The organism is Massilia sp. UBA6681, assembly GCF_002454935.1.
Taxonomy (GTDB): domain Bacteria; phylum Pseudomonadota; class Gammaproteobacteria; order Burkholderiales; family Burkholderiaceae_D; genus Telluria; species Telluria varians.
The window spans coordinates 55,573-283,551 of the sequence record NZ_DKJX01000098.1 but is presented as its reverse complement, the minus strand read 5'-3'; the positions used below and the strand labels follow the sequence as shown (position 1 = coordinate 283,551).

206 protein-coding genes, 2 tRNA genes and 1 pseudogene (2 of these 209 cut by a window edge) are annotated in these 227,979 nt (G+C 63.7%); 117 read left to right on the top strand and 92 right to left on the bottom strand.

From position 1 onward, the window contains the following. Positions 1–211, bottom strand: partial view of an HU family DNA-binding protein gene (locus B2R83_RS19190; RefSeq protein WP_027864703.1) — the 5' portion only. The gene continues 74 nt to the left of window position 1, outside the view; the window shows 211 of its 285 coding nt (coding positions 1–211); it begins with the start codon at positions 209–211; its stop codon lies beyond the left edge, outside the window. An 88-nt stretch (positions 212–299) separates the two neighbouring features. Next, the gene (locus B2R83_RS19185) at positions 300–521 is read right to left on the bottom strand and encodes a BrnA antitoxin family protein (protein WP_292044202.1); all 222 of its coding nucleotides are present in this window, start codon (positions 519–521) and stop codon (positions 300–302) included. Between the two features lie 198 nt (positions 522–719). Between B2R83_RS19185 and B2R83_RS19180 the strand changes: the two genes are divergently transcribed. From B2R83_RS19180 to B2R83_RS19170, 3 genes are all read left to right on the top strand, one after another. Beyond that, the gene (locus B2R83_RS19180; protein WP_292044201.1) at positions 720–1,658 is read left to right on the top strand and encodes a DUF808 domain-containing protein; all 939 of its coding nucleotides are present in this window, start codon (positions 720–722) and stop codon (positions 1,656–1,658) included. 341 nt (positions 1,659–1,999) lie between these two features. Beyond that, positions 2,000–2,287 carry a carboxypeptidase-like regulatory domain-containing protein gene (locus B2R83_RS19175; protein WP_292044200.1) on the top strand — a complete coding sequence of 96 codons (288 nt, stop codon included), beginning with the start codon at positions 2,000–2,002 and terminating at the stop codon, positions 2,285–2,287. Then, the gene (locus B2R83_RS19170; protein ID WP_307189340.1) at positions 2,284–4,911 is read left to right on the top strand and encodes a TonB-dependent receptor plug domain-containing protein; all 2,628 of its coding nucleotides are present in this window, start codon (positions 2,284–2,286) and stop codon (positions 4,909–4,911) included. The genes B2R83_RS19175 and B2R83_RS19170 overlap by 4 nt, the downstream gene beginning before the upstream one ends. 43 nt (positions 4,912–4,954) lie before the next feature. On the opposite strand, the gene B2R83_RS19165 is transcribed toward B2R83_RS19170, so the two are convergent. After that, entirely contained in the window at positions 4,955–5,167 is a 213-nt protein-coding gene (locus B2R83_RS19165) for a hypothetical protein (RefSeq protein WP_292044199.1), read from the bottom strand. Positions 5,168–5,188: 21 nt separating this feature from the next. Beyond that, positions 5,189–5,662 carry a hypothetical protein gene (locus tag B2R83_RS19160; protein WP_292044198.1) on the bottom strand — a complete coding sequence of 158 codons (474 nt, stop codon included), beginning with the start codon at positions 5,660–5,662 and terminating at the stop codon, positions 5,189–5,191. Between the two features lie 49 nt (positions 5,663–5,711). Here B2R83_RS19160 and B2R83_RS19155 point away from each other — a divergent pair, with 49 nt between their 5' ends. Genes B2R83_RS19155 through B2R83_RS19145 form a run of 3 tightly spaced genes read left to right on the top strand, consistent with a single transcriptional unit; the run spans position 5,712 to position 8,536 of the window. After that, entirely contained in the window at positions 5,712–7,010 is a 1,299-nt protein-coding gene (locus B2R83_RS19155; RefSeq protein ID WP_292044197.1) for an SDR family oxidoreductase, read from the top strand. Beyond that, entirely contained in the window at positions 7,011–7,475 is a 465-nt protein-coding gene (locus B2R83_RS19150; protein ID WP_036216897.1) for a DUF2269 family protein, read from the top strand. It abuts the gene before it with no gap. A gap of 32 nt (positions 7,476–7,507) precedes the next feature. Next, entirely contained in the window at positions 7,508–8,536 is a 1,029-nt protein-coding gene (locus B2R83_RS19145; protein WP_292044196.1) for a zinc-dependent alcohol dehydrogenase family protein, read from the top strand. Between the two features lies 1 nt (position 8,537). On the opposite strand, the gene B2R83_RS19140 is transcribed toward B2R83_RS19145, so the two are convergent. The 5 genes from B2R83_RS19140 to B2R83_RS19120 are packed head-to-tail and all read right to left on the bottom strand — an operon-like array spanning position 8,538 to position 11,483. After that, the gene (locus tag B2R83_RS19140) at positions 8,538–9,308 is read right to left on the bottom strand and encodes a glutaminyl-peptide cyclotransferase (RefSeq protein ID WP_036216893.1); all 771 of its coding nucleotides are present in this window, start codon (positions 9,306–9,308) and stop codon (positions 8,538–8,540) included. 44 nt (positions 9,309–9,352) lie between these two features. Next, the gene (locus tag B2R83_RS19135; RefSeq protein ID WP_292044195.1) at positions 9,353–10,036 is read right to left on the bottom strand and encodes an SOS response-associated peptidase; all 684 of its coding nucleotides are present in this window, start codon (positions 10,034–10,036) and stop codon (positions 9,353–9,355) included. A gap of 24 nt (positions 10,037–10,060) precedes the next feature. Next, entirely contained in the window at positions 10,061–10,537 is a 477-nt protein-coding gene (locus tag B2R83_RS19130; protein WP_292044194.1) for a DUF6644 family protein, read from the bottom strand. Beyond that, on the bottom strand, positions 10,537–10,875 hold the full coding sequence (locus tag B2R83_RS19125; RefSeq protein ID WP_209589354.1) for a DUF6152 family protein: 339 nt from the start codon (positions 10,873–10,875) through the stop codon (positions 10,537–10,539). Before B2R83_RS19125 ends, B2R83_RS19130 begins: the two co-directional genes overlap by 1 nt. A gap of 29 nt (positions 10,876–10,904) precedes the next feature. Further along, the gene (locus tag B2R83_RS19120; RefSeq protein ID WP_292044193.1) at positions 10,905–11,483 is read right to left on the bottom strand and encodes a histidine phosphatase family protein; all 579 of its coding nucleotides are present in this window, start codon (positions 11,481–11,483) and stop codon (positions 10,905–10,907) included. Positions 11,484–11,631: 148 nt separating this feature from the next. Between B2R83_RS19120 and B2R83_RS19115 the strand changes: the two genes are divergently transcribed. Beyond that, positions 11,632–12,294, top strand: a complete 663-nt coding sequence (locus B2R83_RS19115) for a DUF6624 domain-containing protein (RefSeq protein ID WP_292044192.1) — start codon at positions 11,632–11,634, stop codon at positions 12,292–12,294. On the opposite strand, the gene nfsB is transcribed toward B2R83_RS19115, so the two are convergent. Together nfsB and B2R83_RS19105 are read right to left on the bottom strand one after the other, a co-directional pair. Further along, positions 12,281–12,934: an oxygen-insensitive NAD(P)H nitroreductase gene (nfsB, locus tag B2R83_RS19110; protein ID WP_209589357.1), complete on the bottom strand. Its 654-nt coding sequence runs from the start codon at positions 12,932–12,934 to the stop codon at positions 12,281–12,283. The genes B2R83_RS19115 and nfsB overlap by 14 nt on opposite strands. 21 nt (positions 12,935–12,955) lie before the next feature. Then, entirely contained in the window at positions 12,956–13,978 is a 1,023-nt protein-coding gene (locus B2R83_RS19105; protein WP_036216883.1) for a zinc-binding alcohol dehydrogenase family protein, read from the bottom strand. Positions 13,979–14,080: 102 nt separating this feature from the next. Between B2R83_RS19105 and B2R83_RS19100 the strand changes: the two genes are divergently transcribed. After that, positions 14,081–14,986, top strand: coding sequence for a LysR family transcriptional regulator (locus B2R83_RS19100; protein ID WP_292044191.1), 906 nt, complete (start codon positions 14,081–14,083; stop codon positions 14,984–14,986). Here B2R83_RS19100 and B2R83_RS19095 read toward each other — a convergent pair. Continuing rightward, the gene (locus B2R83_RS19095) at positions 14,983–16,044 is read right to left on the bottom strand and encodes an NAD(P)H-dependent flavin oxidoreductase (RefSeq protein ID WP_292044190.1); all 1,062 of its coding nucleotides are present in this window, start codon (positions 16,042–16,044) and stop codon (positions 14,983–14,985) included. The two genes, B2R83_RS19100 and B2R83_RS19095, sit on opposite strands and share 4 nt — an antisense overlap. Positions 16,045–16,097: 53 nt before the next feature. Beyond that, entirely contained in the window at positions 16,098–16,715 is a 618-nt protein-coding gene (locus B2R83_RS19090; protein WP_292044189.1) for a LysE/ArgO family amino acid transporter, read from the bottom strand. Positions 16,716–16,809: 94 nt separating this feature from the next. On the opposite strand from B2R83_RS19090, the gene B2R83_RS19085 reads away from it, so the two are divergent. Then, positions 16,810–17,703: a LysR family transcriptional regulator ArgP gene (locus B2R83_RS19085; protein ID WP_292044188.1), complete on the top strand. Its 894-nt coding sequence runs from the start codon at positions 16,810–16,812 to the stop codon at positions 17,701–17,703. On the opposite strand, the gene B2R83_RS19080 is transcribed toward B2R83_RS19085, so the two are convergent. Together B2R83_RS19080 and B2R83_RS19075 are read right to left on the bottom strand one after the other, a co-directional pair. Next, positions 17,700–18,152 carry a hypothetical protein gene (locus B2R83_RS19080; RefSeq protein ID WP_292044187.1) on the bottom strand — a complete coding sequence of 151 codons (453 nt, stop codon included), beginning with the start codon at positions 18,150–18,152 and terminating at the stop codon, positions 17,700–17,702. The genes B2R83_RS19085 and B2R83_RS19080 overlap by 4 nt on opposite strands. 143 nt (positions 18,153–18,295) lie before the next feature. Further along, on the bottom strand, positions 18,296–20,557 hold the full coding sequence (locus tag B2R83_RS19075) for a PhoX family protein (protein WP_292044186.1): 2,262 nt from the start codon (positions 20,555–20,557) through the stop codon (positions 18,296–18,298). 161 nt (positions 20,558–20,718) lie between these two features. On the opposite strand from B2R83_RS19075, the gene B2R83_RS19070 reads away from it, so the two are divergent. Beyond that, positions 20,719–23,418 (top strand): PAS domain-containing protein, encoded by a 2,700-nt coding sequence (locus tag B2R83_RS19070; protein ID WP_292044185.1) that lies wholly within the window; start codon positions 20,719–20,721, stop codon positions 23,416–23,418. A 4-nt stretch (positions 23,419–23,422) separates the two neighbouring features. Here B2R83_RS19070 and B2R83_RS19065 read toward each other — a convergent pair whose 3' ends face one another. The 3 genes from B2R83_RS19065 to B2R83_RS19055 are packed head-to-tail and all read right to left on the bottom strand — an operon-like array spanning position 23,423 to position 25,060. Then, positions 23,423–23,770 carry a YnfA family protein gene (locus B2R83_RS19065; RefSeq protein ID WP_292044184.1) on the bottom strand — a complete coding sequence of 116 codons (348 nt, stop codon included), beginning with the start codon at positions 23,768–23,770 and terminating at the stop codon, positions 23,423–23,425. A 46-nt stretch (positions 23,771–23,816) separates the two neighbouring features. After that, entirely contained in the window at positions 23,817–24,659 is an 843-nt protein-coding gene (locus B2R83_RS19060; protein WP_292044183.1) for a helix-turn-helix domain-containing protein, read from the bottom strand. A gap of 44 nt (positions 24,660–24,703) precedes the next feature. Then, positions 24,704–25,060 (bottom strand): nuclear transport factor 2 family protein, encoded by a 357-nt coding sequence (locus B2R83_RS19055; RefSeq protein WP_292044182.1) that lies wholly within the window; start codon positions 25,058–25,060, stop codon positions 24,704–24,706. A gap of 161 nt (positions 25,061–25,221) precedes the next feature. Here B2R83_RS19055 and B2R83_RS19050 point away from each other — a divergent pair, with 161 nt between their 5' ends. Beyond that, positions 25,222–25,629: a DUF2750 domain-containing protein gene (locus B2R83_RS19050; protein WP_292044181.1), complete on the top strand. Its 408-nt coding sequence runs from the start codon at positions 25,222–25,224 to the stop codon at positions 25,627–25,629. Between the two features lie 22 nt (positions 25,630–25,651). On the opposite strand, the gene B2R83_RS19045 is transcribed toward B2R83_RS19050, so the two are convergent. The 4 genes from B2R83_RS19045 to tssE all read right to left on the bottom strand — a co-directional run bounded on the left by B2R83_RS19045 (position 25,652) and on the right by tssE (position 30,342). Next, positions 25,652–26,623, bottom strand: a complete 972-nt coding sequence (locus B2R83_RS19045) for an IS110 family transposase (RefSeq protein WP_292044180.1) — start codon at positions 26,621–26,623, stop codon at positions 25,652–25,654. Positions 26,624–26,945: 322 nt separating this feature from the next. Beyond that, on the bottom strand, positions 26,946–28,034 hold the full coding sequence (gene tssG, locus B2R83_RS19040) for a type VI secretion system baseplate subunit TssG (RefSeq protein WP_292044179.1): 1,089 nt from the start codon (positions 28,032–28,034) through the stop codon (positions 26,946–26,948). Then, positions 27,998–29,839 (bottom strand): type VI secretion system baseplate subunit TssF, encoded by a 1,842-nt coding sequence (gene tssF, locus B2R83_RS19035; RefSeq protein ID WP_292044178.1) that lies wholly within the window; start codon positions 29,837–29,839, stop codon positions 27,998–28,000. Before tssF ends, tssG begins: the two co-directional genes overlap by 37 nt. A gap of 2 nt (positions 29,840–29,841) precedes the next feature. Further along, positions 29,842–30,342, bottom strand: coding sequence for a type VI secretion system baseplate subunit TssE (gene tssE / locus B2R83_RS19030; protein WP_292044177.1), 501 nt, complete (start codon positions 30,340–30,342; stop codon positions 29,842–29,844). A 167-nt stretch (positions 30,343–30,509) separates the two neighbouring features. On the opposite strand from tssE, the gene tssK reads away from it, so the two are divergent. The 6 genes from tssK to B2R83_RS19000 are packed head-to-tail and all read left to right on the top strand — an operon-like array spanning position 30,510 to position 39,120. Further along, a complete protein-coding gene (gene tssK, locus B2R83_RS19025) occupies positions 30,510–31,850 on the top strand; it encodes a type VI secretion system baseplate subunit TssK (protein ID WP_292044176.1) in 1,341 nt (446 codons plus the stop codon). Further along, positions 31,847–34,687 (top strand): type VI secretion system Vgr family protein, encoded by a 2,841-nt coding sequence (locus B2R83_RS19020; protein WP_292044175.1) that lies wholly within the window; start codon positions 31,847–31,849, stop codon positions 34,685–34,687. Before tssK ends, B2R83_RS19020 begins: the two co-directional genes overlap by 4 nt. A gap of 37 nt (positions 34,688–34,724) precedes the next feature. Further along, positions 34,725–36,278: a hypothetical protein gene (locus B2R83_RS19015; RefSeq protein ID WP_292044174.1), complete on the top strand. Its 1,554-nt coding sequence runs from the start codon at positions 34,725–34,727 to the stop codon at positions 36,276–36,278. 26 nt (positions 36,279–36,304) lie between these two features. Continuing rightward, positions 36,305–37,405, top strand: a complete 1,101-nt coding sequence (locus B2R83_RS19010; RefSeq protein WP_152571094.1) for a hypothetical protein — start codon at positions 36,305–36,307, stop codon at positions 37,403–37,405. Positions 37,406–37,446: 41 nt separating this feature from the next. Continuing rightward, on the top strand, positions 37,447–37,710 hold the full coding sequence (locus B2R83_RS19005) for a PAAR domain-containing protein (protein WP_292044173.1): 264 nt from the start codon (positions 37,447–37,449) through the stop codon (positions 37,708–37,710). Between the two features lie 9 nt (positions 37,711–37,719). Further along, positions 37,720–39,120, top strand: coding sequence for a hypothetical protein (locus tag B2R83_RS19000; RefSeq protein WP_292044172.1), 1,401 nt, complete (start codon positions 37,720–37,722; stop codon positions 39,118–39,120). A 17-nt stretch (positions 39,121–39,137) separates the two neighbouring features. On the opposite strand, the gene B2R83_RS18995 is transcribed toward B2R83_RS19000, so the two are convergent. Together B2R83_RS18995 and B2R83_RS18990 are read right to left on the bottom strand one after the other, a co-directional pair. Further along, positions 39,138–40,445, bottom strand: a complete 1,308-nt coding sequence (locus tag B2R83_RS18995; RefSeq protein WP_292044171.1) for a hypothetical protein — start codon at positions 40,443–40,445, stop codon at positions 39,138–39,140. Between the two features lie 4 nt (positions 40,446–40,449). Beyond that, positions 40,450–41,541 carry an NAD/NADP-dependent octopine/nopaline dehydrogenase family protein gene (locus tag B2R83_RS18990; protein WP_292044170.1) on the bottom strand — a complete coding sequence of 364 codons (1,092 nt, stop codon included), beginning with the start codon at positions 41,539–41,541 and terminating at the stop codon, positions 40,450–40,452. Between the two features lie 590 nt (positions 41,542–42,131). Between B2R83_RS18990 and B2R83_RS18985 the strand changes: the two genes are divergently transcribed. Next, positions 42,132–42,524 carry an HIT family protein gene (locus B2R83_RS18985; protein ID WP_292044169.1) on the top strand — a complete coding sequence of 131 codons (393 nt, stop codon included), beginning with the start codon at positions 42,132–42,134 and terminating at the stop codon, positions 42,522–42,524. Continuing rightward, positions 42,525–43,604 carry an HNH endonuclease gene (locus tag B2R83_RS18980; protein ID WP_051997046.1) on the top strand — a complete coding sequence of 360 codons (1,080 nt, stop codon included), beginning with the start codon at positions 42,525–42,527 and terminating at the stop codon, positions 43,602–43,604. Positions 43,605–43,685: 81 nt separating this feature from the next. On the opposite strand, the gene glmS is transcribed toward B2R83_RS18980, so the two are convergent. Beyond that, positions 43,686–45,515, bottom strand: coding sequence for a glutamine--fructose-6-phosphate transaminase (isomerizing) (gene glmS, locus B2R83_RS18975; RefSeq protein ID WP_292044168.1), 1,830 nt, complete (start codon positions 45,513–45,515; stop codon positions 43,686–43,688). A 162-nt stretch (positions 45,516–45,677) separates the two neighbouring features. Between glmS and B2R83_RS18970 the strand changes: the two genes are divergently transcribed. Further along, the gene (locus B2R83_RS18970; protein ID WP_027864671.1) at positions 45,678–46,148 is read left to right on the top strand and encodes an Lrp/AsnC family transcriptional regulator; all 471 of its coding nucleotides are present in this window, start codon (positions 45,678–45,680) and stop codon (positions 46,146–46,148) included. Positions 46,149–46,260: 112 nt separating this feature from the next. On the opposite strand, the gene glmU is transcribed toward B2R83_RS18970, so the two are convergent. Next, the gene (gene glmU / locus B2R83_RS18965; protein WP_292044167.1) at positions 46,261–47,637 is read right to left on the bottom strand and encodes a bifunctional UDP-N-acetylglucosamine diphosphorylase/glucosamine-1-phosphate N-acetyltransferase GlmU; all 1,377 of its coding nucleotides are present in this window, start codon (positions 47,635–47,637) and stop codon (positions 46,261–46,263) included. Between the two features lie 26 nt (positions 47,638–47,663). Between glmU and B2R83_RS18960 the strand changes: the two genes are divergently transcribed. The 5 genes from B2R83_RS18960 to B2R83_RS18940 all read left to right on the top strand — a co-directional run bounded on the left by B2R83_RS18960 (position 47,664) and on the right by B2R83_RS18940 (position 50,900). Then, positions 47,664–48,557, top strand: a complete 894-nt coding sequence (locus B2R83_RS18960) for a DUF6279 family lipoprotein (RefSeq protein WP_292044166.1) — start codon at positions 47,664–47,666, stop codon at positions 48,555–48,557. 30 nt (positions 48,558–48,587) lie between these two features. Then, a complete protein-coding gene (gene rsmD, locus B2R83_RS18955) occupies positions 48,588–49,232 on the top strand; it encodes a 16S rRNA (guanine(966)-N(2))-methyltransferase RsmD (RefSeq protein ID WP_292044165.1) in 645 nt (214 codons plus the stop codon). Between the two features lie 223 nt (positions 49,233–49,455). Continuing rightward, positions 49,456–49,956, top strand: coding sequence for a pantetheine-phosphate adenylyltransferase (gene coaD / locus B2R83_RS18950; protein ID WP_036216852.1), 501 nt, complete (start codon positions 49,456–49,458; stop codon positions 49,954–49,956). A gap of 36 nt (positions 49,957–49,992) precedes the next feature. Then, on the top strand, positions 49,993–50,253 hold the full coding sequence (locus B2R83_RS18945; protein WP_036216851.1) for a YfhL family 4Fe-4S dicluster ferredoxin: 261 nt from the start codon (positions 49,993–49,995) through the stop codon (positions 50,251–50,253). 95 nt (positions 50,254–50,348) lie between these two features. Beyond that, complete coding sequence (locus B2R83_RS18940; protein WP_051997045.1) at positions 50,349–50,900, top strand: DUF1003 domain-containing protein; 552 nt, start codon at positions 50,349–50,351, stop codon at positions 50,898–50,900. Positions 50,901–51,400: 500 nt separating this feature from the next. Here the strand turns inward: B2R83_RS18940 and B2R83_RS18935 are convergent, their stop codons facing one another. Next, positions 51,401–51,598: a hypothetical protein gene (locus B2R83_RS18935; protein WP_036216849.1), complete on the bottom strand. Its 198-nt coding sequence runs from the start codon at positions 51,596–51,598 to the stop codon at positions 51,401–51,403. Positions 51,599–51,739: 141 nt separating this feature from the next. On the opposite strand from B2R83_RS18935, the gene B2R83_RS18930 reads away from it, so the two are divergent. After that, positions 51,740–52,696: a LysR family transcriptional regulator gene (locus B2R83_RS18930; RefSeq protein WP_027864665.1), complete on the top strand. Its 957-nt coding sequence runs from the start codon at positions 51,740–51,742 to the stop codon at positions 52,694–52,696. A gap of 34 nt (positions 52,697–52,730) precedes the next feature. Here the strand turns inward: B2R83_RS18930 and B2R83_RS18925 are convergent, their stop codons facing one another. Beyond that, positions 52,731–53,186 (bottom strand): Lrp/AsnC ligand binding domain-containing protein, encoded by a 456-nt coding sequence (locus B2R83_RS18925; protein WP_005664065.1) that lies wholly within the window; start codon positions 53,184–53,186, stop codon positions 52,731–52,733. A gap of 215 nt (positions 53,187–53,401) precedes the next feature. On the opposite strand from B2R83_RS18925, the gene putA reads away from it, so the two are divergent. Together putA and ald are read left to right on the top strand one after the other, a co-directional pair. Then, positions 53,402–57,046, top strand: coding sequence for a trifunctional transcriptional regulator/proline dehydrogenase/L-glutamate gamma-semialdehyde dehydrogenase (gene putA / locus B2R83_RS18920; RefSeq protein WP_292044164.1), 3,645 nt, complete (start codon positions 53,402–53,404; stop codon positions 57,044–57,046). A gap of 91 nt (positions 57,047–57,137) precedes the next feature. After that, positions 57,138–58,253, top strand: a complete 1,116-nt coding sequence (gene ald / locus B2R83_RS18915; RefSeq protein WP_292044163.1) for an alanine dehydrogenase — start codon at positions 57,138–57,140, stop codon at positions 58,251–58,253. Here ald and B2R83_RS18910 read toward each other — a convergent pair. After that, positions 58,250–59,017, bottom strand: coding sequence for a 5'-methylthioadenosine/adenosylhomocysteine nucleosidase (locus tag B2R83_RS18910; RefSeq protein ID WP_292044162.1), 768 nt, complete (start codon positions 59,015–59,017; stop codon positions 58,250–58,252). The genes ald and B2R83_RS18910 overlap by 4 nt on opposite strands. Before the next feature lie 28 nt (positions 59,018–59,045). Continuing rightward, on the bottom strand, positions 59,046–59,492 hold the full coding sequence (gene aac(6') / locus B2R83_RS18905) for an aminoglycoside 6'-N-acetyltransferase (RefSeq protein ID WP_292044161.1): 447 nt from the start codon (positions 59,490–59,492) through the stop codon (positions 59,046–59,048). A gap of 1,433 nt (positions 59,493–60,925) precedes the next feature. Here aac(6') and B2R83_RS18900 point away from each other — a divergent pair. The 7 genes from B2R83_RS18900 (at position 60,926) to B2R83_RS18870 (ending at position 68,308) form a co-directional block, all read left to right on the top strand. Further along, positions 60,926–62,551 carry a GMC family oxidoreductase gene (locus B2R83_RS18900; RefSeq protein WP_292044160.1) on the top strand — a complete coding sequence of 542 codons (1,626 nt, stop codon included), beginning with the start codon at positions 60,926–60,928 and terminating at the stop codon, positions 62,549–62,551. Between the two features lie 162 nt (positions 62,552–62,713). Next, positions 62,714–63,463 carry an ABC transporter ATP-binding protein gene (locus B2R83_RS18895; RefSeq protein ID WP_292044159.1) on the top strand — a complete coding sequence of 250 codons (750 nt, stop codon included), beginning with the start codon at positions 62,714–62,716 and terminating at the stop codon, positions 63,461–63,463. Further along, positions 63,460–64,167, top strand: coding sequence for an ABC transporter ATP-binding protein (locus B2R83_RS18890; RefSeq protein ID WP_292044158.1), 708 nt, complete (start codon positions 63,460–63,462; stop codon positions 64,165–64,167). The genes B2R83_RS18895 and B2R83_RS18890 overlap by 4 nt, the downstream gene beginning before the upstream one ends. Before the next feature lie 38 nt (positions 64,168–64,205). Then, positions 64,206–65,399: an ABC transporter substrate-binding protein gene (locus tag B2R83_RS18885; RefSeq protein WP_292044157.1), complete on the top strand. Its 1,194-nt coding sequence runs from the start codon at positions 64,206–64,208 to the stop codon at positions 65,397–65,399. Between the two features lie 189 nt (positions 65,400–65,588). Next, positions 65,589–66,473, top strand: coding sequence for a branched-chain amino acid ABC transporter permease (locus B2R83_RS18880; RefSeq protein ID WP_292044156.1), 885 nt, complete (start codon positions 65,589–65,591; stop codon positions 66,471–66,473). Position 66,474: 1 nt separating this feature from the next. After that, entirely contained in the window at positions 66,475–67,452 is a 978-nt protein-coding gene (locus B2R83_RS18875) for a branched-chain amino acid ABC transporter permease (protein WP_292044155.1), read from the top strand. Between the two features lie 34 nt (positions 67,453–67,486). Then, positions 67,487–68,308 (top strand): alpha/beta fold hydrolase, encoded by an 822-nt coding sequence (locus B2R83_RS18870; RefSeq protein ID WP_292044154.1) that lies wholly within the window; start codon positions 67,487–67,489, stop codon positions 68,306–68,308. Here B2R83_RS18870 and B2R83_RS18865 read toward each other — a convergent pair. Next, positions 68,309–68,434, bottom strand: a pseudogene (locus tag B2R83_RS18865) (alcohol dehydrogenase); the annotation flags it as partial. A 180-nt stretch (positions 68,435–68,614) separates the two neighbouring features. On the opposite strand from B2R83_RS18865, the gene B2R83_RS18860 reads away from it, so the two are divergent. The 17 genes from B2R83_RS18860 to B2R83_RS18780 all read left to right on the top strand — a co-directional run bounded on the left by B2R83_RS18860 (position 68,615) and on the right by B2R83_RS18780 (position 85,669). Continuing rightward, positions 68,615–69,385, top strand: coding sequence for a sulfite exporter TauE/SafE family protein (locus B2R83_RS18860; RefSeq protein WP_292044210.1), 771 nt, complete (start codon positions 68,615–68,617; stop codon positions 69,383–69,385). 190 nt (positions 69,386–69,575) lie between these two features. After that, on the top strand, positions 69,576–71,507 hold the full coding sequence (gene mnmG / locus B2R83_RS18855; RefSeq protein ID WP_292044153.1) for a tRNA uridine-5-carboxymethylaminomethyl(34) synthesis enzyme MnmG: 1,932 nt from the start codon (positions 69,576–69,578) through the stop codon (positions 71,505–71,507). Continuing rightward, positions 71,504–72,151, top strand: coding sequence for a 16S rRNA (guanine(527)-N(7))-methyltransferase RsmG (rsmG, locus tag B2R83_RS18850; protein WP_292044152.1), 648 nt, complete (start codon positions 71,504–71,506; stop codon positions 72,149–72,151). The genes mnmG and rsmG overlap by 4 nt, the downstream gene beginning before the upstream one ends. Before the next feature lie 108 nt (positions 72,152–72,259). Next, a complete protein-coding gene (locus B2R83_RS18845) occupies positions 72,260–73,030 on the top strand; it encodes a ParA family protein (protein ID WP_292044151.1) in 771 nt (256 codons plus the stop codon). Positions 73,031–73,053: 23 nt separating this feature from the next. Next, positions 73,054–73,926: a ParB/RepB/Spo0J family partition protein gene (locus B2R83_RS18840; protein WP_292044150.1), complete on the top strand. Its 873-nt coding sequence runs from the start codon at positions 73,054–73,056 to the stop codon at positions 73,924–73,926. Positions 73,927–74,252: 326 nt separating this feature from the next. Beyond that, complete coding sequence (locus B2R83_RS18835; RefSeq protein ID WP_285382386.1) at positions 74,253–74,591, top strand: ATP synthase subunit I; 339 nt, start codon at positions 74,253–74,255, stop codon at positions 74,589–74,591. 3 nt (positions 74,592–74,594) lie between these two features. After that, positions 74,595–75,428: a F0F1 ATP synthase subunit A gene (atpB, locus tag B2R83_RS18830; RefSeq protein ID WP_027864646.1), complete on the top strand. Its 834-nt coding sequence runs from the start codon at positions 74,595–74,597 to the stop codon at positions 75,426–75,428. Positions 75,429–75,514: 86 nt separating this feature from the next. Continuing rightward, a complete protein-coding gene (gene atpE, locus B2R83_RS18825; RefSeq protein WP_027864645.1) occupies positions 75,515–75,757 on the top strand; it encodes a F0F1 ATP synthase subunit C in 243 nt (80 codons plus the stop codon). Positions 75,758–75,833: 76 nt separating this feature from the next. Next, positions 75,834–76,304, top strand: coding sequence for a F0F1 ATP synthase subunit B (locus tag B2R83_RS18820; RefSeq protein WP_027864644.1), 471 nt, complete (start codon positions 75,834–75,836; stop codon positions 76,302–76,304). 2 nt (positions 76,305–76,306) lie between these two features. Beyond that, complete coding sequence (locus B2R83_RS18815; RefSeq protein WP_292044149.1) at positions 76,307–76,840, top strand: F0F1 ATP synthase subunit delta; 534 nt, start codon at positions 76,307–76,309, stop codon at positions 76,838–76,840. A gap of 76 nt (positions 76,841–76,916) precedes the next feature. After that, complete coding sequence (gene atpA / locus B2R83_RS18810) at positions 76,917–78,458, top strand: F0F1 ATP synthase subunit alpha (protein WP_036216821.1); 1,542 nt, start codon at positions 76,917–76,919, stop codon at positions 78,456–78,458. A 56-nt stretch (positions 78,459–78,514) separates the two neighbouring features. Next, entirely contained in the window at positions 78,515–79,390 is an 876-nt protein-coding gene (atpG, locus tag B2R83_RS18805) for a F0F1 ATP synthase subunit gamma (protein ID WP_292044148.1), read from the top strand. Positions 79,391–79,435: 45 nt separating this feature from the next. Next, entirely contained in the window at positions 79,436–80,839 is a 1,404-nt protein-coding gene (gene atpD / locus B2R83_RS18800) for a F0F1 ATP synthase subunit beta (RefSeq protein ID WP_027864640.1), read from the top strand. Between the two features lie 164 nt (positions 80,840–81,003). Further along, complete coding sequence (locus B2R83_RS18795; RefSeq protein WP_231059068.1) at positions 81,004–81,426, top strand: F0F1 ATP synthase subunit epsilon; 423 nt, start codon at positions 81,004–81,006, stop codon at positions 81,424–81,426. Between the two features lie 293 nt (positions 81,427–81,719). Next, positions 81,720–82,082 carry a hypothetical protein gene (locus tag B2R83_RS18790; RefSeq protein WP_292044147.1) on the top strand — a complete coding sequence of 121 codons (363 nt, stop codon included), beginning with the start codon at positions 81,720–81,722 and terminating at the stop codon, positions 82,080–82,082. A gap of 141 nt (positions 82,083–82,223) precedes the next feature. Continuing rightward, positions 82,224–83,894 (top strand): serine hydrolase, encoded by a 1,671-nt coding sequence (locus B2R83_RS18785; protein WP_292044146.1) that lies wholly within the window; start codon positions 82,224–82,226, stop codon positions 83,892–83,894. A gap of 101 nt (positions 83,895–83,995) precedes the next feature. Beyond that, positions 83,996–85,669, top strand: coding sequence for a serine hydrolase (locus B2R83_RS18780; RefSeq protein ID WP_292044145.1), 1,674 nt, complete (start codon positions 83,996–83,998; stop codon positions 85,667–85,669). A 4-nt stretch (positions 85,670–85,673) separates the two neighbouring features. Here the strand turns inward: B2R83_RS18780 and B2R83_RS18775 are convergent, their stop codons facing one another. Then, positions 85,674–86,288, bottom strand: a complete 615-nt coding sequence (locus B2R83_RS18775; protein WP_292044144.1) for a peptidoglycan recognition protein family protein — start codon at positions 86,286–86,288, stop codon at positions 85,674–85,676. 112 nt (positions 86,289–86,400) lie between these two features. Here B2R83_RS18775 and B2R83_RS18770 point away from each other — a divergent pair, with 112 nt between their 5' ends. The 3 genes from B2R83_RS18770 (at position 86,401) to B2R83_RS18760 (ending at position 88,243) form a co-directional block, all read left to right on the top strand. After that, entirely contained in the window at positions 86,401–86,826 is a 426-nt protein-coding gene (locus B2R83_RS18770) for a CoA-binding protein (protein WP_292044143.1), read from the top strand. 94 nt (positions 86,827–86,920) lie between these two features. Then, positions 86,921–87,520, top strand: a complete 600-nt coding sequence (locus B2R83_RS18765) for a glutathione peroxidase (RefSeq protein ID WP_292044142.1) — start codon at positions 86,921–86,923, stop codon at positions 87,518–87,520. A 111-nt stretch (positions 87,521–87,631) separates the two neighbouring features. Further along, the gene (locus B2R83_RS18760) at positions 87,632–88,243 is read left to right on the top strand and encodes an OmpW/AlkL family protein (RefSeq protein ID WP_292044141.1); all 612 of its coding nucleotides are present in this window, start codon (positions 87,632–87,634) and stop codon (positions 88,241–88,243) included. A 5-nt stretch (positions 88,244–88,248) separates the two neighbouring features. On the opposite strand, the gene pabB is transcribed toward B2R83_RS18760, so the two are convergent. Genes pabB through B2R83_RS18745 form a run of 3 tightly spaced genes read right to left on the bottom strand, consistent with a single transcriptional unit; the run spans position 88,249 to position 91,438 of the window. Then, the gene (gene pabB, locus B2R83_RS18755) at positions 88,249–90,084 is read right to left on the bottom strand and encodes an aminodeoxychorismate synthase component I (protein ID WP_292044140.1); all 1,836 of its coding nucleotides are present in this window, start codon (positions 90,082–90,084) and stop codon (positions 88,249–88,251) included. A 19-nt stretch (positions 90,085–90,103) separates the two neighbouring features. Next, on the bottom strand, positions 90,104–90,679 hold the full coding sequence (gene slmA / locus B2R83_RS18750; protein ID WP_036216808.1) for a nucleoid occlusion factor SlmA: 576 nt from the start codon (positions 90,677–90,679) through the stop codon (positions 90,104–90,106). Positions 90,680–90,709: 30 nt separating this feature from the next. After that, positions 90,710–91,438 carry an HAD-IA family hydrolase gene (locus B2R83_RS18745; RefSeq protein WP_036216806.1) on the bottom strand — a complete coding sequence of 243 codons (729 nt, stop codon included), beginning with the start codon at positions 91,436–91,438 and terminating at the stop codon, positions 90,710–90,712. Between the two features lie 40 nt (positions 91,439–91,478). Here B2R83_RS18745 and B2R83_RS18740 point away from each other — a divergent pair, with 40 nt between their 5' ends. Continuing rightward, positions 91,479–92,381 (top strand): TraB/GumN family protein, encoded by a 903-nt coding sequence (locus B2R83_RS18740; RefSeq protein ID WP_292044139.1) that lies wholly within the window; start codon positions 91,479–91,481, stop codon positions 92,379–92,381. A 24-nt stretch (positions 92,382–92,405) separates the two neighbouring features. Here the strand turns inward: B2R83_RS18740 and B2R83_RS18735 are convergent. Together B2R83_RS18735 and argB are read right to left on the bottom strand one after the other, a co-directional pair. Beyond that, a tRNA-Thr gene (locus B2R83_RS18735) sits at positions 92,406–92,480 on the bottom strand. Positions 92,481–92,521: 41 nt separating this feature from the next. Continuing rightward, entirely contained in the window at positions 92,522–93,451 is a 930-nt protein-coding gene (argB, locus tag B2R83_RS18730; protein WP_051306276.1) for an acetylglutamate kinase, read from the bottom strand. Positions 93,452–93,561: 110 nt separating this feature from the next. On the opposite strand from argB, the gene B2R83_RS18725 reads away from it, so the two are divergent. Continuing rightward, positions 93,562–93,765 carry a cysteine-rich CWC family protein gene (locus B2R83_RS18725; protein ID WP_081926156.1) on the top strand — a complete coding sequence of 68 codons (204 nt, stop codon included), beginning with the start codon at positions 93,562–93,564 and terminating at the stop codon, positions 93,763–93,765. A 3-nt stretch (positions 93,766–93,768) separates the two neighbouring features. Here B2R83_RS18725 and B2R83_RS18720 read toward each other — a convergent pair whose 3' ends face one another. Next, complete coding sequence (locus tag B2R83_RS18720; protein WP_292044138.1) at positions 93,769–94,836, bottom strand: alpha/beta hydrolase family esterase; 1,068 nt, start codon at positions 94,834–94,836, stop codon at positions 93,769–93,771. Between the two features lie 79 nt (positions 94,837–94,915). On the opposite strand from B2R83_RS18720, the gene B2R83_RS18715 reads away from it, so the two are divergent. From B2R83_RS18715 to B2R83_RS18695, 5 genes are all read left to right on the top strand, one after another. Beyond that, positions 94,916–95,356: a thioesterase family protein gene (locus B2R83_RS18715; protein ID WP_209589412.1), complete on the top strand. Its 441-nt coding sequence runs from the start codon at positions 94,916–94,918 to the stop codon at positions 95,354–95,356. A 98-nt stretch (positions 95,357–95,454) separates the two neighbouring features. Next, positions 95,455–96,909, top strand: coding sequence for a UbiA family prenyltransferase (locus B2R83_RS18710; RefSeq protein WP_292044137.1), 1,455 nt, complete (start codon positions 95,455–95,457; stop codon positions 96,907–96,909). After that, positions 96,906–97,100 (top strand): DUF1289 domain-containing protein, encoded by a 195-nt coding sequence (locus tag B2R83_RS18705; protein ID WP_209589414.1) that lies wholly within the window; start codon positions 96,906–96,908, stop codon positions 97,098–97,100. Before B2R83_RS18710 ends, B2R83_RS18705 begins: the two co-directional genes overlap by 4 nt. A 1-nt stretch (position 97,101) precedes the next feature. After that, the gene (locus B2R83_RS18700) at positions 97,102–98,013 is read left to right on the top strand and encodes an MBL fold metallo-hydrolase (RefSeq protein ID WP_292044136.1); all 912 of its coding nucleotides are present in this window, start codon (positions 97,102–97,104) and stop codon (positions 98,011–98,013) included. 95 nt (positions 98,014–98,108) lie between these two features. Next, positions 98,109–99,065, top strand: a complete 957-nt coding sequence (locus tag B2R83_RS18695; RefSeq protein ID WP_292044135.1) for an NAD(P)H-dependent flavin oxidoreductase — start codon at positions 98,109–98,111, stop codon at positions 99,063–99,065. 38 nt (positions 99,066–99,103) lie between these two features. On the opposite strand, the gene B2R83_RS18690 is transcribed toward B2R83_RS18695, so the two are convergent. Both B2R83_RS18690 and B2R83_RS18685 read right to left on the bottom strand, forming a co-directional pair. Continuing rightward, on the bottom strand, positions 99,104–99,730 hold the full coding sequence (locus B2R83_RS18690; protein WP_292044134.1) for a hypoxanthine-guanine phosphoribosyltransferase: 627 nt from the start codon (positions 99,728–99,730) through the stop codon (positions 99,104–99,106). 76 nt (positions 99,731–99,806) lie between these two features. Beyond that, a complete protein-coding gene (locus tag B2R83_RS18685; protein ID WP_292044133.1) occupies positions 99,807–100,157 on the bottom strand; it encodes an MmcQ/YjbR family DNA-binding protein in 351 nt (116 codons plus the stop codon). Positions 100,158–100,268: 111 nt separating this feature from the next. On the opposite strand from B2R83_RS18685, the gene B2R83_RS18680 reads away from it, so the two are divergent. From B2R83_RS18680 to B2R83_RS18650, 7 genes are all read left to right on the top strand, one after another. Next, the gene (locus tag B2R83_RS18680; protein WP_292044132.1) at positions 100,269–102,083 is read left to right on the top strand and encodes an aminopeptidase P family protein; all 1,815 of its coding nucleotides are present in this window, start codon (positions 100,269–100,271) and stop codon (positions 102,081–102,083) included. Next, positions 102,083–102,349, top strand: coding sequence for a hypothetical protein (locus B2R83_RS18675; RefSeq protein WP_036216788.1), 267 nt, complete (start codon positions 102,083–102,085; stop codon positions 102,347–102,349). The genes B2R83_RS18680 and B2R83_RS18675 overlap by 1 nt, the downstream gene beginning before the upstream one ends. Positions 102,350–102,358: 9 nt before the next feature. Continuing rightward, positions 102,359–103,102 carry an MgtC/SapB family protein gene (locus B2R83_RS18670; RefSeq protein WP_292044131.1) on the top strand — a complete coding sequence of 248 codons (744 nt, stop codon included), beginning with the start codon at positions 102,359–102,361 and terminating at the stop codon, positions 103,100–103,102. A gap of 49 nt (positions 103,103–103,151) precedes the next feature. Then, complete coding sequence (locus tag B2R83_RS18665) at positions 103,152–103,730, top strand: DUF924 family protein (protein ID WP_292044130.1); 579 nt, start codon at positions 103,152–103,154, stop codon at positions 103,728–103,730. Between the two features lies 1 nt (position 103,731). Further along, positions 103,732–104,559: a Rossmann-like and DUF2520 domain-containing protein gene (locus B2R83_RS18660; RefSeq protein ID WP_292044129.1), complete on the top strand. Its 828-nt coding sequence runs from the start codon at positions 103,732–103,734 to the stop codon at positions 104,557–104,559. 157 nt (positions 104,560–104,716) lie between these two features. Beyond that, entirely contained in the window at positions 104,717–105,094 is a 378-nt protein-coding gene (locus tag B2R83_RS18655; RefSeq protein ID WP_027864614.1) for an MAPEG family protein, read from the top strand. A gap of 121 nt (positions 105,095–105,215) precedes the next feature. Continuing rightward, positions 105,216–105,578: a hypothetical protein gene (locus B2R83_RS18650; protein ID WP_292044128.1), complete on the top strand. Its 363-nt coding sequence runs from the start codon at positions 105,216–105,218 to the stop codon at positions 105,576–105,578. Here the strand turns inward: B2R83_RS18650 and B2R83_RS18645 are convergent. Next, entirely contained in the window at positions 105,569–106,156 is a 588-nt protein-coding gene (locus B2R83_RS18645) for a molybdopterin-dependent oxidoreductase (protein WP_292044127.1), read from the bottom strand. The two genes, B2R83_RS18650 and B2R83_RS18645, sit on opposite strands and share 10 nt — an antisense overlap. Before the next feature lie 53 nt (positions 106,157–106,209). On the opposite strand from B2R83_RS18645, the gene B2R83_RS18640 reads away from it, so the two are divergent. Next, the gene (locus B2R83_RS18640) at positions 106,210–106,806 is read left to right on the top strand and encodes an alpha-ketoglutarate-dependent dioxygenase AlkB family protein (protein ID WP_292044126.1); all 597 of its coding nucleotides are present in this window, start codon (positions 106,210–106,212) and stop codon (positions 106,804–106,806) included. A 173-nt stretch (positions 106,807–106,979) separates the two neighbouring features. After that, positions 106,980–107,552, top strand: coding sequence for a porin family protein (locus B2R83_RS18635; protein WP_027864610.1), 573 nt, complete (start codon positions 106,980–106,982; stop codon positions 107,550–107,552). Positions 107,553–107,601: 49 nt separating this feature from the next. Here the strand turns inward: B2R83_RS18635 and B2R83_RS18630 are convergent, their stop codons facing one another. The 3 genes from B2R83_RS18630 to rarD form a co-directional block, all read right to left on the bottom strand. After that, a complete protein-coding gene (locus tag B2R83_RS18630) occupies positions 107,602–108,135 on the bottom strand; it encodes an REP-associated tyrosine transposase (protein WP_292044125.1) in 534 nt (177 codons plus the stop codon). 168 nt (positions 108,136–108,303) lie between these two features. Continuing rightward, positions 108,304–109,971, bottom strand: coding sequence for an energy-dependent translational throttle protein EttA (gene ettA / locus B2R83_RS18625; protein WP_036216780.1), 1,668 nt, complete (start codon positions 109,969–109,971; stop codon positions 108,304–108,306). A gap of 82 nt (positions 109,972–110,053) precedes the next feature. Further along, a complete protein-coding gene (gene rarD / locus B2R83_RS18620; RefSeq protein WP_292044124.1) occupies positions 110,054–110,929 on the bottom strand; it encodes an EamA family transporter RarD in 876 nt (291 codons plus the stop codon). A gap of 168 nt (positions 110,930–111,097) precedes the next feature. Here rarD and B2R83_RS18615 point away from each other — a divergent pair, with 168 nt between their 5' ends. The 4 genes from B2R83_RS18615 (at position 111,098) to B2R83_RS18600 (ending at position 115,453) form a co-directional block, all read left to right on the top strand. Next, entirely contained in the window at positions 111,098–112,975 is a 1,878-nt protein-coding gene (locus tag B2R83_RS18615) for a potassium transporter Kup (RefSeq protein WP_292044123.1), read from the top strand. Between the two features lie 124 nt (positions 112,976–113,099). Further along, positions 113,100–113,537, top strand: coding sequence for an FKBP-type peptidyl-prolyl cis-trans isomerase (locus B2R83_RS18610; RefSeq protein WP_292044122.1), 438 nt, complete (start codon positions 113,100–113,102; stop codon positions 113,535–113,537). A 447-nt stretch (positions 113,538–113,984) separates the two neighbouring features. Beyond that, complete coding sequence (locus tag B2R83_RS18605; RefSeq protein ID WP_292044121.1) at positions 113,985–114,974, top strand: hypothetical protein; 990 nt, start codon at positions 113,985–113,987, stop codon at positions 114,972–114,974. Between the two features lie 251 nt (positions 114,975–115,225). After that, a complete protein-coding gene (locus B2R83_RS18600) occupies positions 115,226–115,453 on the top strand; it encodes a PEP-CTERM sorting domain-containing protein (RefSeq protein WP_292044120.1) in 228 nt (75 codons plus the stop codon). Here the strand turns inward: B2R83_RS18600 and B2R83_RS18595 are convergent. From B2R83_RS18595 to B2R83_RS18555, 9 genes are all read right to left on the bottom strand, one after another. Then, the gene (locus B2R83_RS18595; RefSeq protein WP_292044209.1) at positions 115,450–115,902 is read right to left on the bottom strand and encodes a GNAT family N-acetyltransferase; all 453 of its coding nucleotides are present in this window, start codon (positions 115,900–115,902) and stop codon (positions 115,450–115,452) included. The two genes, B2R83_RS18600 and B2R83_RS18595, sit on opposite strands and share 4 nt — an antisense overlap. A 38-nt stretch (positions 115,903–115,940) precedes the next feature. Next, on the bottom strand, positions 115,941–116,933 hold the full coding sequence (locus B2R83_RS18590; RefSeq protein ID WP_292044119.1) for a histone deacetylase family protein: 993 nt from the start codon (positions 116,931–116,933) through the stop codon (positions 115,941–115,943). Between the two features lie 18 nt (positions 116,934–116,951). Beyond that, positions 116,952–118,556, bottom strand: coding sequence for a glutamate--cysteine ligase (gene gshA / locus B2R83_RS18585; protein ID WP_292044208.1), 1,605 nt, complete (start codon positions 118,554–118,556; stop codon positions 116,952–116,954). Positions 118,557–118,640: 84 nt separating this feature from the next. Beyond that, entirely contained in the window at positions 118,641–120,428 is a 1,788-nt protein-coding gene (locus B2R83_RS18580; protein WP_292044118.1) for a DUF885 domain-containing protein, read from the bottom strand. Between the two features lie 58 nt (positions 120,429–120,486). Beyond that, positions 120,487–121,314 carry a peptide chain release factor N(5)-glutamine methyltransferase gene (prmC, locus tag B2R83_RS18575; protein WP_292044117.1) on the bottom strand — a complete coding sequence of 276 codons (828 nt, stop codon included), beginning with the start codon at positions 121,312–121,314 and terminating at the stop codon, positions 120,487–120,489. Beyond that, entirely contained in the window at positions 121,311–121,784 is a 474-nt protein-coding gene (locus tag B2R83_RS18570) for a disulfide bond formation protein B (protein WP_027864598.1), read from the bottom strand. The genes prmC and B2R83_RS18570 overlap by 4 nt, the downstream gene beginning before the upstream one ends. Before the next feature lie 85 nt (positions 121,785–121,869). Beyond that, the gene (prfA, locus tag B2R83_RS18565) at positions 121,870–122,946 is read right to left on the bottom strand and encodes a peptide chain release factor 1 (RefSeq protein ID WP_292044116.1); all 1,077 of its coding nucleotides are present in this window, start codon (positions 122,944–122,946) and stop codon (positions 121,870–121,872) included. 80 nt (positions 122,947–123,026) lie between these two features. Continuing rightward, on the bottom strand, positions 123,027–124,307 hold the full coding sequence (gene hemA, locus B2R83_RS18560; RefSeq protein ID WP_209589432.1) for a glutamyl-tRNA reductase: 1,281 nt from the start codon (positions 124,305–124,307) through the stop codon (positions 123,027–123,029). Positions 124,308–124,403: 96 nt separating this feature from the next. Further along, the gene (locus B2R83_RS18555; protein ID WP_292044115.1) at positions 124,404–125,093 is read right to left on the bottom strand and encodes a response regulator transcription factor; all 690 of its coding nucleotides are present in this window, start codon (positions 125,091–125,093) and stop codon (positions 124,404–124,406) included. Between the two features lie 187 nt (positions 125,094–125,280). On the opposite strand from B2R83_RS18555, the gene B2R83_RS18550 reads away from it, so the two are divergent. Further along, a complete protein-coding gene (locus B2R83_RS18550; protein WP_292044114.1) occupies positions 125,281–125,841 on the top strand; it encodes a hypothetical protein in 561 nt (186 codons plus the stop codon). A gap of 31 nt (positions 125,842–125,872) precedes the next feature. Here the strand turns inward: B2R83_RS18550 and minE are convergent, their stop codons facing one another. The 3 genes from minE to minC are packed head-to-tail and all read right to left on the bottom strand — an operon-like array spanning position 125,873 to position 127,776. Continuing rightward, positions 125,873–126,124: a cell division topological specificity factor MinE gene (gene minE, locus B2R83_RS18545; protein ID WP_027864594.1), complete on the bottom strand. Its 252-nt coding sequence runs from the start codon at positions 126,122–126,124 to the stop codon at positions 125,873–125,875. A 1-nt stretch (position 126,125) separates the two neighbouring features. After that, the gene (gene minD, locus B2R83_RS18540; protein WP_027864593.1) at positions 126,126–126,941 is read right to left on the bottom strand and encodes a septum site-determining protein MinD; all 816 of its coding nucleotides are present in this window, start codon (positions 126,939–126,941) and stop codon (positions 126,126–126,128) included. A gap of 43 nt (positions 126,942–126,984) precedes the next feature. Beyond that, positions 126,985–127,776, bottom strand: a complete 792-nt coding sequence (minC, locus tag B2R83_RS18535; protein WP_292044113.1) for a septum site-determining protein MinC — start codon at positions 127,774–127,776, stop codon at positions 126,985–126,987. 300 nt (positions 127,777–128,076) lie between these two features. Between minC and B2R83_RS18530 the strand changes: the two genes are divergently transcribed. The 9 genes from B2R83_RS18530 (at position 128,077) to B2R83_RS18490 (ending at position 139,349) form a co-directional block, all read left to right on the top strand. Beyond that, positions 128,077–129,255: an acetyl-CoA C-acetyltransferase gene (locus tag B2R83_RS18530; protein ID WP_036216757.1), complete on the top strand. Its 1,179-nt coding sequence runs from the start codon at positions 128,077–128,079 to the stop codon at positions 129,253–129,255. 69 nt (positions 129,256–129,324) lie between these two features. After that, positions 129,325–130,065, top strand: coding sequence for a beta-ketoacyl-ACP reductase (locus B2R83_RS18525; protein ID WP_209589437.1), 741 nt, complete (start codon positions 129,325–129,327; stop codon positions 130,063–130,065). 427 nt (positions 130,066–130,492) lie between these two features. Continuing rightward, the gene (locus B2R83_RS18520) at positions 130,493–131,659 is read left to right on the top strand and encodes an acyltransferase family protein (RefSeq protein ID WP_292044112.1); all 1,167 of its coding nucleotides are present in this window, start codon (positions 130,493–130,495) and stop codon (positions 131,657–131,659) included. A 129-nt stretch (positions 131,660–131,788) separates the two neighbouring features. Beyond that, complete coding sequence (locus B2R83_RS18515; protein ID WP_292044111.1) at positions 131,789–133,693, top strand: LTA synthase family protein; 1,905 nt, start codon at positions 131,789–131,791, stop codon at positions 133,691–133,693. Positions 133,694–133,979: 286 nt separating this feature from the next. After that, positions 133,980–135,242 (top strand): amino acid deaminase, encoded by a 1,263-nt coding sequence (locus tag B2R83_RS18510; protein WP_292044110.1) that lies wholly within the window; start codon positions 133,980–133,982, stop codon positions 135,240–135,242. Positions 135,243–135,297: 55 nt separating this feature from the next. Continuing rightward, on the top strand, positions 135,298–136,254 hold the full coding sequence (gene pip / locus B2R83_RS18505) for a prolyl aminopeptidase (protein ID WP_292044109.1): 957 nt from the start codon (positions 135,298–135,300) through the stop codon (positions 136,252–136,254). Positions 136,255–136,323: 69 nt separating this feature from the next. Continuing rightward, positions 136,324–136,770 (top strand): DUF2721 domain-containing protein, encoded by a 447-nt coding sequence (locus B2R83_RS18500; protein WP_292044108.1) that lies wholly within the window; start codon positions 136,324–136,326, stop codon positions 136,768–136,770. A 24-nt stretch (positions 136,771–136,794) separates the two neighbouring features. After that, the gene (locus tag B2R83_RS18495) at positions 136,795–137,247 is read left to right on the top strand and encodes a hypothetical protein (protein ID WP_292044107.1); all 453 of its coding nucleotides are present in this window, start codon (positions 136,795–136,797) and stop codon (positions 137,245–137,247) included. Positions 137,248–137,315: 68 nt separating this feature from the next. Then, positions 137,316–139,349, top strand: coding sequence for an NADPH-dependent 2,4-dienoyl-CoA reductase (locus B2R83_RS18490; RefSeq protein WP_292044106.1), 2,034 nt, complete (start codon positions 137,316–137,318; stop codon positions 139,347–139,349). Here B2R83_RS18490 and B2R83_RS18485 read toward each other — a convergent pair. The 5 genes from B2R83_RS18485 to B2R83_RS18465 form a co-directional block, all read right to left on the bottom strand. Then, positions 139,344–140,423: a glycosyltransferase gene (locus tag B2R83_RS18485; protein WP_292044105.1), complete on the bottom strand. Its 1,080-nt coding sequence runs from the start codon at positions 140,421–140,423 to the stop codon at positions 139,344–139,346. The two genes, B2R83_RS18490 and B2R83_RS18485, sit on opposite strands and share 6 nt — an antisense overlap. A gap of 39 nt (positions 140,424–140,462) precedes the next feature. Continuing rightward, the gene (locus B2R83_RS18480) at positions 140,463–141,500 is read right to left on the bottom strand and encodes an acyltransferase (RefSeq protein WP_292044104.1); all 1,038 of its coding nucleotides are present in this window, start codon (positions 141,498–141,500) and stop codon (positions 140,463–140,465) included. Positions 141,501–141,694: 194 nt separating this feature from the next. Then, entirely contained in the window at positions 141,695–142,786 is a 1,092-nt protein-coding gene (locus tag B2R83_RS18475) for an acyltransferase family protein (RefSeq protein WP_292044103.1), read from the bottom strand. A 356-nt stretch (positions 142,787–143,142) separates the two neighbouring features. Continuing rightward, positions 143,143–144,264, bottom strand: a complete 1,122-nt coding sequence (locus tag B2R83_RS18470) for a beta-ketoacyl-ACP synthase III (RefSeq protein ID WP_036214053.1) — start codon at positions 144,262–144,264, stop codon at positions 143,143–143,145. A gap of 114 nt (positions 144,265–144,378) precedes the next feature. Beyond that, positions 144,379–145,806 (bottom strand): S41 family peptidase, encoded by a 1,428-nt coding sequence (locus tag B2R83_RS18465; protein ID WP_292044102.1) that lies wholly within the window; start codon positions 145,804–145,806, stop codon positions 144,379–144,381. 594 nt (positions 145,807–146,400) lie between these two features. On the opposite strand from B2R83_RS18465, the gene B2R83_RS18460 reads away from it, so the two are divergent. After that, on the top strand, positions 146,401–148,482 hold the full coding sequence (locus B2R83_RS18460) for a M13 family metallopeptidase (protein ID WP_292044101.1): 2,082 nt from the start codon (positions 146,401–146,403) through the stop codon (positions 148,480–148,482). Between the two features lie 90 nt (positions 148,483–148,572). Beyond that, positions 148,573–150,633, top strand: a complete 2,061-nt coding sequence (locus B2R83_RS18455; RefSeq protein WP_292044100.1) for a M13 family metallopeptidase — start codon at positions 148,573–148,575, stop codon at positions 150,631–150,633. A gap of 107 nt (positions 150,634–150,740) precedes the next feature. On the opposite strand, the gene B2R83_RS18450 is transcribed toward B2R83_RS18455, so the two are convergent. Continuing rightward, the gene (locus B2R83_RS18450; RefSeq protein ID WP_292044099.1) at positions 150,741–152,468 is read right to left on the bottom strand and encodes a right-handed parallel beta-helix repeat-containing protein; all 1,728 of its coding nucleotides are present in this window, start codon (positions 152,466–152,468) and stop codon (positions 150,741–150,743) included. A 485-nt stretch (positions 152,469–152,953) separates the two neighbouring features. Here B2R83_RS18450 and B2R83_RS18445 point away from each other — a divergent pair, with 485 nt between their 5' ends. After that, positions 152,954–153,592 (top strand): PEP-CTERM sorting domain-containing protein, encoded by a 639-nt coding sequence (locus B2R83_RS18445; RefSeq protein WP_292044098.1) that lies wholly within the window; start codon positions 152,954–152,956, stop codon positions 153,590–153,592. Positions 153,593–153,662: 70 nt separating this feature from the next. On the opposite strand, the gene B2R83_RS18440 is transcribed toward B2R83_RS18445, so the two are convergent. Next, complete coding sequence (locus B2R83_RS18440; RefSeq protein ID WP_292044097.1) at positions 153,663–154,556, bottom strand: c-type cytochrome; 894 nt, start codon at positions 154,554–154,556, stop codon at positions 153,663–153,665. 170 nt (positions 154,557–154,726) lie between these two features. Between B2R83_RS18440 and B2R83_RS18435 the strand changes: the two genes are divergently transcribed. The 7 genes from B2R83_RS18435 to B2R83_RS18405 all read left to right on the top strand — a co-directional run bounded on the left by B2R83_RS18435 (position 154,727) and on the right by B2R83_RS18405 (position 164,129). Further along, positions 154,727–154,802: transfer RNA gene (locus tag B2R83_RS18435), tRNA-Arg, on the top strand. Positions 154,803–155,273: 471 nt separating this feature from the next. Beyond that, positions 155,274–156,563, top strand: a complete 1,290-nt coding sequence (locus B2R83_RS18430) for a nucleotide sugar dehydrogenase (protein ID WP_292044096.1) — start codon at positions 155,274–155,276, stop codon at positions 156,561–156,563. 69 nt (positions 156,564–156,632) lie between these two features. Further along, positions 156,633–157,664, top strand: coding sequence for an SDR family oxidoreductase (locus B2R83_RS18425; RefSeq protein ID WP_292044095.1), 1,032 nt, complete (start codon positions 156,633–156,635; stop codon positions 157,662–157,664). A gap of 45 nt (positions 157,665–157,709) precedes the next feature. Beyond that, on the top strand, positions 157,710–159,113 hold the full coding sequence (locus B2R83_RS18420) for a TIGR03013 family XrtA/PEP-CTERM system glycosyltransferase (protein ID WP_292044094.1): 1,404 nt from the start codon (positions 157,710–157,712) through the stop codon (positions 159,111–159,113). Positions 159,114–159,194: 81 nt separating this feature from the next. Continuing rightward, positions 159,195–161,261 (top strand): XrtA/PEP-CTERM system histidine kinase PrsK, encoded by a 2,067-nt coding sequence (prsK, locus tag B2R83_RS18415; RefSeq protein ID WP_292044093.1) that lies wholly within the window; start codon positions 159,195–159,197, stop codon positions 161,259–161,261. A 13-nt stretch (positions 161,262–161,274) separates the two neighbouring features. Continuing rightward, positions 161,275–162,639, top strand: coding sequence for a PEP-CTERM-box response regulator transcription factor (gene prsR, locus B2R83_RS18410; protein WP_292044092.1), 1,365 nt, complete (start codon positions 161,275–161,277; stop codon positions 162,637–162,639). Continuing rightward, positions 162,636–164,129, top strand: coding sequence for a right-handed parallel beta-helix repeat-containing protein (locus B2R83_RS18405; RefSeq protein WP_292044091.1), 1,494 nt, complete (start codon positions 162,636–162,638; stop codon positions 164,127–164,129). The genes prsR and B2R83_RS18405 overlap by 4 nt, the downstream gene beginning before the upstream one ends. A gap of 212 nt (positions 164,130–164,341) precedes the next feature. Here B2R83_RS18405 and B2R83_RS18400 read toward each other — a convergent pair whose 3' ends face one another. The 7 genes from B2R83_RS18400 to B2R83_RS18370 all read right to left on the bottom strand — a co-directional run bounded on the left by B2R83_RS18400 (position 164,342) and on the right by B2R83_RS18370 (position 172,794). After that, entirely contained in the window at positions 164,342–165,445 is a 1,104-nt protein-coding gene (locus tag B2R83_RS18400) for a glycosyltransferase family 4 protein (RefSeq protein ID WP_292044090.1), read from the bottom strand. 313 nt (positions 165,446–165,758) lie between these two features. Further along, positions 165,759–166,589, bottom strand: coding sequence for a hydrolase 1, exosortase A system-associated (locus tag B2R83_RS18395; protein ID WP_292044089.1), 831 nt, complete (start codon positions 166,587–166,589; stop codon positions 165,759–165,761). Next, the gene (locus B2R83_RS18390; RefSeq protein WP_292044088.1) at positions 166,579–167,427 is read right to left on the bottom strand and encodes a hydrolase 2, exosortase A system-associated; all 849 of its coding nucleotides are present in this window, start codon (positions 167,425–167,427) and stop codon (positions 166,579–166,581) included. The genes B2R83_RS18395 and B2R83_RS18390 overlap by 11 nt, the downstream gene beginning before the upstream one ends. Continuing rightward, entirely contained in the window at positions 167,424–167,672 is a 249-nt protein-coding gene (locus tag B2R83_RS18385) for an acyl carrier protein (protein ID WP_292044087.1), read from the bottom strand. The genes B2R83_RS18390 and B2R83_RS18385 overlap by 4 nt, the downstream gene beginning before the upstream one ends. A gap of 26 nt (positions 167,673–167,698) precedes the next feature. Next, on the bottom strand, positions 167,699–169,159 hold the full coding sequence (locus tag B2R83_RS18380) for an oligosaccharide flippase family protein (RefSeq protein ID WP_292044086.1): 1,461 nt from the start codon (positions 169,157–169,159) through the stop codon (positions 167,699–167,701). A gap of 14 nt (positions 169,160–169,173) precedes the next feature. Beyond that, positions 169,174–170,121 carry a hypothetical protein gene (locus tag B2R83_RS18375; protein WP_292044085.1) on the bottom strand — a complete coding sequence of 316 codons (948 nt, stop codon included), beginning with the start codon at positions 170,119–170,121 and terminating at the stop codon, positions 169,174–169,176. 276 nt (positions 170,122–170,397) lie between these two features. Continuing rightward, complete coding sequence (locus B2R83_RS18370; RefSeq protein ID WP_292044084.1) at positions 170,398–172,794, bottom strand: hypothetical protein; 2,397 nt, start codon at positions 172,792–172,794, stop codon at positions 170,398–170,400. Between the two features lie 485 nt (positions 172,795–173,279). Here B2R83_RS18370 and B2R83_RS18365 point away from each other — a divergent pair, with 485 nt between their 5' ends. From B2R83_RS18365 to B2R83_RS18350, 4 genes are read left to right on the top strand one after another with little or no spacing between them, the layout of a single operon-like run. Beyond that, positions 173,280–174,242 carry a glycosyltransferase family 2 protein gene (locus B2R83_RS18365; protein WP_292044083.1) on the top strand — a complete coding sequence of 321 codons (963 nt, stop codon included), beginning with the start codon at positions 173,280–173,282 and terminating at the stop codon, positions 174,240–174,242. After that, positions 174,239–175,975, top strand: coding sequence for a hypothetical protein (locus B2R83_RS18360; RefSeq protein WP_292044082.1), 1,737 nt, complete (start codon positions 174,239–174,241; stop codon positions 175,973–175,975). The genes B2R83_RS18365 and B2R83_RS18360 overlap by 4 nt, the downstream gene beginning before the upstream one ends. Next, a complete protein-coding gene (locus B2R83_RS18355) occupies positions 175,969–176,592 on the top strand; it encodes a hypothetical protein (RefSeq protein ID WP_292044081.1) in 624 nt (207 codons plus the stop codon). The genes B2R83_RS18360 and B2R83_RS18355 overlap by 7 nt, the downstream gene beginning before the upstream one ends. Next, a complete protein-coding gene (locus B2R83_RS18350) occupies positions 176,589–177,029 on the top strand; it encodes a hypothetical protein (protein ID WP_292044080.1) in 441 nt (146 codons plus the stop codon). The genes B2R83_RS18355 and B2R83_RS18350 overlap by 4 nt, the downstream gene beginning before the upstream one ends. Before the next feature lie 29 nt (positions 177,030–177,058). Here the strand turns inward: B2R83_RS18350 and B2R83_RS18345 are convergent, their stop codons facing one another. Further along, positions 177,059–178,102: a GNAT family N-acetyltransferase gene (locus tag B2R83_RS18345; RefSeq protein ID WP_292044079.1), complete on the bottom strand. Its 1,044-nt coding sequence runs from the start codon at positions 178,100–178,102 to the stop codon at positions 177,059–177,061. Beyond that, positions 178,099–179,313, bottom strand: coding sequence for an aminotransferase class I/II-fold pyridoxal phosphate-dependent enzyme (locus tag B2R83_RS18340; protein ID WP_292044078.1), 1,215 nt, complete (start codon positions 179,311–179,313; stop codon positions 178,099–178,101). The genes B2R83_RS18345 and B2R83_RS18340 overlap by 4 nt, the downstream gene beginning before the upstream one ends. 166 nt (positions 179,314–179,479) lie before the next feature. Between B2R83_RS18340 and B2R83_RS18335 the strand changes: the two genes are divergently transcribed. Next, positions 179,480–181,081 (top strand): acyl-CoA ligase (AMP-forming), exosortase A system-associated, encoded by a 1,602-nt coding sequence (locus B2R83_RS18335; protein ID WP_292044077.1) that lies wholly within the window; start codon positions 179,480–179,482, stop codon positions 181,079–181,081. After that, positions 181,078–182,313, top strand: coding sequence for a pyridoxal-dependent decarboxylase, exosortase A system-associated (locus B2R83_RS18330; RefSeq protein WP_292044076.1), 1,236 nt, complete (start codon positions 181,078–181,080; stop codon positions 182,311–182,313). The genes B2R83_RS18335 and B2R83_RS18330 overlap by 4 nt, the downstream gene beginning before the upstream one ends. Positions 182,314–182,360: 47 nt before the next feature. On the opposite strand, the gene B2R83_RS18325 is transcribed toward B2R83_RS18330, so the two are convergent. Continuing rightward, positions 182,361–183,821: an oligosaccharide flippase family protein gene (locus B2R83_RS18325; RefSeq protein ID WP_292044075.1), complete on the bottom strand. Its 1,461-nt coding sequence runs from the start codon at positions 183,819–183,821 to the stop codon at positions 182,361–182,363. A gap of 369 nt (positions 183,822–184,190) precedes the next feature. Between B2R83_RS18325 and B2R83_RS18320 the strand changes: the two genes are divergently transcribed. Next, positions 184,191–185,135 carry a glycosyltransferase family 8 protein gene (locus B2R83_RS18320; protein ID WP_292044074.1) on the top strand — a complete coding sequence of 315 codons (945 nt, stop codon included), beginning with the start codon at positions 184,191–184,193 and terminating at the stop codon, positions 185,133–185,135. 67 nt (positions 185,136–185,202) lie between these two features. Here the strand turns inward: B2R83_RS18320 and B2R83_RS18315 are convergent, their stop codons facing one another. From B2R83_RS18315 to B2R83_RS18305, 3 genes are read right to left on the bottom strand one after another with little or no spacing between them, the layout of a single operon-like run. Further along, a complete protein-coding gene (locus B2R83_RS18315; protein WP_292044073.1) occupies positions 185,203–186,528 on the bottom strand; it encodes a putative O-glycosylation ligase, exosortase A system-associated in 1,326 nt (441 codons plus the stop codon). Next, positions 186,521–187,678 carry a glycosyltransferase family 4 protein gene (locus tag B2R83_RS18310; protein ID WP_292044072.1) on the bottom strand — a complete coding sequence of 386 codons (1,158 nt, stop codon included), beginning with the start codon at positions 187,676–187,678 and terminating at the stop codon, positions 186,521–186,523. Before B2R83_RS18310 ends, B2R83_RS18315 begins: the two co-directional genes overlap by 8 nt. Continuing rightward, positions 187,675–188,871 (bottom strand): glycosyltransferase family 4 protein, encoded by a 1,197-nt coding sequence (locus B2R83_RS18305; protein ID WP_292044071.1) that lies wholly within the window; start codon positions 188,869–188,871, stop codon positions 187,675–187,677. Before B2R83_RS18305 ends, B2R83_RS18310 begins: the two co-directional genes overlap by 4 nt. Before the next feature lie 317 nt (positions 188,872–189,188). On the opposite strand from B2R83_RS18305, the gene B2R83_RS18300 reads away from it, so the two are divergent. From B2R83_RS18300 to B2R83_RS18290, 3 genes are read left to right on the top strand one after another with little or no spacing between them, the layout of a single operon-like run. After that, positions 189,189–190,556 (top strand): UDP-glucose dehydrogenase family protein, encoded by a 1,368-nt coding sequence (locus B2R83_RS18300; RefSeq protein ID WP_292044070.1) that lies wholly within the window; start codon positions 189,189–189,191, stop codon positions 190,554–190,556. Next, positions 190,553–191,548 carry an NAD-dependent epimerase/dehydratase family protein gene (locus tag B2R83_RS18295; RefSeq protein ID WP_209589471.1) on the top strand — a complete coding sequence of 332 codons (996 nt, stop codon included), beginning with the start codon at positions 190,553–190,555 and terminating at the stop codon, positions 191,546–191,548. The genes B2R83_RS18300 and B2R83_RS18295 overlap by 4 nt, the downstream gene beginning before the upstream one ends. Positions 191,549–191,574: 26 nt before the next feature. Continuing rightward, entirely contained in the window at positions 191,575–192,480 is a 906-nt protein-coding gene (locus B2R83_RS18290) for a hypothetical protein (protein WP_292044069.1), read from the top strand. A 49-nt stretch (positions 192,481–192,529) separates the two neighbouring features. On the opposite strand, the gene B2R83_RS18285 is transcribed toward B2R83_RS18290, so the two are convergent. Genes B2R83_RS18285 through B2R83_RS18240 form a run of 10 tightly spaced genes read right to left on the bottom strand, consistent with a single transcriptional unit; the run spans position 192,530 to position 205,624 of the window. Continuing rightward, the gene (locus tag B2R83_RS18285) at positions 192,530–194,425 is read right to left on the bottom strand and encodes an XrtA/PEP-CTERM system amidotransferase (RefSeq protein ID WP_292044068.1); all 1,896 of its coding nucleotides are present in this window, start codon (positions 194,423–194,425) and stop codon (positions 192,530–192,532) included. Positions 194,426–194,482: 57 nt separating this feature from the next. Next, the gene (locus B2R83_RS18280; RefSeq protein WP_292044067.1) at positions 194,483–195,658 is read right to left on the bottom strand and encodes a TIGR03088 family PEP-CTERM/XrtA system glycosyltransferase; all 1,176 of its coding nucleotides are present in this window, start codon (positions 195,656–195,658) and stop codon (positions 194,483–194,485) included. An 11-nt stretch (positions 195,659–195,669) separates the two neighbouring features. Next, positions 195,670–197,268, bottom strand: a complete 1,599-nt coding sequence (gene xrtA / locus B2R83_RS18275; protein WP_292044066.1) for an exosortase A — start codon at positions 197,266–197,268, stop codon at positions 195,670–195,672. Further along, positions 197,259–198,452, bottom strand: a complete 1,194-nt coding sequence (locus B2R83_RS18270; protein WP_292044065.1) for a TIGR03087 family PEP-CTERM/XrtA system glycosyltransferase — start codon at positions 198,450–198,452, stop codon at positions 197,259–197,261. Before B2R83_RS18270 ends, xrtA begins: the two co-directional genes overlap by 10 nt. Before the next feature lie 3 nt (positions 198,453–198,455). After that, positions 198,456–199,553: a FemAB family XrtA/PEP-CTERM system-associated protein gene (locus tag B2R83_RS18265; protein WP_292044064.1), complete on the bottom strand. Its 1,098-nt coding sequence runs from the start codon at positions 199,551–199,553 to the stop codon at positions 198,456–198,458. A gap of 53 nt (positions 199,554–199,606) precedes the next feature. Beyond that, positions 199,607–200,491, bottom strand: coding sequence for an XrtA system polysaccharide deacetylase (locus B2R83_RS18260; RefSeq protein WP_292044063.1), 885 nt, complete (start codon positions 200,489–200,491; stop codon positions 199,607–199,609). Further along, complete coding sequence (locus B2R83_RS18255; RefSeq protein WP_292044062.1) at positions 200,488–201,522, bottom strand: XrtA/PEP-CTERM system-associated ATPase; 1,035 nt, start codon at positions 201,520–201,522, stop codon at positions 200,488–200,490. The genes B2R83_RS18260 and B2R83_RS18255 overlap by 4 nt, the downstream gene beginning before the upstream one ends. A gap of 13 nt (positions 201,523–201,535) precedes the next feature. Then, the gene (locus B2R83_RS18250; protein ID WP_292044061.1) at positions 201,536–203,113 is read right to left on the bottom strand and encodes a TIGR03016 family PEP-CTERM system-associated outer membrane protein; all 1,578 of its coding nucleotides are present in this window, start codon (positions 203,111–203,113) and stop codon (positions 201,536–201,538) included. Next, positions 203,094–204,077 carry an XrtA-associated tyrosine autokinase gene (locus B2R83_RS18245; RefSeq protein ID WP_292044060.1) on the bottom strand — a complete coding sequence of 328 codons (984 nt, stop codon included), beginning with the start codon at positions 204,075–204,077 and terminating at the stop codon, positions 203,094–203,096. Before B2R83_RS18245 ends, B2R83_RS18250 begins: the two co-directional genes overlap by 20 nt. A gap of 17 nt (positions 204,078–204,094) precedes the next feature. Next, positions 204,095–205,624 (bottom strand): XrtA system polysaccharide chain length determinant, encoded by a 1,530-nt coding sequence (locus tag B2R83_RS18240; RefSeq protein ID WP_292044059.1) that lies wholly within the window; start codon positions 205,622–205,624, stop codon positions 204,095–204,097. Between the two features lie 437 nt (positions 205,625–206,061). Between B2R83_RS18240 and B2R83_RS18235 the strand changes: the two genes are divergently transcribed. The 10 genes from B2R83_RS18235 to pepA all read left to right on the top strand — a co-directional run bounded on the left by B2R83_RS18235 (position 206,062) and on the right by pepA (position 214,248). After that, positions 206,062–206,823 carry a S1 family peptidase gene (locus B2R83_RS18235; RefSeq protein ID WP_292044058.1) on the top strand — a complete coding sequence of 254 codons (762 nt, stop codon included), beginning with the start codon at positions 206,062–206,064 and terminating at the stop codon, positions 206,821–206,823. Positions 206,824–206,980: 157 nt separating this feature from the next. Continuing rightward, positions 206,981–207,595 (top strand): XrtA/PEP-CTERM system exopolysaccharide export protein, encoded by a 615-nt coding sequence (locus B2R83_RS18230; protein ID WP_027864541.1) that lies wholly within the window; start codon positions 206,981–206,983, stop codon positions 207,593–207,595. 195 nt (positions 207,596–207,790) lie between these two features. Next, positions 207,791–208,360, top strand: coding sequence for a hypothetical protein (locus tag B2R83_RS18225; protein WP_292044057.1), 570 nt, complete (start codon positions 207,791–207,793; stop codon positions 208,358–208,360). A 2-nt stretch (positions 208,361–208,362) separates the two neighbouring features. After that, positions 208,363–208,662: an HPr-rel-A system PqqD family peptide chaperone gene (locus B2R83_RS18220; RefSeq protein ID WP_292044056.1), complete on the top strand. Its 300-nt coding sequence runs from the start codon at positions 208,363–208,365 to the stop codon at positions 208,660–208,662. Further along, complete coding sequence (locus B2R83_RS18215; protein ID WP_292044055.1) at positions 208,656–209,579, top strand: HprK-related kinase A; 924 nt, start codon at positions 208,656–208,658, stop codon at positions 209,577–209,579. Before B2R83_RS18220 ends, B2R83_RS18215 begins: the two co-directional genes overlap by 7 nt. After that, positions 209,576–210,670, top strand: a complete 1,095-nt coding sequence (locus B2R83_RS18210; RefSeq protein ID WP_292044054.1) for a nucleotidyltransferase domain-containing protein — start codon at positions 209,576–209,578, stop codon at positions 210,668–210,670. The genes B2R83_RS18215 and B2R83_RS18210 overlap by 4 nt, the downstream gene beginning before the upstream one ends. A gap of 67 nt (positions 210,671–210,737) precedes the next feature. Continuing rightward, a complete protein-coding gene (locus tag B2R83_RS18205) occupies positions 210,738–211,493 on the top strand; it encodes a GAF domain-containing protein (protein ID WP_292044053.1) in 756 nt (251 codons plus the stop codon). A 228-nt stretch (positions 211,494–211,721) separates the two neighbouring features. After that, positions 211,722–212,450, top strand: a complete 729-nt coding sequence (locus B2R83_RS18200; RefSeq protein ID WP_292044052.1) for an N-acyl amino acid synthase FeeM domain-containing protein — start codon at positions 211,722–211,724, stop codon at positions 212,448–212,450. Between the two features lie 125 nt (positions 212,451–212,575). Then, entirely contained in the window at positions 212,576–213,241 is a 666-nt protein-coding gene (locus tag B2R83_RS18195; protein ID WP_292044051.1) for a class I SAM-dependent methyltransferase, read from the top strand. Positions 213,242–213,390: 149 nt separating this feature from the next. Next, on the top strand, positions 213,391–214,248 hold the full coding sequence (pepA, locus tag B2R83_RS18190; RefSeq protein ID WP_292044050.1) for a flocculation-associated PEP-CTERM protein PepA: 858 nt from the start codon (positions 213,391–213,393) through the stop codon (positions 214,246–214,248). Between the two features lie 73 nt (positions 214,249–214,321). Here pepA and B2R83_RS18185 read toward each other — a convergent pair whose 3' ends face one another. The 4 genes from B2R83_RS18185 to B2R83_RS18170 form a co-directional block, all read right to left on the bottom strand. Further along, positions 214,322–215,194: a ThiF family adenylyltransferase gene (locus B2R83_RS18185; protein ID WP_292044207.1), complete on the bottom strand. Its 873-nt coding sequence runs from the start codon at positions 215,192–215,194 to the stop codon at positions 214,322–214,324. An 84-nt stretch (positions 215,195–215,278) separates the two neighbouring features. Beyond that, positions 215,279–215,944: an N-acyl amino acid synthase FeeM domain-containing protein gene (locus B2R83_RS18180; RefSeq protein WP_292044049.1), complete on the bottom strand. Its 666-nt coding sequence runs from the start codon at positions 215,942–215,944 to the stop codon at positions 215,279–215,281. 295 nt (positions 215,945–216,239) lie between these two features. Further along, the gene (gene prsT, locus B2R83_RS18175; RefSeq protein WP_292044048.1) at positions 216,240–219,017 is read right to left on the bottom strand and encodes an XrtA/PEP-CTERM system TPR-repeat protein PrsT; all 2,778 of its coding nucleotides are present in this window, start codon (positions 219,015–219,017) and stop codon (positions 216,240–216,242) included. A 170-nt stretch (positions 219,018–219,187) separates the two neighbouring features. Further along, positions 219,188–219,502, bottom strand: a complete 315-nt coding sequence (locus B2R83_RS18170) for a hypothetical protein (RefSeq protein ID WP_036213972.1) — start codon at positions 219,500–219,502, stop codon at positions 219,188–219,190. 135 nt (positions 219,503–219,637) lie between these two features. Between B2R83_RS18170 and B2R83_RS18165 the strand changes: the two genes are divergently transcribed. Together B2R83_RS18165 and B2R83_RS18160 are read left to right on the top strand one after the other, a co-directional pair. Beyond that, positions 219,638–219,907: a MoaD/ThiS family protein gene (locus tag B2R83_RS18165; RefSeq protein ID WP_292044047.1), complete on the top strand. Its 270-nt coding sequence runs from the start codon at positions 219,638–219,640 to the stop codon at positions 219,905–219,907. A 2-nt stretch (positions 219,908–219,909) separates the two neighbouring features. Then, positions 219,910–220,998 (top strand): WD40/YVTN/BNR-like repeat-containing protein, encoded by a 1,089-nt coding sequence (locus B2R83_RS18160; protein WP_292044046.1) that lies wholly within the window; start codon positions 219,910–219,912, stop codon positions 220,996–220,998. Between the two features lie 48 nt (positions 220,999–221,046). Here the strand turns inward: B2R83_RS18160 and icmF are convergent, their stop codons facing one another. Together icmF and B2R83_RS18150 are read right to left on the bottom strand one after the other, a co-directional pair. Next, complete coding sequence (gene icmF / locus B2R83_RS18155; protein ID WP_292044045.1) at positions 221,047–224,334, bottom strand: fused isobutyryl-CoA mutase/GTPase IcmF; 3,288 nt, start codon at positions 224,332–224,334, stop codon at positions 221,047–221,049. Between the two features lie 215 nt (positions 224,335–224,549). Further along, on the bottom strand, positions 224,550–227,979 hold the 3' portion of the coding sequence (locus B2R83_RS18150; protein ID WP_292044044.1) for an indolepyruvate ferredoxin oxidoreductase family protein. The gene runs 128 nt beyond the window's last position; 3,430 of the gene's 3,558 nt are visible here — the last part of the coding sequence; the start codon falls outside the window, past its right edge; it ends in the stop codon at positions 224,550–224,552.

Here is a 227,979-nt window from a genome sequence, read left to right as displayed (position 1 = left end):
TCTTGATGACATCGCCGGTTGCCGGGTTGCGGCCCTTGCGCGCAGCGCGCTTGGTGACCGAGAAGGTGCCGAAGCCGGTGATGCCGACCGTGTCACCCTTCTTCAGGCGCTCGGTGATGATCTCGATGATCGTGTTGACGGCGGTGTTGGCAGCCGCGCCGGACATCTCGGTGCGCTTCGCGAATTCCGCGATCAGTTCGCCTTTTTTCATAAGTCCCTCCGGGGTTAAAAGAGCGGGAAGATTAGCACAAAAGAATTGCTCTATGTAATCCCGTCCGGAGGCGAAGCGACGCGGAGCCTCAGGCCAGGCTGTTTTCCACGCTCGGCGCCGCCAAGCGGTGGCGCAGGGCGGCGTTGATCAGGGTCTGGTAACCGGTGCCGCAGCGTTCCGACAGGTTGCGGAATTCGTTCAGGACTTCGTCGTCGAGGTAGATCGTGATGCGGGTCTTGCGTTTCGGCGGACGGGCACGGCGCACTGGTGCCGCGATCTGTGCTGCTTGCAGGGTCGATTCGGTATTCATGGCATCTCCTTCGGTGGCGAGGCTGCAGTACCGCAGCCAACAGCCTGCACTATACGTACGCGATTTTCCGGATGCCCGGCAAAAGCGACGAGATGCAGATTTACGCGACTGAAATGCATAAAGCCGCGCTGAACCGTGTGACCAGCTTTACGGGCTCAGGTAAGATGTGGCGAACTTGACATGATTGGAGCATGAACAATGGCTGCAGGCAGTTTGCTAGCATTACTGGACGATATCGCGACGATCCTCGACGACGTTGCGGCGATGAGCAAGGTGGCGGCGAAGAAGACCGCCGGCGTGCTCGGCGACGACCTGGCGCTCAATGCGCAGCAGGTCACCGGCGTCAATGCCGAGCGCGAATTGCCGGTGGTGTGGGCAGTGGCCAAGGGCTCGTTCAAGAACAAGGCGATCCTGGTGCCGGCGGCGCTGGCGATCTCGGCCTTCGTGCCCTGGCTGATCACCCCGCTCTTGGTGATCGGTGGCGCCTTCCTGTGCTACGAAGGTTTCGAGAAGCTGGCGCACAAGTTCCTGCACAGTAAGGAAGAAGACGATCAGCGCCGTGCCGAGCTCGCCGCTGCCGTGGCCAACCCGGCGGTGGACATGTGCGCGATGGAAAAGGAGAAGATCAAGGGCGCGGTGCGCACCGACTTCATCCTGTCGGCGGAGATCATCGTGATTGCCCTCGGCACCGTGGAAAACGCGCCGTTCAGCCAGCAGGTGCTGGTACTGACCACGATTGCGCTGGCGATGACGGCCGGCGTGTACGGCCTGGTGGCCGCCATCGTCAAGATGGACGACGCCGGCCTGTCCCTGAGCCAGAAGGCCAGCGGCCTGGCACGCGGCACCGGCAAGTTGCTGCTGGCTGCCGCGCCGAAGCTGATGAAATTCCTGTCGATCGCCGGCACCGCGGCCATGTTCATGGTCGGCGGCGGCATCATCGCCCACGCCTGGGAGCCGCTGCACCACTTCGCCGAAGGCGCGGCGCAGGTGACGGCCGGCGTGCCGGGCGTCGGCGGCGTGCTGGCGGCGATCACCCCGACCATCGTCGATGCACTGGCCGGCGTCGTGCTCGGCGCCCTCGTGCTGATGGTCGTGACCCTCGTGCAACGCATGCGCGGCAAGAAAGCCGCCCACTGATCAAGCAGGGCGGGACCACAGGCAGTCCACTGGACCAGATTCCGCCCTTCCTCCTCCCATGGCCGCCCCGGCCAGTCGCCCTGCATACAAACGCCAGGCCGCACTGCGGCCTGGCGCTTCCCCGCGTCAAAACGCACTCACGGTGCATGATATTTACAAAACATGCTGTGTAAATAGATAACTATTTGACAAATTGCCAGCATGGATACTCCGCCAATAAATCATTCGCGGTAGCAATATGTTGACCGCGACTGATAAAACAATGTTTATAACAACCAGGAGCATCTATGCGTTTCTCATCCGGGCGCTGTCAGCTTAGCGCCGCCGCAATTGCAGTTGGCATGTTGATTTCCTCTGTCGCCATCGCGCAGAGTTCCGAAGGCTCGATTTATGGCCGCGGCAAGCCCGGTGACAAGATCACGATTACCAGCATCGAGAATGGCGCGACGCGCCAGATCACCGTCGATGCGAACGGCACCTATACCGCTGCCAAGCTCCAGCCGGGCTCGTACCGCGTCGAAGGCGGCGGCATCACCCGCGACGTGAACGTGTCGATCGGTTCCGGTACCGCGGTCGACCTGGGAGGCGACACCGTGGCACGCGTGGTCGTGCAGGTAGCCGCAGCCTGATCGACACCTCGACCGCGGAAACCAGCACCGTCTTCACCGCCGACCAGATCGCTGCGCTGCCGGTGGCGCGCGACATCAACGCGATCGCGATCCTGGCCCCGGGCGTGGTCCGGGGTGACCCGGACCTGGGCGGCGGCAGCCTGCCGTCTTTCGCCGGCGCATCGGTTGCCGAAAACGGCTACTACATCAACGGCTTCGACGTCACCAATATCCGTAACTTCCTCTCGTATTCCAACCTGCCGTTCGAAGCCATCGGCGCGCAGCAGGTCAAGAGCGGCGGCTACGGCGCCGAGTACGGCCGTTCCCTGGGCGGCGTGATCAGCATCGTCACCAAGCGCGGCACCAACACCTGGAAGGGCGGCGCTTCGGTCTATTTCTCGCCGGAGTCGCTGCAGGCCAGCGGCCAGAACCTGCTCGATCTCGATCCCGACAACGCCAAGTACAAGGTCTTCCGCAAGTACAACAAGCAGACGGACCTGAACGCCAACGTCTATGCGGGCGGCCCGATCATCAAGGACAAGCTGTTCGTCTTCGGCGTACTCGAAGGGCGCCGCGATACCACCGACACCTTCCTGCAGAACCGCAGCACCGAGACCAAGTCGACCCAGCCGAACGGCATGATCAAGGTCGACTTCACGCCGAACGAGACGCACCGCCTCGAGTTCACCGGCATCAGCAACAAGAGCAAGACCGACTACATCGACTATGTCCATGCCGAAGGCCAGGAATGGGCCACCAGCCACGTCGGCACGCCAGGCACCGGTACGATCGAATCCGGCGGCCACACCCTGATCGGCAAGTACACCGGCTACCTGACCGACAACTTCACGCTGTCGGCCCTGGTGGGCGCCGTCGACGACAAGCAGCCGAGGACCACCGGCTACCGCGTGGCGGCCCTGGACTGCCCGACCGTGTACGACGTCGACGTCAACAAGCTCGGCTGCTGGAACGAACCCTTCCTGCTGAGCGCCCGTGACCCGAACGCGCCCAAGTTCGACGAAGACAAGCGCCGTGCCTTCCGCATCGACGCCGACTGGACCATCGGTTCGCACTCGCTGCGCGGCGGTGTCGACTCGCAGAAATTCACTTCCAGCCAGGCCGGCGACGCCTTCTCGGGCGGTATCTACTGGCGTTACCTGCGCAGCACCACCGGCGCCGTCAACGGCGTGGCCAATGCGGTGGCGCCGGGCTCGCTCTACGTGCGCGGCCGCACGGTCACCAGTACCACGGGCGAATTCGAAGTCCAGAACGATGCCTACTACATCGAGGACAACTGGAAAGTTACGGACAACCTCCTGCTGTACGGCGGCATGCGCTGGGAATCCTTCGATAACATGAACGGCGAGGGCGTCAGCTTCGTCGAGGCCAAGAACCTGAAGGCGCCGCGCCTGGGCTTCTCGTGGGACGTCAAGGGTGACGCCACCACCAAGCTGTACGGCACCCTGGGCCGCTACTTCATCCCGGTCGCGTCCAACACCAACATCCGCGCCACCCGCGGTGAATATTCGGTCGACCGCTTCTACCGCTACACCGGCATGGACCCGGTCACCGCCGCCCCGCTTGGCCTGACCGAAGTCGGTACCCCGCTGGTCAATGGCGACGGCAAGCTGCCGAATCCGGCCACCGTGGCCGACATGAACCTCAAGCCGATGTCGCAGGACGAGCTGATCCTGGGCTTCCAGCAAGCGGTGATGAAGGGGTGGAACTTCGGTGCGCGCGCCGTCTTCCGCAAAGTCAACAACGGCATGGACGATTACTGTTCTCACTCGGCATTCCAGCGATGGGCTGAAGACAATGGTCACCCGAACTTCGATTCGGGCACCATGGCGCAGTGCATGATGGTCAATCCGGGCGAGGACGTCACGCTGCAGGTCGATCTCGACAACAACGGCAAGCTGGTGCCGGTTACCTTCCCGGCTGCCTACATCGGCCTGGAGAAGTACACCCGCAAGTACGCGGCGCTGGAGTTCTCGCTGGACCGTCCGTTCGACGGCAAGTGGAGCCTGAACGCTTCGTACACCCTGTCGAAATCGAAAGGTTCGGCGGAAGGCTATGTGAACTCGGTCATCAACCAGGAAGACGCAGGCGTGTCGCAGGACTTCGACTTCCCGTCGTTGACCCATGGTTCGGAAGGCTACCTGTCGAATGACCGCCGCCACGTGCTGAAAGCCTTCGGCAACTACATGCTCAACGAGCGGATGCGCCTGGGCTTCAACGCCACCGTCGCTTCCGGCCGTCCGATCAGCTGCATCGGCTACGTGCCCTACGACGCGTTCGACTACGACGACGCCTCCGGCTATAACGTCGCGTCCTCGTACTACTGCCTGAATGCGCAGGGCAAGAGCGAGCTGCATAACCGCGGTACCTTCGGCCGCACGCCCTGGAGCTCGTCGCTGGACATGTCCTTCGCCTACCTGCCGAAATTCGGTACGCACAAGCTGACCCTGCAGGTCGATGTGTTCAACGTCTTCAACTCGCAGAAAGTGACCGAGGTCGACGAGCAACGCGACTACAGCCGTGCCACTACCAGCGACGTGGAGGGCCGCCTGAACCTGAACTGGCGCCGTCCGACCTCGTCCCAGACGCCGCGTGGCGTGCGCTTCACGGCACGTTACGAATTCTGATGCTTTCCAATCAGTGATTCGAGGCCGCCTTCGGGCGGCCTTTTTATTTCCGCGTCAGGCCGATATCGGCCCACTGCCAAGGCGCAGCGACGCGCGTGCATCGCGCACGCTCCAGGCAAACGCGCCCAGGGCCATCGCGCGCCGTGACCAGCAGTTCACCGGCGAACAGCGCCGCGAACAGGAATTCGTGGTTGATCACCACGTCGAGGAAGCCGATGACCCCGTGCACTATTAACGCATAGACATAGGGCGGCACGTTTTCTCTGCCTGCTCTAGACTACTTGCGACGCATTAGCGCGGCGCCCGCCGCCAGGCCCAGCGCAAAGCCGGCATACACGACGGCCAGCGAAGGCTTGGACAGGTGCTTCTCGTAGCCGGGACGGAAGCGCCTGGGCGTCAGCTTGTAGTCGGCGAAGCAGGCGAAGGCCGAGGTGGCCGCCGCCGCGGTCAGCATGCCGACCGGCGTATTGCGGTCGAGATACTTGCCGGCGAAGCGCTCGAACAGGATCGACCAGAAGGTGGCGCTGGCATGGTGGATCAGGTAGCCCGGCACGGTGTAGCGCATGGACGGGCCGCTGTGGCGCGCCGCCTTGTCGCCGTAGAGCCAGTGGCTGACCGCATTGGTGGGCGCGTAGGCGCTGCCGACTTCCTTCTTGCCGAGGACCGCCAGCGCCACCGTCGACAGGATGCTGGAGGTGGCGCCGCCGACGAGGCCGCGCTGTAGTGCCGAGTTCCAGGCTTGCGTTTGCATAGGGTCCTCTTGATCGGGTTACACTTGAATTGCGTGAAAGGAAGCATGGATGCGGATCTTGCTGACGGGAGCCAGCGGTTTCATCGGACAACACCTGCTGCAGGCATTGCTGGCCGAAGGCCACCACGTCGTCTGCGCGGTGCGCCGGCCCAGGAGCAGTACGGAACCACGCCTCGCCTACATCCATGCGGACTTCGTCCAAGATACCGATAAATCCGTCTGGCTGGCGCGCTTGAATCAACTGGGCGGCATCGACGTGGTGATCAACACGGTCGGCATCTTCCGCGAAAGCGGCAGCCAGACCTTCGAGCGCCTGCACACCGAAGCGCCGCGCGCCCTGTTCGCCGCCTGCGCTGAATCGCACGAGGTGCAGATGGTGATCCAGCTGTCGGCCCTGGGCGCCGACCGTGCCGCCGACACCCGCTACCACCTGTCCAAGAAGGCGGCGGACGACTACCTGGCCTCGCTTCCCGTACGCGCCTACATCGTCCAGCCCTCGCTGGTATACGGCAGCGAGGGGACCAGCGCCAGGGTGTTCCGCACCCTGGCCAGCATGCCGCTCACGCTGCGCTTCGGCAGCGCGCCCCAGCTGGTGCAGCCGATCCACATCGACGACCTGGCGGCGGCCGTCATCGGCCTGCTCAAGCACCGCCTGCCGCTGCCGCCCGCTAACGGCACGGCCCTGCGCGTGCCCCTGGTCGGCCCCCAGGCGATGCCCTTCACCGACTATCTGCAGGCGCTGCGCACAAGCATGGGAATGGGGCGCCAGCCGGTACTGCGGCTGCCCGGCGCGCTGGCGCGCCTGATGGCGAAGTTCGGCCGCGTGCTGCCAGGCGGGCTGCTCGACGAGGAGGCGCTGCGCATGCTGGACCGCGGCAATGCCGGCGACGTGTCGATGACGACCCAGCTGCTCGGCCATCCGCCGCGCCCGGTACAGGAATTCATCCGCAATCCCGGCGCCGAGCGCACCCAGGCCAAGCTGGGCTGGCTGCTGCCGGTCCTGCGCCTGTCGATCGTGGCGGTGTGGATCATCACCGCGATCGTCTCCTACGGCCTGTACCCGGTCGAGGCCAGCTACGATCTGCTGGCCCGCACCGGCATTCCGCCGGACCTGCAGCCCCTGATGCTGTACGGCGCCGCCACCTTCGACCTGGCGCTGGGCCTGGGCATCCTGTTGCTGGCGCGGCGGCGCTGGCTGTGGCTGGCGCAGCTCGGCCTGATCGGCTTCTACACCGTCGTCATCGCCGTCAAGCTGCCGGAATTCCTGCTGCATCCCTACGGGCCGCTCACCAAGAACCTGCCCATGCTGGCGGCCATCTGGCTGCTCTACGAACTGGAGGAAAGATAAATGGACTACGTCGTCGTCAAATGGCTGCACATCCTGTCGTCCACCTTCCTGTTCGGCACCGGCATCGGCTCGGCCTGGTACATGCTGTTCGCCAACGTCAGCCGCGACGTGCGCGCGATCGCCGTGGTGGCGAAGTACGTGGTGGTGGCCGACTGGCTGTTCACGGCGACCACCGCGATCGCGCAGCCGCTGACCGGCTTCTACCTGATCCACCTGGCCGGCTACCCGCTGCACAGCAAGTGGATCATGTGGTCGATCACGCTGTACGTGCTGGCCGGCGCCTGCTGGCTGCCGGTGGTGTGGCTGCAGATCCGCATGCGCGACATCGCCCAGGAGGCGGCGCGCACCGGCACCGAACTCACGCCGCAGTACTGGCGCTACTTCCGCATCTGGGTCACGCTCGGCGTGCCGGCCTTCATCGCCTTCGTGGTGATCTTCTGGCTGATGGTGGCCAAGCCGATGTGATTCACTGATCCGATCATCTTGAGGAGAACCCCATGAAGGCATACCAGATTCTTCCCGGCGCGAATATCGACGGGCTGCAGTGCATCGACTACCCCGACCGCAACCTCGGCCACGGCGAAGTGCGCATCCGCGTGCACGCGGTATCGCTGAACTACCGCGACCTGATGGTCGCCAGCGGCAACTACCTCGTCACCGTGGACGATCCGATCATCCCCTGCTCGGACGGCGCCGGCGAAGTGCTGGAAGTCGGGCCGGGCGTCACGCGGGTGCAGGTCGGCGACCGCGTCGCAGGCTCCTTCTTCCCCTACTGGCAGGACGGCATGACCTCGGCCGACAAGATTCGCCACGCCCTGGGCGGCGACATCGACGGCATGCTGGCCGAGGAAGTGGTGCTGCACGAGGACGCGCTGGCGAAGATCCCGGCCTCGCTGAGCTTCGTCGAGGCCTCCACCATGCCCTGCGCCGGCGTCACCGCGTGGAATGCGATCTTCGTGTCCAGCAATGGGCTCAAGCCGGGCGACACCGTGCTGCTGCTCGGCACCGGCGGCGTCTCGGTGCTGGGCATGCAGCTGGCCAAGGCCGCCGGCCTGCGCACCATCATCACCTCGTCGAGCGACGAGAAGCTGCAGCGCGCCCGCCATCTCGGGGCGCACCACACGATCAACTACCAGGAAATCCCCGAATGGCACGAGGAAGTGCTGGCCATGACCCAGGGCAGGGGCGCGAACGTGGTGCTGGAAGTCGGCGGCAAGGGCACGGTCAACCGCTCGGTGTCGGCGGCGGCGATGGGCGGCACGGTGGCGATCATCGGCGGCGTCAGCGGCTTCGGCGGCGAGGTGAACCCCGCTTCGCTGCTGGCCACCGCCAAGCGCATGGTCGGTATCTTCGTGGGCAGCCGCACGATGCTGGAAGACGTGATGCGCTTTGCCGACGTCACCGGCCTGAAGCCGGTGATCGACCGCGTATTCCCGTTCGCGCGGGCCCAGGAGGCCTACCGCTACATGGAGTCAGGCTCGCACTTCGGGAAGGTGGTCATCGATGTGACCAGCCAGGATCACTGAGCTAGCGCTTCTGCGGCACCAGTTCGATCTCGTACAGCCTGGGCCACAGCTTGCCGGTGACGAACAGGCGCTTGCCCTTGCTGTCCCAGGCGATGCCGTTCAGGACCGCGTCCGGGTCGAGGGTGCCGCGCTGCGCCGGGGGCAGCAGGCCTTCAAGGTTGATCACGCCTTTCACCTTGCCGCTGTCCGGATCGATACGCAGGATCAGGTCGGTGCCCCAGACGTTCGAGAACAGCTCGCCCTCGACCATCTCGAGCTCGTTCAGCTGGGCGATCGGCTGGCCCTGGTGCGTCACCTGGACGCGACGCACTTCCTTCATGGTCGTCGGTTCCAGGACCCGGATGAAGGAGCTGCCGTCGCTCATGTAGACCCCTTTCGCGTCGCTGGCCAGGCCCCAGCCTTCGCCGACATACTTGAAGGTCTGCTTCAGCTTGAAGGTTTTCATGTCGAACACGTATCCGACCTGCGAAGTCCAGGTGAGGGCGAGGATGCTGTTCCCGACCGGGGTCGAGCCTTCGCCGAAGACTTCCGCCGGCATGTCGGCCTTTTGCAGCACCTTGCCGCTCTTGAGGTCCACCTTGCGCAGCGAGGAGCTGCCGTTGCGGCCGGTCGTCTCGTACAGGTGGCCGTCGCGGAAGAACAGGCCCTGGGTGAAGGCCTTCGGGTCGTGCGGATAGGTGTTCTTGACGACGAAGCCGTAGACCGGGACGGCTGCCTGGGCCGGGACGGCAATGGCGGCGGCGATGGCGAAGGTGGCGAGTGGTTTCAGCATGATGCTGAGAACTGTAGCACGACCGTAGGGTGCGCGCCCGAGCGCTAGAACAGCGACAGGTTCGGCGACGGCTCGGGCGTTTTCTTGACCGTCTGCGGCGCCGCCCAGGTCTTCATGCCTGCCGCCGGATAGTGGCGGAGAAAACTGCGCGCCGTCTCCACGTCGCGGCAGGCCAGCCAGTCCTCGAGTTCCTCCGGCCTGACCACGACCAGCGAGCGCTTCTCGTCGCCGGGCTTGTGCATGCGCGACATCAAGGGGTGCTCGTCGGCGTTGATCGTGATCTGCGTGAACGAGGACTCGACCCGGCCGTCGGCCTCGGTCCACTCGCGCCACAGGCCGGCAACGAGGAAGGGGCTGTCGTCGTGCATGCCGATCGCGTGGCGCAGCGCGCGGCCGCTTTCGTAGCAGGGCTCGTAGAACCAGGTCATCGGCACCGCGCACAGCTGCAGGCGGCGCCAGGCGGGGGCGAAGGAACGCCGCTCGCCCAGCGATTCGGCGCGCGCGTTCATGGTGTCGAAGGGTTTCACGCCAGGCGGGATGTGACGGCGCGGCACCATGCCGTAGCTGGCCAGGCAGACTTCAGGGCTGCCGTCGCGGCCGCGACGCACGATCGGCGCGCTGTAGTCCTTCCAGACTTCGTCGGGCCAGCGCCAGTCGGCCGGCAGCTCGCTGAAGGCGCCGAGCGTGCCGAACTGTTCACGGGTAGGGGTATGGTAGTTGACGCACATGATCCGTCCAGCATAGTGCAAGCGCTAGAAATAGGCCAGCAGCCGTCCGCAGGCGATCACGCCGAACCACACGCCCAGGGAGAGCAGGGCATGCAGCATGGCCCGTGGCGGCGCCCGCTCCGGCCAGGCCTCGGCCCGGCGGTAAGGCCCGGCATGGAAGGCGAGCGCATTCAGGCCGGCCAGCACCATCAGGCCGAGCTTGAGCAGGAACACGCGGTTGGCCAGCAGGGCCAGCGGATCGGCCACGAACAGCAGCAGGCCGGTGGGAACCACCAGCAGCATGCTGCCGGCCGACCAGGGCAGCAGGTGGCGCGCCAGCACCTTCACCGGCAACTGGCGGCCGAAGCCGAGCACGCGCAGGTCGAACATCGCCACCGCGCCCACCAGCACCGTGAAACCGATGATGTGAAGCGTCTCGACGGCCGGGTACAGCCAGGCGCCCTTGCGCAGTGCCTGCGCCAGCGGCAGGGACGCGGCGAAGCTCGCCGCGTCTTGCAGCATCAGCGCAGCTCCGTAGTCTTGTCCTTGATGGTGATGCGTTCGGCGCGCAGCTCGCCGGCATTGCTGCGGTGTGGATAACCAACAACCGTGGCCTGGCCGCCAACTGCCAGGTTTTCCTTCGGCAGGCCGCGGTTTTCCATGCGTCCCGGCGGCGCCAGCACCACCAGCCAGGTTTTATCGGCCGTCTTGAGGCGCACGAAGCCATGCGGCTGCATGTACCCGGACTCCTCAATGGTGCCGGACAGCGTCAGCGGCTTGTCGGCGTTGTATTCGCTCCAGCCATGGTGGGCGGAAGCGGTGGTGGCGACCAGTGCAGCGAGTAAAAACCAGCGTTTCATGGACAGTCTCCCGTCAAGGAAAAGGCAAATTATTGTACGCCCAAATCTTGTGCATCCAGCCTTCCGAGCACTTCCAGCCGCTCCGGTCCCGGCCGCGCCACCACGATCTCTCCCTGCGACACATATTCGTTCACCAGGGCGCGGATGTTGACGTCGTGCGTGACCAGTACCAGGTTGGCCTTGTTTCCACGCCACGCAGCGGCCCGGTCCAGCACTTCGCGGGTCTTGGCGCGTGCCGCGGCCTCGCTGTCGCGGAACAGGGAATCGAGCATCGGCGCTTCTTCCACCCGGCCGAAGGCCAGGCGGGCGGTGTCGAGGCAGCGGCACCAGCGGCTCGACAGCACCGGCCCGAGCGGAATGCCGCGTTCACGGAAGGCGACGCCGATCGCGCGTGCGTCGCGCCGGCCCTGGTCCGACAGGTTGCGCTGGGTGCTGCACACGGCCAGCCGGAAGCCGGGCGGATCGCCGATGCCGGGATGGGTGGCGGCATGGCGGATCAGCAGCACGTAGCCGCCCTCCTGCAGGCGCTGCCACAGGTCGCGCTCGGCCGCGACCAGGCGGCCGCTGGCCAGCAGGGCAGATAGTGCCAGGAAGCCTCGTCGCAGCATGCTTGTCCCCTCGGATCGGCTGTGGGCATTATCCTGCCCCGGCACCTGGACGAGCGCACGGCTGCCGGATAAGCATGGGTCATGCGCCTCGCATGGACGCTAGCTGAGCGTCCAACTACACTGGGTCGACGATGAATTGGAGAACACGATGCGCCTGACTGCCACCCTGCTCGCCGCCTGCCTGGCCTTGCCGCTGTCCGCCCTGGCCGACGACTCCTGCGACGGGCTGGCCAGCGAACTCGCGGTCATGAAAGAGGCCGGCCAGGCGCTGCGCAAGCGCATCGACTACCTCGACCCCGAGAGCCCCGTTCAGCAAAAGCTCATGCAGCACATCGAGCTGGTCGACCGCACCAACAAGGAACGCCTGAAGGCCCTGATGGCGCGCTGTGGCTGGCCATCGGCGGCCACGCATGGCGCAGGGGCAGTCAAGGATGCCTGGCTGGTGGTCCAGCGGGCCGAACGCGACCTGCCTTTCCAGAAGCAGGCGCTGGCCCTGGTCGAGCAGGCCGCCGGCGCGGGCGGCGACGGCCTGGACGAATCCTTCGCCTACCTGTACGACCGCATCGCGGTCATGGAGAAGCGCCCGCAGCATTACGGAACGCAGCTGTCGGCCCCGACCGGGATTTACTGCGCCCTCGCGTTCGACCGCATGGACGACCGGGCGCAGGTCGAGGCGCGTCGCGCGCGGCTCGGGATGGCGCCCCTAGAGTCCTACCGGCGCGCGGTGCTGGAGATGCAGCGTTGCCCGGTTCCGCCGCGGGATCCCGCGGATTACCACTACGGGCCGCCGGCGCTCATCACACGAAAGTGAAGGTCAGCTCTTCCGGCAGGCGCGACTTCGGCAGGCCGGCATTGAAGTCCGCGTCCGAACTGTAGCCGAAGCTGGCCAGCACCACGCTGGCCAGTCCCTGCTCGTGCAGGCCGAATTCCTCGTCCAGGATCTTCTGGTCGAAGCCTTCCATCGGCGTGGCGTCGATGCCGAGCGAGGCCGCGCCCAGCAGGGCGGTGCCCAGCGCCAGGTAGACCTGCTTTTCCAGCCATTGCGGCAGGTCGCGCGTGGTGTAGCGGTGGGTGCGCACATAGCCGCGCCGGCCGGCGTCCTGGCCCGCACGGGCCGCATCGTCGCGGAAGCGCCCGTCGCGCGCTTCCTGCGCCAGCAAGCGCTCCAGGTGGGCGTCGTCCATGTCGATGCGCGAGCAGAACACGATCACGTGCGAGGCATCGAGGATCTTCGCCGCGTTGTAGCCATAGCCGCCCTGCGCCGCCTTGGCCACGCGCGCCTTGCCTTCCGGCGTATTGGCGACGATGAAGTGCCAGGGCTGCGAGTTCACCGACGAAGGGCTGTGGCGCAGCAGGTCGTACACCTTCTGCATGAGTTCTTCGGGGACGCGGCGTTCGCTGTCGTAGGCCTTGGCAGTGTGGCGCTTGCGGGCGCTTGCGAGAATATCCATCTTCTTCGTTTCCTTAGCTTGTTACATTACATTGACTTGAAAATGTTCGAGCACGATCTTGCCGACCGCGCGGCCGCTCTCGATCAGGGCATGCGCGCGGCGCAGGTTCTCCGCCGAGATGCTGCCGTAATGCTCGCCGAGCGTGGTGCGCAGGCTGCCCTCGTCGACCATCTGCGCGACGAGATTCAGGAGCTTGTGCTGCTTGATCATGTCGTCCGTCTCGAACATCGAGCGCGTGAACATCAGCTCCCAGTGCAGCGAGATCGACTTGCGCTTGAGCGGCACGGCGTCCAGGCTGGCCGGGTCGTCGATCAGTGCGAACTGCCCCTGCGGCGCCAGCACGTCGACGATGGCGGGATAGTGCTTGTCGGTGTGCGTCAGGCTGATCACGATGTCCGCCGCCGGGAAGCCCAGCGCTTCGAGCTGCGGACGCAGCGGCTGCGCGTGATCGATGACGTGGTGGGCGCCGAGCTCGCGCACCCAGTTGCGGGTTTCCTCGCGCGAGGCGGTGCCGATCACGGTGAGCCCGGTGAGCTTGCGTGCCAGCTGTAACAGGATCGAGCCGACTCCGCCGGCCGCGCCGATCACGAGCAGCGACTTCCCGCCGCCACCGCCCTCGGCGATGCGCAGGCGGTCGAACAGCAGTTCCCAGGCCGTGATCGCGGTCAGGGGCAGGGCGGCCGACTGGGCGAAATCGAGCGTTGCCGGCTTGCGGCCGACGATGCGCTCGTCCACGGCCTGGAACTGGCTGTTCGAGCCCGGACGCAGCAGCGAACCGGCGTAGAACACTTCGTCGCCTTCCTTGAACAGGGTGACGGCGCTGCCGACGCCGCGCACGATGCCGCTCGCGTCCCAGCCCAGCACGCGCGGTTCGGTGACCGGGCTGCCCAGGCGGATCTTGGTATCGACCGGATTGACCGAGACGGCGCGCACTTCCACCAGCAGGTCGTGCGGACCGGCCAGCGGCATCGGCAGCTCGATCTCCTGCAGGGACTGGGGATCGCTGATGGGCAAGCCATGCTGGGTATACACTACTGCTTTCATGTTGAATCTCCGGTAAGTTTTGAGGTCAATGACGATTCTATGTAGCAGGCCGGGGATGAAAAACCCGGCTGGAGCGATTTCACTTTCACAGCTGGAGAGAAAATGATCAGGCTGGATGACCTGGCGCTGTTCGTCCGTACCGCTGCCCTGGGCAGCTTTTCGAAGGCCGCGCGCGAAGTCAATCTGCTGCCCGGGCAGGCCAGCGCGGCTATTCAGCGCCTGGAGCGCGAGCTCGACATCCGGCTGTTCGCGCGCTCCACCCGCAGTCTACGCCTGACCGAGGAAGGCAAGCGCTACCTGCCTTTCGCGCAGGACGCGCTGGATGCCCTGCGCGAGGGTTACGACGGCATCCGCGGCGACGCCAACTGCCTGACCGGCACCCTGCAGATCGCGGCGCCCTCGGACTTCGGGCGCAACCTGCTGCTGCCCTGGACTTCGGAATTTCGGCGCGCCCATCCGGGGCTCGAGATCCAGCTCCTGGTGTCGGACCAGGTGGCGGACGTGTTCCGCGACCCGGTCGACATCGCCCTGCGCTACGGGCAGATCGATGACGCCAGCTACGTCGCCCTGCCGGTCGCGCCGAATAACCGCCGCGTGCTGGTGGCCTCGCCCGCCTACCTCGCCCGGTACGGGCGCCCGCGTTCGCTCGACGCGCTGGTGGATCACAACTGCCTGCAATACCGGCTGCGCGGCCGCACCTACGACCGCTGGTCCTTCCCGCTGGCTACGGGCGCGCGGCTGGTGCAGGTGTCGGGGCGGCTGGTGAGCGACGATGCCGAGGTGGTGCGGCGCTGGGCGCTGGCCGGCGAGGGCATCGCCTACAAATCCTGGCTCGACGTCAGCCAGGACGTGGCGCAGGGGCGGCTGGAAGTGCTGCTGCCGGAGCTGCCGGGCGAGCCCACCCCGCTGCACCTGGTCTGCCCGCACCGCAGGCAGTTCTCGCCCGCGGTGAAGCTGTTGCATGCCCTGGTCGAAGAACGCTGCCGTCCGCTGGCGCGCGACGCCTAGGCTTCCTCGTTCATTTCCGCCGCCAGGGTGGCGATCAGTTCGCCCGCCGGCATGGCGCGCGCCTGGGCGAAGTTGGTGCCGCCCCAGTTGACCGAGTAATCCTGGCTGCCCTTGCTGGATGCGGCCGCATGCAAGGCCTTGGCGGCGTCGTAGGCGATCGGATAGTCCGGCAGCGGCGGATGGCCGTCGGCCCCGACCTCGAGGAACAAGCGGTTGACGATGCCGCGCGCCGGCCGGCCGGAGATCACGGCCGTGAGTTCGGTCTGCAGACCGCTGCCCTGCGCGATCAGCGCGCGGTGGTGCGGCGGGGCCGAGGACTCGGGACAGGCGATGAAGGCGCTGCCCATCTGGACCGCGCTGGCGCCGTGATAGAAGGCGGTGCGGATCTGTTTGCCGTCCATGATGCCGCCGGCCGCGACCAGCGGCAGCGCGAGCTTGTCGCGCAGCTGTTCCAGCAGCTCGAAGGTGGGCAAGGCCGGGTCGGGTGCGGAAGGATCGAAGATGCCGCGGTGCCCGCCCGCTTCGATGCCCTGGGCGACGATCACGTCGATGCCGGCCGCCTCGATCCGCTGCGCCTCGTCCAGCGAAGTCGCGGTGGTGAACAGGACGATGCCGGCGGCCTTCAGCGCATCGATCCAGTCCTGCGGCGGCAGGCCGAAATGGAAGCTGACCACGGCCGGGCGCGTTTCCAGCAGCAGCTCGAGCATCGCCTCGTCCGCCAGGAAGCTGCGGTAGATTTCCGACAGCGCGGCAGGAGGCTCAGCGCCGAACTGTGCGAAATGCGGGCGCAGCCAGGCCAGCCAGGCGGCTTCGCGCGCCGGGTCGGCCTGGGCCGGCGCATGGGTGAACACGTTGGCGTTGAACGGCCGGGCGGTCTTCTCGCGCACCGCCTCGATGGCGGCGCGCGCCGCCTGCACGCTCGAGGTGCCCAGGGCGATCGAGCCGAGCCCGCCCGCTTCCGAGACGGCGGCGGCCAGCGCCGGGGTGGAGACGCCCGCCATGGGGGCCTGGATGATGGGGTAGCGGATGTCCAGCTTCGACAGCAGGTCGTGGCTCATGATGGCGGCTCCGTAGTCAAGGTGTCATCATGAGTATAGCGAGAGCCGCGCGCTTATGCGCCGCGTACCAGCAGATACGCCAGCACCAGCATCAGCGTGCCGGTGGCCGCTTCGATCGCCCGCCACACCGCCGGACGGCCGAGCACCGTCGCGAAGCGCCGGGCGCCCAGGCCGAGCGCCGAGAACCACAGCACCGAGGCCGTCATCGCACCGAGGACAAAGGACAGGCGCGCCTCGCCGGCCAGGCTGCTGCCAACCGCACCCAGCAGCACCACGGTATCGAGGTAGACGTGCGGGTTGAGCAGCGACAGCGCCAGCACGGTGGCCAGGGCGCGACCCAGGGTCTGCGCCTTCTCGTCCGGCGACGCCGCGAGCGACGCGCCGCCGCGCAGGCTGCTCTTCCAGCAGCGCCAGCCATACCAGACCAGAAAGGCGGCGCCGCCGTAGCGCGCCACCGACATCAAGAGAGGCGAAGCTTCCACCAGCGCGCCCAGGCCCGCGATGCCGAGCCCGATCAGCAGCACGTCGACCGCGATGCAGGCGGCGACCGTCGCCAGCACGTGCTGGCCGCGCACGCCGGTACGGATCACGTGCGCGTTCTGCGCACCGATGGCCATGATCAGGCTGGCTCCCAAACCCAGCCCCTGCAGGAAAACCTGTTGGGAAAACATGATGTACCTCGACGAAAACCGCCATGTTTGCTTACCGCACAGCTAAATTCAAATATATTCATGATTTCTAAACTTAGTTAAGCAAAACTGATCCATGCTGATCGATCCCCGCCGCAGCGCGGCCTTCATCGCCGCCGTCGACAGCGGCAGCCTGGAAGCGGCGGCCGCCCAGCTGTCGCTCAGCCCCTCGGCCGTCTCGCAGCGCATCTCGGCGCTGGAGCAGGACTTCGGCACGCCGCTGCTGGTGCGCAGCCGACCCTGCCGGCCGACCGGGCCGGGCACGCGCCTGCTGCAGTACCTGCGCCGCTCGACCCTGCTGGAATCGGAGTTCCTGGCCGAGATGGGCATGGACGACGGCCCGGCCCGGGTGGCGATCGCGGTCAACAACGACACCCTGGCGACCTGGCTGCTGCCGGTGCTGGCGCCCGTCCTCGCGCAGGAAGAACTGCTGGTGGAATTCGTGCTCGACAACCAGGGCCATACCTTCGCGCTGCTGGAGCAGGGCCGCGTGGTGGCTTGCATATCGGGCGAGGCGATGCCGATGCACGGCTGCAGCGTGAGCCCGCTGGGCCAGATGCGCTACCGGATGGTCGCGTCGAACGCCTTCGCCCGGCAGTGGTTCGCCGACGGCTTCAACCGCGAGACCGCGCGCCGCGCGCCGGTGGTGGTCTTCGACCGCAAGGACTCGCTGCAGTCGGCCTTCCTGCTGAAGCACTTCGGTCTGCCCGAGGGTTCCTACCCGTTCCACTACGTGCCGGCCAGCGACCCCTTCGTGACGGCGATCCGGGTCGGCATGGGCTACGGCATGCTGCCGCTGGAGCAGTGCGGTGCGATGCTCGCGGACGGCAGCCTGGTGGACCTGGCGCCTGCGCTGCACGTGGACGTGCCGCTCTACTGGCACGCCTGGCGCATCCAGCCGCCCCGGCTCGAACGCATGGGTGCGGCGCTGGTCAAGGCCGCGCGCGCGGTGCTGCTGGCGCTGCCTTAGGACGCGTGCACGAGCTTGAGGCCCGGCCCGTTGCTGCGCTGGGCCGTGCGCGCCGGCGCCACCGGCCACCATTGCGCCACGCCCCACAGCAGTTCCGGCATCAGGAACAGCCAGACCAGCGACAGGCCGCCCTGGGCCAGCGCCCACAGCATCCAGGTCGCGAACAGGAAGCGCCCGGCGCCATCGTAGCGTCCCAGCGCCAGGCTCGGTTCCAGCAGGCGCCGTACGGACCACAGCAGCACCAGGCTACCCATCAGGCAGGTGATCATGATGTGGAGCTGGGCGAAGGGCGGCAGCGCCGCGCCGCCCAGCCATAGATTGACTTTGCCCAGCTGCGGGTACAGCAGCTGGAAGGTCCAGGGCGTGGCGAAGGGCGCCACGATGAGGATATCGAACAGGGCGCTGGCGCGCGTGATGCGGAGATAGGTGGACAGCGTGACGGTCGGCATGGCGTGCTCCTGCGGCGGTGAATGGCGCATCCACGATGCTGGCATGCCTCGCATCAATACTCTTTGCGATGGACGAAAAAAAGGGCTGGACGTGTGGACGTCCAGCCCCAAAGGATGGAGATTGTGTCAGTGCCGCTTCAGGCTCAGGTGCCGATGCGGCCGCCGTCGTTCTTGGTGATCACGATGGTGGCCGAGCGTGGGCGCTTGCCGGCGCCGTAGCCGGCGTTCGCCGGCCACTGGCTGGTGTACTTGGTCGGGTCGGCGATGTTGGCGGAGGCGGTGTTCTCGCCCGGGTGCTGGATGTTCACGAACAGTGCCTTGCCGTCCGGGGTCTCGGCGATGCCGGTGATCTCGGAACCGACCGGGCCCACCAGGAAGCGCTTGAGGGTATCCTGGGTCGCGTTCAGGCCGACGTAGGTGTCCACGCTCAGGGTGCTGCCGTTGGCGCGCGGGTAGTTCAGGGTGACCTTCTTGCCGTCCCCCATGCGTCCCGGCACGCCGGCCAGCATCATGCAGTTGGTGACGTCGGTGTAGGCGCCGTCGTCGGTCTGGATCCAGCAGATGCCGGTCGAGGGGGTGAAGGCCAGGCCGTCCGGGCTCGAGAAATCCTGGTCGGCGGTGAGGCCCGACAGGTTCACGGTGCCCGCCGGAGCGCCGGACTCTGCGCCGAACAGGTAGACGTCCCAGGTGAAGCCGGTTGCGGTGGAGCCGGCGCTGCCTTCCTTGACGCGGATGATGTGGCCGTTCGGGTTGCCCTGCTGCGCGGTGCTGCCCTTCATGTCGGTGTAGACGCGCGGATTGGCGGCGTCCGGCGCGGCCTGGCTCGAACCGCTCGGCTCGACGCGGCGGTTGCTGTTGTTGGTCAGCGTGAAGTAGATCTCGCCGGTGCCGGGGTGCACCGAGCACCATTCCGGGCGGTCCATCTTGGTCGCGCCCACGGCGTCGCCGGCTAATCGAGCATTCACCAGCACGTCGGCCTGGTCGGCGAACTTGTAGCCGGCGTAGGAGGCGATCGCCGGGTTGCCGATCGAGAGTTCGATCCACTGGCCGCTGCCGTCGGCGGCAAATTTCGCCACGTACAGCTTGCCGCTGTCGAGGTACTTGTCGCCGGTGGCGATGCGGTCAAGCGGCGTCGCGTCGGCGGCGGCCCAGACGGCGCTGGAGACGAACTTGAAGATGTATTCGTTGCGCGAATCGTCGCCCATGTACACGGCCAGCGGCTGGCCGGCGACCGGCTTGCCGAACACGGCGCTTTCGTGGGCGAAGCGGCCCAGCGCGGTGCGCTTCTTGATCGATTTGGTCTTGTCGTAGGCATCCATCTCGACGATGTAGCCCATGCCGTTCATCTCGTTGCGGTAGTCGTCGCTGCCGTCGAGCGACGCGCCCTTCCTGCTGATGTCCCAGCGCTGGTATTTGTCGTCGCTGCCGCCGGTTTCCCAGCCGTGGCGCGACACCGCGCCCTGGCTGCGGCCATAGCGGTTGAGCGAAGCCACGCTCTTGTCGCCGCGCGCAGTATCGTCGGTAGCGCTGCGGGTGAAGTAGCCGGACCAGTTCTCTTCGCCCGACAGGTAGGTGTTCCACGGGGTCTTGCCGGTGCCGCAGTTGTTCAGGGTGCCGCGGATTTTCGTCCCGTTGGTCGAGTACTTGGTGACCACCAGCGCGTTGCCGCGCACCGGGCCCGAGATCTCGACGTCGGTCTGCTGGTGCACGCGGCGGTTGAACGACGAATCCTTCTGGTAGGCCCACTTGCCGCCGCTCTGGCGCACTTCGACCACGGACAGGCCGTGCAGCGCCATTTCCTTGTTTACTTCCGCCGCCGGGCGCGGCAGGGTCATGGTGCCGCCGTTCGCGTGCACGAAGAACGAGGACAGCTTTTCGTCGGTGGTGGCTTCGTGGTTCATCGCCAGCAGGCCGCGGTCGTTGACGCTGGTCGACGCGGTGCCGGTGCCGGACAGCGGGAAGAACTCCATGCCGTCATGGTGGTCGCCGGCGCGGTTCTCGAAGTCGGCGTCGCTGCCGTCGTTCTTGTAGGCGGCGGTGTTCGCGGTCAGCGGATCGCCCAGCGCATACAGGACGCTGGCGGTGTAGCCGGCCGGGACGACGACCGTGTCGGCCAGGCTCTTGGAGACGGCGCCGAAGCCGAGCAGTTTTTCCGTCGCCGGCGGCGGGGTGCTGCCCGTTGGCGGCGTGGGGGCGGTGGCGATGTCATTGTCCGAACCGCCGCAACCGCTCAGGCCGATGGCGCCCAGCAGGGCGGAGGCAGCCGTCGCGGCGCCGCCGCGCAACAAGCTGCGGCGGCTCAGGCGGGCTTCGAGGACGGTGCTGAAGTGTTCGTTCGACGAAACGTTCGTATCGATGTCGTCATGGTCGACAGGGATGCGGGCGAGGTCGGTCGGCTTGTTCACGGGTAATCCTGTTGGTTGTTAGGAAAAGTCCGTGCATGGTAGGGAGGGAACATGACTTCCTTGTGACCATTCGATAACAGTTGTGTGACAAATTTGACGAATTTGGCGACGATGCCAGGAGCATGCAGATATACTGCCGGGTACCCAACAAGGACCCTACTATGCAGGACAGCCGCGCCGCCTTGCAGGCGCTCGACCCGGCCACCCTAGGCCACCAGCTCTTCGAAGCCAGTCCCGACTGCGTCAAGTTGCTCGATGGGAGCGGCCATATCGTCGCGATGAACAGCAACGGCCTGCGCGCCCTCGAACTCGACGGTATCGAGGCGGTACGCGGCCAGCCCTGGTCCGCGTTGTGGCCTGAGGCGAGCCGTGCCGAGGTCGAAGCCGCGATGGCGGCGGCACGCAGCACCGGCCTCGGCCGCCTGCGCGCACCCTGCCCGACCGCTGGCGGCACCGTCAAATGGTGGGAGGTCACGGTCAGCCGGGTCGGCCACGACGGCCTGCTGGCGAACTCGCGCGACATCACCGGCCAGGTGCGCGCCGAGGCCGAGCGTGAAGGCCTGCTGGCCCAGCTGCGCGGCGCCAAGCAGCGCATGGAAGACGTGTTCCGCCAGGCGCCGGCCTTCATGTGCGTGTTCACCGGCCCGAATCACGTGTTCGAGCTGGAAAACGAGCGTTACCTGCAGCTGGTCGGCGGCCGCTCCAACATCGGCGTGCCGCTGCGCGAGGCGCTGCCCGAAATCGCCGGCCAGGGTTTCCTCGAACTGCTGGACGGGGTGTACCGCAGCGGCGAACCGGTATTCGGCAACGACGTGCCGGTGATGCTGCAGCGCCGCCCGGATGCGCCGCTGGAGCGCCGCTTCGTCGACCAGGTCTACATGCCGCTGCGCGACCCCGCCGGCCGGGTGACGGGCATCCTGGTACACGGCATCGACGTCACCGACCGCAAGCTCGCCGAGATCGAGCTGTACGAAAGCCGCGAACGCTTCCAGAAGATCGTCAGCCAGGCCGCCACCGGCGTGGTGCAACTGGACCACGAGGGCCGCATCACCCTGGTCAACCAGAAGTACTGCGAAATGGTGCAGCGCACGGAGGCAGAACTGCTGGGCGCCAGCGTGCTCGACGTCACGGCACCCGATTCGGTGCCGGTGACACTGGACGCGGTGCAGCGCTTGGCGGCGGGGGAGGCCGGTGTCGTCGTCGAGAAGGAATACCTGCGCCGCGACGGCAGCGTGATGCCGGCCACCAGGAGCGTCAACGCGCTACGCGGCCCGAACGGCGAATTCCAGGGCCTGGTGGCAATCGTGGTCGACACCACCGAAAGCCGGCGCGCCGCCGAGAAGCTGCGCGCCAGCGAGGAGCGCTACCGCACCCTGTTCGAATCGGTCGACCAGGGCTTCTGCATCTTCGAGATGATCTTCGACGCGCAGGACCGGCCGGTCGACTACCGCTTCCTCGAGATGAATCCGATGTTCGAGGCCCATACCGGCCTGCACGACGCGGTGGGCAGGACGGCGCGCGAGATGATCCCGACCCTCGACGCATTCTGGTTCGAGACCTACGGCCGGGTCGCGCAAACGGGCGAGCCGGTGCGCTTCGAGAACGAAGCCCCTGCGATGGGCCGCTGGTTCGACGTCTACGCCACCCGCCTCGGCGGACCGGCTAGCCGCCGGGTGGCCCTGCTGTTCAGCGACATCACGGCGCGCAAGCAGTCCGAGGAAACCCTGCGCAAGCTGGCCAGCGACCTGGAAGAGGCCGACCGGCGCAAGACCGAGTTCCTGGCCACCCTGGCGCACGAGCTGCGCAACCCGCTGGCGCCGATCCGCAGCGGCCTGTCGGTCATGCGCCTGAAGGGCGACAACGCCGCCTCGGTGGCGCGGGTGCGCGAGATGATGGAACGCCAGGTCAGCCACATGGTGCACCTGATCGACGACCTGCTCGACATCGCCCGCATCAGCGGCGGCAAGCTGGAACTCAAGAAGGAACGCGCCGACCTGCGCGGCGTGCTCGCGAGCGCCGTCGAGACCAGCCTGCCGCTGATCGAGACCGGCCGCCACGAGCTGTCAGTGGACGTGCCGGCGCATGCGGTGCCGGTCGAGGCCGACGTGACCCGCATCGCCCAGGTGGTGGCCAACCTGCTCAACAACGCCGCCAAGTACACCCCGAGCGGCGGGCGCATCGGCCTGTCCTTGCGCATCGAAGGATCCGAGGCGCTCATCGCGGTATCGGACAACGGCATCGGCATCCCCCGGGAGGAACTCAGCTCGGTGTTCGAGATGTTCAGCCAGGTCGGGCACCACCTGGAACGCGCCCAGGGCGGGCTGGGGATCGGCCTGTCGCTGGTGCGGCGGCTGGTGGACATGCACGGCGGGTCGGTGGCGGCAGCGAGCGGCGGGCCGCACGCCGGCAGTACCTTCACCGTGCGCCTGCCGCTGGCCGAAGGCGCCCAGGATACGCCGCAGCGGACCGCCCCGGAGACCGCGGACGGCGCCGCCGGCGGCACCCGGATCCTGGTGGTGGACGACAACGTCGACGCGGCAATGACGCTGTCGATGATCCTGGAAGCCTGCGGCTACGTGACGCAGGTGGCGCATGGCGGCATCGAGGCCCTGGCGGCCGCGCAGGCCTTCCGGCCGCAGGTGGCCTTCCTCGACATCGGCATGCCCGGCATGGACGGCTACGAGACCGCACGCGCGATGCGCAGGCTGGAAGGGCTGGAAGACGTCAGGCTGGTGGCGCTGACCGGCTGGGGCGCGGAAAGCGACCGCCGCAAGTCGAACGAGGCCGGCTTCGACCAGCACCTGACCAAGCCGGTACAGCTGGACGTGGTGCAGGACCTGCTGGCCAGGCTCGCCGCCTGAAGATTCAAGCCTGGCGATGTCCCAGCGCGATGCAGGCGGCGCCGGCCAGCGCCAGCCCAACGCCGAGATAGTCGCTCCACACCGGCCTGATGCCGTCCACGATCCACAACCAGGCCAGCGCGGTGGCGATGTAGACCGCGCCGTAGCTGGCGTAGACGCGCCCGCTGGCGGCCGGGTGCAGGGTCAGGAGCCAGACGAAGGCCGCCAGGCTGAGGGCCGCCGGAACCAGCAGCCAGGCGGAGCCCTTCCCGGTCAGCCACAGCAAGGGCAGGTAGCAGCCGAGCAGCTCGGCGATGGCGGTGACAAAAAACAGGCCGGCCATGCGGCTGAAGGGCAGGAGATCGAAGGGCATGGATGGACGCGCTTGTGGAAAACGCCCATCTTATCCTCAGCTCAGTTCAGCACAACGCCTGTGCCTCGAACCACGCGCGGCTGACCGCATCCGCCGGGAAGAAGGATTCCAGGCGCAGCTCGTGCACCGTCACGTCGTGCGGCGTGCCCAGCGTGGTGATGGTGGTGAACAGGTTCAGCGTCACCTCGTCCTTGCGCAGCTGGACCGGCAGGAAGGGCAGGGCGCGGCGGTCCAGGTTGGGCTGGCTGGCCGCCCCGGCGATGCCGGGAAAGGCCATCAGCTCGTCCAGCAATGCACTCGCCTCGCTGCCCGGCCCATCGCCCATCGCCTCGCGCTGCACCCATTGCAGCAGGTCGGTGCAGACGTCTTCCCAGTTCAGCAAATGGCGCCGCAGGCCGTCCGGATCGAGCGTCAGCTTGAGCACGTTGACCGAGCCGTCGCGCGGGATCGGGGCATGGGCCGGCATGCCGAGGAAAAAACGCATCATGCGGGCGGCCGGCTCGTTCGCCATCACCAGGTTCCACAGGCGGTCGACCACCAGGGCCGGATAGGGCGCCTGCTGGGCCAGCATGAAGTCGAGCGCCTGCATCACGGCCGCCAGCTCCGGGTCCGACAGGCTGCGCTCGCGGTAGGCCGGCGCGAAGCCCGCCGCCAGCAGCATCGCGTTACGCTGGCGCAGCGGGATGTCGAGCACCAGGCCCAGCTTGAGGATCAGCTCGCGGCTGGGAGCCGCCCTGCCCGTCTCCAGGAAGCTCAGGTGGCGCTGCGAGATCCCGGCATCCACCGACAGTTTCAGCTGGCTGGTCCCGCGCTTGCCGCGCCAATAGCGCAGCGCGGCGGCGAAATCGCTGAAGTACTGGTTGTCCACTGCGCGCGCTGCGGTATCCATGGCTTGCCTCCCGATCCGGTTTGCGGCCGATTGTGGCCCAGGCTTCACGCCTTGTCGAGGAAACCAGTGACGCTGGCCAGGCGGCCGTCGCCGGCCACCACGGCGATGTCGGTGCCATGTGCCACGCTGTCGCCATCCGGGGCGCGCAGGGTCCACGAAAAGCGCACCACGTTGTTGTGGCCGTCCGGCACGCCGGCCAGCTCGAAGCGGTGGCCGGGGAAGCGCAGCTGGGCGCCGGCGATCAGGGTCTCGATGCCTTCGTGGCCGCTGCCCTGCATCAGCGGGTCGACGTAGCGGGCGTTGGCGGTGAACAGCTGGCGGACGTGGGCGCGGCGCGCGGCGCCGTCGGCTTCGTTCCAGGCGGTCAGGTACTGGCGGGCAATCGTGCTTGCGTTGTTCATGATCATCTCCTGTGGGTGCTGTCGTATCGACAGGCGCCATTCTCCGCAGGCGGCTGGGGGCTGGCGATTACCTGTCAGGTAATGGTGACCGGTGCCTGCGCCACCGATTCGCGATCCGGCGTATCCTGCCAGGGACAGACCTTATTTTGGCGGTGGATACCTTGAGCGAGCAGACACTTTCAGCAATCAAGCTCGGCGCGCAGCAGCTGGCGGACGTGGTCACCCTGCCCGCCCGGCAGCGCTATACGCGCTTCGTGCAGCAGGTGGCAGAGTCGGGCGAAATATGGGGGCTGTACCGCGACGGCTGGGCGCTGGCCAAGACCGACGACGGCACCCTGGTGTTCGCCATGTGGCCCGCCAGCGAATTCGCCGACCTGTGCGCGGAATACGAATGGGATGGCTACGAGCCGCAAGCCTTTCCGCTGGACGACTTGATGAGCGATTTGCTGCCCCAGCTGGAAGAGGATGGGGTATTGCCGGGCATTTTCTACACCCCGGGAGACCGTGGCCTGACGCCGACCGCGACTATGCTGCGGATGGACCTGGAGCGCGAGCTGAGCCGGCGATAGATACCGTCTTGCCCGTCAAGCCCTACATCGCAAATTTTGGGTCGTAGGGCTTGCCGCTGTGGAGCACGCCAAAGCAGAGGTGAGCCAGCTTGCGCATTGCTGCACCAATGGCTGCCATCTTTGACTTGCCTTTTGCGAGCAGCCGGTCGTTGAGCGCCTTGATGTGTGGGTTACAGCGTCGTGCAACAACGGCAGGCATGTACAGTACCTTGCGTAAATAAGCTGGGCCAGCTTTGGACAAGCGTGGCCGGCCACGTACCGACGAGCCGGATTGCCACTCTACAGGCACCAGGCCAAGATAAGCGGCCAGCTGCTCGGCACGCTCAAACGTTCGCCCTGCAAATAATGCTGTCATGTGTCCTGAGACGCGTGGACCAACACCTGGAATGGTCTCGAGAAGGTCCTTCTTATTGCGCAGGTCTGGATCGTTGTCGATGTGCTCGGCGATCATTTTTTCGAGCCGCTTAAGCTCGGCCTCGTGGAAGGCGATCGATTGAGCGATCGATTCCCCTACTGCTTCAGGAGCTGGGCTGAAATTGTTCGCTTCCTGTCGATTGCGTTCGCGCTGCAAGTCGTCAGCTACAGCGTCACGCCGTGTCAGCAGTGCTTTGAGCCTGCGCGCTGACTGTGATGGCGGCTGCCATGGCGCAGGATTTTGTGTGGCGCCATACCGCGCCAGCACAGCACTATCTGCTTTGTCGGTCTTGGTCTTGACGCCCAAGCCCTGCGCGAATGCACGCAGCTGGGCCGGGTTGACGAGTGAGACCACCAAGCCTGCATCGGCCAACGCCAGTGCAGCGTTTTCATGGTACATCCCGGTCGGTTCCATCACCACATGCGGCTTGACCACCTTCTGTTTGTCTAGCCAGTCGAGCAGCTGGGTAAAGCCCGCAGGCGTATTTGTCAGGGACTTCGATTTCAGCTTCCCGCTCGATGTATCGAGCAGCATGCAATCAAGCTTGGCTTTGGCAACATCCACGCCCAGGTAAAACATAGATTCTCCTCGTGTTCTCGATCATCACACCCACTCTCCTTGTGCATACAGGGTCATAGCCCTTGGCTACCGTCCAGTGTTTGGTATGGTGTGGGAACGAGGTGAAGGGCTTGATCTACCTTCCAAGGTCGAGCCTTAAGGGTGGGCACAAACTGGTCTTCACCTCAATTGCTAACCACCAATGAGAACAAGATACAAGGGTGGGCGGGTTTCCCGCCCACGCGGTGATAGTTAGCATCAGAAAAACGAGCATGATGATCTTGCAGCCGCTTGACCGCGTGGGGTAATCCGGGCCAGTGGCCCGGATTACGAGCCGCCCACCCTACAAATTCAGTTCGTAGCGCACGTCGCGCCGGTCCTCGGTCTGCAATCCCTCGACCAGGTAGGCATCCCAGCCCAGCCGGCCTTCATCCCCTTCCAGCCGCACGTTGCGCACGTCGGCCGCCAGCAGCACCAGCTCCACCTCGTATTCGAGCGACAGCCCGGTGAACATCGCCAGCATGCTGCGCAACGCCCGCGCGGCCAGCCCGCCCGGCAGGAAGTCGTTGAAGCCGGCCCGGTCCAGCGGACCCACCACCAGGCGCAGGCGCAGGTCGCGCTGCCAGACGCGCGCGCCGGCGATGGCGCCCCCACCGAGCACCGCATTGTCGCTGCCCAGGATGGTTTGCTGCCCTGCCGGCACCTCGTACCAGCAGCCGACGAACTGCTCGGCATGGACGCGCTGCCCGAAATATTCCGACAATACCCGCCCCAGCTGCACGCTCGAGGCCGGGCGCTGGCGCATCGCACCGGCAAAGTAGGCGATCGACTCGTCCAGCACCGCCCCGTCCTCGCTGCCGGCCAGGCGCCGCCGCAGTGCGCCGCTGCCCAGGCCGGCCAGGCTCAGGAGCAGGGGCAGGAAGGCGTCGTGGCCGTCGCGCTGGTATTGCAGCGCCAGGCGGTACTTGCGCCAGGCTTCGTAGAACAGGGCCAGCGTGCGGTTGGAAAAGGTGTCGAGGAAGGCGCGCGCGCCTTCGGCTTCCGATTCCCCCTTTTCCAGCGATTGGTGCTCGGCGATGCGCTCGGTGTAGTGCAGGGGCAGCACGCCGTGGCCGCCCAGCAGGCCCATGAAGGACGGCGTCAGGCGCACGTACTTGAGCGTTCCCGCGTCCAGCGCGGCAGCCAGCGCCGCAGGCCCAGTATCGATGTCGCGCGGCTCGGCCTGCACCGCTTCGAGCTGGCTGGCCGGAAAACCGAGCGAGACCGAATTCTGGAAGCGCAGGTACTGCGCCACCAGGTCGCGCGAGGGCTTGCCGCGCCGGCGCAGCCACAGCTCGAGCATGCGCACCGCCTGGACGTACTCGAAGCGGTAGGGCTCGCGAAACAGGCGCTCGATTACAGCAGGCTCAAATCGCCGCTGCGGGGCTGGCATGTCAATATCTCTTCTCCGGTTTTGCTCGATGCGATCACCAGCTGGGTGAAGCTGTTGGCATGCACGTACAGCGCCAGGAAGCGCTCGACCACCTGGGCAAAGGCATGGATGCCGCTGCCGACAAAGGCTTCCTCGTCGATGCTGAGCCGGACTTCGACGCCGCGCACCAGGCAGGTGAAGGGATTCCCGGCCAGCCAGGCGGTGGTGGGACGCTGGGCGATCGCCTTGATGCCGCCGATCTGGCGCTGCGAGGAGGGCGAGCGGGGCAGGTCGTACAGGGCCAGCATCTCGCGGAAGGCATCGACCCCGCCGTCGGCCAGCGACAGGTGGTTCAGCGCCAGGTGCGAGATCAGGCGCCAGTGCGCGCTGCGTCCGCTGGCGAAGCGGTGGGAGCTTGTCGGCTTGCGCAGGAAGGCGATCGACCGCACGCTCGAGCCGCCTTCCAGGAACAGGTCGCCGCCCTGCTGGCCATAGCTCAGGCTGGCCGGCAGGTCGCGGTTGGTGCAGGTGAGTTCGATGTTCAGGGTGTCGGTTTCCACCTCGCCCGGGTCGAAGTCGATGTCGACGATCGACACCTGGGTTTCGAAACCGGGACTCCTGTCCGCCAGTGACGCGTCGCGCCGCACCGCATAGTAGTGGCCGGCGTCATCCGGCATCTGCGCGTGCTTCAGCGCGTAGAAGGGGCGGAACTGCACCAGGGTCTCGCCCTGCGGGGTCTGGCGGATCAGGCTCAGGGACTCGATCGCATAGACCTCGTAGGCAAAGGCGCGCCGTGCGTCGGCCAGCACCGGATAGCTGGCGCTGGTGTGCGTCACGCGGATCGGTTCGCCGCGCTGGCGGAACAGGTTGATCACCGGGGTGCAGCCCAGCAGCACGTTGTTGGTGGACAGGGTGCCGAGCATGCGCGCCAGGTTCGAATCGGAACGCACGCCGGACAAGGCCAGGTGCAGGGTCAGGGTGCGCGCACCGGGAGGCGCATGCGCGGCCAGCGCCTGCAGATCGATGTCGACGAAGTTGAACTTCTCGGGGAAGCAGAAGTATTCGGCCAGCAGGCGGTAGGCTGCGTGCGAGCGCGCCGGGAAGTCGATCAGCGATTCCTCTTCGTCGAAGCCGGCGGGGTGCACCGGGATGGCGGGCAGCGCAGTCCAGCGGCCGCTGTTGTCGGCTTCGACATACGCTGCGACGCCGCGCATGAAGAGAGCGTCGCGCAGGGCCGCGCAGAACGAGGGCTCGCCGTCGATGAAGACGCGCAGCAGCGGCAGCGCGAGCTGGGCGATCGAAGCCTGTTCGCAGGTAGAGGACACGGTGAGGCTGATGCTGGAAGACGCATTCCCCGGCAGGCGCACGGCGTCGGGGGCGTCGATGATGGACGAGAAGGCGGCGCGGGCAAGCGCCAGCGGCGCCACCGTGACCGGATAAACCGTGCGGAAGGTGCAGGCCGCGCCGCGCACCGGGCGCGTGTTCAGCTGGGTGCCGCGCGCGATGGTGCTGGTGCCGGCCTGCTTGGCGGCGCCGCCAAAGTCCATGCGCGCGATCGAGCACGAAGGGAAGGGGCGCAGGTAGTGCGGATACAGCACCTCGAACAACGCTTCCGTGAACTCCGGGTAGTCGTCGTCGAGGCGCTTGGCGATGCGTGCGTTGAGCAGCGCAAAGGATTCGATCATGCGTTCGGTATGCGGGTCTTCGCACACCTCGCCGCTGATCAGGAGGCGCCCGGCGATCCGTGGATAGCGCTCGGCGAACTCGCGCAGGTCGCGGCGCAGGTAGCCGAGTTCGCTCTCGTAATAGGGCAGCATCTGGTCCATCTTCAAGCCCCCGGCGCCGCGGTGCGCGCTGCCTTGCCGGCCTTGCTGATGCTGTACTGCAGGGTCGATGGCGTCAGGACGGCGTCGAAGTTGACCGGCTCCTGCGACACGCTGGCCACCAGCACGGCGGTGATCGAAAAATTCAGGCGGTTCACCGACTCGCCGTGCAGGTCGAGATTCGCCCGTATGTTGCGCAGGCGCGGCTCGTGGCAGGCGATGGTCTTCTCGATACTGGCGCAGATGGACGCGCGGTCGGTCGGGCTGGACAGGCAGCGGTCGGCGAAGTCGTTCAAGCCATAGGTGACCATCGAGCGACTGCATTCGGGATAGGCCTTGAGCGCGCCCTCCGGAATGCTGGAACGTGTGTTGAGCAGGGACTCGAGGTCACGCGCCACCGTGTCCTTCAGCTCGTCGATCGTCAGCCTTTGCGCGGCAGGCTTGCCCGGCCCGCGGCTCGGCATGCCCAGCAGGCGGTCGAACAAGCCTGGCGTGTAACCCTTCATCGCACTCCCCTTTGTGCCGCCGTGTGGACGGCAAAAAACGAAATTCGATGTTGCCATGCCGGGCAGCGTCAACGTTTGATCAACTTCACATGGGCAACCCTTTCCAGTTGTTATGGTTTCTCGGGTAGGTTCCGCCAAATCAAACCAAACATTGAGGGAAGGCAGAGATGACTAGCAAAGTTCTCTGGGGCGAAGGCCTGTTATTGCGTCCACAGCACTTCCAGCGGCAAGACCACTATCACGAACAATGCCTCCACAAGAGCATCAAGGCCGTCCATCCCTATGCCTGGGGCGTGGAGGCCCTGCAGGTCGACCGCGAAGCCCTGGCCAACAGCATGCTGCGGCTGCTGGCCCTGGCGGTGCGCTTTCAGGACGGGGAGCTGGTCGACGCCCCGGACGTCGACGCCCTGCCCGAGACGGTGGACCTGAGCCTGCTGCCGCCCTCGCAGCAGACCATCACCTATTACGTCGCCCTGCCCGGCATGAAGCCGTTCAGCGGCAATTTCACGCCACCCGGGCAGGCCAGCAACACGGCGCGCTTCGTGCAGGCGAACCAGGAAACGCCCGACCTGTACACCCAGGCCGCGCCGGTGCAGCTGGCCTACCTGAAGAAGGCGGTGCGGCTGGTGTCGGAGGCGGAGCCGCGCGACTCCTACATCCACTTCCCGCTGCTGCGGCTGCGGCGCGCCTCCACCGGCGGCTTCGAGATGGACGAGAGCTTCGTGCCGCCGACGCTATCGACCGGCGCCGCGCCGGTGCTGTTCCAGCAGCTGCGCCGCCTGCTCGACGCGCTGCAGGCCAAGACTGCCGCCCTGTACGGGCACCAGCGCGAGCCGAGCCGCAACGTGGTCGAGTTCCGCTCGGGCGACATGTCCTCGTTCTGGCTGCTGCACACGGCCAGTTCCGCGTATGCGACGCTGACCCACCACTTCCACCATCCGGCCCTGCATCCGGAGCGCCTGTACGAGCAGCTGCTCGACCTGGCGGGCGGCCTGATGACCTTCTCCAAGAGCTGGACCTTGGGCGACCTGCCGCCCTACCAGCACAACGATCCGGGACCGTCCTTCACCAAGCTGCATGCGATCATCCGCGAGCTGCTCGACACGGTGATCTCTTCCAAATACTTCGCCATCGCCCTCAGCGAGGTGCGGCCGTCCTACCACATCGGCGCGCTCGACTCGGGCAAGATCGACGAGCGGACCACCTTCTACATCGCCGTATCGGCCGCCATTCCCGCGGTGGAGCTGGTGGACGTGGTGCCGCTGCGCTTCAAGGTCGGCGCGCCGGACGACGTCGAGAAGTTCGTGCTGTCGGCGCTGCCGGGCGTGCGGCTGCAGTACGCGCCGCAACTGCCGGCGGCAGTGCCGGTGCGTCCCGAGACCTGCTACTTCGTGCTGGAGGCGAAAGGGCCGATGTACGAGCGCATGCTCAAGGCCCAGTCGATCTCGATCTACGTCCCGGCCGGCCTGAAGGAACTGCGGCTCGAGCTGCTGGCCGTCGCCGCATGAACGCAGCGCTTGATTTTCCCGCCCTGGGCATTTTCGGCACGGGGCTGAGCCAGCACGCACGGCTCATCACCCTGGCAAGCAGCCAGGAGAGCGGCCTGCCCGAATCCCTGGTGGCGGAAGCGTTCAGCGGGGTCGAGGCGGTCAATGCACTGTTCGCGTTCGACGTGGATGCGCTCAGCACCTCGACGGACCTCGACCTGGGGCTGTTCATCGGCGAAGAGCTGAGCATCGGACTGCTGCAGCCGGACGGTTCGCGGCGCATCTGGCACGGACTGTGTACGTCGGCCTCCTGGCTGGGAGCGGATGGCGGCGTGGCGCGCTACCGCCTGCGGCTGGAGCCGGCGCTATCGATGCTGGCGCTGCGGCGCGACAGCTACATCTTCCAGGACAAGAACGTCCGCGACATCGTCTGTGAATTACTCGCGGATTATCCACAGCTGCGTTTTGATGTCGACATCACGCAGGAACTGCTGCCGCGCACGGTCTGCACCCAATATCGGGAGAGCGACCTGGATTTCTTCACGCGGCTGCTGGCCTCGGAAGGCCTGAGCTGGCGCTTCGAGCATGAGCAGGCGGAGGATGCGGAAGATGGCGCGCACGGTCAGGGGAAGCACCGGCTGATCGTGTTCGACAGCAGGGCGATTGCGCCCGCCACGCCGGGCGGTGAGGTCCTGCGCTTTCATGGCGTGCGCGCTACCGAGCAGGATGATGCCATCGACGGCTTCCGGGCGCGCCGCAGCGTGCAGGCCAACAGCGTCGCGATCAGCAGCTGGGATCCGGCGCAGCTGCTGGCGCCCGCGTACGAACACGTTTCGCATCTCGATGCGGGGGACCTGCCGCCGCTGCACCTCTACGACGGCAGCGGGGAACGCATCGCCACCGAACGCATCGCCACCGAACGCGGCGCCGCCGATACGCACAGCGAATTGATGCTGCAGGCGCTGGAACTCCATAACAAGGTGTTCGACGGGAGCGGGGCGGTGCGCAGGCTGGCGGCGGGGCATGCTTTTTACCTGAGCCAGCATGAGCGCTATCCCGACGGCGAGAACGCCTTCAAAGTGCTGTCGGTGCGGCACGAGGCGCGCAACAACTTCCGGACCGGGGTGGCGGGCCCCGTCTCGTCCGGTATCGAACATGGGACCTACCGCAATACGTTTTCCTGCGTGCGCGAAGTGGTGCCGCTCGTGCCGCGCCTGACGCTTGCGCCGCACCGGACCACGGCGCCGGGGCCGCAGTGTGCCCTGGTCGTTGGGCTGGCGGATGCGGTATCGACCACCAACCGCGATCACCAGGTGCGCATCCAGTTCGCCTGGCAGCGGGGCGCGCGCCCGAACCCGGGCGGGATGGCGCACAACACCGACGACAAGGGCTGCGCGCCGGGGAACGAGACCTCCGGCACCTGGGTGCGCGTGGCCGAGGCGCTGGCCGGGCCGAACTGGGGCACGGTGTTCACGCCGCGTATCGGGACCGAGGTGCTGGTCGACTTCATCGAAGGCGATATCGACCGGCCGGTGATCGTGGCGCAGCTTTATAACGGGTCGGACCTGCCGCCGTTCTCGGCCGGCGTCGACTCAAACGCCAACCATGCAGGCGTGCTGTCGGGGATCCATACCCGCAACTTCGACGGCAGCGGCTACAACCAGTGGCAGATCGACGACACGACCGGGCAGCTGCGCATGCGGCTGGCGACCAGTGTCGGGCTTAGTCAACTCAATCTCGGCTACCTGATCCATCAGGAGCCTGGGACCTCACAGCGTGGTGGGTATCGCGGCAGTGGGTTCGAACTGCGTACCGATGCCTGGGCGGTGATTCGCGGCGGGGAAGGTGTGTTGTTATCCACACGCGCCCGGCCTGCATTGGGCCCCAGCGTGACCTCGACGCAGATGGATGTGGCGGAGGCGGTGGCGCAGTTCAAGCGTGCGCAGGAGCTGTCTTCCAAGTTGGCAGATGCGGCGGCGGCGCAGCAGGCCTTGTTCAGCAAGGATGCCTTGAAGGCGCAAGAGACGTTTATCGAGCAGATCGATCCTGCGGCCAAAGGCAAGTATGAAGGGCCAGTGAATGGGCAGCCGGCGTTCAAGGCCAAGCCGGGGTCGCGCGAGCTCGACATGTCGCAACCTGTGGAGAAGTTCGGGTCGCCGATCGTGCTGATGGATTCGGCGGCCAGCATCAACTGGGCGACGCCGGCGTCGACGGTGCTGTACGCGGGGAGGCATCTGCACTGGACGACGCAGTCGGATCTGCACATGACGGCGGGGCATACGTTTTCGTCGGTGTCGGGTGGGGCTACCAGCCTGTTTACCCACTCGGGTGGGATTCAGGCGATTGCGGCGAATGGGCCGGTGTCCTTGCAGGCGCATACGGATGCGTTGGAGATCCTGGCGGACAAGGAGATCACGGTGATCTCGGTGAATGACTGCATCGAGATCAAGGCAAAGGAAAAGATCGTGCTGCAGGCGGGGGAGTCGTCGATCACGCTGGAGGGTGGGGACATTACGTTTGCGTGTCCGGGGACGTTTTCCGTCAAGGGTGGACAGCACGTGTTTGATAAGGGCGGTCGCCAGACTGCCAATCTCCAGAACCTGCCGAGTGAGCTGGGCGAGGAAGAGCCTCACTGGATTTCACTGAACTACCTGGATGCTGAGGTTGGGGAAGGCATCCCTGACGTGGAGTACGAAATCCATTTCGATAAGGGGCCCGTGCTGACGGGGACACTGGACGCGAACGGGAAAGCACGTCATGAGAACGTCGACAACAAGCCAGTGAAAAAGGTGGTGTACAAACCGCGCAAGCCGAAGGACGAAAAACCACATGACCCCTTGCAAAAGTTACTTGGTTGATCGCGACATCTGCCCACTGTCTTCGTCGGAGTAATCCATGCCTGACATTAATACGACACAGATGCGTGATGCCCTCGCCTGGACCACGAACGAGCAGCGCCCCGAGGAAGAGGTAAGTTCCAATCCATGGGAATGGTTCTGGCAGGCGGTTCAGGGGGACTTCAATGAGAACCGCTCTACCGGGCAGATCGTCGCCGACGCGGCGATATCGATGATTCCTTTGGTCGACCAGATCTGCGATGTACGGGACTTGATTGCCAATTGCAAGAAGCTCAAGGAAGACACGTCCGACACATGGTCTTGGGTAGCGCTTGCTTTGACGCTGATCGGCTTGGTTCCTTTCCTCGGTTCTTTTGTGAAAGGTGTTTTAAAGATCTTCTTTGCCTTTATTCGACGCGCCGGCGGAAACGCCATTATAAGCGCCGTGGACAAGGCTATTACATGGGTTGTAGCGCTGCTCCGTCGAAGAGTTTTTCAAAAATATCTGCGAGAACACAAAATCGATGATGTTTTCTCTTGGCTGGCTAACGAAATCAAGAAAGTCAAATCGAAGACTGGTGCTACAGAACTTATCAAAGCATTCGATTCCGCGATCGCAACATTGCGACAACTTACGGCCAAGGTCGCTCATATTCCAGTGGTCGGTCCTAAGGCCACTCAAGCATTAGAGCAAGTGATGTGGGTACGCTCTCGTGCGACCGAAGGAATAGCAAAGGTCAATCTTACTATTGACGCCATATTTGATGCAGTCATTCTGCGCTTGTTGGACGAAACGGCACTAAGCAAGAAAGCGATTGTCAATCTTAACAATGTGCATTATCGCGGTGCGTTACCTGAAGCGACTGCAGTTACGTTGATGCGAAAGCCGCGTCCGTGTCCAAAATGGCTTAGCGAAGGTAACCCCCGTTGGGCTGAGGCAATACCTGATGATTATTTTGACAAAGTAGCGAAAAAAGTTAAAGAAGGATGGCCAAAATTAACTGAACAAAATATCCGATCTTTTCATAAATTAGTTGCTGATGAAATAAAAGGACCGGCACGTCTTATTCGTATTCTTTCGCCTAACAGTCGAGCGATGAGCGATTGCTGGATTAGCGAAAAGGTTTTTAATGAAATTCAAAATTCTCCCGATCCACGTGCTGCTTGGCGAAAGTATTTAGCCGTCTGGCCTGACTGGAACGTGAACGGTCAATTTGTCATTTACGATGTAAAACCCGGCGAAACACTGAAGGTATGGCGAGGTCCAGCATCTAGTCAGAAGAAGGACGCATTACCGGACAGGCATTTGGAAGGTGGTGGAGAACAAATAGTATTCAACGTCGAAAGAAGCGATCGACGCAACGACATAATGAGGTATTACAAGAAAAATGATAAAAACACTTTACAGGAGTCAATTACTCAGGATGCATTTTACAAATTGCCAAAATCAGAACAAGAAGAATACTTGGCGATTCGACAAAAGATTACTCATCCAAACATAAGTGGCCCTTTCGAAACTGGATGGGGTTATACGGATTTTGATGGCACTGGATTTTCGGAAAAAATTGGTTTGCCTGCCTTACCCGGGCAAGTGACCGCTTTTAAGCCATAGTCTTTAATTTGAACTTGGAAGAAAAAATGATTTCAGAACAACCTTTGACGCCGTGGCAAAAGAAGCAAGCTACACTGCTCTATTTTTTTGCTTCTGATGAATACCTAAAAGGACTTCATGAGCGCGTTCGTGAGCTTCAGAAATTTGTCGACCAGCTATTAGACAAAAGCCAGGAAGAAGGCCGGGATCGTTTTCTGAAAGATTCCCAATGGGGCAACCGTGACACAAGCGAAAATTGGTCTAATCATGGATGGTCGTTTCTAGCGGATTTTGGAATATCAGTGGCAAGACACTTAGCAGATCATGCATCTGAAATTTATCATGTAACCGGGGCTTATCAATGTGGCCGGGGAATGGCAGAATTCTCCATGCAGTGGGCTTTACCAGCTGAGGAAGAAAAGTTTGATGCAATGTTTGCCTCAATTACTAGATATGCTGGCTACATTGACCAAACAATGGAAAAAGGACAGATCGATGGCAGATGGCGTGATTTTGGTCTTACTTTAGCATGGCAAAAACACGCATCAAGATTTTCGCAACTGCCCAAGTTTAGAATCCGCGAAGATATTAGTTGTGAAACTGGAGATATTCCTCCAAAAACCGGAGTATATGTATCCTCTGAGTTTCCTAATGGCGCTATGCAATTTGCATGGAACGGTAATGAATACGGAAAGCTTCTAGAGTGTTCCATCTTTAACGATCTAGGTCAACGCGCCCTTGCCAACGTCGGCAGATCTAAACTATGGCTAGATGGTCAAGCAATGCTTGAATTCGTCAGGAAAAACGCGAACGACCCGCAATTAAAAGAAGATCCGTTTTACTCCGAAGACTTTACTCCAGACCTTGCTCCAAGTCTCGTTGCGCGTAATGCATTCACATCCGCGCCTTCAAAGTGGTTTTACGTTGAACGTCTGGAAGGCGAATTTGAAGAAATCGATACTGAGGTTGATCAGATAGAACGTAAACAGCAACGCGTTGAAGCAGGAGAGCACTGCGAGATGAGCGGCTTTTATTTCAGCCCAGCGTCTCCAGGTTCACGCCGCTTTTTCGGCAAGGGCGACGTCTTCCCTAAACTGGATTCTAGCTACGGAAATACGATATGGCAGTTGGATGAAAAACAGGATTAGACGCCGTTGTTCAATGGGTTAAGACTTTTCAAGGAGACATCATGGCAGGTCCACTGATCAAGCTTGGTGACAAAACGTCGCATGGAGGAGTAGTGGTCGAAGCATCCACGCATAGCGATACCGGTGGCGTCGGTATCGCTCGGATGGGCGACAAGACTAGCTGTCCCAAGCACGGATCCAACCCGATCATCAGCGGCGACTCGACCCTGATCATCGACGGCAAACCCGCAGCACGTCACGGCGACAAAACCGCCTGCGGCGCCACGCTGATCGCCGGCCAGCAGGCAACGATAGACAACATCTGAGCGACTGACATGACAACAACTACAACAACACCGGCACGCTTGCCTGCCGAGTGGTTCAAACTAGGCGCCATCGTTATCACCACCTTCATCGTCTGCTGGGCAATCGCGCTGTGGTATTGGCACCAGACGGATCAGAATCCTGGAACCGGCGAACTGACACTGGCCCTGCTCGTTTTCCCCTTGGGCGTCCTGCTCGCTTTATGGGGTAGCCAGAAAGCGATCATGGCCCGTGCCGTATCCATCCCTGCCAGCACCGCCAAGCCGGCTTCTGCCACATCGCGAGCCGATGCGGTACCTGGCACGCCTGTGCTGGCAATCGTCGCCACTGCACTGCGCTCCCCACACGGCGCCTCTGCCGAAGAACTCGCCTGCGCCATCGCCGACAACGAAGCGCGCGCCGACCTGGACAAGGAACTGGTCGACGACAACGGTTTCCCCGTCATGACCGCACGCAGCGACGATGCGCACGACGAAGCGCTGCAGGACGACATTGCCGACTGGCTGTCCAGCCAGGGCCTGCAGGTCCACTTCTCCGAAGAACAATGGCGTGCCATCACTTTGGCCAGCGGCGTAGCAGCCGAACTCGCCAGCATCGCCGCCGGCAACCTGCTGCCTTACGAAGAAAGCCCGCCAACGCTCCAGCTCAGGCTGATGCTCCCCGGTGACTGGCCTGCTGACATCCGACGTGCGGCGACGACGTGGCTCAAGCATACGGTGAGCCAATACGGCTGGCCGGAAGCCAGCATCGTCATCCCGGACGTCCCTGAACAGGAGCACGTCTCACCGGCGACCATCATCACGCAGCTCATGCCGGGCACCTCATCGAGCAAGGCCCTAACGCTAGCCCTCGTCATCGCCTGCGCTTCGCTGATCGGACAGGAAAGCATCGACCGCCTGGCTGCGCAGTCGTCCCTGTTCACCTCCTCGCAAGCCCGTGGCCAGATTCCGGGCGAAGGTGCTGCTGGCTTGCTGTTGACGGACCTGGAACTGGCCCATGCCTGCGGCGCCGAGTTCACATTGCTCGACCCGGTCACCGAGCGCCGTCGCGACACCTCGGCCGACGACACCAAACGCGTCGATGCAAGCCTGCTGCTGGAGCTGGTCGAGCAGGAAAGCAAGGCGGCGGCTGTGGATATCTCCCAGATCACTATGGTCGTCGCCGACACCGCGCATCGTCCCAACCGCGTGCTCGAGCTGATGGGCCTGAGCGCGCCGGCGATCCCGCAGGTCGATGCCGCGGACGACATCATTCGCGTCGGTCTGGGCAGTGGAAGCTGCGGGGCCGTGCCCTTCGTGACGGTACTGGCACTGGCACGGCATTATGCGCTGGAGCGCGGCGCGCCGATCCTTTGCATCGGCAACGAGGATCCTTACCTGCGCAGTGCCGCCCTGGTGCGTCCCCCGGCATAAGCCGCCGGGGTCGCGCATCAGATCGTGAGCGAATTCACCACCAGCTTGCGCTTGCCGTTCGGCGCCAGCGGAATATCGCTTTCTTCCTGCAGCGAGATGTCGAAGAAGCCACCCCAGCGGCGCTGCTGGGCGTCCAGCACGAAGGCGCGCTGTTCGTCGTTCAGGCTGCCATGGCGCGGCACCACCGCCAGCGTGATCTCGCCCGCCTTCTTCTGCCGCACCTGGTACAGGCGCACGAAGTCCCAGGTGACCTCGTCGATGACGATCGACAGCCCGGGAATGCGTTTGCCCGACCGGTCGACCAGGTATTCGTGGCCGCGGCCGTCAACGCCCGGGCAGCGGCCATCCGCATCGATCAGGCCGTAATCATTGGTCCGGTAGCGGATCAGCGGCATCACATCGTTCCACAGCGAAGTCCCGACGATCTCGGGACGATCGCCGTCCATGCGGTTCTCGTTCCAGCCATACAGCTGCTGGAACTGGTAATCCGAGGTGCCGCGGTCATCCACCTGCAGGAAGGCCAGATTGGTTCGTTCGGACAACCCATAGTTCAGCGACACCGGCGCACGGAACAGCCGGCGAATCGACGCCAGCTGCGCCGGCGTCGCCGGTTCGGAAGCCAGCAGCACCGCCTTTACTTGCACATCGAGTTCGCGCGAGTCGACCAGCTCGGCCAGCGCCGTCACCGAACTCGGATAGCCATGCACGTACTCGGGCCGGAAGTGCCTGATGGCTTCCACGATGGCGGCCTTGTGCTGCTCATGCACGTGATAGGGCGACAGCATCAGCCGGTTGCCTACCACGCGCGCCGGTTCTTCGTGCGCCAGGCGGCGCGCATCGGCGCCGATGCGCAGGATGCGCGACTTGTCGAAGGAAAAGCCGAGCTTGCCCCATTCATGCGTAAAGAAGGCTTTCTCGATGTCGGCCAGGCGCTTGGTGCGCCACAGGCCGATGCCCTGTCCGGACGAGCCGCCGCTGGTCGCATACATCAGCTTTTGCGGATCGAGCCGGCGGTCGAGGAAATCGCGCTGCTGCGACATCACCTCTTCCTTGGCCAGGAAGGGGAATGCCGCCAGCACGTGCTGCACCGGTTCGTTCTTGGCCTCCTCGATGCTCAGTTTGACGGTGCGCTGGTAATAAGGCACGTGCTCGAGGGCGTGGACGAGGATCTTGCGCAGGCGCTGCCGGGCCAGATCGGCGATGCTGGCCTGGTCCCGCGACAGCATGTCGAGCACGCTGAAGAAGTCCGGGTGGTACAGCACGCGACTCGGAATGTAGCGGCGCCAGGCGTAGTAGGGTTTGGCGAGCAGGTCGTGGATGCTCATGGCCTCACCCGTTGAGTACGCGCTTGAACTCTTCCGGCGACTTGTCGCCCAGCCCCAGCTTGTCCAGGGTCCGTGCCTCGGCGGCGAAGTCGCGGTCCAGCAGACCGCTGGCGATGACGGTCAGGGCGTCGGCGGTCGGCGTCGGCACCTTCATCAGGCGGCCGATCGAGGACAGCAGCGCCAGGCCCATCGGCACGTCTTCGGTAATGAAACGCGTCTGCAGGGTGGCCGGGCCCTTCGGCCCGCCTTCGCGCGCATAGCGGCGGAACACGGAGATCGAGGGCTGCGACAGGTCTTCTTCGTTGCGGAACTTGCACTCGTCAAAATAGGGCGAGGGCTTGCCGCCGGTGGCGGCGATGACGGCGTTCTTCTCGGCGTCGAGCTTGTACAGCAGGTTCAGAACCGAGGGCGTGAAGGCTTCGCGGTACATCCAGAATTCGCCTTCCGAATGCTCGATGCGGCTGGCTGACAGCAGGGTGCCGATGGTGTGCACGATCAGGTTCGGATTGTGCATGGCGGACTCGACCACATTGGTCCGGGTCGCGACATAAGTCGGGAACAGGCGCGCGGCGCGTTCCAGCCCTTCGGCGGCGCGCTCCCGCGGCAGGAAGGCCAGGGCATTACGCGTGTTGCGGAACAGGACGTTGACGACGCCCGGTTCGACGATGCGTGCGTCGTAGGGCAGGCTTTCGCCTTCCGCCAGCAGGAAGCCTTCCTTCTGCTGGTAGGGCAGGAAGTAGCAGGATCCCATGTAGCCCGGCGCCAGCAGCACCAGCTGGTGCGCCTTCAGGTAGGGGCCGATCAGCGCGGCGATCTCGGCATGGCATTGGGTCTGGGTGGTGATGATGATCGCGTCCGGCGTCTCGGCGAATGCTTCGCCGACATCGCGCGTGGCCAGGGCAATCGACGCCGTGCTGGTCTCGCCGCCTTTGGGATTGCTGATGAGCTTGATCGTGCGGGTCTCGCGCACGGTATCGAAATTCTGGTCGTGCAGCGAGTGCGAGGTTTTCAGCAAGGCGACCCGGTGCCCATCCTGTGCAAGGATCGCGCCGAGCGCACACCCCGCATTGCCTGCACCTACCATTAACACATTCATGCGTCCTCCATTCGACCGGCCGGACGGCACGACGCGGCGAGCGTCAGTGCCGGGTTCCGCCAGGAGGCGGCGGCCCGGTCATCGGGTTCATCAAGGCGGCAACAGGATCATGGAACGTCGCGCAAACGCTTCCCAGGAGAAGTCACAATGCCTCTCTGCGTCACCGCACGAATTGGAAATTATCAAATGAGTACCAGTTCCGAATGCTCATCGATGAAATTACGATAAGTTTGTTCAATTGGGAAGTCAACCGAATTCCCGCTTGCGTGCGCCTGCAAGAAGCGTACAGATAACCCAAAAAAGAACACATTTTGCCGACTATTAACAATCTTTAGTGCAACTTTCTGCATGAGGGTCTGGCCGTTGTTTCGCTCTGCAGGCAGGATGGCGACAGGCAGATGAGGAGTAACGCATGGCATTCTTCGTCCGCTCACGCGTATCTTCGTGAAGCACGGTCGCAGGACTGGAAAAGCAGAACCATACACATTTTGTTACACTTTTGCTCATGGTTTGGCCGGCCGACGATTATCTTGCTAACGAGAAAAATTGCGGGGTAGTATAGGAACACCTCCCTATGCCCCTGCACATCCATGTCCACTTTGACGTCTTGCGTTTTCTGCTCACTCCCTCAAGAGCGAATCATCGACAGCAACGCATTGGCGATGACGATCCGGGACGCTTATCCCATCTCGCCCGGGCACACATTAATCATTCCAAAGCGCCACGTGGCATCGTTTTTCGAGATCACATCGGAAGAACGAAGCGCAATGCTGAGCCTCCTGGACAAGGCCGCATCGGGCTTGAAGGCCGAGCTCCATCCGGCGGGCTACAACATCGGCATCAACGATGGCGCTGCAGCCGGGCAGACGGTTCCCCATTTGCACATGCATCTCATCCCGCGCTTTGCTGCCGACGTAGCGGACCCGCGCGGCGGAGTCAGATGGGTCATTCCGGAAAAAGCCGATTACTGGAGCAATCCCTAAGTGCTGCCGCCGCCGTCACCGCATGAGCAGCTGGTTTTCCTCGACCATATCCAGCGCCTGTTCGAGGAAGGGGAATTCGTTGCTACCTACAAGTACGCCCTGCTGCATGCGATAACCGAACTGGCAATCGAATTCGGCACCGATAGCGGGGATACGCTCGATCTGTTTCACTCCCAGATCGCGGACAAGTTCCTGGAAGTGTATTGGCGACAAGTCGTTCCCTATCGGGCAAACGACGAGGGCGGCGTACTCATCCAGAACAAAGGCAGGCAGGCCGCCGTCATCGTCCTGTTGCAGGATATCCGTGGCCGTCATGGGACCTTGCCCATGGCGCGCGCTTCTCAAGAATGGCGGGTGGCAGTCAGGGAAACGGTCAGGCTATTGAAAGAGATGCCGCTCTGGCGGCTGCAGATCTTGCGGCGCCAGGAAAGCCGCTTTCTCTATATTCCGGGCGCTGGTCCCTTTATCAGGCTGTTGCCGGGCGTGATGTTCAACCTGCGGCGCTTTCATGGCCTGCTGCAACAGCTCATCCGTGCTGCCTGGACCAGCCATATTCGCAGCAACCCCAAGAACGCTGCCCTGCTTGGCGATCGCGACGACCTCGAAGAAGTCTTGTTCGGAACGGACCGGGCATCGCTGGCACTGGTGAAACCGATCCTCAAGGACCTGCAAGGCGATACCTGCTTCTATTGCCAGCGACGACTTGGCGAGATGGGCGAGGTCGACCATTTCATTGCCTGGTCCCGATACCCGCGCGACCTCGGCCATAATTTTGTGCTGGCACACAGAAGGTGCAACGGTGACAAGCGCGACCTCCTGGCCGCGATCGAGCACCTGGAGAGATGGCGAAACAGGAACGTCGTGCAGGGCGCCACCCTGAAAAGGGAGCTGGAGGGGCAATTCGTCTGCGATGAGCCGACGACACTGCGTGTTGCGCAATGGTCGTATGAGCACGGCTTTGCAGCGTCGTCGCAGTCATGGCAACGCACGGGACAGGTAGTGCCGCTGGATGAAGGATATCGGCGGATTCTTCAGGAACGCTTCCCAACTCCCCCGGATCCGGCGGCAACGGCGGCTTGAGCGACGCCGTTGCTGGTGCGAAGTGGCTCATCACGAGCCACCGTTCGCCGGCGATGATGCCGGAAAAATAAGCGGCCTTGCTTATTCCACCGTCACCGACTTCGCCAGGTTACGCGGCTTGTCCACATCGGTCCCACGTGCCAGTGCCGTGTGATAAGCCAGCAGCTGCAGCGCGGCCACGTGCAGGATCGGCGACAGGTCGCCGTAGTGCTCCGGCAGGCGGATCACGTGCAGGCCGTCGCCCGAGGTGATGCGCGAGTCGACGTCGGCGAACACGTACAGCTGGCCGCCGCGGGCGCGCACTTCCTGCATGTTCGACTTCAGCTTTTCCAGCAACGCATCGTTCGGTGCGATCGTGACCACCGGCATCTCTTCGGTCACCAGCGCCAGCGGGCCGTGCTTCAGCTCGCCCGCCGGGTAGGCTTCGGCGTGGATGTAGGAGATTTCCTTGAGCTTCAGTGCGCCTTCCAGGGCGATCGGATAGTGCATGCCGCGGCCCAGGAACAACGCGTTTTCCTTGCGCGCGAATTCTTCGGCCCAGGCCATGATCTGCGGCTCCAGCGCCAGCACCGAGCCCAGCGCGACCGGCAGGTGGCGCATCATCTTGAGGTGCTCGGCTTCTTCCGCGTCGCTCAGGCGGCCGTTCACTTGCGCCAGGGTCAGCGTCAGGAGGAACAGCGCGGCTAGCTGGGTGGTGAAGGCCTTGGTCGAGGCCACGCCCACTTCGACGCCGGCACGGGTGATGTAGGCCAGCTTGCACTCGCGCACCATGGCGCTGGTGGAGACGTTGCAGATGGTCAGGGTGTGCGGCATGCCGAGGCTGCGTGCGTGCTTCAGCGCGGCCAGGGTGTCGGCCGTCTCGCCGCTCTGCGAGATGGTCACGACCAGGGTCTGCGGGTGCGGGACGCTGTCGCGGTAGCGGTATTCGCTGGCGATCTCGACGTTGACTGGGACCTTGGCGATGCATTCGATCCAGTACTTCGCGGTCAGGCCGGCGTAGTAGCTGGTGCCGCAGGCCAGGATCAGCACGCGGTCGATTTCCTTGAACACGCCATAGGCGCCGTCGCCGAACAGTTCCGGCATGATGCCGGTGACGCCCTCGAGGGTGTCGCCGATGACGCGCGGCTGTTCGAAGATTTCCTTCTGCATGTAGTGGCGGTACGGGCCCAGCTCGGCTGCGCCGGTGTGGGCGTGCACGGTTTTCACTTCGCGCTCGACCGGACGGCCTTCGCTATCGACGATCCAGTAGCGCGCCAGCTGCAGGTCGACCACGTCGCCTTCTTCGAGGTAGATGATCTGGTTGGTGGTGCCGGCCAGCGCCATCGCGTCCGAAGCCACGAAGTTCTCGTTCTCGCCCACGCCGACGATCAGCGGCGAGCCCTGGCGCGCGGCGACCACGCGGTGCGGTTCTTCGCGCGAGAACACGGCGATGGCATAGGCGCCGTGCAGGCGCTTGACGGCCTGCTGGACGGTGTCGAACAGGTCGCCGTTGTACATGTGGTCGACCAGGTGGGCGATGACTTCGGTGTCGGTCTGGCTGGTGAACTCGTAGCCCAGGCCCTTCAGTTCGCTGCGCAGCTCGTCGTGGTTTTCGATGATGCCGTTGTGGACAAGTGCGATGCGCGCATTGTCTTCGCTCGGCGAGAAGTGCGGGTGCGCATTGTGCGAGGCCGGCGCGCCGTGGGTGGCCCAGCGGGTGTGGGCGATGCCGGTAAAGCCGTCCAGATGGGCTTCGCGCACCTGGTCTTCGAGCTCGGCCACGCGCGAGGTGCTGCGCGCACGGGTGAGTTTGCCATCCAGGTGCACGGCCACGCCGCAGGAATCGTAGCCCCGGTATTCGAGACGCTTCAGGCCCTCGAGCAGGACTGGGGTGATATTACGCTTGGCGACAGCGCCGACGATACCGCACATGGTTGGACCTCATCTGAAAGATTTGCAATGAAACGAATCGTAGAGCAACACTGTTGAAATAAGCTTTCAGAATTCCGCATGATTTGATAGATTATTTCATGACCCTTTAATGGCGAAATATTCTTTCATTTCACACAGATTTCTTCATTTTTATTTCATTCGATGTCAGATCAACCACTTCTTGATGAGCTAGATCGTCGCATTCTGAATACACTGCAGGCTGATGCATCGCATACGAATGCGGAGTTGGCGGAACTCGTACACGTCTCACCGCCGACTTGTTTGCGCCGGGTGAAACAGCTGACCGATAGCGGCGTCATCGAACGCCAGGTGGCGATCGTGGATCCGGCCAAGGTCGGCGCCCGCCTGAGCGCCATCGTCGAGATCACCCTCGACGTGCAGGCCGCCGAGCGCATGGACGAGTTCGAGGCCCTGGTGGCGCAGGACGCCGCGGTCCTGCAGTGCTACCGGGTCAGCCCCGGGCCGGATTTCGTGCTGATCGTACAGGTTGCGGACATGCCGGCCTATCACGCGCTGGCGCACCGCCTGTTCACGGCGCACGCCAATGTGCGCAACGTGAAAGCCTACTTTTCCACACACCGCTCCAAGTTCGACACCCGGATCGCGGTGTAAGGCTTGTGGATAAGTTTGTGGATTGACACCGGGAGAACCACAGGATAAGCATGTGATTAGCCTGTGTTTTTCCTGTACCTTTCCTGTGATTAGCCTGTCGATACCCGGTGGATTACTTCTTCGTTTTCACCGGACGCGACCAGCCTTCGATCGTCATCTGCTTCGGCCGCGAGATGGTCAGCTTGCCCGCCGGCGCATCCTTGGTCAGCGTCGTGCCCGCTCCCAGGGTTGCGCCTTTGCCCACCGTGACCGGCGCCACCAGCTGGCTGTCGCTGCCGATGAAGGCGTCATCCTCGATCACGGTGCGGAACTTGTTGGCGCCGTCGTAGTTGCAGGTAATGGTGCCGGCGCCGATGTTGACGCGCGAACCGACCGTGGCATCGCCCACGTAGGCCAGATGGTTGGCCTTGCTGTGCGCGGCGACCTGGCTGTTCTTGATCTCGACAAAGTTACCCACATGGACGTCTTCGCCCAGTTCGGTGCCCGGGCGCAGGCGCGCGTAGGGACCGATCTGCGACTTGTCGCCAACCACCGCATCCTCGATGTGGCAGAAGGGCTTGATCTGGGCGTCGGCGCCGATCTTCGCATTCACCAGCACGCAATGCGGGCCGACGGTGACGCCGTCCGCCAGTTCCACGCGGCCTTCGAACACGCAGCCGACGTCGATCACGACATCGCGGCCGCAGACCAGTTCACCGCGCACGTCGATGCGGGCCGGATCCATCAGGGTCACACCCTTTTCCAGCAGTGCATTGGCGATGTTCAGCTGATGGCGGCGCTCGAGCTCGGCCAGTTGCACCTTGCTGTTGACGCCAGCCACTTCCCATTCGGCGGAAGGCTGGGCCGACACCACTGGCACGCCATCGGCGACAGCCTGGGCCACGATATCGGTCAGGTAATACTCGCCCTGGGCATTGTTGTTCGACAGCGCCGCCAGCCAGCGCTTGAGGTGGACGGTCGGGATGCACATGATGCCGCTGTTGATTTCGCGGATCGCACGCTCGGCTTCGCTGGCGTCCTTTTCTTCGACGATGCGCACGATGCTGCCGTTCTCGCGTACGATGCGGCCCAGGCCGAAGGGATTGGCCTGCTCGACCGTCAGGATGGCGAGCTTGTCCTTACCGGCGGCCTCGACCAGACGGCCGAGCGACGCGCTGGTCGTCAGCGGCACGTCGCCGTACAGCACCAGGGTCGGCACGCTCTCGTCCAGCTCGGGCACGGCCTGCATCACCGCATGACCGGTGCCGAGCTGCGGCGCTTGCTGTGCGGTATCGATTCGGGTGCCGGTCTGCTCGGCCAGCTTGCCCACCATCTCGGGCACCGCTGCGCCTCCATGCCCGTAAATGACGCATAATTTACTCGGCGATAAGCTGCTGGCCGTATCGATGACGTGCCGCAACAGCGGTTTCCCCGCCAGTGGATGCAAGACTTTCGGCAGCGCGGATTGCATGCGCTTTCCCATGCCGGCGGCGAGGATTACAACGTTCATAAAGCCGTCCTCAAATAATTGATAATATGAAAAATTTTATCACGCCGGATACCTTGTTCCGGCGCACCATGACCATATACCTGATCGCACTGTTCGCCTTCGTTACTGGCTGCAGCTCGGTGCGTTTCACCTATAACCAGGGCGATACCTTACTGTATTGGTGGCTGGATTCCTATGCCGATCTGGAAGGACAGCAGGCCGACACTGCCAAGCGCGACATCGACAAGCTGTTCCAATGGCACCGCCAGACCCAGCTGCGCGACTATGCGGCGCTGCTCGGCACGATGCAGAAGGAACTTGCCGGCAACCCGACCCAGGCCGACCTGATCGGCATCTACAAGGAAATCCGTGTCCGCGGCGAACGGCTGGCGGCCCGCGCCGTGCCGGAAATGACCACGCTCGCACTGTCCATCAAACCGGAGCAGATCGCCGATATCGAGCGCAAATTCATTTCAAAAAACGCAGAATATCGCAAGAAATTTATTGAGGGCAGCACCGAAAAACGCCAGCGTGCGCGCTTCAAGAAAGCCATGAGCCAGCTCGAACTGTGGTTCGGCGGTTTCAGCAGCGAACAGGAATCCATCCTGCGCAAGGCGTCCGACGCCCGCCCGCTCGACAGCGACATCTGGCTGGAAGAACGCGTCTGGCGCCAGCGCCGCATCCTCTCCCTGCTGCGCAAGTTTCAGCAAGAAAAGCCGAATCGGGAGCAGGCCGCAGCCCAGATCACGGCGATGCAGCGCGAGTTCTTCAACCGCACCGAGTCGCCCGAGCGCAAGGTCTTCTACGACAATTATCTCGACCAGACCACGAAGTTCATGCTCACCGCGATCCGGATCGCCACGCCGGCGCAGAAGAAGCACGCGCACGAGCGCATGCAGGGCTGGATCAATGACTTCCAAGCATTGGCGAATGGCAAATAAAGGAAGGGCTCTAATGCTATAGTGCCGCCCATGCAAAAGAAGTCCTCCAAACCCTCCAAACCAGCCCATGGGGCTCCCCGCCTGGCGCCGCGCCAGGTGCGCATCATCGGCGGCGCGTGGAAGCGCGCCCTGCTGCCGGTGCTCGATGCCGAAGGCTTGCGCCCGACCCCGGACCGGGTGCGCGAAACCGTCTTCAACTGGATCAACCACCAGCTCGGCGGCGACTGGGACAGCGCCAGCTTCCTCGACCTGTTTGCCGGCTCCGGCGCCCTCGGCTTCGAAGCGGCCAGCCGCGGCGCCGCCTCGGTCACGATGGTCGACAGCCATGGCGCGGCAACGCGCCAGCTGGAAGCCAACCGCGACAAGCTGAAGGCCGCCAACGTCAACGTGCTGCGCGCCGACGCGCTGGCGCTGGTGAAAGACCTGGCCGCACGTGGCCAGCGCTTCGACGTGATCTTCCTCGATCCGCCTTACCAGCTGGGCCTGCTTACCCAGATCCTGCCGCTGTGCCCGGGCATCCTGAACGAAGGCGGCCTGGTCTATGCGGAGACGGGCGAAGCCTTGCCGCTGGACGCCGAGCTGCCCGAATGGCTGGCCGGCTGGGATGCGATTCGCGCAGACAAGGCCGGCATGGTCTATTACTACCTGCTGAAATTGAACCAGGTCGATACCTGACGCACCCTGCGGCAACAAAACCTGCACAAAGATTGGGCAAAAGCCGCCCCAGGCTGGGGCGGCTGCCGGATTTTCAGGCATAATGCGCGTTCTAACAACGAGGGTGTGAAAAACCGGCACGGCAAGGCGCCGAGTCGAAGACAGTACGCTAGTACGGCGAGACGAGGCAACGCCGCCGTGGCGGAATGTTCATACCCTCAGGATGATTCTCCAGGGAGCCGCAATGGTTGTAGCCGTATATCCAGGTACTTTCGATCCGCTCACGCGTGGGCACGAAGACTTAGTGCGCCGTGCATCGGGTTTGTTCGACCGCCTGGTTGTGGGTGTAGCCGACAGCAAGAACAAGAAACCCTTCTTCTCGCTCGACGAGCGCCTGGAAATCGCCAATGAAGTGCTCGGCCATTATCCGAACGTGCAGGTCGAAAGCTTCTCCGGCCTGCTCAAGGATTTCGTGCGCCAGCACGATGCGCGCGTGATCGTGCGCGGCCTGCGCGCGGTGTCCGACTTCGAATACGAGTTCCAGATGGCGGGCATGAACCGTTACCTGCTTCCCGATGTCGAAACCTTGTTTTTGACCCCTTCCGACCAATATCAGTTTATCTCGGGCACCATCGTGCGCGAGATCGCCATGTTGGGCGGCGACGTATCGAAATTCGTCTTCCCATCGGTGGACCGCTGGCTGCAGAAGAAGATTGCATCCATCAAGGCGGCGCCGGCGGCCTGACCCAGCAATAACCCGCAGCAAGGAACGAGCAAGACCATGGCACTGATGATTACCGACGATTGCATCAACTGCGACGTCTGCGAACCCGAATGCCCCAACGACGCCATCTCGATGGGCGCCGAGTTCTACCAGATCGACCCGCACAAGTGCACCGAGTGCGTCGGCCATTTCGAACAGCCGACCTGCGCGGAGCTGTGCCCGGTCGCCTGCATTCCCCTCAATCCCGAGTGGCGTGAAACGCGTGAGCAATTGCACGCGAAATATGAACGCCTGACTGCCGCCAAGGCAGAGGCCTGATCCCCGAGCCGGCTGTTCTGCCGGCTTTTTTATTCCTGTAAGTCCCCGGTAACGTGCGCACGCAAGGCGCGCGCCGCCGGTGCTATGCTCGTTTGATGGAGACGCCAGACCACAGCAAGGACGCCCTCCCTTCCGCCTTCCAGGAACACCTGGGCACGGTGGCGGAATTCTATGCGCGGCATAACCAGGACCTGTCTCCGGCACAACGGGCTGTGGAGCGAATCAGCTTCTTCCTCGGCAGCCCGGGCTATGTGGTCGGCAACCTGGTGTTCGTCGTGCTCTGGATCGCCTGGAACCTGGCGGCGCCCGAGCTGGGCTTCGACCAGTGGGACGAGCCGCCATTCTTCTGGCTGCAGGGGCTCATCGCCCTGAATGCCTTCGTGATTTCCACCACCGTGCTGATTCGCCAGAATCGCATGTCCACCCTCGCCAGCCAGCATTCCCACCTCGACCTGCAGGTCAACCTGCTGGCGGAAGAAAAGAACAGCAAGATCATCCGCATGCTGGAAGAACTGCGGCGCGACCTGCCCAACGTCCGCAACAAGTCCGATCCCGAGGCCGAAGAACTGTCCAGACCGACCGATACCGAAGCCGTCCTGTCCATCATCGAAGAGTCCTCCGAGCAGCTCAACTGCGAGCGGAAATAATTTACTGCGCAGGGCTCGTAAAACGCCCTGGGGCGGGGACAGGGGTACTTTCGCACGTGTTATTACCAATACTCATCCATTTCATGTAATAGAAATTGAATTGTGTGGAACCTCGTACTTCACTCATCAATATGCTGACTTTATGCAGCCAATCTCTGCCAAGTGGCTCTTTTGTGGCCGTGTCGATGCAAGGCTTCGCTTGATGCCGAGCTTGAGGATATCTTGCTTCTTCTCTCGATATTGCGAAGTCAACTTCTTCTATCTTGCGCCCATTATTCAATCCTGCAAAAATCTTCTTTCTTTCCATTGTTGACTCTTCGTGAACTTTGTTAAATCAAAACTGCGAGAAAACCTCGGTGACGAAGAGTCACCAGGCGCGCTACGCCGGATGGTCGGCAACGATGCGGGAATGGCCCGGAAAGCGGGAGAGGCGGGGAGAACGGACGAAAAAAAACGCGGCGTCCGGATCGGAGGCCGCGTTCAAACGGAGGAAAACTGGATCAGTGGCGCTTGGCCAGATGGGCTTTCGGCGGGCGCGGGCGCACGGTCAACACGGCGGCGCGGCCGATACCGACGAGCAGCGGACGGAAAAACATGGCAACGCCACCCAGCAGCGCAAGGCCGCTGGCGGCGCGGAGGACCTGGCCGACGGGAACGGCGGCAACGGCGGTCTGGATGAGGGTCAACGAGGCGGACATGATGTGTAAATTGTTCAGTTGCGCACAATATAGTGCGATGCAACATATAAATCTAATTCTGTTCACTGATGACGCTTATGCATTCTGTGAATACTTGAGGTACACTGGGAACACCTTCCGTATTGCCATCAACCAGTTCCCATGAGCTTTCTGACGCTTGACCTGAACCTGCTGCGCGTCTTCGACGCAGTGATGACCGAGCAAAACCTCACCCGCGCCGCCGGGCACCTCGCCATGACCCAGCCGGCGGTCTCGAACGCGATCAAGCGGCTGCGCGAAAGCCTCGGGGACGAACTCCTGATCCGTACCGCCTACGGCGTCAAGCCGACGCCGCGTGCGGAAGCGCTGTGGCCGGCGGTACGCCAGGCCCTGGCCGCGCTGGAAGCGGCCGTGATGCCGGAAACCTTCGACGTGTCGAAGGCCCAGGCGACCTTCCGGATGGCGATGGCCGACGCGACCGCCGCCCTGTGGCTGCCCTCGCTGATGCGTTCGATCGAGCGCGAAGCGCCGGGCGTGAACATCCGCATGGTGCCGCTGACCACGCGCGAACCGCGGCCGATGCTGCTGCGCGGCGACATCGACCTGGCGGTGGGCTTCTTCCCGGGCGTGGCGGCCCAGCTGTCGTACGAGACGGGTTCGCCGATCCGCCATGAGCGCCTGTATTCGGGCGTCTACGTGTGCGTGATGCGCAAGGACCACCCGCTGGCCAAGGAAAAGCTGGACCTCGACACCTATTGCAAGGCCAACCACCTGTTGGTGAGTTTCTCAGGGCGGGCGCACGGCCTGGTCGACGAAGCGCTGGCCCAGATCGGCCGCGAGCGCCGCATCCTGCTGACGGTGAACCAGTTCTTCACGGCGGGGCGGGTAGTGGCGAACTCGGACCTGATCACGGTGCTGCCGAAGCACCTGATGGTCTCGACCGGCATGACCGATGCGCTGGTCTGGCGCGAACTGCCCTTCCAGCTGCCGGCCGTGCACCTGGACATGCTCTGGCACGAGCGCGACGGCCGCAGCCCGGCGCACCGCTGGCTGCGCAAGAACCTGGAAAGTATGGCGGAGAGCGCGGCGCCCAAGACCGGCGCGCGCAAGGTCGTGTAAGCGGCGTTGGCCGGCGGTGCCGGCCAACGCATGTTCAGCGAATCGGCAGCTTGGTCGTGTTCTTGACCTCTTCCATCACCGCATAGGTGTGCGTCTCGCGCACACCCTTCTGCAGCAAGGTCTTGCCGAGGAATTCCCGGTAGGCCGCCATGTCCTTGACGCGCGCCTTGACCAGGTAGTCGAAGCCGCCCGCCACCATGTGGCATTCCAGCACTTCCGGAATCATCTGGACGCTCTGTTTGAATGCATCGAACACCTCGGGAGTGGTACGATCAAGCACCACTTCGATGAACACCAGCAGCGACACATCCAGCAGTTGCGGGTTGAGCTGGGCGGTGTAGCCCATGATGTAGCCGGACTCGTGCAGCTTGCGCACACGCTCCAGGCAGGCGGCAGGAGACAGGTTGACACGCGCCGCCAGCTCGACGTTGCTGATTCGCCCGTCGTTCTGGAGTTCCGCCAGAATTTTCTTACTGATCTTGTCGAGCATGGTCGGTCTCCTGCCATGTAAATATTATTCGGTCAGATTGTCGCACCAAAAACTATCTTTTGCTAGTCTGTCGTAAAAACAGAATTAATCCAGAAGATTTCCTTCTACAATCGAATCATTCCAAAGTATTGCGCAGTACGCCGGCCGCCATTCTCGCGGTGCGGCGTTTTTTGCTGCGCCGAGCCTACGTTTGATTCCTTTTTAGAAGACTCACCATGCACATTGACGCCGCCCTGGCCTCCGCTTTCGTTCCCTTCGATGCACTCCAACGCGAGGTCAAGCAGGACCAGACCCCGCTGCGCGACGCCATCACCGCCGCCTACCGCCGCGATGAAACCGAGGCGGTGCAGTGGCTGCTGGCCCAGGGGGCAAGCGCCAATGCCGACGCCTACATGCTGGCGCACCGCCTGGTCTCGAGCGTGCGCGAGAAGCGCACCCGTTCCTCGGGCGTGGATGCGCTGATGCACGAGTTCTCGCTGTCGTCGGAAGAAGGCGTGGCGCTGATGTGCCTGGCCGAGGCACTGCTGCGCATCCCGGACAGCGAAACCGCCGACCGCCTCATCGCCGACAAGATCAGCCGCGGCGACTGGAAGAAGCACCTGGGCGAATCGCCTTCGCTGTTCGTGAACGCGGCCACCTGGGGGCTGCTCATCACCGGCAAGCTGGTCACGACCAATAGCGAGAAGAACCTGGGATCGGCGCTTACCCGCCTGATCGCCAAGGGCGGCGAACCCCTGATCCGCAAGGGCGTCGACATGGCCATGCGCATGCTGGGCAACCAGTTCGTCACCGGCCAGACCATCGAGGAAGCCCTCAAGAATAGCCGCGAGAACGAAACGCGCGGCTACCGCTATTCCTACGACATGCTGGGCGAAGCCGCACTCACCGAAGCGGACGCCAGGAACTACTACGCCTCCTACGAGAGCGCGATCCACGCGATCGGCAAGGCCTCGAACGGCCGCGGCATCAAGGACGGCCCGGGCATCTCGATCAAGCTGTCGGCCCTGCACCCACGCTACAGCCGCGCGCAGTATGCGCGCGTGATGGGCGAGCTGCTGCCGCGCGTGCGCAGCCTGGTCCTGCTGGCCAAGGGGTACAACATCGGCATCAACATCGACGCCGAAGAAGCCGACCGCCTCGAGATCTCGCTCGACATGCTGGAGTCGCTCGCTTTCGACCCTGAACTGGCCGGCTTCGAGGGCATCGGCCTGGTGGTGCAGGCCTACCAGAAGCGCTGCCCCTTCGTGATCGACTTCGTGGTCGACCTGGCCAAGAGGAGCAGCCGCAAGTTCATGGTGCGCCTGGTGAAGGGCGCCTATTGGGACGCCGAGATCAAGCGCGCCCAGGTCGACGGCATGCCGGGCTATCCGGTCTACACCCGCAAGGTGTACACCGACGTCTCGTATCTCACCTGCGCGCGCAAGCTGCTGGCGGCGAGCGACATCATCTACCCGCAGTTCGCCACCCACAATGCGCATTCGCTGTCGGTGATCTACACCTGGGCCAAGGCCGACGGTGTCAAGAACTACGAATTCCAGTGCCTGCACGGCATGGGCGAGACCCTGTACGACCAGGTCGTCGGCTCGGACAAGCTGGACAAGGCCTGCCGCATCTATGCGCCGGTCGGCTCGCACGAAACCCTGCTGGCCTATCTCGTGCGCCGCCTGCTGGAAAACGGCGCCAACTCGTCTTTCGTGAACCAGATCGTGGACGAGAAGGTGGCCATCGACACCCTGCTGGCCGATCCTTTCGAGCAGGCGCGCGCCGCCGGCGGCAAGCCGCACCCGGCCATCGCCCTGCCGCTGCAGCTGTTCGGCGCCGAGCGCAAGAACTCGAGCGGCCTGGACCTGGTCAACGAACACATCTTGAGCACGACCGCAGAAGGCCTGGCCAAGCAGCGCCAGCACAACGCGATGCCGCTGATCGCCGGCCCGGTGGAAGCGAGTGACACCGCCAAGGTCGTCAACCCGGCCATGTCGAGCGACGTCGTCGGCCAGGTGCAGGAAGCCACGCGCGCCGATGTCGACACCGCGCTGGCCGCGGCTGCCGCCTTTGCCGGCGAATGGGAAGCGACAGGTGTCGAGACCCGTGCCGCGATCCTCGAGCGTACTGCCGACCTGTTCGAACAGAACGGCACCGAACTGATGGCGCTGGCCGTGCGCGAAGCTGGTAAATCGCTGCCGAACGCGATCGCCGAACTGCGCGAAGCGGTCGACTTCCTGCGCTATTACGCGGTCGAGATCCGCGCATCGAAAGCGGAAGGTGCGCTTGGTCCCATGACGTGTATCTCGCCATGGAACTTCCCGCTGGCGATCTTCACCGGCCAGGTGGCCGCCGCGCTGGCGGCCGGCAACGTGGTGCTGGCCAAGCCAGCCGAGCAGACCCCGCTGATCGCGCACCGCGCGGTCGAGCTGTTCCTGGAAGCCGGCTGCCCGCGCGCCGCGCTGCAGCTGCTGCCGGGCCGCGGCGAAGTGGTCGGCGCCGCCCTGACCTCGGACTCGCGTGTGAAAGGCGTGATCTTCACCGGCTCCACCGAAGTGGCGCAGCTGATCAACCGTACCCTCGCCAAGCGCGCCGAACAGGAAGGCATCGACATCCCGCTGGTGGCCGAAACCGGCGGCCAGAACGCGCTGATCGTGGATTCCTCGGCGCTGCCGGAGCAGGTGGTGCAGGACGTGCTGTCCTCGGCCTTCGACTCGGCCGGCCAGCGCTGCTCGGCGCTGCGCGTGCTGTTCCTGCAGGAAGACATCGCCGACAAGACCGTCACCATGCTCAAGGGCGCGATGCTGGAACTGCGCGTCGGCTCGCCGGACCGCCTGGCCACCGACATCGGCCCGGTGATCGACAGCGAAGCCCAGCGCAACCTGCTGGCCCACATCGAACGCATGCGCGCCACCGCGCGCAGCCATTTCGCGCTCGAGCTGCCGGAGAGCGTGAACAATGCCGGCACTTTCGTGCCCCCGACCGTGCTGGAAATCGGCTCGATGGCAGAACTCAAACATGAAGTCTTCGGCCCGGTGCTGCACATCGTGCGCTACCGCCGTGCCGACCTGCCGAAGGTGGTCGACACCATCAACGCCACCGGCTACGGCCTGACCCTGGGCGTGCATTCGCGCATCGACGAGACCATCGACTTCATCGTCTCGCGCGCCCATGTCGGCAACATCTACGTGAACCGCAACATCGTCGGCGCGGTCGTGGGCGTGCAGCCCTTCGGCGGCGAGGGCAAATCGGGCACCGGCCCGAAGGCCGGCGGTCCGCTCTACCTGAAGCGCCTGCAGCGCCGGGCGGCGCCGCTCATGGAACACAGCCGTGTCTTCGATGCGGGCCTGGATGCCTTGCTCGGCTGGCTGCGCAACAACGGCCATGCGGATGTCGCAACGCTGGCGCAAGGCTATGGCCGCACTTCCTTGAGTGGCGTCGAGATCGCCCTGCCGGGTCCGACCGGCGAACGCAATACCCTGGCCTTCACGCCGCGCGGCACCGTGCTGTGCGCGCCGAAGACGGCTGCCGGCCTGCTCAACCAGCTGGCGGCAAGCCTCGCCAACGGCAACCGCGCGCTGGTGCTGGCCGCGCCGGATTTGATCCCGGCCAACCTGCCGGCCCTGGTCAAGGAGCGCGTGCGCTTCATCGGAGACGATGAAATCGACGCCAGCGAGTTCCAGATCGCGCTGCTGGAAGCCGGCCTGGCCGGTTCGCTGCGCAGCAAGCTGGCGGCGCGGCCCGGGGCCATCGTCGGCATTGTCGACACGGGCGCCAGCGAGCCGGTCGCCCTGTGGCGGCTGGTGGCGGAAAGGGCGGTGTGCGTCAACACCACCGCGGCTGGCGGCAACGCAAGCCTGATGACGCTGGGAGTGTAATCATCAAGGGAGCGCAAGCTCCCTTTTTTTTGCAGAAAAGGAGTAGCGTAGTAGCCGTAGCTTCACATTCTTATAAATCTTGGAGGCAGACATGCTTGTTGGCGTACCTAAGGAGATCAAGAATCACGAATACCGTGTCGGGATGACCCCACCCTCGGTGCGCGAACTGACGTCACGCGGCATCGACGTCATCGTGCAGCAGGGCGCCGGCGAGCAGATCGGGCTCCTGGACGAGCAGTACATGGCGGCCGGCGCCAGCATGGTGGCCAGCGCCGGCGAAGTCTTCGCGCGTGCCGACATGATCGTCAAGGTCAAGGAGCCGCAGCCTGCCGAATGCGCGATGCTGCGCGAAGGGCAGGTGCTCTACACCTACCTGCACCTGGCGCCGGATCCCGAACAGACCGCCGCCCTGGTGAAATCGGGCGCGGTCTGCATCGCCTATGAAACCATCACCGGCCCGGGCGGCGGCCTGCCGCTGCTGGCGCCGATGAGCGAAGTGGCCGGCCGCATGGCGATCCAGGCCGGCGCCGCGCACCTGGAAAAATCCAAAGGCGGCATGGGCCTGCTGCTGGGTGGCGTGCCGGGTGTGGCGGCGGGCCACGTGGTGATCATCGGCGCCGGCGTGGTCGGCACCAATGCGCTGCAGATGGCGGTCGGCACCGGCGCGCGCGTGACGGTGCTCGACAAGAACGTCGACCGCCTGCGCCAGCTGGACCTGGTCTACGGCAACCGCATTTCCACGCTCTATTCCAACGCGCATGCGATCGAGGAAGCGGTGCTGGATGCCGACCTGGTGATCGGCGGCGTGCTGGTGCCGGGCGCCGCGGCGCCCAAGCTGGTCACCCGCGACATGATCGCGCGCATGAAGAAGGGCGCGGTGGTGGTGGACGTGGCGATCGACCAGGGCGGCTGCTTCGAGACCTCGCATCCGACCACCCATGCCGACCCGACCTTTGTCGTCGACGGCGTGATCCACTACTGCGTGGCGAACATGCCGGGCGCGGTGGCGCGCACCTCCACCTTCGCGCTCAACAACGCAACCATCGGCCACGCCGTGGCGCTGGCCACCAAGGGCTGGCGCCAGGCCTTGTCGAACGACGTCCACCTGCGCAACGGCCTGAATGTCTGCCAGGGCAAGGTCACCTACGAAGCCGTGGCCCGGGACCTGCACTACGACTACGTGCCGGCCGAATCGCTGCTGGGCTAGAGCGGCCTGCTCGCCAGGTCCCGGCACACCCGCCGGGTGATGTGGAAAGCGTACTGCGCGGCCACCGATTTCACGAATCGCATGAAATCGGTGGCCGCGTTTTCATTGGCGTTGTCGGATACGGTGCGGATCACGGCGCAGGGCACGCCCAGCTCGTAGCACACCTGCGCCACCGCGGCGCCTTCCATTTCGACCGCCACCAGGCCGGGAAGGGCCTCGTTGAGCGCATTCAGGCGCAGGCGCTCGCGCATGAACTGGTCGCCGCTCGCCACCAGGCCGCGGTGCACGCGCGGCTGCGCCAGGCGGAATTCGCGCCGCTCGCCCTCGCTGATCGCGCTGTTCAGATCCTGCTCGAGGAAGTCATGGGCGGCGCGCGACAGGCGCAGCGACAGCTGCAGGTCCGGCTGGAAGTGCGTCAGGCCGGTGAGCGGCACCTCGAAACGGGGAAACAGCGGGCTCGCATCCATGTCGTGCTGGACCAGGGCTTCCGCGACCACGATATCGCCGACTTGCACCGTTTTATCCCCGGCGCCGGCCACGCCGGTAAAGAGGATGTGGGTAACTCCGAACTTTTCCACAAGGGTTGTGGCTGTCATCGCAGCGGCAACCTTGCCAATTCGCGACAGGACGCACACAGCGTCGATTTCCCACAGCGTCCCTGCCCAGTACTCACGCATGCCATGGATGAGCTTGGCGGGCCCTTGCATGGCTTCTACGAGGCCCTTCTGTTCTTCGTACAGCGCGCTGATGATCCCCAGTCGCATGTTTTTCCTTGTTCTTATTGCGTTTTTGTTATGAAAGCAGCTTGCGGAAGTAGACCACCCGCTCGGTTTCCTCGAATCCAAGCGCACGGTGCATGGCATGGCTGCTCGTATTGTCGAGCAGGGCATCCGAGGCCATCTCGGTGCAGCCCTGTTGCTTGACCCATCGCTGCGCGGTGTTCACCAGCATGGCAGCGATTCCCTGCTGGCGGAAGCCTGGGGCGACGTACAAGCCTTCCAGGAAGCCGACAGGAGACGAGTCGGTGCCGTTGACGTAATCGCTGCGCAGCGCCACTTCGACCAGTCCCTGGGGCTCTCCAAGGCTTGAATACGCGACGAACTGTGCATAACGGTCGGGTTGTACACACAGCTCCTGCATTTCCTGCAGGTGTACAGCGCGATCCGCAGGCCATAAGGCCATGCGCAGCTGCAGCCAGCCGGCTTGTTCAGGGCTTGTACACGGTTTGATCGAGCTCATGAGGCTGCCAATTCTTACGCTTGAGTGTCCATTTTGCTTGTCTTACGAGCGTGAGGCCAGTGAAAACCTAGTTTTACCGGCTTTTCTGGGCGCGCAGCACTTCACGGTATTAGTTAACTAAAGTTTGTATACAAACTGGTAGTAGATAGTAAACGCGGCCTCTTCTGTTGATAACTCAGGTTTACTCCACAGCATCAATGACTTGCGGACGCGTTTACCGGCTGAACAAAGGCTGTGTGGAGTTTGAACGAAACGTGGACAGTTTTTGGGCGAAGCAGGAATTGCAGCGTTCTGCACATCCGATCCTGTGGATATACATCGACTTTTCCACAGTCGCGTCCTCAACATCGCTTCGAGAAGCAGTTTGGCAGGCGATTTGTAGGCAAGCGGTGGTGCAGGACTGATCCTGGCTGACGGTGTTGGCCAGTTATTGGCAAACCGTGCTGGTGGTCAACAGGTTTCCAGGCTCGACGCTGTCGCGGCTGGATTCGCGCTGCTGGTTTTGTTGTTGTAGTAAACAAGTTTGTATACAAACTGGTAGTAATAGTAAACGCGCAATCCATTGTGGATAACAAGGGTTTTCTCCACAGCGTCAATGGTTTACGGTCGCGTTAACCTGCTGAACAAGGCTTGTGTTTGAACTGGAGGAAACTTGGACAGAATTTTGGTTGACTGGGTTAAGTGGCTGTTCTGCACATTCGATCCTGTGGATATCCCAGCTGTTTTCCACAGATGAGTTCGAAAAGTCGGGATTTTGCAGGCCAGAGGGGCGAACCGGGTTGGTCTAGCGCGCGTTCAGGCTGCCGAGTTGCCAGTGCACGTGAACCTGTCAGCAAAATTGGCAGGTGGCATCCGGGATGTGGTCGCGCGCTGAACCAGGTTCGCAGCTGAAGCTTGCGACCAGACTTTGCATCCAGGGCTTCAGTTGGCGCGAGCCTATGTCCGTCGCTGTGTTTCGGGCTTGTCGGCAGACTGCGACGCAGGCTAAAAAAAATTTCGAAAAAATTTCTACAGGTTTACAACCAAAGTTTGTATACAACGGTAGTAGTAGTGGTTAACGGTGGCCCCAGCTTGTGGACAACACGGTTAACGCCCGGAAAATCATTGGTTTAGCGAGCGCATAAGGCAGTGCATCAATGGCGCGCGAAGGCTGCCTGAAAACTGGACAAGTTTTTGACCACCCCCTAAACCCTCCGGTTCTGCACAAATCAGGCCTGTGGATATCAAGAGGCTTATCCACAGAGGGGCCCTAGACTTCCGTTTACGATCTGGTAAGCTTGCCTCAACGAATGACGAACGGAGGCCTTGGTGGATCTCGACGCGCTGTCTCGTAAGCCCTTGCCACGTGAGCCGAAGTGCGGCGGTTCGCGTTCGCTCCGCCACGACGATTGTGGCAAGCGCGGCAATGGCGGCGGCGTGCGGGAACGCTAGCCTTGGAATCGGCCGGCGAGTACGACTACATCATCGTCGGCGGCGGCACGTCCGGCTGTGTGCTGGCCAACCGGCTGAGCAGTAACCCGAAGATCGAGGTCCTGCTGGTGGAGGCGGGTGGCCGTGACGATTACATGTGGATCCACATCCCGGTCGGCTACCTGCATTGCATCGGCAATCCGCGCACGGACTGGCTGCTGCGCACCGAGGCCGATCCCGGCCTGCACGGAAGGGCGCTGATCTACCCGCGGGGCAAGGTGCTGGGCGGCAGTTCGTCGATCAACGGCATGATCTACATGCGCGGCCAGCCGGCGGATTACGCGCGCTGGGCCGACGTGACCGGCGACGATTCCTGGCGCTGGAAGAGCGTGCTGCCGCTGTTCAAGCGCAGCGAAGACCACTACCTGGGGGCGAGCGAACTGCATGGCGCCGGCGGCGAATGGCGTGTCGAAAAGCAGCGGCTGTCGTGGCAGATCCTCGATGCGTTTCGTGAAGCGGCGCTTGAAACCGGCATTCCGAAGATCGATGATCTGAACGCCGGCCGCGGCGAAGGTTCGGCCTATTTCGAGGTCAACCAGCGGCGCGGCATCCGCCTGAATACCGCGAAGGCCTTCCTGAAACCGGCGGCGAAACGGCCCAACCTGACCATCATGACCGGCTGCCACGTCGAGCGCCTGCTGTTCGAAGATACGGCGCAGGGCAAGGTCTGCACCGGCGTCCAGTTCACCGGCGCTGGCCAAGCCTACACGGCGACGGCACGCCGCGAGACCCTGCTGGCGGCGGGCGCGGTGGGTTCGCCGCAGATCCTGCAGCTGTCTGGCATCGGGGCAGCGGAGGAACTCCAGCGCCACGGCATTGCGCCGGTGACGGACCTGCCCGGCGTCGGCGCCAACCTGCAGGACCACCTGCAGCTGCGCATGATCTTCAAGGTCCAGGGCGTGAGCACCCTGAACACGCGCGCCACCAACTGGTTCGGCAAGACGCTCATTGGACTGGAGTATGCGTTCTTCCAGAGTGGGCCGATGTCGATGGCGCCTTCGCAACTGGGCGCTTTCGCCAGGTCGTCGCCGGACCTGGCGGCGCCGAATCTGCAGTACCACGTCCAGCCCCTGTCGCTGGACAAGTTCGGCGATCCGCTGCACCGCTTCCCGGCATTTACCGCCAGCGTGTGCAACTTGCAGCCCACTTCACGCGGGCATGTACGCATCGCTTCCGGCGACAGCTACGCGCCGCCCAGGATCACGCCGAACTACCTGAGTACCGAGGCCGACCGCACAACCGCCGCCGCGGCGCTGGCGCTGACGCGCCGCATCGTGGCTGCGCCGGCCCTGGCGAAATACCGCCCCGAAGAGTTCATGCCCGGCCCGCAATACCGGAGCGAGGAGGAACTGGCGCACGCGGCAGGGCTGGTCGGCACCACGATTTTCCATCCGGTCGGCACCTGCCGCATGGGCAAGGAGAACGATCCGCTGGCCGTGGTCGACAGCCGCCTGCGGGTGTGCGGCGTCGGGAAACTGCGCGTCGTCGACGCCTCGATCATGCCTTTCATCACCTCCGGGAACACCAATTCTCCGACCATCATGATTGCGGAAAAAGCCGCACAAGACATCCTCGGCGAACTCGCCTGAAGCGGGCTCGTGCAAAAGCGCACAAGCAGCTTGCGCTGATATGGCGCATTCGCAGCACGCACGCCAGCCCAGCCGTATTGTGAGTGCCCGGGCTTGTATGTATCATCGGGCAAGCAGTCCTTAGCAGTCCTGTCGATCGCAGCACCACGTGTTGGAGAATCAATGGCGGATGTCATCCTGGAGACGAACAAGCTCACCAAGGTGTTCAAGGGATTCACGGCAGTCAGCGAGGTCAGCCTCCAGGTCGAACGCGGCCACATCCACGCCCTGATCGGCCCGAACGGCGCCGGCAAGACCACCTGCTTCAACCTGCTCACCCGTTTCCTGGCGCCGACGTCCGGCCAGATCCTCTTCAACGGGCGCGACATCACGGGCGCCCGGCCCGCCCGGATCGCGCGCATGGGCATCATCCGTTCCTTCCAGATTTCCGCCGTCTTTCCGCACATGACGGTGCTCGAGAACGTACGCATCGGCCTGCAGCGCCAGCTCGGCACCAGCTTTCACTTCTGGCGCAGCAGCCGCTCGCTGGATCGCCTGAACGAGCGCGCACTCGCCCTGCTGGCCGAAGTCGGCCTGGACAGTTTTGCCGACACCATGACCGCCGACCTGCCATATGGCCGCAAGCGCGCCCTGGAAATCGCCACCACGCTGGCAATGGAGCCGGAACTGATGCTGCTGGACGAGCCGACCCAGGGCATGGGCCATGAAGATGTCCACAGGGTGACCAAGCTGATCAAGAAGGTATCGGCGGGCCGCACCATCCTGATGGTCGAGCACAACATGAACGTGGTGGCCGGCATCTGCGACCGCATCTCGGTCCTGCAGCGCGGCGCCGTGCTGGCCGAAGGCAGCTATGCCGAGGTGTCGCGCAACCCGCTGGTCGTGGAAGCCTACATGGGAGCGCAGCATTGAGCGCCGCCCTCGAGATCCGCGACCTGCACGCCTGGTACGGCGAATCGCACATCCTGCATGGGATCAGCCTCGACGTGGCGCAGGGCGAAGTGGTGACCCTGCTGGGCCGTAACGGCGCCGGGCGCACCACGCTGCTGCGCGCCATCATGGGCTTGACCGGCCGGCGCAGCGGCGCGATCCGGGTGAACGGGGTCGAGTCGATCGGCCTGCCTACCCACCTTATCGCCCATCTCGGCATCGGCTACTGCCCCGAGGAGCGCGGCATTTTCTCCTCGCTGTCGGCGGAGGAAAACCTGCTGCTGCCGCCGCAACTGAAAGGGGCAGGGGCGGGATTGAGCGTCGACGAGATCTACGCGATGTTCCCCAACCTGTATGAGCGCCGCCACAGCCAGGGCACGCGCCTGTCGGGCGGCGAGCAGCAGATGCTGGCGGTCGCCCGCATCCTGCGCACCGGCGCGCGCCTGCTGCTGCTCGACGAGATTTCCGAAGGGCTGGCGCCGGTCATCGTGCAGAGCCTGGCGCGCACCATCAGGACCCTGAAAGAGAAGGGCTACACGATCGTCATGGTCGAACAGAATTTTCGTTTCGCCGCGCCGCTCGCGGACCGCTTCTACGTGGTCGAGCACGGCCAGGTGGTCGAGACCTTCGGCGCCGCCGAACTGGACAAGAAGATGCCGCTGCTGACCGAGCTGCTCGGCGTCTGAACATGTGAATAAACCCGCACACATCAAACGGAGACAACATGAAACGCACCGCCCTTGCCCTCGCTGCCGCTTTTGTCACCATGTCCGCCCAAGCCCAGATCTCGGGCGATGTCGTCAAGATCGGCTTCATCACCGACCTGTCCGGCGTGTATTCGGACGTCGACGGCAACGGCGGGGCGGAAGCGATCCGCATGGCGATCGCCGACGTGAAAGGCGCCATCAACGGCAAGAAGATCCAGCTGGTGGTGGCGGACCACCAGAACAAGCCGGACATTGCCGCCTCCAAGGCGCGCGAATGGTTCGACCAGCAGGGCGTCGACCTGCTCATCGGCGGCACCAATTCCGGCGCCAGCCTGGCGATGGCCAAGGTGGCCGCGGAAAAGAAAAAGGTGTTCATCGCGATCGGTTCCGGCACCGCGCAGCTGACCAACGAACAATGCACGCCCTACACCGTCCACTACGCCTACGACACCGTGGCGCTGGCGCGCGGCACCGGCGCGGCCATGCTCAAGCAGGGCGGCAAGTCCTGGTACTTCCTGACCGCCGACTACGCCTTCGGCCAGTCGCTCGAGAAGGACACGGCCGACGTCGTCAAGGCGGGCGGCGGCACCGTGGTGGGCAGCGTCAAGCACCCGCTGTCGGCCTCGGACTTCTCGTCCTTCCTGCTGCAGGCGCAGGCTTCCAAGGCGCAGGTGCTGGGCATGGCCAATGCCGGCGGTGACCTGATCAATGCGGTGAAGGCGGCCAACGAATTCGGCCTGACGAAGAAGATGAAGGTGGCCGGCCTGCTGGTGTTCATCAACGACGTCCACACCCTGGGCCTGAACACGACGCAGGGCATGTACCTGACCGACGGCTGGTACTGGGACCGCACTCCGGAGTCCCGTACCTGGGCCAAGCGCTATTTTGCCAAGATGAAGAAGCAGCCCTCGATGCTGCAGGCCGGCGATTACTCGGCCACCATGCAGTACTTGAATGCGGTGAAAGCCCTGGGTACCGACAATGCCGAGAAGGTGATGGCGCACCTGAAAGCCACGCCGATCAACGACATGTTCGCCAGGAACGGCACGATCCGTCCGGATGGGCGCATGGTGCACGACATGTACCTGATGCAGGTGAAGACGCCGCAGGAATCGAAGGGCGCGTGGGACTACTACAAGGTGGTCGCCACCATTCCGGGGGACCAGGCTTATACGAAGAAGGCCGAGACCAAGTGCGCGTTGTGGAAGTGAAGCTTTCTACTGCACTTTGTTAGCACCACTAACAGCAGATCCGTCATCCCGGCGCAGGCCGGGATCCAATTTTTTCATGCGTACCGGCAGCGCTACGAAATTGGGTTCCGGCCTTCGCCGGAACGACGTTTTGTAGCCGCGGGACTGACGTAAAGCGTCGTCACATGTCCCGTTAGAACAAAGCGAAACATGGACATCTTCGGCATCCCCCACCAAGCCCTGCTGAGCCAGCTCCTGCTCGGCCTGGTCAACGGCTCCTTCTACGCCATGCTCTCGCTGGGCCTGGCCGTCATCTTCGGCCTGCTGAACGTCATCAACTTCTCGCACGGTGCGCTGTACATGATGGGCGCCTTTGCCGCCTACATCGGCGTCACCAGTTTCGGCCTGAACTACTGGGTGATGCTGCTAGTCGCCCCGCTGCTGGTCGGCCTGTTCGGCATCCTGGTCGAGCGCACGATGCTGCGCTGGCTGTACCAGCTCGACCACCTCTACGGCCTGCTGCTGACCTTCGGCATCACGCTGCTGCTGGAAGGCGTGTTCCGCTCCTTCTTCGGGGTCTCGGGCCAGACCCTGGACGTGCCGGAACAGCTGGCCGGGGCCACCGACCTCGGCTTCATGATCCTGCCGAACTACCGCGCCTGGGTGGTCGCCGCCTCGCTGTTCGTGTGCCTGTCCACCTGGTTCGTGATCGAAAAGACCCGTCTGGGTGCCTACCTGCGCGCCGGTACCGAGAACCCGAAGCTGGTCGAGGCCTTCGGCATCAACGTGCCGCTGATGGTCACGCTCACCTATGGCTTCGGCGTGGCCCTTGCCGGCTTCGCGGGTGTGCTGGCGGCGCCGGTCATCAACGTCACGCCGCTGATGGGCTCGAACCTGATCATCGTCGTCTTCGCGGTGGTCGTCATCGGCGGCATGGGCTCGATCCTCGGCGCGATCCTGACCGGCCTGGCCCTCGGCGTGATCGAAGGCCTGACCCGCGTGTTCTATCCGGAAGGCTCGGAAGTGGTGGTGTTCGTCGTGATGGTGATCGTCCTGCTGCTGCGTCCGGCCGGACTGTTTGGCAAGGAACGATGAGATGAACAAGAAGATCGCTTACCTCCTCGCGCTGGTGCTGTTCCTGGCGGCGCCCTTCCTGGCCTATCCGGTGTTCCTGATGAAGTTGCTGTGCTTCGCCCTGTTCGCCTGCGCCTTCAACCTCCTGATCGGTTTTACCGGACTGCTGTCCTTCGGCCATGCCGCTTTTTTCGGCAGCGCTGGCTATGTGACCGGACACCTGCTGGCGGTCGTGGGGCTGCCGACCGAGTTCGGCATCGTGCTGGGCGTGGCGGCCTCTAGCCTGCTGGGCCTGATCATCGGCGCGCTGGCGATCCGCCGGCAGGGCATCTACTTCTCGATGATCACGCTGGCGCTGGCCCAGATGGTCTATTTCGCGGCGCTGCGTTCCCCCTTTACCCACGGCGAGGATGGCTTGCAGGGCGTGCCGCGCGCGCGCTTGTTCGGCCTGCTGGACCTGTCGAACGACCTGGCGATGTACTACCTGGTGCTGGCGATCGCCGTGGCCGGCTTCCTGCTCATCGTTCGTATCGTCCGGTCGCCCTTCGGCCAGGTGCTCAAGGCGATCAAGGAAAACGAGGCGCGCGCCGTCTCGCTGGGCTACGAGGTGGACCGCTACAAGCTGCTGGCCTTCGTGCTCTCGGCAAGCCTGGCAGGGCTTGCTGGCGCCACCAAGACGGTGGTGCTGGGCTTCGAGACGCTGACCGACGTGCACTGGACCATGTCGGGGCTGGTGGTCCTGATGACGCTCGTGGGCGGCATGGGAACCCTGGCCGGGCCCATCCTCGGCGCCTTCCTCGTCATCGCGCTGGAGAACAAGCTGGGCGACGTCGGCGGCTGGCTGGCGGAACAGTCGGGCGTGGCCTGGTTCGGGACGCTCGGCGAGTCGGTAGGCATGGTGACGGGCCTGATCTTCATTGTCTGTGTTCTATTGTTCCGTCGTGGTATTGTTGGGGAACTAGGTGCGCTGCTCGAGCGTGGCCGCAAGGTCGCCACCTAGGGAAGGGCGGCTGCCCATTGCACGCGGAGCGGACATGAAGCTGGAATCCCATTACGTCGACGTACACGGCCTGCGCATGCATTACGTCAGCGCGGGCGAAGGCCCGGCCGTGATCCTGATGCACGGTTTTCCGGACACCCATGCGATCTGGCGGCTCCAGGTCCCGGCGCTGGCTGCCAGGGGTTTCCGGGTCATCGCGCCCGACATGCGCGGCTACGGCAAGACCGACGCCCCGCCTGCTACTGGCGCCTACGCCATCGAATTCCTGTGCGCCGACATCCTCGGCCTGATGGACCAGCTCGGCCTGGACAAGGCCTCGCTCGTGGGCCACGACTGGGGCGGGCTGGTCGGCTGGCAGCTGTGCATGAATGCCCCGCAGCGCTTCGAGCGTTTCGTCGCCCTGTCCACCGGACACCCGGCGGCGATCGCCAATGCCGGCGTCACCCAGCAAATGCGCTTCTGGTACATCCTGGGTTTCCTGATGCCGGTGGTGGCCGAACACGCGATCCGCGCCAACGACTGGTTCTTCCTGCGCCAGATGACGCGCCGTCCGGAACAGGTGGCGATCTGGCGCGCCGCGCTGGAGCCGGAAGGGCGCCTGACGGCGGCGCTGAACTACTACCGCGCCAACCTCAAGCTGGGCCGCCCGCACCACTGGCGCCCGGTCGAAGTGCCGGTGATGGGCGTCTGGAGCGACCGCGACCCGGCGCTGGGCGAGAAGCAGATGCTGGATTCGGTCCACCACTGCCGCGCGGGCTTCCGCTACGAGCGCCTGAGCGGGGCGGGGCACTGGATGCAGCTGTCGGCGACGGAGCGCCTCAACGCCCTGCTGCTCGACTTCCTGCGGACTTCGTAAAGCAGCGGCGTAGATGGCACGTGCATCGGCGCGCGTGACTTCCCGTGGGTTGTTGCCGAGCAGTCTGGTTTGCAGCATGGCCTCGTCGGCCAGACGCTCGAGGTCGGCTTCCGTGATGCCGACCTGGCGCCCGTCGTCCTGGTTTGTTGCATCGCAACAACGAGCGCCTCTGGTCCGATCCTCTTCACTGCCGGTTGCATTGGATACGACGCTCGCTGTTCTCCTGTGCTGTCGGACAAGCTTAACCCGTCCGTTCCCTTGCCACTGCCTTACAATGCAGCCTCTGCATTCCTCCCACGTTTTCCCATGATTGATTTTGCTTGGCTCGGCGTTGCTGCCTTCACCGCCGGGCTGGTCGATGCCGTCGTCGGCGGCGGCGGCCTGATCCAGATTCCCGCGATTTTCTCTGTGTTGCCGAAAGAGGTTCCCGCGACGCTGCTGGGAACCAACAAGTTCGCCAGCATCTTCGGCACCAGTGCCGCCGCCGTGAGTTACGCGCGGCGGGTGAGGGTGGCGTGGAGCACCGCAGCGCCGGCCGCGCTGGCGGCCTTCGCGCTGTCCTTCGCCGGCGCCTGGACCGTGACGCGGGTGCCGGCGGACTTTGTACGTACGCTCTTGCCGATCATCCTGGTGGCGGTGGCCGTTTACACCTTCAAGAAGAAGGACCTCGGTTCGGTGCATGCACCAGTGCACAGCGGACTGGCGGAGCGCTACTGGGCCATCGGCATCGGCGCAGCGATCGGCTTCTATGATGGTTTCTTTGGACCGGGCACCGGCAGCTTCCTGATCTTCCTGTTCGTGCGCTTCTTCGGCTTCGATTTCCTGAGCGCTTCCGCAGCGGCGAAGATCGTCAATGTCGCCTGTAACTTCTCGGCCCTGCTGTGGTTCGGCTACAGCGGTCACCTGCTGTGGCAGCTCGGCTTGATGATGGCGGCGTGCCAGGTTGCCGGTTCGCTGATCGGCACCAGGTTAGCGCTGAAGCATGGCAGCGGGTTTGTGCGCAAGCTGTTCCTGGTTGTTGTGTCGGGACTGATCCTGAAAACCGCTTACGATGCCTTCACTAGGATCGGTTGGTGATTGTTCCACGTGAAACAGCAAAGCCGGGTTCGCCCGGCTTTTTGTTTTTTGTTCCACGTGAAACACTTGGGCGACGGTCCGGCTAAATGTTCCACGTGAAACAAAATCTGTCGTTTTCAGCCCCCTAAAAGCTTCCGCAAGAAAAAAGAATCTATAATCGCGCATTAGACTCCTCGCCTCACTCTCCATCATGCTATTTCCTACTGAATTCGACGTCATCGTCGTCGGCGGCGGCCATGCCGGTACCGAGGCCGCACTTGCGTCCGCACGCACGGGTCAGAAGACCCTGCTGCTGACCCACAACATCGAAACCCTCGGCGCCATGTCGTGCAACCCATCGATTGGCGGCATCGGCAAGGGCCACCTCGTCAAGGAAGTCGACGCCCTCGGCGGCGCCATGGCAATTGCCACCGACGAATCGGGCATCCAGTTCCGCATCCTGAACTCGTCCAAGGGCCCGGCCGTGCGCGCCACTCGCGCCCAGGCCGACCGCATGCTGTACAAGCAGGCGATCCGCTCGCGCCTGGAAAACCAGCCGAACCTGTGGCTGTTCCAGCAGGCCGTGGAAGACCTGATGCTGGAAGGCGACCGCGTGGTCGGCGCCGTCACCCAGGTCGGACTGAAGTTCCGTGCCCGCGCCGTGGTCCTCACCGCCGGCACTTTCCTGGACGGGAAGATCCACGTCGGCCTGCAGAACTACTCGGGCGGCCGCGCCGGCGATCCGCCCGCGGTCTCGCTGTCGAGCCGCCTGAAGGAACTCAAGCTGCCGCAGGGCCGCCTGAAGACCGGCACGCCGCCGCGCATCGACGGCCGCAGCATCGACTTCTCGGTCTTGTCGGAACAGCCGGGCGACCTCGATCCGGTGCCGGTGTTTTCGGTCATGGGCAATGCCGCCATGCACCCGCGCCAGGTACCGTGCTGGGTCACCCACACCAACGAGAAGACCCACGAGATCATCCGCAACGGCCTGGATCGCAGCCCGATGTACACCGGCGTGATCGAGGGCGTGGGCCCGCGCTACTGCCCCTCGATCGAAGACAAGATCCACCGTTTTGCTTCGAAAGAGTCGCACCAGATCTTCCTGGAACCGGAAGGCTTGACGACCAACGAGTTCTACCCGAACGGGATCTCGACCAGCCTGCCGTTCGACGTGCAGCTGGAACTGGTGCGCTCGATGCGCGGCATGGAGAACGCTTTCATCCTGCGCCCCGGCTATGCGATCGAGTACGACTACTACGATCCGCGCGGCCTGAAGGCCTCGCTGGAAACCAGGTCGATCAAGGGCCTGTTCTTTGCCGGCCAGATCAACGGCACCACCGGCTATGAAGAAGCGGCCGCGCAAGGCCTGCTGGCCGGCTTGAACGCCGCGCTGCAGACCCAGGGCAAGGATGCCTGGACGCCGGGTCGCTCGGAAGCCTACCTCGGCGTGCTGGTCGACGACCTCACCACCCAGGGCGTGGCCGAGCCTTACCGCATGTTCACCAGCCGCGCCGAATACCGCCTGTCCCTGCGCGAGGACAATGCCGACATGCGCCTGACCGAGATCGGCCGCAAGCTCGGCATCGTCGGCGACGCCCAGTGGGCCGCCTTCGAGAACAAGCGCGAATCGGTGGCCCGCGAGCTCGAGCGCCTGCGCTCGACCTGGGTCAACCCGCGCATCCTGGCCGCCGCCGAATCCGAGCGCGTGGTGGGGCAGGCGATCGAACGCGAGTACAACCTGGCCGACCTGCTGCGCCGCCCGGGCGTGCAGTACGATACCCTGATGAGCATGACCGGGGTCGAAGGCCAGGCGCTGGCCGGCCCCGGTGTGGAAGACCCGGCGGTGAAGGAGCAGATCGAGATCCAGCTGAAGTACGCCGGCTACATCGACCGCCAGGCGCGCGAAGTCGAGCGTCATGACCACTACGAGAACCTGAAGCTGCCGGAAAACCTGAACTACCTGGACATCCAGGCCTTGTCCTTCGAGGTGCGCCAGAAGCTCGACAAGCAGCGTCCGGAAACCCTGGGCCAGGCTTCGCGCATATCGGGCGTCACCCCGGCGGCGATCTCGCTGCTGCTGGTGCACCTGAAAAAGCGCGGCGCCAAGGGCTTTACCAACGCGCCGGCGGAGCAGGCTGAATGAAATATTTCGACCGCGCCGCCTTGGCGCAGGTGCTGGCTGACGGCATCAAGGACATGCATCTCGACGTATCGGCAGCACAGCAGGACAAGCTGCTCGATTACCTGGCGCTGATGAACAAGTGGAATAGCGTCTACAACCTGACCTCGCTGCGCGACCCGATGCAGATGGTGACTCACCACCTGCTCGACTCGCTCGCGGCGGTGCCGGCCTTTGCGGAAGCCCGCAATGTGCTGGACGTCGGGGCAGGGGGCGGATTGCCGGGCGTGGTGCTCGCAATCTGCAGGCCAGGCATGAAATTGTCGATGATCGACACGGTCCACAAGAAAACCGCCTTCCTCAAGCAGGTGAAAGCGGAACTCGAGCTGACCAACGTCACCGTGCACACCATGAAGGTGCAGGAACTCGAAGTGAGCGACAAATTCGACGTGATTACTTCCCGCGCGTTTGCCGATCTCACGGATTTCCTGAACTGGTCCGGGCACCTGCTGGCCGAGGGCGGGAAATTCATCGCTTTGAAAGGCACGGCGCCGGCGGAAGAGCAGGAGCGCATCCCGGCGGAATGGAAAATTAGCGGTTTACAGCCATTGCAGGTTCCAAGGCTGGGCGCGGAGCGCCACCTCATATTTGTCGAGCGTTCGGCATAAACAAAATAAACCGTATAAACAGTTTATATCGTTTATAAAATACAAACCGTTTAAATTGTTTGTACGGTATGAACGATATATCACCTTGGCTTCCATGGACAAGAATAGATGGCGAAGATTTTTTGCGTAGCGAACCAGAAGGGCGGGGTCGGCAAGACCACCACCAGTGTGAACCTGGCGGCAGGCCTGGCCAAGCTGGACCAGCGCGTGCTGCTGGTCGACCTCGACCCGCAGGGCAATTCCACCATGGGCGCGGGCATCAACAAGGCCTCGCTCGAAGGTTCGATCTACCAGGTGCTGCTGGGTGAGCTCGATGTGCCCACCGCGCGCCTGCGTTCCGAGTCGGGGCGCTTCGACGTGCTGCCGGCCAACCGCGAGCTGGCCGGCGCCGAAGTCGAGATGGTGGCGCTCGAGAACCGCGAGCGCCGCCTGAAGGAGGCGCTCGCGGCGGTGGACAAGGACTACGACTTCATCCTGGTCGACTGCCCGCCGGCGCTGTCGCTGCTGACGCTCAATGGGCTGTGCGCGGCGCACGGCGTGATCATCCCGATGCAGTGCGAGTACTACGCGCTGGAGGGCCTGTCCGACCTGGTCAACACGATCAAGAAGGTGCACGCCAACCTGAACACCGACCTGCGCATCATCGGCCTGCTGCGGGTGATGTTCGACCCGCGCATGACCCTGTCGCAGCAGGTGTCGAGCCAGCTCGAGCAGCACTTCGGCGACAAGGTGTTCAAGACCATCATTCCGCGCAACGTGCGCCTGGCCGAGGCCCCGTCGTATGGCATGCCGGGCGTGGTGTTCGACCCGTCCTCGAAGGGCGCGCAGGCGTACATCGCCTTCGGCGCCGAGATGGTCGAGCGCATCAAGACCATGTGATTACAAAACTAGCTGACATAACTATGGCAACCAAAAAACTCAAAGGTTTGGGGCGCGGCCTCGACGCACTGCTCGGCGGCGACAGCCAGCCCGCGCCTAGTAAAGCCCCCTCGTCGCTGCCGATCACCCAGATCCAGGCCGGCAAGTACCAGCCGCGTACCCGCATGGACGAAACCTCGCTGAGCGAGCTGGCGGCCTCGATCAAGACCCAGGGCATCATGCAGCCGGTGCTGGTACGTCCGCTGCAGGAGGGGGCCCCGGTGCCGTACGAGATCATCGCCGGCGAGCGCCGCTTCCGCGCCGCCCAGATGGCCGGCCTGGACGAGATCCCGGTGCTGGTGCGCGAAGTCGACGACCAGTCGGCCGCCGCCATGGCCCTGATCGAGAACATCCAGCGCGAAGACCTGAACCCGCTCGAGGAAGCGCAGGGCATCCAGCGCCTGATCAACGATTTTCAGTTCACCCACGAGCAGGCCGCCGCGGCGGTCGGCCGTTCGCGCAGCGCGGTGTCGAACCTGCTGCGCCTGATTAACCTGGCCCAGCCGGTGCAAACCATGCTGATGGCCGGCGACATCGACATGGGCCATGCCCGGGCCCTGCTGGCGGTGGACAGCGCGAACCAGATCGCCCTGGCCAACCACGTGATCGCCAAGCGCCTGTCGGTGCGCGAGACCGAGAAGCTGGTGGCCCGTGCGCTCGAGGAGCAGTCGAGCCCGGCAACCCCGGCGCGCGCCAAGGACAAGCCGGGCGACATCGTGCGCCTGGAAGAGGAACTGTCGGACAAGCTTGCCACGCCGGTGATGTTCAAGATGGGGGCGAAGGGCAAGGGGCAGCTGATCATCGACTTTGCCGACCTCGACATCCTGGACGGCGTGCTGGCCCGCCTGCGTGCCTGAAATGTGTCTTGGCGCGGGGGCGCCGATCTTGTCAAGCCCGCGCCGGAACTGACGTATGCATGCCACGTTCGCTCACCGAATCGACTGTTTGACCGCGTGGGCGGGAGACCTGTCCACGCTGCGCAAGTCAGGACTGGCTCATCAGTTAAGTGACTGAAAATATGGGGAAAAGCGATTCCCCAATGTTGCTCCCATCACATCTTTACGCAGCAGTTATAAGCGCGGAATCGTTTGACTCGCGTCCGTATAACCACTTATAATCCCGCTGATTCATGTAATTACCACATCGTAACTGTCCGATTGCGCGGCGAGAAACCAGAACAAAAATGTTGCGCATCGTCTCCCTGCAATTGATTGCAACAGTAGTCGCAGGCGTCATCGCCGCACTGCTGGGGGGATGGTCTGCGATGTTTTCGGCAGTACTGGGCGGTTTGTGTTGTGTAGTGCCCAACGGAATCATGGCAATAAGGCTGTTCGCCAATGCTCACCGAGCCGGTGGCGCCAGTCCTGCAACATTCTTCATCTGGGAATTTATAAAGATTGCTCTCACGCTGGCGCTCTTGGGCGCTACCGCGTGGCTGTACCACGATCTGAACTGGCTGGCGCTACTTGCCGGGTTTGTCGTGGCGCTGAAAAGTTACATATTCTTATTATTTAGGCACTGAAAAATGGCGACTCCAACCGACGGCGCAGCGCACGCGCCCACCGCTTCAGAATACATCAAGCACCACCTGGGCCATCTGTCGAACCACCATCAGGACAGCCCGGTCGACTTCTCGATCCTGCACTACGACACGATTTTCTGGTCGATCGCCATGGGCGTTCTCGGCTGCCTGATCATGTGGATGGCCGCGCGTAAAGCCACCTCGGGCGTACCGGGCCGCTTCCAGGCTGCCGTCGAGATGCTGGTCGAGATGGTTGAAGACCAGTCGAAGTCGATCGTCCACGGCGACCGCAGCTTCATTGCCCCGCTGGCGCTCACCGTGTTCGTCTGGGTCGCCCTGATGAACTCGCTCGACTTCCTGCCGGTCGACATGTTCGCATTGGCCTTCAGCGCCCTGGGCGTGGAGCACATCTTCCCGTATCACCGCGTCGTTCCCACCGCCGACCTGAACGGCACCATCGGCATTTCGCTGGGCGTGCTGCTCCTGATGTTCTACTACAGCATCAAGGTCAAGGGCCTGGGCGGCTGGATTCACGAACTGTTCGCAGCACCGTTCGGCATCGCCATGGCGCCGTTCAACCTGCTCCTGAACATCATCGAATACGCAGCAAAAATGGTGTCGCTCGGTATGCGACTGTTCGGCAACATGTTCGCCGGCGAGCTGCTGTTCCTATTGATCGCTCTGCTGGGCTCGACCGCTACCGTCTTCGGTTTCGTCGGCCACGTGATTGCTGGCTCGATCTGGGCGATCTTCCACATCCTGATCGTGTTCCTGCAGGCATTCATCTTCATGATGCTGACGCTGGTGTACCTCGGTCAGGCCCATGAAGGCCACTGATCGGCGCCGCAAGCATCGAACAGATAGTGGTTGTAAAGAAGTTGTAGTTTTTAATCTAGTTTTTAAATTAACTTTTGGAGTTACACATGACTGACCTTTCTTTTGTTGCACTGGCTTGCGGTTTGATCATCGGTCTGGGCGCTATCGGTGCTTGCATCGGCATCGCTCTGATGGGCGGTAAATACCTGGAAGCCTCTGCACGTCAGCCAGAACTGATGAACACCCTGCAGACCAAGATGTTCCTGCTGGCCGGTCTGATCGACGCGGCATTCCTGATCGGCGTCGGTATCGCCATGCTGTTCGCGTTCGCTAACCCGTTCACCGGCTAAGACACACGTCTTGACGCATTGAAGAGCCGAACCGGGTCCGGTTCGGCATCCGTGTTTCTGTAATAAGGAAAATACCGTGAACCTTAACGCAACGATGTTTGCACAGCTCGTGGTCTTCCTCATCCTGGCCGCCTTCACGATGAAGTTCGTGTGGCCGCCGCTGATGAAAGCACTCGACGAGCGTGCTGAGAGGATTGCGAATGGCTTGGCAGCTGCCGATCGTGGCAAGGCCGACCTGGCCGCCGCAGAAAAGCGTGTGCAGGCTGAAATGGCCGGCGCCCGTGACGAAGTCCAGAAGCGCATCGCCGACGCTGAAAAGCGCGCTGCCCAGATCATCGACGCAGCCAAGGCAACCGCTGCCGAAGAAGCCGCCCGTATCGTCGCTGCAGCCCAGGCCGACGCCGAGCAGCAAGTGACCCGCGCCCGCGAAGAACTGCGCGCACAGGTCGCCTCGCTGGCAGTGCAAGGCGCCGAGCAGATCCTGAAGCGTGAAGTGAACCCAGCGGTCCACGCCGACCTGCTGTCGAAACTGTCGACCGAGCTCTGATCATGGCTGAACTCGCAACCGTCGCCCGCCCTTACGCCGAAGCGCTGTTCCGTGTCGCCCAGTCGGGCGACATGGCCGCCTGGTCGGCCGTCACTGCCGAGCTGGGCCAGATCGGCGCCAACCCGGACGTGCAGGCTTTTGCCGGCAACCCGAACGTCACGCACGCCCAGCTGGCCGACACGATTGCGTCCCTGGTCAAGTCGCCGCTGAATGCTGAAGCGAAGAACTTTATCGCGATGCTGGCCGAAAACGGCCGCGTCACCCTGCTGCCCGAAATCGCCGCCCAGTTCGCGGTACTGAAGAACGCCAACGAAGGTGCCGCCGATGCGGAGATCGTCAGCGCCTTCGAGATCTCGGGTGACCAGCTGGCCCAGTTGGTCGCAACGCTGGAAAAGAAATTTGGCCGCAAGCTGAACCCAACGGTAACAGTGGATCCTTCGCTGATCGGTGGTGTGCGCGTGGTCGTCGGCGACGAAGTGCTCGATACCTCGGTACGCGCCAAGCTGCAACAGATGCATGTTGCGCTGGTGTCCTAATCGATCGATATCTAGCAGCACGCGCCGGCGCTAGTGCCCTTGCCCTACGCATCAAAAACATTTGGAGTTAGCACTCATGCAACTTAATTCTTCTGAAATCAGCGAACTGATCAAGAGCCGCATCCAGGGTCTGGAAGGTTCGGCTGAAGTTCGCAATCAAGGCACGGTGATCTCCGTCGCCGACGGTATCTGCCGCATCCATGGTCTGTCGGACGTGATGCAGGGCGAGATGCTGGAATTCCCTGGCAACACCTTCGGCCTGGCGATGAACCTCGAGCGCGACTCCGTCGGCGCCGTCATCCTGGGCGCCTACGAGCACATCTCGGAAGGCGACACCGTCAAGACCACCGGCCGCATCCTGGAAGTGCCGATCGGTCCCGAACTGCGTGGCCGCGTGGTCAATGCACTGGGCCAGCCGATCGACGGCAAGGGTCCGATCGCCACCACCCTGACCGCACCGATCGAAAAGATCGCTCCGGGCGTCATCGCCCGTGAATCGGTCTCGCAGCCGATGCAGACCGGCATCAAATCGATCGACGCGATGGTGCCGATCGGCCGTGGCCAGCGTGAGCTGATCATCGGCGACCGCCAAACTGGTAAGTCCGCTGTCGCAGTCGACGCGATCATCAACCAGAAGGGCCAGGGCGTCACCTGCGTGTACGTCGCAATTGGCCAGAAGGCTTCGACCATCAAGAACATCGTCCGCTCGCTGGAACAGCACGGCGCGATGGAGTACACCATCGTTGTCGCCGCTTCCGCTTCGGAATCGGCTGCGATGCAGTACATCTCGGCCTACTCGGGCTGCGCCATGGGCGAATACTTCCGCGACCGCGGCGAAGACGCGCTGATCGTGTACGACGACCTGTCGAAGCAGGCAGTCGCCTACCGCCAGATCTCGCTGCTGCTGCGCCGTCCGCCGGGCCGCGAAGCCTACCCGGGCGACGTGTTCTACCTGCACAGCCGTCTGCTGGAGCGCGCAGCACGCGTGAACGCCGACTACGTCGAGAAGTTCACCAACGGCGCCGTCACCGGCAAGACCGGTTCGCTGACCGCACTGCCGATCATCGAAACCCAGGCAGGCGACGTCTCGGCATTCGTGCCGACCAACGTGATTTCGATTACCGACGGCCAGATCTTCCTGGAGACCTCGCTGTTCAACGCCGGTATCCGTCCTGCGATCAACGCAGGTATCTCGGTCTCCCGCGTCGGTGGCGCAGCCCAGACCAAGGTCATCAAGGGCCTGTCGGGCGGTATCCGTACCGACCTGGCGCAGTACCGTGAACTGGCTGCGTTCGCGCAGTTCGCATCGGACCTGGACGAATCGACCCGCAAGCAGCTGGACCGCGGTGCACGCGTGACCGAACTGCTGAAGCAGCCGCAGTTCTCGCCGCTGTCGACCTCGCTGATGGCCGCATCGCTGTTCGCCGTCAACAAGGGCTACCTGGACGACATCGAAGTCAAGAAAGTCCTGCCGTTCGAGCAGGGCCTGCACAACTTCCTGAAGTCGAGCCACGCTGCGCTGCTGTCGAAGATCGACGAAACCAAGCAACTGGACAAGGACGGCGAAGCTGCGCTGTCGGCCGCCATTGCTGATTTCAAGAAATCCGGCGCATATTAATCGTCAAGCCGGCGCCGTGTGAGCACGGCGCCGGTGCGCGGAAGGAGTAAGGACTCATGGCAGTAGGCAAAGAGATTCGTGGCAAGATCAAGAGCGTAGAGAATACGAAGAAGATCACCAAGGCGATGGAAATGGTCGCCGCATCGAAAATGCGCAAGGCGCAGGACCGTATGCGCGCCGCCCGTCCCTACAGTGACAAGGTTCGTACCATCACCGCCAATCTGGCCGGCGCAAACCCGGAATACACGCACCCGTTCATGGCGCAAGCCAAGGGCGTGAAAGCGAAGGCCGTGGGTTTCATCGTCGTCACGACCGACAAGGGTCTGTGCGGCGGCATGAACACCAACGTGCTGCGCCAGGTGACGCTGAAGGCGCGCGAGATGGAGCAGGCAGGTAACACCGTCGAGGCAGTTGCCATCGGCAACAAGGGCCTGGGCTTCCTGAACCGCATGGGCATGAAAGTTGTTTCGCAAGCGACCCAGCTCGGCGATACGCCGCACCTGGACAAGCTGATCGGCCCGGTCAAGGTGATGCTGGACGCGTACCAGGAAGGCAAGCTCGACGCTGTCTACCTGTGCTACACCAAGTTCATCAACACGATGAAACAGGAACCGATGGTCGAGCAGCTGCTCCCGCTGCCGGCCAAGCACATGGAAGCGGACAAGGGCGGTATCAGCTGGGACTACATCTACGAACCGGAAGCGGCCGTCGTCATCGACGAACTGCTGGTGCGTTATGTGGAAGCGCTGGTGTACCAGGCCGTCGCCGAGAACCTGGCGTCCGAGCAGTCGGCGCGCATGGTGGCGATGAAGGCAGCGAGCGACAACGCCGGTAGTGTCATCAGCGACCTGAAGCTGGTCTACAACAAGACCCGCCAGGCAGCGATTACCAAAGAACTCTCCGAGATCGTTTCCGGCGCAGCAGCCGTCTAAGCGATCAAAGCACAAGAATTTAACTATATATCTGAAGGAACGAACATGGCTGATGGCAAAATCGTTCAGTGTATCGGCGCAGTGGTCGACGTGGAATTCCCGCGTAACGCCATGCCGAAAGTGTACGACGCACTGAAAATGGAAGGTTCGGAACTGACCCTGGAAGTCCAGCAGCAGCTGGGCGACGGCGTGGTCCGTACCATTGCACTGGGCAGCTCGGAAGGCCTGCGTCGCGGCATGATTATCCAGAACACCGGCAACCCGATCATGGTTCCGGTCGGCACCCCGACCCTGGGCCGCATCATGGACGTGCTGGGCAACCCGATCGACGAATGCGGTCCGGTCAGCCACGAGCGCATGGCATCGATCCACCGCGATGCGCCGGCCTACGACGAGCTGTCGCCGTCGACCGACCTGCTGGAAACCGGCATCAAGGTGATCGACCTGGTCTGCCCGTTCGCCAAAGGCGGTAAGGTCGGCCTGTTCGGCGGCGCCGGCGTCGGCAAGACCGTCAACATGATGGAACTGATCAACAACATCGCGAAGGCGCACTCGGGTCTGTCCGTGTTCGCCGGCGTGGGTGAGCGTACCCGTGAAGGTAACGACTTCTACCACGAGATGGCGGACGCCAAGGTCGTCGACCTGGAAAACCCGACCAACTCGAAAGTGGCGATGGTCTACGGCCAGATGAACGAACCGCCGGGCAACCGTCTGCGCGTCGCGCTGACCGGCCTGACCATGGCGGAAGCCTTCCGTGACGAAGGCAAGGACGTTCTGTTCTTCGTCGACAACATCTACCGTTACACCCTGGCCGGTACCGAAGTGTCGGCACTGCTGGGCCGTATGCCGTCCGCGGTGGGCTACCAGCCGACCCTGGCCGAAGAAATGGGCCGCCTGCAGGAGCGTATTACCTCGACCAAGACCGGTTCGATCACCTCGATCCAGGCCGTGTACGTCCCTGCGGATGACTTGACCGACCCGTCGCCGGCAACCACCTTCGCCCACCTGGACTCGACCGTCGTTCTGTCGCGTGACATCGCTTCGCTGGGTATCTACCCGGCAGTCGACCCGCTGGACTCGACCTCGCGCCAGCTGGACCCGCTGGTCGTCGGTGAAGAGCACTACGCCACCGCGCGCGCCGTGCAGGGCACCCTGCAGCGCTACAAGGAACTGCGTGACATCATCGCGATTCTGGGCATGGACGAACTGGCGCCGGAAGACAAGCTGGTCGTCGCACGCGCTCGCAAGATGCAGCGTTTCCTGTCGCAGCCGTTCCACGTCGCTGAAGTGTTCACCGGCTCGCCGGGCAAGTACGTTTCGCTGAAAGACACGATCAAGGGCTTCAAGATGATCGCATCGGGCGAACTGGACCACCTGCCGGAGCAGGCCTTCTACATGGTCGGCACCATCGAGGAAGCAATCGAAAAGGCCAAGAAGCTGGCTGCCTAAAGAAATTTCGGAGAACCGTCGCGAGCGGCAGCAGTTTTGGGTGAGAAGCGCAGCTGTACGCTAGTACAGCGAGCATCGCCGGCCTACGCGGCCCGCCCGAAACTGCAACGCGCAGCAGGTTATCCGAGATTTCTGCAGCCGGTTTCTTAAACTGAAGGAAAGACATGGCAAACACCATTCAAGTGGACGTGGTCTCGGCCGAAGAGCAGATCTTCTCCGGCCTGGCTACCTTCGTCGCGCTGCCGGGTGAAGCGGGTGAGCTGGGTATCTACCCGAAGCACACCCCGCTGATCACGCGCATCAGGCCAGGTGCCGTCCGGATCCAGACGGCTGCCGGCGGCGAAGAGTTCGTCTTCGTCGCAGGCGGTATCCTCGAAGTGCAGCCGAACGGCGTGACCGTGCTGGCCGACACCGCAATCCGCGGTGGCGACCTGGACGAAGCGAAGGCACTGGAAGCAAAGAAGCAGGCCGAAGAGCTGATGCTGAACAAGGAATCGAAGATCGACTACGCGAAAGCCCAGGCCGAAATGGCCGCGGCGATCGCGCAGCTGGCGGCGATCCAGAAGCTGCGTTCGAAAGGACGCTAAGCAGCATCCGCGTTTGCGGCACAAAGAGGCAGCCTTCGGGCTGCCTTTTTTCTTATGGGGGTCAGGTCTGACATTTGGACACAGGCTCTGCCTTGGCGCCTACTTGCTTATTGCGTTGTCGCTACTCTGGACTGCGTGCACGGTCGAGGTCGTGTCCAAATGTCAGACCTGACCCCGGTTTGTGCAAGAGCTAGAGGTGAAGTTTGCAGGACACGGTTAGCTGGCGCACGAGTGCGTGGGTGTTTTGGGCTTACTATGGCTTCCTGTGCGTTGAGACAGCTCTCGAGCCAACCATGGCAAGCCCTCCAGACCATCGCGAACAGCAGCAAACCCGGCCGGCGGACGACCGCTTCGGCCAGACCCTGTACCGCTTCCTCTTCTTCGACTGGCTGTTCCGCGACGTCAGCAGGGCGCGCAACCTGTACGAACGCCATGCCGCGCGCGAGCACAACCGGCGCATGAGCCGTTATTTACCGGTCTACATGCGGCGCTGGTCGGTGCTGGCCACCTTCGACTTCGCGCTCGGCTTCCTGTTCGAGCGCGTGCTGTCCGCCACCATGCTGTCGGCCCTGTTCTTCACCGGTACCTGCGTGACCATCACCGGCATCCTCGTGATGACCGTGATCTGGCTGTTCCTCGCCGCCCGCCTGCCTTGACGCCTGCCGGGGCGCTCCCGTTCGCCCCCGCATAGCCACCACTTGACCCATCCGAACGACGGTTGATCGGCTCCTGATTGCGGCAGGCCCGGCACCGTACGTACAGTCACGGCAGTCCATAACAAGAAAGGAATGCCGACCATGTTCATTCGTACCGCCATCTGCGCCGCAGCGCTGCTCCTGTGCGCGCCGCACACCGCTTTCGCCGCCGACTCCCCCCCTGGCAAGCCGCTCAGCAAGCGCGCACTCGACGACCTGTCCTTCCGCCTGCACGCGACCGTCGCTCCCTATTTCCCTGCCGAGGCGCCGGGCGGCATCGTCCTGGTCGTCAAGGATGGCCAGACCGTCCTGCGCCGCGCCTACGGCATGGCCGACACGAGCAAGGGCGTGAAAATGGCGCCCGAGATGGCCATGCGCATCGGTTCGATGACCAAGCAGTTCACCGCCACCGGCATCCTGCTGCTGGCGGACGAGGGCAAGCTGTCCATCGACGACGAGATCACCAAGTACCTGCCGGACTACCCGACCCAGGGCAAGAAGATCACCATCGAACACCTGCTGACCCATACCTCGGGCATCATCAGCTATACCGGCAAGCCGGGCTTCCCCCAGCGGGCGCCGCAGGACATCACGGTGGCGGCCCAGATTGACTCCTTCAAGAACGACCCGCTGCAGTTCGAGCCCGGCAGCACCTGGCGCTACAACAATTCGGGCTACTACCTGCTCGGGGCCATCATCGAGAAGGTCTCCGGCCTGCCCTATCACAAGTTCCTGGCGCAGCGCATCTTCGTGCCCCTCGGGATGGACCACACCGCCTACGAAGGCCACGAGCGCAGTGCGTGGCCGAGCGCCGCCGGCCATTCCCCGCTCGAGAAAGGGTTTGGTCCGGCCCGGCCGCTCGGCAAGAACCAGTCCTATGCCGCCGGCGAACTGGTGTCGACCGTGGACGACCTGGCGAAATGGGATGCGGCCGTGGGCAGGAAGCTGCTCAAGCCGGCCACCTGGCAGCGCGCCTTCACGTCCTACCGCCTGAGCGACGGCAAGGACAGCCACTACGGTTATGGCTGGGAGCTGACCCTGATCCAGGGCGAGCCGACCATCGGCCACAGCGGGTCGACCCGGGGCTTCCGCTCGTATGGCCTGCGCCTGCCCAACAAGGGCGTGTACGTGGCGGTGCTGACCAACGGCGATGCTGGCATGGTGGTGCCGGACGTGGTGGCGCGCAGGGCGGCTGCCGTCGCCATCGGCAAGCCGCTGCCGGAATTCCGCGAGGTGGCGCTCGATGCCGCGGCGCTGGACGCGGTAGCCGGCGTGTACAGCCTCGACAAGGATACGCAACGGGTCTTCAGCCGCGACGGCGAGTTCCTGTCCTTGCTGCGCGCCGGCCGCGGTCCCCTGGTCTTGAAGCCGATGTCGGCCAACGAATTCTTCGTGCCGGATACGGCGGACTGGATCGTGTTTCAGCGCGATGCTGTGGGCAAGGTCACGGGCGTGACCTACCACCAGGACGGCAGGGCGCTGAACCACGTACGCAGCGGCGAGGCGCCGGCGCCGCGGATCGTGGCGAAGATCGCGGACGCCGCTTTTGACGCGCACGCCGGCCGCTACGAGATCCAGCCGGGCATGGTGTTCGAGGTGACGCGCGAGGGCAGCCGCTACTTCGTACAGCCGACCGGCCAGCGCCGGGTCGAGATCTTCCCGCTGAGCGAAACCCGCTTCTTCGCGCGCGACGTCGACGCCGAGATCAGCTTCGGCAGCCAGACCCTGAGCTTCAAGCAGGGTGGGCGCAATTTCAGCGGCCGCCGGATTTGACGACTGGGACCACAAAACTGGCAATTCATCGCCCGGGGCTTGCTGTCCAGGCAAGCCGGGTCTACGCTTCCCGATATCCACAACAACGAAAGGGATCGATCATGCTGCTCCGTCACGCTGTCTGCGCCGCCGTACTGCTGATGTGCCAGCCCCACCTCGCCCTGGCCCAGGAGGCCGGCGCCGGAAGCTCAGTCGCCGAACAGGACCTGGCCAGCCGGATCGACACCGCCATCGCGCCCTTCTTCAAGGCAGACATGCCGGGGGCCACGGTCATCGTGGTCAAGGACGGCAAGCCGGTGCTGCGCCGTGCTTACGGCATGGCCGACACCACGAAGGGCGTGAAGATGAGGCCGGAAATGGCGCTGCGTCTCGGTTCCATCACCAAGCAGTTCACCTCGACGGCGATCCTGATGCTGGTGGAAGAGGGCAGGCTGTCGCTGGATGACGACATCACGAAGCACCTGCCGGCCTTTCCGGCCAAGGGAAAGAAGATCACGATTGAGCACCTGCTGACCCATACCTCGGGCATCCCAAGCTACACGGGGAAGCCGGGTTATGTGCTGGCCATGGGGCGGGACGTGAGCGTGACGCAGATGATCGACTCGTTCAAGAACGATCCGCTCGAGTTCGAACCCGGCAGCCAGTACCGCTACAACAATTCGGGCTACTTCCTGCTCGGCGCGATCATCGAGAAGATCTCGGGCCAGACCTATGCGGCATTCCTGGAGCAGCGCATCTTCAAGCCGCTCGGCATGCAGGACACCTATTACGAGGGCCTTGGTCACAGCAGGGCGCCGGTGGCCGCCGGCCATAGCCGCAACGCCCAGGGTTTCGGCGCCGCCATGCCGCTCAGCATGACCCAGCCCTACGCGGCCGGCGCGCTGGTGTCGACGGTGGATGACCTGGCGCGCTGGGATGCGGCGATCGGCGCCGGTCGGCTGCTCAAGCCGGCCAGCTGGCAGCGCGCCTTTACCCCGTACCGCCTGAGCGACGGCAAGCTTGCCGGCTATGGCTACGGCTGGGACATCAACACGCTGCAGGGCGAGAGGGCGATCGGCCACGGCGGGGCGATCAACGGTTTTTCTACCTATGCGCTGCGCTTCCCGGAGCAGAAGACGTACGTCGCGGTGCTGGTCAACAGCGACAGCGGTCCCGCCAATCCGGGCCTGGTGGCGCGCAAGGCGGCCGGCATCGCCATCGGCAAGCCCTACCGCGAGTTCAAGGAGGTGGCGCTCGATGGCGCGGCGCTCGACGCGGTCACCGGCACCTTTGAAGTCGAGAAGGGCGTGCAGCGTGTGTTCCGCCGCAGCGCCGATGGTCTTGTCATGCAGCGCAGCGGCCGGCCGCCGATACCGCTGAAGGCCGCGTCGACCAATACCTTCTTCATGCCCGGGGGCATGGACTGGTTCGAATTCCAGCGTGACGCTGGCGGCAAGGTGACGGCCGTGACGCTGCACCAGGATGGCAATGCGCTGGTCAATCCGCGTATCGGCGACGCGCCGGCCGGCCGCCAGGCGGTGAAGATCCCGAACGCGGCCTTCGATACCCGCGTCGGCCGCTACGAATTGGCTCCCGGCTTCGTGATGGAACTCAGCCGCGAGGGCGAGCGCTATTTTGCCCAGGCCACCGGGCAGCCCAAGCTGGAAATCTTCGCGATGAGCGAGACCGTGTTCTTCTCGAACGACGTCGATGCCGAGATCAGCTTCGAGCCGGCGCCTGGCCAGGGCTTCGTGCTGAAGCAGGGCGGGCGTGACATCCCGGCGCGCAAGTTATAAGGGTTCAGCGCCTGGCCTGCTCACCCGCCAGGCGCAGCGCCACCTTGTGGCGGAACCAGTCTTCCTTCACGTAGCGGTACAGGTTCGCACCCGGGCACACGGTCTTGTCGGAGTGATCCCGGTGGCTCTTGATGTCGTCCAGCGAGACCTTGTACCTGGCCGCCAGCAGCGCCATCAGGTCGACCACGGCCTCCAGCTGCTGCCGGTTCGGCTCCACTTCCTCGAAATTGCCGACCACTTCGATCAGGGCGTGGCCGCTCGGATCGTATTCCGTATTGGTGTCGCCCGCGAAGTCGATGTTGCGCGCCTCGTAGATGCGGCCGTCGAGGTCGATGACGTAGTGGTAGGGGATGTCGAGCCAGCCCTTGCTGGCGCGCGACCACGACTGCAGGCGCCGCAGGTAGCCCTGCGGATCGGTGCCCGGCTTGAAGGGCTCGCCCTGGTGGTGCAGGGTGATCTGGCTGATGGTGTGGCGGCGCGCTTTCGACGCGTCGGCCGGGGTGCCGCCCCAGCTGGCGACGGGCACGATGGCGCGTTCGACCGCGGCCAGCGGTTCGGCAGCATGAAGAAGCAGCGAGAGGGCCAGGGCGGTGAGAAAGGAGAGGGCGGTAGGGCGCATGTTTGGAATGAAAATCGGACGTGCCCGCATCTTTTCACGTTTGCGCCCGCGACGCCAGCAATGATGCACATCTGATAAGCTAGGCACCGAATCCACATCGAGCCAAGCCACCATGAGAAGCATTGCCCAGATCCTCAACGACAGCAAGACCATCGCCATCGTCGGCCTGTCGAACAAGCCCGACCGCGCCAGCAATGAAGTGGCCGCTTACTTGCAGCAAAACGGCTATCGCATCGTGCCGGTGAACCCGAGCTACGCCGGCGAGATTATCCTGGGCGAACAGGTGGTCGCCACGCTGCAGGAAGCAGCCGACGCCCTGGCAAGCAACGGCCAGCGGATCGACATCGTCGACTGCTTCCGCAAGTCCGAAGACATTCCCCCGATCGCACGCGACGCGATCGCCGTGCGCGCCGGCTGCCTCTGGATGCAGCTGGACATCGAAAACCAGGCCGCCGCCGACCTGGCGCGCGCCGCCGGCCTCGATGTCGTCATGAACCACTGCATCAAGATCGAGCACCGCAGCCTGAACGCCGGTTGAACGGATATCGTCCGGGCGCCGCGGCCATCCGGCCATCTTTACAGGCGGCGGCTGCGTTACAATCGTGGCATCACCAACCAGGGATATCCCCGCCATGATCAAGACCACCGCCCTGCTGTTCGCTGCCCTTGCCGCAGCCAGCGCTGCTTCTCCGGCTGCCGCACAGGCCACGTCCGCGCCGGGCGCCCCGGCTGCCGCGCGCATGCCGATGAGCTGCCCCGCCATCCTCAAGCAGAATTTCAAGCGCCTGCAGGACGACGCGCCGCAGGACCTGTGCCAGTACGCGGGCAAGGTGGTGCTGGTCGTGAACACCGCCAGCTACTGCGGCTTCACCAAGCAGTACGAAGGACTCGAGAAGCTGTACGCGAAGTACGGCGGGCGCGGCCTGGTGGTGCTGGGCTTCCCCTCGAACGATTTCGGCAAGCAGGAGCCGGGCAATGCGAAAGAAATCGCGGACTTCTGCTTCAACACCTACGGCGTCAAGTTCCCGATGTTCGCCAAGAGCGCGGTCACCGGCCCGGAAGCCAACCCGCTGCACGCCAGCCTCACCAGGGCGACCGGCCAGGCGCCGAAGTGGAACTTCACCAAGTACCTGATCGGCCGCGACGGCAAGGTGCTCGAACACTTCCCGAGCAAGGTGACGCCGGAAGACCCGGCCCTGGTCGGCAAGATCGAGCAGGCGCTCACCATGTAAGGCAGGGACTGAATAACCTTTCTGCCGTTATGGCTATTTGATCCACATCAACGATTTTTTTGCGCTGCATCAATATTCTTCCTTTCGTTACCATGACGAAAGGAAGAAGAAATGAAAACCTTGTTGAAGCCTGTGCTGGCGATCACTCTTGCACTCGCCGGCAGCCAGGCCCTGGCACAGGATAGCAACTGGATGGTGCGTGCGCGCGCCGTCCACATCGACCCGGCGAATGCATCCGCGCCCTTGGCCGGCAGCGGCGCCGCGGATCGTATCCACGTGGCCGGCAAGACCATCCCCGAAGTCGACATCTCCTACTTCTTCACGCCGCACCTGGCGGCCGAGCTGATCCTGACTTATCCACAGAAGCACGACGTCACCCTGGACGGCGCCCGCATCGGCAGCTTCCGCCACCTGCCGCCGACCCTGACGGCCCAATACCACTTCGCACCGCAGTCGACAGTGAATCCTTACGTGGGCGCAGGCCTGAACTACACGCGCATCTCGCGCGTGAAGCTGCTGGACGGGGCGGCCGATCTCGAGAACGACAGCTGGGGCCTGGCCCTGCAGGCCGGCGTGGACATCCGGCTCGATGCGCGCTGGTCGCTGAACCTCGATGTGAAAAAAGTGAACATCCGCAGCGACGTGATGGTCGGCGGCGCCAAGGCGAGCTCGGTCAAGGTCGACCCGCTGCTGTTCGGCCTGGGGTTCGGTTACCGCTTCTGAAGAGCTTAGCCCTGCGGGTCGTCCAGCAGGACCGCCCGCAGCGGCCCGCGCAGCGCATTGCAGACGACGATGTCGTCCGCCTCCGCCAGCATCTCGCGCGTGATGCGCTGTTCGCTGGCGCGCCAGGCCGGCGCCTGCAGCAGCACGCCGCGCATCACGCCCGGCAGCAGGCCGCTCGACAAGGGCGGCGTGATCCACTCGCTGCCGAAACGCAGGAACACATTGCTGCGTCCTCCCTCGGTCAGTTCCCCGCGCTCGTTGAAGAACAAGGCGTCAAACGCCCCTTGCGCCTCGGCGGCGCGCCAGGCCGCATCGTAGCGGCTGCGCACGCTCGTCTTGTGGCGCAGGAAGACGTCGCCCGAATGGGTGCTTTCCTGGGCCAGCAACAGCGCCACCGGTTCGCTCAAGGGCGTGATCGGCGCCGCCTGCACGGTCAGCGCGCCGCCGGGAGCCACCGCCAGGCGCAGCCGGTGCAACTGCCCATGGGGCAGGGCCAGGCAGGCCTCGTTCAATGCCGCGCGGGCGGCGCCATAGTCGAACGGATAGCCGAAGTAGCGGCAGGATGCAGCCAGGCGGTCGAGGTGCTGCTCGACGTGGCGGCAGCCGTCGTCCCAAGAGGCGCGCAGGGTTTCGAAGATCTCGAACTCGTTGGCCAGGCCGGTCAGGAAGCGCGCCTTGAGCTGGCATTCGGCGTATTCGGAGGCGGCATCGCTGTCGTACACGATGCCGGCGCCGACGCCCAGTTCTCCCTTGCGGGTGCCACCCTCCGGCGCGCCCAGTGCCAGGGTGCGGATCGGGACCGACAGGCAGAAATCGCCAAAGGTGTTGGCGTTGCCCGCGGCGGGCGGATCGAACCAGCCGATCGCGCCGGTATAGATGCCGCGCGCGCTCGGTTCGAGTTCGTGGATGATCTCCATGCTGCGGCGCTTCGGCGCGCCCGTGATCGAGCCGCAGGGGTAGAGCGCGGCGAATACCTCCTCCAGACTCGCATCCTCGCGCAGGCGCGCCTGCACGGTCGAGGTCATCTGCAGCACGGTGCCGTAGCGGCGCACCTCGAACAGCGCCGGCACCTCGACGCTGCCGGTGACGGCGACCCGTCCCAGGTCGTTGCGCAGCAGGTCGACGATCATCAGGTTCTCGGCGCGGTTCTTGGTGTCCGAAGAAAGCGCCCGGGAGCGCTCCTCATCCACCGCATCGTCGCCGCTGGCCGGCGCGGTGCCCTTCATCGGCCGCGCCAGCAGCTTGCCGGCTTCGTGGCGCACGAACAGCTCGGGCGAGAAGGACAAGACGGCGCCGCCGTCCGGCAGGGCCACCAGGGCGCCGTAGGGGACGCGCTGGCGCGCCCGCAGCCGCGCATACAGCTTGACCAGAGAACCGTAGGTGTCGAAACGCAGGCGGTAGGTGTAGTTCACCTGGTAGGTGTCGCCGGCGGCGATGTAGTCGCGGATGCGGCGGATCGCATCGGTGAAGGCCGCTTCGTCCACATTGGGGGTGATGCCGGCCACGCCCGCCAGTTCGTCGGCGGGTGCGCGTGTGGCGATCCAGGCCTCGACCTGGCTTGCGTCCAGGTGCTCGCACTGTTCGAACAGCAGCACCTGCGCCAGCGCGCCTTGCACCGGCTGCGCCGCCACCCCCTGGAGGTGCGCGCCCAGTTCGTAGGTGAGCAGCGGCACCGCGTACAGGCCGCGTCCCAGTGCTTCCTGCAGCGCGCGCAGCAGCTGCGGCCAGCCGGCGGCATCAAGGCAATGCAGCGTGCCGGCGTGGCGGCTGTAGAGGCGCGAACGGGCCTCGCCGGCCGCCCCGGCGTCGTCCAGCAGCGCGAATACTTCCTGGGTGTCCATGATTGCGTGGCGCTTGTCCTTATGCCGCCAGCAGCAGCGACAGCTGCAGGGCCGTGCCTTCGGCCGGGTTCTGCCTGAAGCCGCTCTTGGCGAAGCGGTGCCAGCGTCCGGTCACGTAGCTCACCAGGAGGCTGGCGCGCGCCGCGACGTCGGTCTCGAGGCCGTGGCCCTGGGTGACGGCGATCCGCAGTGCGCCCTTGAAGGCCATTTCGACGCGATCGTAGAACCCATTCATGCGCAGCTGCAGGCGCTCGTCCTCGCCCACCAGCGCGTCGCCAATCAGCACCCGGGTCATGCCCGGGTTGTTGGCGGCAAAGGACAGCAGCATCTGCAGGATCGCATGCGCCTGGTGCACGCCGTCTTCCTCGCGTTCGGCGATCTGGTTGATCAGGCCGAAGACGCTGGACTCGATGAACTCGATCAGGCCTTCGTACATCTGCGCCTTGCTGGCGAAGTGGCGGTACAGCGCCGCCTCCGATACCGACAGGCGCGCCGCCAGCGCCGCCGTGGTGATCTTTTCGCCCTTCGGCTGCTCGAGCATCGAGGCCAGGGCCTGGAGGATTTGCAGCTTGCGCTGACCTGGCTTGGTTGCCATGTGATCCCTAGTTTCGTGTTGTTGTTGGTATTAGCGCAGCCGGTGCAAACGCGCCGGAAGCTGCCGCACGGATTTTACTTTGACATCGACGTAACCGGGGCGTTTCAGGGTCCTTGGCAGCGGCGCCTTTCCGATCGGATCGCTCATGCGCAGGTACTGCGTCACCCAGACGGTACGCAGGCCGAGGCGGCTGGCGCTTTTCAGGTTGGCCAGCGTGTCCTCGACCAGGATGCAGCGGCGCGCCGCCACGCCGTGCTTGCGCAGCAGGCGGCGCAGCATCAGGCTCGAAGGCTTGGGACGCAGCTGGCGGTGCACATGCATGTGCTCGATCGCCACATGGTGGGCGAAGTGGCGGCTCAGGCCCAGGTGGCGCATCACGTCGGTCGAATAGCGCGTCGGCGCGTTGGTGAGCAGGATCTTGCGGCCCGGCAGGCGGCGCAGCAGCGTGCCCAGCCCCTTTTCTGCGCGCACCAGCTTGTCGAGGGCGCCGAGATCGTGGGTGACGTGCAGGAAGTCGGCCGCCGACACGCCGTGGTGGCGGATCATGCCGAGCAGGGTGGCGCCGTAGCGCTTCCAGTAGCCCAGGCGCGCCGCATCGACCTGCGCCTGGGTGGCGGGCGTGAGGCCGTCGCCCAGCACGCGTCCGATGTAGGTGTTCATGTTGGCGCTGATGGCCGGGAAGATGGCATGCGAGGCATCGTGCAGGGTATTGTCGAGGTCGAAGAGCCAGACGGGGGAGGGGAGGGTATGATTTGCCACAATTTCAGGTTAACAGCGCGAATACAACAAGGAGAAATGAATGCGACGACGTCCGATTATAGTGGTGTTCCTCAGCTTGTTCTTGCTGGCCTTCCAGGCGCTGGCAGCCGACGTGGGCACAGCGCGAGGCGCGCTGTTCAAGGCCACGGACAAGGGCAATACCTTGTACCTGTACGGCACCATGCACGTCGGCCGCGCCGACTTCTATCCCCTCGAGCCGCGCATCCGGGCGGCGATCGCGGTTGCTCCCACGCTGGCGCTGGAAATCGACATGAAGGGCGACCCGGCCGCGATCGCCGCCGCCGTCCGGCAGCACGGCATGTTCCCGCCCGGTAGCCCCGGCTACGCGGGCCTGGCGCCCGAGCGCCGCGCGCGCATCGAAGCCGCGCTGCGCAAGCACGGGCTGGAGCCGGCCGCCGTGGCGCAATTGAAGCCCTGGATGCTGGTGACCATGCTTGCCGTGTTCGAGACCGCCAAGCTGGGCTATGACCCGGCCCTCGGCGTCGACGACCACCTCGCCACGCTGGCGCGCCAGGGCAAGACCCGCATCGCCGAGCTCGAGACCATGCACTACCAGGCCGGCCTGCTGAACCGCCTGTCGGACGAAGACCAGTGGCGCCTGCTGGAAGAAACCCTGGAAGACATGGCATCGGGCCGCCAGCTGCGCGAAACGCGCGAGTTGCTCGATGCCTACGAGCGCGCCGACCGCCGCGCGCAGGAAGACCTGATGCGGCGGGTGGAAAGCGACGACAGCCTGACCGGGAAATTCATGCGCGACATCCTGCTCGACGAGCGCAACGGACCGATGGCGGACAAGGTGGCGGCGCTGCTGGCGCGCGAAAACAATGCGGTGGTGGCGGTGGGCCTGCTGCACTTGCTGGGACAAGGCGGATTGCCCGAGCTGCTGCGCAAGCGCGGCATCAAGGTGGAGCGGATCTACTAAGGGGGAGGTATTGCAGGGGGGAGGTGGTGCCCTTGACGTGGATTGAACACGTGGCCTCTCCCTTACCAAGGGAGTGCTCTACCACTGAGCTACAAGGGCATCTTGTCATTTAATGTGGCGAAAATTTCCGCCACAAAAAATCAGTGAGACCGGATCATAGTGCCAAATGCCTGCTCGGTCAAGACTTCCAGCAACAAACTGTGCTCGATGCGCCCGTCGATGATGTGCACGGTATTGACGCCCGACTTGGCGGCGTCCAGTGCCGACGAAATCTTCGGCAGCATGCCGCCCGAAATCGTGCCGTCTTCGAACATCTCGTCGATCTCGCGCGCCGACAGGTCGGTGACCAGGTTGCCTGCCTTGTCCTGCACGCCGGCGATATTGGTCATCATGATGAGCTTTTCGGCCTTCAGGATCTCGGCGATCTTGCCGGCGACGACGTCGGCATTGATGTTGTAGGCCTGGCCGTCCTGGCCGAAGCCGATCGGCGAGATGATCGGGATGAAGGCGTCGTCCTGCAGCGCCTTGACGACGGCGGGGTTGATCGCCTCGATCTCGCCGACGAAACCGATGTCCAGGAATTCGCCCGGCTTTTCCTTGTCCGGCATGCTCATGCGGCGTGCGCGGATCAGGCCACCGTCCTTGCCGGTCAGGCCCACGGCCTGGCCGCCGTAGTGGTTGATCAGCATGACGATGTCCTGCTGGACTTCACCGCCCAGCACCCACTCGACCACTTCCATGGTTTCTTCGTCGGTGATGCGCATGCCCTGCACGAAAGTGCCCTGCTTGCCGATCTTCTTGAGCGCGTTGTCGATCTGCGGACCGCCGCCGTGCACCACGACCGGGTTCATGCCCACCAGCTTGAGCAGGATGACGTCGCGTGCGAAGCCGTGCTTCAGGCGCTCGTCGGTCATGGCGTTGCCGCCGTATTTGATGACGATGGTCTTGCCGTGGAAATTACGGATGTAGGGAAGCGCCTCCGCCAGGATCTGCGCCTTGATCTGCGGCGATACTTTCGTCAGATCATTGGGCTGGTCGTCGGTGTTCAGGCTGGTCAGAGTAGCGTTCATGGAGGGTCCAAATTAAATGTCGCAAGATTTTAAGGCAACAGGGTAGTACTTGTGCTGATTATATGGCGTCTTGTTGTATTTTATGGGCTCGATCCCCACCGTAAAGAACCATGAGTAGCGTTTCCACCCCGAGTACATGCAGCCGCTGCGGCGCCGAATTCGGCTGTGCCATGGTAACCGGCAGCGCTGAACCCTGCTGGTGCACGACGCTGCCGCCCGCCGTGCCGGTGCCGCGGGAGGCTGCCGGCTGCTGGTGCCCGCCCTGCCTGCGTGCCCACATCGAGGCCGAGGAGGCGAAGCGCCGCGCCGGCTGAGGTTCAACGGCGGGTGCGGAAAAAGCGCAGCATCTCCCGGCTCGCATCCGGTCCGCGCCCGTCGGTATAGCTGCCGCGCGCGCGTCCACCCGACCAGGCATGGCCCGCCCCGTGGATCAGCCAGTGTTCGGCATGCACCGCCCCGTCCTCGCGGTGGTGCAGGGTGCGCGTGTAGGCATGGCCGTCGGGCACCCGTCCCGGCTCCGCGGCGTGGCGTGCCGCCTGGCGCGCGCCCTGGGCGATGAGTTCGTCGGCATTCACCGGATGCACGGTGGTGTCCTGGTCGCCATGGAAGACGATGATCGGGAGCTGTCGTCCGGGCAGCTGGGCTTGCGCTTGCGCGCGCCGGAACTCGCCCTTCATGGCCGCCAGCGCCGAGGGCAGGTCGTGCGCCGATGCGAACGGCAGGCCCGAATGCACGCCCACGGCCGCGTACAAGTCCGGGTAGAGCGTGCCCATGATGGTCGCCATCGCGCCGCCGGCCGACAGGCCCGCCACGTACACCTGTTCCGGATCGACCGGGTACTGTTCCATGATCGCACGCGTCATGCCGGCGATGATCGCGGGTTCGCCCTGGTCGCGCTGCTGGTCGACCGCGTTGAACCAGTTCCAGCAGCGCGAGGGGTTGGCTGCCTTGCTCTGAGCGGGATACAACACCAGGCAGGGCGCTTCCTCGGCCAGTTCGTTCATGCCGGTGCCGTTGGCGAAATCCTCCGGATCCTGGGTGCAGCCATGCAGCATCACCAAGAGCGGCAGCGGCTTGCCGCCATGGCTGCCGGGGACGTACAGCTTGTAGTCGCGGGTGCCGGCCGGGTTGGTGTGACTGCCGTCGATGAACTTGCCGGGCAGGCTGACGCCGAGTTCCGCTTCGAAAGGATCGCTTGCCGCCGCGGCGGCCCCCACGCCGACGCTGCGCATCTGGCGCTGGGCTTCGCGCTGCAGGGCGGTGGCGTTCTTCAGCGTTTCCTGGATCATGGTGTCTGCCGCCGCCGGTCCCGTGTGCAGGAAAGAGCGCACCGTCGAGCGGGTGGCGGCACGCATCTGTGCCATCAGTTTCTTGTTCAGCTTCATTGGCCCTCCTGTTCGTGCCATTGCTTGCAATCTTCCTGCCCAGGCTTACGGCAGCCTTGCAATGCGCTAAGCTGCGCCCATGCATCCCACTTTCCAGCCCGGCCTTCGCTTCGAATGGCACTACACCGTCCCGGAGCGCGCCAGCGTGCCCCAGCTTTACCACGATACCTTGTTTTGCCGCGATATGCCGGATGTGCTGGCCACCGGTTACCTTGTTGGCATGATGGAACTTGCCTGCTTGCACGGAATGATGCCCTACGTCGACTGGCCGCACGAGCAGAGCCTGGGGACGATGGTGAACTTCCGCCACCTGGCGCCGACGCCGCCGGGCATGCGCCTGCGGATCGAGGGCGAGGTGCTGGAAGTGGAGGGGCGCCGGGTGCGTTTCCGGGTCGACGCCTGGGACGAGGTGGAAAAAGTCTGTGAAGGCATCCACGAGCGTCACCTGATCGACCCGGTGCGCTTCAGGGACAAGCTGGCGCGCAAGCAGGCGCAGTGGCGCGGCAAGCAGCAGGCCTGACGTGGCGCGATGCCTGCGTTCACGTGATGAGCGATAATGCGCGGTCACATTGCAATGATTGATATCTTTGGCTCTCCATGACCTCGGCTGAAACTTCCATGCTGGATTCCCGGCAGGCGCCCATCCCCCTGGTGGTCGACCTCGACGGTACCCTGACCCTGACCGATACCCTGGTCGAGTCCGTGCTCCTGCTGGCCAAGCAGTCTCCGCTCGACCTGTTCAGGCTTCCCCTGTGGCTGGCGCGCGGCCGGGAGACCATGAAATCCGAAATCGCCCGCCGCGTGACTGTGGCGCCGGAACAACTGCCCTACCGCGAAGAACTGCTCGACTACCTGCGCGCCGAGAAGGCCGCGGGGCGCGAACTGGTGCTGGCCACGGCCGCGCACCGTTCGATCGCCGATCGGGTGGCGCAGCACCTCGGTCTGTTCGACCGCGTACTGGCCACCGATGGCACGCGCAACCTGAAGGGGGCCAACAAGCTGGCCGCCATCCGCGAGCAAGTGGGACCGGCCTTCGCCTATGCCGGCGACAGCACGGCCGACCTGGCGGTGTGGGAAGGCGCGCAGGCCGCCGTGCTGGTGGGCGCGTCGAACAGCCTGGCGCGCACCGTGCGCAGCAGGCACCCCATCGAAAAGGAATTCGAGCAGCCCGCGGCCGGCCTGGGCACCTGGCGCAAGGCCTTGCGCATGCACCAGTGGGCCAAGAACCTGCTGTTGTTCGTGCCGCTGCTGACCGCCTTCTCTTTCCTGCCCGGCGACCTCGCCACCATGCTGCTCGCCTTCCTGTGCTTTTCGACGGCGGCATCGGCCACCTACATCGCGAACGACCTGTGGGACCTCGGCAGCGACCGCGTCCATCCGCGCAAGCGGCTGCGCCCCTTCGCCAGCGGGGCCCTGCCGATCACCTCGGGCGTGGCCGCAGCCCTGCTGCTGCTGTGCGGCGCCTTCGGGCTCGCGTTCACGATCAATACCGGTTTCGTGGCCATGCTGCTGGCCTACGTCATCCTGACCACGGCCTACAGCTGGTGGCTCAAGGAGCGCGTGCTGCTCGACGTCCTGATGCTGTCGCTGCTGTACACGATGCGCATCGTCACCGGCTCGGTGGCGGTCGGTATCCACACGACGTCCTGGCTGCTGGCCTTTTCGCTGTTCGTGTTCCTCAGCCTGGCGCTGGTGAAGCGCTGCTCCGAGCTGCAATCGCTGCAGCAGCGCGGCCACGCCAGCGCGCACGGACGCGACTATCGCGTGGTCGACCTGGCCGTGCTGTGGCCGATGGGACTGGCCTCGGCGCTGGCGGCGGTGGTGGTTCTGGGCCTGTTCATCAATGCGCCCGAGACCGAACAGCGCTACGCCAGCCCGATGCTGCTGTGGGGCCTGGCGGGACTGATGATCTACTGGCTGGGCCGTCTGTGGATCAAGACCGCGCGCGGCGAGATGGACGACGACCCGGTGCTGTATGCGCTGAAGGACCGGGGCAGCCGGCTGGTCGTGGGCCTGATGGTGCTGGTCGCCATCTGCGCCCACTTCATCGACGTCTCGGTGGTGCTGCAATGAAGCCGGAACTGCAAAGCCCCGTCCCTTCTCCCTGCATCAACGTGTGCCAGATGGAGCCCGCTACCGGCCTGTGCCGGGGCTGCCTGCGCACGATCGAGGAAATCGTCGCCTGGGGCAGCGCCAGCGACGAGGACAAGCGCGCCGTGTGGGCCGAGATCCGGCGCCGCGAAGCCGAGATCGACTGGGGTTGAGGTGAGCCTGCGCCTGCCCCCGTCGATCCACGTCTTCGAGCGCGGCTGGCTCTCGTCCAACAACATCCTGTTCACCGGCGCCGATGACACGGCGCTGGTCGACAGCGGCTACGTGACGCATGCGGCGCAGACCCTGGCGCTGGTGCGCCAGGTGCTCGGTTCCCGCCCGCTCGACCGCCTGCTCAACACCCACCTGCACTCGGACCACTGCGGCGGCAACGCCCTGCTGGCGCAAACCTATGGCTGCCGGCTCGCGATCCCGGCGCTGGACGCCCCCAAGGTGGCGGCATGGGACGAAGAGGCGCTCAGCTACCGAGCCACCGGCCAGCAGTGCGCGCGCTTCGGTTTCGACGCCACCCTGGCGCCGGGCGACACGCTGGTGCTGGGCGACCTGCACTGGGTGGTAGCGGCGGCGCCCGGGCACGACCCGCATGCGCTGCTCTTCTTCTGCGAAAGCGAAGGCATCCTCATTTCCGGCGACGCGCTGTGGGAAAATGGCTTCGGCGTGGTGTTCCCGGAACTGGCGGGCGAGCCGGGTTTCGACGAGGTCGGCGCGACCCTCGACCTGATCGCCACCCTGGATGCGCGCGTGGTCATTCCCGGCCATGGCGCGGTGTTCGGCGACGTGCCGGGCGCGCTGGCGCGGGCCAGAACGCGCCTGGACTACCTGAGCGCCGACCCGGTGCGCAATGCGCAGAACGCGGTCAAGGTGCTGCTGAAATTCCTGCTGCTGGAGCGGCGCATGCTGGCGCTGGACGCGCTCCCGGGCCTGCTGGCCTCGATCCCGCTGGTGGAGCGGGTGCGCACCGCGGTGCTGGCGATGGGCAAGGACGAACTGGCGCACTGGGCCTGCGCGGCACTGGTGCGCGCAGGCGCCGCCCGCATCGATGGCGGCGCCTTGACTGACGTTTAGAGACAAAAATCTAGCACGATCGTTCTTTTTTCACGGCATAATGCCTTGACTACGTTTGATCAACCGATCAGTTAACCGACCATCGAGAGCCATCCATGACGCTGCCATCCGTGCTGCAAGACCTGTCCCTCCCCGTAATCGCTTCGCCGATGTTCATCGCCAGCGGTCCCGCGCTGGTGGCGGCCCAGTGCAAGGCCGGCATCGTCGGTTCCTTCCCCGCCCTGAACGCGCGCCCGGCCGAGCTGCTGGACACCTGGCTGACGGACCTGCAGCGCGAACTGGCCGCCTACCAGGATGCCAATCCGGGCGTGAAGGTCGGCCCGATCGCGGTGAACCAGATCGTGCACGCCTCGAACGATCGCCTGGCGCACGACGTCGAGGTCTGCGTGAAGCACCAGGTGCCGATCATCATTTCCTCGCTGCGCGCGCCGCCGAAGGAGATGCTCGATGCGGTGCACGCCTACGGCGGCATCGTGATGCACGACGTGGTCTCGATCCGCCACGCGGAAAAGGCGCTGGAAGCCGGCGTGGACGGCCTGATCCTGGTGGCGGCCGGCGCCGGCGGCCATGCGGGCGCGCTGTCGCCGTTCGCGCTGGTGGGCGAGGTGCGCAAGTTCTTCAAGGGGCCGATCGCGCTGTCCGGCTCGATCGCCACCGGCGACGCGATCCTCGCGGCCCAGGCCATGGGCGCCGACTTCGCCTACATCGGCTCGCGCTGGCTGGCGACGAAGGAATCGAACGTCAGCGACGCCTATCGCGACGCGATCGTGGAATCGGCGGCGGCCGACGTGGTGTACACCAACCTGTTCACTGGCGTGCACGGCAACTACCTGAAGAAATCGATCGTGGCCGCCGGGCTCGATCCGGACAACCTGCCGGAATCGGACAAGAGCAAGATGAGCTTTGGCGCGGGCAGCGCCAAGGCCTGGCGCGACATCTGGGGCGCCGGCCAGGGCGTGGGCCTGATGGACGACGTGCCGAGCGTGGCCGAGATGGTCGAGCGCCTGAAGGCGGAGTACGCGGCGGCGCGTGCGCGCCTCAGTTTGGCGTAGGGTAATCTGGTCCACTGAGCCAGATCACCCCTACAACATCAATCGAGGCGCTTCGCGTCCGGCGTCGGGAAGGGCGGCGGCGGCTCCGCCGCGCTCAGGTCGTCCTGGTTGATCGACCACAGTCCCGGCAGGTTGCGCCAGTAGTTGTACACGTCCATGCCGAAGCCGACCACGAACTCGTTCGGCAGCGTCAGGCCGACCAGGTCGGCCTTGATCGGCTTGGCGCGTTTCAAGTCCTTGTCGGCGAACACCGCGACGACCACTTCGGCCGCGCCCATGTCGAGCAGGCGCTGCTTCACGTGGGCGAGGGTCTCGCCTTCGTCGAGGATGTCGTCGACCACGACGATGGTGCGGCCCGCCACGTCCTGGCGCGGGATGACCTTCCACACGATCTGGCCGCCGCGGTCGGCGTCGCCGTAGCGGCTCACGTGGATGTAGTCGAATTCGAGCGGGAAGTCGAGCTGCGGCAGCAGGTGGCCGGTGAACACGACGGCGCCGCCCATCACGCCCAGCACCAGCGGGAAGGACTTCTCGTCGGGATTGCCGAAGCGCTTGTTCAGCTCAGTGGCGACACGCGCCACCGCGGCCTGGACTTCCTCGGGCGTGACGATCTGGGTGGCGTTGGCAAGCAGCGCGCGGGCGCGGTCATGGTGGTAGTCTTGCATGGTCGTTCTGTCTCTGGTGTCGGGATGGCGCTGCGATTATGCGCCAATCGGGTAGGCGGGCGCGTTCCTGTTGGAATCAGGCGCCCTGGATCTCACGCTGCAGCTTGCGGGTGAGCTTGGCGAAAACAAGCTCATACGCGCGGCGCAGCAGGGTGGCGAACTCCTCGTCGTCGAGCCGGGCCTCCGGCGTCACGCACACCCACTTGGCGCGCGCCAGGTAGGGGGCCGGGAGGATGCCGGGGCGGTCGGTCAGTTCAAGAAAGCGCTCGTCGTCAGCCTTCAGGCTGAAGCCGGTCGAGGGGCCGTCCTTGTTGGTGACGGCAAACATCTTGGCGCCGACCGAAAAGACGGTGTCGTGGTCCCACTTGGTGTCTTCAGTGCAGCCGGGGAAGCTGCGGCAGAGTGCCTTTGCCGCTTCAAAATCCATTCTGTCTCCTGTGCCGGCGTGTGCGCCGGTCGTTTGTTCGTCTCGGACAACATTGTAACGCGCCGTTCGGCGTATCATACGTGGCTAGGATAACAACCCAAGACCCAAGCCATGTCCACTGAATTTGAACAAGCCCGCAGCAAGCGTCTGGCCCAGCTGCGCAGCGCAATGGCGCGTGCCGGCATCGACGCCTTTGTCGTGCCGTCGAGCGACCCGCACCTGTCGGAATACCTGCCCGGGCACTGGAAGGGCAGGGAGTGGCTGTCGGGCTTCACCGGCTCGGTCGGCACCTTCATCGCCACCGCCAACTTTGCCGGCGTGTGGACCGATGGCCGCTACTGGACCCAGGCCGAGACCGAGCTGGCCGGCAGCGAGATCGCCCTGATGAAGATCCCGGGCGCGGCAAGCCAGATGCACGTGGACTGGCTGGCGGCGAACCTGAGCACCGGCCAGACCGTCGCGGTGGATGCGCGTGTGCTCGGCCTGGCCGGCGCGCGCCTCTTGTCGGACGCACTGTCGGCCAAGGGCATCGCGCTGCGTACCGATATCGACCTGCTCGACGAGGTCTGGCAGGACCGCCCGGCATTGCCGGCCGACCCGGTGTTCGAGCACCTGCCGCCCTACGCGACCATGAGCCGCCTTGAGAAGCTGGCTGCGACCCGCGCCGCCATGGAACACCACGGCGCCGGCTTCCACTTCATCTCGACACTGGACGACATCGCCTACCTGTTCAACCTGCGCGGCGCCGACGTCAGCTTCAATCCGGTGTTCCTGGCGCATGCGCTGATCGGCCGCGCCGATGCGACCCTGTTCGTGGGCGAAGGCAAGGTGCCGGCTGAGGTGCGTGCGCGTCTCGAGTCCGACGGCGTACACCTGGCGCCGTACGCCAATGCCGCCACCGCGCTGAGCGCGCTGCCGGACGGCGCTACCCTGCTGCTCGACCCGCGCCGGGTGACCGCCGGCATGCGCGCCGCGGTGACGCAGGGCGTAAACGTGGTGGAAGCGATCAACCCGACCACCTTCGCCAAGTCGCGCAAGCGCGATAGCGAAGCGGTCAACGTGCGCGCCGCCATGGAGCAGGACGGCGCGGCGTTGTGCGAATTCTTCTCCTGGCTGGAAGCCGAACTGGCCAACCCGGGCCGCGCGCCGCTGGACGAGGTGGCGATCGACGCCCATATCACGGCAAGCCGTGCGCGCCGTCCCAACTTCATCAGCCCGAGCTTCTCGACCATCGCCGGCTTCAACAGCAACGGCGCGATCATGCACTACCGCGCCGCGCAGGAGACCTGCGCGACGATCGAGGGCGACGGCCTGCTGCTGATCGATTCGGGCGGCCAGTACCTGGGCGGCACCACCGACATCACGCGCGTGATCCCGGTCGGCACCCCGAGCGAAGCGCAGAAGCGCGACTACACGCTGGTGCTGAAGGGCCTGATCAACCTGTCCGCGACGCGCTTCCCGCGCGGCACCCGTTCGCCGATGCTGGACGCGATCGCGCGCGCACCGATCTGGGCCGCCGGCATCGACTACGGCCACGGCACCGGCCACGGCGTCGGCTACTTCCTGAACGTGCACGAAGGTCCGCAGACCATTTCCCCTAGTGTGCCGCCGGACCCGCATACCGCGATGGAGCCGGGCATGATCACCTCGATCGAGCCGGGCATCTACCGCCCGGGCCGCTGGGGCATCCGCATCGAGAACCTGGTGCTGAACCGGGTGGTGGACAATACCGAGTTCGGCGAATACCTGGGCTTCGAGACGCTCACCCTGTGCCCGATCGACACCCGTCCGCTGGATCGCTCGCTGCTGCGCGAAGACGAGATCGCGTGGCTGAACGCCTACCACGCCACGGTGCGTGCACGCCTCGAGCAGCACGTGACCGGCACGGCGCGCGACTGGCTCTTGACACGCACGGAGGCGATCTGATGGCGAGCTCCCGTTCCACCCGCGCCAGCGCGGCGGTCGAGCGTCTCAAGAAGCGCACCGGGAATGCCGCGTATTCGATGGCGCGCACCGGCGACGGGCTGTTCTACCTGTCCGAAGCCCCGGGCGCGCCCGCGCTCAATGCGCCGCTCGAGCTGGACGACTTCGTCGCCTTCGTGAACGGCCTCGGTCCGCAGGAGGTCAAGCGGATCAGCAAGCACGACGAGGCTTTCGAGAAGCAGCTGGTGCGCAAGAAGCCGGGAGCGTGACGACCCGCCATGCCCTCGAATGCCCTGCTGGCTGCCTACTGGTCCGAATCCAGCATCATCACCAATGGCCTGATCCTGCTGCACCTGGCCGGCGCGCTGGCGCTCGGCCTGCTGGTCGGCTATGAACGCGCCTACCACGGCCGCGCCGCCGGCATGCGCACCTATGGCCTGGTGTGCATGGCCTCGGCCGCGCTGACCATCCTGGCCGGCTACCCGGACTTCTGGTACGGCGGCCATGGCGGCGTGCTGGCGCCGGTCGACCCGACCCGCATCATCCAGGGCGTGGTGACCGGCATCGGCTTCCTCGGCGCCGGCGTCATCATGCGCGAGGGCTTCAACATCAGCGGCCTGACCACGGCCGCCTCGATCTGGGCCTCGTCCGCGATCGGCATCCTGGTCGGCGTCGGCTTCTACCTGGCGGCCATGGGCCTGGCCTTCTTCTCGGGCATGATCATGATCTACCTGAACCGCCTGGAAACCATCCTGCCTTCGCGCCATGCGGTGGCGGTGCGCATGCGCTTCAAGCCGCAGGTGATGCCGCGCGAAGAGATCCTGCGCCAGGCCGCGCTCGAGCGCGGCTACGAGATCGCGGGCAGCTCGCTCACCATCAGCAGCGACGAAGGCCGCCAGGAATGGCGCTTCGTGGCGCTGGCGCTGTCGAACCGCAGCGGCGCGCCCTTGTCGGAACTGGCGCAGGAGCTGGCCGCTTTCGAGGGACTGGAAGCCTTCCAGCTGTCGCACGCCCGTAATTAAGAAAAATCCAACAACAATAAATCGGTTTATTCAGAACTGGGGGTCATCAATGCAAGCACAAGACGTTCTCGATTTCTGGTTCCTGCCGCAAGGCAGCGAAGGCCATGGTAAACAGCGCATCGAATGGTTCCGCAAGGACGAGGCCTTCGATGCGGCGCTGCGCGAGCGCTTCGGCGCCCTCATCCACCAGGCGCTGGCGGGCGGGCTGCGCGAATGGGACGAGCTCGGGCCGCGCGGCGCGCTGGCGCGCATTCTGGTGCTCGACCAGTTCACCCGCAACGCCTTCCGCGGCAAGCCGGAATCCTTCGCCGGCGACACGCTGGCGCTGGCCAGCGCGCAGCAGCTGGTGGATTCGGGCGGCTACCAGTCGCTCTCTCCGGTCGAGCGCCAGTTCGTCTACATGCCCTTCGAGCACGCGGAGGACGCGCGCATGCAGGAGCAGGCCGTGACCCTGTTCACCGAGCTGGCCGCCCAGCACGAAGGCTTCGCCGAGGCGCTGGATTACGCGCACCGCCACCGCGGCGTGATCGCCCGCTTCGGCCGCTTCCCGCACCGTAACACCATCCTCGGCCGCGCTTCGTCGCCGGAAGAGCTGGCCTACCTCGCGCTTCCCGGCTCCGGTTTCTGAGGTGGCGACGCTGAACCTGGTGGGCGCCGGCCACGTCGGCCGCGCGCTCGGGCGCCTGTTCGCGGCCGGCGGCGCCTTCACCGTGCAGGACGTCCTGACCCGCAACGCCGCCAGCGCCCGCGAGGCGGTCGATTTCATCGGCGCCGGCCAGGCCTGCATCACGCTCGCGCAGATGCGCCCGGCCCGGGTGTGGATGCTGGCCGTGGGCGACGATGCCATCGTGCCCGCCTGCGAGGCGCTGGCGGCGCGCGGGGAGCTGGCGGGAGCGGTCGTGTTCCACTGTAGCGGCGCCAAGGCCTCCGGCGAATTGCAGGCGGCGCGCGCTGCCGGCGCCCACGTCGCCAGCGTGCATCCGGTGCGCAGCTTCGCCGACCCGCAAGCCGTGGCCGCGGATTTCGCCGGCACCTTCTGCGGCATCGAGGGCGACCAGGAAGCGCTGGCGCTGCTGGAGCCGGCCTTCGCGGCGATCGGTGCGCGCCTGGTGCGCATCGACCCGGCCGCCAAGACGGTCTACCACGCGGCCGCGGTGTTCGCGTCGAATTACCTGGTGACGGTGGTCGACGCCGCCTTGCGCGCCTATGAGGCGGCCGGCGTGCCAGCAAGCGTGGCGCGCGAACTGGCGCGGCCGCTCGCCACCGAAGCCTTGGCCAACGTGTTCCGCCTGGGCCCTGAAGCGGCGCTCAGCGGACCGGTAGCGCGCGGCGACTTCGCCACCGTGGCGCGCCAGCAGGAGGCGGTTGCGCGCTGGGATGCCGCCACCGGCCGCCTGTACGAAGCGCTGGTGCCGCCGACCGCCGAGCTGGCGCGCCGCAAGCGCGGCGAATCCTGAACTTATCCAGGGCTTATCCAGCGCTTTTCCACGGGATATCCCACCGCTTATCCAGCGCTTGTCCAGGCCCTTATCCAAGGTTTATCCACGCGCTTTTCCCCGGTTTTTCCAAGGCCTTTCCATGTTCTTATCCAAAGCTTTATCCACAGGAGTTCCGATGTTCTTCACCGCCTGGGCCACCCTGGCCGCGCTCGGCGTCTATTTCTGGACCGGCGTGAATGCCGGCCGTGCCCGTATTCGCCACGATGTGCCGGCGCCGATGATGGAAGGGCCGGAAGAGTTCTTGCGCTGCCAGCGCGTACAGGCCAATACCCTCGAACAGCTGCCCCTGGTGCTGGTGCCGCTGTGGCTGTGCGCCTTCTACCTGGGCGACCTGTGGGCGGCGGCCGGCGGCCTGCTGTGGTGCCTGGGCCGTATCGCCTACGCGCTCGGCTACTACCGCGATCCGGCGAAGCGCGAACTGGGGTTTATTACAGGGATGTTGGCTTGCGCGTTGTTAATTGGCGGCACCGTGTGGGGGCTGTTACTGCGCTAACGCCAAAAAAGTGCATACAGTCATCGACAAAGTTCCCGTAGAGCAATAAGCTAGGACGCTGATACCAATAACCGCTCCGCCCGCCAGCATGGCCGCGCGGGCAAGAGGAGAAGGAGAACCTATGCTGTTCCTGAAGAGCACCAGCGTCACCAAGGCCCCGGGCATTTATGAAGTCGACGTTGCCGCCAAACCGCCGGGCAAGACCTTCGGTGTCTTCCTGGCGACCGATCCGGACAATCCGCCGCAAACCGTGCTGGCGGGCCTGGCCGAACTCGGCTTCAAGAACACCCACCAGCAAAGCTACGTCCACAAGGACAAGGGCAAGGTGCTGGACCTGCACTTTCAGAAGGACGGCACCGACCTGTTCAACGGCTGGAAAGCCGAGGAATGCAAGGCCAACCTGGCGGCGATCGAAACCCTGTTCGGCAATGTCGGCGTCACCGTCACGCCGCGCGTCATGAGTTTAGCGGAAGCCTACGCCTGATCCGCTGACACCTCGATGTGATACAGTGCCCAGGGGCAAGCCCCGAAGCGCTCCCTGACCGGCCGCGCCGCCATCTCCGGCACGCGGTCCGCGTCGTACACCGCCCACAAGGGCCCCAATCCGCCCAACGCCATCGGCTGCCCGTCGAGATGGGTCGCGACGATGAATTTCCAGGCACGCAGCTGGCCCATCGGGACGGCGGCGGCATAGCCGTCCACCGCACGCAGGAGGACCTTGCCGGCGTCGCCGGCACGCACACCGGCCAGGGCCAGTACCTCAAGCAGCAGCGGTCCGCGCAGGGTATGCGGCTTGCCGTCGTATTCCAGCGTCGGCCGGATCGTCTGGACCGGCAAGGCCGCGATCGCCGCGAAATCCAGCGCGAAGGCGCGCGTGAAGGCCAGCTTCTGCTTGAACATCATCTGGTCGCGTACCGGGTCGAGGGCAGCGCGGTTGCTGCGCTTGATATCCCCCGTGATGGTGAGCAGGGCAGGTCCGCCGGCCGGCGCCGGGGCTGGCGCGGCAATGGCGGGCAGGGCGACCGAGGCAAGTGCCGCGCCCAGGAAGTGACGTTTGTCCATGCGAAAATAAGGTGGTGGCGGAAAACCGTCATCATAGCCACAGTTATTGCACAATGGACTTGTTTACCTCAGCCAGCACGCTTGCCCCGATTCCCATCCGCGATGGGGAACTGGCCTTCCTGCCCCAGTTGCCGCTGCCCTGGCCGAACAAGGTGGTGCTGGCGCGCCTGATCGAAGAAACCGCTTGGCGCGAGGAAACCGTCGTCGTCTACGGCAAGCGCCACCTGCAGCCGCGCCTGAGCGCCTGGCATGGCGAGAAGGGCTACCGCTATTCGGGCCTGAGCCTGGCGCCGCTGCCGTTCACGCCGCTGCTCGACACCATCCGCCGCGCAGCCGAGGCGGCCACCGGCCGGCGCTACAACAGCGTGCTCCTGAACTACTACCGCAACGGCCGGGACAGCATGGGCATGCACAGCGACGATGAACCGGAGCTGGGCCCGCAGCCGGCCATCGCCTCGGTCAGTTTCGGCGCAACCAGGCCCTTCGTCCTGCGCCACAAACGCACGAAAGAGACCCTGAAACTGCCGCTGACAGACGGCAGCCTGCTGTTCATGGCCGGCCCGATGCAGGCTAACTGGATGCACGGGATCAACAAAACGACCAAGCCCGTCGGCGCCCGCCTGAACCTAACTTTCCGCAACATCGTCTAATCAGCACGCTACTTTCCGTATCTTTTTGGAGAATTATCTAACGCTTGAGTCAGTAATTTACAACTGCTTACAGTTTTTACGGCCTTGGGACTTTAATAAAGCGAAACCGATGCTACCTTGGCAGTATCGCGATTCAATGGGAATCGCGAACCAGCCAAAGTAAAAGGATTCGCATGAAAAAGCTCATCGTTGCACTGATCGCATCCGCGGCCGCCATGTCGGCGGCCCAGGCCCAGACCACCGCGCCACGCGCCTATGTCGGCGCCGGTGTGGCAAGCGCCGATCATGACTTCAAGATGTCTGGCGCGACCAATGTCGATACCGAAGGCTACAAGGCCTCCGGCAAGATCTTCGGCGGCTATGAGTTCGACCAGAACTGGGGTGTCGAAGCGGGCTATACCGACTTTCGCAAGTCGGACGTCAACTATTCGATCGGCGGCGTGAACAACCGCGGCGAGACCGATGGCCACGCCTTCTACCTGGCGGCCAAGGCCACCCTGCCGGTCAACGAGCAGTTCTCGGTCTACGGCAAGCTCGGCGCGGCGCGCACCAAGAGCGAACTGGAACTGATCAATGCCTCGCAAAACATGAGCCGCAGCAAGACCGAGGCTTATGGCGCGCTCGGCGCGGAGTACAAGCTGAACCAGAACGTGTCGCTGATCGGCGAATACGAGCGCTATGGCAAGAGCAAGGACTTCGGCGCGAAGGCCGACGTCTGGACCATCGGCGCCAAGTACGCTTTCTAAACGCCCATCGCTCCAAGGACAAAAGGCCCTGCGGGGCCTTTTGTTTTTCCTACAAGCGCGCGTAGCCGTGCGGCTGCGGGCGGTGCACCCAGGGCGGCACGACCAGTTCCGGCGCCGGCATCGCGTGGCCGCTACTCAGGAAGCGGTGCAGCGAGGACCACGGCCACTCGCGCGGATGGCTGCAGAAGCCGTGCCGTACCGCATCGAGGTGGGTGTAGTCGACCAGCGCCGCGTACTCGTCGTCGTCGCCGACCCGGTAGTGCTGGTAGTGGCGTTCCCAGATCGTGCCGTCGGTTGCCTCCGGCATGGTTGACTTGCGCAAGGCCTTGGAAAAGGCGATCTTGACCGCGCGCCAGCGGCTCGAGCAGTCGTGGTCGCCCGGCGGCAGCGTCCACATCGCATGCGCATGGTCCGGCAGGACCACCCAGGCATCGACATGGAAGGGCTTGCGCACGCGCGCCAGGCGCATGGCTTCGCCGAAGGCGGAGATATGGTCTGTCAGCAGGGTGCTGCCGCGTTCGAGCAGTCGCACCGTGAAAAAGAAGGTCCCGCCCGGGACGCGGTTGTTGCGGTAATCAATCATAGGCTCCGTCAGTCCATGCCTTGCAAAGGCAGCGGACATCGCAGGCCACATGGCCTAATCGCCAAGGATTTTACACACAGCGGTTTCGAAGCCGCGTTCGTTTCCGGTGATAAAAAAACCCCGCAACTGCGGGGTTTTCTTTTATATAACAAATACTTACTGATGAGCTCAGGTCGTCAGCGGCTTGTAGCGAATACGCTTCGGCTTGGCGCCTTCTTCGCCCAGGCGCTTCTTCTTGTCGGCTTCGTATTCCTGATAGTTACCGTCGAAGAAGGTGACTTGCGAATTGCCTTCGAAGGCCAGGATGTGGGTCGCGATGCGGTCCAGGAACCAGCGGTCGTGCGAGATCACCATCACGCTGCCGGCGAACTCGAGCAGGGCGTCTTCCAGCGCGCGCAGGGTTTCCACGTCGAGGTCGTTCGACGGTTCGTCCAGCAGCAGCACGTTGCCGCCTTGCAGCAGGGTCTTGGCCAGGTGCAGGCGGCCGCGTTCGCCGCCCGACAGGTTGCCGACCACCTTCTGCTGGTCGGAACCCTTGAAGTTGAAGCGGCCGAGATAGGCGCGCGACGGCATCTCGAAGCGGCCCACGCTCAGCAAGTCGGCGCCGCCGGTGACGTCCTCGAACACGGTCTTGTTGTTGGCGAGCTCGTCGCGGCTCTGGTCGACCAGCGAGACCTTGGCGGTCTTGCCGATCACGACTTCGCCGCTGTCCGGCTGCTCTTTGCCCGCGATCATCTTGAACAGGGTCGACTTACCGGCGCCGTTCGGGCCGATGATGCCGACGATCGCGCCCGGCGGCACGGTGAAGGACAGGTTGTCGATCAGCAGGCGGTCGCCGAAAGCTTTCGAGACGTTCTTGAACTCGATGACTTCATTGCCCAGGCGCTCGGCCACGGGGATGAAGATCTCCTGGGTCTCGTTGCGCTTCTGGTATTCGAATTCGCTCAGCTCGTTGAAGCGGGCCAGGCGGGCCTTGGACTTGGCCTGGCGTGCCTTCGGGTTCTGGCGCGCCCATTCCAGCTCTTTGGCCAGTGCCTTCTGGCGTGCCGATTCGGTCGCTTCTTCCTGCTTCAGGCGCGCCTGCTTCTGGTCCAGCCACGAGGAGTAGTTGCCTTTCCATGGGATGCCCGAACCGCGGTCCAGTTCCAGGATCCATTCGGCGGCGTTGTCCAGGAAGTAGCGGTCGTGGGTAATGCCGACCACGGTGCCCGGGAAGCGCAGCAGGAACTGCTCCAGCCACTCGACCGATTCGGCGTCCAGGTGGTTGGTCGGTTCGTCCAGCAGCAGCATGTCCGGTTTACTCAGCAGCAGCTTGCACAGCGCCACGCGGCGCTTCTCGCCACCCGACAGCACGCCGATCTTCTGGTCCCACGGCGGCAGGCGCAGCGCATCGGCGGCCATTTCCATCTGCAGGTTCAGGTTGCCGCCGTCGGCCGCGGAAATGATGGCTTCCAGACGCTCCTGCTCCTTGGCGAGGGCGTCGAAGTCCGCGTCTTCCTCCGCATAGGCGGCGTACACGGCTTCCAGCTTGGCTTGCGCTTCGAAGGCTTCGCCCAGGCCGCTTTCCACTTCCTGGCGCACGGTCTTTTCCGGATCGAGCTGCGGTTCCTGCGGCAGGTAGCCGATGTTCAGGCCCGGCATCGGGCGCGCTTCGCCCTGGATGTCGGTGTCGATGCCGGCCATGATCTTCAGCAGGGTCGACTTGCCCGAGCCGTTCAGGCCCAGCACGCCGATCTTCGCACCCGGGAAGAAGGACAGGGAAATATCTTTCAGGATTTGACGTTTTGGCGGGACGATTTTGCCCACGCGATTCATGGTATAGACGTAATTGGCCATGCTTTAACTCTGGTGTTGTTTAAGGTGCACAGGATACGACAGAACCTGCGCCGGACACAGTGTTTCTTGCGTCCGGCGGAGATCAGGCCGGTTTGCTACGGCTGCGCAGCAAGCCTTCGCCGGCGAACAGCGCCAGCGCAGCCCAGATCATCAGGAAGCCGACCAGGCGGTCGCTGCTGAAGGCTTCATGGAACAGCCACACGCCCAGCAGGAACTGGATGGTCGGCGACAGGTACTGCAGCAGGCCCAGGATCGACAGGGGGATCTTGCGCGCGCCGGTGGCGAACAGCAGCAGCGGGATCGCCGTGATCGGGCCGGCCAGGACCAGGAGGATGCGGGTCGCGTCCAGCGGCGCATTGACGAAGGCATTGTCGCCGGTCACGCTCAGCCAGCCGACGTAGGCGGCCGCGAACGGAAACAGCACCATGGTCTCAAAGGACAGGCCCTCGAGGGCGCCGAGTGCCGCGGTCTTGCGCAGCAGGCCGTAGGCGCCGAATGTGGCGGCCAGCACCAGCGCGATCCAGGGCACCGAGCCCGACTGCCAAGTCAGCCAGCCCACGCCCAGCGCGGCGATCGCGATCGCCCCCCATTGCGCGGGACGCATGCGTTCCTTCAGCAGCAGATAGCCGAACATGATGTTCACCAGCGGATTGATGAAGTAGCCGAGGCTGGCCTCGATGACGTGGCCGTTCTTGACCGCCCAGATATACACCAGCCAGTTGGCCGACAGCAGCAAGGCCGAGGCGGCAAAGCTCCAGAACACGCGCGGCTGGCGTACCTGAGACAGCCATTTCCACTGGCGCCGCAAGGCCAGCACGACTAGCAGGAAGCCGAGCGACCACAGCACCCGATGCGCCAGGATCTGCACCGGCGGCACGTCGCCGAGCGCATGGAAATAAATAGGGAACAGCCCCCAGCACAGGAAGGCGAGGGCGGCGGACAGGATACCGGAGCGCATGGGGAGAAAAGGAGGGCGATTGCTGGGGTGACATTATCCCTGATGCGCAATTTCTCTGCAGGCGCAAGCGGTATTCCGCAGGTGTACCATGTCATTACGAATCTTCTTGCAATTTTTTTGCCGTTAACCTATGGTGCGCCGCACCAATAACAACATCATGGTGCAAACTTGAGTACCGAAAACAAGAAGAGCAGCGTCGCGGCGCTGACGCTGGCCGCCATCGGCATCGTCTACGGCGATATCGGCACCAGTCCGCTCTATACCCTGCGCGCGATCTTCCACCACGAGCACGGCCTCCCCCTCAACACTCCCAACATCCTCGGCATCATTTCCCTGATCTTCTGGAGCCTGACGATCATCGTCTCGCTCAAGTACGTCACGCTGGTGCTGCGCGCCGACAATCGTGGCGAAGGCGGCATCATGGCCTTGATGGCCCTGGCCACCAATTCGGTCACCAAGGCCTCGCGCTGGCATTTCCCGCTGCTGGTCATCGGCGTGCTGGGCGCCACCATGTTCTACGGCGACAGCGTGATCACGCCGGCGATCTCGGTGCTGGGCGCGATCGAGGGCCTGGAAGTGGCGGCGCCCGGCATGTCGCACTACGTGGTGCCGCTGGCGGTGGTGGTGCTGGTGCTTCTCTACAGCGTGCAGCGCCACGGCACTGCCGGCATCGGCCGCTTCTTCGGGCCGGTCATGCTGGTCTGGTTCATCACGCTGGCGACCATGGGCGTCATCAACATCATCGCCACGCCGGTGATCCTGAACGCGCTCAATCCCTACCATGCGCTGCACTTCATGCTCGAGAACAAGCTGCTCGCTTTCGTGGCGCTGGGCGCGGTGGTGCTGGCGATCACCGGGGCCGAGGCCCTGTACGCCGACATGGGCCATTTCGGGCGCAAGCCGATCCGCCTGGCCTGGTTCGCGATCGCCTACCCGGCCCTGGTGCTGAATTACCTCGGCCAGGGCGGCCTCCTGATCAATGATCCGAGCGCGGTCGAGAATCCCTTCTTCCACCAGCTCGGCACCTGGAGCGTGATCCCGCTGGTGATCCTGTCGACCATGGCGGCCGTGATCGCCTCGCAGGCGACCATCTCCGGCACCTATTCGATGACCAAGCAGGCGATCGCGCTGGGCCTGCTGCCGCGCATGCGCATCCTGCACACCTCGGAAAGCGAGATCGGCCAGATCTACATCCCGGCCGTCAACTGGCTGCAGCTGGCCATCGTGCTGATCGCCGTGATCGGCTTCGGTTCCTCGGACGGGCTGGCCGGCGCCTACGGCATCGCCGTGACCGCGACCATGATGGCGACCACCATCCTGACCTTCTTCGTCACCCGCTACCGCTGGCACCTGCCGCTGGTGGTGTGCGTGGGCGCGACCGGCTTCTTCCTGGTGATCGACGTGCTGCTGTTCTCGTCGACCACGCTCAAGCTCTTGCACGGCGGCTGGTTCCCGCTGCTGCTCGGCACCATCCTGCTGACCCTGATGCTGACCTGGAAGCGCGGCCGCGAGCTGGTGTTCGAGAACCTGGAAAAGCATGCGATCCCGCTGGAGGCCTTCATGGAGTCGCTGTTCGTGGCGCCGCCGGCGCGCGTGCCGGGCACCGCGCTGTTCCTGCGCGGCGAGAGCGACGGCGTGCCGCATGCGCTGCTGCACAACCTGTCGCACAACAAGGTCCTGCACGAACGCGTCGTCTTTCTCACCGTGCACATGCGCGAAGTGCCCTGGGTGCCGGCGGAAGAGCAGGTCGCGGTGGCGGAGCTCGGCCACAACTGCTTCCAGCTCGACGTCCAGTACGGCTTCAAGGACGAGCCGGACATCCCCGGCATCCTGCGCCAGTGCGGCGGACTGGGCTTGACCTTCGAGATGATGGAGACCTCCTTCTTCATCGCGCGCCAGACCGTGATCTCGGCCCCGGGCGGCGGCATGGCGCCATGGCGCGAGCACCTGTTCGTGATGTTGTCGCGCAATGCACGCGCCGCGGCCGATTATTACCAGATCCCGCCCAACCGGGTGATCGAGCTCGGCACGCAGGTAGAGATTTAATATTTAATTACAGAAAAATACAAAAGGCGGACAGTCCAGGGATAGACGCCCGCGGAGGGCTCGGGTAAGGTTTGGAGTTTCGCTGCATAAACTTTCCGCACCTCCGTACCCAAGGACCCGCCCCATGAAACTGAAGTTCCCCCTGATCGCCGCCTTTGTTGCCCTCCTGAGCCTGACCGCCTGCGGCGGCGGTGGCGACGATTCCAGTGCACCTGTCGTCAATCCGAACAACCCGACCGCACTGGTCAAGACCGACAACGTCCTGGGCACCGGGGCCGAAGCCGTCAACGGCAAGACCGCCACCGTCACCTATACCCTGTGGCTGTACAACACTGCGCTTGCCGACCACAAGGGCACCCAGCTCGAGTCGAACAGCTTCTCCTTCCTGCTCGGCTCGACGAGCGTCATCCCCGGCTTCCAGCAGGGCGTGCTCGGCATGAAGGTAGGCGGCAAGCGCACCATCGAAGTGCCGGCAAGCCTGGGCTATGGCGATAAAGGCTCCAACGGTATTCCGGGCGGCAATGGCCTGGTCTTCGAGATCACCCTGACCAAGATCGAGTAAACGTCTTGCTGGCCAGGACCGGGGCGCTGCCCCGGTTTTTTTTGCGCGCACGCCTGCGCTGGCGCACAGGCCGGGTCCGCTTCATGCCTGAAGCTGCTGATCCCGACAAAGCTCCTGTGCGCCATGCGAACCCTTCTTTTCCTCCCTGTCTTCCTCTTTTGTTCATCGTCCGCCGGCGCGGCGGCGCCCACGGCGCCCCCGGCATGCATGCCGCCGCCTGCGGTGCATGGCGAGCCGGACGGCTGGTTGCTGCTGGCGGGGCTGGTCGTGTGCATGGCCGGGCGGCTGGCGGCGCGGCGGAACTGATGAGTCGCTATTACGCTACTCAGCCAGAACCCGATTACGCTTTGAAGAAATGAGATTTTGGACATTGATTTATCTCAAACCTGCTGGCTCGGCTATTCGAGATGCTGAAAGTCCTCTTCACTCAAGCATCAAAGGAAAGTCATGCGTCATTCCCTGCTCGCCCTCCTGCTGTCCTCCTCGCTTGCCGCTCCGCTGACCGCGCACAGCCAGACTCTCTACAAAATGACTTTTCTCCCGCCCGACACCACGCCCCACGCCATCGACGCCAGTGGGCGCATCGTGGGCGTCGGCGCCGACGGCCGCGGCTTCCTGTGGGCGCGCGGCGTGACCACGCGCCTGGGCACGCTCGGCGGCAACGGGAGCGCGGCCGCGGCCATCGGCGCGAACGCCCAGGTTGCCGGTGCGTCGGAGGCGAAGAACGGGGTGTCCCACGCCTTCATGTACCAGGGCGGCGTGCTGCGTGACCTCGGCATGCTGAACGGCCGGCCGAGCTTCGGCACGGCCATCAACGCGCGCGGCCAGGTGGCCGGGTATGCACTGGACCGCAACGGCAACGACCGCGCCTTCGTGGTTTCCGGCGGCAAGATGAGCGCGATTGGCAGCCTCGGCAGCGGCGTCGCGCGCGCCACCGGGATCAACGGCGCCGGCACCGTGGCCGGCATGTCCTTCCTGCGCGGTTTCACGGCCCAGCACGCCTTTACATACGTGAACGGCGTGATGAAGGACCTCGGCACGCTCGGCGGCCCCACCAGCACGGCGGCGGCCATCAACGAGCGCGGCGAGGTGGCCGGCATGAGCTTCGTGAACGACGACGTCCAGCACGCCTTCCTGTACCGCGGCGGCGCGATGCTCGACATCGGCTCGCTCGGCGGCCCCTACACCGACGCGCGAGCCCTGAACAATGCCGGGATGGTGGTCGGCTACTCGACCCAGGCGAACCACGTGCCCGGCGCGAGTTTTTCGCACGCCTTCCTGTACCGCGACGGCGTGATGCATGACCTGAACGACCTGGTCGCCAAGCGCGGCATCTGGACGGTGCTCGATGCGGTCGGCATCAACGACGCCCAGCAGATCGCCGCCTATGCCTGCACCCTGTACGGCGAATGCCGCGCGGTGCTGCTCGAGCTCTGAGCCCGCCTGAGCTAGCGCAGAGTGTCCATCCATGCATGCCTCAAGCTTGTGATTCAGATAAGGCTAAAGCGAACATGGATGGAAAAATTTTTCGCGGCTGCTTGCTGGTCCTGCTGGCCTGCCCGGTCCTGGCAATGGCAGAACCCATCTACTCGGCCATGCACGGTGACGGTGACATCGTTGGCAGCTTGACCTGCGAAGAGGCTGATACCCTTTGGACCGGGCACGTTTTCCTGTACCGGGATGGGGCCATGGTCGACCCGGGCAGTCTCGGCGGCTGGGACAGCCTCCCTTACGAGATCAAGGATGACCAGCACATCCTCGGCAAGGCCTGCCCGGACGGCGATTGCCTGCCGGTGCAGCCGGCCCCGGTCTCCGCGGTGCCCGAGCCGGGCAGCCATGCGCTGCTGACGGCCGGACTGGTGCTGCTGGCGGGGTGGCGCAAGTCGGGCAAGCGGGAAAGCCTGCGCTTTTCCTAGCGCAGCATATCGATGTGCATGATGCCGTCTTCGTCATACGGCGCGGAGACGGTCTCGAAGCCGAAGCCCTGGTAGAACTTTTCCAGGTATTGCTGGGCGCCGATGCGGATGCGGTGGCCCGGATAGAGCGCTTCGGCGCGCGCAATGCCCTCAAGCAGCAGGGCGCGCCCGGCGCCGCTGCCGCGCGCGGCCCTGGTCGTGATGACGCGGCCGAGCGACATCTCCCGGTATTTCACGCCCGGGCCCAGCACGCGCAGGTAGGCGGCCAGCCGGCGCTCGCCGTCGACCGTGCGCCAGCCCAGCAGGTGGTGCGCCACCGGGTCGAGTCCGTCGATGTCGGGATAGAGGCAGGTCTGCTCGAGGATGAACACGTCCTGGCGCTGGGCCAGCACGGCGTACAGTTCGGCGGGAGTGAGGTCGTTGAAATGGGAGAACTGCCAGTCGATCATGGGATAAATCGGGATGGTGGGGCCGCGCGGCGGGATGCTCACGCGGCGGTTTCGAAACCTTCGAGGATGCTGACGGCGCCGGTGCCGCCACCCTCGAACACGAAGGTGGTGGGCAGGCCGAGATGGGCAATGCGCTCGCCGATGCGCAGGAAGTCGCCGCCCTGCAGGCCGAAGCCCGGGGCGAGGCCGCCCAGCGAGACCACCAGGGCCTCGGGCCGGAACATGGCCAGCTTGACGCAGGCCGTTTCCAGCGCCGCGAACCAGGGGCCGCCGCCGCAATCCGGCAGCAAGGGCAGGTTCATGCTGGTGCCCAGCCCCGCACCCACGCCCTGTTCGCCGGCATGGCCGGCATAGAAAGGGTAGGCCTGGCGCGGGTCGAGGTGGATCGACACGAACAGCACTTCGCTGCGCGCATAGAAGATGTCCTGGGTGCCGTGGCCGTGGTGGCGCGCGATGTCGAGGATCGCCACCCGCGCCAAGCCGTCGTCCAGCAGGTGCTGGGCCGCCAGTGCGGCATTGTTCAGGAAGCAGCCGCCGCCGTAGCCCTCGGCGCGCGCATGCTGGCCCGCGGGCCGGGTCAGCGCGAAGCTGGCGCGCTCGCCCACGCGCAGCGCGTGCGCCGCGTTGATGGCGCAGTCGGCCCCCAGCCTGGCCGCGGTCCAGGTGCCGCCCGCGATGGGCGTGCGGCTGTCGGACGCGAACAGGCCGAGACGGGCGAAGAAGTTCTCCGGTTCGGGCTCGCCCGCCGCGCCGCGCGGCGGCCACACGACCGGCAGCAGCGGCTTGCCGGCGTTCGATGCATCCAGCGCGTTCCACATGCCCCAGGCCGTGCGCAGGAAGTGCAGGTAGCGCGGCGTGTGCACGCGCTCGAGCGAGACCAGCGGCACGCCGTGCGGCGTCACGATGCGCCCCAGGCCGCGCCGCTCGAATTCCGCCAGCGTCAGCGCGACCGCGTCAGGCTGCTCGTCCCACGGCGCCGTCGCGCCGCTGGCGGCTTGCTGGGCGTGGTGTTCGTTGTAGAACGTGAGCATGCGCGGGCAAGAGGATGCTTATTGGTTGCTACACAGTTTGCTGCAGTTGTAGGCGGCGACGAAATCGTCGAAGCTGCCGCTGTCCTGGCCTTCGATCGCGGCCTGCTCGTCCAGCGACTTGCGGGCCAGTTCGTCGAACAGGGCTTCCTCGGCCGGCATCAAGGGGCTGTCGCGGAAGCTCGCCGCATGCAGCTCGCTCTGGCGCAGGCCGAAGGCGGTGGCCGAGCCGAGGCTGCGGATCTCTTCCAGCACCCGCGCCGACGGGGTCAGCGCCGGATTGATGATCTTGGCCTTCTGCAGGTTGAGCGAGGACTCGTGCACATTGCCCTCGTTGTGCTGGTCGTCGAGCAGCTGTGCCACCGGGCGGATGCGTTCGATCAGTTCCAGCGCCCAGTCCTTGAGCGGCACGTCATTGCCGTCGCGGGTAAGCAGCAGGGCCGGGTCGCGGCCTTCCTTGACGGTACGGGCGAAGTTGCGTGCATGGACCTGGCCTTCGTGGGCGCTGATCAGGGGGCTTTCCTCGAAGGCGCAGAACAGCAGGAAGGCATCGAGGAAGCGGCCGGTTTCCAGGCTGATGCCGACCGGCTCGAACGGATCGACGTCGAGGCAGCGCACCTCGATGTACTGCACCCCGCGGTTGCACAGCGCCTGCACCGGACGCTCGCCGGTGCGGATCACGCGCTTCGGACGAATCGTCGAGTAGTACTCGTTCTCGATCTGCAGCACGTTGGTCGAGAGCTGGATCCACTCGCCGTCGCGCTTGGTGCCGAGCGCCGCATACGGTTCGTAGGGCGTGTTCACGGCGGCCATCAGGCTGGTGACGTAGCTCTCAAGGCTGTTCTCGTGCGGGCGCAGGCCGGACTGGGCGTCGTTCTGGTAGCCGAGGTCGCTCATGCGCAGGCTGGTCGCGTAGGGCAGGTAGAGCGTGTCGTCGGACAGCGTTTCCAGCTTGTGCGGGCGGCCGCGCAGGAAGCTGGTGGTCAGGGCCGGGGTGGCGCCGAACAGGTACATCAGGAGCCAGCTGTAGCGACGGAAGTTGCGGATCATCGCGATGTAGCTTTCGGACTGGAAGTCGCGCAGCGCATGGCGGCGTTCTTCCGTGATGCCTTCGCTGGCGGCCACCAGCTGCCACAGTTTTTCCGGCAGCGAGTAGTTGTAGTGGATGCCCGCGATGCACTGCATCGCCTTCCCGTAGCGCAGCGCCAGGCCGCGGCGGTAGACGTGCTTGAGCATGCCGATGTTCGACTTGCCGTACCAGGCGATCTCGATGTCTTCTTCAAGCGGCAGTTCGCCCGGCATCGAGACGCTCCACAGCATCTCGTCCTTCAGGCGCGCATGCGCGAAACGGTGGATGGCGTCCAGGTGGTTCAGCACCACGGAGATGTCGTGCTCGGCCGGCGTGATGAATTCCAGCAGGGCTTCGGCATAGTCGGTGGTGATCTGCGGATGGGTCAGTGCGGAACCGAGCTCGACCGGATGCGGGGTGCGCGCCAGGTGGCCGCTGTGGTCGACGCGCAGGGTTTCGCGTTCGATGCCGCGCAGGCCCTGGCCGAGCAGGGCGCGGTGCTCATCGTCGTCGAGCAGGGCCAGGCGGCGCTGTAGTTGGTTCGACTCTGGTTGCATACCCACGGGTGTTTCCTTTCTTTTACTACCAATTCGATTGGAGCAGAGAGTAACCGAAAAATGCGGAGTGCGTCGGCGACCGCCTCATTCTTTCCGGGGGCCGGCGGCAGGGACGGGAGGGGCGGCTTTGCTGGTGGCGGGCTCCTGTTCGGCCGTGATCCAGCGCTCGACCTGGCGCTGGAGCTCGTCCAGTGGCAGGGCGCCGTTCCCCAGCACCACGTCGTGGAAGCGGCGCAGGTCGAAACGCCGGCCCAGCACGGTGGCGGCGCGCTCGCGCAGCGCGGCGATGCGCAGCTGGCCGATCTTGTAGCCGAGCGCCTGCGCCGGCTGGGCGATGATGCGGTCGACTTCCGCCTCGTTATCCGGCGGCGGATTGGCGGTGTGGGTGTTCAGGTAGTCGATCGCCGCCTTGCGCGACCAGCCCAGGGTGTGGATGCCGGTATCCACCACCAGCCGCGCCGCGCGCAGCATTTCTTCGTTCAGGTGGCCGAAACGCGAGAACGGGTCGCCGAAGAAGCCCAGTTCCGGGCCGAGGCCCTCGGCATAGGTGGCCCAGCCTTCGCCGAAGGCCTGGTACCAGGCGTGGCGGCGGAAGGCCGGCAGCGCGAGTTCCTGGGCGCGCGCCACCTGCAGGTGGTGGCCCGGCAGGGCTTCGTGCAGGGCCACGCTGTCGACCTGCCAGGCCGGCCGCAGGCCTAGGTGCGACACGTTCACCACCAGCGCGGCGCTGCGGCCTTCGCTGCCGCCTTCATAATAGGCGAGCGGCTGGCCGGCGCCTTCCGCGGACATCGGCTTGACCGCGATGCCGGCTTCCGGCACCGTCGCCACGACCCGGGGCAGCTTCGCGCTGGCGCGCGCCACGGCCTTGCGGTAGCGGGCCAGCAGGGCTTCCTGGTCCGGGAAGAACAGGCGCCGGTCTGTGCGCGCGAAGCTCAGGAACTGCGCCAGGTTGCCGCGAAAACCGGTGCGCGGCACCAGCGCGGCCATCTCGGCGCGCAGGCGGGTGACTTCGCGCAGGCCGATCTCGTGCACCTGGCCCGGAGTCAGGCGCGTGGTGGTGGCATGGCGCACCAGGAAGGCATACCAGTCCGCGCCGCCGGGCAGGCTGGAAGCGCCGAGGGTCTCGCGCGCCGCCGGCAGGTATTCGGTGCGCACGAACTCCTCCAGCCGGTGCAGGGCCTGAGCGCCGTTCGCCAGCGCCGAGATGCCGTCCACCAGCAGCTTTTCCCTTGTCTCCGGCTCGATCGTGGCGGGGATGCGCAGGAAGGGCGCGAACAGCGGGCCCGTGGCGATCTCCTCGTGCAGCGCGTGCAGGGCCGCCGGGACCGGCGCCATCACGGTTTTCGGCTGGGTCCAGCCGGCGGCCATCCCGGCGCGCAGCTGCTCGACCAGGCCGTCCACGTGCGCGGGCAGGGCGGCCAGGCGCCCCAGGTAGTTGCGGTAATCCAGCTCGCTGGTGAAGGGCATCGCGGCGACCAGCCGCGGCAGGCGCACCTGCAGGCCGTCGACGCTGCTCAGCGGCTGCGGATCGAAGGGCGTGAAGGCGTCGGCCGCCAGCAGGCGTTCGCGCTGGGCGATGAACAGGTCGTAGGAAATCCGGTCCTGGCCCTCGAGTTCCACGCGCTCGAGCTGGCATATTTCGGCGAGGACCTGGCGCGCGTGCTCGGCGGCGGCGGCGCGGGCGGCCAGGCTGGTGTCGCTCAGGCTGGCATCGAAGCGGTGTTCGCCGATGGTGGTTGCATACTCGGGCTGCTGGCGCAGCTGCCACTGCCATTCGCGCTCGAACAGCCGGCGTGCGGCATCCGTCGTCGTATCGGCGGCGCCGCAGACGAAGGGAACAAGCAGGACGATCGAGGCGAACAGTTTGCGCATGCCGGACCCAAGGAATGGTCTGGTCATTTTAGCAAGACTGATCCCGGCGGCGCGCCCGTCAGGATAGGCGGCCGCCGCTGACACGCTCGATGCCGGCCAGGTCGCGCCAGCTTTGTACCTCAAGAAAACCACGCGCCGCCAGCAGGGCGCGCACCGCCTCGGCCTGGTCGTAGCCATGCTCGAGCAGCAGCCAGCCGCCCGGAACCAGGTGATCGGGGGCCCCGTCGACGATGTTAAGGAGCGCAGTCAGGCCGTCGGCATGGTCGGTGAGGGCGCCGACCGGCTCGAAGCGCAGGTCGCCCTGCGACAGGTGCGCGTCGCCGGCGGCGATATAGGGTGGGTTGGACGCGATCAGTTCGAAGCGTTCTTCGCCAATGGCGGCGAACCAGTCGCTGCGCAGGAAGCGCACTTGCGCGCCGTTGGCCGCGGCGTTGGCGCGCGCGATGGCCAGCGCTTCTTCGCTGAGGTCGAGCGCCGTCACGCTGGCATCGCGGCGCGAGTGGGCGCAGGCCACGGCGATGGCGCCGCTGCCGGTGCCCATGTCGAGCAGGCGGCCGCGCGGCGGCAGGCGCTCCAGGCTCAGTTCGACGATCAGTTCGGTGTCGGGGCGCGGAATCAGGACGCCCGGGCCGACCCGGAAGGGCAGGCCGAAGAATTCGCGTTCGCCGACGATGTAGGCGATCGGTTCGCCGGCCAGGCGCCGCTGCACCAGCGCGTCCAGGTGCGCGGCTTCCGCGCTGGTCAAGGCACGTTCGGACTGGGTGATCAGGCCCACACGCGACACTCCCAGCGCGTGGCACAGCAGGATGCGGTTTTCCAGCGGCTCGAGCGGCAAGGCGGCCAGCATCTGCCGGATGGTCGCCCCGGTCTGGATCGCTTGCGTCATGTGCGTTTCTTGCGCAGCAGGACGAAGGCCAGCAGCACGGTCAATACCACGAACCAGATCGCCGACCACTGCGGGATCGCCAGGCCCATGATGCCGTCGGTGGCGCCTTCGCACAGGCCGTCGGCGCGGAACAGCCAGGGCAGGTATTCGGCGGTGGGGATCTTGTTGAGGAAGGTCTCCATCGGGTCGATGCCGCAGCTGAAGCCCGGGTTGGCGATCACGTACAGGTGCTTGCCGACCGTATACAGGCCGCCCAGCGCCGCCAGCAGGGCCAGCACCGTGCCTTCGCGCACCTTGCCGCTGATGGCCGCCACCAGGCTGGCCACGCCGATCGCCAGGAACATGTAGCGCTGGATCACGCACAGCGGGCAGGGCAGCATGTCGTGGGCATGCTGCAGGTAGAGGGCGACGCCGATCAGGGCAAAGCAGATCGAGGAGATGGCGAACAGGATCTGGCGGTTGGATGGCAGCATCATGGTTCTTGTAGTGTAGTTCGTTCGAGACGAGGCATTCTCGCATGAAGCCCCGATGGCTACTTAATCTTTGCTTAACCCATCAATCGCCGAGCGCGGCCAGCAGTTCCGCCTGGTGCTCGGCCGCCAGCGCATTGGTCAGCTCCGACAGGTCACCATCCATGATGAAGTCCAGCTTGTACAAGGTCAGGTTGATGCGGTGGTCGGTCAGGCGGCCCTGCGGGAAGTTGTAGGTGCGGATCCGCTCGCTGCGGTCGCCCGAGCCGATCAGGCTCTTGCGGGTGGCCGCCTCCTTCGATTGCTGCTCGCGCAGCTGCACGTCCTTGATGCGCGCCGCCAGCACCTTCAGCGCCTGTGCCTTGTTCTTGTGCTGGCTGCGGTCGTCCTGGCACTCGACCACGATACCGGTCGGCAGATGGGTGATGCGCACCGCCGAATCGGTCTTGTTGATGTGCTGGCCGCCGGCGCCCGAGGCCCGGTAGGTGTCGATGCGCAGGTCGGCCGGGTTGATGTTCACGTCCTCGACCTCGTCGGCTTCCGGCATCACGGCCACGGTACAGGCCGAGGTGTGGATGCGGCCCTGGGTCTCGGTGGCGGGAACGCGCTGCACGCGGTGGCCGCCCGATTCGAATTTCAGTTTCGAGTACACGCCGTTGCCGATGATGCGCACGATGACTTCGCGGTAGCCGCCCAGGTCCGAGGGCGACTCCGACACCAGCTCGACCTGCCAGCGGTTGCGCTCCGCGAAGCGGCTGTACATGCGCAGCAGGTCGCCGGCGAACAGGGCCGACTCGTCGCCACCGGTGCCGGCGCGGATCTCGAGGAAGATGTTGCGCTCGTCGTTGGCGTCCTTCGGCAGCAGCATCTTCTGCAGCTCGAGGTCGAGGTCGGCCAGGCGCGCTTTCGCGGCTTCGATTTCTTCCTGGGCGAAGTCCTTCATCTCGGGATCCTGGGCCATCTCCTGGGCGGCCACAATGTCTTCCTGCGCCGCGCCGTACTGGCGGTACAGCGCGACCAGGGGCGAGAGCTCGGCGTGCTCGCGGGTCATCTTGCGGTAGCTGTCCATGTTGGCGGTGGCGCCTTCGGACATCAGGAGTTCGTCCAGTTCGACGAGTCGGTTGGCCAGTTGTTCCAGCTTGGCCAGCATGGATGGTTTCATGGGATTCGAAAGAGTCTAGATAGCCGCGGGGCGGCCGGAACGCGCCTCGCGTGAAGCGCACGACGAAAGGAAGAGGGCCGCTAACGGCGGCCGCGGAACAGCTGGGGCAGCAGGCTGGCGAGGCGGGCGCGCTCGTCGCCCTGGGCGTGGTGCAGCGCCTGCTGGGGGCCGTGCAGGAACTTGGCGGCCAGGCCCTTCGACAGCGCCTCTAACACGGCCTCGGGGTCGTCGCCGCGCGCCAGCAGCTTGCGTGCGCGTTCGAGTTCGGCCAGCCGCAGCGCTTCGCTCGATTCGTGCAGGTCGCGGATGACCGGCACCATGGCGCGGTCGCCGACCCAGTGCATGAAGGACTGCACGCGCGTTTCGATGATGGCTTCGGCCTGGGCCACGGCGGCCTGGCGGCTCTCGATGCCGGTCTGGACCACCTGGGCAAGGTCGTCCACGGTATACAGGAACACGTCGTCCAGGCGCGCGACTTCGGGTTCGATGTCGCGCGGCACGGCCAGGTCGACCATGAACACCGGTCGGTGGCGGCGCGCCTTGATCGCGCGCTCGACCATGCCGAGGCCGATCAGGGGCAGCGACGAGGCGGTGCAGGAGATCACGATGTCGAAATGCTGCAGGCGCTCGGGCAGGTCGGCCAGGCGGATCGCCTCGCCGTTGTAGCGCGTGGCGAGCTGCTGGCCGCGCTCCATGGTGCGGTTGGCGATGGTGACGGATTTCGGGTTCTGGGCCGCGAAGTGGGCGGCGCACAGTTCGATCATTTCGCCGGCGCCAATGAACAGCACGTGCTGGTCGGCGATGCGGTCGAAGATGCGCTGCGACAGACGCACCGCGGCCGCCGCCATCGAGACGCTGTGGGCGCCGATCTCGGTGGTGCTGCGCACTTCCTTGGCCACGGCAAAGCTGCGCTGGAACAGCTGGTGCAGGTAGGTGCCCAGGCCGCCGGCTTCCTCGGCGGTGCGCACCGCGTCCTTCATCTGGCCCAGGATCTGCGGCTCGCCCAGCACCATGGAGTCGAGCCCGGAGGCGACGCGGAAGGCGTGGCGCACCGCACTGTCTTGCGGCAGCATGTAGAGATGCGGGCGCAGTTCGGCGAAGTTCAGCGCGTGGTAGTGGGCCAGGAACTGGGCCGAGGCGTCGAGCGGATTGGCGATGTCGCTGGCCGCATACATCTCGGTGCGGTTGCAGGTCGAGAGGATGGCCGCCTCGTTGCCCGAAGCGCCATGCGCGCCCTGGCGTGCGAACCAGCTGCGCGCCGCCTGCACCGCCTTGCCGAGCTGGTCAGGCGCGAGCGCCAGCTGCTCGCGCAGCGAGACCGGTGCGGTCGTGTGGTTCAGGCCAACGGCAAGCAGTTGCATGGTGGGACGGGGTCGACAGGTATGCACCCATTATACCCTTGTGCGAGAAGGGTTTCAGCGGACGGCCGGGGCCGGCCGCCCGTGTTGACGCAATGATCAGGCGCCCAGCTTTTCCAGGCGGTAGCCGTAGCTGTAGACCGGCACCAGGCGGAAGCCGTTTTCCGGACGCAGGCTGAGCTTGTTGCGCACGCGCGAGACGTGGGTGTCCATGGTGCGCGAAGGCACGTCGGTATCGCGTACCCACACGGATTCGTGGATGTAGGCGCGCGACAGCGGACGGCCGATGTTACGGAAGAACAGCAGCGCCAGCGAGAATTCCTTCTGGGTGACGTCGATGATCGAACCGTCCTTGAGCAGGCGGCCCGGGCGGGTCTCGAAGGTGAACGGACCGAACTGCAGCTGCTCGGCGCTGTTCTGCGACGGGTAGGCGCGGCGCAGCAGGGCCGAGACACGGGCCACCAGCTCGCCGCGGCGCAGCGGCTTGACCAGGTAATCGTCGGCGCCCGCGGTGACGCCGGCGATGATGTCGTCTTCGGCATTGTTACCGACCAGGAAAATGACAGGCGCGTTGGCCGCCATCTTTTCCTTGGCGCGGCGCAGCACTTCGACGCCTTCCATGTCGGGGACGTTCCAGTCCATGACCAGCATGTCGGCATTTTCCTTGCGCAGTTGCGCGAGGCATTCCTTGGCGCTGTCATACGGCTGGCAGCTGTGGCCCGCGGCAGTCAGCACCTGGCAAATGAGTTCAGCCTGGCTGCGGTCTTGTTCGAGAACGGCAATCTTCATGGGACATCTACTGGTCAGGTTAGCCTTGTAGGAAGGCTCCTACAAGGGTTAAACCGAATATAGCAGACTTTTACAAAATAACGCTACAGCAAAATAAAGATTTTCTGCAGGAAACGCCGTTGTGTTGTGTTCAAGCGAACCCGGGCCGCGCGTTACACTTGTCGGTACGAAGTTACCGGGAGGCGATATGTTGTTTCGACGCAAAAATAAAGACCTCGTCGCGCCCGAATCGCCGGCGACGCCGGTGAGCGGGGCCGAGATCGAGGTGGTGCGCGAGCGCTGCCGCGAGATGGTGCGCAAGCGGGCGCTGGTATCGGCCGGGGTGGCGGCGGTACCGTTGCCGGGCCTGGACGTGCTGTCGGACCTGAGCACCTTTACGCTGCTGGTGGAAGAGGTCAACAAGGAATTTGGCCTGAGCCAGAAACAGATCGAGCGCCTGCATCCGCGCCTGCGGGTACTGGCCTACCAGGCGGCGGCTTCGGTCGGCGGCATGCTGGTGGGGAAGCTGGTGACCAAGCGGCTGGTGCTGGTGCTGTTCAAGCGCGCCGGCGTGAAGATCGCGGCCAAGACGGTGGCCAAGGTGGTGCCGGTCGCGGGGCAGGTGGCCTCGGCGGCGATCGGCTTCGCCCTGTTCCGCAAGATGGGCTACCAGCACGTGGAGGCCTGCGCCAAGGTGGCGCGCGAGTTGCAGAAGCTGCAGGTGATCGATGCGGGGACGGCGCAGGCGGATAAACAAATGCCCGCTTAAGCGGGCATTTGTTTATCGGGACGTGGCGCGCTCAGGCATCCGGCAGCACCACGTTCACGTCCAGCACTTCCAGGTTGCCCTGGCGGTCGAGCGAGATCTTGATGTCGTCCGCGCTGACCTTGGTGTATTTCGAGATGACCTCGATCAGCTCGCGGTGCAGGGCCGGCAGGAAGTCCGGACCGGTCACACTGCTGCGCTCGCGGGCGATGATGATCTGCAGGCGTTCCTTGGCGGCTGAAGCGCTCTTCTTTTTCTCCGGAAACAGAAAGTTGAGAAGTGCCATATCACTTGGCTCCAAAGATACGCTGGAACAGGCCCGGCTTTTCGTAGTTGGTGAAACGCAGCGGACGCTCTTCGCCCAGGAAGCGGGCGATCACGTCCTCGTAGGCCTCGGCCACGTCGGTGCCCTTGAAATGGATCGCCGGATTGCCCTGGTTCGAGGCATGCAGCACCGATTCCGATTCCGGGATGATGCCGATCAGCGGGATGCGCAGGATTTCCTGCACGTCCTGGTAGGACAGCATTTCGTCGGCTTCCACGCGCTTCGGCGAGTAGCGGGTGATCAGCAGGTGTTCCTTGACCGGCTCCGAACCGCTCTGGGCGCGGCGCGACTTGGCTTGCAGGATGCCGAGGATGCGGTCCGAGTCGCGCACCGAGGACACTTCCGGGTTGGTAACGATGATCGCCTCGTCCGCGAAGGTCAGCGCCATCAGCGCGCCGTGCTCGATGCCCGCCGGCGAGTCGCAGATGATGAATTCGAAGCCCATCTTGACCAGATCGTTCAGCACGCGCTCGACGCCGTCTTCGCTCAGCGCTTCCTTGTCGCGCGTCTGCGAGGCCGGCAGGATGAACAGGTTGTCGGTATGCTTGTCCTTGATCAGCGCCTGATTCAGGGTCGCCTCGCCGTTGATCACGTTGATCAGGTCGTAGACCACGCGGCGTTCGCAACCCATGATCAGGTCGAGGTTGCGCAGGCCGACGTCGAAGTCGATGACCGCGGTCTTGTGGCCGCGCAGGGCCAGGCCGCTGGAAAAGCTTGCGCTCGAAGTGGTTTTGCCCACACCGCCCTTGCCGGACGTCACAACAATAATTCTTGCCACAAAAAGGTCCTTTACAGTTCTAGCAGTATCTGCGGTCGAAGGTTCATGCGCGGGATGCCGGCGCCAGCGACGAGATCGCCAGCCGGTCGCCGACCAGCTTGATCTGCGCCGGCTGGCGCGTCAGGTCATTCGGGAAACCGTCGTCGAAGGTACGGTACACGCCCGCGATCGACACCAGTTCCGGCTGCATCGACAGGGCAAAGATGCGCGCTTCCGGATTCCCGGAGGCGCCCGCCAGTGCCCGGCCGTTCAGGGGCGCGTACACGTGGATGCTGCCGTCGGCGATGATTTCCGCGCCATTGTTGACGACCGCGGTGATGATCAGGTCGGTGCCGCGCGCGTAGACGCGCTGGCCGGCACGCACCGGGGTGTCGATGATCATGGCCGCCACCGGCGCGGGCGCCGGGGCAGGTTCAGGCGCCGGCGTGGGCGCCGGGGTGGGCTCAGGCATGGGTGCCGGGACCGGCGCCGCCGCTGCCGGCACTTCTTTCGTTTCAGGGGCGCGCACGCCGCTCGAGCCATCATCCAGCGACAGGCCATGGGCGCGGATCGCGTCCGCCATTTCCGGGCCGGCGCCGCGCACGGCCACCGCATTGAGCCGGTATTTCTTCAGCAGCGCCACCAGGGCCGGCCAGTCGATGACCGGCGCCTCATGGGCGATGGCGGCAATGTCGATCACCGCGAACTCGTCCTCGAAGAAGTCCGAGACCCCGCCGGTCATCTGGTTCAGTGCCGCGTCGATCGTGCCCGGGTCGGCCGAATGCAGGATCGTCGAAATGGCGACGACCGTGGAAATCTTGATTTCGATGGGCAGAGAGGATGGGGTCTTCAGCATAAAACGGTCTGGTTGGCGTTGCGCTCGTGCATTCTACTGTGAAATTTGACCGAAAGGACATTTACGTACGCATGATTCCTAGTAGAAATGAGTGTTGCCACGACCGAGTGATGCACGTTCAAAAATATGCGCGCAAGATGGTGACAGCCTGTCATGGCGCGGTTGTAATCGGTGAATAAGCTGATAAGATTGATTTCGATTAAACATGGGCTTTGCGCAAACCGTAAGATGCATGCTTTTCGGCCCAGCCGTCTTCAGTTTTAACATTCCCCGGCCAGACCGGGAACTAGGGAGAGCAACATGGAAGATGTCGTCATCGTGGCCGCCGGCCGCACGCCTGTCGGTAAATTCGGCGGCACGCTGGCCAAGATACCTGCCGCCGAGCTCGGCGCGCACGTGATTCGCCAACTGCTGGCCAAGACCGGCATCGATCCCGCCTCGGTCAGCGAGGTGATCATGGGCCAGGTCCTCACCGCCGGCGCCGGCCAGAACCCGGCCCGCCAGGCAGTCATCAAGGGCGGGCTGCCCGACATGGTGCCGGCCCAGACCATCAACATGGTCTGCGGCAGCGGCCTGAAAGCCACCCACCTGGCGGCCCAGGCCATCAAGTGCGGCGACGCCCAGATCGTCATCGCCGGCGGCCAGGAAAACATGAGCGCCTCGCCGCACGTGCTGAACGGCTCGCGCGACGGTTTCCGCATGGGCGACGCCAAGCTGGTCGACACCATGATCGTCGACGGCCTGTGGGACGTGTACAACCAGTACCACATGGGCGTGACCGCCGAGAACGTGGCGCGCAAGTACGACGTGTCGCGCGCCGAGCAGGATGAATTCGCGCTGCAGTCGCAGCTCAAGGCCGAAGCCGCCCAGAAGGCCGGCAAGTTCAAGGACGAGATCATCCCCGTCGAGATCCCGTCCAAGAAGGGCCCGACCATCTTCGACACCGACGAATATCCGAAGCACGGCTCGACCCTCGAAGCGCTGAGCGGCCTGCGTCCGGCCTTCAACAAGGAAGGCAGCGTCACCGCCGGCAACGCCTCCGGCATCAACGACGGCGCCGCGGCCGTCATCATGATGAGCGCCTCGAAGGCGAAAGAGCTGGGCCTGACCCCGCTGGCGCGCATCAAGGCCTACGCATCGGCCGGCCTGGACCCGTCGATCATGGGCATGGGCCCGGTCTCGGCCACCCAGCTGTGCCTGAAGAAGGCCGGCTGGACCCATGAAGACATCGACCTGATGGAAATCAACGAGGCGTTTGCCGCCCAGGCCATCGCGGTCAACAAGGAAATGGGCTGGGATACCTCGAAGATCAACGTGAACGGCGGCGCGATCGCACTGGGCCACCCGATCGGCGCCTCCGGCTGCCGCGTGCTGGTAACCCTGCTGCACGAGATGGTGCGCCGCGACGCCAAGCGCGGCCTGGCCAGCCTGTGCATCGGCGGCGGCATGGGCGTGGCGCTGGCGGTCGAGCGCGACTGAAGCGATACCCGGGACGGCCCAGGGCCGTCCCTCGAACAGCAGTGACTGACAACAAAACTGGAGAAGACAATGGCACGAGTAGCATTGGTGACGGGCGGCATGGGCGGTCTGGGCGAAGCGGTGTGCATCAAGCTGGCCGCTTTGGGTTACAAGGTCGTCACTACGTATTCGCCGGGGAACAAGAAGGCGGAGAGCTGGCTGAGCCAGATGAAAGAGCAGGGCTACGACTTCCGGGCCTATCCCTGCGACGTGGCCGATTACGATTCGGCCCAGGCCTGCGTGCGCCAGGTCGAGCAGGAAGTCGGCCCGGTCGACGTGCTGGTGAACAACGCCGGCATCACGCGCGACATGACCTTCAAGAAGATGGACAAGCCGAACTGGGACGCGGTCATGAAGACCAACCTGGATTCCGTGTTCAACATGACCAAGCCGGTCTGCGACGGCATGGTCGAACGCGGCTGGGGCCGGATCATCAACATCTCGTCGGTGAACGGCCAGAAGGGCGCCTTCGGCCAGACCAACTATTCGGCGGCCAAGGCCGGCATGCACGGCTTCACCAAGGCCCTGGCCCTGGAAGTGGCGCGCAAGGGCGTCACCGTCAACACCATCTCGCCGGGCTACATCGGCACCAAGATGGTGATGGATATCCCGAGCGAAGTGCTGGAAAGCAAGATCATTCCGCAGATTCCGATGGGCCGCCTGGGCAAGCCGGAAGAAGTCGCCGGCCTGGTGGCTTACCTGTCGTCGGAAGAGGCAGCCTTTGTCACTGGCGCCAATATCGCCATCAATGGCGGCCAGCACATGCAGTAATTGCTCACGCGCTTATTAGATACGGCGTTTGACGACGGCCCGGACGAGTAATCGTCCGGGCCGTTTTGCATCGCTTCGTCTTCCAGACCCTTCCTCCGCCCGGATTCCGCGGCATGCGCATGGTGTAGGTGCAAAATAAATCATGTCTGTTGTACAAGTATGACAAACATGTTTCAAGACATGAAAAGGGGGTAGACTATACTGTCCAGCTAGCAAAGCGCTAACATTCTAGAGAGGCCCTCTGTCGTCAATTGTTAATTTTCATTCCGTGAAATGTGAAAATAACACCGATAGAAGGTCGTGAATCATCACCAAGTTGCGGGGATGTGCCTAGCAGGCTCCACATGAATTGCGTACCCAGATCCGTTTATGCGCAGGGCGCATGTGCTGGTTGTCAGCTGTAGTTCCACTCACCTTAAAGAATATTATGGCTATTACTGATGGTATCAGTGCTCCAACCATTGCCCGCCGTGACATCGACGCTACCTACCGCTTCGACGCATTGACCTCGCTACGCGGCCTGGCCGCGCTTTGCACCTTGATGGTGCATCTTGTCACTGTATGGATCGTGGTGTTCCCAGCGCTCGAAAAATGGGAATATTTTTATCGGTTTTCGCATCACAGTTATTTGTTTGTCGATTTCTTTTTCATTCTGAGCGGCTTCGTAATGTGCCATGTCTATGGCCGGGCTTTCAGTGTTGATGTGAGTATATCGGGATATATGAAGTTCATGCGTGCGAGATTTGCACGCATTTATCCTTTGCATCTTGTTTTGCTGGCTATTTATGTTGGATTGGCTTCGATTGGAATCAAGCAAACCACCGAGAACCCGGAGTGGTCGATCCTGGCAAATGCTTTCCTGGTGCATGCACTCGGGATGTTTGATCATACAACCTGGAACATTCCGTCATGGTCGATCAGCGTCGAATGGTGGACATATGTCCTGTTTCCGTTTGTCGCGGTGTTCGCCCAGCGATATATCCGCGCTGGTGCGGCGGTGCTGGCATTGGGCATGAGTATCGCCTCGTTTATCCTGCTGGCTACTTACCATGGGAGTATGAGTATTACCGTAGGCCTCGCATTCGTTCGTTGCCTGATCGGCTTTACTGCTGGGGCCTGCCTTTACACGATCTTCCTTACGCATCGCGGCGTACGACTGGCCCGCAGGATCAACCTGGCGATTCTCGTAGCAATCTTCATCGTGTTGGCCTGCTTGCCATCTCCTGTCTCGGATATCCTGGCCTTTATCGGTTTTTGCTCGCTGGTGTATGTCTCCAGCAATGACGTGGACCAGCGGGATTGGCTTCACCATCCAATCCTGATCTGGCTGGGGGATATCTCTTATTCGATCTATCTCTGGCACACACTGCTGCTGCATGTCATGGCGAAGATCATGCTGAAACTCAAAGGCGAGCACACCTGGTCTGACGGCGAACAGCTTGCTTATTTCTTGGTGGCGCTGCTGGCCTTTGAGGTATTGATCCTGTTGCTTGCACATTTGAGCTACAAGTTCATTGAGCTCCCGGCACGAAATTTCATCAATGCACGCAAAACGTATTCTGGCAGCGTGGCGGTGAAGGCTCGTAGCGCGTAGGCTGCCTGCAGCCATTGACAGTTATTCTCTATTAACACGAGTGGGCGCTTGAATTGCGCTCGCTGAGCAATTGCTCCACTTCATTGAAGTCCAGATGCGCAAGCCTATTTTTAAAAAAATTCCTTAGGTATGGAAAAGAAAACCAAAAAAGCATTTCCAGACTGGGAAAATGTGAATGTGATGATTCCTCTTGCAGCATTGGTCGTCATGCTGCTGGATATTGCGCTTCTTGAGCGAAAATATAATATCTTTACTGGCGGATACCTTCAGGCAAACCCAATCATCAATATTTCCGACAGATTGTATTTCTGTGGAATTATTTTTTCCCTGGAGTTATCACTTGCCTGCATTTGCTGGTACCTGTTGAGACTGATATCGGGCCCACGCAGCACTGGATTAGTGAGGGTTTATCAGTTTGTCGTCATTTATGGTGTAGGCAGTGCGCTGGTCTTGGCCGCCAAATACAAGGTCTTGAGCTACTTCGGCGATTTCGTCAGCCTGGCCGTGTTGCGCAATCTCGGCGGTGGTAATTTGAGCGGTGCGCTGCTGTATTCGCTCGAGGATAGCCGCTTATTCCTGATCGTTGCGGGCGTCATTGGCTTGGCTGCGTGGCTGCTCTATCGTCGGCTGAGAAAACGGATGTCGACCGGGCGGGCCGCCCGCGGCGGAGCCGATACCAAACGCTATTTCGCGTGCATGGCGATGTTATCGTTCGTTGCGCTTTGCTCGCTGGCCTACGTGGCGAGCAACGAGGCGATGGCAAGCCGACATCTACGGGCTGTCACGCCGTACTGGTTCGCCAACGAAGTCAATACATTATGGCGTCCGGAGGTGCCGACGACGATCGAGGTGATGAGCCGCAATCTTCGTCCGCTGGTAAAGCCAGAGCCGTCCGAGATCACTTTCGCCGGTCGCAAGGATAACCTCGTCCTGGTGGTGTCTGAAAGCGCCCGTGCCGACGTGATCGACGCCTCGATCGAAGGCAAACCGGTTACTCCTACGTTCCGCATGCTGGCCAGCCTCGGTGGGGCAGCTAATCAATACTTCAGCCATACGGGATACTCCACTTCATCGCTAAAAGCTATTTTCAATGGATCGCTAGGCAAGGATCGGCCATTCCAGGGCACGCTGTTCGAAGTGCTCAAGAAGCATGGTTATCAAATTGTTGTGTTGTCCGGGCAAGATGAGTCATTTGGTGATGTCGCACGCGACACGGGCATGGAGCGAACGGCCGATATCTTCTTCGATGCCCGCTCGGCCAAGAACGAGCGCGTGTTCAGTTCCGCTGCGGCGGGCAGCCTGACGCTATCGAACAAGAGAATCATTGAGCAGTTTGACAAGATCTCCTCCGAGATCGATTGGAAACGTCCCGTATTCATGTATGTCAATCTTCAAGCTGCTCATTTCCCCTATTACCATAAGGGAATGCCTTTGCTCCCGGGAATAGTCCCGATCGAACGTGCAGAAATCTCGCGAGAAAAGCGTGCGCAACTCAAGCTGACGTATTTGAACGCCGTTGCAAGTTCGGATGCCTCGACTGGACAACTGGTTGACCGACTCAGAAAACTGGATGTGTTCGATAACACCCTGTTCGTCGTTTCTGGCGATCATGGCGAATCCCTGTTTGAAGATGGGATTCTTGGACATGGGGTGAAAATCACCACTACCCAGATGCATACCCTGTTGGTCGCCAACCGCCGATTGCCGGAATTCGCCTCATTGCTGGGTGGGACGCGGCTTGCTGACTCGATGCTGAAGGGAATTGGAGGCAGCTATGTCCCTCCTGCTTCATCCGAGCCGGCATCCAGCGTTTCCGTCCTTCACTACATTGGCAGTCTGAAGTCGCCGGAGGCACTGGGATACACGTATGCAGATGGCACCCGCCTTGTTTTGGATAACAGACTCGGAGAAGTTCATGCGTCTCAATGGAAGGCACCGCTTAAAGTTTCCGCACTCCCAGTCGAAGGACAGACATACCGGGAACTGTCGCGCCTAGTTGCCGAATGGCGCTCCATCGTGGCTGAGCATGACTGATGTGGGTCACGCAAGCTAGAATTTATGATTCAGAGAGTTCAACTTCCCGTCATTACGGCGAAAAAACCATGTGCATGCGTGCTATCTGGAGCGGTATGATTGGCTACGCAATGATCATGCAGAGCCTTGCCATGCATAAGGAAAACCTTAATTCACTGTACTCTCTGCAATGAATGCTTTTGAAGTTTTTGTTTCTTAAATGAATTGATGAGCAGGTTGCCGGATGAGTATTCGATCATTACCGCGCGATGGATTGAATCTATCCAGTCTTGAAGAACAGGTTTTGTTGCCCGGCACCAAAGGCTTGCCGATCACCGAGCCGCTGCGCCAGGGCGCGGTTGGCGTGCAGGGCTGGAATATCCTGCGTGGCGACACCTCCTTCCCGGTAGCGCTGCTGAAGGAATCGGCGCTGGTCTATAACCTGGCCTGGATGCGCGACTTCTGCGTCCGCCATGGCGTCACGCTGGCCCCGCACGGCAAGACGACCATGAGCCCGCAGCTGTTCGCGGCCCAGCTGGCCAACGGCGCGTGGGCCATCACGCTGGCCAGCGCCACGCAAGTCCAGATGGCCCACCGCTTTAACGTGCGCCGTGTACTGCTGGCCAACCAGCTGGTGGCACGCGCCGATATCGAGGCCGTGCTGGCGCTGCTGCATGACGATCCGGATTTCGAATGCTTCGTGCTGGCCGACTCGCTGGATGGCGTAGCACGCTTGTCGCAAGCCGTCACTACGCGCAGTCTGCTCCGCCCGCTGCCGGTGCTGGTCGAACTCGGCCTGGCCGGCAAGCGTGCGGGCTGCCGCACGCCGGAAGAGGCGCTGGCGGTGGCACGCGTGGTCGCAGGCGCAGAAGGCCTGGTGCTGGCCGGTTTCGAAGGCTACGAGGGCCTGCTGGTGACCCAGGATCGCGAGGCCGACATCCGCGCCGTCAAGGCCTTCCTGGCCGAGCTGGTGGACCTGGTGGAAACGGCCGACGGCGAAGCCCTGTTCGGCGCTGCCGAGATCCTGATTTCCGCCGGCGGCTCCTCGTATTTCGACCTGGTGGCGCGCGGTTTCGCGGGCATGGAAGGCTTGTCGCGGCCGGTGCGCCCTGTACTGCGCAGCGGCTGCTACCTGACCAGCGACCATGGTTCCTATCGACGCCTGCTGGCCCAGCTCGACGCGCGCGAAGCCCATGGCGAAGGCCTGCGCCCGGCGCTGGAAGTGTGGAGTATGGTGCAGTCGCGCCCCGAGCCGGGCCTGGCCATCCTCACGATGGGCAAGCGCGACGCGGGTTACGACGAAGCGCTGCCGACGCCGCTGTTCATGCACTGCCCTGGCAGCGAGGCAGGCCAGCCGACGGCGCTGCCGGCCGGCTGCGAGATTTTCAAGATGAACGACCAGCACGCCTACCTGTCGCTGCCGGAAGGCGACATCCGGGACAGCCTGCGCGTGGGCGACCTGGTCGGCTGCGGCATTTCGCATCCGTGCACCACCTTCGACAAGTGGCAGCTGCTGCTGGCCGTGGACGACGCTTACAACGTGACGCAGGCGCTGAATACCTTCTTCTGAAAGGATAGGCTCTAAGCTACAATCGGCTTCCAGCCCGCCGAGAGAGTAGAGTCCCATGCCTGCCACACCGCCGTCCCTTTTCCCGCCGATCCAGCCCATCCGCCACGGCATGCTCGCCGTCGACGAGCTGCACACGATCTATTGGGAAGAAGTCGGCAACCCCAACGGCATCCCGGTACTGTTCCTGCATGGCGGGCCGGGCGCCGGACTGTCGCCGCAGCACAGGCGCTTCTTCGACCCGAGCGCCTACCGCGTGATCCTGTTCGACCAGCGCGGGGCCGGCAAGTCGACGCCGCTGGGCGAATGGCGCAACAACACGACCCAGCTGCTGATCGACGACATCGAGCGCCTGCGGCAGATGTTCGGGATCAGGCAGTGGCTGGTGTTCGGCGGCTCCTGGGGCTCGACCCTGGCGCTGGCCTACGGCCAGGCCCACCCCGAGCGCTGCCTCGGCTTCGTACTGCGCGGGATCTTCCTGTGCACCAAGGCCGAAGTCGACTGGTTCATCAACGGGGTCAAGTGGTTCTATCCGGAGCTGTACGAGGAATTCGTGGCGCCGATCCCGCAGGCCGAGCGCGGCGACCTGCTCAAGGCCTATTGCGAGCGCCTGCTGTGCAACGATCCCGACGTGTACTGGCCGGCCGCGCGCGCCTGGAGCCGCTTCGAAGGCCGGCGCGTGTTCCTGCTGCCGCAGCCGGACGAACCTTCGTCGGACGCGCTCGACCTCGGCGTCGGCCGCCTGGAGTCGCATTACATGCTGCACGGCGCCTTCCTGGACGAAGACCAGCTGGTGCGCGACATCGGCCGCATCGCCCACCTGCCGGCCACCATCGTGCAGGGCCGCTACGACGTGATCTGCCCGCCGCTGTCGGCCTGGCGCCTGCACCAGGCCTGGCCGGGCGCGAAGCTGCACATGATTCCCGACGGCGGCCACGGCGCCCTCGAGACCGGCATCGCCCGGGCGCTGGTGAACGCCACCGAACAGTTCAAGCGCCACGGCCGCTTTGATTAGTGCCTGCAACTGGCGGGCGGCAGGCGCCGGCTGCTACACTAGGGCCATAACAATTATTGACGTGTTCCCATGAATATCCAGATCAGCGACATCGGCCACGTGATCCAGCTGGCGATCGCGCCGGTCTTCCTGCTGACGGGCGTGGCAACCAAGCTGACGGTCCTGACCAACCGCCTGGCGCGCATCATCGATCGCACCCGGGTGCTCGACGAACGCCTCAAGGAAGGCGCCAACGACGAATACTTCACCGAGCGCGAGACGCTGTACGTGCGTGCGCACCTGATCAACACCGCGATCACCTCCAGCACCGCCTGCGGCCTCATGATCTGCCTCGTCATTGCCCTGCTGTTCGTTGGCGACACCACCAACCTGCGGCTGGACCAATACATTGCCGGGCTGTTCGTGTTCGCGATGCTCGGCCTGATCAGTAGTTTCGTTTTTTTCCTGCGCGAGATATTCATCGCTTCGCGCTTCATGCGCCTGCAGCACACGCTATCGCTCCAGCAGTCCCGCTAGCGCCTCTTTTCGAATGGTTTACCCATGCACGACTATCAACGCCCTCCGACCCTTTACCGCTATGCGCCGCAAGACGAGCTCGAAGCCGCGCTGCGCGGCCAGTTCCGCCTCCTGCCTGACGGCGGCTTCCTGGCATTGTCCTTCTCGACCGTATGGGACAAGCAGCTGTTCGACGTGTTCAGCCCTGCCGACCGTTGCCTGGTGATTCACAACACCGAGTTGTTCGGCGAACGCCTTCATCGCGCGGTGCAACGCGCACTGCCCAACTGGGCCGGCATTGACGGGCAGGTGGAATACGGCGCGCGCTCGCCGCTGGGCGCCGCATTTTCCAAAAACTTGGGCATGTCGCGCGAAAAGGAATGGCAGTTCGCCTGGCGCTCGATGTCGCCGGGTGCGAGCCTGAATCCAGTCGTCATCAATATCGGCAGCATCGAACAGTTCGCCGAACTGCGCGAGCGTGACACCCACTTGTCCTGAGCCTGCTCCAAGCGGTCTAGTAAAAATTTTAGTAACAACGCTCCACGAAATCCCGGTGTAATGCCGGGATGACGCATTCCACTTATCCTCATCTCTTCGCGCCGCTCGACCTCGGTTTCACGACCCTGAAGAACCGCGTGATCATGGGCTCGATGCACACCGGGCTCGAAGACCGCTTCTACAACTACGGCAAGCTGGCCGCGTTCTACCGCGAACGCGCGCGCGGCGGCGTCGGCCTGATCGTCACCGGCGGCATCTCGCCGAACCGCCAGGGCTGGCTGCTGCCCTTCGGCGGCACCCTCAACTTTCTCGGCGACGTGCCCAACCACCGGCGCGTGACGCGCGCCGTGCACGAAGAAGGCGGCAAGATCGTGCTGCAGATCCTGCACGCGGGCCGTTATGGCTATCAGCCCTTGGTCGTCTCCGCCTCGAGCCTGAAGTCGCCGATCTCGAAGTTCAGGCCGAAGGCGCTCGACGCGGCCGGCATCGAGTCCACCATCGCCGCGTATGCGCGCTGCGCGAAGCTGGCGAAGCTGGCCGGGTACGACGGCGTCGAGGTGATGGGCAGCGAAGGCTATCTGCTCAACCAGTTCCTGTGTGCGCGCACCAACAAGCGCACGGACGAGTGGGGCGGCCCGATCGAGAACCGCATGCGCCTGGCCGTCGAGGTGGTGCGCCGCATCCGCGCAGTAAGCGGCCCGGACTTCATCCTGATGTACCGCCATTCCGTGCTCGACCTGGTCGAAGGCGGCAATACCTGGGACGAGGTGGTGGCGGTGGCCAAGGCCCTGGAAGAGGCGGGCGTGACGATCCTGAACACCGGCTACGGCTGGCACGAAGCGCGCGTGCCGACCATCGTCACCTCGGTGCCGCGTGCGGCCTTTGCCGAGGTGGCGGGGCGCCTGCGCCGGGAGGTCAGCATCCCCGTGGTGGCATCGAACCGCATCAACATGCCGGGTGACGCCGAGGCGCTGCTGGCGCAGGGCGAGGCCGACCTGGTGTCGATGGCGCGGCCCTTCCTGGCCGACCCGGACTGGGTGGCGAAGGCGGCCGGCGGACGCGCCGACGAGATCAACACCTGTATCGCCTGCAACCAGGCCTGCCTCGACCACACCTTCTCGAACCGGCGCGCCAGCTGCCTGGTCAACCCGCGCGCCTGCCACGAGACCGAACTGGTGTTCAGCAAGACCGCCAGGCCGCGCCGCATCGCCGTGGTCGGCGCCGGGCCGGCCGGCCTGTCCGCGGCCACCGTGGCGGCCGAGCGCGGGCACCGGGTGACGCTGTTCGATGCGCTGGACCGCATTGGCGGCCAGTTCAACGTCGCCATGCGCGTGCCGGGCAAGGAAGAATTCGCGGAGACCATCCGCTATTTCGGGCGCAGGATCGAACTCCTTGACGTCGACCTGCGCCTGGGGCAGCGCGTCAGCCGCGAGGAGCTGCTGGCGCAGGGCTACGACGACGTCGTCGTCGCCACCGGCATCACCACGCGCAAGCCGAAGATCGAAGGCATTGACCACCCGAAGGTGCTGAGCTACCTCGACGTGCTGCGCGAGGGCCGGCCGGTGGGACGGCGCGTGGCCATCATCGGCGCGGGCGGGATCGGTTTCGACATGGGTGAATTCCTGGTGCACGATCCCGAAGTGCCGCTGCCGGTGCCGAAGGGGCACTGGATGGGGGAGTGGGGCGTCGATCCGTCGTCTTCTACGCCGGGTGGCCTGAAGGTGCCCGCGAAGCCGCATCCGCCGCGCGAAGTCTGGCTCCTGCAGCGCAAGAGCACGCGTCCGGGTGCAGGGCTGGGCAAGACCTCGGGCTGGGTGCACCGCGCGACCCTGGTGCGCAACGGTGTGCAGATGCTGGCGGGGGTGCAGTACCAGCGCATCGACGACGCGGGCCTGCACATCACGGTGGGCGGCGAACGGCGCCTGCTGGAAGTGGACAACGTGGTGGTGTGCGCCGGGCAGGAGAGCCTGGCGGAGTTGATGCCGCCGGAGCCTGTGCAAGGCGGGCCGCGCTTCCACAAGATCGGCGGGGCGGCGCTGGCGGCGGAGCTGGATGCGAAGCGCGCGATCCGTGAAGGAGCGGGGTTGGCGGCCCGGTTATGACATGTGGACGCGATCGACGATGGTTTGCGGCGAGCGCGAGATCATTGCGATAAAGGACTCTACGATGTTGTCCGGCGCGATCTCGGGACGACGTGAATGCCTGTGCGCTGCGTCGCTGAGTGATGCGTAGTAATCCTGCTCGTCCCATATCCTGTTGAACACGCGTATCCACTCGCTTTCGGGCGCATCCGCAGGCAGGCATACTCCGCCCGGCCCGACAGCTTCCGGCAAGCCGCCACTGCTGCTTGCCAGTACCGGGATATCGCTGAAGTGGGCTTCGGTCGCGATCCGGCCCCAGGTTTCCTGGCATTGGCTCGGCGCGAGCACGATTTTCGCCTGCCGATAAAGAGGGCGCATGTCCGATACCGGCCCGCTCAGTTCCACGTTCCGCAATTTCAATTGGTGGATTTCCGCGGCGACGCTGGCACGCACTTCCGACTTGTTCACTGCAAACACGAATGGCACGTCGGGACGCGCAGCCGCAAGCGCGAGCACGATTCCCAAGCCTTTGTGAGGAGCAGGGTTCACGAACAATGCGGTGTTTCGGCTGCCCATCGTGGCGTACAGCTCTGGAAGGATCAGTGGCCTGACGACACCGCAAAAACGCTTGTTTGGGTGGAGCGAGCAGGTAAACTCGGAGTTGCTGATGAAATTTAGCAGCGGATTGTTCAGCACATCGTCTTCGATCGGCAACAGGTCTTGCGTATGCAGATAGCAGAAGACCGGTAACTGCAGACGCAGAGCATCCGCAAGTAGAACATCGAACTTCGAACCGCCCTGGATAACGATGGCATCGGGTTTGAAGACCTCCACCACCGCGTGTACATGCTGTTCGCTTTCCCAGGCACGCCAGACCGGATATCCCAAGCTCCGGTCCATCGGGCATTGCTTATTCAGTAATTTGATGTGAAGCCGCGCGCGAAAGCCAACCGAGCCCTTGCCTGCGAGGCCGCATAACACACCAACTTGCACGCCTCGTTGAATAAGGCGTAATGCAAGGTCATGCGTGTTGACTTCCATACCCCCACGCAGCTCGGGCAGATGTTTATGAGCGGTAATAAAGAGAATGCGCATTTTTGAGATGATTAACTAAAACAGGATAGGTAGAAACTATCAGGAGACCAGCTTGCGAGTGAAATCTATCCTTAATAGCATCTTTGCAAAAATGTATGAAAGGAAGAAAACGGTAATAATATAGGTAACAGACCATATGGGGCTGCTTTTTAGCAGTCTGTCAACTGGTTTTAACAGGTCGACAAAAATCATATGTGCAGTATAAATCCCTACCACTAAGGGACCGATTTCGGCTGCACGTGAGAAATTCAGAAAACTTGAGTTGGAAAGGCCGATCATCGCTACCCCAAGTCCGAAAAAATAAGTGGAAGCAACATAATCGTGATCCATCGTGACATTCCAGTGAGCATGCAGAATCCATATCTCGAAGATGTGCAACAACGCCCCGATAAGAGCAATGAATGATCCGTACTTAAACCAGGATATACCAGGATTTTTCAAATGAAGGAAATAACCAGTTGCAAAAAAGATCAACGAGAAAAACGGGCCGTTTCTAAAATTGAACTCCGACTGAAAACCGAGTGGAGTGGCGCTATACGCACCGCCAGCTAGACCTATCACGTAAAACGCGATGGCAATGATCATTAAAAATATACGTTGACCATACCATACGAACAATGCAGTAATGGACATGCTGCAGAGCAATCCAACCAGATACCAGAGATGTTCCTTGGTTCCCTGGATAATCGTGTTCCAAGGCCTGCTGACTGCCGAGTTCAAGTGCCATACAATTTTCTTGACCGGACCCAGTACACCAAAATCGAAAGAATCAATCAGATTTGTCGGAAGAAGATAGATTGCCGACCAAGCGAAAAAGAGAAAAATAATGCGCCTGGCTATTGAGAATGTAGCGGCGCGTAATTCTTCTCTTGCCTCGACTTTACGCGCCCAGAAAAAGCCTGACAAAATAAAAAAGAAAGGTACTGCAAAACGGGCTAATTGGTTCGTAAGCGTTGCCAGATCCAGTTGGCTACCAATTGGAATTGATGCTTCAAATGGACCAGTATGAATTGCGATTACCGCAGTAATGGCAATTACTCGAAATAGATCTGTGCTTTCAATTCGATTCAAATACATCGCGCATCATGAAGGAAATTTAATAATAGCAACGGTGCACTCGTTGCAATCTCAGTAAGCGCATCTTGACTTTTTTAATTCGCCGCATGAGATGAATGATCTTTGCAGGCTCGGCCAAAAAAGACAAATTCTAGGGATAAGAAAAACGGATGGAGTTTTTGAATTTAAGTATTATTAAAACATGCCAATAGTCTTCAGATTGAACGGTTCGACAAGGTGTCACTTTCGTCGCCGGTGCGTGGGGCGTCCAGACGCGTGGGCGAAGCTTTAGGCAACTCTGAACCGCGGCGGATTAAAGGCATCTCAAAATGGACGAACGAATAGTGGCTAAGCACGACAGCGGCAATTACCAAAAGTAAGCCATACAGTGGTGAACTAAAGCCGTAATCTGCAGTGGCAAGCTGCTGCCATAGGTATATGCCATAGGAGATACGCCCCAGATATGCAAAATGGGGATCTGAAAACAAGCGCCGGATAGTCGGCCTGCGAGTTGGCGTCCCGAAAACAGCTACACAAATCAGCATCGGCATCAACACTGGCCGCATAAACTGTTCAGCCGGCTCCGGAAAGATGAACAGGCTTGATGCGAGCACAAGAAGCACAGTGGCAAGCCAGACCGAAAAGGGGAGCGCTTGCAGTCTTGGCTCCAGCCATTCCCAGTACAAGGCGCACACGCAGCCGGCCAGCATGAAAATGAAAAACGCAATGTAGTCGCCGATCTCGGGAATGCCCCAGAGTCTGGCTGCAAGCATTATGCCGACCAGAAGGAGAGTAGCCGACAGGATCCGCTGGCGATGCTCCACTAAATGGGAGGCAATGAAGAACAGGGGAAACAGGAGGTAAAACTGCTCTTCAAAAGCCAGACTCCAAGTATGTCCTAATTCCCACCCGCAACTCTTTACATCGAAATTGCACAAGAACGCCGAAGCACGTACAAAGCTCGAAAGCGGCAGGTCGAAAAAACCGGCTGCAGACAGCAGGGCGATACAGAGAATATATACCGCAAGCGGCGGCAGGATACGGTATGCGCGGCGGAGATAAAAAGCCGAGATATTGACTCTTCCAGTACTCAATGATTCCCGTACCATACCGCGGCAAATCACGAATCCACTGATGCAGAAGAAGACTTGAACCCCTACCGTTCCAAACAGCTTCAAGCGCCAAATGATTCCAGGTGCCACTTCGCTATACCAAGGATGACTAAATGCCACAATATGGCAAATTATCACCATGGAAATAGCTATAAATCGCCAGACGTCGATGTGATTTATACGGTTGGTTTCCATCTTCAAGTACCTATAAGTCAATCTGACATCATAGCAGTAAAGGTACCTGTTGGATGTGTATAAATTGCAACAATGATGAAAAAGCGACAAGTGTAGGTCTGCCATGCTATTGCTGCTTGCCAAAGCGCGGCTTCACTCGTCAATAGATGGCGGTGCTTGAACGGCTGAATTGCATTCAAAGTGCGCCAAGACCTGCTCATCAAGTGGCTGGCGGGCAGGCCTTGGGATGATTTTCGATAGTCTGAAAAATGGTTCAGAACGCAGGTTCCTGTGCATGCCTACAAGGAAGGACCTGCACATCCAAATCTTCGATGTCACATGTTCAGCCGGGATCACCCAGCTGAACGGAGTGCGGACTACTTCTTGCGCACCACCACGCAACCGATCGAGTACCCCGCCCCGAACGAGCAGATCACCCCGTTCGCGCCGCTCGGCAGGTCATCCTGGTACTTGTGGAAGGCAATGATCGACCCTGCCGAGGAGGTATTCGCATAGGTGTCGAGGATCACCGGCGCTTCGTTCGGCTCGGCATCGCGGCCCAGCAGGGTGCGGGTGATCAGGAGGTTCATGTTCAGGTTGGCCTGGTGCAGCCAGTAGCGCGACACGTCCTCGATCTTCAGGCCGGCATTCGTGACGGTGTCGGCGATCATCTCGGCGGCCATCGGGCACACTTCCTTGAACACCTTGCGGCCCTGCTGGCGGAACAGCTTGTCCGGCGCGCCGATGCCGGCTTCGTCGAAGCGGTTCATGAAGCCGAAGTTGTTGCGGATGTTGTTCGAGAACTTGGTCTTGAGCTTGCTGTCCAGGATTTCCCACTGGTGGGCGCCCGTCGCGGTATCCGCGGCTTCGACGATCACCGCGGTGCAGGCGTCGCCGAAGATGAAGTGGCTGTCGCGGTCGCGGAAGTTCAGGTGGCCGCTGGTGATTTCCGGATTCAGCATCAGCACGGCGCGCGCACGGCCGCTGCGCACGGCGTCCACCGCGGTCTGGATGCCGAAGGTGGCCGAGGAGCAGGCCACGTTCATGTCGAAGCCGAAGCCCTCGATGCCGAGCGCGTCCTGCACCTCGACCGCCATGGCCGGGTAGGGACGCTGCATGTTCGAGCAGGCCACCAGCACCATGTCGATATCGGATGCCTGCTTGCCGGCGCGCTCCAGCGCTTCGCGCGCGGCGGCCACGCACATCTCGGCCTGCAGCGACACCTGTTCGTCGGCGCGTTCGGGGATGCGGGCGGTCATGTGGGCCGGGTCGAGGATGCCTTCCTTCTCCATCACGTAGCGCGACTTGATGCCCGAGGCTTTTTCGATGAAGGCGCTGCTCGAGGGCTCGAGCGCGGTGGTTTCGCCGGCGGCGATGGCGGCGGCGTGTTCCTGGTTGTACAGCTCGACGTAGGCGTTGTAGGCCGTCACCAGCTCATCGTTGGAGATGGAGTACGGCGGCGTAAACAGGCCGGTGCCGCTGATCACGACAGGTTTCATGTGGGGGACTTTCAAAGGAAATAACCGGAGTTTCCCGGGAGATGCGCCGATTCTACACCCTCATACCGGGGCTGGGAATTGTCGAAAACGACAGTTTAGAGAGGTAAACCTAGCTCAGCGCGCGTGCTGCGCCAGTGTCGTATCGGCCGCACCGGCGCGCTTGGACAGCTGCACCTTCTCGCCCTTGAGATGGCGCAGGGCCTGGGCCAGCTGGAAGTCGTCGGCGCTGCCGTAGTCGAGCGGCTTGCGCTCGCGCGCCTCGGCCCACAGGCGCATCTGTTCCTCGATGTCTTCCTGGCGGGTGGCGGCTTCCTTGTCGCGGTCGTTGGACAGGTGCCGTTCGAGGTCGGCCTCGCGCATGCGCAGCGCGTTCAGGCCGTCGCCGTCGGGCGTTTCGTCGACCGGGAAGTCGGGCACGATGCCGCGCGCCTGGATCGAGCGTCCGGCCGGGGTGTAGTAGCGCGCCGTGGTCAGCTTGACGGCGGCGTCGCGGCCGATCGGGCGGATGGTCTGCACCGAGCCCTTGCCGAAGGTCTGGCTGCCCAGGATGGTGGCGCGCTTGTAGTCCTGCAGGGCGCCGGCCACGATCTCGGAGGCCGAGGCCGAGCCGGTATTGACCAGCACCACCATCGGCAGCTTCTTGAAGGCCGGCGGCAGGCTGGAGAGCGGATCGGCGCCGCTGCGCAGCATGTAGAACTCGGGGCGGCCGTAGAAGCGCTGGCGCGAGTCCGCCAGCTGGCCGTTGGTCGAGACGATTTCGGCATCCTTGGGCAGGAAGGCCGCGGCGACGCCGATCGCGCCCTGCAGCAGGCCACCCGGGTCGTTGCGCAGGTCGAGCACCAGGCCCTTCATGTCGGGGTTGTCGCGGTACAGGGCCTGCAGCTTGGCCGCCATGTCGTCCACGGTGGGCTCCTGGAACTGGGCGATGCGCAGCCAGGCGTAGCCCGGCTCGACCATTTTCGCCTTGACGCTCTTCTGGATGATTTCGCCGCGCGCGATGGTGAAGCGCAGCGGCGCCGGGCTTTCCTTGCGCGCGATGGTCAGCGTGACCCGGGTGCCGGGCTCGCCGCGCATGCGCTTGATCGCCTCGTCGATCGGCAGGCCCTGCACGGGGTGGCCGTCGATCTGGGTGATCAGGTCGCCCTCCTTGATGCCGGCGTGCCAGGCGGGAGAATCCTCGATCGGGGCGACGATTTCCACGAAACCGTCCTCGCTTTCGGAAATCTCGATCCCCAGGCCGACGAAGCGGCCCTCGGTGCCTTCGCGCAGCTCACGGTAGGCGCGCGGATCGAGGTAGGCCGAGTGCGGGTCGAGCGAGGCCACCATGCCGGAAATCGCTTGCGACAGCAGGGCCTTGTCCTCGACCGGTTCGACATAGGTGGATTTGATGACGCCGTAGACGTCGGCCAGCTGGCGCAGCTCGGCCAGGGGCATGCCGGCGTCGACCGGCTTCTGGGCCAGCGCGGAAAACTGCATGGTCACCGCGACCCCGGCAATGGCGCCCAGGCCGACGAGACAGGAATTCTTGAAAGTGGAGCCCATGGTTCACCCAATGTGAGCGCTGCGGCCGGGATTGCACATGAGTTAGCGCAAGACCAGTATAAACCTGAACGCCAGGGGGCGCTGCGAAGCAGGCCAAACCCTGAGCAAGCAAGCTAAAAACTTAGGGCGATATTAAGACCTGTTACGGAATGTCTAGCTTGGTAAGCAATTGTAAGAGTCGAAGCGGACGCGAGGGAGGGAACCTATAGTCAATCTCAGTTTTTCTCTCTCTCCACTTTTTGAAGTGGTCTTTGCCCGCGGCCCCCTCCGCGGGCTTTTTTATGCCCGCTTGCCCGCCTCGCTGCGGGAATTGTACATTCCCGAGAGTAAGCCTCCGCGCAGGCAGCGCATGTTGTTGTGACGTACCAACACATGCATATACGTTATACCCCCGTCTGCATGTATCGAAAAGTAAAAAAGCCTTGCAGGCCACTATTGCCCCTTGCGCAGCCGCTAGAATGCCTGAAGCCTGTACCGTCGAGGACGGCGGCTGAGACGGCCGACAGTCGAACACTGACGGCATACAACGACAGACCGGCCACAAGCCGGCCGCTTTTTCCCAACCCAGCAATCCCAGCAATCGAGGACCATTCCGTGAAGCGTATCCTTCTGAGCACCCTGACGCTGTCCCTGGCGGCAGCCTTTGCCAACGCGGCGGACAAGCCGGCCGGCGCCCCAGCCGCCGCTACCGCAGCAAACGCCAAGGCCGTCGCCGCGCCGATCTCGGGCGTCGACACCCAATACATCGACACCAGCGTGCGCCCGCAGGACGACTTCTTCACCTACCTGAACGGCAAGTGGCTGAAGGAGACCGAGATCCCGAGCGACAAGGCAAGCTGGGGCACCTTCATGAAGCTGCGTGACGACACCAATCCGCAGATTCGGGCCATCATCGAGGCCGCACAGGCCGACAAGTCGGCCAAGGCCGGCTCCGAAACCCAGAAGATCGGCGACCTGTACGCCAGCTACATGGATGAAGCGCGCCGCGAAGCCCTGGGCGTCAAGCCCCTGAGCAGCGAGCTGCAGAAGATCCGCACCCTCAAGGACAAGAAGGGCCTGCCGAACCTGGTCGCCCACCTGTCGAAGATCGGCGTGTCGACCCCGTACGGCATCTACGTCAGCCAGGACATGCGCAACTCGACCGAACACGTCGTGTACATCTCGCAGAGCGGCCTGGGTATGCCGGACCGCGACTACTACCTGAAGCAGGACGACGCCAAGCTGGCGGAAGTGCGCACCAAGTACCTGGCGCACGTCGAGAAGACCCTGGCGCTGGCCGGTGAAAAGGATGCCGCGGCCCAGGCCAAGGCGATCGTCGACTTCGAGACTGAGCTGGCCAAGGTGCAGTGGACCCGCGTCGAGAACCGCGACCCGGTCAAGCGCTACAACAAGATGAGCGTGGCCGAGCTGGGCAAGCTGGCCCCGGGCTACGATTGGAAGGCGGCGCTGGGCGCGGCGGGCATCGGCAACAAGGTCGACACCATCATCGTCAACCAGCCGAGCTATTTCCAGGGCCTGAACGAGGTGCTGGCCAAGACCGAACTGTCGACCCTGAAGTCCTACTTCGAATGGCAGCTGCTGCGTGAATTCTCGCCGCTGCTGTCGAAAGCCTTCGTGGAGCAGAGCTTCTCCTTCTACGGCACCGCGCTGAGCGGCGTGGCGGAACAGGCGCCGCTGTGGAAGCGCGGCGTGGGCGCGGTGGAAAGCGCGCTGGGCGAGGCGGTCGGCAAGCTGTACGTGAAGGAGCACTTCCCGGCCGAGCGCAAGGCGCGCATGGAAGAACTGGTGAAGAACCTGATCGTCGCCTACGGCCAGTCGATCGACAACCTCGAGTGGATGAGCCCGGACACCAAGAAGGAAGCCCGCGCCAAGCTGGCCAAGTTCACCCCGAAGATCGGCTATCCGGACAAGTGGCGCGACTACTCGAAGCTCACCATCAAGCGTGACGACCTGGTCGGCAACGCGATGCGCACCGCGACCTTCCGCTACAACTACCAGCTGAACAAGCTGGGCAAGCCGGTCGACCGCACCGAATGGGGCATGACGCCGCAGACCGTGAACGCCTACTACCGCAGCACGACCAACGAGATCGTGTTCCCGGCCGCGATCCTGCAGCCGCCGTTCTTCGACATGCGCGCGGACGACGCGGTCAACTACGGCGCGATCGGCGCCGTGATCGGCCACGAGATCGGCCACGGCTTCGACGACAAGGGCAGCCAGTCGGACGGCGACGGCAACCTGCGCAACTGGTGGACCGAGTCGGACCGCGCCGCCTTCAAGGCCCGCACCGACAAGCTGGTCAAGCAGTTCAACGGCTTCTCGCCGCTGCCGGGCTATAACGTCAACGGCGAACTGACCCTGGGCGAGAACATCGGCGACAACGCCGGCCTGTCGATCGCCTACAAGGCCTACAAGCTGTCGCTGCACGGCAAGCCGGCCCCGGTCATCGATGGCCTGACCGGCGACCAGCGCTTCTTCATGGGCTTCGGCCAGGTGTGGCGTTCGAAGATGCGCGAAGCGCAGCAGATCAACCAGGTCAAGACCGACCCGCACTCGCCGGGCCAGTTCCGCGCCAACGGCACCGTGATGAACATGCCTGAGTTCTACGAGGCCTTCAACGTCAAACCGGGCGACAAGATGTACCTGGCGCCGCAGGACCGCGTGATCATCTGGTAAGCGGCAGGGAGTAACACAGGACGGGTCGGCGCAAGCCGGCCCGTTTGTCCATCCACGACAACGACAACAAAACAGACACGGAGAGAAAGAATGAAACGACACATCCTGAGCGCCGCGGCGCTCGTTTTAGTGGCTTCGATGGCGCAGGCAGAATCGGCCAAGAGCGCTGCCGGCAACACCAAGGCCAAGACCCTGTCGACCGGCATCGCGCTCGAATACGTCGAGCCGACCGTGCGCGCGCAGGACGACTTCTTCCAGCACCTGAACGGCAAGTGGCTGAAAACCGTCGAGATCCCGGCCGACAAGTCGAGCTGGGGCGCCTTCTACAAGCTGCACGACGACACCCAGCCACAGCTGCGCGCCATCATCGAGAAGTCGGCCGCAAGCAAGGGCGCGCCAGCGGGCTCGGAAGTGCAGCTGATCGGCGACTTCTTCGCCAGCTACATGGACGAAGCGCGCCTGGAGCAGCTGGGCATCGCCCCGCTCAAGGGCGAGCTGGCCAACATCGCCGCGATCAAGGACAAGGCCGAATTGCCGGCCATCTTCGCGCGCCTGGGCCGCCTCGGCGTCAACGTGCCCTTCAGCTTCTACATCCACCAGGACGCCAAGGATTCGACCAAATACGTGGCCGACCTGTACCAGGGCGGCCTGGGCATGCCGGACCGCGACTACTACCTGAAGGCGGACGATGCCAAGCTGGCCGACACCCGCGCCAAGTACCAGCAGCACGTCGAGAAGATGCTGGCGCTGTCGGGCGACAAGAACGCAGCCGCGAACGCCAAGGCCATCGTCGACCTGGAAACCGAGCTGGCGCGCGTGCAGTGGACCAAGGTCGAGAACCGCGACCCGGTCAAGACCTATAACAAGGTCGAGCTGGCAAAGCTGGCCGAGCTGGCGCCGGGCTATGACTGGAGCGCCTGGCTGAACGAAGCCGGCATCGGGGGCAAGACCGACTACGTCATCGTCAGCCAGCCGAGCTACCTGAAGGGCATGGCCGAGATCGTGAACCGCGTGCCGCTCGAGACCTGGAAGGTCTACCTGCAGCAGCACTTGGTCAACGGCTACGCCAGCTACCTGTCGAAGGCCTTCGTGGACCAGCGTTTCGCCTTCCATGGCACCACCCTCTCGGGCGCGCCGAAGCTGGAGCCGCGCTGGAAGCGCGGCGTGTCGACCGTCGAGGGCGCGCTGGGCGACGCGGTGGGCAAGCTGTACGTGAAGGAGCACTTCCCGGCCGAGCGCAAGGTGCGCATGGAAGCCCTGGTGAAGAACCTGCTGGAAGCCTACCGCCAGTCGATCGACACCCTTGACTGGATGAGCCCCGCCACCAAGAAGGAAGCCCAGGCCAAGCTGGCCAAGTTCAACCCGAAGATCGGCTATCCGAACAAGTGGAAGGAGTACGCGGCGCTCACCGTCAAGCGCGACGACCTGGTCGGCAACGTGATGCGTTCGCGCGAAGTGGAGTACAACCGCGAGCTGAACAAGCTGGGCAAGCCGATCGATCGCGACGAATGGATGATGACACCGCAGACCGTCAACGCCTACTACAACCCGGAACTGAACGAGATCGTGTTCCCGGCCGCGATCCTGCAGCCGCCGTTCTTCGACATGGCCGCCGACGACGCGGTGAACTACGGCGCCATCGGCGCCGTGATCGGCCACGAGATCAGCCACGGCTTCGACGACCAGGGGTCGCAGTACGACGGCGACGGCAACATGCGCAACTGGTGGACCGAGGAAGACGGCAAGCGCTTCGCCGAGAAGACCAAGGTGCTGGTGCAGCAGTACGCCTCCTACAGCCCGCTGCCGGGCTACCACGTGAACGGCGAGCTGACCCTGGGCGAGAACATCGGCGACAACTCGGGCCTGGCGATCGCCCACAAGGCCTACAAGCTGTCCCTGAAGGGCAAGAAGGCCCCGGTCATCAACGGCCTGTCGGGCGACCAGCGCTTCTACATGGGCTGGGGCCAGGTGTGGCGCGCGAAGATGCGCGAGCCGGCCCAGATCAACCAGGTCAAGACCGACCCGCACTCGCCGGCGCAGTTCCGCGCCAACGGCACGCTGAAGAACCAGCCGGGCTTCTACGAAGCCTTCGGCGTGAAGGAAGGCGACAAGATGTACCTGGCGCCGAAGGACCGCGTGATCATCTGGTAAGCGCAGGCTGGCACATGGGCGCCGCGTCGCGGCGCCATAAAAAATGCCGTCCGGTGTGAACCGGGCGGCATTTTTCGTTGGCGCGGCGCCTGCGTTCGCCGCCGGGATTACTTCGTCACGCTGGAGTAGCTGCAGGTCTTGGCGGTCGACTTTTTCGGGTCGCCGAACACCGCATTGGTGCACGGGGTCGAGCCAGTGATGACCTTGGTGAAGTAGTAGCCAGGGGCGCCATAGCGTACTTCACGGGTGCCGCTGAACGAGCATACGCCGCCTTCATTCGCACAGAACGTCCAGGTTACGGTGGTCGTGGTCGGGGTGGTCGGGGTGGTCGTGGTCGGCGTCGTTCCGCTGGTCGTGTTCGAATAGCTGCAGGTCTTGGCAGTCGACTTCTTCGGATCGCCGAACACCGCATTGGTGCATGGGGTCGAAGCGGTGACCGTCTTGTAGTTGTAATAGCCCGGGGCCCCGTAGCGAACCTGGCGCGTGCCGGTGAAGGAGCAGGTGCCGCCTTCGTTGGCACAATGGGTCCAGCCATCGGCCGACGGCGTCGGTGCCGGTTCTGGTTCCGGCGCCGGGGCGGGTGCCGGGGCGGGTGCCGGTGCCGGTGCCGGTGCCGGTGCCGTCGTCACCGCAGTCCCGGCTTCGTAGGCGCCGATATCCAGGCTACCTGCCGGACGGGTTTCGGAAGCTGCCACATGGCGGTATTGCCCGGCCGGCTTCAGGGACACGCCGGCAGCACTATTGCCCGGATCCGAGCCTGCATCGATGACCAGTCCGGCCGATGTCGGACGCAAGTCGTAGGCTGCACGGTTGACGAATGCAGGTGCGAGAGAAGCATAGTTGGTCTTCTTGATGGCGCTGGCCTGGGACGACATCGTGCCGACGCCGCCGAAGATATTATTCTGGATCAGGGCCGGCTTGGTCACCCCGCTACCGATCATGATGAAGGTGCCGCGCGAGCTGTCTTCATTCAAGAAGGTATTGTTGATGACGTACAGGTCCTGAGTCGGGTTACTCGCACCTTCTTCGCCAAAGGTCAGCATAGCTGGATTGTTGTGGCTGGCCGGCTGCTGGATGATGTTGCCGATGACATAGGCGGTACCGGCGTTCGGCAGGTTGACCTCGTAGCTTGGTTTGCGCGAACCATCCTGGCCCGCTGGCGTGCTCGAGAAGCGGTTATAGGCGATCGTGTTAATGCGCGCGCGCGACTTCAGGTTGTGGCCGACGTGTGCATCATGCGAGTAGTTGTAGCGGAAGGTCAGACTGCCGACGTTGCCGATGTACAGGTTGTGGGTATAGCCGGTGCCATAGCCATTGCGCGCAAATTCCGAATACTCGACAAGGATGTTGCTGCTGGTATTCGCGCCGGTCAGGATCCCGTTCTCGTTGTCGTGCAGATAGGAATTGCGCAGCGTGAAGTTAGTGCCTTCGAGGCGCAATGCAGCGCCATTCTGGTCGGGCACCTTGGCGCCGTACATCTCGACGTTCTCGATCACGACGTTGTTGCCGCTGACGACCCAGATGCCTTTGCCCATGGCATTCTTGCCCGCAGCATCGATTTTTGGACGGCCGTTGACGCCGCGGATGGTCAAGTTGCTGACGCTGATACCGCACACGTCGCCGCTATAGGTAGCATTGCCTGTGATTTCAACGATATCGCCGCTTTTAGCGGCAGCAAACGCCTGGCAAGGGCGAGCATATGTTTTCCCTGCGCCGACGGAGAGGGTAGCAGCCGACACCGGCGCCACGGCGGCAGCGCATGCCAACGCGAGTGCGGTTCGGGTGAAGGTAAGGCGGAGTTGACGCATAAAATCCTCTAGTCTTTTGGCTAACATTTGTGTCTGTAGGAAATTTCTTAGCGACACATTTGTTCCAGAGTATATGATGCGAACAGGAAAATGCGTAACCAATTGTAAGAAAAATCGTCTGTACACAACACTTTCCTAGGGAAATCGGTTCTCGCAGGAATTTCCATTGCCTATAAATGTGTTGTGATCGTGCTGCAATTTGCTGGCATCTTTCCTGTTTTTTGGCAAATTTGATTGCCATAGTCGGAGCGCATGCCTTCTGGCCTTGCTGTAAAGCTGACAAACAGTTTCGATACATTGGGAAACATTACTTAGCGCTTAGCAGGTTGACACAAACTTGAAGTTATGTTTATACATTTATAATTATGTTTAATTTGCAATAAGTGTCGGGGTTTTTTACAGAATAGGCAGCGTACGAATGGAAGAGCAGGAAGCCTTTTGATTTATCGCGCTTTTTCTCGGCAGGCATGTTGTTTGCTTTGCATCCTCCAAAGCTAACAACGGGAGGGGCAATGAAAAACTACTGGCAGAATCTTGCTTTTATGCTCATGTTTTTGGCAAACCTGGCGGCACCGGCCAGTGCGGCACCGATCGTTGCAAGTGACACGACGTATTCCGTTTACGTCGGCGGGACGGAAAGCGGTAATGATGTCGCGGGTATCTTCCGTTTCGATGGCAGGCCGGAAGCCATCCCGCGTGCGGGCGGCTTCCTGGTTGTGAACGAAACCGAAACCGAGGTGGATTCAACGCGCAGCCTGATCATCATTACGCTGTCTGCCGACCGTGATCTGTTCCCCGCGATCGACGACGTGGCGCTGCTCGGCATCGGCATTTTCAATGACGGCCTCGACCTGCTGATGCCGGTCCGGCTCGTCGACGCCCGCATCAGCTTTCTCCAGCCGGGCGGCAACTTGGTCGACAATACCGAGAACCTGGTTTCCCAGGTTAGCCAGCCCAACCCATGGGACGGCTTTTTCCCCAACGACTTTGAACTGGTCGGTATCGAAGGAATCGGTGGCAAGAACGTACAGACGATCTCGTTCCAGTTCCTGGTCAGCACCGAGCTCGACGTACCGGAGCCGGGCATCGTGCTGCTGAGCGGAATCGGCCTGCTGGCATTGGTCGCCGCACGTAGGCGCAAGCGCGCGTAAAAAAAGCATGTCGGCCAGCAGGCGCGACATGCCTCATGCAACAAGGGCGGCTCGTGCCGCCTTGTTTGTTTTATTTGACGGCAGCGACCATGTAGTCGACGGCAGCCTTGACGTCGGCATCGCTGACGGCGGCGCCGCCTTTCGGCGGCATGACGCCGGCTTTCCCCTGGAAACCCTTGATGGCGTGTTCGTACAGGACAGGATTGCCCTGCGCCACGCGTGCCGTCCATGCCGCCTTGTCGCCCAGCTTGGGAGCACCGGCGATGCCGGCGCCATGGCAGGCGATGCAGGCCGTATTGAAGACGTTCTTGCCGGCGTCGGCGCTGGCGACTGCCGGCGCGGCCGCCGCAGGTGCTGCCGCAGGCGCCGCAGCAGCGGCCGGTGCGGCCGGCGGGGTGGCCGCTTCTGCAGCCGGTGCGGCTGCGGTGGCCGTGGCGGCCGGTGCGGCGGCAGGGGCGGGGACCGCAGGTTCCTTGAAGCTGGCGCCACTCTTGTTGGTCATGAAGACGACGGCGCGCGCGACTTCGACATCGTCGAGGTCCGGATTGCCGCCCTTGGCAGGCATGGCGCGGATGCCTTCGATCGCGTGTTTCACCAGGGTGTCGTAACCCTGGCCGAGACGTGCGGACCAGGAGCCGGTGTCACCGGTCTTGGGAGCGCCCGCGGCGCCGCTGTCGTGGCAGGCGGCGCAGACGGCGGCATACACGGCAGCGCCGGCCTGGAGCACCCGCGGGGCGTTGGCATCCACCAGGGTGAAGCCTGCATCGGCCAGTGGGCGGATACGGCTTTCGACTGCGCCGCTGGCCTGGCTGTCGGTGCCGGCGCCGGTCAGGCGGTCGCTGGTGGCAAAGACGACGAGTAGGATGATACCAATGACAATGACCAGGAAGAATCCTGTTACGGCGGCGACGAGCTGCTTGGGCGTACGGATCAGGGATTGATGTTCGTTGTGTGCGTCGCTCATGATTTCCTTAATTCAATAAAAAAACCTGCTACCGCGGCATCTCGTGCCTTTTTTGAAATGCCCTCAAGCAGCTGATTATAGACGTAAAGCTGCCAAAATGTAACGAAATTCGCTTGCCCGCCATGGACGGGAGGGCCGAAAGACTGTATTCTTCGGACACTTCACTCTACGCGGCTGTAGCTCAGTGGATAGAGTATTGGCCTCCGAAGCCAAGGGTCGTGGGTTCGATCCCCGCCAGCCGCGCCACTCCCTCAGAAATTCCCAGGACCGATCAGGTCACCCGTGGATTGCTCGTACCTGAGCGCCACGCATTCATCTTTTTTTCTCAGTGCGCTTGCATCGCCTGAAACTTGCAAGTCGTTCATTCATTCGTCCCGTTTTCCCTGCGTGATGGCAAATTTTCTATTGCAATTACGCAACACATTCCTGCCCGGTTGCTTGTAGTGCCCCCGTAAAAGGGGTGCGCACGTTACTGATGAGCACGAGTCATTTATTTTTAAAATGCTAAAATTTCTTGCCAGTTTTGCAGTTGGAGGAGTCACGCCTTGCTCCATGACGGAGTAGGTGCCTTGCACTGTAGAAATAGTGGCAACACGCCGGCACGGGATACCTTATCAAGATGTTGTTAATTGGGAGAAAAGTTTAGATACCGTTGAGAAGCTTCTTGTTTCCGTGCTATATTTGTTAAAAAAATTGCAAAAATTGGAGCGAAGCCCAATGAAAGCAGATCAGATCGTCGCAGTGGTGGGCTTGGGGTATGTCGGCCTTCCTTTAGCAGTTGAGTTCGGTAAGAAGTTCAGGACAATCGGTTTCGATTTGTCGGCCGCGAAGATCGAGCACTACAAGCAGTTTCGCGACCCGACGGGTGAAGTCTCATCGGAGGAATTAAGGGCAGCCGAATGGCTGGACGTGACCACCGACCCGGCAGCCCTGGCGGCTGCGGATTACATCATCGTGGCGGTGCCGACCCCGGTCGACATTGCCCACAACCCGGATTTCACTCCGCTCCGGGGTGCCAGCCAGTCGGTGGGCAAGCACATGAAGCGCGGTGCGATCGTCGTGTACGAATCGACGGTGTATCCGGGAGCGACCGAAGAGGTCTGCATCCCGATCCTCGAAGAATGGTCGGGGATGAAATGGAAGCAGGATTTCCATGTCGGTTTTTCGCCTGAGCGCATCAATCCGGGCGACAAGGAACACACCCTGACGACGATCCTCAAGGTCGTCTCGGGAGATGACGAAGAGACGCTCGACAAGGTCGCCAAGCTATATGAGGCGGTAGTCAGGGCGGGCGTCCACCGCGCCTCCAGCATCAAGGTGGCGGAAGCGGCGAAGGTCATCGAGAACACACAGCGCGACCTGAACATCGCGTTGATGAATGAACTGGCAATTATTTTTGACAAGATCGGCATCGATACGCTCGAGGTGCTGCAGGCGGCCGGGACGAAGTGGAACTTCCTTCCTTTCCGTCCAGGTCTGGTCGGCGGGCACTGCATCGGTGTCGATCCGTACTACCTGACGCACAAGGCGGAAATGATCGGCTACCACCCGCAGGTGATCCTGGCGGGACGGCGGATCAACGACGGGATGGCGAAGTTCGTGGCGGAGAAAACCGTCAAGTCCCTGATCGCGGCCGGTTTCCACGTCAAGGGTTCGAAGGTGAACGTGCTGGGCCTGACCTTCAAGGAAGATTGCCCGGACCTGCGCAACTCGAAGGTGGCCGACATCGTCCACGAACTCGAGTCCTACGGGGTCGACGTGCACGTCTACGACCCGGTCGCGGAGCCGGACGAAGCCGAGCACGAGTACGGGATCAGGCTGGAAGACTGGGACAGCCTGCCGCCGGCCGATGCGGTGGTGGCGGCGGTTCCGCACCAGGATCTGCTGTCGCGTCCGGCAGACGAACTGATGTCGAAACTGAATGACGGTGGCCTGTTCATCGACGTGAAATCGAAGTTTGATCGAGATGCAATCAGCCGGGCTGGCATCTCGGTGTGGCGGCTGTAAATCCGGGTTCCCCCGGGGGCGTCGCAAGGCGCAACCGGGGTAAGTATTCACTAAGAAAGTATTGGATCTGTGAACAAGTTTCAAGATGTCAGGCAGCACCTGCTCCAGCACCAGTACCAATGGGTGGTGACGGGCGCGGCCGGCTTTATCGGCTCCCACCTGGTCGAGGCCCTGCTCGGGCTGGGCCAGCGTGTGACCGGGCTCGACAATTTTGCGACGGGCCACCGGCGCAACCTGGAAGGGGTGCGCGAGCTCGTCGGCCCTGCCGCATGGAACAATTTCAGCTTCACCGAAGGCGATATCTGTGACCCGGACACCTGCGCGGCCGTGCTGCGCGGCGCCGATTTCGTCCTGCACCAGGCTGCGCTCGGCTCGGTGCCGCGCTCGGTGGCCAACCCGGCCCGCAGCAATGCCACCAATGTCACCGGTTTCCTGAACATGCTGATCGCGGCGCGCGACGCCGGCGTGCGCCGCTTCGTCTACGCCGCCTCCAGCTCGACCTATGGCGACCATCCCGCCCTGCCGAAGACCGAGGACGTCATCGGCAAGCCGCTGTCTCCGTATGCGGTCACCAAGTACGTGAACGAACTGTATGCGGGCGTGTTCGCCAGCACCTATGGCACCCAGTCGATCGGACTGCGCTATTTCAATGTGTTCGGCCCGCGCCAGGACCCCCATGGCGCCTACGCGGCCGTGATTCCCCAATGGGTGGCTGCCCTGATCGGCAACCGCCCCGTCAAGATCAATGGTGACGGCGAGACCAGCCGTGACTTCTGCTACGTCGACAATGTTGTGCAGGCGAACCTGCTGGCCGCGCTGGCCGGGGACGAGGCCGCCAACCAGGTCTACAACGTGGCGCTGAACGAGCGTACCAGCCTGAACCAGCTGTACGCGATGCTGCGCGAATTGCTGGCCCCGCGCTTTCCACATGTGGCCGCCCACCGTCCCGAGCATGGGGAGTTCCGTCCGGGCGACGTGCGCCATTCCCAGGCCGACATCTCGAAGGCTGCGGCGCTGCTGGGTTATGCACCTGCCTGGCGCATCCGCGAAGGGCTGGAGCGTGCGCTCGACTGGTATGCCGGGCATCTGGAACAAGTATGAATCGTCTTCTGCAAGCAGTTAAAAATACGAAATTCGGGGGATACCGTGTTTAAGATCTCTAATCACTACGTGTCGAAGATCGTCTTCGTCTTGCTGTTCATCGAGGCCCTGATCCTGCTGGGCGCGGCCTATGCCGGGGCGTCGCTGCGCTTCCTGGACATGGATGCGCCGATCAGCACACCGCATGTCGAGCACTTCCTGACGTCGGCGATCGCCTTCGCCACCGCCATCATCTTCAGCATGAGCGCGATGGGCATGTACCAGCTCGACGCCGACGAAGGCCTGCGCCATCCCTTCTTCATGAAGCTGATGCCGTCCTTCCTGATGGGCTTCCTGATCCTGACCATCGTGTTCTACGTGGCGCCGGACCTGTCCTTCGGCCGCGGCATCCTGCTGCTGGTGTTCGCGCTGTCGGCGATCGGCATCTTCCTGGCGCGCATGCTGTTCTTCAAGACCTCGGAGCTGCAGCTGCTGAAGTCGCGCATCATGTTCCTCGGCAGCGGCCCGCTGGCCAAGGAATGCAGCGACCTGGCCCAGCGCAAGTCGAACTACCACCGCTACCACATCGCCGGCTACATCCCGATCGCGCACGAGGAAGTGTGCGTGCCCGAGGACGGGCTGCTGAAGGTACGCGACGGCGACTCGCTGCATGCGCTGGCCAAGAAATACAACGTCCAGGAAATCGTGGTCTCGGTCCAGAACCGGCGCGGCGGCTTCCCGATGAAAGAACTGCTCGACTGCAAGCTGCGCGGCCTGCGCGTGACCGACGCCGCCACCTTCTTCGAGCGCGAAACCTGCCAGATCCGGGTCGACTCGCTGCAGCCGAGCTGGCTGATCTTCGGCGGCGGCTTCGACCAGAGCTTCATCCGCACCTTCATGAAGCGCGGCTTCGACCTGGTCTGCAGCACCATCATCCTGATCATGGCCTTCCCGCTGATGCTGCTGGCGGCGCTGGCGGTCAAGCTGGAAGACCGCGGCCCGGTGTTCTATTCCCAGGAACGGGTGGGCAAGGACGGCAAGACCTTCTTCGTGCACAAGTTCCGCAGCATGCGTGTCGATGCCGAAAAAGGCGGCAAGCCGCAGTGGGCCGCCCAGAACGACCCGCGCGTCACCCGTGTCGGCAACTTTATGCGCAAGACCCGCATCGACGAACTGCCCCAGATCCTGAACGTCTTCAAGGGCGAAATGTCCTTCGTCGGCCCGCGTCCGGAGCGCCCCTACTTCGTCGAGCAGCTGATCGAGGTGGTGCCGTATTACAATGTCCGCCACAGCATCAAGCCAGGCGTGACCGGCTGGGCGCAGGTGCGCTACGGCTACGGCTCCTCGGCCGAGGACGCGCTGCAGAAGCTGCAGTACGACCTCTACTACGTCAAGAACAACAGCCTGTTCCTCGACGTGCTGGTGCTGATCGATACGCTGAAGGTCGTGCTGTTCCGCAGCGGCCGTTGATTTTCCGGTGGCGCCGCGTGGCGCCGCCGCCTTTTCCCGACTTCCCATGCCTTTGACGGCTGTTTTTTTGGGTGGCGCACGTTGACCAGTATTGCTGTCTATAGTTATAGCGTCGCTGCCGCCGCATTTCTCTTGCTGGGCGTGCTGCTGCTGGCCCTGTGGCGCGGCGGCGCCCATGTTACGTCCGTGACGGCCGCCTGCGCGCTCACCGCGCTGTGGGCCGGCGCCGTCGCCTGGGAAGCGTCGCAGGGAACGGCCGTGTCGGTCTGGACCGAGGCCCTCGAGATCGTGCGCAACGGCGCCTGGTCGGCGGTGCTGGTGCTCATGCTCGGGCACTACCGCGATCCGGATGGTTTCCTCGGCCTGCGCCGCCCGGTGCTGCTCGGGATTGCCGCCTACCTGCTGCTGCTGCTGGCCAAGCTCGTGCTGCAACTCGACCTCATGTACAAGACCGATGCCGGCCTGGTGCCGAACGTGATGGCGCGCGTCTGCATGGCGGTGCTGGGCATGCTGCTGGTCGAGCAGGTGTACCGCAACAAGACGGTACAGGAACGCTGGATGGTGAAGTTCGCCTGCCTGGGCATCGGCGCGATGTTCGGCTACGACTTCTATATGTATACCCACGCGATGCTGTTCCACGAGATGAGCCCGGAAGTCTGGGACGCGCGCGGCGTGGTCAATGCCCTGGCGGTGCCCCTGGTCGGCACCGCGGTCAAGCGCAGCAAGTCCATGGTGACCCCGCTGGCGCTGTCGCGGCGCGTGATGTTCCATTCCGCCGCGCTGCTGGGCTCGGCCATCTACCTGCTGGCGATGGGCTCGGCCGGCTATTACCTGAAATTCTTCGGCGGCGACTGGGGCACCCTGATGCAGGTGGTGTTCCTGTGCGGCGCCTTGCTGCTGCTGGCGGGCGTGCTGTTTTCCGGCGCCTTCCGCGCCTGGCTGAAGGTCTTCATCAGCAAGCATTTCTACAGCTACGGCTACGACTACCGCGAAGAATGGATGCGCTTCACCCGTACCCTGTCCGAGCACGGCCCCAACCTGGGCGAGCGCGCCGTCGAGGCGGTCGCGGCCCTGGTGGAAAGCCCGGGCGGGGTGCTGTGGCAGCGCCGCGCCAACGAGATCTACGAACCGGTGGCCTGCTGGGAGGCGACCGCCAGCGACAACGAGCCGGCAAACTCGAACTTCTGCCGCTTCCTGGAAAGCACCCAGTGGGTCATCGACCTGCACGAATACCGGGCGCTGCCCGAGAAATACGGCGACCTGGTGCTGCCGGACTGGCTGGCCGCCATTCCGCGTGCCTGGGTGGTGGTGCCCCTGATCCTGCACGGCAAGCTGTTCGGCTTCGTGGTGCTGCAGGATTCGCGCAGCACGATGGCCCTGAACTGGGAAGTGTTCGACCTGCTGGAGATCGCCGGCAGCCAGGCCGCCAGCTACCTGGCGCTGCAGGATGCCGCCAATGACCTGATGGTGGCGCGCCAGTTCGAATCCTTCAACCGGATGTCGACCTTCGTCGTGCACGACCTGAAGAACCTGGTGTCGCAGTTGTCGCTCATGAACGCGAACGCCGAGAAGCACCGCGACAATCCGGAATTCCAGCGCGACATGCTCGACACCGTGACGCACTCGATCCAGAAGATGAAGATGATGCTGCAAAAGCTCAGCCGCAACGACGCCCCGGTCAAGCCGCTGCCGCTGACGGTCGACCGCGTGGTGCGCCAGGCGATCGCGCTCAAGGACGCCTTCGAGCCGCGCCCGGTGCTGCGGGTCGAGAACGGCGGCCTGCAGGTGCTGGCCGACAGCGAGCGCCTCGAGCGCGTGCTCGGCCATCTGATCCAGAATGCGATCGAGGCCACACCCAAGAGCGGCCGCGTCACCGTCGACATCCGGCGCGCTGACGGCTGCGCGGTGGTCGAGATCGCGGACACCGGCTCGGGCATGAGCGAGGAATTCATCCGCGAACGCCTGTTCAAGCCCTTCGAATCGACCAAGCCGGCCGGGATGGGCATCGGCCTGTTCGAAAGCCGCGAATACATCAACGAGCTGGGCGGCAAGCTGGAACTCGCCAGCGCTCCTGCCGCCGGAACCACATTCACAGTCAGCCTGCCGCTCTACAGCGAGGAAGCCCGCAACGTGGGGCAGGCCGCATGACCCGAGGACTGCCGTGACGCAAAACAAACCGAAACTCCTGATCATCGAAGACGATCCGGGCCTGCAGAAACAGCTGCGCTGGAGCCTGGATGCCTATGACGTGGTCGTCGCCGGCGACCGCGAGGCCGCGCTGGCCCAGATCCGGCGCCACGAACCGGCCGTGGTCACCATGGACCTGGGCCTGCCGCCCGACCCCGACGGCTCGACCGAAGGGCTGGCGACGCTGGAACAGATCCTGGCGCTGGCGCCTGACACCCGCGTCATCGTCCTAACCGGCAACCAGGACCACAGCAATGCGGTCAAGGCGATCGGCATGGGCGCCTACGATTTCCACCAGAAGCCCTGCGAGCCGGATGTGCTGAAGCTGGTGATCGAGCGCGCCTTCTTCCTGTACAACCTGCAGATGGAAAACCGCCGCATGCAGCAGTCGCAGGCCGACTCGCCCATGGCCGGCGTGATCAGCCGCGACGCCGGCATGCTCAAGCTCTGCCGCAACATCGAGAAGGTGGCGCCGACCTCCGCGTCGGTGATGCTGCTGGGCGAATCCGGCACCGGCAAGGAAGTGCTGGCGCGCGCCCTGCATGCGCTGTCGCCGCGCTCGAAGGAACGCTTCATGGCGATCAACTGCGCCGCGATTCCGGAAAACCTGCTCGAGAGCGAACTGTTCGGCTACGAAAAGGGCGCCTTCACCGGCGCCGCCAAGCAGACCAAGGGCAAGGTCGAGCTGGCGCACGGCGGCACCTTCTTCCTCGACGAGGTCGGCGACCTGCCGATGGCCCTGCAGGCCAAGCTGCTGCGCTTCCTGCAGGAGCGCGTGATCGAGCGCATCGGCGGCCACGAGGAAATCCCGGTCGACGTACGCATCGTCTGTGCGACCCACCAGAAACTGAAGGAACTGTGCGCGACCGGGCGCTTCCGCGAAGACTTGTACTACCGCCTGTCCGAGATCGTGGTGACGATCCCGCCGCTGCGCGCGCGCCATGGCGATGCGGCCCTGCTGGCCCACCACTTCAAGAACAAGTTCTGCGCCCAGGAATCGCGCTCGACGCTGCACTTCGCGCCGGATGCGATCGCAGCGATCGAGGGCTACGACTGGCCCGGCAACGTGCGCGAGATGGAGAACTGCATCAAGCGCGCCGTCATCATGGCCGACGGCAATACCATCGTCGCCGACGACCTCGGCCTGCCGGAGGGCGACAAGCCGGCCGACGAACCGCTGAACCTGCGCCAGGTGCGCGACGAGGCCGAGTACATGGCGATCGTCAAGGCGCTGGCGCGGGTCGATGGCAACATCGTCAAGGCCTCCGAAATGCTCGGCATCAGCCGCCCGACCATGTATGACCTGATGAACCGCCACGGCATCAAGAGCGCCGCATGAGGCAGCCGCAGCAGGCTGGGGGGCGTGGCCGCCGCCGTGGCCGCACTGGTCGCCGCCTGGCCCTGGCCGCGGCACTGCTGGTGGCAGGCGGCGTCGTTGCCGCCATCGCCGTCGACAGCGCCGGCATCGCGCCGCGCCAGCTCGCGCCCTACATCGAAAAGCGCACCAGCGGCCACAATGCGGCCATCGTCGCCGCCGGCCAATTCACGGCCGGCACCCTGCAGCGCCTCGACCGCGGGACGCCGGCGGCGCCGGAAGACTCGCAGCTGTCCGGACTGGCGCTGGGCGCCCAGGCCGGGGCGGCGGGCGACGACAAGCGCGCAGGCACGGTGGTCGCTAGTGCCGAAGCCCTGCGCGCCGCGCTGGCGCGCGCGCGCGCGGGCGATGTCATCACTATCGCACCCGGCACCTACCGTCTCACCGGAAGGCTGAACGCCGACCGCCCCGGCGCCCCTGGCGCGCCCATCGTAGTGCGCGCGGCGCTGCCTGGCAGCGTACGGCTCGAATTCGACATGGTTGCTGGTTTCCGCGTCAGCGCGCCGCACTGGCACTTTGAAAACCTGGAGATCCATGGGGTGTGCCAGGACGATGGCGCTTGCGAGCACGCCTTTCACGTGTTTGGCGCGGCCAGCCATTTCGTCGCGCGCAACAACACCATCAGCGACTTCAACGCGCATTTCAAGATTAACGGCCTGCACGGGCGCTTTCCCGACCATGGCCTGATCGAATCAAACACCCTGGACGCGAGCCGGCCACGCCGTACCGCCAACCCGGTGACCCCAATCGACCTGGTCGCGGCCAGCGGCTGGACCATCCGTGCCAACGTGATCAGCGACTTCATCAAGGAGGGCGGCAACGGGATCAGCTACGGCGCCTTTGCCAAGGGCGGCGGCAGCGGCAATGTCTTCGAGCGTAACCTGGTGTGGTGCGAGCGCCGCCTGCGCGGTCTGCCGGGACAGCGGATCGGCTTGTCCTTCGGTGGCGGCGGCACCGGCAAGTCGGTGTGCCGTGACGGGCGCTGCATCACCGAACAGGATGGGGGCCTGCTGCGCGCCAACTTGGTGGTTGGCTGCTCCGACGTCGGCATCTACCTGAACAGCGCGGCGAATACCCGAGTCGAGGACAATACGCTAATCGACACCACCGGCATCGACGTGCGCTTCTCGACCAGCAGCGCGCGCCTGGACGGCAACCTGGTCGACGGGCCTATCCGCAGCCGCGACGACGGCCTGGTGCGCGAGTTCGACAACCGGACCTCGCCCGTGTGGCAGGCCTTCGCCGGCCGCCATCCGGTGCGCAGCCTGTTCGTGGCTCCCGGCGCCGGGGATTTCCGCTGGCGCGGCGAAGCGCCTCTGCGCGAGCGTGCGCGCGAAGACGACGCCGGCATCGCCGACCTGTGCGGCGGCCGCCGCCTGCAGCCGCCAGCCTACGGCGCTTTCGACAGCATCGCCGGCTGCGGTCAGCGCCGAGACGCGGCGGCTGTGCATTGAGGAGCGCCGGCTGAGGAGTGTCGGCTGGGGCCTGTTCCTGCGTAGCTTGAGTTTTGCGAAACCTGGCTACAGGGAACAGATGCGGCACCCATGAATCGTCGGTATTGGCGTGACAGCTTATGCGCACAATACTGACGACGGCTGCCAGTGTCTATTCGTGGCCAGCCTCTGAAAGGCTTGTTCAGTGAACGAAACCGTGCGAAAGCATCGAGTCATTTTCGGGCAGCTTGGCGCAACAAGGTTGCGAAACGCTGGATGTACTGCTCGTATGAAAAGTCTTGCTCAAGCCGCTTGCGTGCGGCAATGCCGAGTGCTTCTCGGGCGCTCAAATCGCCCCACAACGCCGATAATTCCTTGCTCAGCATATTGGCATCCTCCGGATCCACGAAGATTCCGTCTTCCCTATGCGCGAGGAAGTCGGCGGTCATCGCGGTACGCGACACCACCACGGCTTTGCTCATTGCCATCGCCTCGTAAATGGCAGTGATACCACCTGGATAATCCACAGGATTTAGCGGAACGACGACGATGCTTGCCCCCTCGTACAGGTCGCGTAATTCCTTGTAGCTGAGTCGTCCGACAAAGCTGACATGCGAAGCATCCTTCGGTACCGAAAACTTGGCATTGCTCCGCAGTTTCAGCGGTAAACCAGCCAGCCGGCATGCTTCGATCAGTGTCGGGTAATCCCGGCTGGCGTCGTCGCCGACAGCCAGTACGTATCGTCCATCTACATGTTGCCGGGTAGAGCGGAAGAACTCGTCGTCGATCGCAAAGCCAAGTACCTGGGCCGAATTGCGCAGCGCGTACTGCGCTTCAACCTTGCGACGCTGATCCTCGGTGAGGACAAATACATGGTCGACGCGCGGAACAACGAAATCGAGAATCTTGTCGCGTTTGGCCCACCCCCGGCCCGACACTTCCCACAAAACAATGTTGGGTTTGAATCGGAAGATCTTGCGCAACAGCAGGATAAAAAAGACGTTGCTCTCGAAAACCGACACGATGACATCGGCCTTTCGGTCGAACAGCAACACTTTCAATGCACGCAGCAGATCCAGTCCCGCCAGTAGCGAACCCTTTTTAACCAAGGGGTTCCAGGGGAATGCATGAAGATCGCGTTCGCTGGGACGCACGCCATTTTGCTGGAAACCATTTGATTCGCGTAGCGGGTCGGGACCGCCCTCGGTAATAAGCGCCGCCCGCTTGGTCCCCATCCTAACGTTAGGCAAGAAAACAGCGTTGATTGGTCGTTCGAGCGAGATGCTTGGTGGCGCTGGAACGACGTGATCTTTATCGCTCGATGGATTTTCAGGCATCTCGAGTCCTGGTGTATTTGAAATTCCGGTCGCTGCCATTGGAATAAGATTCAGCATTCTAATGGAAAAATTTGGCTAGCCTGTCAACAAGTATTGCATGCCTGGAGGCATTGCGCATGCGACAGGTTGTCACACATGTTCTCCTTGTGAATACCCATCGGTTGCGATGCCTGAACGGATGAATGCCATTCAGGGATGATCGTCGTCGATTTGGGGCAGGTCTCCCGGTAGTTCGGGCGGCGTGCCTAACGCAAGCTCGACTATCAGGCGTGCCGGGTGTTCCGGCCTCCTGTTGCAGCCTAGGTAGCACTGCTTACCAGGAACGGACCCATGTGCTGGTCCAGGCAGACACCTGATCGCGCCAGTCGCGCCGCGAGAAAGTATGATCCGCTCCTTCCAGCTTGTGGCGAGTCACGGATGGTGCGCGCAATAGTTGTGTCCATGCCGGCTTGGCTGCAGCCAGGTCACAAAATTCGCTCCCTGTCAGGTCGGCGCCCGCCGTGATCACCATGATGCGTCCCTTGAAGCTGGAAAGAGCGGCCAGCATGCGCTCCGGCAGCGCCGACCCTGGCGATCCTGGCGCAAGCGCCGCTCGCGCAGTGCCGAGCATCGACCTGAGCGAGCCTGCCAAGTCGAAGCGCCCACTCAGCAGGTGACGCCAGAAACCGCGCTCGCCCAAGCGCTGTCGGTAGTAGTGGCGCAAGGTGGTGCGGGCCAATCCATTGGTTGTACGCACCCACGGATTAAGTAATACCAGGCCGGAGACGCGATGATCCGAGGGCGCATACATAGCTGCCGCCGAAGCACCGTCACACAGACCCCACAACACGACCTCGCGCATGCCAGGTGCGGCCTCGATAAAGGCGTCGATAGCGGCACTCAAGTCCTCGTCGATGTCTTCAAAAGATCGTGCTGCTCCTTCGCTGTCGCCCATGCCGCGATAGTCGAAGCGCATGGCAGGGACGCCGTCCCGTGCCAGGTCGCGCGCCAACAATGTGAATTGGCGGTGGCTGCCCGCGCGGTATTGCGGCCCTCCGACGACGACCAGCACTCCACGGCGGCCGCCGGCCGCCGGCAGGCTTGCCACCCCGTACAGCCAGTCGCCGCCGCATTGGAAAGCCAGTGCGCGTTCGTCAAGCGTCAAAGTAGCCCTCCTGCATCAGCGTTGAAGTTGCAGCAAGCAAGCCAGAGGCCGCGCCGGCGTCGGCTGCCGACCAGAACGATGGATACGCAACTGGATAAACCTGCAGCTGCACATGCGCACGCCAGGCATCCGCAGTGCGGGCCGCGCCTGCCGGCATGGCATGGTCGGGTGCGGTGGCCATCTCGAACCAGTGCACCGGGCAGGGTGGTGCATGGCGCTCGAGAGGCGCCAGTGCGTCGATGGCCTCGGCCAACGCCGGGGTCAGCGTGTAGCCGCCGACTTCGAGCTCCTGGCCGGACTGCAGCGCTGCACGCAGCGCCCGTGTGCTAGTCTGCTCGGAAGCGCTGTCAGCCAGCACCGCATTGAAGGTGCGCAGGCGCAGGAACTGCGTCAGGAAGGCCTTGCCGCTTGTCACCGGCTGCCAAAGAAGCAGCGCGCGCGGTGGATAGGGCGCCGTCTGCACATAGTCGAGCGCCAGCAGGGCGCCAAGGCGCAGGCCCCACAACAAAGGCGGCTGGCCGAAGCGCTCGCCGAGCCAGGTGCAGCAGGCCGCTAGATCGTCCTTCCAGATTTCCCAGCGAGCATCGCTGAAGTCTCCGCTGCTGTCGCCGGTGCCGGTGAGGTCGGGCTGCAGAACGCCATAGCCGAGTGCCGCCATAGCGCGCGCCTGTTGCGCCGCAACGCGGCGGGAACGGTTCATCTCCTCGGCAAAGGGCGGTACGTAGAGAACGGCGCCGCGGCTGCACCCGCGTGGCGGATGGAACAGGCAAAACAGCCGGTAGTCGGCACGCTGCAGAAAGAATGGTTCAGCGTGTGTTTCGTCCGCGGCAAAGCTCATCCGGCGCTCTTTTGTGCAACGAAGCTGGCCAGGCTTCCGAGGGTCTCGAAAGTGCTTGCGCTCAGATCGTCGTCGTCGATCACGATGCCGAAATGGTTTTCGAGTGCCCCGACCAGGCTGACCACCGCCATGGAGTCGAGCTCGGGCAGGCTGCCCAGCAGGGGGGAGTCGGCTTGCAGGCGCTGTCCGGCCTCGCCGAGGCTCAGCACGTCAATCAGAATGTTCTTGGTTTCGTCGAGATACATGTCAGGGTCCTTGTACAGGCTTCGCATTATATATTCGGACGCTGCAGCGGAAGACGGGCACGTGCCATGTTGCCCAGCCGGTGCACCTCGTCCAGCATCGCATGCCTGCTGACGCGCAACAGCACGTACCAGGCGATGGCCAGCACCGGGAACATGATCAGCAGGCGCGCCAGCGGCGCCAGCGTGGATGGCAGCAGCAGCGCCAGCAGTCCCGCGATGACCGTGGTCCCGGCGGTCACGAAGGCGCTGGGAAGCAGGGCGCGCAGCAGGGACATTGTGCCGAAGCCGAAATAGCGCCGTTGCTGCAGCAGCGTGATCGGCGCGGCCGCCAGGGTCGCCAGGCATAGCACCCAGCCGAAGCCGGCCAGGGTGCCGTCGAACAGAACGAGTGCGAAGCCGATCCGCGCCAGCAGTGTCGCCGCCACTGGAGCTGCACTGAGGTAGGGGCGGCCGATGGCGGTGACCGCGATCGGGATGTAGTGGAAGGCCATCACCACGCCCGCGGCGACCGACAGGGGCAGGATAGCGGGCACGCATTCGAGCCAGGCTTCGCCGTACAAGGCAAGCACGATGTCCTTGCCGAGCACGGTGGTCACGGCCAATGCGGTCCAGCCGACCCCGGTCAGCAGCGCGGTGGCGCGGGTCAGCACAGGTTCCAGCGACTCGCCGCGGTGGTGAGCCTGCGCCATATAAGACACGGCGCCATAGCTGACCGTCGAGCCGGCCACATGGGTGAAAATGGTCACCGTCGAGTTGGCGCGGCTGAGCAGGCCGACATGGCGCGCGTTGCCGAGCTTACCCAGCAGCAGGTCGGGGATGGCATTGTTCAGCGCCACCATGGAGCTCGACAGCAGCGAACCCAGGCCGAAATGGGTCACACTGCGCCAGTGGTCGAAGGCCGGCAGCCAGGGCATGTTTTTCGGGCGCAAGGGGATCAGGGCCACGGCGCAGGCGGTGATGTTGATCAGATTGGCGTAGGCCAGGCTCATGCTGCCGTGGCCGAGTTTGGCCAGCACGACGCAGCTGATGCAGAAGCTGAGGGTGCCAATCATGTTGACGATCGCCTGCTTCTCGGCAGCGAGTTCGCGCGTCAGCAGGGCGTTGGTGATGGCGCCGAAAGGGATGAGCAGAAAGCCGATCGACAGTACCTGCATCACTGGAACGATCTCCGGCTCGTTGAACCAGCGTCCGATCGCGCCGCTCGACAGGAACATGGCGATGGCGATCAGCCAGGACGAGGTGAACACCACGCCTGTGGCCGAGCGTATCTTGTCGGGCGTGAGTTCTGGCTCGCGCTGCAGGTAGGTCGACACGCCGAAGTCGCGGAACACGTGCGCCAGGTTGACGAACACGACCGTCATCGAGTAGACGCCGATCTCCGCCGGGCTCAGGATGCGAGCCAGCAGGATGCTTACCACGAAACGCATGAGCGTTGCGCCCGATGATGAGAAAAAATTGATTATCAGCGAACGACGCAAATCTGCCATAACTCTCTACCGCTTCACAGGGCCGTGACGCTGGGCTCCCGGGCTGGCACGCTTCCGATCAGCGTGATGGCGTGACGCGACGTGGCCTCGTACTTGCCGTTAATGAAGCGCATCGAGCCGATGAAGTGGAAAAAGGCGGTGTCGCCGGTCGCGCAATCCGGGGTGCTGTATTTTGGGAATGGCAGGGCCCGGGTACCGGCCGAATTCGCGATCAGGTAGTTCGAAGTCACCTGTTCGGTACCCCAGCGCTTCCAGTCCTCGCCCAGCTTGCCGCCCATCCTGCGAGAATAATCGAGCATCTGTTCGCGCATCGAGGTCGAGCGCGGGAAGCCGGTAAAACCGGAACAGCCGCGGACATACCTGGCATTTGACGGCAGCCCGACATTGACCATCTCGGCTTCGGAGATACTCTGGACGTGCGCGTTGGGGCCCAGCTTCGGCAGTGCATTCACACGCGTCTCAGCCAGCGAGCGGATAGGGGTGTCGGGCATTTCGCCGAGCACGAAGCCATGGCCGGCCCGGATCGCCTCCAGCACTTCCGGGATGGGGCGGACCGTCAGGGTATCGGCGTCGAGCTGTACCACATAGTTTTCGGGAGAGAAGTTCGCGATGGCGAACAGACGCTCCCAGGTGCCGCCGCGCGGAATGTCGGGATGCGTGAATTCGTCGGCATCGCGCAGTTCGATGTGCGCTACGTGCTGCTTCAGCGTTGCGCGGTCGGCAGCTGTCATTGACTGGTCGCACACGACGACGATGCGTTCCGGATTAAGGAAGTGGGTGAAGGACTTCACCGCGACCAGGTAAGAATGCAAGTCACGCTGATGTACCATCGACAGCAGCATGAAGGGCAGCGAACCTGGCTTCAAGGGGGGAGTAGCAAGGATCTGTCGAACGACCTTGTGGTATTTAGCGCGAAAATAGTCCCGCTTGACGCGCTGAATCACCCTGATCAGTAATGACATACTGGCTACCTCCTGTGTCGGTTTCGGCTTGCACTGGGGGACATGCTCGCCATTCAAACTCAATATGAACTTGCTTTTGATTAATTCTTACAAAAGACACATCATTATATGACTTCTTGCCCCGCGCACATTTGAAAAGGAACAACATATATTTCACATAGTTTCCATTGGGAAAGAGCACTTGCTATCCCAGCGGGTGCTGTCATTGGGGGCTAGGACGTCCAAAGAAAAGGGCGCTCAGGAAAACCTGAGCGCCCTCAAGAACCTGCGAAACGCTTACTTACGTGGAATGATCGCGAATTGCGGCGCTGCGTTGTAGTCCGGCTTGACGTTACGGCTCATGAAGATGCTCCACGCCTGTTCGGCGTTCGGAACGCCGGCCCTTGCCGCCATGGCCAGGGCTGGCTGCATGTTCGACGGGTAGCCGAGCGGCGACGACGCATAGCCGCCCATGCGTCCCAGTTCCCAGGTATGGCCGTCGGCGCGCGTCAGCCAGTCCGCCTGCGCCTGGCTGGAGCAGGGCTGGTCGATATAGCGCGTGCCGAGCGGATCGCTAATCCGCTTTCGGTCGTCGTTGGGAATGGTGGTGTCGCTGAAGTTGGCACGGTACAGCTGCTCGAAGCTCGGATACACCGGGGTGCTCATACTGTCTCGGAAACTGAGCCAATACGACGCGCCCTGGATCCAGCAGAAGCCCGGCGCCGTCATGCGGCCGACAGCGTACTTGGCTTTCCACTGCAGGATCGGCAGGGCTTTGGTGAAACCGAGCTCGTTCAGAAAGCCGAAGCTCCACGTGAAATAGTCGTCCTGCCACGGTGCCGAAGCAGTCACGCTGAAGGCTCCCGAGCCGGAGCCGTCATAGGCGCCCAGGTTGTTCGGATTCCCGACGACATAGGTAGCGTGGTAGAAGGCCAGGTTGTTGTCGAGCTGCTGGGTGAAATAGGCTTTCAGCGGATGCAGGTCCGGCGTGATATAGGCAGCATGGCCGAGCGTACGCAGCGACCAGGCCTGGCCGCGCAATTGCTGCCAGCGGACCAGACCCTGGCCATAGCCTGAGTTCCCCGGCGCGGTTTCGAGCGGGTTGCTTGCCGCCCAGAAGTGCAGCTCTTCCAGGAAATAATAGTCACCTGTGACCAGGTAGGGCAGGTAGGCCATGGAAGGCTGATGGGCAGTATCATGCTTGTAGGGCGTCGCGCACAAGGTGCCGTCGTTGTTGGCGCAACGCGGTACCGGCAGCGGACCCTTGTGCGCCAAGTTGCCGTGCGTGCTGAGCTCCTTGTTTGCCGTATTGTCGGTACGCACCGGGTAGCCGGTCTTCTCGTCGCGCAGGTGCATCGACCAGGAGCCAGAGCCTTCCGCCACCGCCAGCATGACGTCTTTGGCGCGCTTGTCCTGCGACAGCAGATACATCACCGAAAAGCTCGGCAGCGGTCCAATGTCGTTCCGGCCGCCTGTCGTGGGCATATAGGCGGTCAGCGGGCCGATCTTCATCGGGCCCACGTTGGTGTCATTCAGCTGGGTGGCGAAGCGGGCCAGTTCCTTTTCGGATGGAATGAGCGATTGGTCGTAGTTCGATACGGCTTGGCTCGCGATCAGGTAGGCGGTGTTGTGCTGGAGGTGGATCGCAGGCGTGCTCGCCGCATCCCACCACGCCGACTGGCGCCAGCGCGAATGGTGGTAATGCGTCAGCCCGGTCTTGGCGTACACCGTCCGGCCGCCGACATCGATCTTAGCGTCATACGTCAGGTTGCGCGCGCCGGCGGTGAAGGTCTTGTCGTTTTCGACGCTGACCGACACCAGGGCCTTCCTGGACAGCGTGTAATACCAGCGTACGTCGAAACGAGCAGTCAGCAGCGGATGGGCGACACCGGCTGCATTCTTCAGCGGCACCGCCATGATCCATTCGTTGGCGACGGTACCCGACAGCCAGGCGACTGGATTCGCAGCGGCCATCGCATCGGCCAGCGAGGCGGTGTACTCGACATTGTCCACAGTAATGCTGATCTTGCTGTCCAGGCCAGCCGATGCAAGCTGCTGCAGGCTGACATTGCTGGCTTCGGAAGCATTCGATTTCACCAGGGTCAGTGTCTGGGTCTGGCCGGTCGCCAGCGAGGGCAGCACACCCGACACGATCACGTGTCGCACCGAGCCGTCGGCGTGGCTCGCCTTGATATCGGCCTGCAGACGGATGACGGTGCCGTCTGCCAGCTTGGCGGCCAGGCCATCGGTACGTGCCATTTCTCCAACGGCGATCACCTGACCGAAAGTGAAGGGGACATTGGACTGGGCCGCAGCAGTATTCTGAATGCGGATGTCGGTGATCGGCGCCCCGACGACGATCGCGGTGGAAGCGCCGGTGGTGACCGGGGTGCCAATCACCGGCGTGATCGGCGCCGGCGTATAACCGGTAGTAACGGTAGCTAGCGAAATCTTGCTTTCTGTGGAAGCGCCTTCCATGTTCTCACCGCCACCACAGGCAGCCAATAAGGCCATTGGCAATAATGCGAACATGATGTGAATACGATAGAAACGAAGCGGCTTGCAATTATGCTTGTTCGCGTTAGCCAGCGTCGGACAAATGGTATTGGAATGCATGATGTGGGAAAAGTGTCCGTCAAAAAAAATTTCCTTGGAGAACTTTACTTTACCCTGATTAATATTCCCTGTGTTCAATAATTAGGCAATTTCCTCAAGAAAACAACAGTAAGTATTCGATCTGCTATGCAATCGCAAAGAAAGCTTCAATATGATTGAGTGTTACATTAAAAACCAGAATGTTTTAAAAGTGGTTTAAATTCAGGTACTTAGATTTATCCATTGGGCGGGTGGCTGCTGGTGGTCGAATAAAAATAAGAGAAAGAATAACTTAGTTGAGCATTTTAAAATCTTATCTAATTTATTTTAATTTTGTTTTCTTGAAAATATTATTCAAGAGATCATTATGTTGTCCTGTTGCGACATCTTCACGGCACTGCCTTTTAGTTAATTTTTTTGTTGCATAAACCCACCAATAGTAACAAAATGTAGTAGAATAGAAATATTCGTTCCATTGTTTGCAACTTCGTACACTGCTCAAGGCCCAGACTGTGTTATCTCCCGGCACTCTCGTTTCAATTCCCCAGGACCAGTGCATCGATCCCGCATGTGTCGTCTCTGTCGTGGTGCCGACCCGCGACCGTGCCGAGCTGCTGGGACGCATGCTGGCAACGGTCCGGTCACAGTCGTTTGCGCATTTCGAGGTGATCGTCGTCGACGATGCGTCCAGCGACGCGACGCGCGCCGCCTACGACGTCCTTTGGTCTGCACTGGATGAGCGGTTTCGCCTGATCCGGATCGGCGAGGCCGGGGGCGCCGGCGCAGGTCCGTCGACTACCCGCAATATCGGAATTGCAGCGGCGCGCGGACAGGTCGTCACCTTTTGCGACGATGACGATTTCTGGACCAGCGACGCGCACCTGGCCGCGATGACGGAGGTATTCGACACTGAACCGGATGTCGACCTATACATCGCCAACCAGCGTGCCGTGCGCTGTAACGGGGAGGTCGAGCGCGATGACTGGCTTCCTGCCCTTGTCGGGATGGTGCGCGATCGCACACCGGCTAGCCGCCACGGACACCGGATCGGCGTCAAGGAGCTGGTACGTGCCGGAGGATTCGCGCAGCTGAACATTGTGGCGGTGCGCAAGTCTCTCGCACTGGCGATCGGCGGCTTCTGGAATCGCACCAGCTATGAAGAAGACCGCGACTTCTTCTGGCGTGCGGCAGACGCGTCGCGCGCCATCTTGTTCAATCCTGCATGTGTGGCCCAGCACAATGTGCCCGACCCGACGGCGCGGAACAATTTGTCGCGCAATTTTTCGCAGGCCGAACGCTGGTTGCTGTCCGCCCTGGTCTCCCAGCATATCGCCATGAGCGTCAAGCAGGCCGCTATCCGCGACATGAGCCATCGCTATGAAGGCGACATCCTGCGGCGGCTGTCGCAGTACTGGTCCGAACAGGGAAAGCATGCACTCGGATTGCACTACGCCCGTCGGGCACTGGCCGCCCGCGGCTCCCTGAAATGGGCCTTGTACACTGGGCTGCTGACATGTCGTCAACTGGGACGCGGGAGGATGGCATGAGCGCGACATCCAAGGTATTGGTGATCGGCGACGATACGCGCAGCTTCCTGTCGACGGTGCGCTCGCTTGGCCGCAAGGGCATCGAGGTCCACGTGGCGCCTTTCGATTTCCGCGCGCCGGCATTGAGTTCGCGCTACATCCGCGCGACGCATTTCTTGCCTTACTACCTCGACGGTGGCGAGGAGTGGCTCGATGCGATCACGACCTTGATACGCATACACGATTTCTCCCTTGTGATCCCATGCGACGAACGCGGCCTGCTACCGCTGTGCCTGCACCGCGATGTGCTGGCCAAGCTAGCGGCACTGGCGATCCCCTCGCCGGAAGCGCTCGACATCTTCTTCGACAAGACCAGGACCCGTGCGCTGGCGCTGTCGCAGGACGTGCCCGTCGCGCCGGGAAGGATGCTGTCCGCACAGGATACGGTCGACAGCATCGTCGCCGAAACCGGTTTTCCCGTGGTCCTCAAGGAGCCGATGTCCTATGCGCTCCCCGAGTTATACGTTCGCACGAGTACCAGGATCGTCGGTACGCGGAAGGAGCTTGCCGCATGGCTGGCAAAACACGACAAGACCAAGCCTGTCCTGCTCGAGCAGATGTTTCCGGGCTTCGGACTCGGCGTCTCGGTGCTGTGCGATCAGGGCAGGGTGCTGCAGGCGTTCGAGCACCATCGTGCCCATGAACTGAACGGCAGCAGCTACTACCGCAAGAGTGCACCGCTCGACCCGGAACGTCTCGCTGCAGTCGAGCGCATGGTGCAGGCCACTGCCTATACCGGACTGGCGATGTTTGAGTTCAAGCTCGACCCGGCCAGCGGCAAGTGGATCCTGATCGAAGTCAACGCGCGCCCCTGGGGCTCGCTGCCCCTGCCGGTGTCGGTCGGTATCGATTTCCCCTACCGTCTGTATCGCCTGCTGGCGCGACAAGACGCGACCGCTCCGGTAGCGTATCCGGCTGGCCGTTATTGCCGCAACCTGATGCAGGACTTCTGGCAGGCGCGTGCCGGGGCCAAGCGGCTGTTGCGCCAACCGCACAGGTTCGTCGCGCACTGTGCCGCCTGGGCCTGGAGTTTCCATCGCGTGCTGATCGGCCGCGAGCATCACGATACCCTGGTGCGCGACGACATGCGACCAGGCCTGCGAGAATTGCAGGCACTGTTTGGCCTGCGCTCGGGCGCATTGTCGGGCAGCGGAGTCTCTTCCGGACAGCTGCCGCTGAAGGAGTACCTTTCCCAGCTGGCAGCGGAGTCGGGCCGGGTTGTCGAGGTGCTGTTCGTTTGCCAGGGCAACATCAACCGCAGCAGCTATGCCGAATTAAAAGCAGCGCAGCTGTTCGACCGTGCGCGTTTCCATTTCGCGTCGGCCGGCATGCTGCCGCGTAACCGGCGCGCCTCGCCGGCGCTGGCTATTGCGGTTGCGGGACGTCATGGCGTCGACATGTCGGCCCATCGCTCGCGTCATGCCACTGCGGAACTGATGAAGGCGGCAGACGTCGTAATCGTCTTCGACGATATCAACCAAGACAGCATCAGGGCGCGGTATCCGAATTTCGACAAGCCCGTATACTTGTTGGGCAGTGCAGGTCCGGATACCAATCCCTTGATCCCTGATCCCGAAGGCAGGGATGAAGCGACGTTCCGCTCGACCTACCAGCGTATCGATGCCTGCCTGGCGAAGCTGGTGGAGGAAACACCGGTGTTCACCGAGTTTACACAGGATCAGATGTCATGCTGAAAAAAGACAATCGCTTCGAGGCGCGCTTGAGGCCCGGAGAACGTCCGGTGCTGATCGTGGTCGTGGACACCGAAGAGGAATTTTCCTGGGAAAGGCCATTTGACCGGGCAAATGTCGACACCACATCGATTGCCGACCAGCCGCTGATGCACGAGCGCGTCTTTGACCGCTTCGGCATCGTTCCGATGTACATGTGCGACTGGCCGGTCGCGACGACAGCGTCGTCGGTAGCAACCTTGCGCGGCCTTATGGAAGAGGGACGCTGCGAAATCGGTACGCACCTGCATCCCTGGGTATCTCCGCCCCACGTGGAACAGGTATCCGCTTTCAATTCCTACGCGGGCAACCTGCCGCGCGAGGTGGAATACGAGAAGCTGCGCCGCCTGACCAACGCCATCGCCGATTTTTCGGGCGCGCCCCACGTGCTTTCAAGGCAGGCCGCTATGGACTCGGCCAACATACCGCCGAATCGATCGCATCGCTCGGTTACAGCATCGATGCCAGCGTGGTCCCATACACGTCGTTCACCCATGACGGCGGCCCCGATTTCCGGGGCTATGACGAACATCCTTTCTGGTTCCAGGCCGACGGACGCGAGCTGCTCGAAGTGCCGGTGACGACCGGCTACGCCGGCTGGTTGCGCGCAGCGGGGCCGCAACTGTATGGCCTGACCCAGCACCCGCTGGCCCGCAGTGCCCGCGCTGGCGGCATCCTGGCGCGTTCCCGGGCACTCGAGCGTATCCGCCTCAGCCCCGAAACGGCCAGCAGCGCCGAAATGCGGCGCCTGGCCGCCACCTTGCTGCGCGGCGGCTGTGAAGTGTTTTCGCTGACTTACCACAGCCCATCGATGGCAGTCGGCCATACACCTTATGTGCGCAGCAAGGCCGAGCTGGAGCGCTTCATCGCCACCGTGTACGATTTCTGCTCCTGGTTCCGGGATGAACTGGGTGGCCAGTTCGCAAGCATGTCGCAGCTGCGGGATATGATCGCTGCGACCCGGCCCGCATTGCAGGAAGACCTCGACATCCCCGCATTGAAGCAGATGCTGGGATAAGCGTAATCGCCGGTCGGCAGGCGCTGCAGCTATCCGGCCTCGCGGGCCACATCCGGTCGCCGTCGCTGCGCCGCCAGCGCGTGCAGGCGCGCCAGCCCGGGCCAGCGGTAGCTGTTCAGGTGGTACATGGTGCGCACCTCGTCGGTCCAGCGCAGGTGCCATTCCATCACCCGTCCATAGAATTCGATGCGCTCGAAGCGGCCGTCCTCGAAGATGTCGCGGCAGGCTTCCTCGCGCATCAGGAGCGCCGGCGACAGCGTGCCGCCGAGGCTTTCGTCGTAGGCGGTCTTGAGCACCACCACGCAGCCGCCACCTTCGATGCACAGATCCATCGCCGCCAGCCGTTCGCCGATCCAGTAGCGGTACACGCGCGCCGCGCCGCGCCGCGCAAAAGCTTCGAGCATGGCCCGGTAGAAGCGCCCCTGGCGGTCGTCCGCATGTACCGCGCTGCCCGCCGCGGCTTTCCAGCCGCTGGTTTCCAGCATGCCGTAGTCGGTCACCGCGGCGGCCATCTCCTCTGGCGTGCGGCTCACCTGCAGCCGGGTGGCGAAGCCTTCCTGCTGCAGGCGCTTGCGCTGCTTCTTGAGGTTGCTGCGCAGGTTCTTGCCGCGCGCGTTCCAGTAGGCCTCGAAGCTGGATGCCAGGCTAATACGGGCGGTGTCGATGTAGTCGAGGGTGCGCGCGCGGGCGCTGTCGCCAGGGCGCGGCAGCAGCATCGGATCGCACTGCGTGATGCCGAGCACCACGGCGGCGCCGGGCAGGGCGCGCAGCAGTCCCGGAACCAGGCTTTCGGGCGAGCCGCTGCCGCGCTGCAGCCAGAAGCCAACCGGGGCCTGCGACGGCTGGAAGGTGCTCCAGCGGCCGAAGCCGGACGGCGCCACCACCGTCATCGCGCAAGTCCGGCCGGCCTCCTCGTACCAGGCCAGCAGTTCGTCGCCCTGGCCGAGGGTGCCTAGTGCGGCCGCCAGGAAGTCGGCCGCGAGCAGCGGCGAGCCGCCGCATTTGGCATGCAGCGCCTGCCAGCGCGGGAGGTGGGCAGCGAGCGTGGCTGCCGGAACGACGGTCCAGCTCATGCCGCCAGTGCCGCCGTAGCGCCGAAGGCGCGCCGGATGGTAGCGCGCATCCAGTCGAGTTCGGACGGACGCAGCTCCTGGTGGCAGGGGAAGCCGATCAGGTGGCGTCCCAGCGCCACGCTGTTGGCGCAGACGCTGGCGTCGACCCCGGGCCACAGCGTGGACCCGAAGCGCACCATCGGCACGCCGGCCTCATGCAGGGTCGCGAACACCGCATCGGCCTGGTCCACCAGCAGCGGGAACACCCAGGGACAGGCGCCCTGGGGCAGCGCCGGGAACAGCGGCCGGCAGCCTGCTACTCCGTCGAGCGACTGCTGGAGCAGCAGATAGTGGCGACGGCGCAGCGCGACGATGCGCGCGCGCGAGGCGAAGCACATGGTCAGCCGCGAAAACAACGAGGAGCGCTTCTCGAGCCAGCGCGCGTCGAAGTTGAAACTGCTGTCCGAGGAATCCGGTGCCAGCGCCGGGGCGGCCGCACCGGCGGGGCGGCGCGACTTGAGCGCGTTCCACAGCGCGCCCTTGAGGCGCAACGGCAGCGACAGCGCCAGGCTCAGGGGCTTCAGGCGCCCATGGGCGAAGGCCGTTTCGAGCGCGGCCAGCGCGGCCTTGGCTTCGAAGCCAGGGCCGGCCGAGCGCAGGTGCAGCGCCAGCCGGTGGCGCCGCGATACCAGGCAGCCGCCTTCATAGATCGGGTAGAACTTCATGCTGCTGCCGATCGCATAGTCGCCGGTGGCACCGACCGGCGTGCCGGCGTGATGGCCGAAGAAGGCGTGCGCGCAATCCTCGAGCAGCTTGACGCCGTGCGAATCGCACAGGGCGCGCAGGGGGCCGAGGTCTTGCGGAAAACCGAAGAAGTGAGTCGCCATGACCGCCTTCACGCCGGCGTCGAGCTTGGCGGCGATGTCCTCGAGGTCGATCGTGCTGTCTGGGCGGACCCGGTAGAACACGACGGAGGCGCCGCACCAGTGCACCGGCGGGATCATCGACGGGCTGTGGTAGGCCGGGACCAGCACCCGGTCGCCCGGACCCACGTCCATCTCGCGCAGGGCGAGGCCGATCGCGATGCGGCCGCTGGTCACCATGCGTACCTGGCCAGCATCGAGCAGGCTGGGCAGATCATCGCCGCCGTGCCCGCGGAAGGAGGCCAGCGACAGGACCGGAACGGAAGGCAGGGCGCGGCGCAAGGCCGGAGGGGCATCTCTTGTTGACATGCATTAAATATAACATGGCGGCCCTTCCGTCACGCGCAGGCGCGCGTGCCCGGCCGTCGCGACTTGCCCGGCGTGAACTGGTAAGATGGCGCCTGCCCGCAGCGTCCAGCCAGGGACGCCGGCATCGGGCCGGCTCCCGCTGCGTGCCCAAGGATACAAGGCATTGATGAGTTATCTGATCCACGACACAATTTTCGACACGGCGCGGCGCGCCCCCGAGGCCTTGGCCCTGGCTTACGGCACCCGGCGCTGTAGCTATGCGGAGCTGGCCGGCCTGGTGGCGTCGGTCGCGGTGCTGTTGCGCGAGCAGGGACTGGCTTCCGGCACACGTGTGGCCGTCTATATGGAAAAGCGTATCGAGAACGTGGCCGCGATGTTCGGCGCCGCCGCCGCCGGCTGCGTGTTCGTCCCCGTCAATCCGCTGCTCAAGCCGGAGCAGGTGGCCTACATCCTGGCCGACTGCAATGTGCGCCTGCTGGCCACTACAGCGGGCCGCTACGCGGCGCTCGCGCCCGCGCTGGCGGCCTGTCCTGACCTGCGGACCGTGCTGCTGGCCGATAGCGGCGTGGCCCCGGCGTCCGGAGCCGCGCTGCGCATGCTGGACTGGAGCGCGGTTACGGCCTGTGCCGGCGCCGGAGCCGGCGCTGGAAATACGGCGGCGGCGCGCCGCATCGACACCGACATGGCGGCGATCCTGTATACCTCCGGCAGCACTGGCGCGCCCAAGGGCGTGGTACTGTCGCACCGTAACTTGGTCGCCGGCGCCGCCAGCGTCGCCAGCTACCTGGACCTGCGCGCGAGTGACCGCATCCTGTCCGTGCTGCCGCTCAGCTTCGATTACGGCCTGAGCCAGCTCACCACGGCCTTCCGCTGCGGCGCCAGCGTTGTGCTGATGAACTACCTGTTCCCGAAGGATATCGTGGCCATGGTCGCGAGCGAGGGCATCACCGGGCTGGCGGCGGTGCCGCCACTGTGGAACGCGCTGGCGCGCCTGGACTGGCCAACCGACTGCACGCTGCGCTTCATCACCAATTCGGGCGGCGCGATGCCTCTAGTGACAGTCGAGGCCTTGCGGGCGCGGCTGCCGCGCACCGAGGTGTTCCTGATGTACGGTCTGACCGAGGCCTTCCGCTCGACCTACCTGCCGCCCGCCGAGCTGGCGCGCCGCCCTGGTTCAATGGGGAAGGCGATCCCGAATGCCGAAGTGCTGGTCGTGCGTCCGGACGGCAGCCTGTGTGACGACGACGAGCCGGGCGAACTGGTGCACCGCGGCGCGCTGGTGGCGATGGGCTACTGGAACGACCCGGCGCGCACCGCGCAGCGCTTCCGCCCGGCTCCGGGTCAGGAAGCGGGCCTGCCGCTGCCGGAACTGGCGGTGTGGTCGGGCGACACCGTGCGCCGCGACAGCGAAGGCTACCTGTATTTCATAGGCCGCAGCGACGAGATGATCAAGGTATCCGGCTACCGTATCAGCCCGACCGAGATCGAAAGCGTGGTGCAGGCCACCGGCCTGGTGCTGGAGACGGCCGTGTTCGGCCTCGACGACGGGCAACTGGGGCAGGCGATTGCGCTGGTCGCGCACGTAGCCGATCCGGCGTCGTTCAATGCCGCGGCCTTGCTGGCCGAATGCCGGCGCCGCCTGCCCGCCTACATGGTGCCGGCCCATGTTGCGCTGCGCGGCGAGGGCCTGCCGCGCAATCCGAACGGCAAGATCGACCGCAATCTGTTGCGCCATCACCTGCAAACCGAACGACAAGCAAGAACATGACCGGCACCAAACCACGCCACGCCCCCCAGATCCATTTTCCCGTCGTCGACGGCGAGCTCCAGGTCGGTGGCATTGCGCTGACCCGGCTGGCCCAGCGGGTCGGACGCACTCCCTTCTTCGCCTACGACCGCGCGCTGTGCACGGAGCGCGTGCGCGCGCTGCATGCCCACCTGCCTGAAGCGGTGGCGCTGCACTATTCGATCAAGGCCAATCCGATGCCGGCGCTGGTCCAGCACATGGCCGGGCTGGTCGATGGGCTCGACGTAGCTTCCTCGAACGAACTCCGGACCGCGCTCGACGCCGGCATGGACCCAGCCCGCATCAGTTTTGCCGGGCCAGCCAAGACCGAGGCCGAACTGGCGCAGGGCATTGCGGCCGGGGTCTGCCTGAACCTGGAATCGGAACGCGAGCTGGCCTGCGTGGCGCGCATGGGCGACAGCCTGGGGATCACGCCGCGCGTGGCGCTGCGCATCAATCCGGACTTCGAATTGAAATCCTCGGGCATGAAGATGGGTGGCGGCGCCAAGCCTTTCGGCATCGACGCCGAGCAGGCGCCCGCCGTGCTGCGCCAGGTGGCCGCGCTGGGCCTGGACTTCCAGGGCTTCCACATCTTCAGCGGCTCGCAGAGCCTGCGCCTGGATGCCATCATCGAGGCGCAATCGCAGAGCCTCGAGCTGGCGCTGCGGCTCGCGAGCGAGACGCCGCTCGCGGTGCGCCAGCTGAACATCGGCAGCGGTTTTGGCATCCCGTATTTCCCGGGCGAGGTACGGCTCGACATCGCGCCGGTCGGCGCTCACCTCGCGGAATGGGTGCCGCGTCTGCAATCAGCCCTGCCGCAAGCGCGGCTGGCGCTGGAACTGGGGCGCTACCTGGTCGGCGAATGCGGGATCTATGTGGCGCGCGTGCTGGACCGCAAGGTCTCGCGCGGGGAGGTATTCCTAGTGACCGACGGCGGCATGCACCACCATTTGGCCGCTTCCGGCAATCTGGGCCAGGTCATCCGCAAGAACTACCCGGTGGCCGTGGGCAACCGAATGACGCCGGAGCACACTGGCCCGGCCTCGGTGACGGGGCCGCTGTGCACCCCGCTCGACATCCTGGCTGACCGACTCGACCTGGCCCATGCCGAAACCGGCGACTTGATCGTCGTGTTCCAGTCCGGTGCTTACGGCCCCAGCGCCAGCCCGGTAAACTTCCTGGGCCATCCGGCGGCGCTGGAAGTGCTGGTGTAGGAGCGCCGGCGCAAGCCTTTTCTGCCGCGCGCCGGGCACGACCCTTCTCAGCTGTTCGCGAACATGATCGCAAGACGTGACCGGGTAACGAAGAACAGTTTGTGCACCTCATCCAGCAGGGCATGCCGCGTCAAGCGCAAGAGCACGTACCAGCTCAGGGCGAGCACCGGAAATGCTGCAAGCAGCTCCAGCGCAGGGATGACGGACTCGTACACCAGCATGTCGAAGCCGATGCCGACCGCTGTCGTCCCGGCCGTGACGATGACGCTCGGCAGGACGGCCTTGAGCGTCATGCCGCTCGTGAAATTGAAATAACGCATTTGCTGGGAAAAATTGACGGGAACGGTCACGGCGGTTGCGAGGCATAGGATCCAGGCGAAACCAAGCAAGCTGCCGTCGAATAGCATGACAACGGCAACGATACGGGCGACCAGCGTTACCCCGAGAGGCCAAGCGCTTAGGTAGGGGCGCCCGATGGCGTTCAGTGCCGCCGGAATATAATGGAACATCATCCCGATCGCCGCAGCGATCGCAAGCGGCAAGATCGACGGCACCGAGGAAAGCCAGTCAGGACCGTATAGTGTCGCGACAATCTGTTCGCCGAATACGACGGTAAGCGCCAGTGCCGGCCAGCCGATCCCGGTCAGCAATGCAGTTGCGCGGGACAGCACGGGTACGAGCGATTCTCCACGGTGGAAAATCTGCGCCATGTAGGGGATTGCACCGTAAGTGACTGCCGATCCCGCCACATAGCTGAAAATCGATACAGTGGAGTTCGACCGGCTGAGCAGACCAACATCTCTTGCACCACTTAACTTACCGAGAAGTACATCCGGTATAGCATTATTGATAGCAACCACAGAGCTCGTGACCAGTGAACCCAAGCCGAAATTAGTTACGCTACGCCAGTGTTTAAGACTTAGTGTCCAAGGCGCATTTTTTGGTCGAAGAGGCATATACGCCAGTCCGCTGACAATTACACTAATGAGATTGGCATAGGCAAGACTCAAACTTCCGTAGTCGAGTTTGGCAAGCACCAGACAGCTGCCACAATAGAAAATTGTGCCAATTGCGGTGACATAAGCTTCTTTCTCGGCCTGGAACTCCCTTACCAAAAGCGCATGGGTAATGCTGCCGAAAGGGACGAACAAAAACCCGACGGCCAGTACTTCTAGAACGGGAACAATCAAGGGTTCCTTGAACCATGCCCCGATCAGGCCGCTAGAAAAGAATATTGTGATGCCGATCAGCCAGGACATGGCAAACATCACACCGGCGGCCGAGCGTATCTTGTCCGGAGTGAGATCGGCTTCGCGCTGCAGATAACTGGAAACGCCAAAATCGCGAAAAACGTGTGCGAGATTTACAAAAAGCACCGTCATCGAGAAAACGCCGATCTCATCGGGACTGAGAATGCGCGCCAGTATGACACTGACGATAAATTTCAACAGCGTTGCGCCGGAATTGGAAAAGAAATTGATGACAAGGGCTTTACGCAGGTTTGGCATATACATTCATCTCAAAAGCTGATGCAGCAGGTATTCATCGTCCTTGCCTGTCTTGTCAAGTTGCCGATTTTCGTTTTCGGCGAAATGTTGAGATGGTAGCATCTTCGCACCTACATTCCGACTAGAATACTTGTGGGTCAAAGGTTTTTAACGTGCCCCGCGCGCGCGGCACGGAGACCTTTTCCTACGACGTTGGATCGAAGCAACATAAGGGCAGGAAATTGCAAATTGTTTAATTTTATGATATAGAATTCTATCGATTAGTCTTAACGCCTCCCGCGGCGTGACGGCACCACAAGCAATGTGCTTCGCTTCGGGCTGTTGTCCGGTGCTGAATGCCCTTAAAACTTTGAGCAGTTCGAGGACACTTTGATCTCACCCCACAATTCCTCCACCTCTATCCTCATGTGTGGAAACGCAGCTTATTTCCAGCATATTGCCGCTTGTCTTATTTCCTTGGTGGAAAACAATCCAGAGATCGTGTTTTCTGTAGTTGTGGTCGCGACGGACTGGGATGAATCTAGTAATCGGAAACTTCTCCAAAGTTTTAAGAACTACGACAACATCGAAATAAATATTAAATTGCTGAATCCGGCACCTCTTGAAAAGTTGCCACAGATTAAAGCTTGGCCAAAAGAAATCTATGCCCGTTTTTGGATAGAGGATTATTTTCCTGCTGATGTCGAGCGCGTCATCTATCTCGACGGAGACATGGTCATTCGTGCGTCGGTCAAGCCGCTTATTGAGCTGGATCTGGAAAAGGCAATGCTGGCCGCAGTATGCATTCCAGGGTCGAAATCGCCTTCCCGACTCGGCTACGACCCGAATGATGGGTATTTTAATTCGGGCGTCATGGTGATTAACTTGGCAAAGTGGCGGGCAGAGAAAGCCAGGGATTTGCTGATCAAGACTACCTTCGATCTGGTCGGTAAGCTGAACGATCCGGATCAGGATGCACTTAATTATTGTTTCCGCAAGGAGTACATCCGGCTCGACTACGTCTGGAATGCGATCAGCCCCTTTTTCAAGGAAACGCATTCGCTCGAGCTTCCCGAGCAGGAAATCGCCCGCGTCAGACGCGAAGCCCGCATTATTCATTTCAATGGCCAGGCCAAGCCTTGGAACTATCTAAGTTTTCATCCTCACACAAAATATTATTTGCAATGTGTGGCGAAAACGGAATGGCGCGGCTTCGAGCCTCGTGGTTTCAGCATCAAAAATTTCTTCAAAAAACACATTATCAATACGTTCGGCGAATACAGGGTTGGTCGAGCGATGACCATGTTCCGGCGAGTGCGTTCCGGAAGCCGATAGGCGCGTCCGCCAAGACGTAGTGCATGTCTCGAAGGTGCAGCAGGCGTGGGACATGCAGGCTGCCGACTCAATGCGCTAGATCGGAGCTTTGTTTCGGGAAAGCAGTAGCTTTGCCTTTTGTCCAGCGAGCCGGCAGACGCAGCGGCGGCGTATCGTCTGTTTGCGGAAAGCGAATCAGTACCTTTTCTAGTGTCACCAGGATAACGACTACGTAGTAGATCAGGTCGTAATATGCCAGTGTCAGGAACGCGCCAGCCGTCAGGTAGCCAACGATGCTGACCTGGCACATGCGCGCGAGTAGCGATGCCCATCCCAGCTCTGGTTTGTCCTTGCAGAAGCGGATTACGCGCGTGCCGGTACGCCATGCGCATGCGAACAGTGCGAGGAACAACACCAGTCCGACATACCCGTGCTCGCCCAGGATCTGGAAATAGATGCTGTGCGCGACAAAGAACACATCAGGATTTGGCGCGTAGTGCTGGAACATGTTTGGTGTGAATACGCCAAAGCCGCCGCCGATCGGGTTTTCGTTAGCGACGTTGATCGCAAATCCCCAGGAATTGATACGGCCTTGTGCGGAAGCGTCCTCCTCATAGCTGTTGATGCTGTGCATTCGGCTAGTCCACTCATCAGGCATCGAGAGGAAGGCCACGGGCGCCAAGACCGCGATCACGATTCCAGTTCTGAATTTCGACGATGATTTCAGCCACAGAAACAGTCCCATGCACACGGCGCCGACGAGCGCGCCGCGCGAATACGAACCAAGGGCACCGATCGCAGTCAGCAGCGCAATGGCGATAGCACCACGCTTGAGCCACTTGGTATTCGCCTGCGAAATCAGGTACACCAGCAACGGAGTGGTGGTGACCAGCGCCAGCGCTAGGGTATTGTTATCGCCAATAAAGCTGCCTGCAGGGCCGAGCATACCTTGGCCGCCACCGCTTCTGATCGTGAACAAACCACTTTTCATGCCCCAAAAACCTAGCGACAGCGCGACCGCCAGCACTAGCCATTTCACGTCCTGCTTGGTGCGGACGACGAAAATCGTGATCCATACCATCAACATGATCTTGAGAACTCGGTCGCCGACGACCAGGGAGTTTTCTCGTTCAAGGGCAAACAGGAAGGTGATGAACATCCATAGGTTGAACAGGAGCAGTACGATGACCGTCGGTGACCAGATGATCTTCTTCTGCTCGCGGTTGGCGAGCAAGCCCAGGAAAGTCGCGACGACGATGATCTGGGCGAACTGGAAGGAGAAGGCTGCACCATAGCTCAGGCGGTGCGGGTTCATCAGGCTCACTACCGCATAGGCGAGCGCGCCTACCATCGGCCGCTTGAGCATGAGGGGAATGCTGGCAAAAAATACCAGGAAGATCAGCGCATCACGCACGGCCCATTAACCCCTGGAACAGATTGGTGACGCGGCGCGCGTTGGCGTGCCAGGTCAGCTGCTGTTCGCCGATCGTGGCGCGCGCGTTGGCGGCCACCCGGCTGCGCAGCGAGACATCCTCGCACAGGCGCTTGACGGCGGCGGCCAGGCCGTCCGGCCTGGCCGGGTCGAACAGCACGGCATTGTCGTCGGCGCGCAGGATTTCCAGGATGTTCGGCTGGTCCGGGCCGACGATCGCCTTGCCCAGGGCAAGGTATTCGAACAGCTTGAGGGGCGACGCGTAGCTGACCACGGCCGGCTGCAGGGCAATGTCGAAGGCGGCCACGTAGCGCGCCACTTCGTCGCGTCCGATGATGCCGGTGAACTTGACGCGGTGCTCGATGCCGAGGTCGCGCGCCTGCTGCTCGAGCTCGGCGCGCACCGGGCCGTCGCCCACCACCAGCAGGTGGCGGCGCGATTCCGGCGGATCCTGGGCGATCAGCGCGATCACCTTGTCCAGGCCGTGCCAGTCGCGCACGAAGCCGGTGAAGCCGAGCACCAGGTAGTCTTCCAGGCCGAGCGCGCGCTTGGCGGTCTGCACGTCCGGGGCGCTGTCGAAGCGTTCCGGGTTGATGCCGTTCGGGATCACCACGATGCGCTTGGGATCGACGCCGTAGGAAGCCACGATGTCACCCAGCACCTGGGTGACCGGCAGCACGACATCGGCATTGCGCCAGCAATAGGATTGCGACCAGCGGGCCAGGCGGGTCAGGGCCAGGCCGTCATAGCGCGCCCGCTCCTCGAGGATCGGGGCATTCACTTCGAGCAGCATGGGCAGCTTGAACTTGCGCGCGGCCCAGATGCCGGCCGGCAGGAACAGGTTGTAGCGCTCGTAGATGCAATCCGGCTTGTGCTCGCGGATCGCCTTCACCAGGCGGCGGTAGGCCACCAGCGAATAGGCGAATTCCATCAGTTCGTAGAAGGTCTTCGGCATGTAGCGCTTGAGCAGCGCCACCGGGCCGGCGTCCGAACCGAAGGATTCGGTCTCGGCGCTGGGCGGGGCGGCGATGATCACTTCATGACCCTGCGCGCGCAGGGCGCTGATCATTTCTTCGATGTGGACGTACTGGCCGTCCTTGGAGCGGGTGCGGTGGTGATAAAGGATTTTCACGCGGCTTTCCTTGCCATGTCTTGTTTTCTTGCCAGGATGCGCCCGAACAGGTCGATCTGGCCCTGGGTGGTCGGCTCCCAGCCGAAGCCTTCGGCATAGCGCCGGGTGGCGCCATGGTCGGGATAATTGGCGCGCAGCTGGGTCAGGGCCTGCACCAGGCCCTCCGGGGTCCGTTCCGGCATCAGGACGCCGGCTTCGGGCGCCGCCACCACTTCCGGGGTGCCCCACACATTGCTGGCCACCACCGGCGTGCCGCAGGCCATGGCCTCGAGCAGCACGTTGGCCCAGCCTTCGCGGCTGGAGGACAGCACCATCGCGTCGGCGGCATTGTAATAAGTCTTCAGTTCGGTCTGGGCCACCGGACCCAGCAGGGTCACGCGGTCGGCCACGCCGAGTTCCTGCGCCAGGGTTTCGAGGTTCTTCTTTTCCGGACCGGTGCCGGCGATCAGGAGCTCGACGTCGGGCAGGGCGGGCAGGGCCCGGATGGTCAGGTCGTGCGCCTTGCGCGGGTCGAGCAGGCCGACCGAGAGCAGGGTGAAGCGGGTCAGGCCCAGCTGCGCGCGGGCGGCGGCCCGGTCCATCGGCTGGAAACGCTCCAGGTCGACCCCGTTGCGCAGCGGCGTGATGCGGTCGGCCGTGACACCCAGCCCCACCATCTCGTCCTTCAGGGCCTGGCACACCGTGATGATGCCGTCGGCCTGGCTGGCTGCTTCCAGGATCATCTTGCGCGGGCGTGCGAAATGGGGAATGAGATTGATGTCGGTGCCGCGCGCAGTGATCACGACCGGCTTGCGGAAATACTTGCCGAGCATGACCGCGGCCACGCCGTCGGGATAGAAATAGTGGGCATCGATGGCATCGAAGTCGTAGCCCTCGTCCAGGATGCGGCCGATTTCCCGCTTGGCTGCATGGGCCAGGAAATAAGGCGTGACATTCATGCCGACCCGCGGCAGCACCACGTAGCGGGGGTGCGTCACCGACAAGCCATGACGTACTTCCGTCCGAGGCACCCGGGCCAGCTTGGCGTAATGGCCGAAGCGTGGATTGTCCGAGGGGAACCATGGGACCGGCGCGACGACGCGCGATTCGACTTTTCCACTAGCAACGAGATAACGCAGCCGGGTCTCGACGAAGATCCCATGGCTGGGCTGCTCCGTATTCGGGTACAGGGTGCTAAAGGTAAGTAGCTTCATCTTGGGTCGCTTGGGAGGGCGTCCGGAACCGCTGAGTTGACAACGATACTACGGGGGGGCCGCTGGAAAATGTGAGTGTTGTGGAAACGAGCATTTTTTTGCCGGGGGCAGCACGGTTGAATCACAACCCATAAAAATTTGACAACCATGATACTATAATTCAAGTTCTGTTAAGCATTGTTACGCGGCAATCGTGCTCGCCCTCAGGCACACAGGAAGCCTTGCAGGGACTGGCTCCGCGCCCCGTTCAACACGCGCTTTTCACGCTTTCATGCTTATCACCTGCTTATCCATCACCCGCTTACTGAGATAACACTATGAAGATCACGATCATTGGAACCGGCTACGTGGGCCTGGTCTCCGGCGCCTGCTTCGCCGATGTCGGCAACACCGTTCTTTGCCTGGATGTCAACGAACAGAAGATTGCCTCCCTTAAAAATGGTGTGATCCCGATCCATGAACCGGGCCTGGACAGCATGGTTGAACGCAACGCCGCGGCTGGCCGCCTGCTGTTCTCGACCAGCTACGACGAAGCGGTGCAGCACGCCGAGGTCGTGTTCCTGGCGGTGGGCACCCCGCCGGACGAAGACGGCAGCGCCGACCTGACCCACATCCTGGCCGCCGCGCGCAGCATTGGCCAGCGCATCGAGAAGCCGATCGTGGTGGTGGACAAGTCGACCGTGCCGGTCGGTACCGCCGACAAGGTGCGCGCCGCCATCCAGGGCGAAATCGACAAGCGTGGTTCCACGGTGTCCTTCACCGTGGTCAGCAACCCGGAATTCCTGAAGGAAGGTGCGGCGATCGAGGACTTCATGCGCCCCGACCGCATCGTGGTGGGCAGCGACGACGCCGATGCGACCAAGCTGATGCGCCAGCTGTACGCGCCCTTCAGCCGCAACCATGAAAAACTGGTCGAGATGGACATCCGCAGCGCCGAACTGACCAAGTACGCCGCCAACGCCATGCTGGCCACCCGCATCAGCTTCATGAACGAGCTGGCCAACCTGGCCGAGCGGCTGGGCGCGGACATCGAAGCGGTGCGGCACGGCATGGGCCTGGACCCGCGCATCGGCTCCCAGTTCCTGTACGCCGGCATGGGCTACGGCGGTTCCTGCTTCCCGAAGGACGTCAAGGCCCTGGTCAAGACCGGCGCCGAACACGACCAGGTCCTGCACCTGCTGGAAGCCACCGAGCGCGTCAACGAAGCCCAGAAGAACGTCCTGTTCAAGAAACTGGTCCGCTTCTTCGGCGGCGCCGATAACCTGCGCGGCAAGACCATCGCGCTGTGGGGCCTGTCGTTCAAGCCGAACACCGACGACATGCGCGAAGCACCGAGCCTGGTCCTGATCCGCGAACTGTTCGCGCTGGGTTGCCGCGTGCGCGCCTACGACCCGGTGGCAAGCAAGGAAGCGCTGCACATCCTGCAGCGCGAGCACGGCGCCTCGCGCGTGGAGGAACTCCTGACCATCACCAGCTCGGCGGTAGCGGCATGCGACAACGCCGATGCGCTGGTGCTGGTCACCGAATGGAAGGAATTCCGCGCGCCGGACTTCCGCTCGCTGGCCCAGACCCTGCGCGCCAAGGCGATCTTCGACGGCCGCAACATCTACGATCCGGCCGAAGTGGCCGCTGCCGGCCTGGCCTATGAAGGGATTGGGCGCGTCAGCCGGAAGGCGGTGCAATGATCGGTGGGACGCATCGCGTCCTGGTGACGGGCGCGGCCGGCTTCGTCGGCAGCCACGTCGCCGCGCGCCTGGCGGCCATGGGCCACCAGGTGGTCGGCTGCGACAATTTCAACGACTACTACACGCCGCGCCTGAAGCACGACCGGGTCGCCGCGCTGCTGGCGCCGGCCGGGGTCGCGTGCGAAACCGTCGAGCTGGCCGATGCGGCGGCAGTGCAGGCGCTGTTCGAGCGCGTGCGCCCGACCCTGGTGGTGCACCTGGCGGCCCAGGCCGGGGTCCGCTACTCGCTGGAGAATCCGGCTGCCTACGTGCAGTCGAACCTGGTGGGTTTCGGTAATATCCTGGAAGCCTGCCGCCACCACAAGGTGGAGCACCTGCTGTACGCGAGCAGCAGCAGCGTGTACGGCGCCAATGCCAAGGTTCCGTTCAGCGAGGACGACCAGGTCGACGAACCGGTGTCGCTGTATGCGGCCACCAAGAAATCGAACGAGCTGATGGCGCATTCCTACAGCCACCTGTTCGGCCTGCCGGCCACCGGCCTGCGCTTCTTCACGGTCTACGGTCCCTGGGGCCGCCCGGACATGGCCTATTTCAGCTTCACCCAGAAGATGATGAAAGGTGAGCCGATTCCGGTGTTCGCCGAAGGCCTGCTGACGCGCGACTTCACCTACATCGACGACATCGTCGAAGGCGTGGTGCGGCTGCTGTTCAAGCCGACCCCGGCGGAGCAAGGCAAGGCGGCGCATACTGTCTTCAATATCGGCAACCACAATCCGGTGCGGGTGCTGGACTTCATTCGCAGCATCGAGGAAGTCACCGGCATCGAAGCGCGCAAGGAATTCCTGCCGATGCAGGCCGGCGACGTGCCCGCCACGCATGCCTCGATCGACAAGCTCAGGGCCTGGGTCGGTTTCGCGCCGACCACGCCGCTCAAGGATGGCCTGGCGCGCTTCTACGAGTGGTACCGCGACTGGCCGGGACGCCAGTCCTGAAGCTGGCGGCAAGGAAGGAGAATCGAATGCCGGCTGAAATACTGCTGTTCCAGACCACCGATCCGGCCAAGGTGCGGCGCCGCCTGCTGCGTTTCCGCGAGGCTTTCCTGCGCCTGGGGCCCGGCTTCCATTTCGCGCTGCTGTCCTATGTGCCGGACGCGCGCACCGAGGTGCGCAAAGTGGTGCTGGACGGGATCGCGCTCGACCACTATGTGTTCGGGCCGGACGCGATCGACACCCTGGCCTATCCCTACAAGGGTGCGGCGCGGCCGTTCCGCCTGATCCCGGGCAACTGTGACCTGGTGGCCGTGCTGGCCCGCAAGGCGCTGCCGGACTACGCGCAGTACTGGGTGATCGAGGACGACGTCGAGTACTCCGGCGATGCCCACGCGCTGTTCGCCGGACTGGCCGGCCGCGAGGGCGACCTGCTGGCGACCCACCTGGCCAGGGGCTTCGACGAATGGACGTATTCCTCGATGCTGCGCTCTCCCGGCGGCGACGTCACGCCTTCGCAGAGCTGGCTGGTGTTCCTGACCTTCGTCCGCATCAGCGGCCTGGCGCTCGATACCATCGACCGCTATTACCGCGAAGGCTGGAGCGGGCATAGCGAGAACATGTGGGCCACCATCCTCAAGCACGCCGGCATGAGCGTGGTCGACATCGGAGGCAACGGCAAGTACGTGGGCGAGCAGGACCGCGGCCTGCGCTACTACGGCGAAGCCGGGGACCGTTTCGAGAAGAACGGCAGCTTCGGAACCATGAACATCCGGCTGCGCGCGGGACGCCGCAAGGACGTGCTGTGGCACCCGATCAAGCCGCCGGCGGCCTGGCTGCGCCAGACCCGCAAGCGCTGGCTGTCGATCGGCCGCTACTACCTCGACCGGATGGGCTTGGGCGCGCGCTCCGGCGCGCTCGGCAACGACCGCAGCTAGACCCGATGCCCGCCGATGCGGGCATCGCCGTTTTTGGCGGCTGCCTTTTTCAGGACGCCGCGTTCACCCGCAGGAAAGTCTCGAACATCAGCACCTGCCACAGCGCCGCGCTGTGATCATGGGTAGCCGCGATGTGCTGCTCGGCCATCGTGCTCAGGAAGTCCGCGTTGAAGATCCCCGTGTCCAGCAGCTGCGGCGAACGCACCGCGGCGCGCAGCTTGTCGCGCAGCGGTCCGCGCAGCCAGTCCGCGAGCGGGATCGAAAAGCCTTTCTTGGAGCGGTACAGCACGTCGTGCGACAGGAAGGGCTCGAGCGACTTCTTGAAGATGTACTTGCCTTCGCCGCCGCCGAGCTTGATGTCGCCAGGCAGGCCTGACGCCCACTCCACGAAGGTATGGTCGAGCAGCGGTACCCGCACTTCGAGCGAATGGGCCATGCTGGCGCGGTCGACCTTGGTCAGGATGTCGCCCGGCAGCCAGGTCTTGAAGTCGAGGTACTGGATCAGCGCCAGCGGATCGTCGGTCGGCGCGTTCGCAGCATGTTCGCGGAACACCTCGATCGCGCTGTAGCCCTGCAGGCGGCGCTTGAAGCCGTCCGAGAACAGCTCCGCGCGCATGCGGTCCGGCATGCGCGAGACGCCATGGAAGTAGCCCTCGACGGTGTCGCGCGCCAGCGCTTCGAAGGTGGTCTTGGCGCGCAGCACGCGCGGCGCCCAGTCGGCTTTCGGGTACAGGCGTCCCAGGGCGCCGAACACGGGTTTGCGCAGGCCCAGAGGCAACTTGTCGCGCACCCGCTGCTCGGCCATCGCGAAGCGGTAGCGGCGGTAGCCGGCGAAGTTCTCGTCGCCGCCGTCGCCCGACAGCGCCACCGTCACGCGCTGGCGCGCCAGCTGGCAGACCCGGTAGGTCGGGATCGCCGAACTGTCGGCGAAGGGCTCGTCGTACAGGCGCGCCAAGGTGTCGACCAGGCCGTAGTCGTCCTTGTCGACGATCTGCGAGAAGTGGTTGGTGCGGTAGCGCGTGGCGACCTCGTTGGCGTAGACCGATTCGTCGTAGTCCGGGTCGTCGAAGCCGATCGAGCAGGTCTGCACCGCCTTGGTGTCCTGCTGCGCCATCATCGCCACCACCGCGCTCGAGTCGACCCCGCCGGACAGGAAGGCGCCAAGCGGCACTTCGGATTCCATCTGGCTGCCGACGCACTCGCGCAGGCGCTCGATCAGCTCGCGCTCGATGTCTGCCTGCGGGCGCTGCGGCTGCGGCTTGAAGGGCAGGTCCCAGTATTGGCGCGGCTTGATCTGCGTGTCGCCGATGCGCAGGGTGATGCAGTAACCGGGGCTGAGCTTGAAGGCGTTGTGGTAGATCGTGTTCGGCTCGGGCACGTAGCCGTAGGCGAAGTAATCCTCCACCGCGCGCGGGTTCAGCTCGCGCGACAGTTCCGGGAAGGTCATGATCGACTTCAGCTCGGAACCGAACACGAACAGGCCGTTCGGCAGCAGCGAATAGAACATCGGCTTGACGCCGACGTGGTCGCGCGCCATGAACATCAGCTGCTTGTTGCGGTCCCAGAGGGCAAAGGCGAACATGCCGCGCAGGCGCTGCACGCAGTCCTCGCCCCAGGCTTGATACGCCTGCATGATGACTTCGGTGTCCGACTTGGTGCGGAACACGTGGCCTTGGGCCACCAGCTCGTCGCGTAGCGCGCGGTAGTTGTAGATCTCGCCGTTGAACACCAGGGTCATGGTGCCGTCGGCGCTGCGGAAGGGCTGCTGGCCGGTGGCGATGTCGATGATCGACAGGCGGCGGTGGCCCATGCCCAGGCCCGGCTCCAGGTACAGTTCGCCCTCGTCGGGGCCCCGGTGGAACTGGCTTTCGTTCATGCGCCGCAGCGCTTCGCGGTCGATCGGGCGAGCGCCGCGGGTATCCAGGATGCCGACAATTCCGCACATGGTAGGTGTTCCTTAAGTTTCTCTAATCTTTTTCTGGATTGCTTCAGCCAAGCTTAATCAAGCCGGCTGGCGAATCTTCTGCCGACACAGGCGGTCGTACAGCTTGCCGTACTCCGCCAGCATGGCGCGCATGCTGAACGCCGCTTCGACCCGTGCGCGCGCCGCTTCGCCGCGTTGCCTGCGCAAGGCCGGGTCGCGCACGTAGCTCGCTAATGTCCGGGCCAGCGCTTCCGTGTCCTGGACCGGCACCAGGCTGCCCTCGACGCCGTCGGTCACGACCTCGGGAATGCCGCCGACCTTCGATGCCACCACCGGCAGGCCACAGGCCATCGCTTCGAGCATCGAGACCGGCGTGCCTTCGGCCAGCGAGGGCAGGGCGAACAGCGAGAAGCCGTGCAGCAGCGCCGCCACGTCGGCGCGCGCGCCGGGCAGCCAGACCACGTCCTGCAGGCCCAGGCTGGCCACCTGTTCGCGCACGGCGCCCATCAGGGGACCGTCGCCGACGATGCTCAGGCGCAGGCGCTCGCGCAGCGAAGGCTCCAGTTCGCGCAGGCGGGCGAAGGCCTCGATCAGGCCGCGGTGGTTCTTGACGTCCTGGATGCGCGCCACGGTGCCGATCACGATGTCGTCCGGCCCCCATGGCGAGGCCTGGCTGGCGGCAGCGGCGGCGAAGCGCTCGGTATCGACGCCGTTCCGGATGAACAAGGTCTGCTCCGCCGGAATTCCTACCTTCTCGCCAAGCCAGCGGCGCAGGTCTTCCGACACCGGGATGAAGCAGTCGATGAAGGGCGCCAGGCGGCGGCGCAGGAAGTTGTGCTTCGGGTTCAGGCCGTGCGGATCGCTGGCGTCGCGCCCGTGCTCGGCATGGATGCGCACCGGGATGCCGGCCAGCGCGCCGCTGAAGTTGTACTCGAGCGCCGACAGGTTGTAGGTGTGCAGGATGGCCGGACGCAGCCGGCGCATCAGTTTCCAGAACTTCAGGTGGGTGCCGAGCCCCAGGCCGGGCGGCTTGCCCAGCGCGTACAGCTCGACGCCGGGCTGGGTGATGCGCTTGGCGAAATCCGTATAGCGCGTCAGGCACACCACCGCATGCCGGTAGCGTTCCGGCGGCATGCGGTTGATGCAGTCCACCAGCAGGGTTTCCAGCCCGCCGACGTCGAGCGAGTAGGTCAGGTGCACGACCAGCGGGCGCTGCATGCCGGGAGTCTCCAGGTGGACAAGGTCGTTGCGCATGCTGCCTTCCTTTATTTCCCGCGCGCCTGCACGAGGGCGCGGTCCACGGTGCCGAAGTTCTGGCCGAGGAAGGCGCGCAGCGTGGCGCGTGCGCCTTCCGCATCGGTACCCTCGTAGGGCACGGCGATCGCGACCATGGCGCCGTCGTCGCCGCGGAACTGCAGCTTGCCCTGCGCCTGGCGCAGCTTGCCTGCGACATTGCTGGTCGTGTAGCGGCCGTCGACCCACAGAATTTGCCAGACCAGCAGCGGTCCGCCCGGCCCGTTCAGCACGGCTTCGCGCAGCGGCAGCTGGCCGGCGCCGGTTTGCTCGGTGCGCTGGCTGGCGGCGGTCTGGTGGAAGGGGCTCTTTTCACCTGCCAGGCGGTTGACTGAGCTGATCAGGCCTTTCTGCTTGTTCTGGTTGCGGTAGTACAGCACCTGCAGCAGGACCGGACGCCCTTCGGGCGATCGGTAGGCGCGCGCCACGCGCGCGTCCGGCTCCATGTAGTCGACCTGCCAGTCCGGGAATCCCGCCGCCACCGGCCAGGCCAGCTCCGGAACGGACAGCGCCACCGGCCGCGGATCATGGTTGACGCGGTCGTTGAATGCGGCGAAGGCCGGCCAGGCGGCGGCGACCGCCACGACGGCCACCGCAACCAGCACCAGCGACTTTGCCGGGCCAGGTGACATGCTCGGTGCCGCGACCGTGGCGTAGCCGGGCTGCGGCGCAACCGGAACTGCGGGCTTGTCGTCCTCGCGCCAGTAGCTGCCGACCCAGAACATGAGGAACATGATGAGGCCGAAGAACAGCCAGCCGTAGACCAGGTGGTCGACGCCGGTGGCCAGTTCCATGCTGCTGGTATGGCCGATCATCACGATGCCGTAGGCGCGCAGCCAGTTGGCGACGATCGGCACCACGATCGCCATGCCGATGAAGACGGCGCGCCGCAGGTTCGACTGGTAGGTCAGGTAGGCATACAGGCAGCCCAGCGTGATCGAGGAGATCAGGTAGCGGATGCCGCTGCAGGCCTCGACCACCGACCAGCTGCCGGTGGGCAGTTCGAAACGGGTGCCGTTGCGCAGCACCGGGATGCCGGTGGCCTGCACCGCCCACACCGTGAAGTCGGCGGTATGCTGGATCAGGGGGCCGACGAACACCTCGCCGAAGGGCACCGCGAACAGCAGGAACAGCAGCGGGAAGGTGAATTTCGCCGCCAGGCGCGGGCCCAGCAGCGTGAGCGCAGCCAGCGGCATCATCGCCACGAAGGCGTACTGCATCACGACCCCGACGTCGCCCATGCGCCCGGCCAGCCAGGCCGCGCCGGCGCCGGCCATCAGCGCCAGTCCCGGCCACCAGGGACGCGCCGGGATGTGCGCGAACCAGGCGCGCTGGCGCCAGATCAGCCACAGGCTGACCGGCAGGATCACGTAGCCGTGGGCGAAGGTCTCGGAACTGTTCCAGATCCCGACCATCGACGCCGCGGTGCCGTAGAACAGCAGGATCGGGGCCAGCAGGGCGACGGCCAGCGCGACGATGCTGGCGCGCGCCTGCGCGGCCGGGAGCGGGACAGAGCCAGGTGCGGCATGTGCGGCGGCCTGGTCGATGCCAGGCGGAGGTTTCAGGAACATTCGAGTCGCTCCCCGATGCAGGCCAGGTTGCTCGGCCAGCTGTACTTGCGTTCAACCCTGGCGCGTGCGGCCAGGCCCATGTCGTTGCCGTTGCGGGCCAGCAGCTGCGCCACCGCCTCGACGAAACCGGCTGCATCCTGCGCCAGCACCAGTTCGCGGCCCGGCTCGGCCTCGATGCCCTCCAGCGCCTGCGGCGTCACCACCACCGGCGTGGCCATCGCCATCGCCTCGAGCACCTTGTTCTGGATGCCGCGCGCGATGCGCAGCGGCGCCACTGCGGCGCACGCATGCTTGATATACGGGCGCACGTCCGGCACGGTGCCGGTGACCACGATGTTCGGCTGCTTCGCCAGTTCCTGTACCGCTGGCGCCGGACGGGCGCCGACGATATAGAAGCGCAGTTCGGGGAAGCGCGCGCGCAGCAGCGGCATCGCCTCGCTGGCGAACCACTGCACCGCATCCACGTTCGGCCAGTAGTCCATGGCGCCGGTGAACACGATGGCCTGCTCGCCGTCCTTGAAGGGAGAAGGGCCGGCGGCGTCGGGTGAGAAGTAGTCGGTGTCGACGCCGTTGCTGAAGAAGCCGATGCGCGCATCGCTCTCGGGGGCCAGCTGGCGGAACAGGTCCGCTTCCGGCGCCGACACGAACAGCGAGGCATCGTAGTCGCGCGCCACCTGGCGCTCGTAGGACAGCAGCTGGCGCGCCTCGTGGCGGTACAGCCAGCTCATCGGCCAGGATTTCTTGTCGGCGTACTGGCGCCACTTGTCGGAGTCGACGTCGCAGAAGTCGACCACGCGGCGTGCGTTCGGGTACTTGTCGGCGTACTGGGCCATCGCCGACGAGAACACCAGCACCCGCTGGATCCTGTGGGCGGCGACGGTCTGGTCGACCCAGCGCGCCAGGCCGGCGTCGCGGTAGTAGTCGAGCGAGAGCGAGCGCTTCTTGACCAGCGCGCCCAGGCTGCGCACGCGGGCCAGGGTCGGATTGAGGGCCGCGAAGTGGCTGCTTGCGCACATCTTCTCGACGGTCGGCACGTGCTGCCAGTCGTCGGGATCGTCCACGAAAGTCGCCAGGTGCACCTTGTAGTCGCGCGCCAGGTGCTTGAGCAGGTGGTAGGAACGGATCTTGTCGCCCTTGTTGGGCGGGTAGGGGATCCGGTGGATCAGCAGCAGCAGGTCTTCCACGTCTTATCCCAGGTTGCGCACGATATAGGGGCCGAGGAAGTTCGCCACCGGCAGCGGCAGCTTCTTCCACATCTTGATGAACAGCTGGTACTTCGGATTCAGCGGGTTATTGTCCGGCAGCTTGTCCGAGGTATACAGCTTGTATTCGTAGGGCAGCGGCGTGGCGACGAAGCCCCAGTTCTTCTTGAAATCGTAGGCGCCGGTGCCCAGCTTGCTGCGGCCGTAGTCGAAGATGCGGCACCCGCGCGCGGCCGCAGCCTGCATCAGGTTCCAGTACATGAAGTCGTTGCCCGCCACTTCGCGCGCCAGGTCCATGCCGCCGCCGTAGTAGGGCACGACCTCGTCGCGCCAGTAGAAGGACAGCACCGAGGCCACCAGGCGGTCGTCCTCGGTGTAGATGCTGCGCACCTCGCATTCGTCGCCGAAGGTCTGCTGCAGCAGGGCGAAGTATTTTTTCGGGAACACCGGGGTGCCCAGGCGCAGCACGCTGTTGGCATAGGCCTCGAACATGCGGTCGACATTGTCCTCGACCACGCCTTTCAGGCCCAGCTTGATCCCCTTGCGCACCATGGCGCGCTGCTTGCGCGGGATGGCGTTCATGTTGGCCTCGTCGTCGGCGCTGATCTCCTTGCGGAAGGTGACGTACAGCTCCTTGGTGTGCCAGCTGGCGTCGTCCGGGTGGGCGCGGGTCATGCCGCGGTACTCGAGGTGGCCGACGCCCAGCTCGCGCGCCAGCTTGTCGGCGGCGTCGTCGAGCAGCAGGCGGGCGCCATCGTCGATGGCGGCCACGCCGCCATACACGCAGAAGGGCATCGCGCCCAGCGAGTGGCCGAACAGGCGGCTCTTGATTTCGGCCAGCGGCAGCACGCCCTGGATCTGGCCGTCCTGCTGGACGTAGTAGAACCAGGTCTTGATGCCGAAGGACTCTTCGATGACCTTCTGCCAGCCCGACAGGTGGAAGAAGGTCGCGTCCGGGCAGGAGCGTACGAAAGCATCCCAGCGCGCGCGTTCGTGCGGCTGCAGGAGGTGGAGGGTTTGCGGTCCGGTGGCGAGCACCGGGGCGGCGCGCTTGGCCTGTGCCGCTTCAATGATCGAGTTCATGCCGTGCTATGCCTTGTTGGTGTTGTTGTCTTGCGTCGGTGCTGCAGGGGTGGTTATCGTTGGTCGAGGAAGATGCGGTCCATGCGGTCCCAGGCGAAGTCGCGCGCCAGCTGCTCGAGGCGGCCTTCCATGCGCTCGATGTTCACGTAGTGGCGGAAGCGCGACTTGGCGTCCAGCCCTTGCGGGCGCGGCTGGCCCGGGTCGAGTTCCCAGGGATGGAAGTAGAACAGGGCCGGCTGGCGGTCTTCGCGGTTCACCTTCTGCATCATCCAGCGCGACAGCGCGTAGGGCAGCAGGCGGAAGTAGCCGCCGCCGCCGGCCGGCAGGTTTCGGCCCAGCATGTTGACGGTGGTGACCGGGACTTCCAGCAGGCCGTCCGGACCGTGCGGGTAGAAAGCGAAGCGCGGCGCGTCCGGCATGCCGTAATGGTCGTGGGCGATCGGGTAGATGCTCGAGCTGTAGCGGTAGCCGGCTTCCTGCAGCGCCTCCAGCGCCCACAGGTTGGCGTGGCCGATCGAGAAGCTCGGCGCACGGTAGCCCAGCACGGCCTGGCCGCCGATGTCTTCCAGCAGGGCCTTGCTGGATCGGATGTCGTTGTCGAACTGTTCCCGGCTCTGGTCCGAGGCGCGCAGGTGGCCGTAGCCGTGGCTGGCCAGCTCGTGGCCGGCGGCGACGATCCTGCGCACCATGCCTGGATAGCGCTCGGCGATCCAGCCCAGCGTGAAGAAGGTGGCCTTCACGCCATGGCGTTCGTAGATGGCCAGGATGCGTTCCATGTTGGCCTCGACCCGGCATTCGCGGGAAGGCCAGGAGTCGCGGTCGATGTAGGGAGCGAAGGCCGAGACCTGGAAATAGTCCTCGACGTCGCAGGTCATCGCATTCCTGATGCGCTCGCCCGGAGCGGGAGCGGGGCGGGCGACGGGTTCGTAGGGTTTCATTCCTGGTTGTCCATGTGCTGGGCCGCCGCGCCCTGGGGCGTGGCGACGATTTTCTTCAGGATCGACAGTACCGAGACGATCGACTTCTCGAGACGCATCATGCGTTCGTCGAGCACCTCCACGCTGGCGGCGCGGCGGTCGCCCATGCGGGTGTCGACCGTGCGCAGCTCGCCTTGCTGCAGGGCGCCGGCGTCCGTCGTGCCCATGACCTCGGGCAGCTGGTATTCCTCGGCGATGTCGCGCACCACGGTGCTGATGTCGGCTTCGCCGAAGGCATGCATCTCTTCCAGGTAGCCCATCAGGAGCACCCGGTCCATCAGGGTATTGGTCTTGCGCGGGATGCCGCCGCTGTAGCCGAAGATCGCCGCGTGCGCGCCCTCGTCGAAGGCGGGGTCGCCCTGCCAGCCGACCGTGGCCAGGCGGTGCTCGACGTAGGCGCGGGTTTCCTGCGCATCCATCGGCCCCAGGTGGTAGCTGGCGATCACGCGCTGGCGCAGCTGCTGCATGCCGGGGCTGTGCAGGGTGGCGCGGAATTCCGGCTGGCCCAGCAGGAAGGTCTGCAGCAGCGAGCGGTCGTCGGTCTGGAAGTTCGACAGCATGCGCAGTTCCTCGACCGTGCGCGCGTTCAGGTTCTGGGCTTCGTCGATCACGAGCAGGGCGCGCTTGCCCTGGCGGTCGACGCCGCGCAGGAACTGTTCCAGGCGATTGAGCAGCTCGGCCTTGCTGGCGCCTTCATACGGCAGGCCGAAGCTCGACACCACCATGCGCAGGGTGTCTTCCGGATCGAGGCTGGTGTTGACGATGTGGGCGGCGACGATCTGGTCGGTCGGGATCTTGTTGAGCAGGTTGCGCACCAGGGTGGTCTTGCCGGCGCCGACTTCACCGGTGATGACGATGAAGCCCTCGCCCTGCGACAGGCCGTACTCGAGGTAGGCCATGGCGCGCTTGTGGCCCTTGCTGCCGAAGAAGAAGTGGGGGTCCGGGCGCAGCTGGAAAGGCTTGGCGGACAGCCCGTAGTAAGTCTCGTACATCGCGTGCGGCTCCTTAAAACTGGGCGGACAGGCTGGCGGAAATGGAATTTTCGTAGAACGGCCCACTGCTGCGGCCGAGACGGCCATAGGTGCCGAAGCGGCGGTTCAGGTCGACCGCCGCGCGCACCTCGCGGCTCAACTGGTGTGTAAGCCCGAGCCTGAAGTCGCGCCGGGTGTCGACGACATCGGTAGTCAGCGAGCGGCTGCGTCCCCAGCCGACCACGGCGAGCGCGCTGGTGCGTGGGCTCAGGCGGTAGTTGAGGTTGGCGGTCGCGTCGTGCTGGCGGACGTTGTCGTTGCGTCCACCCACCTGGGTCCCCAGCAGAACACTGTCGCTCTGCTCGTTCGACAGGGCAATTCGTTCGCTGCTGGACAGGGACAGCACGCCGCTGGTACGCGCCATCTTGAAAGCCATCGATCCCAGCAGCTGCTTCTGGCGGAAATAACGGTTGCTCAGGAAGTTGACGTTCTCGGATATGCTGGGAGGCAGTCCAGTGTCGCGGATGTAGGCGGCGACCGCCTGCTGGCGTGCGACCGGGTCGGTGATGGAAGCGGCAAACAGCCGGTCCAGCAGTTCGGTGGTGTCGATCGTGGAAGGCAGCAGGAACTGTTCGCGCGCGGTGGTCACGCCATCGTTGTAGGCGAGGTTCCAGGAGGTGCGGCGACTGCGGTGGAGCAGGGAGAAGCTGCCGGTCTGGCCGTAGAAATGGCGGCCGAGCGCCGCGCTCAGGTTGGTGCGCTGTGACGGCGTCCAGTTGAAGCCGACCGACCAGTTGCGTCCGGCGGTGTCGTTGCCAAGGCCTACGAACTGGTAATTGTCGTAGCCCACCGTGGCGGTCAGGGCGAAGCGCCTGGTAAGCGCGTAGCGCACATTGGCGGTCGTGCTCTCGCTCGAGGTCTCGCCATTGTAGGTATCGTCCAGGTCCTGGCGCACATGGGTCAGGCCCCAGCCTACCTGATTGAAGGCCGGGCCGCTGGCCAGGCTCGCACTGACGCTGTCGCTGCTGCTGTTGCCGAAGCCGCGTGCACCCCGTCCACCTTCCACCCGGTCGCGCGCATAGCGCATCGCCAGGGTTGCCGTCCTTCCGTAGCGATGTTCGAGATAGGGACTGACGCGCCAGGTCTTGACCTTGGCCTGGTTGGCCGAAAGGTAGGGCGCATCCTCGACCCGGGGACCGAAGACGGAGATGTTGTTCGGCCTGGCCGAGGCGCTGGCGTCGACGTACAGGAAGTCCTTGGCCAGCGTGCCACGGCCCGATACGGCATATTCGAAGCTGTGGTCGAGCGTGTCGCGCAGGTCGTCGTCACGGTAATCGAAGTGACGCCATTGAGCCGTGCCGTTGAGGACAAGGCGCGGGCCGGTCTTGAGGAAGGATAAGGAGGGCGTGAGCTCGCTGATGAACTGCGACCGTTTCAGGTCCTTGCCTTCCTGGTAAAAATTGTCGGTGTAGCGCTCGGTCAGCGTGAGCGCCGGCACCACGCGCCAGTCGGCGCGGCACTCGGATGCCAGCAGCATCGCTGCGATTGCGAGCGGCGCCAGGCGCGGCATGCGTGCCACGCCGGCACGCAGCTCACCCATAGTGGTAATCATACGTTTCTTCGATGCCGGGGATGTCCCTGGTCTTGTTATAGATAAGGTTGACGTTGGGGCAGCCCTCGAGCTGGCGCAGCGCTTCGCCGACCGCGTGCTGGGTGGTCTTCTGGGCTTCCACGACCACCACGATCTGGCCCATGTGGCTGGCCAGGGCGCGCGCCTCGCTGGTAAGCAGCAGGGGCGGCGAGTCGAAGATCACGACCCGGTCCGGATAGCGGTTGGCGATCTCCTGCACCAGGTTGGCCATGGTCGAGCTGGCGAGCAGCTCGGTGGCGCGCGGGGTGCTGGTGCCGGCGGCCAGGATGCTCAGGGTGTCGACGTTGGTGCGCAGCAGGACGTCGGAGACGTCGAGCTTGTCGTCCACCAGCAGGTCCATCAGGCCGCGCTGGGCCGGCAGGCCGAGCGTGCCCAGCACCGAAGGGCGGGCCACGTCGGCATCCACGAGCAGCACGGTGTGGTCGAGTTCCATGGCGATGCTCATCGCCAGGTTGATGGCGCAATAGGTCTTGCCTTCGCCCGGCAGCGAGCTGGTCACCATGATCAGGTTGGCCGGATTCTCGCGCGGCTGGCGTTCGCCGAAGGCGCGCTTGAGCAGGGGGCGCTTGATGATGCGGAAATCCTCCACCAGCGAAGTACGGCCGCCGGCAGCGGTCACCATGCCGCTGGCGCGCATCTTGGCCAGGTCGAGTTCCACCTTGCGGGTCTGGCGCCGCGGCGCGGCATCGGCTTCGAGGACCGGGGCCGAGGCAGCCGCTGCGGATGCGCTGGAGGCCGGGGCGCTTGGGGGCGGAGGCGGCAGCACCGGCGCCGTGGCGACGACCGGTTCGAGGACGTCGAGGTCGGCCGTTTCCACGGCGTGCGATACAGCCAGCTGCGCCGGCATCGGCGCCGGCGCCTGGACCGGCGCGGCCTGGCCGCGTTCCTGGTCGATGCGGCGCGCCGCTTTTTCGATAATGCTCACGTCTGCTCCTTGATCGGTTACAGGCCCGGGCGGACCAGGATGGCGGTCACGCCGGCGCCGTAGATGGCCAGCAGCACCGCCACGGCGGCGCCCAGGGCAACCAGGCGGCGCTTGCGGCGGACGGTCTGCTGTTCGGTCCAGTTCATGCTGATCGAGCCGAGGATCGGCAGGCCGGTCACCTCGCGCAGGGCGGCCTGGCTCAGGAAGGTCGGACGCAGCTGGCTCATCAGGAAGGCCGAGGCCAGGCCGGCGACCAGCGCGCCGACGAACACCAGCGAGAACAGGCGCAGGCGGTTCGGCCCGGACGGCAGCAGCGGCGCGGTCGGCGGCTCGATCACGCGGAAGGCCAGCATGTCGGTGGCCGAAGTCAGGTCGCCCGACAGCTTGGCCGACTCGCGGCGTTGCACCAGCTGCTGGTAGTTCTCGCGGTTGACTGCGTAGTCGCGGTTGAGCTGGGCCAGCTGGGCCTCGATCTCGGGGGCCTGGCTGCTCTGGGCGCGCAGGCGCGCCACGCGTGCCGAGTGTTCGCTGACCCGCGCCTGCAGCGCGGCCACGCGCGCCTCGGCTTCCGACAGCGCCACGTTCATCTGCTGCAGCATCGGGCTGTAGCCGGCGCCCGGGTCGGCGCTCGGCTTGCGGTTCTTGGCCAGTTCCTGCTTGCGCGCGACGAGCTGGTCGAGCAGGCGGGCGTTGGCGATGATGTCGGGGTGCGCTTCGGTGTACTGGGTACGCAGGCCGTCCAGGGTCTTGGTGACGGCGGCGATGCGCGACTCGAGTTCCGGGTCGGTGATCGGGATCGGCGCGGTCTCGCCCGGGGCGGCTTCGCCGGCGATGCGGCGGCGGATCGCGTTGCGCGCCTGCTCGGCTTCGGCCAGCTCCAGGCGTGCGCTGTTCAGCGTTTCGCTGGCAGCCATCATGCGCGAACCGAAGTCGCCGCCTTCCGACGGCAGCATGCCCATGTTGCGGATCTTGAATTCCTTCAGGCTGTTCTCGGCCGCCGCCAGCTTTTCCTCGTAATTGCGGATCTGGTCGTCGATGAACTGGACCGCCTTCTCGGAATCCTGCTTCTTGCCGCCGAAGCTGCCTTCCATGAAAATAGCCAACAGCGACTGCACCACGTCCTTGCCCAGCTTCGGATCGGGGGCAGTGTAGCTGATGGTATAGATGTCGTCGCGCTCGGTGCCGGCGATCTTGATCTTCTCCATCAGCTCTTCGACGATCTCGTCGTGTTCCTTGGCGTTCTTGGCCTTGACGTCGAGGTCGACCATGCGCATCACGCGTTCCACGTTCGGCCGGCTGATCAGGGTGCGGCGCATGTACAGCACTTGCTGGTCGAGGTTCGGCAGCGTGGTCATGCCCGACAGCAGAGGCTTGAGGATGCTCTGGGTATCGACGTAGACGCGCGCCGAGGTTTCGTACTGGTTGGGCAGTTTCAGGACCACCACCCAGCCGACAATGGCCACGGCCCAGGTGATGAAGACTGCATGCCAGCGGTACTTCCCGATTGCCTTGAGGAAGTTAAGGATTGCGGCTGTGATATCTGCCATGTGTGGATTCTCGCCTAAGAGATTGCCCGTGATATGGCAAGCTCATCAATCAATAAAAATGTCAAATAGTCTGCATGATCGCTTGTTGACTGAGCAATTGCAATTGCGGGTCGGAAAAATAGGCGGCAGACACGACAAAAATGGTGGTCCATGCAACACAAATTCCTAACCGCAATAAACATTTGACGGTTTTTCCATGAATTCAGCGTTCAAAAGTTATGTGATAGCAACATTTAGCCATGGAAATGCTGTTTGGCTATCCATTGCGTTGCCACTTCACCCCTCCGCTCGCGTACACTCATGACCGTTTCTTTAACGAAAATTGCCCTGTGTCAAATACGTATTTTAATGTCGGAAAGACAAAAGTGCCCACACGATTGATTCTTGTTCGAAACCTTGCGGCGGCGCCCAAAACGCCCAGGAGAATCGCGCTGCAAGTGCTCCTGCACTCTCTCGTCCTGGCCGTCGCCGCTACCGTTCCAGGCGCGGCCAGGGCCCAGAACTTGCCCCGTACGGTGGCGCAGATCAAGCCTTCGGTGGTCGGCGTCGGCACCTTGCTCAAGACCCGCCAGCCCGCCGTCGTGTTCGTCGGCACCGGCTTCGCCGTCGGCGATGGCCTGAGCATCATTACCAATGCCCACGCCATCCCCAAGCAGCTGGACACCGCGCGCAAGGAAGAGCTGGGAATCGTGATCGGCGGCGAGGGCGCCTCCGTCAGCTTCCGTCCGGCGCGCCTGGTGGCGCTGGACGCGGAACACGATCTGGCCCACCTGCGCCTGTCCGGCGCGCCGCTGGCCCCGCTGGCCCTGGCCGCCGACGACAGCGTGGCCGAAGGGCAGGAGCTGGCATTTACCGGCTACCCGCTGGGCATGCGCCTGGGCCTGCATGCGGCGACCCACCGCGCGCTGCTGGCCGCGATCACGCCGGTGGTGCGGCCCTCGCTGAATTCGCGCCAGCTCGACGCGCGTGCGATCACCCAGCTGCAGCGCTCGCCGTTCCGGATCTATCAGCTCGACGGCACCGCCTATCCCGGCAACAGCGGCAGCCCCCTGTTCCGGCCCGACGACGGCAGCGTGGTCGGGGTGATCAATATGGTATTCCTGAAGGGTTTGCGGGAAAGCGCAGTGTCAGACCCGAGCGGCATCACTTACGCCATTCCGGTGCGCCACGTGCGCGAGCTCCTGCAGCGCCCGCAGTAAGGCGGCAAGCCAGGGACTGGCGCGCGCGCCACAAGTATTTCAATTGTGCAGGTGTTGCCGAAGTGCTATGGTATAGAATTATGCTCAACAATATTGCATGCATGCGGCAGCCGACCAGGCGCCATGCCAACCCGAGGATTTTGACGTGAGCACGAACATGACCCCCAAGATCAAGCGCGCGGCCCAGGCTGTCGCGATCAGCTGCCTGTTCATCCTGGGCGGCTGCGCCAGCAACCTGCCGGCGCTGCCTTCAACCGAAGCGGTGAACCCGGAATACCTGATCGGCCCGGGTGATGCGATCAATATCATCGTGTGGCGCAATCCGGAAGTGTCGATGTCGGTGCCGGTCCGTCCAGATGGCAAGATCACCACGCCGCTGGTGGAAGACCTGCCGGCCGCCGGCAAGACATCGACCCAGCTGGCGCGCGACATTGAGGCGGCACTCGCCAAGTTCATTCAGCAGCCGGTCGTGACCGTGGTCGTCACGAACTTTGTCGGCAATTACAGCGAGCAGATCCGCGTCATCGGCCAGGCAGCCCGTCCGCAGGCTCTGCCGTATCGCAGGGACATGTCTTTGATGGATGTGCTGATTGCCGTGGGCGGCGTGACCGAATTCGCGTCCGGCAACCGCGCCAGCCTGATCCGCACCGTGGACGGCAAGCAGCAGCAATACCGCGTGCGCCTCGATGACCTGATCAAGGACGGCGACATCTCGGCCAACATCCAGATGCGCCCGGGCGACGTGCTGGTCATTCCTGAGAGTTTCCTTTAAGGCATTCTTAGCCGCTGTCGAAAAATCTGACACAACGATCTAAAATCTCGCTAGACTGCATGCTTAAACGATGAGCAGTTCTCCTATCTTCCTGTTTTTTAGCGAGTTTTAGGAAGCAGTGCAACACGGCATGTTTTTTGCTTATCTGAAACGCATGCCGTCGTGGCAAATCATATCAATGTGAGGATAGACACCGTGTCCACCGAAAACCAAGCAGGGCGCCCTGCAGAGGCTGCTCCGATGACCCCGCAGGGCGCGGCGCGGCGCCGCCTGGCGAAGGCCGGGCTCGGTGCGGCCGGCGTGCTGTGGACGACCCGGAGCCATGCGCTCGATTTCAAATGCGTTTCCGCATCGGCGGCCCTTTCCGCAGGCCTGAACAGCAATACTCCAGATGACGCGGTGGCTTGCGCGGGCAAGTCGCCAGGCTACTGGAAGAACCACGGGGGCTGGCCGGTGTCGACCAAGACGCTGTTCGGCGACGTGTTCAGCTGTTCCGGCAGGACAGCAAGTACATATGGTGCGACGACGCTGATCAACATGCTCAGCAAACGCGATTTCGACAAGTCGAACCTGGGCATGCATATGACGGCAGCTTACCTGAACGTCAAGTCGGGAAAAATCGGCTTCCTGTCGGAGCGCAGCTTGCAGCAAATGTGGCGTGAGTTGCAGACTTCCGGTCATTACGAGCCGGCACGAGGTGTGTTCTGGGATATTGAAACTACCAAGAAATACCTCGAGTCCACTTACAAGGGCGATCGCACATAAGGATGTTGCCGGTCGAGTTGTCGCATGCGGTGTGGCGTCTGATCGCGGGCCAGTCGCTTCGTTACCGCTGCTGGGACGAGGAGGCCGTGTTGTACAACGACCTGTCCGGAGCGACCCACCTGCTCGGACCGGCAGCGCTGTGCGTGCTCGAGGCGCTGCGTCCAGGTCCTGCATCCATGGCGGCACTGGCATCCAGGCTGCTGGATGAATTCGAGATCGACGACGCGAGCGTCGGTGCCGAACTGCATATCCTGCTCGATGAAATGTCGCAGCTCAGCCTGATCGAATCCTGTCCATGCTGACGCTGGCCAGCCTCGGCCGCGGGGAAATGCTGCGCCGCCTTGCCCTGTCCGGCCCCGGCCTGGTGCTGCGCACCGGCCCTTTCCGCAGCCGTATCCATACCGACATCGCCCACCTGGCCGATGCCATCGCGCTGCTGTATGCCGACTATCCCGTCGAGGGCGAGGACGGCTTTGCCGACTTCCAGCTCGCCTTCCGCCGCTCGGGCGGCCTGCGCCGCTGGTACCGTCCGCAGGTGCGATTCGACAGCGACGGCCAGGTGCCGTTCCAGCCGCTGCCGCTGGAGCAGGCCTTGCCGATGTTCGAATGGGTGATGAACTGGTGCGTATCGCACCATGCGCACGGCTACCTGATCATCCACGCCGCCGTGCTCCAGCGCGGCAATGCCGCCGTGATCCTGCCGGCGCCGCCGGGTTCCGGCAAGAGCACCCTGTGCGCCGCCCTTGCCAGCCGCGGCTGGCGCCTGTTGTCGGACGAGCTGACCCTGGTCAGCCCGCAGGACCTGGCGCTGCTGCCGCTGGCGCGCCCGGTCAGCCTCAAGAATGCGTCGATCGGCGTGCTGCGCAGCTATGCGCCGGACGCTCTGTTCGGCCCCGAGGTCCATGGCACTTCCAAGGGGACGATCGCCCATATGCGGGCGCCGGGCGCCAGCGTCGCCGCCGCTGCGGAACCTGCGCGTGCGACCCACGTCGTGTTTCCCAGATACGAAGCGGACGCCCCGGCCAGCCTGGTGCCGATGCCGAAGGCGCGCCTGTTCACAGGCATGGTCGATAACGCCTTCAATTACGCGGTGCTGGGAGGGCAGGGTTTCGACGTCCTCGGACGCCTGGTCGAGGGCTGCAGCGGATACACGTTCAGCTACGGCCGGCTCGACGATGCCATGGCCGTTTTCGACAGTTTCGCAGGCGGCACTTCATGAAGCCGCTGCCCTTGCTGGTCGAGGTCCTGCGCGAGCCGGCGCGGGTCGAAGGACTCGGCCTGGCCGACTGGGACCTGCTGCTGCGCCAGGCGGCGAATGCCGGCCTGGCCGCCACCCTGGGAGCCAGCCTCGCCGAAGCAGGCCTCCTGGCGTCGGTGCCGTCGGCCCCGCGCCGGCATCTGGAATGGGCCGGCGTCGTGCTGCAGGCGCACCAGCGCGCCGTGCGCTTCGAAGTGGATCAGATCCGGCGCGCCCTGGCCAGCCTCGGCCTGCCGTTGATCCTGCTGAAGGGGGCCGCCTATGTCCTGGCCGGGCTGCCGCCGGCGCAGGGGCGCATCTTTTCCGACGTCGACATCCTGGTGCCGAAGGAGCGCATCGGCGAAGTCGAGGCGGCGCTGATGCTGCACGGCTGGGCCAGCGCAAAGCAGGACCCCTACGACCAGCGCTACTACCGCGAATGGATGCACGAACTGCCGCCGATGGATCATGTCGAGCGCGGCAGTACCATCGACGTGCACCATGCCATCCTGCCGGAGACCGCGCGTGCGCGGCCGGATCCGGCACTGCTGCGTGCCGCGGCCCGGCCGATCCCCGGAAGCGAGCATCTGTGGATGCTGGCGCCGCACGACCTGGTGCTGCACAGTGCGGTGCACCTGTTCTCCGAAGGTGAAACGGACCATGGCCTGCGCGACCTGCTCGACCTGCACCGCTTGCTGCTGCACTCCGGCGCCGCGCCCGGCTTCTGGGAAGGACTGGCGGCGCGCGCCGTCCAGCTGCAGCTGGCGCGGCCGCTGTTCTATGCGCTGCGCTATTGCAGCCGGCTGCTCGGGACCCCGGTGCCGGCGTCGGTGCTGGCCGAGGCCGCGGCGGCAGGCCGGCCTGCCGCACCCCTGCTGGCCCTGATGGACGGAATCTTCCTGCGTAACCTGGTCCCGCTCCACCCGAGCTGCGCCGACCGCCTTACCCCACTGGCGCAGGGCGCGCTCTACCTGCGCGGCAACTGGCTGCGCATGCCGCTACCGATGCTGGCGCGCCACCTGTTTCACAAGGCCTTGATCTCACCACGCACCGCCGGGGCAGAGCAAATGTGATAACACGGCCGGTTTCAATAGCATGCTATAAATGAAATATGTTGAAATCGGTATCACCAACTCATCCTTGCGCGAGGAAAGCATGCAGGCAGTATCCCTTCCCCTGATCCGTTTACAAGCCCTGCAACAGGCACTGGCGCAAGGCCCGGAGCAGGCAAGCCTCCAGGACCAGGTCCGGCGCGCGGCCGGCGTGATCGGCGCGGCAAGCTGTTCGGTCATGCTGCTGGGGAGCGAAGGGGAAGGCGAGCCGTGCATGAGCATCCATGCCCATCATGGTCCCTTGCCCGGTGCCGCGCTGCAGGCGGCCATCCGGCGCGGCGAAGGCATTTCGGGCCGCGTACTGGCCAGCGGGAATGCATTGCTGGTCGCGGACATCCGGAAATCGGAATTCGCAGCGCTGGCACGGCGCGGGACGGAGCTCGGAAGCAGCCTCGTCTGTGCGCCGATCCGTGTCGAGGGGCGCATCGTCGGGGTGGTCAATGCCGCCAACGGCAAGGACGCCGCAGCCTTCGACGAAACCGCATTGTGCCTGCTCCAGCTCCTGGCCTCGTCCCTGGGCGGCTACCTGCAGGTACGTCACCTGCGACACCTGCTCGACTCGCGCTTCGCCCAGCTGGCGCTGCTGCAGGAAACGGAAGGGGCACCGCCGGAAACGGCAAGGCTGGCTTACCGTAACCCTGAACAGGTCGCCAGGATACTGGCGCGTTCGTTCTTTCGCGAAATGCACCGGGCGGGCTTTGGCTCGGCCCAGATTCTCTCTGCGGCTTCCGAGCTGATCGGTCAGCTGAATCACGACATCCAGCAAGAGCAGCAGGGGCACTGAGCCCACGGCCTTACTGCGGCGGCGTGATCAATTCCCAACGGTACAGAACCCAGATGTTGGGCCATCTCCTGTCGCCCCAAGCATGGGGGTGGAGAAGGCGCATTCTGTTCGATATGATGTAGATAAAATTCTTTAAAACAATTTGTTGCTAAATTAGAATTTCGAGTGCTATGATATGAGGCAGTCCCGACTGCGGCATGACGCGTCCATTCCGCCAGGAGAGTACACATGTTCGACACCTTAACGACAGAACCCGTCAGCCCTGCACCTGCTGACGACGGGACAGATGCGTACTCGCCCAGCATTGTCGACGTCACCATCAACGAGAGCGTGTTCGGCATCCGTGCCGCCGACGTCGACGAGCAGCGCAGTTCCGCCAGCATGCTCATCAGCAAGATGTATGCGTGGCGCGGCTATAGCGGCAACCACCATATCGGCGAGGACCCCAACCGGATTACCCTGACGGCGTCGAACAAGAATGGGGTTATCGGTACGCTGAGCCTCAACCTCGATTCGGACGTCGGCCTGCTTGCCGACCAGGTATTCCAGGATCATATCGATCCCTACCGCGCCCAGGGCAAGGTGTGCGAGATCATCAAGCTCGCCTTCGATCCGACGATCAAATCCAAGGCGGTGCTGGCCTCCCTGTTCCATGTGGCCTTCATCTATGCCAGGGATTTGCACCAGTGCAGCGACATCTTCATCGAAGTGAATCCGCGCCACCGCCGCTTCTATGAAGTCATGCTCGACTTCCGGGTCGAATGCGAATCGCGGCCGAATCCGCGCGTCGACGCGCCGGCCGTGCTGTTGCGCGGGCATATCGCCCGCGGCACCCAGCGTATTGCCGAGGTGGCGGGGAAGGGCGACCACGCGGTTGGCGACCGCTCCCTGTTTCCCTACTTTTTCTCGCCCCGCGAAGAGGCCGGTATCATTGCGCGCCTGAAACGCATTGGCTGATTCCTGCCCCCCGCGTGGGGTAGTTGAACAAAAATCCTTCCTGTCAGGCATCTGCAGCTTGCTCCCTGCTGCAGAACCTCCTATATTCACTTTCTTCTTTTCACCATTCACAGCAAGGAATGCCCATGACGAGCGGTAAAACCCGTGATGAAATCGCCGAAGCCTACTCATCCGAGCCGTGGTGGTACGACATCCGCGGCTTCTTCATCCTCACCTTCGCCTATAACAGCACGATCGGCACCCAGATGCGCTTCTTCGGCCCCAATTTCGGCCCGGATCACCTGGAGGTCGCCTGCGGCACCGGAACCCTGCTGGAAATGATCCTCAACTGGCGCCGCCGCCGCAAGCTGCCCAAGGTGAACGTGGTCGGCATCGACTACGCGCCTTCGATGCTGGCCGGCGCCAGGAAGCGCTTCGCCAAGGATCCCCAGGTGAAGGTGCAGCATGCCGACGCCGCCGACCTGCCTTTCCCGAGCAACCACTTCGATACGGCCAACATCGCCAACTCGATCCATTGCTTCCCGACCGTCGATGGGGCGCTGCGCGACATCCTGCGCGTGCTCAAGCCGGGCGGAACGCTGGCGGCCAATGTGCTGCTGTATCCGAGCGGGTTTGCCCCCTTGCGCTGGGCGGCTCAAAAGATCAATGACTGGGGCATCAAGAAGGGCATTTTGTACAGCCCTTTCCGGGAAGAAGACATTTGCCAGAAGATGCTGGATGCGGGCTACGAGATCGCCTCGGCGTTCAAGTCAGGCAATACGTGGAATGTCATAGCACGTAAACCCCTTTGATATCTTGGTGTTAACTGTCGGGTTTCTTTACATGTCTCGACAGTAAAATTGAGAGTTTTTTCTAAGTGACTGAAATAAAAGGAAAAATTGTTCTGGCACAGTCTTTGCTATATACCCTGTGTAAGTTCAGACCCACTTAGGAGATCAAAATGAAGGCACTGTTGTCGAAAAAGATGATTGCTGGTGCAGCCGCTGCACTCTCGCTGTTCGCAACCGCTGGCGCCCAAGCAGCTACGGTTCTCCCGGATTTCGTTGTCGTGCCGCCAGGTGGTACCCGCGCAGACGATGGTTTCACCGCCGATAAAATCACTGGTAACTATACTGAAGTTGCAACGTTCAACCCGGACGGTACCTTCAATGTGTCGCTGCTGTGGGTTGCCGGCCAATTTGTCGCCAATGACGGCAACACGCCTTACCAGGGCGCCGATACGGGCCTGGGCGCTCGGTATGGCATGTATGCAACCTACCAGGCTTCGGGCCGTTTCTCGACTAGCGCAGCTGGCGTGACCACGTTCCGTTTCACTCCGGGTACCGGCAGCTTCCAGCTGTTCCTCGACCAGAACAACGACTCCATCAGCCGTTTCAATACCATTTACTACACCCCGCCGGCAACTGGCGCGGGCACTTTCCAGTTCCAGCCTGGCCGCGTGGATGATGACCTCCTGCTGGCCAGCGGCCAAGCCGTGCGCGGTGTCGGCACCCTGGATCCAAGCCTGGAAACTTGCGGCAACAGCGATCCGAGCGCCATCAACTGCGGCAGCTTCGGTTCGACTACCTCCTTCTCGCTGGAAGCAGCTGGCCTGAACTTCTTCGTCGATCCGCGTCCGTTCTACAACCTGTCCTTCCAGGCGGGCCAGCTGAACAACTTTACCCCGACTGGCACCCAGACCATCAATGGTTCGCTGGACGTGGTGTTCGGTGTGCCGGAACCGACCTCGCTGGGCCTGCTGGGCCTGGGCCTGCTGGGTCTGAGCGCCGCTGCCAAGCGTCGCAAGCAAGCCAAGTAATCTTCGTCGAATCCGGCCTTGCCGGATCCAGGAGTAAAAATCCACTGCCTCGGCAGTGGATTTTTTTTGTGGTTCAGTCCTTGGACAGCTTTCCGAACTGACGCTTGCCGATTGCAATCGCCAGCTTCTGGATCGGATGGCTGTTGCCGCCGGGGCGCCAAGTCTGCTTGAGCTTGTTACGGTAGGCGTCGAACTGCATGCCATAGGGCGCCGCCAGCACCTTGCCGCGGCCGAGCAGGATCTTCAGCGCTTCAGTCCCGACGATGCCCGCGCACAGCTGGCAGGCCATGAAGGTCGATGGGCCGCGCTGATCGTCGAAATTCACCGCTTCCGGCATCACGAGGTAAGGCCGGTGCAGCCCGGCCGGCGCCAGGCCGATGGCGAAACGGATCGCCTTGTCGATGTCCGGCAAGTCGCCCCATTGGAAATACTCTTCGAAGGTCATTCCGCCTGGCATGAAATTCAGCAAGGCGGCGCCCATGCCCAGCGGCGCCGCAGTGGTGGCGGGCACGCCCAGTTGTGCGCACCTTGCGAAGGTCTGGCGGCGCGCATCGAAGGCGAAGAAATCCAGGCCGTCGACGTACAGGTCGGCATCTCCCAGGAAATCGTCGAGATTGCCCGCGTCGACGCCGTCCGAAAATACCCGGATCTCGACTTCAGGATTGATGTCGCGCGCCATGCGCTCCAGGACTTCGGCTTTCGGCTGGCCCAGCGTGGACATCATCGCGCCCACCTGGCGGTTGAAATTCGGGATATCGAAGCGGTCGAAATCGGCGATATTGAATCTGGAAATACCGAGACGCGTCAATGTCAGCAGGTGGACCCCGCCGACACCGCCGATACCGGCAATCGCCACACGCTTGTTGCGCAACCGTTGTTGTTCTTCCGGAGTGATCCAGCCAATATTGCGCGCAAAAGCCTGCTCGTAGCGAAACGGATTTTTCATCATGGATGGGAATAGTTGACGTAAAGCGCCGCTGCCGCGCATGCGCGTCATCGGCCTTATCGATACAGGTACCGCTATATTGCGCTATGAGGAAATGTGGTGCTCATCCATGCGCAACAGGCGGTTGATGATACCGCGTTCCTCGCGGGGGGAAAAGAAATACGGGTAGAGCGAGCGCTCCGCGCTGCCGGCGGGGGTATCGAAGGTTCCGCCCAGGCGCTCGACCTGTTCGCTCACGTAATCGAGGCTCAGGTGCATCAGGTAGGCCGGGGCATTCACGCGCGGATTGATTTTCAATTCCCCTTGCTGGCGGAAACCGAGCATGCGCTCATAGAAGCGGCGATGGCGCGGGTTGATTTCGATAACGACGTCGGTGCAGTCGTACAGGTCGCGGGCGTAAATGAGTGCCAGATGAAATACGTTGGCCAGGGGAACTCGGGAGCGCTCCGAGAGGTCAAACGCCAGCTTTGTACATTCACACAGCCGTGCGCCACGCGCCCGATGCTCGTCAAGAATGTCCTTGAACAACTCGTCGGCCATCAGGCCGAGTTCCGAATCGATGCCAATGGTCACCGTGCCCACCACCTCACCCTTGTCGGTGGCAGTCAGCGTCACACGATTATGCTCATCGAGGACATGACGCGAACCGCTATACCCGCGACGGGCATACATGCGCTTCACGAGCATGCTGGCCGAATTTCGGCCCTCAGCAGTATCCGGTAGACGAATTCCGTACGAATCGTCATTCACGATAAAACATCCTCGAAAGTAGAGGCTGCCATAGTATCGCGACTGACATATATCGCGCGTTCGCTAGGGAAGCAGCCAATGAAACCTGGGCCGATGAGGAACAGGACAGCGCCATCCCATGCCGAATGCAGGCATGCGATGGTTCAGGAAAGCCCGAGATGGTTGGCGTGCCACGTCCTTGCATCGAGGCGTGGCTTATGTTGAATCTGCCCCGTTTTCCGTCGATCGGGGCGATTCCGCAGCACCACCGGCGCAGCGGAACCGAAACCAGTTTGATATCAATATATTATCAAACTTACAGGGTCTTGAGCAATGCGCGCGCGGCATCAATTTCACTGAAAGGCGCATTCTGGGCGAGCGCCTTGTCGATTTCCTTGCGTGCTCCCTGCTTGTCGCCCGATTTATGCAGGGCAACCGCCAGGTGATAACGGATTTCCGGTGCATTCGGCGCTTTCTCGACAGCCTTCTGCAGCAGTGGCAGTGCGCGCGCGGTGTCTCCCTGTTCCACCAGCAGCCAGCCGAGGGTATCCATTACGCCGGGATGGTTGCCTGCCAGTTTATAGGCTTGTTCGGCCATCGCCAGTGCGCGTGGATCTTTTTCCTGCTGATAGGCCCAGGCCAGGTTATTGAGCACCAGCGGATTGTTCGGCGCCGATTTAATTGCGCGTTCCAGCACTGTAATCGCCGGCTTGTACTCCTTGCTGGCCAGGTTCGATTCCGCCACCAGCAGGGCGACAGGCACGTCGTTCGGATGCTGGTTCAGCCACTGTGTGCCGCGCGCCTTGACCTCCTTGCTTCGGCCCGCCATGCCCAGTGCCTGCAGCGTCTTGGCAAACAGTTCCGATGTCGGCGCCAGCGCGTGCGCCTTTTCGTAGGCGCTTACCGCCTCTGCTGGCTTGCGCTGTGCCAGCATCAGGTCGCCCTCGAGCATAAAGCCGAGGGGAGTCTTGGGATCTACGCGCTGCAACTCGCGCACTACTTGCAAGGCTTCATCGTGGCGGCCGGCGCGGATCGCCATGTCGACCTGAGCAATGCGTGCCGGGACGAAGTTTGGCTGCATCTCGACGGCGCGCTTCAGATGGGAAGCGGCCGATGCTTCATTCTTCATGGCGGCATATACGCTGGCGAGGCGCACCTGGGCTAGAGGTGACTTCGGCATGACGTTCACCAGCTTGCCATAGGTTTCGAGGGCGCCTGCCGTGTCCTTGGTCGCCATCTGCGCCTGGCCCATCATTTCGAGCAGGCCGCCATGCGTCGGGTTGGCGGGTTGCAGCTTGCGCGCCAGGGTCAGGGCCTTCTGCGCCTGATTGGTACGGATGTAGTGCATGCCCAGGTTCAGGGCCGGCGCCACCGCTTCCGGATTGGCGTTGCTGGCCTTCTCGAGCCAGCTCGTGACCTCGTCGGGACGGTTCTGCACCAGGGCCAGTTCGGCCAGCGCCGTCATCGCGTCGACATTGTTCTTGTCCTTCTCCAGCACTTTCAGGAAGCGGCCCTTGGCCGCGTCGGGCTGCTTCGCCTGCATGTCCAGGCGTGCCAGGTTGGCGGTCGCAGGCAGGAAGGCCGGCTGCAGCGCCACCGCCTTGTCCCAGGCGGCGCGTGCGCCCGCGACGTCGCCCTTGGCCAGATAGACCTGGCCTTTCAGGTTCTGCACCTGCGGGCTGTCCGGCTGCTGCTTCTCGAGGCTGGCGACCGCCTGCAAGGCCTTGTCGAACTGTTTCAGGCCCATGTGCGTCTGGATCAGGGCGACATTGGCTTCGGCCGACTTGGGATCGAGCGTAGTGGCCAGTTCCAGTTCCTTCAGGCCACGTGCCTGGTCACCCTGCGCCAGTTTCGAGATGCCGAGCGAGGTGCGCACGCCGGCCGCCTTGGGCGCCAGTTCGGCCGCCTTTTCCAGGTAACCGCTGGCCTTGCTGAAGTCACGCACCTGCATGTAGGACTGGCCGGCCAGGGCCAGCAGCTGCGCATCCTGGGTTCCGTCCTTCAGTGCCGGCGCCAGCGCCGCAGCCGCATCGGCCGGCTGGCTGCTCTTGAGCAGGGTCTGGGCCAGCAACTTGCGCGCATAGACATTGTTCGGATTGCTCTCGAGATACTTGCGCAGGTGCTGTTCAGCCTGATTCACCGCGCCGAGGTTCATCTCGGAGGCACCGGCCAGCAGCAGGGTCGGCATGTGGTCCGGCGCCACTTTCAGGATCTTTTGCAGCGATTCCTGGGCTACGGCATATTTACCTTGCGAGAACTCGTACAGGGCGCGCACGTAGACCACCAACAGGTTGCCCGGCGCCGCTTTCTCGGCGCCTTCCACGGCCAGCTTGGCGGCCGGGAACTTGCCGCGGCCGATTTCGACGTAGGCCTTCTCGATAAAGGCATCGCGGTGGTTCGGCTTGAGCTTGAGGGCTTCGTCATACGCGGCCACGGCCTCGTCGGCCTTGTTGTTCATGCGCAGCATGCTGCCTTGCGCCATCCAGACGTCCGGGTTCTTCAGGTCCTTGGCCAGCGCCTCGGCCAGCAGGCGCTCCGCGCCTGCGCGGTCATCGTTCAGCATCGCATGGCGCGCCAGGCCGAGGTAGGCGCTGCCCAGGTTCGGATCGATGGCCAGCGCGGCCTCGAAGGCGGCCTTGGCTTCGTCCGGCTTGCCGGTCACCAGCAGGGCGTCGCCACGCAGGGACAGCAGCGGCGCCGAGCCTTTGGCCTGGTCGGCAGAAATGTCGTCCAGCAATTCCTTGGCACGGCCCTGCAGCATGTTGGCCTTGCCCAGCAAGGGCAGGACACGGCCGGCCTCGGCGCCGAGGGAACGGGCCTTGCGCAGTTCCTTGTCCGCCGACACGGCGTCGCCCGTTTCCAGGTGCAGCATGCCCAGCTGGATGCGCGCTTCGGCGTCCTCCGGGCTCTTGGCCACCGCGTTCTTCAGCTGGATCATCGCCGCCTTGAGGTCGCCCTTTTGCTGATACTGCTTGGCTTCCGCCAGCAGTGTTTCGGTCGACTGGTTATTGCTGCAGGCGGACAAACCCGCCATCAGGAAGGCGCTGGAAAGAAGTGCGGCGGAAAGCTTGAGCTTGGAGGCGTGGCGCGGCATAGGAATTCCTTGTGGGTTGTCTGGCGTTCGCATGTTGGTGCGAAGAATTAACTCGACAACAATAATACATGATGGAATCCTGTGCCAACGCAACATGGATGATACATTGTTGCAAAATTTTCCTGATTGTTGCTCTCAAAAAATTTACTGTTGGACGGGTGGTACAAGCCCTATTCTGGCGCGTTGCCTTTGCGCAAGCGGCCCAGCAATTCCTCGACGTTGTCGCCCACGGGAAGGCCATGCCGGCGCAGCAATTGAACGTGCAACACCAGGTTTTCGAGCACCAGCTTGGCCGACACCGCCAGCAGGGTCATCAGGCGGTCTTCGGTGCTGAAGTTTTCCATGGCGGCCGCCATTTCGCACAGGTGGCTGGCCACCAGGGTGCGCAGCTCGTCTTCAGGAAAAGGGAGGTCGGCGAAGTCGATCGGATCTTCCTGTTCGACTTCGGCCATCAGGGCGGCAAGTTGCTCGGGCTGGATCGGCATACATGAACTCCATGGATGGTTGTCCAGTCCATTCTAGGCCAGCCGCGGATGCAGGACCCACGGAATTGGACAGATGCGGCGCCGGCCAGGCAGGCATAGAATGACATTTCACATAAGAAATGATGGGCGCAGGCGATGGCACGGCTGTTCTTCACCCAGCAACTGGCGCGCTTTACCAGCGTGCCCCAGATCGAGACCTCGGCAGGCGCACTGCGCGCCGCCCTGGAAGATGCCTTCGCCATCAATCCGCTGCTGCGCGGCTACGTGCTCGACGACCAGGGCCGGCTGCGCGCCAACGTGACTATCTTTATCGACGGCCGGCGCTGCCATGATCCGGCGCGCCTGGACGACCCCTTGCAGCCTGGCAGCCAGGTCTACGTGCTGCAGGCCCTTTCCGGAGGCTGAACATGAGCGAGCGTGCTTACCTGTCGACCCGCAAGGGCCTGTTCGAACTGCGCAAGGAAGAGGGCCGCTGGGACTTCGGTCCGGTCCATTTCCTGGGCGAGCCGGTGTCGATGGCGCTGCCGGACCCGCGCGACGGCAGCCTGTATGCGGCCCTGAACCTGGGCCATTTCGGGGTCAAGCTGCACCGCCGCCGCGGAGGCAGCGAGACGTGGACCGAGCTGCCCGCACCAAGCTACCCGCCCAAGCCGGAGGATAGCGAAGACAAGACCGACTGGAACAACCGCATGATCTGGGCGCTGGAGGCGGGCCATGCCGGCCAGCCCGGCCTGCTGTGGGCGGGCACGCTGCCCGGCGGCCTGTTCGTCTCGCGCGACCATGGCGACACCTGGCAACTGGTGCGCCCGCTGTGGGACGTGCCGCAGCGCGCCAACTGGTTCGGGGGCGGTTACGACGTGCCCGGCATCCACAGCATCAGCGTCGACCCGCGCGACGCCGGGCAGCTGCTGGTCGGCGTCTCCTGCGGCGGCGCCTGGCGCAGCGAGGACGGCGGCGCCAGCTGGAGCGTCAGTTCGACCGGCATGCGCGCCGACTACATGCCGCCCGAGATGAACGAGAACGAGGAAATCCAGGATCCGCACCGCATCGTGCGCTGTCCCGGCCAGCCGGACGTGCTCTGGTGCCAGCACCACAACGGCATGTGGCGCTCGCAGGATGGCGGACGGCGCTGGCAGGAGATCACGGCGGCGCCGCTATCGCGCTTCGGCTTCGCGGTGGCGGCCCACCCGACCGACGGCAATACCGCCTGGTTCGTGCCGCTGGAGGCGGACCAGCGCCGCATCCCGGCCGGCGCCGCCATGGCGGTGCTGCGCACACGCGACGGCGGCAAGAGCTTCGAGGTGCTGCGCCACGGCCTGCCGCAGGAGCATTGCTACGACCTGGTGTACCGCCACGGGCTGGCAGTGAGCAGCGACGGCCATACCCTCCTGATGGGGTCGACGACGGGCGGGGTGTGGATCTCGGAAAACGGCGGCGACAGCTGGCGGACCTTGTCCACCACGCTGCCGCCGGTGTATGCGGTGAGTTTCGCTTGATACCAACGCTCACCGTGCGCCGCCCACGGGCGTGGGCGGCGAAGGGTCTTACATATTGCGGCGATACTGCCCGCCCACTTCGAACAGCGCGGTCGTGATCTGGCCCAGCGAGCAGACGCGCACGGCGTCCATCAGCTTGGCGAACACATTCTCGTTGTCGATCGCGGCCTGCTGCAGCGCGGCCAGGGCGCTAGGGGCCTTGTCGGCATTGCGAGCGTGGAAGGCTTCCAGGCGAGTCAGCTGCGACTGCTTTTCGTCGTCGGTCGAACGCGCCAGCTCGATCGTCGCCGGGGCGCCGGCGCCGTTCGGGTTGCGGAAGGTGTTCACGCCGATGATCGGCAGCGAGCCGTCGTGCTTCTTGTGCTCGTACAGCATCGACTCTTCCTGGATCTTGCCGCGCTGGTAGCCGGTTTCCATCGCGCCCAGCACGCCGCCGCGCTCGGCGATGCGCTCGAACTCCTGCATCACCTGCTCTTCGACCAGGTCGGTCAGCTCGTCGATGATGAACGCGCCCTGGTTCGGGTTCTCGTTCTTCGCCAGGCCCCATTCGCGGTTGATGATCAGCTGGATCGCCAGTGCGCGGCGGACCGATTCGTCGGTCGGGGTGGTGATCGCTTCGTCATACGCATTGGTGTGCAGCGAGTTGCAGTTGTCGTAGATCGCGATCAGCGCCTGCAGCGTGGTGCGGATGTCGTTGAAGTCGATCTCCTGCGCGTGCAGCGAGCGGCCCGAGGTCTGGATGTGGTACTTCAGCTTCTGGCTGCGCTCGTTGGCACCGTACTTGTCGCGCATCGCGACCGCCCAGATGCGGCGCGCCACGCGGCCCAGCACCGTGTATTCCGGGTCCATGCCGTTCGAGAAGAAGAAGGACAGGTTCGGCGCGAAATCGTCGATGTGCATGCCGCGCGCGAGATACGCTTCGACAAACGTGAAACCGTTCGACAGCGTGAAGGCCAGCTGCGAGATCGGGTTCGCGCCCGCTTCGGCGATGTGGTAGCCCGAGATCGACACCGAGTAGAAATTGCGCACCTGGTGGTGGACGAAGTATTCCTGGATGTCGCCCATCACCTTCAGCGAGAACTCGGTCGAGAAGATGCAGGTGTTCTGGCCCTGGTCTTCCTTCAGGATGTCGGCCTGCACGGTGCCGCGCACGTTCATCAGGACCCAGTCCTTGATCTTCTGCGCTTCGTCGTCGGTCGGCTGGCGATGGTTGTCCGCCACGAACTTGTCGATCTGCTGGTCGATGGCGGTGTTCATGAACATCGCCAGGATGGTCGGGGCCGGGCCGTTGATGGTCATCGAGACCGAGGTCGACGGGCTGCACAGGTCGAAGCCGTCATACAGCACCTTCATGTCGTCCAGGGTCGCGATCGACACGCCCGAGTTGCCGACCTTGCCGTAGATGTCCGGACGCAGCGCGGGGTCGGCGCCGTACAGGGTCACCGAGTCGAAGGCGGTCGACAGGCGCTTGGCGTCCATGCCGGTCGAGACCAGCTTGAAGCGCTTGTTGGTGCGGAAGGCGTCGCCTTCGCCCGCAAACATGCGGGTCGGGTCTTCGCCTTCGCGCTTGAAGGCGAACACGCCGGCGGTGTAGGGGAAGGAGCCCGGCACGTTTTCCAGCATCAGGAAGCGCAGGACTTCGCCGTGGTCTTCGAACTTCGGCAGCGCGACCTTGCGGATCGGGTTGCCCGACAGGGTCTTGGCTACCAGCCGGGTACGGATTTCCTTGTCGCGGATTTTGACGACGTAGTCGTCGCCCGCATAGGCGGCCTGCATGTCCGGCCACATGGCCAGCAGCTTCTTGGCGCTGCCTTCCATGGCGTTGTCACGCTCGGTGATCAGGTCGTCCAGGACTACCTCACGATTGGCGGCAGCCAGCATGCGCTTGGTTTCGCTCAGCTGCTGGCGCTCGCGCGCCAGTTGCACCTGCTTCTTGACGTTGCGGTGATAGCCGCGCACGGTATCGGCGATCTCGGCCAGGTAACGGGCGCGCGCCGGCGGGACGATCACGTTCTTGCCGCTCGAGTATTTTTGCGATGGCGCGGCCAGGCGGCTTGCCTCCACCTGCAGTCCCAGCTCGGCCAGTTTCGGCAGCAGGCCGTGGTACAGGGCGGTGACGCCATCGTCGTTGAAGCGCGATGCCTGGGTGCCGTACACCGGCATCTCGTCCGGCTGGCGGCTCCACAGTTCGCGGTTGCGCTGGTACTGTTTGGAGACGTCGCGCAGCGCGTCCTGGGCGCCCTTGCGGTCGAATTTATTAATGGCGATGAAGTCGGCGAAGTCGAGCATGTCGATCTTCTCGAGCTGCGAGGCGGCGCCGAATTCCGGGGTCATCACATACATCGAAGTGTCGACGTGCGGCACGATGGCGGCGTCGCCCTGGCCGATGCCCGAGGTCTCGACGATCACCAGGTCGAAGCCGGTCACCTTGCAGGCGGCGATCACGCTAGGGAGCGCTTGCGAGATCTCGGAACCGGCTTCGCGGGTAGCGAGCGAGCGCATGAACACGCGCGCCTGGCCGTTCCAGGGATTGATCGCGTTCATGCGGATGCGGTCGCCCAGCAGGGCGCCGCCCGACTTGCGGCGCGACGGGTCGATCGAGATGACGGCGATGTTCAGGCGGTCGCCCTGGTCCAGGCGGATGCGGCGGATCAGTTCATCGGTCAGCGAGGATTTGCCCGCGCCGCCGGTGCCGGTGATGCCGAGGACCGGCGCCTTGACGCTGTCGGCGGCTTCGACGATCTGCTTGCGCAGGCCTTCGTCGGCCTTGCCGTTCTCCAGCGCGGTGATCAGCTGGGCCAGCGGGCGATGGCGCGCGGCGATGTCGCCCTGTTGCAAGGCGTCGATCGAGGTCGGGGCGTAGGACGACAGGTCGACGTCGCAGCTTTCCAGCATCGAGCGGATCATGCCGACCAGGCCCATGCGCTGGCCGTCTTCCGGGCTGAAGATGCGGGTGACGCCATAGGCGTGCAGTTCTTCGATCTCGCTCGGGACGATCACGCCGCCGCCGCCGCCGAACACCTTGATGTGGGCGCCGCCGCGCTGGCGCAGCAGGTCGATCATGTACTTGAAGTATTCGACGTGGCCGCCCTGGTAGCTCGAAATGGCGATGCCTTGCACGTCTTCGGCCAGGGCCGCGGTGACGACTTCGTCGACCGAGCGGTTGTGGCCGAGGTGGATCACTTCGGCGCCATTCGACTGCAGGATGCGGCGCATGATGTTGATCGAGGCGTCATGGCCGTCGAACAGCGAGGCGGCGGTGACGAAACGCACCTTGTTGGCCAGCTTCGGCTGCTCCGGCAGGTCGAGTTTCGCGGCGGGGGTGATGTCGTTCATTGGATTGGGTCCTTGGGAGTTCGGGAGGACAGGGGTATCTCGGTACGGTATATGACGTTAACGTTAACGTCAAGAAGGCTACGTGTCTATGAACGTCGTTCCGGCGAAGGCCGGAACCCAAGTTTGTTGCGAGCCAATCAAATGATTGTGGATCGCGGCGAAGAAATTGGATCCCGGCCTGCGCCGGGATGACGTTGTTTAGCGTTAGTGCTTATTCACGCAGCACGGCGTTTGACGTTGCCGGAGAGCAGCTCAGCCTTGCGCGCACGGAACTCGGCCACGGCCTTTTCCTTCACGTGGCCGAAACCGCGGATCTGCTCGGGCAGCGAAGCCAGTTCGATCGCTTCGAGATAATTCGAAGCGTCGAGCCTGGCGACCAGCGCTTCCACCATCTCGCGGTATTCCACGATCAGTGCACGCTCCATCTTGCGCTCCGCGGTCTTGCCGAAGACGTCGAAGGCGCCGCCGCGCAGGCCTTTCATTTTGGCCAGCAGCTTGAAGGCGCCGAACATCCAGGAGCCGTACTGCGCCTTGACCATGTGGCCCTTGGCGTCCTTCTTGGCAAACATCGGCGGCGCCAGGTTGAACTTCAGGGAGAAGTCGCCTTCGAACTGGGTCTTGAGCTGCTCGACGAAGCGGCCGTCGGTGTACAGGCGCGCCACTTCATACTCGTCCTTGTAGGCCATCAGCTTGGCGTAGCTCTTCGCCACCGCCATCGACAGCTTGTTGCCCAGGCCTTGCGCCGATTCGGCCGCGCGCACGCGCTCCACCAGGTTCTTGTAGACCTCCGCATAAGCGGCGTCCTGGTAGCCGGTCAGGTGCTCGACGCGCTTCTTGATGACGCTGTCCAGGCTTTGCGGCATCTGCACCACGATGGCTTGCGCGGGAATCGCCTGCTTCTCGACGCGCTTGACGTCCACCGCTGCGCGGCGGCCCCACAGGAAGCTCATCTTATTGGACGCGACGGCCACGCCGTTCAGCTCGATCGCGCGCAGCAGGGCGGCTTCAGTCAAGGGGATGCGGCCCTTCTGCCACGCGTAACCCATCAGGAACAGGTTCGTCGCGATCGAGTCGCCCATCAGCGCGGTCGCCAGCTTGGTCGCATCGACGAAGTCGACACCCGACTCCCCGCCTACGGCTTCCAGGATCAGGGAGCGCACGTCGCCGGACGGGAATTCCCAGTCGCGCTGCTGGGCAAAGGTGCCGGTCGGCTGCTCGTGCAGGTTGACGATGGCCAGGGTGCGGCCCTGGCGCATCTTGGAGACCGCATCGGCGGCGCCCGTGGTCAGGATGTCGCAGCCGAGGATCAGGTCCGCTTCGCCGGTGGCGATGCGCTGGGCGCGCAGGCGGTCCGGGGTGGCGGCGATCTTGACGTGGGACGTGACGGAACCGTTCTTCTGGCTCATGCCGGTCATGTCCAGCACCGACGCGCCCTTGCCTTCCAGGTGGGCGGCCATGCCCATCAGCGCGCCGACGGTGATCACGCCGGTGCCGCCGATGCCGTTGATCAGGATGTTGTACGGATGCTCGACGCTCGGCAGCGCCGGCTCGGGCAGAGCGCCCCAGCCGACTTCGCTGCCGCTCTTCGACACGCCGGTCTTGCTCTTCTTGAGCGTGCCGCCTTCGACGGTGACGAAGCTCGGGCAGAAGCCTTTCGCGCACGAGTAGTCCTTGTTGCACGAGGACTGGTCGATCTGGCGCTTGCGGCCGAATTCCGTTTCCTTCGGCAGGATCGAGACGCAGTTCGACTGGATGCCGCAATCGCCGCAGCCTTCGCACACGGCCTCGTTGATCACCATGCGCTGGTTCGGATCCGGGAACTCGTTTTTCTTGCGGCGGCGGCGCTTCTCGGCGGCGCAGGTCTGGTCGTAGATGATGACCGTGACGCCCGGCAGTTCGCGCAGCTCGCGCTGGACATCGTCCATGTGCTTGCGGTCGTGCAGAGTGACCATGGCCGGCAGGTTCGAGCGGTCGGCATAGCGCGACAGGTCTTCGGTCACCAGCGCGATGCGTTTCACCCCCTCGGCCGCCATCTGCTGGGCGATGTACGGCACCGATGTCGTGCCGTCGACCGGCTGGCCGCCGGTCATGGCGACCGCGTCGTTGTACAGGATTTTATAAGTGATGTTGACCTTGGCCGACACCGCCGCGCGGATCGCCAGGTAGCCCGAGTGGAAATAGGTGCCGTCGCCCAGGTTCTGGAACACGTGCGGCACCTTGGAGAACGCGGCCTGGCCGATCCAGGGCGTGCCTTCGCCGCCCATGTGGGTGGTCAGCTTGTTCATCTCCGGGTAGATCGAGGTCGCCATGACGTGGCAGCCGATGCCGGCCAGCGCGAAGGAACCGTCCGGCACCTTGGTCGAGGTGTTGTGCGGGCAGCCGGAGCAGTAGAAGGCCGGGCGGAAGGGCGTGGTGATCGCCTTCTGCAGCACGGCGTCCTTGGCTTCGAGGAAGGCCAGGCGCGCTCGGATCAAATCGCGGGTGGTGTCATCGGAGACCAGGCGCGCGATACGGCCGGCGATCACGCGCGCCACCTGCGCCACCGAGAAGTCGGCTTTCGGCGGCAGCAGCCAGTCGCCGCGCGGCGCGACCCATTCGCCCTTGTCGTCGAACTTGCCGACGATGTGCGGGCGGACGTCGTCGCGCCAGTTGTACAGCTGTTCCTTGAGCTGGTACTCGACGACCTGGCGCTTCTCTTCGACCACCAGGATCTCTTCCAGCCCCTGCGCGAATTCGCGCACGCCCTCCGGCTCCAGCGGCCAGATCATCGCCACCTTGTACAGGCGCAGGCCGACCTTCTCGGCCATCGCTTCGTCGATGCCCAGTTCTTCCAGCGCTTCCAGCACGTCCAGGTAGGACTTGCCCGAGGCGATGATGCCCAGCTTGGCGTTGGGGCTGTCGATGGTGGTGCGATTGAGCTTGTTTTCTCTGGCGTAGGCCAGGGCCGCGTAGATCTTGTAGTCCTGCATCAGCGCTTCCTGGGCGCGCGCCTGCTGGCCCAGCGGGACCGACGACAGCCTGGTATTCAGTCCGCCTTCCGGCATCGTGAAGTCTTTCGGATACTTGACCTCGACGCGGAAGGGGTTGGCGTCGACCGAGGCGCTCGATTCGACTGTGTCGGCCAGCGCCTTGAAGGCCACCGCGCAGCCAGAGTAGCGCGACATGGCCCAGCCATGCACGCCGAGGTCCAGGTATTCCTGCACGTTGCAGGGGTAGAGCACCGGGATCATGCAGGCCGAGAAGATGTGGTCGGACTGGTGCGGCAGGGTCGAGGAGTAGGCGCCATGGTCGTCGCCGGCCACCAGCAGCACGCCGCCGTGCTTGCTTGTTCCGGCATGGTTCATGTGCTTGAAGACGTCGCCGCAGCGGTCCACGCCCGGGCCTTTGCCGTACCACATGGCGAACACGCCATCGTATTTGCTTGGTCCGATCAGGTCGACGGTCTGGGTGCCCCAGACGGCGGTGGCGGCCAGGTCTTCGTTCACGCCGGGGACGAACTGTACGTGGCTGGCTTCCAGGTGGCCCTTGGCCTTCCACAGGGTCTCGTCAAGGCCGCCGAGCGGCGAGCCGCGGTAGCCGGACACGAAGCCGGCGGTGTTCAGGCCGGCGGCGGCATCGCGCTCGCGCTGCATCATCGGCAGGCGC

What these genes read in the sequence shown, in the direction of transcription:
- hemA (WP_209589432.1), bottom strand. Translation starts at nt 124,307, where the DNA reads ATGCAACTGCTTGCCGTTGGCCTGAACCACACGACCGCACCGGTCTCG.
- prsT (WP_292044048.1), bottom strand. Translation starts at nt 219,017, where the DNA reads ATGCCGCGCCACGCCTCCAAGCTCAAGCTTTCCGCCGCACTTCTTTCC.
- B2R83_RS18355 (WP_292044081.1), top strand. Translation starts at nt 175,969, where the DNA reads ATGCTGAAAAAAGACAATCGCTTCGAGGCGCGCTTGAGGCCCGGAGAA.
- B2R83_RS18555 (WP_292044115.1), bottom strand. Translation starts at nt 125,093, where the DNA reads ATGAAGATTGCCGTTCTCGAACAAGACCGCAGCCAGGCTGAACTCATT.
- B2R83_RS18815 (WP_292044149.1), top strand. Translation starts at nt 76,307, where the DNA reads ATGGCTGAACTCGCAACCGTCGCCCGCCCTTACGCCGAAGCGCTGTTC.
- B2R83_RS19175 (WP_292044200.1), top strand. Translation starts at nt 2,000, where the DNA reads ATGTTGATTTCCTCTGTCGCCATCGCGCAGAGTTCCGAAGGCTCGATT.
- B2R83_RS19100 (WP_292044191.1), top strand. Translation starts at nt 14,081, where the DNA reads ATGATCAGGCTGGATGACCTGGCGCTGTTCGTCCGTACCGCTGCCCTG.
- B2R83_RS18325 (WP_292044075.1), bottom strand. Translation starts at nt 183,821, where the DNA reads ATGCCAAACCTGCGTAAAGCCCTTGTCATCAATTTCTTTTCCAATTCC.
- B2R83_RS18260 (WP_292044063.1), bottom strand. Translation starts at nt 200,491, where the DNA reads ATGAAACCCTACGAACCCGTCGCCCGCCCCGCTCCCGCTCCGGGCGAG.
- B2R83_RS18465 (WP_292044102.1), bottom strand. Translation starts at nt 145,806, where the DNA reads ATGGGCTCCACTTTCAAGAATTCCTGTCTCGTCGGCCTGGGCGCCATT.
- B2R83_RS18645 (WP_292044127.1), bottom strand. Translation starts at nt 106,156, where the DNA reads ATGGACAAACGTCACTTCCTGGGCGCGGCACTTGCCTCGGTCGCCCTG.
- B2R83_RS18230 (WP_027864541.1), top strand. Translation starts at nt 206,981, where the DNA reads ATGACCCCCAAGATCAAGCGCGCGGCCCAGGCTGTCGCGATCAGCTGC.
- nfsB (WP_209589357.1), bottom strand. Translation starts at nt 12,934, where the DNA reads ATGGATATTCTCGCAAGCGCCCGCAAGCGCCACACTGCCAAGGCCTAC.
- B2R83_RS18185 (WP_292044207.1), bottom strand. Translation starts at nt 215,194, where the DNA reads ATGAAAAATCCGTTTCGCTACGAGCAGGCTTTTGCGCGCAATATTGGC.
- B2R83_RS18695 (WP_292044135.1), top strand. Translation starts at nt 98,109, where the DNA reads ATGACGCTGCCATCCGTGCTGCAAGACCTGTCCCTCCCCGTAATCGCT.
- B2R83_RS19010 (WP_152571094.1), top strand. Translation starts at nt 36,305, where the DNA reads ATGATTTCAGAACAACCTTTGACGCCGTGGCAAAAGAAGCAAGCTACA.
- B2R83_RS18340 (WP_292044078.1), bottom strand. Translation starts at nt 179,313, where the DNA reads ATGTCAACAAGAGATGCCCCTCCGGCCTTGCGCCGCGCCCTGCCTTCC.
- B2R83_RS19095 (WP_292044190.1), bottom strand. Translation starts at nt 16,044, where the DNA reads ATGAGCCACGACCTGCTGTCGAAGCTGGACATCCGCTACCCCATCATC.
- B2R83_RS19055 (WP_292044182.1), bottom strand. Translation starts at nt 25,060, where the DNA reads ATGAACAACGCAAGCACGATTGCCCGCCAGTACCTGACCGCCTGGAAC.
- B2R83_RS19120 (WP_292044193.1), bottom strand. Translation starts at nt 11,483, where the DNA reads ATGCTGCGACGAGGCTTCCTGGCACTATCTGCCCTGCTGGCCAGCGGC.
- B2R83_RS18445 (WP_292044098.1), top strand. Translation starts at nt 152,954, where the DNA reads ATGAAAAACTACTGGCAGAATCTTGCTTTTATGCTCATGTTTTTGGCA.
- B2R83_RS18265 (WP_292044064.1), bottom strand. Translation starts at nt 199,553, where the DNA reads ATGAACTCGATCATTGAAGCGGCACAGGCCAAGCGCGCCGCCCCGGTG.
- B2R83_RS18945 (WP_036216851.1), top strand. Translation starts at nt 49,993, where the DNA reads ATGGCACTGATGATTACCGACGATTGCATCAACTGCGACGTCTGCGAA.
- B2R83_RS18240 (WP_292044059.1), bottom strand. Translation starts at nt 205,624, where the DNA reads ATGGCAGATATCACAGCCGCAATCCTTAACTTCCTCAAGGCAATCGGG.
- B2R83_RS18710 (WP_292044137.1), top strand. Translation starts at nt 95,455, where the DNA reads ATGCTGGATTCCCGGCAGGCGCCCATCCCCCTGGTGGTCGACCTCGAC.
- tssE (WP_292044177.1), bottom strand. Translation starts at nt 30,342, where the DNA reads ATGAAGGGTTACACGCCAGGCTTGTTCGACCGCCTGCTGGGCATGCCG.
- B2R83_RS18895 (WP_292044159.1), top strand. Translation starts at nt 62,714, where the DNA reads ATGGCGGATGTCATCCTGGAGACGAACAAGCTCACCAAGGTGTTCAAG.
- gshA (WP_292044208.1), bottom strand. Translation starts at nt 118,556, where the DNA reads ATGCAACCAGAGTCGAACCAACTACAGCGCCGCCTGGCCCTGCTCGAC.
- B2R83_RS18500 (WP_292044108.1), top strand. Translation starts at nt 136,324, where the DNA reads ATGAATATCCAGATCAGCGACATCGGCCACGTGATCCAGCTGGCGATC.
- B2R83_RS18480 (WP_292044104.1), bottom strand. Translation starts at nt 141,500, where the DNA reads ATGTATTTGAATCGAATTGAAAGCACAGATCTATTTCGAGTAATTGCC.
- B2R83_RS18925 (WP_005664065.1), bottom strand. Translation starts at nt 53,186, where the DNA reads ATGCTCGACAAGATCAGTAAGAAAATTCTGGCGGAACTCCAGAACGAC.
- B2R83_RS18385 (WP_292044087.1), bottom strand. Translation starts at nt 167,672, where the DNA reads ATGTATCTCGACGAAACCAAGAACATTCTGATTGACGTGCTGAGCCTC.
- B2R83_RS18165 (WP_292044047.1), top strand. Translation starts at nt 219,638, where the DNA reads ATGGCACGGCTGTTCTTCACCCAGCAACTGGCGCGCTTTACCAGCGTG.
- B2R83_RS18720 (WP_292044138.1), bottom strand. Translation starts at nt 94,836, where the DNA reads ATGAAGCTGAACAAGAAACTGATGGCACAGATGCGTGCCGCCACCCGC.
- B2R83_RS18845 (WP_292044151.1), top strand. Translation starts at nt 72,260, where the DNA reads ATGGCGAAGATTTTTTGCGTAGCGAACCAGAAGGGCGGGGTCGGCAAG.
- B2R83_RS18770 (WP_292044143.1), top strand. Translation starts at nt 86,401, where the DNA reads ATGAGAAGCATTGCCCAGATCCTCAACGACAGCAAGACCATCGCCATC.
- B2R83_RS18280 (WP_292044067.1), bottom strand. Translation starts at nt 195,658, where the DNA reads ATGCGCAACGACCTTGTCCACCTGGAGACTCCCGGCATGCAGCGCCCG.
- B2R83_RS19115 (WP_292044192.1), top strand. Translation starts at nt 11,632, where the DNA reads ATGCGCCTGACTGCCACCCTGCTCGCCGCCTGCCTGGCCTTGCCGCTG.
- B2R83_RS18455 (WP_292044100.1), top strand. Translation starts at nt 148,573, where the DNA reads ATGAAACGACACATCCTGAGCGCCGCGGCGCTCGTTTTAGTGGCTTCG.
- B2R83_RS18515 (WP_292044111.1), top strand. Translation starts at nt 131,789, where the DNA reads ATGGAAAAGAAAACCAAAAAAGCATTTCCAGACTGGGAAAATGTGAAT.
- mnmG (WP_292044153.1), top strand. Translation starts at nt 69,576, where the DNA reads ATGCTATTTCCTACTGAATTCGACGTCATCGTCGTCGGCGGCGGCCAT.
- B2R83_RS18390 (WP_292044088.1), bottom strand. Translation starts at nt 167,427, where the DNA reads ATGAGCTTTGCCGCGGACGAAACACACGCTGAACCATTCTTTCTGCAG.
- B2R83_RS18840 (WP_292044150.1), top strand. Translation starts at nt 73,054, where the DNA reads ATGGCAACCAAAAAACTCAAAGGTTTGGGGCGCGGCCTCGACGCACTG.
- B2R83_RS18300 (WP_292044070.1), top strand. Translation starts at nt 189,189, where the DNA reads ATGAAGATCACGATCATTGGAACCGGCTACGTGGGCCTGGTCTCCGGC.
- B2R83_RS18650 (WP_292044128.1), top strand. Translation starts at nt 105,216, where the DNA reads ATGCTGTTCCTGAAGAGCACCAGCGTCACCAAGGCCCCGGGCATTTAT.
- B2R83_RS18210 (WP_292044054.1), top strand. Translation starts at nt 209,576, where the DNA reads ATGAAGCCGCTGCCCTTGCTGGTCGAGGTCCTGCGCGAGCCGGCGCGG.
- B2R83_RS18990 (WP_292044170.1), bottom strand. Translation starts at nt 41,541, where the DNA reads ATGAATGTGTTAATGGTAGGTGCAGGCAATGCGGGGTGTGCGCTCGGC.
- B2R83_RS18740 (WP_292044139.1), top strand. Translation starts at nt 91,479, where the DNA reads ATGCGACGACGTCCGATTATAGTGGTGTTCCTCAGCTTGTTCTTGCTG.
- B2R83_RS18250 (WP_292044061.1), bottom strand. Translation starts at nt 203,113, where the DNA reads ATGATTACCACTATGGGTGAGCTGCGTGCCGGCGTGGCACGCATGCCG.
- B2R83_RS18440 (WP_292044097.1), bottom strand. Translation starts at nt 154,556, where the DNA reads ATGAGCGACGCACACAACGAACATCAATCCCTGATCCGTACGCCCAAG.
- B2R83_RS18380 (WP_292044086.1), bottom strand. Translation starts at nt 169,159, where the DNA reads ATGGCAGATTTGCGTCGTTCGCTGATAATCAATTTTTTCTCATCATCG.
- B2R83_RS18170 (WP_036213972.1), bottom strand. Translation starts at nt 219,502, where the DNA reads ATGCCGATCCAGCCCGAGCAACTTGCCGCCCTGATGGCCGAAGTCGAA.
- B2R83_RS19160 (WP_292044198.1), bottom strand. Translation starts at nt 5,662, where the DNA reads ATGCAAACGCAAGCCTGGAACTCGGCACTACAGCGCGGCCTCGTCGGC.
- B2R83_RS18200 (WP_292044052.1), top strand. Translation starts at nt 211,722, where the DNA reads ATGTTCGACACCTTAACGACAGAACCCGTCAGCCCTGCACCTGCTGAC.
- B2R83_RS18405 (WP_292044091.1), top strand. Translation starts at nt 162,636, where the DNA reads ATGAGGCAGCCGCAGCAGGCTGGGGGGCGTGGCCGCCGCCGTGGCCGC.
- B2R83_RS18705 (WP_209589414.1), top strand. Translation starts at nt 96,906, where the DNA reads ATGAAGCCGGAACTGCAAAGCCCCGTCCCTTCTCCCTGCATCAACGTG.
- B2R83_RS19070 (WP_292044185.1), top strand. Translation starts at nt 20,719, where the DNA reads ATGCAGGACAGCCGCGCCGCCTTGCAGGCGCTCGACCCGGCCACCCTA.
- B2R83_RS18860 (WP_292044210.1), top strand. Translation starts at nt 68,615, where the DNA reads ATGATTGATTTTGCTTGGCTCGGCGTTGCTGCCTTCACCGCCGGGCTG.
- tssK (WP_292044176.1), top strand. Translation starts at nt 30,510, where the DNA reads ATGACTAGCAAAGTTCTCTGGGGCGAAGGCCTGTTATTGCGTCCACAG.
- B2R83_RS18885 (WP_292044157.1), top strand. Translation starts at nt 64,206, where the DNA reads ATGAAACGCACCGCCCTTGCCCTCGCTGCCGCTTTTGTCACCATGTCC.
- B2R83_RS18550 (WP_292044114.1), top strand. Translation starts at nt 125,281, where the DNA reads ATGTTGTTTCGACGCAAAAATAAAGACCTCGTCGCGCCCGAATCGCCG.
- B2R83_RS18600 (WP_292044120.1), top strand. Translation starts at nt 115,226, where the DNA reads ATGGTCGACCCGGGCAGTCTCGGCGGCTGGGACAGCCTCCCTTACGAG.
- B2R83_RS18785 (WP_292044146.1), top strand. Translation starts at nt 82,224, where the DNA reads ATGTTCATTCGTACCGCCATCTGCGCCGCAGCGCTGCTCCTGTGCGCG.
- B2R83_RS18195 (WP_292044051.1), top strand. Translation starts at nt 212,576, where the DNA reads ATGACGAGCGGTAAAACCCGTGATGAAATCGCCGAAGCCTACTCATCC.
- B2R83_RS18255 (WP_292044062.1), bottom strand. Translation starts at nt 201,522, where the DNA reads ATGTACGAGACTTACTACGGGCTGTCCGCCAAGCCTTTCCAGCTGCGC.
- rsmG (WP_292044152.1), top strand. Translation starts at nt 71,504, where the DNA reads ATGAAATATTTCGACCGCGCCGCCTTGGCGCAGGTGCTGGCTGACGGC.
- atpE (WP_027864645.1), top strand. Translation starts at nt 75,515, where the DNA reads ATGACTGACCTTTCTTTTGTTGCACTGGCTTGCGGTTTGATCATCGGT.
- coaD (WP_036216852.1), top strand. Translation starts at nt 49,456, where the DNA reads ATGGTTGTAGCCGTATATCCAGGTACTTTCGATCCGCTCACGCGTGGG.
- B2R83_RS18220 (WP_292044056.1), top strand. Translation starts at nt 208,363, where the DNA reads ATGTTGCCGGTCGAGTTGTCGCATGCGGTGTGGCGTCTGATCGCGGGC.
- B2R83_RS19105 (WP_036216883.1), bottom strand. Translation starts at nt 13,978, where the DNA reads ATGAAAGCAGTAGTGTATACCCAGCATGGCTTGCCCATCAGCGATCCC.
- atpD (WP_027864640.1), top strand. Translation starts at nt 79,436, where the DNA reads ATGGCTGATGGCAAAATCGTTCAGTGTATCGGCGCAGTGGTCGACGTG.
- B2R83_RS18580 (WP_292044118.1), bottom strand. Translation starts at nt 120,428, where the DNA reads ATGCGCAAACTGTTCGCCTCGATCGTCCTGCTTGTTCCCTTCGTCTGC.
- B2R83_RS18530 (WP_036216757.1), top strand. Translation starts at nt 128,077, where the DNA reads ATGGAAGATGTCGTCATCGTGGCCGCCGGCCGCACGCCTGTCGGTAAA.
- B2R83_RS19145 (WP_292044196.1), top strand. Translation starts at nt 7,508, where the DNA reads ATGAAGGCATACCAGATTCTTCCCGGCGCGAATATCGACGGGCTGCAG.
- B2R83_RS18780 (WP_292044145.1), top strand. Translation starts at nt 83,996, where the DNA reads ATGCTGCTCCGTCACGCTGTCTGCGCCGCCGTACTGCTGATGTGCCAG.
- B2R83_RS18725 (WP_081926156.1), top strand. Translation starts at nt 93,562, where the DNA reads ATGAGTAGCGTTTCCACCCCGAGTACATGCAGCCGCTGCGGCGCCGAA.
- slmA (WP_036216808.1), bottom strand. Translation starts at nt 90,679, where the DNA reads ATGGCAACCAAGCCAGGTCAGCGCAAGCTGCAAATCCTCCAGGCCCTG.
- B2R83_RS18285 (WP_292044068.1), bottom strand. Translation starts at nt 194,425, where the DNA reads ATGTGCGGAATTGTCGGCATCCTGGATACCCGCGGCGCTCGCCCGATC.
- glmU (WP_292044167.1), bottom strand. Translation starts at nt 47,637, where the DNA reads ATGAACGTTGTAATCCTCGCCGCCGGCATGGGAAAGCGCATGCAATCC.
- B2R83_RS18835 (WP_285382386.1), top strand. Translation starts at nt 74,253, where the DNA reads ATGTTGCGCATCGTCTCCCTGCAATTGATTGCAACAGTAGTCGCAGGC.
- B2R83_RS18935 (WP_036216849.1), bottom strand. Translation starts at nt 51,598, where the DNA reads ATGTCCGCCTCGTTGACCCTCATCCAGACCGCCGTTGCCGCCGTTCCC.
- B2R83_RS19000 (WP_292044172.1), top strand. Translation starts at nt 37,720, where the DNA reads ATGACAACAACTACAACAACACCGGCACGCTTGCCTGCCGAGTGGTTC.
- B2R83_RS18450 (WP_292044099.1), bottom strand. Translation starts at nt 152,468, where the DNA reads ATGTTAGCCAAAAGACTAGAGGATTTTATGCGTCAACTCCGCCTTACC.
- B2R83_RS18610 (WP_292044122.1), top strand. Translation starts at nt 113,100, where the DNA reads ATGAAACTGAAGTTCCCCCTGATCGCCGCCTTTGTTGCCCTCCTGAGC.
- argB (WP_051306276.1), bottom strand. Translation starts at nt 93,451, where the DNA reads ATGAACGCTACTCTGACCAGCCTGAACACCGACGACCAGCCCAATGAT.
- B2R83_RS18215 (WP_292044055.1), top strand. Translation starts at nt 208,656, where the DNA reads ATGCTGACGCTGGCCAGCCTCGGCCGCGGGGAAATGCTGCGCCGCCTT.
- B2R83_RS18290 (WP_292044069.1), top strand. Translation starts at nt 191,575, where the DNA reads ATGCCGGCTGAAATACTGCTGTTCCAGACCACCGATCCGGCCAAGGTG.
- pip (WP_292044109.1), top strand. Translation starts at nt 135,298, where the DNA reads ATGCCTGCCACACCGCCGTCCCTTTTCCCGCCGATCCAGCCCATCCGC.
- B2R83_RS18485 (WP_292044105.1), bottom strand. Translation starts at nt 140,423, where the DNA reads ATGCGCATTCTCTTTATTACCGCTCATAAACATCTGCCCGAGCTGCGT.
- B2R83_RS18690 (WP_292044134.1), bottom strand. Translation starts at nt 99,730, where the DNA reads ATGCAAGACTACCACCATGACCGCGCCCGCGCGCTGCTTGCCAACGCC.
- tssG (WP_292044179.1), bottom strand. Translation starts at nt 28,034, where the DNA reads ATGCCAGCCCCGCAGCGGCGATTTGAGCCTGCTGTAATCGAGCGCCTG.
- B2R83_RS19090 (WP_292044189.1), bottom strand. Translation starts at nt 16,715, where the DNA reads ATGTTTTCCCAACAGGTTTTCCTGCAGGGGCTGGGTTTGGGAGCCAGC.
- pepA (WP_292044050.1), top strand. Translation starts at nt 213,391, where the DNA reads ATGAAGGCACTGTTGTCGAAAAAGATGATTGCTGGTGCAGCCGCTGCA.
- B2R83_RS18930 (WP_027864665.1), top strand. Translation starts at nt 51,740, where the DNA reads ATGAGCTTTCTGACGCTTGACCTGAACCTGCTGCGCGTCTTCGACGCA.
- pabB (WP_292044140.1), bottom strand. Translation starts at nt 90,084, where the DNA reads ATGGACACCCAGGAAGTATTCGCGCTGCTGGACGACGCCGGGGCGGCC.
- B2R83_RS18490 (WP_292044106.1), top strand. Translation starts at nt 137,316, where the DNA reads ATGACGCATTCCACTTATCCTCATCTCTTCGCGCCGCTCGACCTCGGT.
- B2R83_RS18345 (WP_292044079.1), bottom strand. Translation starts at nt 178,102, where the DNA reads ATGAGCTGGACCGTCGTTCCGGCAGCCACGCTCGCTGCCCACCTCCCG.
- prmC (WP_292044117.1), bottom strand. Translation starts at nt 121,314, where the DNA reads ATGACGCAAGCGATCCAGACCGGGGCGACCATCCGGCAGATGCTGGCC.
- B2R83_RS18635 (WP_027864610.1), top strand. Translation starts at nt 106,980, where the DNA reads ATGAAAAAGCTCATCGTTGCACTGATCGCATCCGCGGCCGCCATGTCG.
- glmS (WP_292044168.1), bottom strand. Translation starts at nt 45,515, where the DNA reads ATGTGCGGTATCGTCGGCGCTGTCGCCAAGCGTAATATCACCCCAGTC.
- B2R83_RS19125 (WP_209589354.1), bottom strand. Translation starts at nt 10,875, where the DNA reads ATGAAACGCTGGTTTTTACTCGCTGCACTGGTCGCCACCACCGCTTCC.
- B2R83_RS18970 (WP_027864671.1), top strand. Translation starts at nt 45,678, where the DNA reads ATGTCAGATCAACCACTTCTTGATGAGCTAGATCGTCGCATTCTGAAT.
- rarD (WP_292044124.1), bottom strand. Translation starts at nt 110,929, where the DNA reads ATGCGCTCCGGTATCCTGTCCGCCGCCCTCGCCTTCCTGTGCTGGGGG.
- B2R83_RS18590 (WP_292044119.1), bottom strand. Translation starts at nt 116,933, where the DNA reads ATGCTCACGTTCTACAACGAACACCACGCCCAGCAAGCCGCCAGCGGC.
- B2R83_RS18295 (WP_209589471.1), top strand. Translation starts at nt 190,553, where the DNA reads ATGATCGGTGGGACGCATCGCGTCCTGGTGACGGGCGCGGCCGGCTTC.
- B2R83_RS18680 (WP_292044132.1), top strand. Translation starts at nt 100,269, where the DNA reads ATGTCCACTGAATTTGAACAAGCCCGCAGCAAGCGTCTGGCCCAGCTG.
- B2R83_RS18630 (WP_292044125.1), bottom strand. Translation starts at nt 108,135, where the DNA reads ATGATTGATTACCGCAACAACCGCGTCCCGGGCGGGACCTTCTTTTTC.
- B2R83_RS18910 (WP_292044162.1), bottom strand. Translation starts at nt 59,017, where the DNA reads ATGCGACTGGGGATCATCAGCGCGCTGTACGAAGAACAGAAGGGCCTC.
- B2R83_RS18875 (WP_292044155.1), top strand. Translation starts at nt 66,475, where the DNA reads ATGAACAAGAAGATCGCTTACCTCCTCGCGCTGGTGCTGTTCCTGGCG.
- B2R83_RS18760 (WP_292044141.1), top strand. Translation starts at nt 87,632, where the DNA reads ATGAAAACCTTGTTGAAGCCTGTGCTGGCGATCACTCTTGCACTCGCC.
- prfA (WP_292044116.1), bottom strand. Translation starts at nt 122,946, where the DNA reads ATGAAACCATCCATGCTGGCCAAGCTGGAACAACTGGCCAACCGACTC.
- B2R83_RS18985 (WP_292044169.1), top strand. Translation starts at nt 42,132, where the DNA reads ATGTCCACTTTGACGTCTTGCGTTTTCTGCTCACTCCCTCAAGAGCGA.
- B2R83_RS18685 (WP_292044133.1), bottom strand. Translation starts at nt 100,157, where the DNA reads ATGGATTTTGAAGCGGCAAAGGCACTCTGCCGCAGCTTCCCCGGCTGC.
- B2R83_RS19020 (WP_292044175.1), top strand. Translation starts at nt 31,847, where the DNA reads ATGAACGCAGCGCTTGATTTTCCCGCCCTGGGCATTTTCGGCACGGGG.
- B2R83_RS19135 (WP_292044195.1), bottom strand. Translation starts at nt 10,036, where the DNA reads ATGTGCGTCAACTACCATACCCCTACCCGTGAACAGTTCGGCACGCTC.
- B2R83_RS18715 (WP_209589412.1), top strand. Translation starts at nt 94,916, where the DNA reads ATGCATCCCACTTTCCAGCCCGGCCTTCGCTTCGAATGGCACTACACC.
- B2R83_RS18430 (WP_292044096.1), top strand. Translation starts at nt 155,274, where the DNA reads ATGAAAGCAGATCAGATCGTCGCAGTGGTGGGCTTGGGGTATGTCGGC.
- B2R83_RS18940 (WP_051997045.1), top strand. Translation starts at nt 50,349, where the DNA reads ATGGAGACGCCAGACCACAGCAAGGACGCCCTCCCTTCCGCCTTCCAG.
- B2R83_RS18880 (WP_292044156.1), top strand. Translation starts at nt 65,589, where the DNA reads ATGGACATCTTCGGCATCCCCCACCAAGCCCTGCTGAGCCAGCTCCTG.
- ald (WP_292044163.1), top strand. Translation starts at nt 57,138, where the DNA reads ATGCTTGTTGGCGTACCTAAGGAGATCAAGAATCACGAATACCGTGTC.
- minC (WP_292044113.1), bottom strand. Translation starts at nt 127,776, where the DNA reads ATGCTGAAGACCCCATCCTCTCTGCCCATCGAAATCAAGATTTCCACG.
- B2R83_RS18305 (WP_292044071.1), bottom strand. Translation starts at nt 188,871, where the DNA reads ATGAAGCTACTTACCTTTAGCACCCTGTACCCGAATACGGAGCAGCCC.
- xrtA (WP_292044066.1), bottom strand. Translation starts at nt 197,268, where the DNA reads ATGTTCCTGAAACCTCCGCCTGGCATCGACCAGGCCGCCGCACATGCC.
- B2R83_RS18525 (WP_209589437.1), top strand. Translation starts at nt 129,325, where the DNA reads ATGGCACGAGTAGCATTGGTGACGGGCGGCATGGGCGGTCTGGGCGAA.
- B2R83_RS19065 (WP_292044184.1), bottom strand. Translation starts at nt 23,770, where the DNA reads ATGCCCTTCGATCTCCTGCCCTTCAGCCGCATGGCCGGCCTGTTTTTT.
- B2R83_RS18605 (WP_292044121.1), top strand. Translation starts at nt 113,985, where the DNA reads ATGCGTCATTCCCTGCTCGCCCTCCTGCTGTCCTCCTCGCTTGCCGCT.
- B2R83_RS18675 (WP_036216788.1), top strand. Translation starts at nt 102,083, where the DNA reads ATGGCGAGCTCCCGTTCCACCCGCGCCAGCGCGGCGGTCGAGCGTCTC.
- B2R83_RS18475 (WP_292044103.1), bottom strand. Translation starts at nt 142,786, where the DNA reads ATGGAAACCAACCGTATAAATCACATCGACGTCTGGCGATTTATAGCT.
- B2R83_RS18960 (WP_292044166.1), top strand. Translation starts at nt 47,664, where the DNA reads ATGAAAAATTTTATCACGCCGGATACCTTGTTCCGGCGCACCATGACC.
- B2R83_RS18360 (WP_292044082.1), top strand. Translation starts at nt 174,239, where the DNA reads ATGAGCGCGACATCCAAGGTATTGGTGATCGGCGACGATACGCGCAGC.
- atpB (WP_027864646.1), top strand. Translation starts at nt 74,595, where the DNA reads ATGGCGACTCCAACCGACGGCGCAGCGCACGCGCCCACCGCTTCAGAA.
- B2R83_RS19185 (WP_292044202.1), bottom strand. Translation starts at nt 521, where the DNA reads ATGAATACCGAATCGACCCTGCAAGCAGCACAGATCGCGGCACCAGTG.
- B2R83_RS19005 (WP_292044173.1), top strand. Translation starts at nt 37,447, where the DNA reads ATGGCAGGTCCACTGATCAAGCTTGGTGACAAAACGTCGCATGGAGGA.
- atpG (WP_292044148.1), top strand. Translation starts at nt 78,515, where the DNA reads ATGGCAGTAGGCAAAGAGATTCGTGGCAAGATCAAGAGCGTAGAGAAT.
- B2R83_RS19015 (WP_292044174.1), top strand. Translation starts at nt 34,725, where the DNA reads ATGCCTGACATTAATACGACACAGATGCGTGATGCCCTCGCCTGGACC.
- B2R83_RS18495 (WP_292044107.1), top strand. Translation starts at nt 136,795, where the DNA reads ATGCACGACTATCAACGCCCTCCGACCCTTTACCGCTATGCGCCGCAA.
- B2R83_RS18595 (WP_292044209.1), bottom strand. Translation starts at nt 115,902, where the DNA reads ATGATCGACTGGCAGTTCTCCCATTTCAACGACCTCACTCCCGCCGAA.
- B2R83_RS18375 (WP_292044085.1), bottom strand. Translation starts at nt 170,121, where the DNA reads ATGTCATTACTGATCAGGGTGATTCAGCGCGTCAAGCGGGACTATTTT.
- icmF (WP_292044045.1), bottom strand. Translation starts at nt 224,334, where the DNA reads ATGAACGACATCACCCCCGCCGCGAAACTCGACCTGCCGGAGCAGCCG.
- putA (WP_292044164.1), top strand. Translation starts at nt 53,402, where the DNA reads ATGCACATTGACGCCGCCCTGGCCTCCGCTTTCGTTCCCTTCGATGCA.
- B2R83_RS19085 (WP_292044188.1), top strand. Translation starts at nt 16,810, where the DNA reads ATGCTGATCGATCCCCGCCGCAGCGCGGCCTTCATCGCCGCCGTCGAC.
- B2R83_RS18790 (WP_292044147.1), top strand. Translation starts at nt 81,720, where the DNA reads ATGGCAAGCCCTCCAGACCATCGCGAACAGCAGCAAACCCGGCCGGCG.
- B2R83_RS18335 (WP_292044077.1), top strand. Translation starts at nt 179,480, where the DNA reads ATGAGTTATCTGATCCACGACACAATTTTCGACACGGCGCGGCGCGCC.
- B2R83_RS19045 (WP_292044180.1), bottom strand. Translation starts at nt 26,623, where the DNA reads ATGTTTTACCTGGGCGTGGATGTTGCCAAAGCCAAGCTTGATTGCATG.
- B2R83_RS19150 (WP_036216897.1), top strand. Translation starts at nt 7,011, where the DNA reads ATGGACTACGTCGTCGTCAAATGGCTGCACATCCTGTCGTCCACCTTC.
- B2R83_RS18470 (WP_036214053.1), bottom strand. Translation starts at nt 144,264, where the DNA reads ATGAAACCTGTCGTGATCAGCGGCACCGGCCTGTTTACGCCGCCGTAC.
- B2R83_RS18775 (WP_292044144.1), bottom strand. Translation starts at nt 86,288, where the DNA reads ATGCGCCCTACCGCCCTCTCCTTTCTCACCGCCCTGGCCCTCTCGCTG.
- B2R83_RS18520 (WP_292044112.1), top strand. Translation starts at nt 130,493, where the DNA reads ATGGCTATTACTGATGGTATCAGTGCTCCAACCATTGCCCGCCGTGAC.
- B2R83_RS18160 (WP_292044046.1), top strand. Translation starts at nt 219,910, where the DNA reads ATGAGCGAGCGTGCTTACCTGTCGACCCGCAAGGGCCTGTTCGAACTG.
- B2R83_RS18765 (WP_292044142.1), top strand. Translation starts at nt 86,921, where the DNA reads ATGATCAAGACCACCGCCCTGCTGTTCGCTGCCCTTGCCGCAGCCAGC.
- B2R83_RS18330 (WP_292044076.1), top strand. Translation starts at nt 181,078, where the DNA reads ATGACCGGCACCAAACCACGCCACGCCCCCCAGATCCATTTTCCCGTC.
- B2R83_RS19155 (WP_292044197.1), top strand. Translation starts at nt 5,712, where the DNA reads ATGCGGATCTTGCTGACGGGAGCCAGCGGTTTCATCGGACAACACCTG.
- B2R83_RS19080 (WP_292044187.1), bottom strand. Translation starts at nt 18,152, where the DNA reads ATGCCGACCGTCACGCTGTCCACCTATCTCCGCATCACGCGCGCCAGC.
- minE (WP_027864594.1), bottom strand. Translation starts at nt 126,124, where the DNA reads ATGGCACTTCTCAACTTTCTGTTTCCGGAGAAAAAGAAGAGCGCTTCA.
- B2R83_RS18400 (WP_292044090.1), bottom strand. Translation starts at nt 165,445, where the DNA reads ATGCCTGAAAATCCATCGAGCGATAAAGATCACGTCGTTCCAGCGCCA.
- B2R83_RS18995 (WP_292044171.1), bottom strand. Translation starts at nt 40,445, where the DNA reads ATGAGCATCCACGACCTGCTCGCCAAACCCTACTACGCCTGGCGCCGC.
- tssF (WP_292044178.1), bottom strand. Translation starts at nt 29,839, where the DNA reads ATGGACCAGATGCTGCCCTATTACGAGAGCGAACTCGGCTACCTGCGC.
- B2R83_RS18795 (WP_231059068.1), top strand. Translation starts at nt 81,004, where the DNA reads ATGGCAAACACCATTCAAGTGGACGTGGTCTCGGCCGAAGAGCAGATC.
- B2R83_RS19180 (WP_292044201.1), top strand. Translation starts at nt 720, where the DNA reads ATGGCTGCAGGCAGTTTGCTAGCATTACTGGACGATATCGCGACGATC.
- atpA (WP_036216821.1), top strand. Translation starts at nt 76,917, where the DNA reads ATGCAACTTAATTCTTCTGAAATCAGCGAACTGATCAAGAGCCGCATC.
- B2R83_RS18655 (WP_027864614.1), top strand. Translation starts at nt 104,717, where the DNA reads ATGTTCTTCACCGCCTGGGCCACCCTGGCCGCGCTCGGCGTCTATTTC.
- ettA (WP_036216780.1), bottom strand. Translation starts at nt 109,971, where the DNA reads ATGGCCAATTACGTCTATACCATGAATCGCGTGGGCAAAATCGTCCCG.
- B2R83_RS18665 (WP_292044130.1), top strand. Translation starts at nt 103,152, where the DNA reads ATGCAAGCACAAGACGTTCTCGATTTCTGGTTCCTGCCGCAAGGCAGC.
- B2R83_RS18640 (WP_292044126.1), top strand. Translation starts at nt 106,210, where the DNA reads ATGGACTTGTTTACCTCAGCCAGCACGCTTGCCCCGATTCCCATCCGC.
- B2R83_RS18870 (WP_292044154.1), top strand. Translation starts at nt 67,487, where the DNA reads ATGAAGCTGGAATCCCATTACGTCGACGTACACGGCCTGCGCATGCAT.
- rsmD (WP_292044165.1), top strand. Translation starts at nt 48,588, where the DNA reads ATGCAAAAGAAGTCCTCCAAACCCTCCAAACCAGCCCATGGGGCTCCC.
- B2R83_RS19130 (WP_292044194.1), bottom strand. Translation starts at nt 10,537, where the DNA reads ATGCTGCAAGACGCGGCGAGCTTCGCCGCGTCCCTGCCGCTGGCGCAG.
- B2R83_RS18670 (WP_292044131.1), top strand. Translation starts at nt 102,359, where the DNA reads ATGCCCTCGAATGCCCTGCTGGCTGCCTACTGGTCCGAATCCAGCATC.
- B2R83_RS19060 (WP_292044183.1), bottom strand. Translation starts at nt 24,659, where the DNA reads ATGGATACCGCAGCGCGCGCAGTGGACAACCAGTACTTCAGCGATTTC.
- B2R83_RS19140 (WP_036216893.1), bottom strand. Translation starts at nt 9,308, where the DNA reads ATGCTGAAACCACTCGCCACCTTCGCCATCGCCGCCGCCATTGCCGTC.